Here is a 222,826-nt window from a genome sequence, read left to right as displayed (position 1 = left end):
GGTCCGACCGCCCGCTACACGCTGAGCCGCCGGTGGTTGTCGCCCCTGGCGCGGCAGGCTGCCACCGCCGCGGGCCTGGGGGCGGACTGCCGCAACCCGTTCCGCAGCATCGCCGTGCGGGCCGTGGAGACCGTCTACGCCATCGAGGAGGCGCTGCGCCTCATCGCCGCGTACGAGCCCCCGTCCCGGCCGGCGGTACCCGTGCCGGCCCGGGCCAGTACCGGTCACGGCGCGACCGAGGCACCCCGCGGGACCCTGTTCCACCGCTACGAACTGGCGGCCGACGGGACCGTCCGCTCGGCCCGGATCGTGCCGCCGACCGCGCAGAACCAGCCCGCCATCGAAGACGACCTGCGCCGCTTCGTCGAACCGCGCATCGACCACGACGACGACCGGCTCACCCACGAATGCGAACAGGCGATCCGCAACTACGACCCGTGCATCTCCTGCGCCACCCACTTCCTCGACCTGACCGTGGAGCGACGGTGAACACCCGCACCGTCGTCATCGGCATCGGCAACCCGTTCCGCCGCGACGACGGCGCCGGACCCGCCGTGGTCGACCTGTTGCGCGGGCGCCTCACCGGCGTCGAGTTCGTCGTCTGCGACGGCGAACCGACGACCGTCATCGACGCCTGGACCGGCGCCGGACGCGCGGTCGTCGTCGACGCCACACGCACCGCGGACGGCGAGGCGGGCCGCATCCACCGGTTCGCCACCGGCCACCCGTCCGCCACCCGCGCCGGCATCACCGCGTCGCACGCCGCTGACCTCGGCGACACCGTGGCGTTGGCCCGGGCGCTGGACCGCATGCCCGACACCCTGCTGGTCTACACGGTCGAGGTCGCGGACGTCTGCTACGGCACCGGCATGTCGCCCGCGGTCGTCGCCGCGACCGGCCGGCTCGCCGACGACATCGCCGCCGTCCTGGGCTGACCCGTTACCGGCTGGATTCGCGGTCGACCACCGCCCACAATCCGACCTGCGCCAGGGAGAGGACCGCCTGGTGGTAGGCCAACGTCGACTCGGCGCCCTCGTTGGCGCTCGCGGCGTCCGTGCCGAGACCGTCACGGCAGCCACCGGTCGCCGCGTCGTACAACTCGGCGCCCAGGCGGTTTCGGCCCAGGAACCACCGGAAGGCGTTGACGGCCCGGATCGCGTAGCGGATCTCGCCCGTGTGTCCGTAGGCCGCCACCAACGCCGCCACCAACGCCGCCGCATCGATCGGTTGCTCGTCCCCCTCGTCAGGATCGGGGCCGGCGCCGAAACGGGCCGCCTCGCGGTAACGCCAGCGGTTGCCGACGCACCGCAGCGGGCCGTCGTCCAGGCCGACCTGAGCCACGAGCCACTCCAACCCGTCCAATGCCCGGGACGCGGCTTCCGGGAACCCGGCGACGCCCGCTCCAACCAGCATCGCCTCGACAAGGCGGCCGTTGTCGTAGGTGAGCCGGTCCTCCGGCCACCGCCAGTCGAGAGTGGCGTTGCGTTCCCACTGGTGGTCCATCACCTCCAGGAGCAGCGCGACCAGGCCCCGGTGGCGGACCGGTGAGCCCTCGGCCAGACCGAGGATCGCGTAGGCGGTCGGACGTAGTCCGGCGCCCGCCAGCGGTATGGCCAGGGCCGACAGGCGGCTCAACAGACCGCCCGCCGCTGTCCGGACATCGAACGGCGCACCGGCGGTACCGGCGATGCGGCCCGCCGCCCACATGGCCCGACCGACGTGGTCACCGAGGTACGGCCGGTCGGTCCAGCCACCGGCGGCGTCCCGTAGGTTGTGCATACCGGTCGAGGTGACAGCCGATCCCAGGTACAGCAGCACCGAACGCATCCAGACCACCGCCTGACGCGTCCGCACGCCGACCGCCGCCAGGTCCGCTGCCACGATCCCGAGCCTGGCCATGTCGTCGACGCACGAGCCGGACATGGGCTCCGGCTCGGCTCCCCGGGCGAACCGCACGATGCCGGCCGGCACGGTCAGCCGCCGCAGATGCGACAGCCGCAGCCGCGACACCCGGGTCGCGGTCGCCGCCGGCGCCGGCCGACCGGCCACATCCCGTAACAGGTCCGCTGTGCGGGCAGCCACCGCCGGCCACGACAGCCCGGCCCCCGCTCCCGCCGCGGCCCGGGCCGCGAGGGCCAATGCCTCCGGGTCCGCGATCAGCTTGTCCAGCCCGGCCGCCAATCCGTCCGGGTCGCCGCACGGCACCAGAACGCCCGCCCCGCCGGAGAGCATGTCCTCGGCGTAGCGGTACGCGGTGGACACGACCGGCCGGCCGGCGGCGAGGGCGAAGGTCAACGCACCGGACGAGATCTGCTCGGGTGACCGGTACGGGGTGACGCACACCTTGGTACGACGCAGCAGCGCACCGATCTCCGGCACGGTGAGGAACGCGTCGATGAAGCGCACATGCTCCGTCAGGCGAAGTCGCCGGACCTGGGCCAGCAGCTCCGACCGGCAGGACTCGCCGTCGACCCGGACCACCTCCGGATGCGTCTTTCCGGCCACCACGTAACGCAGACCCGGGTGCGTGGGAACCAGCTGGGCCACCGCGTCGATCGCATCGGCGACGCCCTTGCCGGCGCTCAGGAGGCCGAAGGTGGTGACGACCGGCAGGTGGAGGTCCAGGTCGGCGATGGCGGGCCGCAGCGCGGACGGATCGGTCCCGTGCCGCACCTCGTCCGGAGCGCCATGTGGAACCACCACGATCCGGACCGGGTCCGCGACCCGGATGCCGGCCAGCAGGTCACGCGTGGCCGCGGTGAACACCGTCACCGCCGCCGCTCCCGCGCACAGCTGTCGCAGCGTCTCCCGCTGGCCGGTGCTCGGACGGGTCAGAACGGTGTGGGTCGTCACCACGTACGGCACGCCACGCTCCGTCAGCTCGGCCACGAACGCAAGCAGGTAGATGCCGTCCGCACCCCCGAAGATCCCGTACTCGTGCTCGATCAGCACCGCCACGGTTCCGAGGTCGGCGATCCGCACGGCCGCCGCCCGATAGCTGTCGACACGGTCCTGGTCGATCACGGCGACGACGTCCGGCCCGTACGCCATCCCGTCCCGGTCGACCGCCGCCACTCCGACCCGCAGATCCGGGGCCACCTCCCGGATCGCCGCAACCAGATCGGCCGTGAAACTGGCCAGCCCGCACCGCCGGGGTGGATAGGTCGACACGATCACCATTCCATGGCCGAGGTCCCCGGACGCCACCGTCACCACCGTCACCCCCATACGTCTTCCGTTTCCACACGGCCCTCTGACGCTCCCAGCGCGGGCGCCGACCGGTGAGTGACGGAGGTCCCGGCAGAAGGGGTCGACCGGCCCACACGGGCCGTTCGGCCCTGTGTCACGCAACCCGGGTGGCCGAGGCTCGAAGCGCGGTCCGCGACCCGCGGAGGCCGACGGTGATGTGGAGGTGAGTCGTGCCACCGACGCTCCGTGACCTGTTCGTCAGGCACCCGGCGAACCCGATCCTGACGGCGGCCGACTGGCCGTACCCGGTCAGCGCCGACGGGATCAGCGGCTGGCAGGTCGACCCACGCCCGTTGATCGCCGACGACCCCACCGACGACACGTTCCGGTGGGGTGTGGAGGACCCCCGGATGTGTCACGTGGACGAGCTCGGCGGCTGGGTGATCGCCCAGCCACCGGCCCGTGTCCAGGAAAACCGGCAGGGCGGACATCTGGCTGTCCCGGTCGGCGGCCGATCCCGCCCGGATCTGGTGGGCGCGTCAGCCGACACCAGCGGGCCGTGCCACGAGCACCGGACAACCGGCGGAGCAGATGAGCTGCTGAGTCGTGGAGCCCAGCCGCGGCCCGGTGGTGCCGTCGGGTCCGCTACCGTCGACGACGACCAGCGAGGCAACGTCGGCGAGGCCGACGAGCAGATCGGTCGCCGATCCGGCCGACAAGGCGAAGGACACCGGCACCTCGGGGTACCGGGCCAGCCAGGGAGACAGCTCCCGCGCCGGGCCGCCGCTCCCGGCCGGGTCGTGAAGGCCGGCCCGGGCGACCACCAACCGCGTCCGGCGGGCCGCGGCCTGTTCGAAGCCGAGCGCCACCGCGGCCGGTGCGGCCTCGGATCCATCGGCACCGACGACGACCGGACCACCGGGGCGGTCGACGCCCCGTACCACGGCCACCGGGCACGGCGCGTGCGTCGCCACGCGCAGGCCGACCGCCCCGACCCGCAGACCGTGGAATCCGCCGGCGCCCCGATGCCCGACGACCACCAGGCGGTTGAGGACCGCCGCGTCGAGCAGTGCCGCGGTCGCGTGCCCACGCACCGTCGTGCCATGCACCTCGACCCCCGGAGCCGCCATCCGCGCCGCCGCGACAGCGAAGTCGGCCAGACCGGCGGCCTGCGCGACGGCCACCCGGTCGGCCCTCTCGTCGGGGAGCAGCCGCGCGCCGATGCCGACCTGGTAGGCGAGAAGCACACGAAGCACGCCACCACCCCGACCCGCCTCCTGCGCCGCCCACTCGACGGCACGCCGACCGTCCGGCGATCCGTCGTAGCCGACCAGCACGTTGCCGCGGCCGGTTGCGGCCCCCCGACCTGGCCGGGTCCCGGTCACAGCCGCGGCACCTTCGCCTCGTCGAGCAGGTCCGCCACCCGCTCGGCGTCTGCCACGGCGGCCACCTGCAGTTCCAGAAGCCTGATGCGGGTCAGCAGATCGATCTCCGGATGAGGGGTGGTCCGTGCCGTCTGGAACTCGAGCATCGCCGGTCACCTGCCTGTCGACGGCGTCCATCAGCGACCAGCGTCTGCGCCGACCACCTCGGCACACAGGGTCCGAGGACCCTCTGTGCCGGACCATCGGGCAGAGCCCGGACAGCCGTGCCGGGTGGCCCGCCGACCCGGTTCGTTCGGCCCTGGTACGTCCGTCGTCACGGGCGGACGGTGGGGACGACCCCTTCGACAAACGCCGCTGCGAGGTGCCACATGCGCAACGAGTTCCAGGCCGACCTTCGCGCCGTCAACGACCTGCTCGTCACGATGACCACGGCGGTGCAAATCGCAATGGCCGACGCCACCACCGCGCTCCTCGCCGCCGACCGGGACCTCGCCGCCGCTGTCGCCGGGCGCGACGCCGACGTGAACGCCCTCCGCGACCGGGTCGAGGACCTCGTCCTCGTCACGATCGCCCGGCAGGCGCCGGTGGCGGGCGACCTGCGGGCCCTGTTCGTGGCCGCCCAGGTCGCCACCGACGTTGAGCGGATGGGCGACCTCGCCGCCCACGTCGCGCGGATGACGCTGCGGTACCACCCGCGCCCCACCGTGCCCGCCGACCTGCGCGCGCTGTTCGTCCGCATCGGGCGGGCGGCCGACGGGATGGCTGCCAAGGCCGTACAGGTCCTCGCCGAACCGGACGCGGCGACCGCCGCGGAACTGGAACGCGACGACGACCTCATGGACGGGCTGCACCAGGAGCTGCTGACCGCGATCCTCGACCGCAAGCCGCCTCTCGACGTCGCGACCGGGGTTCAGCTGGTCCTGCTGGCCCGCTTCTACGAACGGTTCGCCGACCACGCGGTCAACGCCGGCCACCGGACGGTGTTCCGCCTCACCGGCACGACTGTCCACTGAGGACAGCCCAGGGACCTTCGTCCCGCCGGAGACGGGCCACCGGCCCTGCGACCGGCGCCACGGTCGACGGACGATGACGGTGACGGAACATCCGGTGACCGCGGACGAGCCGCCGGTCATGGATTTCCAGGGCGGGAGGAAGACCATGGTCGCGATGAAGAAGTGGACCGTCGACATCTACATCGACGAGGACGACGCCGGCAGAACCTACGCCGAGGCCCGTCTGCAGACGGGAGCGCCGACCCGGCTCACCGGCGTCGGCAGGGCGAAGCTGAACCCCGCCGACGACGACATCCCGGAGATCGGCGACGAACTGGCTACCGCCCGAGCGTTGACCGACCTCGGTCACCGGCTGCTGGTGACCGCGGCGAAGGACATCGAAGCGGTGACCGACGAACGGGTGCGGCTGGACACCTGACGCCGTCAGCGACCGGCCGCAGACGAGATCCGGCTCGACGACGAGCCGGCCAAGGGAGGTGTGTCATGAGGACTTCCGTCATCGTCGGCGTGGACGGCTCACCGTCCGCCACGCGGGCCGCCGACTACGCCGCCGCGCTGGCCATCCGGCACGGCCTGTCGCTCGACGTGGTGCACGTGTTCAGCTGGCCAGCAACCTACCCGCCGCTGCTGCCGGAGTCGGTGGCGGTGCGGGTCGACCCGCGGGCCGTGGCACAGCAACTCGTCGACGACGCCGTCGCCGGAGTGGGCACGCGGTTCCGCGGAATACCGCTCACCGGACGGGTCGTCGACGGCAACGCCGCCGGCGCCCTGGTGGACGCGTCACGGACCGCGGCATACCTGGTCGTCGGCCACCGTGGCGTGGGCGGGTTCTCCGAACTGCTGCTCGGCTCGGTCGGCGTCCACACCACCACCCACGCCCGCTGCCCCGTGGTCGTGGTCCGTGGGGACACCGGCGACCCCGACGCTCCGGTCGTGGTCGGCGTCGACGGCTCGATGCCGGCACGCGCGGCCGCCCGGTACGCCTTCGCCGAGGCGCGGTCGCGGGGCACCGACCTCGTCGTGGTGCTGGCGTGGCCGCCGGCGCGGTCCTGGTCCAAGGCGATCGCCGCCGCCGGCATGCCGCCGCACCCGGACGCGGTCGACCCGATCGAGGTGAGCCTGGGCAACATCGTCGAGGACTTCCCCGACGTGAAGGTCCGCCGCGAGCTGCGGCACGGCGACTCACCACCGCAGGTGCTGACGTCGGTGGCCACCGACCTCAAGGCCGGCATGATCGTGGTGGGGTCCCGGGGCATCGGCGGCTTCCGGGGCCTGATGATGGGCGGCACCAGCCGTGCCCTCATCGACCACTCGCCGTGCCCGGTCATGGTCATCCCGAAGGAGGCGGTGCGGTAGCACGTGGGCGGGGCGGCGGGCCGCTGCCCCGCCCATCGGTGGTTCAGGCGTCGCGCCGGGCCCGCCGGCGCCGGACGGCGTCGGAGTCCTCGAGCTCCGTCATCTGCAACCGGACACCCTTAGCGGCGTCCTCGAGCCGCGGGATCCATCGCCGTTCCAGGGCATGGACCCGCTGCCGTGTCGTGGCGATCTCCGCTTCCACCGCGGCGACCGCCGCAGCCATCGCGGCGTGTCGTGCGGCCGCCGTCAACGCCCGCCGGTAGTCCCCGGCCGCGGCGTCGACCAGGGGGGACCGGGTAGCGCCCGCACCGTCGGGGGCGGGCAAACGGACCACGGGGTCGCCCGGACAGCGCACCCCGATCACGGTGATCCAGGTCGGTGTCACGACGGCCGGACCGACCGGCCGCGCGGTGCGCACAGCGTATGCCCCACCGACGACGGCGGCCCACAGCAGCAGCCGCCGGCCGGCCGCGTCGGCGGCCCGCCACTCCTCCCGCGTCACCGAACTCGAGTACCGCAGTCGCTCGGCCTCCCTCGCGAGCACCACCTGCTTGTGCCGCAACAGGTCCAGCCCGCGACGCGCCACGGCCAGCCGGTGGCGCAGCCACAGCAGCCCGGCCCGGCCCGGCGGCAGCCGCTCGAGCGTCATGGCGCCTCCTCCCCCGGCCGGTCCGACACCCGCGCGTCGACGAGGTCGGCCGGTAGCGCGACCAGCTCCCGGCGCGGCAGGACGAGCAGTGCCCGCCAGGCCCGTTCGAGCGTCGTCGTCAGGTCGCGACCCTCGTCCGGTCGCTGGTCGAGCAGGTCGCGCTCGCACGCGTCGGCGAACGACAGATAGCACCGGTCCATGTCACCGAGGGCCGACGGCCCGACCAGATCGGCCAGCTCCCGCGCCTGGCGGGCACGGGCCAGGGCCGACATGACCTGTGCCGCGAGCGGTAGGTGGTCGGCGCGGGTGCGGCCCGGTCCGGCGCCGTGGCGCATCAACCGCGACAGTGACGACAATGGATCTACCGGCGGATAGACGCCGCGGGCGTGGACCTCCGGCGACAGGACCACCTGTCCCTCGGTGATGTACCCGGTCAGGTCGGGCACCGGATGGGTGATGTCGCCACCGGGCATGGTCAGCACCGGAAGCACCGTGACCGATCCCGGCCTGCCCCGCAACCGCCCGCACCGCTCGTACAACGACGCCAGGTCGCTGTACAGGTAACCCGGGTACGCCCGACGGGCGGGCAGCTCGCCGCGGGCGGCCGACACCTCCCGCAGCGCCTCGGCGTAACTGGTCATGTCGGTCATCACCACCAGCACGTGCCGCCCGCCACGGAACGCCAGGTCTTCGGCGACGGTCAACGCCAGACGCGGCGTGAGCACCCGTTCGATGACCGGGTCGTCGGCGGTGTTGACCAGGAGCACCAGATCGCCGGCCGCCGCCCGGCCCTCCAGCGCGTCACGGACGAACGCGGCGTCGGTGTGGGTCAGCCCCATGCCGGCGAACACCACGCAGAACGGCTCACCCGCGACGTTCGCCTGCGCCGCGACCTGGGTGGCCAGCTGCAGATGCGGCAGTCCGGGCGTGGAGAAGACCGGCAGCTTCTGCCCGCGAACGAGCGTGGTGAGCGCGTCGATCGCCGACACGCCCGTCAGCACCGGATCGGCGGGGGGCTGCCGGTGGGTCGGGTTCATCGGAGCGCCCGCCACCGCCGCCCAGCGGTCGGACAGGATGGGCGGGCCGCCGTCGACCGGGTCACCGCGACCGTTGCACGCCCGCCCCAACCACGCGTCACCGACCGGGATCCGCATCGGTTCCGCGCCGAACGCCACCGCCGTCGCGGAGTCGAGCCCGGCCGTTCCCTCCAGCACCTGGACGACGGCACGCTCCCGGTCCACCTCCAGAACGACGCCGTGCCGGACGGGTCCGGAGGCCGGCGCGACGGTGGCGACCACATCGAACCCGACGCGGGCGACGCCGCGGACCACCGCCAGTGGTCCCCGCAGTTCCGCGATGTCGGTGTAGGCGACCGGCGGCCACCGGTCTGTCGCGGTCGTCATCACGCACCTCCGGGGAGAACGACCGCGGCGGCGTCCCGGCGTACCGCCTCGGCGTCGTCGGGTCCGGCCCGCTCCCGGGCCCGCAGCAGCGGGCCGAAGTCGGTCTCTTCGATGAGGGTCACCGGTACGCCGGTGTCGGCGAGGTCGCGGCACCTGTCTCCGATCGTCAGCACCGCGTCGACGAGGGCGGCGGACTTGGCCGGGCCGCAGTACGCGTCGGTCGCCGCCAGCGCGTTCTGCTGCAGGACACCGTCGCGCATCAGTCGGGCGGTCAGCAGGACCACACGTTCGCGGGCGGGCAGCGAGCCGGCGCCCACCAGTTCGGCGAGCGCCGTCAGCCGGTCGGCCTCGGCGAGCACGGCCATCGCCCGTGACCGGCGCTGCGACCAGGCCGGGTCACCGCCGCGCGCGTGTGCCGTCGCCGCCACTCCGGCATCGCGGGAGTAGGAGGCCGACCAGGACACCGCCGGATACTGCCGGGCGTAGGCGAGGGCACGGTCGAGCGTCCACAGGCACCGGACGAACCGTTCGGTGTTGACGGTGACCGGCTCGGTGAGGTCGCCGCCGGGCGGCGAGACGGCACCGATCACGGTGACCGACCCGGCGCGACCGCCGAGGGTGTGCACCGACGCCGCCCGTTCGTAGAACGCCGCCAGTGCCGACGCCAGGTCGGCCGGGTAGCCCTCCTCAGCCGGCAGCGCACCCGAGCGCGACGCGAACTCCCGCATCGCCTCCGCCCACCGTGACGTGGAGTCGGCGATGACGACGACGTCGTAGCCCATGTCGCGGAAGTACTCAGCGACCGTCGCACCGGCGTGCACGCTGACCTCACGGGCCATCATCGGCATGTTCGAGGTGTTGGCGACGACAACCGTCCGGTCTGCCAGCCGACCACCCGTGCGGGGGTCGTCGAGCGCGCCGAGCTCGGCGACCACCTCAGCCAGCTCGTTGCCCCGCTCGCCGCAGCCGACGTAGACGATGACGTCGGCGTCCGACCACTTCGCGATCTGCTGAAGCAGCATGGTCTTGCCGGTACCGAAGCCACCTGGTACCGCGGCGGTGCTGCCCTTGGCGACCGGGAACAGCACGTCGATCGCGCGCTGACCGGTGGCCAGCGGGTGATGGGGGTCCAGGCGTTCGCGTACCGGTCTCGGGCGCCGCACCGGCCAGATCTGGGTCAACCGCACCGGACGGCCGGCGACGGTGGCCACCACGTCGTCGGCACGGTAGGTGCCGGCCGGACCGAGGTCGTCCACCCGCCCGCCGCCGTCGGGCGGCACCAGGATCCTGTAGTCCACCCGTCCCGGACCGGCGACCACGCCGATCTCGTCCCCCGGCCCGACGGGCGCGCCGGCCCGGGCCGTCGGCCGGAATGACCACCGGCGGTCGTCGACGGCGTCATCGGCGAGCTCCGGCCCCAACCAGGCCCCGGCCCGGTCCAGCGGCCGAAGGAGCCCGTCGAAGACGCCGCCGAGCAGCCCCGGACCCAGCCGGGCGGCCAGACTGTGCCGCAGCGCCCGAACCGGGTCACCCACGCGCAGACCACCCGTGTACTCGTACGACTGGACCGTCAGGGTCCCGTCCCGGATGGCGACCACCTCGCCGGGCACACCGGCCGGCCCGAGCAGGACCTGGTCGGACACCGCCACCCGCCCGGTGCCGATGATCTCCACCAGCGGACCGGTCACCCGCATCACCCGGGCGTCCCCGGAACCGTCCAGCGTGGTCACGGTGACCACAACCCGGCGGCGACGCCGCTCTCGGCGGACAGCACCCGGTCGACGAGGGCGTCGACCGAACAGTCGACCCGTCGGCCCGGTACCTCACCGACGACGCCACCTGACGGGTGGTCGACGGTCCGTGCCTCCGGTCCGAGCACGGCCCGCACGCGCGCGACCAGGGCGTTGCGCAGTTCCTCCGCGGCCGCACCGGTCCGCAACGTGTCCGCCACGCAGGCGCGCAACGCCTCGTACCCGGAGCGCTGTGCGGCCAGCACCGATGCGCGCGCCTGCCGGCGGGCACGGGCGAGGTCGGCGGTCTGTAGGGCACGGGCGTCGGCCTCGCCGTCGCGCCGCGCGGCGGTGCGGATGCCGTCGGCCTCGCGTTTCGCCGCGTCGAGCGTGCGGACAGCGTCGGCCTCGGCGTCGGCGATCCGGGACCGGGCGTCGGCGCCTGCCTGCTCCAGCAGCGCCTCGCGCAGAGGACGCAGCGCCGCGGAGATGTCGACGGTCATGGCAGGACCACCACCTGTCTGTCCATAGTGGACCCCGGCCCAGGGTCGTCCGGGCCCAACGCCGGGTCGAGTGCGGCAGCCGCGGCGCGGGTGAGGACCACCAGGACGGTCTCCGACGGCAGGTCCCGCAGCGCCGCGCGCACGTCGTCGGGGCCGTCGGCAACGACGACGGACGCGCCCGCCAGCCCGTAGCCCTCCACCCGTTCGCGCTCGCCCACCACGACCACGGAGCCTGGAACGGGTTCGGTGCCGCTCATGGTCACGCCCTTCCGATCAGGATGATCGCGATGATCAGCCCGTAGATCGCGATGCCCTCGGCCAGTCCGACGATCACCATGGCGCGGCCGAACAGCTCCGGCCGCTCACTCATCGCGGCCAGGGCGGCGGCGCCGGTGTACGCGACCGCGATCGCCGACCCGATCGACGACCCGGCGACCGCGATCGCGGCGCCGAGCAGGGCCGCCCATCCTCCCCCGCCGGTGTCGGTCGTCGGCGCCGCCGCCGCCGGGGCGGCCGTGACGGCCAGCACCACCGCCACGGCCGCGGCCACCACCAGCACACCGTTGACGGCGAGCGCGACCCGCGCGACGGCGCGAGGGCGGCGGCGGGCCAGCCACCATCCGCCCACCATCGTCGGGACCACGACCGGAAGCAGAGCCAACCAGACGGTCATGACACACCCTCCTCGGTGACGACGGGCAGGTGCCACGGCCGGAACGGCCGCCCCTCCGCCGCGAACACCCGTGAGAACAGCTCGTAGTACTCCAGGCGCAGCGCCTGGATCCCGGCGACGAGGGCCTCCAGGCCGAACGTGACCGCGTTGCCGACGACCAGCACGACGACCGCCAGCACCGGACTCCAGCCGCCCGCCGACCACAGCGCGGTGGTCGCGCTCCACACCAGGCCACCGAGCGCGGCGTGGGTGAGGCCGAACGCGGCCAGCCGCGTGAACGAGACCACGTTCGCCCCGAGCCGGATCACCAGGTCGACCAGGTGGATGGCGGTCTCCACCGCGCCGGTGGCGCCGCCGCCCGACGCGACGAACAGCCCGACGCCGGCCAGCACGAGGCCGGTGAACGCGACCCCACCGCCGACCAGAACCGCCACGGCCGCGCCGGCGTAGACGCCTGCGGCCAGGAGGCCGAGGCCCACGAACAGCGCGGCCCCGGCCAGGCCGGTCGGGGCGTACAGGGCGAGGCGTCCCGTGCCCTCACGCCACCGGTTGACCACACCGAGGACGTACGCGCCCGCCAGCAGCACCGCGCCGAGCCCGATTCCGGCGGCCAGCAGGGGTACCGGTTCCTCCAGCGGATCCAGCCAGCGCACCGGCAGGACGCCGGTGGGGCCGAAGAACTCACCGAACAGGAACCCGAAGCAGGCGCTGGCGAGGCCCGCACCGGCCAGGAACGGCCACGCCTGGCGCAGCCGGGCGATCCGCCGGGGCCGGCCGGCCCGCACGAGCGCGGCCGCGGCCAGCAGCACCAGGCCGTGGCCCGCGTCGGCGAACATCATGCCGAACATGACGACGTAGGCGATGCCGGCCAGCACGGTCGGATCGACGTCCGCGTACGGCACGGTTCCGTACGCCTGCACCAGCGGAGCGAACGCACGGCGCACCCGGGTGCCGGAGCGCAGCATCGTCGGCGGGCTGACACCCCGTGGCGCCGGCAACGGCACCAGCGCCCCACCGGCCGGCCCGAGCCGGGCGGCCAGCGGTCCGATTGCGTCCGCGGGGCACCACCCGGCCAGTGCGGCGATACCGTCGCGGCGGACGGCGCCGGACGCCCGACGGCGCAGCTCCCGCTCTCCGGCGACGAGGTCCCCGCGGCCGGCGTCGGCGAGCGCGTCCAGGTCGGCCGGGGCGGTCATCGCGAGGCGGACCTCGGCCTCCGCGCCGGTCGCGGCCTGCTGACCGTCCACCGGGTCGTCCAGGTCCACCGATCCGTCGTCGGCCACCTGGACGAGCACGTCGCGCAGCGCGTCGCCGTCCGGGGCGACGATCGCGACCCGCGCCATGCGGACCGGCGTCAGACGCTCACGCAAGCTCATCGAACACCTCCACCTGTCCGCCGCGGGCCGCGCACACCAGGGCCGCCCGCGTCCGCCACGCATCGGCGGTCAGGACGGCGGTCGCGCCGACCACCACCGGCAGACCGAACCGGTGCCGGGTCAGCATCGCCAGCCCGTCCCGCTCGATCCGGTGCCACCAGCGGGCCTCGGCCCGCCACCACCGGTCCGGCTCCGGTCCGTCGGCGAACACCCAGGCCCCGCGGGCCGGCAGCGCCGCGACCAACGCCCCGACCGGACCCGTCGGCGTCGTGCCCTTTCCCAGCAACGCCTCGAGCCGCCGGATCAGCGCGGCGGGAAGCACCGACCCGGCGACCGCCTCACGGGCGGCGAGCAGCGCGACGGCGCCGGCCACCCACGCCTCGGCGGCGGGCACGACCCGCACCACCCGCTCGGCCCAGCCGATCCGGATCCCGAGGGCGATGTCGCGCGGTTGCGCGGCGCCCGGGTCGCCCCACGACGACGCGGCCAGCGTGGCGCGCACCGCCTCCAGCGAGTCGGTCGCGGACACCCGGCCCCACGCGGTGGACAACGCACCGAGCCGGTACGGCGGGCCGGTCGGCCGGCCGGTGAGCCGGCGGACATGCTCGTCGATGTTCACCACCTCGTACCAGGACGCGAGCGCACGCAGTGGCTCGACGCCGCCCGGTGGAAGCCAGCCGGCGAGCACCCGCAGGTGCCAGAGCACCGTGGCGGTGAGTGCCCGTTCGGCGGTGTCCGGATCCTGTCCACTGTGGACATCGCGGCCGTAGGGCGTGTCCGCGAGCAGGTGCACGGCTGCCGCCGCCGTCGGAGCGGCGGCGATCCGACGGGCCGCGGCCGCACCGATACGCCGCCGCACGAGGGCGCGTGCCCGCACGCTTCCGGCGATCCACGCTGATGTGCTCATCGGACACCGGCCTCGTCGAGCGCCGACCCGACCACCCGCTCCACACAGCCGGGCAGCCGTTGCCGCACCAGCTCCGCGGTGGCGTCCGCCGCCTGCCGCCCTTCGATTGCCAGCGCCGTCGCCGCCTCGGCCACCCCGTCACGGGCCTCGGAGAACCCGGCTGCCCGTTCGACGTCGACGGACCGGCGGGCGTCGGCCAGGATCCGCGCCGCCGTCGCGGCGGCGTCGGCACGGCGGGCCTCGGCCCGGGAGACCGCGGCCGACCGGATCTCCGCGGCCTTGGCGGTTGCCGGCGCGAGCGCGACGAACACCGGAGCGAGCTCGGCCGCGAGCTCCGCGGCACGGTCCGCGGGCACCGCCGCCCCGGCCGCCGCTCCGGGAGTGCCTGCCGGCCGGAAGCGGTTGAGCAGTTCGCGAATGGTGGGCATGTCACCCCCGATGTGCTCGGTTCAGGTCGAGGGTCGCCTCCGGCGGCCGGGCCGGCGAGGGTCCAACGACTCCCCCGACGACCGTCCAAAGGCCCCGGTTGTCCCGTCGTGCCGATCGGGCCGCGGCGCGGGCCGGCCGGCCCGCGCGGAGATGACGTCCGGCCCGTGTGGAAACAGCGGTTCCACGCGACCGTCGAGGCAGAGGAAAGGGGTGGCCCCGATGAACGGACAACACGTGAAGGACGTCATGACGCCCGAGGTCGTCGTCGTGGCGCCGGACTGCGGCTTCAAGCACATCGTCGACGTCCTCGCCGACTTCAAGGTCAGCGCGGTACCGGTGGTGGACGACGGCGTCGTGATCGGTGTGGTGTCCGAAGCCGACCTGCTGCACAAGGTGGAGTTCGGCGGCGCGGTCGAACCGGCACGCCTGTTCGAGCGCCGGTCCCACCGCAGCTCGCGGCAGAAGGCGGCCGGTGAGACCGCGCGGGACCTGATGACGAGCCCGGTCGTCACGGTCGCACCGGACGCGTCGATCGGCGCGGCCGCCCGGCTCATGGAGCAGCACCACGTCAAGCGGCTGCCGGTCGTCGACGGGACGACGGGGCACCTCGTCGGTATCGTGGCGCGGCGCGACCTGCTGCGCCGTTACCTCCGGCCCGACTCCGAGATCCGTCGGGAGATCGTCGACGACGTCCTGCTCCGCACCATGTGGGTCGACCCGGCCGACATCACCGTCACCGTCGAGGAGGGCCGCGTCACGATGACGGGCCGTTCCGACCGGCGCAGCACCGCGCAGATAGCCGTTCGGCTGGCGCGCGGAGTCGATGGCGTCGTCAGCGTCACCGACAAGCTGTCCTGGCGGTTCGACGACCTGGACAACCGGCGCGTCCCCACCATGTTCGACCCGTGACTCCGCACGACCGCCCGGATCGGGCCGACCGGCCCGGCGTCACAGGTCCATCGGCACCGCCGGCCACCGGCGTACCGCGCGACGGTAGGAGCATGGCGGAGAGCGGAAGGACCCGACGGATCGTCGCCGGCGTGGACGGGTCGGCGGCCTCCAGGCGCGCACTCGCGTGGGCGGTGCGGCAGGCCCACCTCACCGGAGCCGTCGTGGACGCGGTCCACGCGTGGGAGCTGCCGGTGACCTTCGACATGGCGCCGGTGTTCGTCCACCCGGACCAGTTGGAGAAGGAAGCCGAGAAGGTGCTCGTGACCAGCGTGTCCGAGGTGTGCGGCGAGCACCCGTCCGCCACCGTGCGGGCTCGGGTCGTGCGCGGCCACCCCGCCGCGGTCCTCATCCGGGCCGCCCGCGGCGCCGACGCGTTGGTCGTCGGCAGCCGCGGCCACGGCGGGTTCGTCGGCGCACTACTCGGCTCGGTGAGCCAGCACTGCGTCCAGCACGCCCCGTGCCCGGTGGTGGTGGTCCGCGAAGCCGGCACCTGAACCGACGCCGCGACGCGGACAGTGGGACCCGGTGGCGCCCGGTGGCGCGTCAGGGCGCGTCGACGACCCGGACACGCCCCTCCGCGAGGTGGTAGAACATGCCCTCCACCCGGCATACGCCGGCGTCGATCGCCGCGACCACCGCCTCGTGTCGCCGGAGGTGCTCGACCGTGCGCCGGACGTGCAGTTCGCTGACCGCGTCCGGGGAGTTGACGCCCGACCGCCTGGCCTCGGCCACCACCGGCGCGAGCCGCCCGATGATGGGCATGAGCGCGGGATCGCCGTGTTTGATGTCGCTCAGCGAGTGGGCGGCACCGACGGCGCCGCACGAGTCGTGACCGAGCACGGCGATCAGCGGCGTCTTCAGAACGGTGACGGCGTACACGAGGCTGGCCACGATCTCCGGTCCGGCGATGTGTCCGGCGCTGCGGACCACGAAGAGGTCACCGAGCCCGCGATCGAAGACGATCTCCGCGGCGAGCCGGGAGTCGGAGCATCCGAACACCGCGGCGAACGGACGCTGGCCGTGCGCCAGCTCGGCCCGCCGGTCGGCGTCCTGGTTGGGGTGCAGGCGCCGCCCGGTGAGGAAACGCCGGTTGCCGGCCAGCAGTTCGTCCAAGGCCTCCTGCGGGGTGCACGGGGTGGTCGACACCGGGCCTCCTTCGATGCGGTGACGGACAAGTCGGGCACGCGACGGCCGGCGACGACGGGGCCGGCGACGACGGGGCCGGTGGCACGGGCGCGGTGGCCGCCTCGTCGGCGGTGTGACAGCAATCAGGTAGCGAGGCGGACGGGCTCGTTGGCGAAGAGGTCGATGAGGTCGCCGATCTGGTGGCCGGCCTCGACGGGGTGCCGGAACGGGCCCTGCGGGTTGACGGTGTACTCGTTGCGGCGCCCGACCCTGTTGCGGGTGAGGTAACCCCCCGCTTCCAGATCGGCGACGATGGCCTGCGCGGCCCGCTCGGTGATTCCCACGACCGCGGCGATGTCGCGGATGCGCGCGGTGTGGTCGCGGGCGACGACCAGCAGCACATGGGCGTGGTTGGTCAGGAACGTCCAGCCTCGGCCGTCGATGGACGGTGCTTCGTCCTCACGCGACGTAGGCATGGCTGTCCCCTCCTCTGACGTCCGACGATTGCGTATGTTACCGGATTCCCGAGAACATACACAGGAAACTCATTTCGTGCATCTGTTGACGCGCATTTGTCTTCATGCGAATGTTGAGGCAGCCCGATACGTACCCGTTCATCGACCGATGGGAGTGCCCGAGCGTGGATCAGTTGGCGATGACCGTTCCGGTGTGGGCGTGGCTGGCGCTGACCGCAGCCATCGCCGCCATGCTGGCCGTCGACCTGTTCCTGCACCGCGACAACCACGTCATCGGCTTCCGCGAGGCCGCGGCATGGTCCGGCATCTGGATCGCCGCCGGCCTCGCCTTCGGCGGCCTGCTCTGGCTCTGGCAGGGCGACGATGCCGCCGGCGCCTACTACGCCGGCTACCTCATCGAGAAGGCGCTGTCGGTCGACAACGTCTTCGTCTTCGCCATGGTCTTCACCTACTTCGCGGTGCCGGCCGCCTACCAGCACAAGGTCCTGTTCTGGGGCGTGATCGGCGCATTGGTGTTCCGGCTCGTCTTCATCTTCGTCGGCGCCGAACTCCTGAAGACCTTCTTCTGGACCGCCTACCTCTTCGGCGCGTTCCTCATCTACACCGGCTACAAGATGGCGTTCAAGCACGACGAGGAGATCCATCCCGAACGCAACCCCCTGGTCCGGCTGGTCCGCCGGATCATCCCCACCGACGCCAGGTACCACGGCGACAGGTTCGTCACCCGCATCGGCGGCCGACGCGTGGCCACTCTCCTGTTCATCGTGCTGATCGCCGTCGAGGTGACCGACCTGATCTTCGCCATCGACTCCGTCGCCGCGATCCTGGCGATCACCACCAGCACCTTCATCGTCTGGACCGCCAACGCGTTCGCCGTGCTCGGCCTGCGCAGCCTCTACTTCTGCCTCGCCGGGCTCCTGCGCCGCTTCACCAAACTGCACTACGGGCTGGCGGTCCTGCTCGGCTTCGCCGGGGTCAAGCTGATCCTGTCCGAAACCCCCGTCGGCAAGCTGCCCATCCCGCTGACCCTCGGGGTCATCGTCAGCACCCTGGCCGCCTCGATCGTGTGGAGCCTGCTGGCGTCGCGTTCGACCACCGACAACGACACCACGGACCCGCGCCCGCCGCAGCTGGAACCGACCCGCACCACCCCGACCGCCGACACCTGACGAAGGGACCTCCGGTGACCATCCAACTGCTGCTGCCCGCCGATCCCGTCTCCGTGCCGACCGCCACCGTCGGGACCTACGGCACCTACACCGACGCACAACGGGCGGTCGACTACCTCTCCGACCACGGCTTCCCCGTTCAGCACGCCACGATCGTGGGAACCGACCTGCGCCTGGTCGAGTCCGTACTGGGCCGGATGACCACGCCCCGGGCCGCGCTCGCCGGCGCCGGCAGCGGCGCCTGGTTCGGGCTGCTGGTCGGTGCGCTGCTCGCCCTGTTCACCCCCGGTGCGTGGTGGCTGGTGCCGGCCGCCGGCGTCGTCGGCGGCACCCTGTGGGGCGCCGGCATGGCCGCCGTCGCCCAACACACGTGGCGCTCCGCCTGACCACGAACCCCATCGATCTGGAAAGGACGCGTGACATGCACACCCGTCGACCAGCCGCGGTCATCAGCTACCACGTTCGCGGGCGGAGCCCGGGGACCGGCCGGATCCTGGCCGTCTTCACCGACAGCCACACCGACCTCGCCGTCGCCCGGCACGCGGCCGACCTCGCCGCCCGCGCAGCCGTCCCGATCGTCGCGGCCGCCGCCGTGCGACAGACCCGCTTCAGCCTCAACCCGTTGCTGCACCGGGTCCGGGCCCGACGCATCGCCGAGGAGTCCGCCGCCATCACCGCACGCGTCGAACCGATCCTGCGCCGCGCCAACACCCGTGTACTCGTGACGTCTCTCGCCCTGTCTTCCACCCACCGGTCCGATCAACCACCGGCGGTCGCCGTCTACCGGTTGGCGCTTCGCGTCGGTGCCACGGTCGTGGTCGCCGGACCGCTCGAGCCACCGGTCCACGGCCTGCACCCCATCAACGCCCGCAACGGCGACCACCCGCACACGCCCACGCCACCACCGGCCGCGACCACCGGCTGACGACCCGACCCGCCGCACCGGCCCACCACCGCCGGACGGGAGAAAGGAAAGACCGCGATGCACCCCGCCGTCTCCGCGCGTGGTGACGTGCCGGCTCCGGCACAGGTCACCGCCCTGCAGAGCGTCCGCGAGTACCCCGCCATCTCGATCCTGCTCACCACCACACCCGCTGCCCAGCTGACACATGCGGACGCGCTCCGGTTGGAAGCCCTCGCCGGTCGTGCCGTCGACCGCGTCCGCGACGAGCTGCAACCCGCGGCGGCGGCACCGGCGATCCGCCGTCTCGACGCGGTGATCCGCCAGGCCCGGACCGGACGCGCCGGACGCGCCCTGGCCCTCTACGCCTGCGCATCCACAGACGCCCTCATCCGCCTACCCATTTCGGTGCGCGACCGCGCCGTGGTCGACCCGACCTTCGCCACCCGCGACCTCGTCCGGGCCCTGCACCGCACACCCCGCCATCTCGTCCTGGCCCTCAACACCAGCCACGCCCGCCTGTTCGACGCCGCCGCCGACACGCTCCTGCCCGCGCTGACGACCGCCTTCCCCATGGACGCCGAACGTCGGCCGCCCGCACGAGGACGCGGCCGCGGTGACCGGCCCGCACGCACCGACGACAGCCACTCCGACAGCCTCGACTTCTACCGCCGGGTCGACGCCGCGCTCGGCTCCTACGCGCGGTTGCACCCGGCACCGCTGGTGCTCGTCGGCGACGACCGAACCACCGCCGCGTTCCGGCGCATCTCCACCAACTGCGCGCGGTTGGCCGGAACCGTCCGTGGCAACCTCACCTCCAGCCCGACCCCCGAACTCGCCGAACGCATCCGCGCCACCCTGGACGCGTACCTGCACCGCCGCCAGCACGAGGCGCTCGCGCTCGTCGACCGGCGGGCCGCCGCGGGCCGGGTCTCGTCCGGAATGCCCGCCGCCTGGCTGGCCGCCCGAACCAGCAGGCCGGAGATGCTCGCCGTCGACGAGTCCCTCTACTACCCGGCCCGCCTCAGCGACGACGGCGACACCCTCATCCCGGCCGACGACGTCGAACATCCGGACGTCATCGACGACGCCGTGGACGAGCTCATCGAACTCGTCCTCACCCGCGGCGGCTGGATCGCCTTCACCGCCGCCGGGGCCCTCCACCACCATGACGGCGTGGCACTGGTCCGCCACCGATGATGATCCTCGCCCATGATCTGGACGCGAAGCCAATCGGCGGTGCGCATGCCCGGAACGCCCGCTGACCGGGGTCCTCAGGACCCCGGTCAGCGGGTGGTGGATGCGGTGTGGCGTCAGGCGTCGACGAGTTCCTTCTTCGGCTCGGGAACCGCGAAGCCCGCCGTCTTCGGGGTAAGGAAGGCGTGGACGAGGCCGGCGAGTCCGAGGATCAGCATCAGCGCGGCGGCCAGGTAGGCGACCAGCGCGGCCTGTGCGGCCTTGGCACCGAACTCGCTGAAGCCGTACGAGGTCAGCAGCAGCCCGCGCAGCGTCTCACCCTTGAACACCGTCTCCCGCTGCTGGTTCACGTCGGTCAGCTGCTTCTGCAGGTCCGCCAGCGCCGGGTCGTTGTTCTTCTGCGCGGTGGCGATCTTCGCCCGCAGGTCGGTCTGCACCGCACCGAGCTCGGCGTAGGTCTTGCCGTCGGCGGTCGACTTCAGGTGAAGGCCGATGAACTCGTTGGCGTAGCACTCGGCCTGCTTGCCGGTCGTCAGCTTCTGCCCGGCGTACTTGACCAGGCACGCCGACTTGCGCTCCTCCTCGGTGAGGGTGTCAGCGGTCTTGAACGTGATGTTCTGCTGCGAGAGCTGGGTCTTGACGTAGTCGTTGGCGAAGTTGGCGTTGGAGGTGAGCACGATTCCGGCGATCAGCAGCAGCCCGGCGAGGACGACTGCGCCGAGGCTGACGATGACATCGATCGTCCTGCGCTTCATGGTGGGGCTCCTGTCAGATGGTCCGGTGTCTGCTCACCGGCTCACCAAGAGCTTCGTGGACCGGCCACACCCCTGTGCAGAGCACAAATGCGGTGATCGGCAGGACCTTCGACCCATCGTCGGACCAGGGTCCTTCGGCCCTGTCCGGCCCGCCGGGGCGGAGCGACGGTCGAAGGATCCCCAGGGAAGGAGCCGACGATGCGTGCTCTCGTGTATCACGGTCCGGGAAGCAAGGAGTGGGAGGAGGTGCCCGACCCCCTCGTCGAGGCCGACACCGACGCGGTCGTGCGCGTCGACACGGTGACCATCTGCGGAACCGATCTGCACATCCTCAAGGGCGACGTCCCGGCGGTCACCGACGGCCGGATCCTCGGCCACGAGGCCGTTGGCACGGTGACCGCCGTCGGCCCGTCGGTCGCCTCGGTGAAGCCGGGCGACCGCGTGCTGGTCTCCTGCATCACCGCGTGCGGCCGGTGCCGGTTCTGCCGTGACGGCAGCTACGGCCAGTGCCTCGGCGGAGGCGGCTGGATCCTCGGCCACCGCATCGACGGGACGCAGGCCGAGTACGTCCGCGTTCCGTTCGCCGACAACTCCACCTACGCCGTGCCGGCCGGCGTCAGCGACGAGGAGGTGCTCATGCTCGCCGACATCCTGCCCACGGGCTACGAGGTCGGCGTGCTCAACGGCACCGTGCGGCCGGGCGACACGGTGGCGATCGTCGGTGCCGGGCCGATCGGCCTGGCGGCGGCGGTCGGTGCGCGGCTGCACTCCCCCAGCCACGTCGTCGCCATCGACATGGCCGGTGGACGGCTCGACCTCGCGAAGCAGTTCGGTGCCGACGTCACCGTGAACAACCGCGAGGACGATCCCGTCGCCCGGATCCTGGACCTCACCGGTGGTCTCGGCGCCGATGTGGCGATCGAGGCGGTCGGGGTGCCCGAGACGTTCGAACTGTGCACCCGGCTGGTGCGGCCGGGCGGTCACGTCGCGAACGTCGGCGTCCACGGGCGGGCGGCGACGCTGCACCTGGAGGACCTCTGGATCCGCAACGTCACCATCACCACGGGCCTCGTCGACACCTACTCCACGCCGACGCTGCTGCGCCTGGTCTCCGCGCGTCAGCTGGACTCCGGACGGTTCGTGACGCACCGCTTCGACCTGGACCACATCCTCGACGCCTACGACGTCTTCAGCCGCGCCGGCGAGACCGGCGCGCTGAAGGTCGCGATCAGTCGCTGACCGCGCGACGGGCCGGCGTCGCACCGGGCGCCGGCCGCGTCTCAGCCGCGGGTGGACCGCACCATGCGGGTCGACCACTGCAGCGCCTCGAAGAACGCGCGGACCGGGTCGGTGATCCGGTAGTCGGTGGGTTCGCCGTGTTCGTAGGCGTGCACGACGCCGAGCAGTGAGCCGAGCCGACCACCCCCGTCGGTGAGCGCGGCGCTGATCTCGCCCGACAGCGGAAGCTGGGCCGCGACCGTGGCGGAGGGCTGGTCGAACAGCTCGGCCACGCCGCTGATGAGCCCGGCGATGAACGCGGCGTCGTCGGACACCTCGAAGGCGGCCGCGAAGTACTGGCACAGGCGGGCGTGCGCCAGGGTCATCGTCAGCTGTTCGTCGCTCGCGGAGGTCACGCCGTCGAGGATCATCAGCATGGCCCACTGCCGGATCTGGGTGAGGCCGAGCATCACCACGGCCTGTCGCACCGACGAGACCGGCGTGAGCACGCCCGCCGCCGCCGAGTTGCACGCGCGCAGGATCCCCATCGACAGCGCCGGGTCGTTCGCGATGACGGACAGGACCCGCTCGACCTCGGCCTCTGCCGAGCTCAGCTCGGCGATCAGCTCCAGCCGGCGCAGCCGGGAGGGGTTGAGGCTCGCCGCCGTGAGCACCTGCGGACGGCTCAACCGATAGCCCTGCCGCAGCTCGCACCCGTACGCGTCGGCGAGAGCCAGATGGGCGTCGGTCTCCAGCTTCTCGGCGACGATGCTCACACGGCCGCGCCGGCGGCAGTCGGCGATGACGCGCTCGATGCCCGTCGGGTGGTCGGCGAGGAAATCGATCTTGACGTACGACGCGACGTCGAGGAGCTTCTCGTGGCCCTGTCCCCACGCGAAGTCGTCCAAAGCGATCTTGTAGCCCGCCTCGGCCAGCCGCGTGACACCGGCGAGAACCTCGTCGTCGACCTCCATGGTCTCGAGGATCTCCAGCACCGCGCGGTCGGGTCCGAACGGCAACGCGAGGTCGCCGACGCAGAACTCCCGCGTGAGGTTGATGAAGCAGGGCAGGTCACCGGCGACCGCGCCGATCCCGAACTCGGTGAACGCGTTGACGATGACCTGACTGGTCGCGAACGTGTCGCGGCGCTGCGCCTCGACGGAGTCCCACTGGCCACGGAACAACAGTTCGTACGCGACGACGTGACCGGCCCTGTTGAAGATCGGCTGCCGGCCGACGTGGACTCGACGGGTGCCCGATCCGACGGGCGCGGACGTTGTCATACCCTGCCATCGGCCGGGCCGACGCTTTTCCAGGGAATGTGCCAGGTGTCACGACGAGCGACCGGCGGGGCGTGCGGAGTTCAGCGCTTTCCCAACCGGGGAACGTGGACCGGGCAGCGGGTCGCGTCCGCCGCCGCCAGGTCCGACATCTCGCGCCGGTACTCCGCCCGACTCATCACCCGGCCGGTGAGTCCGGCGACCAGAGCCGCCTCGTCGCGTCGTCGGCGGGCGGCCGTTCGCCCCCGCGTCACCGACCGCCAACGGTCGCGCTCGGCCCTGGTCAGCCCATCCCGGCGACGGTCCAACAGGATTCCCGCCATCACCGCGGGCCCGACCAGTATCACAGCTACCGCCACCATCACCACCGTCACGACCATCGCCTCCTCCAGCGTCCTCTGCTGTACCGGCAGTCCCAGAGTCGGGCATCGACGGTGGTCGTGAAAGGGTCGGTGGTGCCGTGGTTCGCTGCCGGATGGCATCGCCCTCGCCGGGACCTTCGGCCCCGACCGCACATCCCGCCCGGCCCTCAGGCCCTCCTACTGGCGGCGCACGGCGTGGCGCAGGTCGGTGCCGACCGTGGACAGCCCGTCGGCCACCGCCTCGGCGACCATCACGCCGACCTCGTGGACGTCGGCGCGGACCGCGTCGTCCTCGATGGCGTTCCCGGCGGCGGTGAACGCCTCGCGCACGCTGTCGCGGAGGTCGTCGAGCGCCCGCGGCATCCCGTCACCGCCGGCCTGCTCGTAGTGGAGCTTCAGCTTGAGCGCCAGCGCGTCCAACCGCGCTCCCAGTTCCACCCACCGGCGGGTGCCCGCCGGCCGGGGAGGGGCCGGCTTCGCAGCGGGCGGCGCGGCGGGACGGGGCAGTGCCGCCTCGATCCGACCGACGCGGTCCTCGATGCGCCGCAGACGCTGCAGAACCTCCGCGGTGTCGGGAAACGATTCGAAAAGTGCCCTGGACATCACGGACTCCCGTCTCAAGCCCGGGGCGTGTCCGGCACGCCCGCTGACCCGAGTGTCGAACCGTCCCGGGACCGCGGACAGGGTCCAAGGTCCCGCCTGCCCCGCGAACGGGACTTCCGACCCTGTGGCACCACCGTCCGCTGCGCGATCCTCGGGGCACACCCAACCGCCGGGAGGTTGCCATGAGAGCGAAGGTGGGCGACGCGCTCGTGCTGGAAGGCCAGCACGTCGGAGACGGACAGCGGATCGGAACCATCATCGAGATCGGCCACGCCGACGGCACTCCGCCCTACCGGGTGAGGTGGCCGGACGGTCACGAAACCTACGTCTCCCCCGGCCCGGACGCCCGGATCCGACCGGCGACCGGCCCGGACCCCCGGTAGCCACGGTCTGCGGCGGTCTACGACCGCTGAAGGAGGTGCGCCATGGATGGTCGCGTCGTCGTCGGTGTCGACGGGTCCTCGCAGAGCCTGGAGGCGGTCGACTGGGCCGTGGCGGAGGTCCGCGCCCGTCCCCGCCGTCTCCACCTGCTGTACGCCTGCGGATGGTCGCTCGTCGACCTGTCCTTCGGCGGGAACGGCCCGCGGCTGTCGCGGCCGGTCGACACACCGGAAGGTGTCTACCTGATGGCGGAGAAGATCCTCGCCGAGGCGGCCGGACGCGTCGACATCAACGTGCCCGTCTCGACCGAGATCTCCACCGACCTCCCGGGCCGGGCGCTGCTCACCGCCTCCCGGACAGCTGAGCTCGTCGTCCTCGGTAGCAAGGGCATCGGCGGGTTCGCCGGTCTGCTGGTGGGTTCGGTCGCCGCGCAGGTCACCTCGCACGGGCGGTGCCCGGTGGTCGTCGTGCGCGACCCTGCCACGCCGAGCGGTCCGGTCGTCGTCGGCGTGGACGGGTCGCCGGCGTCGCAACGCGCGCTGGAGTTCGGCTACGCGTTCGCGGCCGCGCATCACCGGGACCTGTGCGCGGTGCACGCCTGGACGTGGCCGGAGCCGATCGGGCCGGGTCCGGTGGTCCCGCTGACCTACGACCGCGATCTGTTCCGGTCCGCCGGCGAGAAGGTCCTCGTCAGAGCCCTGGCATGCCTGCCCCTCGACCGCACGGAGGTCAGCGTCGAGCGGCGTCTGGTGGCCGGCCCGGCCGCGCCGGCGCTGATCGAGGCGTCCGCGGGCGCGTCGTTGACCGTCGTCGGGTCGCGCGGGCACGGAGGCTTCGCCGGCCTGCTCCTGGGCTCGGTCAGCCATCAGGTTCTGCACCACTGCGCCGGCCCGGTCGCGGTGGTTCACGCGCCATGACCGGTCACGTCGCCGGAGAGTCCATGCGGCCGCCGCAGATCGTCGTCGGTGTCGGCGAACCGGCCGGGTGGGGTCCGGTCCTCCGATGGGCGGCGGCCGAGGCCGGGCGTCGCCGCTGCCGGCTGCGGATCGTCCACGCGACCCGCCCGGACGCATGCCACAGTCCGGACCATCCAGAGGCACTGGCGCTCGGCGACGCGGCCCGGTTGGTCGCCGCCGCCACCGGCGAGGCACGGCTGCTGGCTCCCGGCGTCCCGGTCGACGGTGACGCGCGTGCCGGCTCCGCGGCCGCGGCGCTGGTGGCCGCCGCAGGTCCTCACGACCTGCTTGTGGTCGGCGACGGGCCGACCGGACGGCTGGTGGTCGCCCGTGCCCGGTCGTCGGTCGCGGTCGTCCGCGGCCGGACGGTGCCGGAGACCGGTCCCGTCGCCGTCGGCTACGACGGCCACCCGGCGGCCGGATCGGCCCTGCTGGCGGCGTTCGAGTCCGCCGGGACCCGGTCCTGTGCGGTGACGGTGATCCGGACGGCCCTGTTCGCCGACGACATCGCGGTCACCGTCCGGGCGGCCCTGGCCGCCGACACCCGACGCGCGCTCGAACCGTTCGTCGACAAGTACCCCGAGGTCCCCGTCGACATCCTGGTCGTGTCCGGCGATCCGGCCGCGCACCTGGTGGCGGCCTCACGGGACGCGCGGCTCGTCGTGCTCGGGGCCCGCGCGCCCCGCGGTCCCGCCGGTGGTTCGTCGGGACCGGTGGGACTGCACCTGATGCACCACTCGTTCTGCCCGGTGCTGTTCGCACGGGCCTGTGAGAACACCGGGAGACATCATGTCGACCTTCGACAGCGCTGACCACCGCCCACCGTCGCCCGACCACGCGGGGAGGCCACTCGTCGCGGCGCTCGGCGACACCAACCTTCACGACAACGGCGTGGGACCGGCGGTCCTGCAGCATCTTGCCGGGCGCGGGCTCGACGTGACGCTGGTCAGCTGCGACGCCGAGACGACCGCGTCGGCCGACTTCTGGCGCGACCGCGACCTGGCCATCCTGGTCGAACCCATCTGCGTCCAGCCGTGTCATCCCGGTCGCGTCCACCGGATGGTCATGCCCCGACCCGGCGCCGGCAGCCTGCTCGTGTTCGCGGTGGAGACCGGCGATGTCGGCAACGGCCAGGGAATGTCGCCGGCGGTGGCGGCCGCCACGCGGCGGGTGGCCGACGCCATCGCCGCCGAGCTCACCCCCACGGACCCACCGGTACGCGGCAGGCCGCTGCCCTCACACCGGCAGGTGCAGGTCGCGATGCCGTAGGCGGGTGAACCCGACCACCACGGCCGTCACCGCGACCGCCACCAGCCCGAGGACCTGACCCGCGTCGACGGGCACCGCCGGCACGGTCGGCACGTGGCTGAACGGCGACAGGTCCCGGGCCCAGGCGGGCACGCCGAGCGTGGCGCCGAACAGCGGTCCCAGGACGATCGCCGCCGTGAGCATTGACCACGACACGGCGACCGCGTGACGCGGCACGACGCCGACGATCACCAGCACCGCCGCGGCGAGCACGCCGACCGCGGGCAGCTGGACCAGTCCGGCCCGCAGCAACGGCGCGAGCTGGCCGACCGGATCACCCTCGACCCCGGTGGCGGCCGCACCCGCGCCGACCGCGAACAGCAGCACGAGCCCGGTCGTGCCGAGCAGCGTCACGCCCAGGTGCGCCGCCGCCCACCGCACCCGGCCGACCGCGGTCGCCAGCACCGGTTCCAGCGGGCCGTCCGCCTCCTCCGAGCGCAGCCGCAGCAGCACCTGGACCGCGTAGATGGCCGCCGCGACGCCGGCCATCAGCATGACCGACGCCCGGTAGGCGTCGACGATCCGCTCGCTGCCACCCATCTGCACGTACCAGTCACGGGCACTGCCGGTCGCGTCGCGGACCTGCCCGACCATGCCGCCCATGATGAGACCGAACCCGAGCATGCCCACGGCCCACCCGAGCACCGGGCCGCGCTGGAGCCGCCAGGCCAGGCCGACCGGACCGCGCAGCGCCCACCCCGCGTGTCCGTGGCCCGGCCGCTGCGGCAGCAGACCGAGGGCGAAGTCGCGGCGGGCGGCCAGAACCGCGGCGGCACCGGACGCCGCGAGGAACAGCGCCACCGAGAGGCCCAGGGGCCACCAGCGGTCGCCGCCGAACGGCCGCATCTGCTGTCCCCAGCCGACCGGGGAGAGCCACGCCGGCCACGCGCTGTCAACGCGGAGCCCGGACGGGTCCACCCGCCCGGCCATGTTGGCGGTACCCGCGACGAGGAAGGCCACGCCGAGAACGGCCGCGGCCAGCCCGCTCGCCGCCCGGGTGCTGGCGGCCAGTTGGACGGTGACCGCGGCCACGCCGGCGAAGACGACCCCCACTCCGCCGACCGCCGCACCGGCGGCGAACGAACCGGCCGCCGGCTGGCCGGCGAGCAGCAGCGCCAGCGCGATCAGCACCGCCAGCACCACGTTGGCCGCGGCGGTGAGCGCAAGGGCCGCGGCCAGGCCGGCGTGCCTGCCGACCGGCGCGGCGCCGACGAGTTCGGCCCGCCCGGTCTCCTCGCCCTGCCTGGTGTGCCGGACAACGGCGAACACGCTCATGAGAGCCGCCAGCACGGCGAGGAGCACGAAGTTGCGCACCATGGCGTAGGCGCCGAGCTCCGGTCCCGAGGCCAGGCCCAGCAGCCGGATGCCGGGGCTGGTCGCGGCGAGCCGTGCCTCGCGGACCAGGTCGGCGGCGTTGCCGAGGTCCCTGGCCCACAGGGCCGTCGTCGCGGCGGTGAACGCCGCCATCCCGACGGTCCACAGTGGAAGGACGAACCGGTCGCGGCGGGCGGCGAGCCGGCACAGCGCCACGAAACCCGTCACCGTGTTCATGACGCACCCACCGCGCTGCCGTCGTAGTGGCGCAGGAACAGCTCCTCCAGCGTCGGCGGAGAGGTGACCAGCGACCGCACGCCCAGCGAGGCCAGCTGCCGCAGCGTCGCGTCGAGCGCCCCCTGGTCGACGCTGAACCGGGCCCGCCGGCCATCGACGCGTACATCGTGCAGCCCCGGCAGGCCGGCGAGCCCGTCGCAGGGCAGGTCCGTCTCCACCACCACCGTGGTGCGGGTCAGGTGCCGCAGCTCCGCGAAGCTGCCGGTCTCGGCGGCGCGTCCGGCGCGCACGATCGTGACCCGGTCGCACAACGCCTCCACCTCCGACAGGATGTGGCTCGACAACAGCACCGTCGCGCCGGCCGACCGTCGTTCCCGCACCACCTCCTGGAACACCGACTCCATCAACGGATCCAGGCCGGAGGTCGGCTCGTCGAGCAGGTACAGGTCCACAGTGGACGCGAACGCCGCCACCAGCGCCACCTTCTGCCGGTTGCCCTTCGAGTAGGCCCGGCACCGCTTGGTCGGGTCGAGGTCGAAGCGGGCGAGCAGGTCGCCGCGCCGTGCCGGGTCGAGTCCGCCGCGCAGGGCGCCGAGCAGGTCGATCACCTCACCGCCGGTGAGGTTCGGCCACAGGTTCACCTCACCGGGCACGTAGGCCAGCCGGCGGTGCAGCCGCACGGCGTCGCGCCACGGATCCCCGTCGAGCACCCGCGCCGTCCCGCCGTCGCGGCGCAGCAGGCCGAGCAGCACGCGGATCGTCGTCGTCTTCCCCGCGCCGTTGGGCCCGAGGAAGCCGTGGACCTCCCCCGCGCCCACCGCCAGGTCGAGCCCGTCGAGGGCCCGCGTCGCTCCGAACGTCTTCAACAGTCCGGACACCGAGATCACCGGATCCAGCGCGGTCATATCGCTCACCCCACGGTCGTCGACACGCCTCCACCACACGCTCCGGCCGACTCCGCCCACAGGGTCGAAGGTCCCACGGGACGTTCGGCCCGTCGACCGATGACCAGCGGCACTCCTGCCCGCCGGCGGCCAGCGGGACGCTCGAACCGACAGGCCGCGCCACCGTGCCGGCACGCTCGAAGGAGGATCCATGCACACCAACGAGATCGTCGTCGGCTTCGACGGGTCGGCGCAGAGCAGAGCCGCGTTGCGGTTCGGGGTCGCTCAGGCCGGGCGCATGTCCGGCCGGGTCCACGTCGTCACCGCCTACGACTACAACTGGGGAGCCGCGCGGTTCGGCGGTGCCGAGGTGCTGGAGGAGACCGTCCGCGACCGCCAGGAGAAGCTCCTCGCCGAGGCCGTCGAGGAGGTCCGGCCGATCGCACCGGACGTTCCCGTCACCACGGCGGCCATCCTGGGCGAACCGGCGCCGGTGCTGCTCAACGCCGGCCGGTCGGCGGCGCTGACCGTTGTCGGCAACCGCGGCCGCGGCGGCTTCGGCAGCCTGCTCCTGGGCTCGGTCAGCCAGAAGGTCGCCACGCACGCGCGTCACCCGGTGATCGTCGTGCGCGGAACCGTCGACACCGCGACCGGACCGGTCGTCGTCGGCGTCGACCACACCGAGCACAGCGACCACACCATCGGCGCGGCCTTCGAGGAAGCCGTGCGCCGCGACTGCCCCGTCATCGCGATCCACGCCTTCACCCTGCCGGCCGCCTACGGAGCGATGGCCATGACCGTCCTGCCCTACAAGCCCGCGGACCTGCGCGACGCCGAGGCGGCGGCGCTGGACCGGGCGATACAGCCGTGGCGGGACAAGTTCCCCGGCGTGACGGTCGAGACCCTGGTGGCACAGGGCACCGCCGCCCGCGTGCTGGTCGACGTGTCCAGCAACGCGGGTCTGGTCGTCGTGGGCTCGCGCGGCCACGGCGGCGTCGCCGAGACGCTGCTCGGCTCCGTGAGCCTGCAGGTTCTCCACCACTCGGACTGCCCGGTCCTCGTGGTGCATCCGCACGATCCGAAGGAGTGAGCGATGCACGCCCTGGTGGTCTACGAGTCGATGTTCGGCAACACGCGGGCGGTCGCCGAGGCCGTCTCCAGCGGTCTGGCGACCCGCATGACCGTGGACCTGCGTGAGGTGGGCGCCGCACCCGACGAGGTCGACGACGGCGTCGACCTCGTCGTGGCCGGCGGCCCGACGCACGCGTTCAGCATGAGCCGGCCCGGCACCCGCAGGTCGGCGGCCGACCAGTCCGAGGGTCCGCTGGTGTCGCCCGGTCGCGGGCTGCGCGAGTGGATCGAGGCGGCCGGTCCGTCGCTGCGCGGCCGCGCCGTCGCCACGTTCGACACCAAGATTCCGAAGGCCTACCTGCCGGGCTCGGCGGCGCGGTCGGCGCTCAAACGCCTGCGCCGCCTCGGCTGCCGTCCGGTCGCGCCGGCGGAGAACTTCATCGTCCTCGGGACGACCGGCCCGATGTCCGACGGCGAGACCGACCGCGCGACCCGCTGGGGCGAGCACCTCGCCGGTATCGAGCTCACCCGAACAGCGCCGCCCCGTACCTGAGCACCACCGCCAACGTGAGGACCAGCAACCAGATCGTCACGGCGATCAGGTCGAGGTCCGCCTCGATGGCCGAGGTGAGCGCCCGCTGCATCCGCGACGGCAGATACAGGTTGCCGTCGCGGATGTTCACGTGGGTGAGGCTGGTGAACACGAACGTGGTCGACACGGTGACCAGCAGGCACCACGGGCACAGCGCGCCGATGTCGAACATCGCCTCGTAGAACAGCCAGTAGGCGAACACCAGCCCGGCCGTGTAGACCACCTGTGCCGCCAGCATGAACCAGCGCGGGAACCGCACGCCGCCGAGGCTCGCGACCGCGATCGTGATGACGACCGGCTCGGCCGCGATGCCCAGGAACGCGTTGGGGAACCCGAACAGCTGCGCCTGCCACGACCCGGCGACGGTGCCGCAGCTGATGACCGCGTTGATGTTGCACGACAGCGTCGCGGACGGGTCGGCCGCGAGCCGCACGGCGTCGATCGCCAGGACGAACGAGGCGAACAGGCTCAACACCGACGACACCAGCATCGTCGCGAAGATCCAGCCGTTGCGGTGGCGGACGGTCCGCAGCCGGGTCAGCACGTCGGTCACGGCTTGCCGGCCGCGGTCTCGATCGCCTTCGTCAGCGGGCCCGCGGTGTAGAGGTCGCCGGTGAACGCCTTGCCGTTGATCCGCACGGTCGGCGTGCCGGACACACCGCCGTCGACCGCCGTCCGCGTGCCGGCGGTGACCCACGGCTCGAACGTCGCGAGCCGGAACCGGTCGGTGACCGACTTGTCGACACCGGCGCCGGCGGCCACGGCGGCGATCTCGTCGTCGGTCAGGCCCGGGCCGTTCTCGGCCGGCTGCCGGTCGTAGAGCGCCTTGTGGAAGGCCAGTACCCGGTCGGGTGCCGCGTCGGCCACGGTCGCCACGGCGTTGGCGGTGCGGGTGGAGTACCGGGTCCCCGCCGACAACCGGTCCAGGAACGCCAGCGGGTGCAGTTCCAGGCGCACCGTGCCTGCGGCGATCAGGCGCTCCAGCTCCCCCGCGTTGGCCTTCTCGAACCGGGCGCAGTACGGGCACAGGTAGTCCAGATACACCGCGACGGTCGCCGGCGCGTTCGCAGCTCCGGTCACGATGGCCCCGGCCGCCGTGCCGGACGACGGAACGACCACGGGACCCGACGACGCGGCCGTGGCGCCCGGGTCGTCCCCTGAGTCGCGGGCGGCTTTCACGACACTCAGGCCGATCGCGACGAGCAGACCGACGATCACCACCCCGCCGACGACGAGCAGCCGCCGGTGGAGGCGACGGCGGCGTGCGGCGGCGGCCTCGGCACGGCGGCGGACCTCACGGGACCTGTTCCGGGACTCCTTGCCCACCGGTCTCCCCTTCCTGGCGACACGTTCGGCACCGTCCACACTGGACACGACGAGGGACAGTGTCGCGCCGGGTGGCGGTCGAGGTCCCGGGCACAAGGTCCCGAACCTCCCGGACAACGGGCCCGTTCGGGTGCAGCGCCGAAAGGGTCCAAGGTCCCGCGGATCCGCACCGTTCGCCTTTTCCGGCCGCGCCGGTGGGCGGACATGCTCGACCCATGAGCAGAGCCGAGGAGTTGACGACCAACGAGGGGCTGTCCGCCTGCCTGCGCGCTGCGGCCGCCGCTCCGTCCATTCACAACACCCAGCCGTGGTCGTTCCGCGTGAGCGACGCAGCGGACGGAGCTCTGACCGGTGCCTCGATCGAGGTACGCGCCGACCGGTCCCGGCGGCTGCCGGTGCTCGACCCCGACGGCCGGGAGATGTTCGTCAGCGTGGGAGCGGCCGTGTTCAACCTGCGGGTGGCGCTCGCCGCCGCGGGCTACCGCACGAGCGTCCACCGCGTTCCGGACCCGGACCCCGACGTCGCCGCCAGGATCGTCGTCGGCGCCGCGGAGGAACCGTCCGGTGCCGCCCTCGCCCTCCACGCCGCGATCCCCCGCCGGCACACCAACCGGCGGCCGTTCTCCGACCGCCGGATCCCGTACGGGACGATGGAGGAGCTGCGCGGCGCCGCCGCCGCGGAGAGCGCCAGCCTCCTCGACGTCGGACCGGAACTGCGCGACGCGGTGCTCGGCCTGACCCGCACCGCGGAGAAGCGGATGCGGTCGGACCCGGCGTACCTGCGGGAACTGGCGGCGTGGACCGACACCTCCGGCATCGGACGCGTCGACGGAATGCCCCGGCACGTCCTCGGACCGCGCGCCAGGGACGCCGCACTTCCCCTGCGCGACCTCGGACTCGGGCTCGGCCTTCCGGCCACCACGGTGGAGTTCGAGCCCGACCCGACCCTCGTCCTGCTGTTCACGCCGGACGACACGACCGCCGACTGGATCCGCGCCGGTGAGGCCATGCAACGGATCTGGCTGACCGCCACCGTCCGCGGCCTGGCCATGACCCCGATGAGCCAGCTCACCGAGATCGCCGCCCTCCGGTCACTGCTGTCGGACACCGGCACCCGGTACGTGGCCCAGATGGTGCTGCGGATCGGATACCCGCTGTCACCCGGCCTGCCGACCCCCCGCCGCCCCCTACCCGACCTGCTCGCCTGACCCGATGGACGGTTGACGATGACACACCACAGCGCAACCACCCGAGCCGAGATCGACCAGCTGCTGGAGGCCACGTTGGCCGCCCTGCGGGCCCCCTCCATCCTCAACTCCCAGCCGTGGCGGTGGCGCCCCCGCGGCCGCGACGTGGAGCTGCTCCTCGACCCGTCCCGCCGCCTGCCGGGCGTCGACCCGACCGGACACCTCATGCTCATCAGCTGCGGCGTCGCCCTGCACCACGCGACCGTCGCGCTGGCCGCGGCCGGCTACGCGGCCGAGGTCGCCCTTCTGCCGACCGACGGCGGGGCCGACGTCGTGGCCCGGTTGTCGCTCGGTGCCGCGACCACGCCGGACCGGACCGCCTACGACGCCCTCCACCGGCGCCGCACCGACCGGCGCCCGTTCGCCGACGAACCGCCCGCCGGGGAGGACCTGGACGAGCTCGTGGCCGCCGCCCGCCGGCACGGCGTACGCCTGCACCTGCTGCCCGCCGACCAGGTGCCGCAGTTCGCCGACATCGTGACGCTGGCCAACGTGGCCGAGCGCGAGGTGCCCGCCTACACCCGCGACGTCGCCGAATGGAGCGACCGCACCCGGACCAGCGGCGACGGGGTGTCGCTGGCCGACGTCGCCGCCCCCGGAAGCTACCAGGTGCCGCCGCGCGACTTCGCCCTGCGGCGCCGGCCGGGCCTCGAACCCGGTCACGGGACCGACCGCGGCACGGTCTACGCGGTCCTCGTCACCTCGGGACAGGACAGGGGCAACTGGCTGGCCGCCGGCACCGCGCTGTCGGACGTGTGGCTGACGCTGACCGCCCGCGGCCTCGTCGCCTCCCCGATCAGCGAGGTGGTCGAGGTGCCGCAGGCCCAGGCCGCCCTGCGCCGGCTCCTGGGCTGGGCCGGGCATCCGGCCATCGCACTGCGGATCGGCCTGCCCGGCGACCCCGAGCCGCCGCCGGCCAGCGCCCGTCGCACCGGCACCGAGGTGATCGGACTGCCCGGCGACCCGTGAGCACCAACGGAGGACCGATGATCGCGACCTCGCCCGTCAGCCGGGGTGGGTTGTCCACCACCGACGTCGCCGAACGTCGGGCCCGGAGCGGACCCAACGTCCTGCCCGAGCCGGCACCGCCCCGGCTGGCCGCCCGCGTCGGCGGCCAGCTGCGGGACCCGCTGATCCTGGTGCTGCTGGCGGCGATGGCCGTGACCGCCGCCCTGCGCGACGTGGCCGACCTGATCGTGATCGGGCTCGTCATCGTGCTGAACACGACCGTCGGGGTCGTGCAGGAGGTCCGGGCCGACCGGGCAGTCGCGGCCCTGCGCCGGCTGGCGGCGCCGTCGGCGCGGGTCGTGCGGGACGGCGCCGAGGTCGTGCTCCCGGCCGCCGACCTGGTGCCCGACGACCTGATCCGGGTGCAGGCCGGCGACGTCGTGCCCGCCGACGCGACGCTGACCGAGGCGGTCCGGCTGACCGTGGACGAGTCGGCGTTGACCGGCGAGTCGGTCCCCGTTTCCCGGTCCACCGCGGACGAGCTGGCCGCCGGAACCGTCGTGGCGACCGGTCGCGGGGTGGCCGTGGTCGTGCGCACCGGCGCCGACAGCGCGCTCGGCCGGATCGCGGCCCTGGTCGCCGCGACCCCGCGGCGCAGCACGCCCCTGCAGCGCAGGCTCGCCGGACTCGGCCGGGGCCTCGCCGTCGCGACCGTCGCGCTGTCCCTCCTCGTGCTCGTCAGCGGGCTCCTGCGAGGGCTGCCGCTGGCCGACATGGTTCTCGCCGCGGTGAGCCTCACGGTCGCGGCGGTGCCCGAGTCGCTGCCGGCGGTCGTCACGGTGGCGCTGGCCCTCGGCGCCCACCGGATGGCCCGGCGCCAGGCCATCGTGCGCCGGCTGCCGGCGGTGGAGACGCTCGGATCGGTGACCGTCATCGCGACGGACAAGACCGGCACGCTGACCGAGGGCGTCATGTCCGTCGAGCGGGTCGTGCTCCCCGACGGGACCACGCGGACCCTCACCGGAACCGGCTACGAGCCCGGACCGGTCGTCGACCGCCCGGAGGTCGCCGGGCTGGCCCTCGCGATGCTGCTGTGCACCGACGCCGACCTGGCCGCTCCGCGCGGCGACGACGGCCGGTGGACCGCGGTCGGTGACCCCATGGAGGCCGCCCTGATCGTCGCCGCGGCCCGCTGCGGCGTCCCACCGTCCACACGGGACACCCACCCGCGCGTCGCGGAGATCCCGTTCGACGAGGCCCGGCTACGCATGACGACCGTGCACGCCCTCCCCGACGGCGGCTACCTCGTCGCCAGCAAGGGCGCTCCGGAACGGATGCTCACCGACATCCGGCCGGACATGCTCGCGACGGCCCGCCGCCTGGGTGCGGACGGCTACCGGGTCCTGGCCGTCGCGGGCCGCCGCACCGACCGGATCCCCGACGAACCCGAACGCGACCTCGACCTGCTGGGGCTGGTCGCCCTCATCGACCCGATGCGCGCCGAGGCCGGTCGGGCCGTGTCGACGATCACCCGCGCCGGCATCCGGCTGCTGCTCGTCACCGGCGACCACCCCGCCACCGCGGCCGCGATCGCCGACCGGGTCGGGCTTCCCGCCCGACGCGTCATCACCGGCGACCGGCTCCCCGACGGCCCGCTGCCCGCCGCGCACGTCTTCGCCCGCACCCGGCCCGAGCAGAAGCTCACCATCATGCGCGCCCTGCAGCGCGACGGCGAGGTGGTGGCGATGACCGGTGACGGCGTCAACGACGCACCGGCACTGCGCGCCGCCGACATCGGCGTCGCCATGGGCCGGAGCGGCACGGAGGCGGCCCGGCAGGCCGCCGACCTGGTGCTCGCCGACGACAACCTCGCGACCGTCGCCGCGGCGGTCGAGGAGGGCCGGCGGATCTACACCAACATCCGCCGGTTCCTCGCCTACGCCCTGTCCGGCGGGCTCGCCGAGGTGGCGGTGATGCTCGTCGGTCCGTTCCTCGGCCTCGCCGTCCCGCTGCTCCCCGCCCAGATCCTGTGGATCAACATGCTCACCCACGGCCTGCCCGGCGTGGCCCTGGGCGCCGAGCCCGCCGACCCGTCCACGATGGACCGTCCACCGAGGACACCCGACGAGGCGATCCTCGGCGACGGTCTGGCCCGGCGCGTGCTCGTCACCGGTGGCCTGATCACGGCCGTGGCGCTGGCCGCCGCGGTCGTCGCCGACGCGAACGGCCGGCCGTGGCAGTCGGTGCTGTTCACCGTCCTCGGGCTGGCGCAGCTCGGGGTCGCCCTCGCCATCCGCGGCGACGGGCCCCGCAACCGGGCGCTCGACCTCGCGGTCGGGTCGTCGCTGGTCCTGCAGCTCGCCGGCGTCTGGGTCGGACCGTTGCGGAGCCTGCTCGGCACCGCGTGGCTGTCGCCGGCCGACGTGGCGCTGTGCGCCGTGGTGGCCGCGGTGCCCGGTCTCGTGACCTTCGTCCTCAAACGGCGCGCGCTACGGGACGAGGACCAGCTTGCCGCGTAGGCCACCCGCCTCGACGCGGCGGTGCGCGTCGGCCGCCTCCACCAACGGCACCGTTGCGGCCACCCGGGCGGGCAGCCGGCCGGCGGCCACGTCCCCGACCAGGGTGCGCAGCAGCTCCCGGTCCAGGTGCACCATCACGATCTCCTGGCGCACGCCGCGCGCGGGGTCGACCGGCGGCGTCGGGCGGGTGGTGATGAGCACGCCGCCGTCGGCGACCGCGGCGCCGGCCGGCGCTCCCAGGGGCACCGCGTCGAGCACGTACGGCGCCGGCCCGGCCGCCGCCAGATCGGCCGACCGCGGGATCACGGTGTCGACGCCGAGGCCGGCGACCCAGTCCTCGTCGCCGTCGCTGGCCTGGGCCAGCACCCGGTGTCCCGCGCGCGCCGCCATCCGGGCGGCGAAGCCGCCCACGGCGCCGCTCACGCCGGTCACCAGGATGGTGGACGGTTCGGACAGCGCCATCATCTCCAGGGCCTGGTGGGCGGTGAGCGCGTTGAGCGGAATGGTCGCGGCGGCGACCGGGTCGAGGCCGTCCGGCACCGGGACCAGCCACTCGGCGTCCGCCGCGACCAGCTCCACGTACCCACCGACGGCGCCACGGGTGATGAACCACGGGATCATCCCGACGACCCGGTCGCCCACGTCGAACTCCGTGACCCCGGCGCCGACCCCGACGACCTCGCCCGCGATGTCCCATCCCAGCAGGAACGGCGGCGGCACCGGCCCGCCCGGGATCTGCCCGATCCGCGCGCCGATGTCGGCCGGGTTGACGCAGGCTCCGCGCACCCGGACCAGCACCTGGCCCGTGTCGGGGGCCGGATCCGGCTGCTCGACGACCTGAAGACCCTCCGGCCCACCCAACGCGGCGACCACCACAGCACGCATCGACGCCTCCTCGAAGTCCCCGTCATCCTAGGGACAGACACCCGTCCATGGCTCGTCCCGGACGAACCCGTTCTCCGGGCGTCACCGCGCGTGGTGGGCGGAGATCCGGCACAGGTCGCGCACCGTCAGCGTCCGCCCGCGTTCCAGCCGGGTGGCGAGCGCGAGGAACAGCTGGGCGGTGGTGAACGCGTCGCCCAGGGCGTGGTGCGGGGTGTGCACGGGCAGGCCCAGCCGCCGGGCGGCCGCCTCCAGGTTCGGCTCGGCTCCGGTGCCGGACCCGGCGAGGCGCAGGGCCCGCAGCAGCGCCGCCGTGTCGACCACCGCGCGGGCGGTGCGGTGTCCGTGCGCGCGCAGCGCCCGGTCGAGGAACGCCCGCTCCACCCACGCCGCGTGCGCGACCAGGACGCGACCCGACAACAGGTCGACGACCTCATGGACGACGTCGTCGAGGGCCGGCGCGCCGGCGAGGTCGGTGGCGCGCAGGCCATGGACGGTCACCGACTCCACCGAGACCGGACGGACGGGCCGCACCTCGCGGTAGACCACGCGCCCGCACGGGATCCGGCCACCGACCACGAGGGCGGCGCCGTAGGACACGATGTCGTCGCGGGACAGGTCGAGCCCGGTCGTCTCCAGGTCGAGGACGCAGAACTCGGCCGCCCGCCACGGCGTGCGGGGATCGGGCCCCGGTAGCCGCCTCCTCATCGGACCCGCATCATCCAGTCCCGGTCGACCCGGCCCTGGATCAGCGCGATCGCCCGGAACGACTCGCGCAGGTGCCGGCGGGTGAGCGGACCGAGGTCGCCCGGCGCGATGAACGTCGACACCGGGCTGCCCGCCCGGACGGCGGCCACCTCGTGGGCCAGCAGCAACGAGTAGGCGTCGACGAAGCCGCCCACCAGCATGTCCGCCTCGTTGGCGCTCAGCAGGCCGACCTCGACCCCGCGCCGGATGCGGTCGGGGGTCGTGCCGCTCGCGTCGCCGCTGACGACGGCGATCCACCGGGCCAGCCCCACCACCGGCATCAGACCGCCCGCCTTCAGGTCCAGCTGGCCCCGGTGTTCACCGGTGTGCTGCACGACGAAGTCACGCACGAACCCGATCGGCGGCCGCCACGCCAGCGCCTCGCTGAGCATCGCCCGCAGGAACTGCGTGGTGCGGGTGTGCGAGCCGATCCGGTCGGTCAACGCGTGGCCCAGGGCCGGTTCGGTCAGCGGCCGGCTGTCGGCGACCATCGCCGAGAGCAGCAGCGCGTTCTCGGCGGTCGGGTCGTCCTGCCACCGCCGGGCCGCCTCGACCCAGCCCGACCGGGACCGGCTGAACAACGGGTTGTGGGCGTTGGCGCCGTTGGTGCACAGGGCCAGCCCGCACCGCTGGACGTCACGCAGCACCTCGCGGGCGGCCGACCGGATCGCGGCGGCCGCATCGTCGGGGGTGTCGTCCCAGACCAGCGCGGTGTCCACATCGGACAGTGGCAGCGGTTCGCGGCGGGCGAGCGAGCCGAGCAGCACCCAGGACAGGCGCACGCCGTCGAGCACGGGGTCGTGGCGCAGCTCCAGCACCCGCCGTACGACCGCGTCGACGACGGCGGCGTGCACCGCGCCGATCCGCGTCGCCGGCACGCCGTCGTCGGACAGCTCGCCGATCGTCGTGGGCAGCAGCCGGGCGGCGTCGGCGAGCTCGTCGACCGACGTCGCGTTCGCCACCGCCGCGCGCACCAGGATCGGGTCGCGCAGCTCGGCCCGGGCGAGGTCGACCACCCGCACGATCCCGACCGGAACGCCGGCGTCGGTGACCACGAGGTGGTGCACGCCGTGCTCGACCATGCACAGCAGCGCCGCCGCGCGGGAGGCCGCCACGTCGACGGTGAGCGCGGGCACGGTGGCGAGTCCCACGACCGGCGCGTCGGCGTCGACCCGTCCAGTGGCGACGTGACGCCGGAAGTCGTTGTCGGTGACGATGCCGGTCCCGCCCGTGACCCGCACCAGCGCGCACGACTGTCCCGCCGCGCCGATCCGGTCGGCCACCACGCGGACCGGCTCGTCGGCCGCGGCCCAGACGACCGGTCGCATCACCTGGTCCAGGCGCCGGTCGGTGACGACGACGTCGGACCCGGTGAACCGGGCGCCACCGGCGTGCGCCGGAACGGCCGCGAACCGCAGCAGGTCGGGCCGCTCCAGGTAGCCACGGGGATCGGGGACCCGCAGCAGCAGGCTCTCCTCGTGCGCCCGCACCAGCAGCCGCGGTGGCAGGCCGGCCAGCAGCCACAGGTGGCCGAACATGTCGCCCGGCCCGAGCAGGTCGACGACCCGGCCGCGGTCGAGCACCTCCAGCGCGCCGGTGCGCACCACCCACAGGTGCTCCAGCCGCTCGACGTCCTCGGCGACGACCGTCGCGCCCGCGGCGAAGTACTCCACGTCCACGCGGCTCACCAACCGGTCGAGGTCCCCGTCGGCGAGCGCGTCGAACGGGGCCTGACCGCCGAGGAACCCGGCGATCTGCAGCACGGCGTCACCTCCCTCGGGCCGCGACGGTCCCCAGCGTCCGCCGCGGGAGCCGCGGGTGGCAAGACCGCGTCGGGCGATGGTCCCGTCGGCGGGGGGTCGTCCGACCCTGTCGGCCCCCGCGGCACCGGCGTCGGATGGAGGTGTAGGCAGGAAGGAGGTGTACACCATGACCGCGTTGCTGCCCCGGCTCTTCGGCGACTTCGGCGAGTTCTTCGACATGGAGCTGACGCCCAGGTCCCACCTGATCCGGGTGGAGGACACCCTCACCGACGAGCAGTACTCGGTGCGGGCCGAGATCCCCGGGATGGACCCGGCGAAGGACGTCCACATCACCGTCGCCAACAACATGCTGACGATCCGGGCCGAGCGCAAGGAGGAGGAGAAGACGGCCGGCCGGTCGGAGTTCCGTTACGGCGCGATGCGCCGCACGGTGCGGCTGCCCGAGAACGCCGACACCGCGGCGATCAGGGCCAGCTACGACAAGGGCATCCTCGAGGTGACCGTGCCGCTGACCCCGGACGCTCCGGACGTGCGCGAGATTCCCGTCACCTGACATCCGGAACCGGGACGGGCGCCGCTCCCCCGGCGTCCGTCCCGCCGCGTTCACGGGGTGGTTCCGGCCGACGCCGGTGACAGCGCCCGGACGTAGGTGTCCGGTTCGCCGTCGGCGGGAGACAGCCGCAGCTTGACGTCGACCGCCAGCACGCCGCGGGCGCTGGCGAGCACCGGGTTCAGGTCGAGCTCGGCGACCTCGGGCAGGTCCTCGGCGAGCCGGCCCACACGCAGCAGCAGGTCCTCCAGGGCGGCGGTGTCGGCCGGTGCGACGCCCCGGTAGCCGGTGAGCAACGGGGCGCCGCGCAGTGACCGCCACATCGCCGCGGCGTCGGCGTCGGTGACCGGCAGCAGCCGGAACGCGCGGTCGCCGAGCAGGTCGGTGTGTACCCCGCCGAGGCCGAGCATGACCAGCGAGCCGAACAGCCGGTCATGGACGACGCCGGCGACGAGTTCGGCACCCGCGTCGGCCATCGTCTGGACCACGACGTCGGGAGCCGGCTGCCGCAGCGCCAGGCCGACCGCCGTGTACGCGTCGCGCACCGCCGCGGCGTCGGGCAGGTTGAGCCACACCGCGCCGAGGTCGCTCTTGTGCACGAGGTCGGGAGCGGCCGCCTTGACCACGACCGGGTAGCCGGTCGCCGCGGCCGCCGCGACCGCCTCGTCGGCGCTGCGCGCCATGGTGGTCCGCACCACCGGGATGCCGTAGCAGCCGAGCAGGTCGCGGGCGGTCTCGGCGTCCTGCCAGCCACCACCGGCGGCGAGGGCGGCGTCGACGATCGAGCGGGCGCGGTGGGCGTCCACATCGGACAGTTGCGGTCGGTGGCCCAGCGGCTCGCGGCGCCAGGCCGCGTACCGCGCCGCGTGACCGAGCGCCCGGACGGCCTCCTCCGGCAGCGGGAACACCGGCGCCCGGCGGGACCCGATCACCGTCGGGGGCTGGCTGGCGCCCACGACGGCGACCGCGACGGGCAGCTCGGCCGCGTCGTCGATCGCCGCGGCCAGGGCGGCCAGGGCACCGGTGATGTCGTTGCTGCGCGTGGCGACGAACGACGCGACCACGGCGTCCACCTCACCGCTGGCCGCGAGCGCCGCGATCGACGTGGCGAGCGCGGCCGGGGTCGCCTCGGCGCCGAGGTCGACCGGGTTGCCGGTGCCGGCCGCCGTCGGTGCGGCGGCGTGGAGCCGTTGCCGCACCCCGGCGGACAGCTCCGGCACGGTCAGGCCGGCGGCCTCGGCCGCGTCGGCGGCCAGGATGTTGAGACCGCCGGCGTTGCCGATCACCGCGAGCCGGTTCCCGCCGGGCAGCGGCTGGTCGGTCAGCATCCGGGCGGCGTCGAGGAGCTCGCCGAGGGTGTCGGTGCGGATCACGCCGGCCTGCGCGAACAGCGTGTCCACCGCCACGTCCGGCGCGGCGGCGGCCGCCGTGTGTGACAGCCCGGCCCGGCGGCCGCCGCTGGAGCGGCCGCTCTTGACCGCGAGCACCGGCTTGCGACGGGCGAGGGCGCGGGCCGTCCAGGCGAACCGGCGCGGGTTGCCGAACGACTCCAGGTACAGCGCGACCGCCTTCGTCGCCGGGTCGTCGTACCAGTAGGCCAGCAGGTCGTTGCCGCTGATGTCGGCCTTGTTCCCCAACGACACGAAGCTCGACACCCCGGTTCCGGTCCGTGCGGCCGACTCGAGGATCGCCACCCCGACCGCCCCGGACTGCGACGCGATCGCCAGCCCACCGGCCGGCGGTAGCGACGGCGCGAACGTGGCGCTCAGCCGCACGGCCGGGTCGGTGTTGACCACCCCGAGGCAGTTGGGCCCGACCAGCCGCAGCCCGTGCGCCCGGGCCAGCCGGACGATCTCGGCCTGGGCCGCCGCGCCCTCCCCACCGGTCTCCGCGAGGCCCGCGGTCAGGATGACCGCACCGCCGACGCCGCTGGCGGCGCACTCGGCGACGACGTCGCGGACCTGGCCGGCCGGCACGGCGATCACCGCCAGGTCGACCGGATCCGCAACGGCCGCGACGGACGGGTACGCCGGCAGACCCGCGATGCGCTCCGCGCGCGGGTTGACCGGGTACACCGGGCCCGTGAACCCGCCGGCCAGCAGTGCCCGCAGCACCTCGTGCCCGATCCCGCCCGGCTGCCGGCCGGCGCCGACGACGGCGACGGACCGCGGCGCCAGGAGCGGTCGCAGGGAATGGTGGGCCGCGGTGCGGTCACGCGCGCACACGGCGGCCAGCGCGGCGGCGTCGGGCGTCGTCGGTACCGTCACGCGCGCCACCCCGTACTCGTGATCCATCGTGCGGGGTGTGTCGGGAGCCAGGTCCCGGCTGACCCGCAGCATCATCGAGTTCGTCGGCAGCACCTCACCGACGAGCTCGGTGATCCCGTGCCGGCGGGCCTCGGCCGCCAGCTGCTCCAGCAGCAACGTGCCGACGCCCTCGCCCTGCCGGGCGTCGTCGACCAGCACGGCGAACTCGGCGTGGTCGGCGTCGGTCACCTCGTACGAGGCGACCCCGATCGCCCGTCCGCCGTCCTCGGCCAGCAGGGCCAGGTGTTTGCCGTCGGCGGCCCGGACCAGCCGCTCGACCTCGCCCGGGAGGGACGGCGCACCGCTGAAGAACCGCAGGTAGCGGCTGCGGTCACTGGCGCGTTCGTGCAGTGCCAGCAACGGGTCCGTATCGGCCGGCGTGACCGGCCGGATCCGTACGACGGCTCCCTGTGCCGTCAGCACGTCCACTGTGGACATAGCCGCACACCCCCTCGCTGGGTCCGACGCGTCCACGCTGCACCGCTCGCGCCGCCGGGGGCAGGGTCCAACGGTCACCATCCCCGTGACCTTGTGCCCGCCGGCCCGGCCGCCGCGGCGAGGGGTCGATCGGCCCTCCGGCGGGGGCGCAACGCCCCTGCCGGGCGCTGGTCAGGGCGGCGATGCTCAGGGTGGAAGAACCGTGCGATCCGCCGAGGAGGAGTCATGAGACCCGCGGAGATCATTGTCGGAATCGACGCCTCACCGGAGAGCCGGATCGCCCTGCGGTGGGCCGCCGACGAAGCCACCCGCCGCGGCCGGAAGCTGCGGGTCGTCCACGGCGTCCACTCGCGGTGGCCCGACTCGGCGTTCAGCCCGGAACACGCGCAGTTCGCCGCCCAGCGGCACGCGCCCGAGATCCTCGCGGGCGCCCGCGCCGACCTCGCCCAGTGGGCGCCGGACATCGAGACCGACCTCACCACCGAATTCGGTGGCGCGGCCGCGGCCCTCGTCGCCGCCGCGCAGCCGGGCGACCTGGTGGTCGTCGGCAACCGGGGACACTCGACGTTCGCCGCCCTTCTGGCCGGATCGACCTGCCAGCAGGTCGCCCTGCACGCACCGGCGTCGGTCGTCGTCGTGCGCGGCCGCACCAACGGAGCCGGTGGGATCGTCGTCGGCTTCGACGGTTCACCGATGGCCGGGGAGGTCCTCACCACGGCCTTCGACATGGCCGAGGCACGGGGCTGCCCGTTGACGGTCCTGCGCGCGTTCCGGCCCTCCACGCCCGCGTGGCCGGCCGAGTCTCCGCCGCCGGACCTTCTCAACGCGATGACGGCGAAGCTGGAGTTGCAGGTCGAGCTCGCGGAGTCCGTCGTCCCGATGTCGGAGAAGTACCCGACGGTGACCGCGGAGGTCCACGTCGTCGGTGGTGACCCCGCCGACCTGCTGGTGGAAGCCTCCCGCACGGCCGGGCTCGTGGTCGTCGGCTCGCGCGGGCACGGCGGGTTCACCGGCCTGCTGCTGGGATCGGTGGGCCTGCACCTGATGCACCACTCCCGCTGCCCCGTGCTGATCGCCCGGCCCGCCTCGTAGCGGGACGTTCGACCCTACTGGGTGCCACCGGCGCGGACGAGTCTTGTGGTCGACCTGTCCGGAAGGCGGTGGACGTCATGGCATTCATCCTCGCCGCGATCCTCGTGCTGGCCCCGTTCGTCGTCCTGATGCTCGCCGGAAACCCGCTGGACCGGTTCGGCCCGAAGCCGGCCGACGACCCGCCCGCCCTCGTCCTGTCCAGCGCCGAGCAGGCCCGCTGCGAGGTCGAGGGCCTGCTGGTCCGGCGGCTCGTCGCCGGCGAGCTCGACCGCGCCGCCTACCGGGAGGCGATGGCCGACCTCGCCGTCCGGGACGCGCGCAGCCGGCCGCTGCGGGTTCCCGGGGATCCGACCGGATGACGCACGCACGGTGGGAGGTGGAGACAGTGAGGAGAAACGACATCGTCGTCGGCGTCGACGGCTCCGCGGCGAGCTGGGACGCACTTCACTGGGCCGTCCGGCAGGCGTACCGGTGGCACGCCGACCTGCACGTGGTGTTCGTCGACACCGCGACCGGCCCGCCCACGCAGCGGTCCCCGGACAGCCGGCTCACGCAGATGGTGACCGACGCGCGGCGGCTGGAACCGTCGGTGCGTATCTACGGCCACTCGGTCAGCGGTGGCGTCGCCGCCGCTCTCCGCGAGGCGTCGACCCGCAGCCGCATGCTCGTGCTGGGCAACCGGGGCACCGGCGGCTTCGGGCGGCTGACGCTCGGTGCCACCGGCCAGCAGGTCGCCACCCACGCGACGGTCCCCGTCGTGATCGTCCGCGGGCGGCAGGCCAGCGAGGAGAGCCCGATCGTCGTCGGTGTCGACGGCTCGGCGGGCTCCGAGGCCGCCCTCGCCTCCGCGCTGGACGAGGCCCGCCTGCGCGGGTGCGGGGTCATCGCCGTCTTCGCCTACGGACGCCCCGAGCACCCGTGGCTGTCGTGGCACGGCGGCACCGACGCCGGTGCGCTGCACACCTGCGCCTACACCGCGCTGGAGACGGCGGTGGCGCCGTGGCAGGACAAGTTCCCCTGGGTCGGCATCGAATCCGTGGCGACGGCCGAGCAGCCGCTGCCGGTCCTCCTGGACCTGTCCAGTCACGCGCAGCTCGTCGTCGTCGGCGCGCACGGCCACGACGACTCGGCCGGCCTGATCGGCGCGGTCCCCCTCAAGCTCATGCATCGCGCGCACTGCCCGGTGATGATCGTCCGGTGACCGGCACGACCGCGACCGGGCACGCGCCGCGCTGGATCAGGGCCCGCCGAACGCCCCCGCCCGCGCCCCGTCCCCGGTGTGCCCCGATCACCGCCAGGTCGGCCGAGCGGGCCGTCGCGTTGAGCGCGATCGCCACGTCCAGGCTGCGCCGCACGACCGTGCGGACCGCGACCCCGGCACGGCCGGCTCCGACGGCCGCACCCACCAGTTCGCGGGCCTCGTCGGCGGACGGCGTCACCGGGCCGCGCCGCGCCCCGTCGGTGGGTGCGGACCATACGTGTTCGGCGACCACGGGCATCTGACGGGCGACCGCCTCGTCGAACGCGAACCGGAGGACCGCGTCGTCGCCGTACCCGTCGACCGCCACGAGGACCCCGTCCCCACCCGGGCACCCCGGGTCGGCACCCGACGGCCACACCAGAACCGGGACGGTCGCCCGGTCCGTCACACCGAGGGCCACGGAGGAGCGCCGGTTCCGCCGTCGGGTGCGCGACCGGTGGCCGGTCACGAGCAGGTCGCAGCGGTGGGCAAGCAGCTCCTCGACCGGGTCCCCGGCGGTCACGGTCAGCGACACGTCGAGGCCGGGATGCGCGGCGCGGGCGGCGGCCGCCGCGGCCTCGACACGGCGCCGCACGGCCGGCCCCGGGCCCGTCCCGGGCGCGACGACGTGCACGACGACGAGGCGGGCCTCCCGCGCCACGGCCTCCTGCGCCGCGGCCTCGACGACGCACCCGTCCCCGGCGGCCGAACCGACTCCGACGACGACCGTCCGTTCGGGCCCGTTGACCATGGCGCACCTCCCGCCATCTTCATCGTCCCAGCGGCTCGCGGTGCGAGGCAGGGCTGCCCGGACCCCCACCGCGGGCCCAACGTCCCTGCGGTCGGCCGGCCGGTCGGGTCCGGGGACGCCGTGACCGCGTTCCTCGGCCCGTCAGGAGCCGACCGGCTCGACGCGGAACACCGGGTAGCGGTCGGCGATGTCCTCGAAGTCCGCCACCGGCGCGCTCCGGTCGAGCGGAAAGTGGGGACGGGCACCGGGCGCGACGGCCAGGTAGCGGCGCAGGATCGGTGCCCGGTCCCCCACCGGAACCTCGACGAGCCGGACCGGTCGACGGCGGCCGCGGCGCAGGACGGCCCGGCCGCCATCGGCGCGGACGTTGCGCACCCAGTGCGCCCGTTCCCCGAGCATCGACACCAGGAACCCGTGCCCGCCGTGGTGGACGACCACGGCGGGGAACGAGACGACCCGCCCGGTGGACCGCCCGCGGACCTCGACGGTGACCCAGTCGCGCGGAGCCAGGAAGCCCACGCCGAACTGGATCGCCGAGACCCGGTTCATCAACCGGGCCAGGGGGTTCGGATGCCCCGACCGGTACATCCAGCGGGACAGCCGGGGCCAGACGACGCCGCGCATCGGTGCTCCCTCCACGGCGGTGGCCCGGGACGGATCCCGGGCCACCGAGTCGGACAGTGGTCAGATGAGCCAGCGGTTGCGCTGGACGATCGACAGCTTCGCCCAGCGACGCCCCAGGCCCCAGGTGTGACCGGCGTACGCGGCGGCCAGGACGACCAGGACGATCGCGTAGATGAGGTGGTAGTCCATGACCGGGTTGGTCGAGCCCTTGGCGATCGGCCACTCGGCCAGCCACATCATGGCCATCATCACGGTGCCCGACACGGCCGCGACCCGCAGGCCGATGCCGGCGGTCAGCGCGACACCGATGCCGAGCAGGCCGAGCATGAACAGCCAGTTGGCGTACCAGGTGCCGGCGATGTCGTGGAAGAAGCCCTGCAGCGGTCCGACCTCGACCGAGGACAGGAAGCCCTTCGTGGGGCTGCCGCCGTTGATCCACGCCTTCGCCGACGGGGTCGCGTACCCGAGGCCGAACGTCTTGTCCACGAACGCCCACAGGAACACGAATCCGGTGGCGTAGCGGAGCACGGCGAGCGCCCGCGCGGCGGTGGTGGTCAGCATGCTTCCGGGTGCCTCGACGTGTTCGAGGTGGTTGGCCCGGTGAATGTGGGAGGTGCTCATCTCGGCCTCCTGCCGTTCCCTTGTGACACCTCAATTTTCGCGTCCGCGCCGCCGCGCCGCCTGTGCCGGAGCTCCCGAACGACAGGGACCAAGGTCCCGTGGTGGGAAGATCGGGCGTGGACACCGGTCGTCTGATGCCCGGGCTGGTCCGGCTGCGCCGGTACGAGCGCGGCTGGCTGCGCCCCGACTCCGTCGCCGGCCTGACCGTCGCGGCGTACCTCGTTCCGCAGGTGATGGCGTACGCGGGGCTGGCCGGGCTGCCGCCGGTCGCGGGGCTGTGGGCGGTCGTCGTGCCGCTCGCGGTATACGCCGTGCTCGGGTCGTCGCGGCTGCTCTCGGTGGGGCCGGAGTCCACCACGGCCATCATGACCGCGGCAGCGGTCGCACCCCTGGCCGCCGGCGATCCCGACCGGTACGCCGGCATCGCGGCGGCGCTCGCCGTGGTCGTGGGCGGCCTGTCGCTTGTCGCGTTCGCGGCCCGGCTGGGCTTCGTCGCCGACCTGCTGTCGCGGCCGATCCTGGTCGGCTACCTCGCCGGTGTCGCCGTGACGATGATCGTGGGGCAGCTGGACAACCTCACCGGGGTCCCGGTCGACGGCGACGGCATCCCGGCCGAACTGGTGTCGTTCGTCCGCAACCTGGGGCAGGCGCACCTGCCGACCGTCGCGTTCGCCGCGGTGGCCCTCGGTCTGCTGTTCCTCGGGCAGCACTACCTACCGCGGGTGCCGACCCCGCTGGTGGTGGTGCTGCTGGCGACCGCGGCCGTCACGCTGTTCGACCTGGACCGGTACGGGCTGGCCACCAGCGGCGCGGTGCCGGCCGGGCTGCCCGTGCCGGAGCTGCCCGACCTCAGCGACGTCACCACGCTCCTGCTGCCGGCGGTGGGCGTCCTCGTGGTCGGCTACACCGACACGGTGCTGACCGCGCGGGCGTTCGCCACCCGCGCCGGCGAACGCGTCGACCCCAACCAGGAGCTACTCGCCACCGGGGTCGCCAACCTCGGGGCCGGCCTGTTCCGCGGGTTCCCGGTCAGCAGCAGCGGCAGCCGCACGGCCCTGGCGCTCGCCGCCGGTGCCCGCTCCCAGGCCTACTCGCTCGTGACGCTCGCCGCGGTGCTGGCCGTTCTCCTGTTCGCCGGCCCGCTGCTGGCGCGGTTCCCGTCCGCCGCCCTCGGCGCGATCGTGGTCTATGCCGCGGTCCGGCTGGTCGACGTGGCCGGGTTCCGGCGGCTGGCGGCCTTCCGGCGCAGCGAACTGCTGCTCGCCGTCGCCGCGCTCGTCGGGGTGCTGGCCGTCGACATCCTCTACGGGGTCCTGCTGGCCGTCGGCCTGTCGGTCGCGGACATGCTGTACCGGGTGGCGCGCCCGCACGACGCGGTGCAGGGCTTCGTACCGGGGCTGGCCGGGATGCACGACATCGACGACTATCCGGGCGCCGAGACGGTCGCCGGCCTGGTCGTCTACCGGTACGACTCGCCGCTGTTCTTCGCCAACGCCGAGGACTTCCGGCAACGGGCACTGGCGGCCGTCGATGGGCAGGCGGCCTGGTTCGTGCTCAACATGGAGGCCAACGTCGAGGTCGACAGCACCGGGTTGGACGCGCTGGAGGCCGTCCGGGCCGAGCTGACCGGTCGCGGCGTGGTCTTCGCCCTCGCCCGGGTCAAGCAGGACCTGCGCACCCAGCTCGACGCGTACGGCCTCACCGACGCGGTCGGGCCCGACCTGATCTTCCCGACGCTGCCCACTGCCGTGGCCGCCTACCGCGCCCGCAACGGCTAGACCGGAACCTGCCAGGTCACGACGGTGCCGCCGGCCGGGCCGGCCCCGATCGAGGCCGTGCCGCCGAGGTCGGTCGCCCGGGCCACCATGTTGCGGCGACCGTGCCCGGTCGAGTCACCCGGCCCCGGTCCGACGCCGTCGTCGGTGACGGTCAGCACGACCCGTCCCCCGCCGGCGGCGAGGTGGACCCGCACGGAGGACGCCTGCGCGTGCTTGGCCACGTTCGACAGCGCCTCGCGGACCACCGCCAGCAGCGCGACACCGACTTCCTCCGGCACGGCGGTGTCCACCGGCCCGTCCAGCCGCAGCTCCGGCCGGAACCCGAGCCCGGGCCGCGCCTCGTGGACGATGCGGCGCAGCTCCGACTGCACGCCGCCCGGTGCCGGCCCGCGCAGCTCGAAGATCGCGCCCCGCACGTCCCGGATCGTGGTGTCCAGGTCGTCGACGACGGTGTCGAGGCGCGAGCGGACCTTCGGGTTGCCGGCCAACTGCGCGGTGGTCTGGAGGTACATGCCGGCCGCGAACAGCCGCTGGATGACCACGTCGTGCAGGTCCCGCGCGATCCGTTCCCGGTCGCCGAGCACCGCCAGCATCTCGCGCTCGTCGAGGGCCCGGGCCCGTTCCAGCGCGAGGGCTGCCTGCCCGCCGAAGGACTCCACCACGGTGACGTCGAGGTCGGCAAGGACCGTGTTGGTGCCGGTGTTGTAGGCGACGACGAGCGCGCCGTACGAGGTCTCGCCGGCGGCCAGCGGTACCAGCAGCGCCGTGGAGGTCTCCAGGGGTACCGGCCAGTCAGCGGCCCGCCCGAGGTCCTCGAGCACCGTCAGGTGGTGCTCGTCGAGCACCGCCGCGAACTCGCTGCCGGGGACGGTCACCTGTGCGCCGAGGAGGCGGTCGTCGCAGCCGCTGGCCACCTCGACCACCAGGTCGCCGTGGTCGTCGCGCAGCAGGACCATCGCCAGGTCGGCACCGGCCACCTCGCGGGCCCGGGTCGCCACCAGCTCCAGGGCCTCGGTGCGCCGGACGTCGCCGAGCAGGACGCCGGTGATCTCGGCCGCCGCCTCCAGCCACCGCTGCCGGCGCCGGGCCTGCTCGAAGAGCCGGGCGTTGTCGATCGCGGCACCGGCGGCCACCGCCAGCGCGACGACCATGTCCTCGTCGTCCTTGCCGAACTGCCCGCCGCCCGCCTTCTCTGCCAGGTAGAGGTTGCCGAACACCTGGTCGCGGATGCGCACGGGGACGCCGAGGAAGCTGTGCATCGGCGGGTGGTTGGGCGGGAACCCGTAGGCGCGCGGATGCTTCGTGATGTCCTCGAGCCGGATCGGACGCGGCTCGTCGATGAGCAGACCCAGGACGCCGTGGCCGCGGGGCAGGTCACCGATCGCGGCGTGGGTCGGCGCGTCGATCCCCTGCGTGATGAACTCCACCAGCATCCGGTCGTCGCCGATCACCCCGAGCGCTCCGTACCGGGCACCCGCCAGGTGGCAGGCCGCCTCCACGATGCGCTGCAGCGTCGAGCGCAGGTCGAGGTCGGCGCCGATCGCCACCACGGCGTCCAGGAGGGCCCGCAGCCGCTCCCGGCTGGCCACCACCTCGCCGACCCGGCCGAGGACCTCGTGGAGCAGGTCGTCGAGCTCGACGCCCGACAGCGCCGGCAACGGCAGCCCCGACTGCCAGGTCGGAGACGGGTCACGTGGATTGTCCGTCATGACCGCGATCCTAGGACCGGGCGGGCGCCCTGGTAACCGTCCCCGCGGGTCAGTTCAGTGTTTGTCGTTACCGAACAGCTTCGCCGCAAGGACGGCGGCCTGCGTACGCCGCTCCAGGCCGAGCTTGGCGAGCAGGCTGGACACGTAGTTCTTGACCGTCTTCTCGGCCAGGAACATCCGGTTGGCGATCTCCCGGTTGGTCAGGCCCTCCGCGACCAGCAGCAGGATCCGCCGCTCCTGATCGGTGAGGTCGCGCAGCTCGTCGGGCTGCTCCGGTCCCTTGCGGATGCGCTCCAGCACGCGGGCGGTGACCGCCGGGTCGAGCAGCGACTGGCCGGCGGCGACCCGGCGGATGCCATCGATCAGGTCGTTGCCCCTGACCTGCTTGAGGACGTACCCCGCGGCTCCGGCCATGATCGCCGCGAACAGGGCCTCATCGTCCTCGTACGAGGTCAGGATCAACGCCTTGATGGTCGGGTCGACGGACCGCACGTCGCGGCACACGTCGATGCCGCTGCCGTCGGGCAGCCGGCCGTCGAGCACGGCGACGTCGGGCTTCAGCGCGGGGATGCGGTGGGTGGCGTCGACGGCCGAGCCGGACTCGCCGACGACCTCGATGTCGTCCTCCTGCTCCAGCAGGTCACGCAGACCACGGCGGACCACCTCGTGGTCGTCAAGCAGGTAGACGCGGATCACGTACTCATTTGTACCGGATCGAAGGCCCCGGCCCTAGTGCTGGCCCCCGGAAGTCCGGGCCATGGTTCAACGTTCATGATCGAAAGTGGTGGCGACTTTTCGCGGTTCTGGCGGGGTGAAACAGCAGAAAGTCGCCACCACTATGGACCTTGTATGGATCTTGCCGGCGGGGCCCTCCGGTCCTTCCGGGACGGGTCCTTCGACCCTGAACAACCCGGCCGCCGGACGGCGACAGTGGACGTCATCTCATCGACCCGTCCGGGAGCCCTCATCATGGCCGCCATCCAGTTCACCGACCGCCGCACAGCGACCCGGCTGAGCGTCGAGAGCCTCGCTCTCGCGCGCGCCGCGTCCGCCGCGACGTCGGCGCCGTCGATCGGCTCAGGGCAGCCGTGGCGCTGGCGAATCGACGGCCCCGTCCTGTCCCTCTACGCCGCCCTCTACCCCGACCGGACCGGCGCGGTCGACGTCGACGACGCCCGGCTGATCGTGAACTGCGGGATCGCCCTGCACCACGCCCGCACCGCGCTCGCCGCCGACGGCGTCGCCGCCGACGTCCGATACCTGCCCGATCCGGCCGATCCGGGCCTGCTCGCGAGGATCAGCCACGCCGGTCGCGCCCGCGCCGGTGCCGGCGAGGTGCGGCTCTACCGGGCGATCGCCGCCCGCCGCAGCGACTCGCGGCCGCCGGTCGCCGGTCCCGTTCCGGACGCGACCATCGACCGGCTGCTCGCCGCGGCCCGCCGACCCGGCATCGACCTGCGGGTGCGGGCCGGGCTCATCGGCGTCGCGCCGACCGACGACCATCCGGAGGTCCTCCTGGGCACCGGCGAGGCGACCTCGGCAATCCTCCTCACCGCCAACGTGGAGGGGCTCGCCACCGAGCTGACCCCCGGCGCGCCGGGCGCGGCCACCACCGTGCGGTTCGGCGTTCCCGCGCCGGGCGTCTGGATCCGCTGACAAGCCGGGCCGGAGCGAAAGGCCCGGACCGGACGTGCCGTTCGGCCCTACCCGCGACCGGGGTGACCACGGATCGTGGCCTGATGGTCCAGCTGTCGACGCTCGACGCCGAGGAGTGCATGGCCCGGCTCGCGTCCGTCCCCTTCGGCCGGGTGGTCTTCACCCACCGTGCGCTGCCGGCGATCCGCCCGGTCAACCACATCGTCGACCGGGGACAGGTGATCATCCGGACCAACCTCGGCACCGCCATCGGTTCGGCGGCGGGACGCGGCACCGTCGTCGCGTACGAGGCGGACGCGATCGACCCCGTCACCCGGACGGGCTGGAGCGTCGTGGTCACCGGGGTGGCGCAGGTCATCACCGAGCCGGACGAGGTCGCCCGGTACCAGGGCCTGCTGGACGCGTGGGTGGACGGCGAACGCAACAGCGTGATCCGGATCCCCGCCGAGCTGGTCAGCGGCTACGAGCTCCTCGTGCGTGCGGCCGCATGACGGGCCGAAGGTCCCGTCGGGCGGGACCGTCCGCCCGTGCCGCCGCCGGACCCTCCGCCGCCATGCTCGGCGCATGAGCGAGACCGGGGTTCCCGATGAGGTGGTGACGGCCTGTCTGCGCGCCGCCGCGGCCGCGCCGTCGGTCCACAACACCCAACCGTGGCTGTTCCGCGTGGGCGTGGACGCCGTCGACGTCCTCGTCGACCGGTCCCGGCGGCTGGCCGTCCTCGATCCGGACGGCCGCGAGATGCTCGTGAGCATCGGCGCGGCGGTGTTCAACCTGCGCGTGGCGTTCGGCGCGGCCGGCCGCCGGACGTCGGTCCGACGGATGCCCGACGACGCGGATCCCGACCTCGCGGCACGGGTCACCATCGGTGCCGCCGGCCGTCCGGCACGCGCGGCGCAGGCGCTCGCCGCCGCGGTTCCCGGTCGGCACACCAACCGGCGGCCGTTCGCCGACCGCCGCGTCCCCTTCGTGACGATGGAGGAGCTGCGGGGCGCCGCCGCGATGGAGGGCGCGAGCCTCGTCGAGATCGGGCCGGAGCTGCGCGACGGCGTTCTCGCGCTGACCCGCACCGCCGAGACCCGGCTGCGCTCGGACCCGGCGTACCGGGCGGAGCTCGCGGCGTGGACGACCGCGTCCAGCGTCGGCCGGGACGACGGGCTGCCCCGGCACGTCATCGGGCCGCGGGGCCGGGACGGCGCGTTGCCGCTGCGCGACCTCGGGACCGGGCTCGGACCGTCGGCCGGTGCGGTCGAGTTCGAGTCCGACCCGATCCTGCTGCTGCTGTTCACGCCGGGCGACACGCCCGAGCACTGGATCCGTGCCGGTGAGGCGCTGGAGCGGGTGTGGCTGACCGCCACCGTCCGGGGCCTGGCCGTGACACCCATGAGCCAGCTCACCGAGATCTCGGCAATGCGCGACCTGCTCACCGACTCCGCGGCCCACTCTGTGCCGCAGACCGTCCTGCGGATCGGCTACCCGCTGTGGCCGGCGATGGCCTCGCCCCGCCGGCCCCTGGCCGAGCTCGTCGTCACCAACCCGCCACCGGCGTCGCGTTGATGGTGTCGTCGACGAGCCACGTCACGGCGTTCGCCACCGACACGACGCCGTCGATGGCCTCGACCCCTCCGGTCAGCCCCTCGGCGACGGTGCGCCGGTCGACCTCACCGGTCAGCGTGACGGCGCCGTCGGTCACGTCCACGGACAGGACGCTCGACGAGCCACCGTCCACTGTGGAGAACAGGTCGACGACGTGCCGCTTGATGGCGTCGTCCGGCCGCAGGAACACCTTCAGCAGGTCGCGATTGGTCACCATGCCGATGAGCCGACCGGCGATGTCGATCACCGGAAGGCGGCGCACACCGGTCTCCTCCATGAGCCGGGCGGCGTCGGCGATGGGAGTCGTCCTCATCACGGTCACCGCCGGAGCGGACATCAGCTCCGCGGCGACGGTGCCGGTGGACTTGCGGCGGTCGCGGCGGTGACGGCTGCTCTCGAAGATCCGCGGCGGGTCGACGCCGCCCGCGAACTCGATCTTGTGTAACAGGTCGGAGGCCGACACGACGCCGACCACGCGGTTGAACCGGTCGACGACCGGTACGGCGTTGACCGACCGGGTCTCGATCAGGTCGACGAGGTCGCGGTAGGGCATGTCAGCGGTGGCGGACACGGCTCCGTGGGTCATCACGTCCGCGACGGTCATTCCGTTCATCGTCTTTCCCTTCAACGATTTCGGCTGTTGCCGTCACGGTATGCCCGCGCCACCGGGTGGCGGCAGAGTCCATCGACCCGCATCGTCGGGACTCCCGTCAGACGGCGAGGAGGCCGGCCGCGCGGAACCGGTCCACGGCACGGGCGACCGTCGCCGCGTCGGGCGGTTGCACGTCGGCCAGCGGGAAGCGTAGGCCGAGGTCGCGGTACTTGTGGGCGGCCAGGCGGTGGAAGGGCAGCACGTCCACCCGCTCCACGTTGCCCAGCCCGGCCGCGAACCGCGCCACACCGCCCACGTTCTCCGGGTCGTCGGTGAGGCCCGGCACGAGGACGAACCGCACCCACACCGGCGTTCCCCGGTCGGCCAGCCGGCGCGCGAACGCCACCGTCGGGTGCAGGTCGCGGCCGGTCAACCGGCGGTAGAGGGCCCGGTCCCAGCTCTTGATGTCCAGCAGCACCAGGCCGCACGCGTCGAGCAGGTCGTCGTCGGCGCGGGCACCGAGGAAGCCGGACGTGTCCAGCGCGGTGTGCAGGCCGAGGTCGCGGGCACCGGCGAGCAGCGCTCCCGTGAAGGCCGGCTGCAGCAACGGTTCCCCGCCGCTGACCGTGAACCCGCCACCGGCCGTGGTGATGAACCGGCGGTAGCGGGCCACGTCGGCGAGGACCGCGTCGGAGGTCGTCGCGGCGCCGTTGCGCATCCGCCACGTGTCGGGGTTCGCGCAGTACAGGCACCGCAGCGGGCATCCGGCGGTGAACGCGACGAACCGGGTCCCGGGACCGTCGACACCGGTCGACAGGTCCCAGGAGTGCAACCGGCCCTTCACCGTCATGTCGCCTCGTGGAACGTGCGCGACAGGACGTCACGCTGCTGCTCGGGCGTGAGCCGCACGAAGTTGACCGCGTAGCCCGAGACCCGGATGGTCAGCTGCGGGTACTTCTCCGGATGCGCCATCGCGTCCTCGAGCGTCTCGCGCGTGAGCACGTTGACGTTCATGTGGTACCCGCCGGCGTCGGTGTAGCCGTCGAGCACCCCGACGAGGTTGGTCACCCGGTCCTCGACCGTGCGGCCGAGCCCGGCAGGGGTGACCGTCGTGGTGAGCGAGATGCCGTCGCGGGCGTGCTCGAAGGGCAGCTTCGCCACCGACAGCGCCGAGGCGACGATGCCGTGCCGGTCGCGGCCGTTCATCGGGTTGGCACCCGGCGCGAACGGCTCGCCGGCCCGACGGCCGTCGGGGGTGTTGCCGGTGTGCTTGCCGTACACCACGTTCGACGTGATCGTCAGCACCGACAGGGTCGGGATCCCGTCGCGGTACGTCGGCTGGCGGCGCACCTTCTCCATGAACGACTCGACGAGCTCGACGGCGATGGCGTCGACGCGGTCGTCGTTGTTGCCGTAGGCCGGGAAGTCGCCGGTGGTCACGAAGTCCACCACCAGACCGGACCCGTCACGCACCGGTTCCACGGTGGCGTACCGGATCGCCGACAGACTGTCGGCGGCGACCGACAGGCCGGCGATGCCGGTCGCCAGGAACCGCCGCACCGGGTGGTCGTGCAACGCCATCTCGATGCGCTCGTAGGCGTACCGGTCGTGCATGTAGTGGATGGTGTTGAGCGCGTCGACGTAGGTTTCGGCGAGCCAGTCGAGGACCCTGTCGTACGCGGCGCGCACGGTGTCGTAGTCGAGCACGTCGCCGGTCACCGGCGGGAGCGGTGGTGTCACCTGGTCGCCGCTCACCTCGTCCCGTCCACCGTTGACCGCGTACAGCAACGCCTTCGCGAGGTTCGCGCGGGCGCCGAAGAACTGCATGTCCTTGCCGACGCGCATGCCCGACACGCAGCAGGCGATCGCCGCGTCGTCGTCGAGGTAGGGCCGCAGCAGGTCGTCGTTCTCGTACTGGATGGCGCTGGTGTCCAGCGACACCTGCGCGCAGAACCTTTTGAACCCGGCCGGCAGGCGCGGCGACCACAGCACCGTCAGGTTCGGTTCCGGTGCGGGGCCGAGGTTGTAGAGGGTCTGCAGGTACCGGAACGACGTGCGGGTCACCAGCGGCCGGCCGTCGAGGGCGATGCCGCCCAGGCACTCGGTGACCCAGGTCGGGTCGCCGGAGAACAGCGCGTCGTACTCGGGCGTGCGCAGGAACCGGACGATGCGCAGCTTGATGACGAAGTCGTCGACGAGTTCCTGCGCCTCGGTCTCGGTCAGCCGACCCTCGTCGAGATCGCGCTCGATGTACGCGTCGAGGAACGTCGACGTGCGGCCGAGCGACATCGCCGCGCCGTTCTGCTCCTTGGCCGCGGCGAGGTAGGCGAAGTACAGCCACTGGACCGCCTCGCGGGCGGTGCCGGCCGGCTGCGAGATGTCGTACCCGTAGGACGCCGCCATCTCCTTCAGCTCGCCGAGCGCGCGTACCTGTTCGGCCAGCTCCTCGCGGTCACGGACGATGTCGGCGGTGGCGCGTTCGGCGTTCACCGCCGCGCGTTCGGCCTTCTTCGCCTGGATCAGCCGGTCGACGCCGTACAGCGCCACCCGCCGGTAGTCGCCGATGATGCGGCCGCGGCCGTAGGCGTCGGGCAGGCCGGTGATGATGCCCGCCTTGCGGGCGGCCAGGATCTGCGGGGTGTAGGCGTCGAAGACGCCGTCGTTGTGGGTCTTCCGGTAGGTCGTGAAGATCTCCCGGACCCGGTCGTTCGGTTCGTACCCGTACGCCCGCAGGCCGCCCTCGACCATCCGGTACCCGCCGTTGGGCTGGATCGCCCGCCGCAGCGGCGCGTCGGTCTGCAGGCCCACGATGAGTTCGTTGTCCCGGTCGATGTAGCCCGGCGCGTGCGAGGTGATCGAGCCCGGCGTGGCGGCGTCGACGTCGTAGATGCCGCGCTCGCGCTCCTCGACGAACATGTCCGACAGCCGCTTCCACAGCGCCGTCGTCCGCGGGGTCGGTCCGGCCAGGAACGCGCCGTCTCCTTCGTAGGGACGCACGGTCGCGCGGATGAAGTCGGCGACGTCGACGCTGTCGCGCCAGGCGGTGCCGGTGAATCCACGCCACGGGTCCACTGTGGAGTGACCCGGGCGCGGGGCCGGAGCGGTGATGGTCATGGACGGACCTCCAGCTGTGCGGGGTGTGTCAGGGCCTGTCGGTCAGGACGAAGTGGACGATGGGTGCCGTCGTGTCCGCGGACGTGTGCGGGTGTGCCGCCCGGTAGCCGGCCAGCAGGCGCGGGTACTCGATCCGTTCGGGTCCGACGGCCTCGCCGCGCGCGGTGCGCCAACGGCCGTCGAGGAGGAGCTCGGCCGGGTGCCCACCCTCGAAGTTGCGCCACCACCGCTTCTCGGCGGCGCGGGCCACCAGCACCGTCACGTCGGTGCCGCAGGCCGCGTACGCGACGGGCAGGACGACCGTGCGTCCCGTGCGCCGCCCGGTGTAGCGCATCCCGCACAGGCCGCGCAGGATCCGGCGCCCGGTCTCGGTTCGCAGTGCTCCCAGCACCCAGCGGTTGTGGGCCGGGACGGTTGGCGTGGTCACGCTCGTCATGCCTTGAGCCTGCGCCTTCGCGGCCGCCGGCTCCAGAGGCCAAGGTCCCGAAAGCCGCTCCGTTGCGGCCGGTTGACGCGCCGGCGCGACGGGACCTTCGGCCCTGCACCCGGGTGCGTCCGGCACTGACCCTCGGCCGCCGTCGAGCGGACCGTGGAAGCATGAGACCCACCGGTATCGTCGTCGGCTACGACGGATCCGCACACAGCCGCGCCGCGCTCCGCTACGCGGTGACGCAGGCCAGGCTCCGCGGGACGTCCGTGCGCATCGTCACCGCGTTCGACTACGACTGGCGCCGCAGCCGGGTGGCTCCGCTGGAGTCCGTCGACCAGCTCGAACGGACCGTGCGTGACCACTTCGAGGAGCTGGTCGACGCCGCGGTCACCGAGACTCGCACCCGGTACCCGGACGTCACGGTCACCGGCAGCGTGCGCATGGGCAGCCCGGGGCCGACGCTGGTCGCCACCGGACGCGACGCGGCCCTCCTGGTGGTGGGCAACCGCGGCTTCACCGGCCTGACGCTGGGCTCGGTGAGCCAGTTCGTCGCGACACACGCGCACGGGCCCGTCGTGGTCGTGCGCGGAAGCGTGGACACCGCCGTCGAGCCGGTGGTCGTCGGCGTCGACATCTCGGAGTGGGCCGAACACACGATCGGGTCGGCGTTCGAGGAGGCCGCCCGGCGGGGTGCCGCACTCATCGCGGTCCGCGCCTACGAGCTGCCCGTCGCCTACGGGCTCATGTCGATGGGGACCGTGCCGTTCAACCCCGACGAGATCCGGCGGGCCGAGTCCGACGCGTTGGCCGACGCCCTGCGGCCGTGGCGGGACAAGTACCCGGACGTGGACGTCGAGGCCGTCACGGCCCGCGGCAGCGCCGGCCGGGTCCTCGTCGACGCCTCCCGGACCGCCGGGCTGGTCGTCGTCGGCTCCCACGGCCACGGCGCGCTGGTCGGCACGCTGCTCGGCTCGGTGAGCCTGCACGTGCTCCGCCACGCCGACTGCCCGGTGCTGGTCGTCCGGTCGTAACACGGGAGAGTCGCCATGACCTGGAACCTGACCCCGGAACGGTTCGCCGCCCTCGTGGCCGACGCCGTCCGCGCGCCGTCGATGCACAACACCCAACCGTGGCGGTTCCGCCTGTCGGGTCAGGCCGTGGACGTCCTCCTGAACGACGACCGGGTGCTGCCCGTCGGCGATCCGACCGGCCGGGCCGCACGGGTCGCCTGCGGGGCGGCGGTGTTCAACCTGCGGATGGCCCTGGCGGTCGACGGCACGCCCGCCGCCGTGCGGCTGTGGCCGGAGCCCGACGTCATCGCCCGCCTCACCGCGGCCGATGCCCGTCCCGCGACCCCGGCCGAACGGCGGCTGTACGCCGCTATCCCCCGCCGGCACAGCAACCGCGACCCGTTCGCCGACGTCCCGGTGCCGGCCGACGCCCGCACCGGTCTCGTCCGTGCCGCCCACGACGAGGGCGGGTGGCTGCACCTGGCCGAGTCGGCGGCCGACGCGGAGGCGACCGCGGACCTGATCCGCGAGGCCGACCGGCTCCTGCGCTCCGATACCGGGTATCTGACCGAGCTGGCCAGCTGGACCGGGGTCGGCGCGCACGCCACCGAGGGCGTCCCCCGCGACGCCGGCGGCCCCGAACCCGACCAGTACGAGCTCCTGACCCGACGCGACTTCGCCGGACCGGCCACCGCCCGCTCCTTCGAACGCGAGCCGCTCATCGCTGTCCTCGGCGCGGGTGGCGACCTGGCGGGTGACCAGGTCGTGGCCGGCATGGCGCTGCAGCGCGTGCTGCTGACCGCCACCGACCTCGGCCTGGCCGCGTCGATCTTCACCCAGCCGATCGACCACCCGGACACCCGCGAGCGGCTGCGTGCCGTGTGCCGCCAGCCGTTCCCGCCGTACGCGGTGCTGCGCCTCGGCTACGGAACCGCGGCCCACCGCAGCGGCCGCCGCCCGGTCACCGACGCCATCGTCCCGCCCGGCTGACGCGGTCAGTTCGGGGCCGCCACGACCTCGACCGGCTCCGGCTTCCCGAACGCGACCGGCTCCGGCTTTCCAGACGCGGCCGGGTCCGCCGCCACCGGAACGTCGGCCGGCGCCGACTTCGTGACCCGGTCGAAGAAGCGCAGCAGCTCCACCGGGAACGGCATCACGAGCGTGCTGTTCTTCTCCGCGGCGACGTCCACCACGGTCTGCAGCAACCGCAGCTGGAACGCCGCCGGGGTCGCCGCCATCGCCCGCGCGGCGTCGGCCAGGCGCCGGGACGCCTGGAACTCGCCATCGGCGGCGATGATGCGGGCCCGGCGTTCACGTTCGGCCTCGGCCTGGCGCGACATCGACCGCTTCATCGAGTCGGGCAGTGCAACGTCCTTGACCTCGACCCGCTCGATCAGCACCCCCCACGGCTTCTCGGTCGGGGCGTCGATCGCCGCCTTCAGCTCCGAGTTGACGCGCTCGCGGTCGCTGAGCAGGGTGTCGAGGTCGGCCCGGCCGATCACCGACCGCAGCGCGGTCTGCGCCACCTGCAGCACGGCCTTCGGGTAGTCACGGACGTTGACCAACGCCTTCACCGGGTCGACGACCCGGTAGTAGACGACCGCGTCGACGGTCAACGTGACGTTGTCCCGGGTGATCGCGCCCTGTGCCGGGACGCCCATCACCACCGTCTGCAGGGTCACCTTCACCATCCGGTCGGCGATCGGAATGATCACCCGCAGACCGGGCTGCCGCACGTTCTCCAGCACCCGACCGAACCGGAACACGATCCCCCGCTGGTACTGCTGGACCATCCGCAGGCTCGCGAACACCAGCGCCAGCAACACGACTCCGGCGACCAGCAGCACCGTAGCCCAGACATTGTCCATGACGACCTCCTCACCTTCCGCCGCCAGCGTTCGCCGGTGGAGCGTGGTCGGTGAGGGCCGTCCGGCCCGGTGCGGGCGGGACTTCAGGCCGGAGGTGCGTCAGCGGGCGGTCTCCCGCGGCCGGACGATCGCGACGGGGCAGTGGGCGTGCTGCGCCACCGACAGGCTGACCGAACCCAGCAGCAGACCGGCGAAGCCGCCGTGGCCGCGCGTGCCCACGACCAGCAGACCGGCGTGGACGGACTCGGCGACGAGCTCCTCGGCCACGGAGGCGCTGCGCAGCAGTGTCTCGGCCAGGCGCACGTCGGGGAACTTGGCGCGCCACGGCTCCAGGGCCTCGCTCAGCACCGTTCCGGCGGTCTCCGCCCGGTGGTGCACCTCGGCGTCCGACGCCAGCGGGCCGGCCCACCACACGTGCACCGCCACCACCGACGCACCGGTGCGGCGCGCGACGTCGAACGCGAAGTCCAGCGCGGCGACGCTGTGGTCGGAGCCGTCGACGGCGACCAGCACCGGCTCGTCGGGTCCGGGCAGGGCCGACGGCGGCCGGGCGATCACGACGGGACCGTGGGCATGGGTGGCCACGATCGTGGCCGTCGCACCGAGGGCGGCGGTGGCGATGGACCCGTGACCGCGGCTGCCGACCACGGTCAGGTCCGCGGTGCCGGACTCCTCGACGAGGACGGCCGACCCCGCACCGGACACCTCCCGGCAGACGACGGTCAGACCCGGGTGCTGCGCGACGAGACGGTCGGCGATGCGCCGCAGCACCTCGTCACCCGGCTCCCCGTGGGACGACCCGTGCACCAGGTGCAGGTCCTCACCGGTCCGCTCCGCCCAGTCCGCGGCGTACAGCGCCGCGGCGACACTCGACGGCGACCCGTCGACCCCGGCAACAACGTAGGACCGCATCGCGACCACCCCTCCGGTGAGCTCCATCGCCTCCAGGCTGGCAGCCCACCGGGCCCCGGGGCAGGGCCGAAGGTCACCACCGTCCGGGCGCTGCGGCCCACGGGTCCTTTGGTCACCGCGCCGGGTGCCGTTCGGCCCTGACCGCGCGGGCCGGTCCGCGGGAGGCTCGCGGTGAATCCACGATCAGGGAGGACCCCATGGTGTACCGGGTGGCCATCAACGGCTTCGGCCGCATCGGCCGCAACTACCTACGCGCCACGCTCGAGCGCGGCATCCTCGGTGACGGAAACGTCGACGTCGTCGCCATCAACGACCTGTGGCCGCCCGCGACGCTGGCGCACCTGCTCGCCCACGACTCCACCTTCGGACCGCTGCGCTGGCCCGTCCAGGTCGACGGTTCCACGTTGGACGTCGGCGGTCAGCGGATCGCGCTGCTGAGCGGACGCGACCCCGCAGCCCTGCCCTGGGCGGACCTTGGCGTCGACCTCGTGGTCGAGTCGACCGGCCGCTTCCGCACCCGCGACGACGCCGGCCTGCACCTGAAGGCCGGCGCGAAGCGGGTCCTGATCTCCGCGCCGGGCAAGGGCGTCGACGCGACGATCGTCCTCGGCGTCAACTCCGCCGCCCTCGAGCCCACCCACGAGATCGTCTCCGCCGCGTCGTGCACCACCAACTGCGCCGCGCCGATGGTGCACGTGCTGCACGAGGCGTTCGGCCTGGAGCAGGGCTACCTCACGACGATCCACGCCTACACCAACGACCAGGTCATCCTGGACACCCCGCACAAGGACCTGCGCCGCGCCCGTGCCGCCGCCGTGAACATCATCCCGACGAGCACCGGGGCCGCGAAGGCGATCGGGCTGGTGCTGCCGGAACTGCAGGGCAAGCTGAACGGCGTGGCCGTGCGGGTGCCGGTCGAGAACGGGTCCCTGACCGACCTCACCGCGCGGCTCACCCAACCGGTGACCGTCGACGAGGTGAACTCCGCGTTCGCCGCGGCCGGTTCCGAGGGGCCGCTCGCCGGGATCCTGCGCTACACCGAGCAGCCGCTGGTCTCGCGTGACATCGTCGGTGACCCGCACTCGTGCGTCTTCGACGCCGCGCTCACCCAGGTCGACGGCAACCTCGTCAAGGTGTTCGGCTGGTACGACAACGAGTGGGGCTACACCCAGCGACTGGTCGACCTGACGACCCTGATGGCGCAGCGGTGACGTGATGGCCACCGTGACGCTGCGTCCCCCGAACGGCGTCATCGCCGACGCACCGGTGACCACCACGGGCGAGACCGTGGTGGTCCCGGTGGGGCCGGCCGACGGCCGGCCGGTCGCCGTGGTCATCGCCGACCGCGACGGCGCGCGTCTGCGCCCGGTGGTCGACATCGAGCGCCTGGCGTGGTGCGCGGTCACCGCATCGGCGCTGGCCGCGGCGGCCGTCGTCGCGGCCGGCGTCACCCGCCGCCGTCCGGCGATCGGCTCGGTCTCGATGGGACCGGGGGGCTGGGTCAGCCTCAAGGGCGCCGCCCTGCCGCCGCTGCGACCGGCCACCCGCCGGCCGTGGTGGGCCCGGCTGCTGCGCGCCCGCCGGCTGGTCGTCGAGTGACAGCGACAGGAGGAGCACATGAACACCGCATGGGTCGTGGCGACCGCCATCGGCCTGGCCGTCGTGGCCGCACTCGGGTTCCGGGTGCGGCCGCCGCGCGCCCGTCCCGTCACGGGCGGGCCGTCCACCGGCACCGTCGAACTGTCCCATGACCTACCGGAGCCCGTGGTCCGGTACCACCGGGCACTCGGCTTCGACGGCTGGCACGTGCCCGCCGTCGACACGTTCGTCCTGTGGGGCCGCGCGTGGATGCGCCCCACTCCCCCGCTGCGGCTGCCGGTGCGGTTCTGGTCGGCGCACCGGGTCGGCTGGAGCGCCCGGCAACGGCTGGCGGTCACCTGGTACGGGCTTCCCGTGCTGCGGGCGGTCGACGACTACGTCGACGGTCACGGACGCATGCGCATCGGTCGACGCGCGGTGACCGGACCGGAGATCGACCAGGGCGAGAACCTGTTCCTGTGGGCCGAACTGCTGCTCGTCCCGGCTTTCGCCGCCGCGCGGCAGCGGGTCCGGTGGCAGTCCGTCGACGCCGACTGTGCCCTGCTGCGGGTGCCGTTCGGGCGGGGCAGCGACCGGCTGATGGTCCGCTTCGACCCGGACACGGGCCTGGTCAGCGAGTGCCGTGCGTTGCGGTACCGCAGCGTCGGCGGCGAGAAGGTCGGCTGGTACGTCTGGTTCGAGCGGTGGACGCACGGACCGGGCGGCTGGTACCCGGCGAGGATCAGCGTCCGCTGGGCCGACCATCGACGGCCGTGGTTCGTGCTCGACGTCGACGGATCGGCGACCAACGTCACCATCGACGCCGACCTCCGGGCCGGAGGTCCCGGAGCGGACACCCCGGACGGCCCTACCGGGTCGGTGCCCGCCGGGGATGCACTCGAGGTAAACACAGGACGAGGAGCGCGGTGATGGCTCAGTACGTGTACGACTTCGTCGACGGCAACAAGGACCTCAAGGATCTCCTCGGTGGCAAGGGCGCGAACCTCGCCGAGATGACCAGGCTGGGACTGCCGGTTCCACCGGGGTTCACCATCACGACCGGGGCCTGCCGCGCCTACCTGTCCACCGGTGACGTTCCCGCCGGGCTGTTCGCCGAGGTGGACGACCACCTGCACCGGCTCGAACGGGAGATGGGCCGGACCCTCGGCGACCCCGACGACCCGCTGCTGCTGTCGGTGCGCTCGGGCGCCAGGTTCTCGATGCCCGGCATGATGGACACGGTCCTCGACATCGGGCTCAACGATGTCAGCGTCCGCGGCCTCGCCGCCCACGCCGGCGACATCCGGTTCGCCTGGGACTCCTACCGTCGCCTCATCCAGATGTTCGGGAAGACCGTCTTCGACGTGCCCGGCGAGGAGTTCGAGGCCGCACTCGCGGCGGAGAAGGACATCCGCCACGTCGTCGGCGACACCGAGCTCGACGAGGCCGCGCTGCGGCACCTGGTCGAGGTCTACAAGAAGGTCTTCCAGACCCACACCGGCCGCGAGTTCCCGCAGGCGCCGCACGAGCAGCTGCATCTGGCCATCGAAGCGGTGTTCCGGTCGTGGAACTCCGAACGCGCCGTGGTGTACCGGCGCCAGGAGCGCATCTCCGCCGACCTCGGCACCGCCGTCAACGTCATGGCGATGGTGTTCGGCAACCTGGGTGACGGCTCCGGGACCGGCGTGGCGTTCACCCGCGACCCGGCCACCGGCGCCCGCGGCGTGTACGGCGACTACCTGGAGAACGCGCAGGGCGAGGACGTCGTCGCCGGCATCCGCAACACGATGCCGTTGTCGCAGCTGTCCACTGTGGACAAGAACTCCTACGACGAGCTGCTCGACATCATGGCGCGTTTGGAGACCCACTACCGCGACCTGTGCGACATCGAGTTCACCATCGAACGCGGCAAGCTGTGGATGCTGCAGACCCGCGTGGGCAAGCGCACCCCGGCGGCCGCGTTCGTCATCGCCAGCCAGCTCGTCGACGAAGGGCTCATCGACCTCGACGAGGCGCTGCGCCGCGTCACCGGCCGCCAGCTGACCACGCTCATGTTCCCCACGTTCGACCCCGCCGCGACCCCGGCGCCGCTGGCCCGCGGCGTGCCGGCTTCGCCCGGTGCCGCCGTCGGCCGCGCCGTCTTCGACTCCGCGCGCGCCGCGGCCGCCACCGGACCGGTCATCCTCGTCCGCCGCGAGACCAACCCCGACGACCTGCCCGGCATGATCGCCGCACAGGGCATCCTCACCAGCCGCGGCGGCAAGACATCGCACGCCGCGGTCGTGGCCCGCGGTATGGGACGCACGTGCGTGTGCGGCGCCGACTCGATCGACATCGACGGCGACAGCTTCCGCGTGGGTGACACCGTGGTCAGCGAGGGCGACCTCATCTCGATCGACGGTGCCACCGGCAACGTCTACGTCGGCCCGGTTCCGGTGCGCCCCTCGCGGGTGGCCCGCTACCTCGACGGCACCATCGAGGCCGGCGAGGACCCGTTGCTGTGGGCCGTCGGCCGGTTGCTCCAGCACGCCGACGGACGGCGCCGGCTGGGCGTGCACGCCAACGCCGACACCGGCGACGACGCCGACCGCGCCCGTCGCCTCGGCGCCACCGGGGTCGGCCTGTGCCGCACCGAGCACATGTTCCTCGGCGAACGGCGGCCACTGGTCGAGCGCCTCATCCTCGCCACCACCGACGAGGAGCGCCAGTCCGCCCTCGACGCCCTCCTCCTGCTGCAGCGGGCCGACTTCATCGAGATCCTGACCGCGATGGACGGGCTGCCGGTCACCATCCGGCTGCTCGACCCGCCGCTGCACGAGTTCCTGCCCCCGCTCACCGACCTCGCGGTGCGGGTGGCGCGGGCCGAGGAGCGGGGCGAGGACCCGGGTGCCGACGCGGCGATGCTCGCCGCCGTGCAGCGCATGCACGAGGCGAACCCGATGCTCGGGCTGCGCGGGGTCCGGTTGGGCCTGGTCGTCGCCGGGCTGTTCGCGATGCAGGTCCGGGCGATCGCCGAGGCCGCCGCGCAGGTCCGCGCCGACGGCGGCGACCCGCACCCGGAGATCATGGTCCCGTTGATCGGCTCCGTGCAGGAGCTGGAGGTCGTGCGCGCCGAGATCGAGCAGGTGCTGTCCACTGTGGACGGCGGCTCGGAGGCCCGCATCGGAACGATGATCGAGGTCCCCCGCGCGGCCCTGACCGCCGGTGAGATCGCGCCGATCGCCGACTTCTTCTCCTTCGGCACCAACGACCTCACCCAGATGGGCTGGGGCTTCTCCCGCGACGACGTCGAAAGCGCGTTCTTCTCCCGCTACCTCGAGCTGGGCATCTTCGGCGTCTCGCCGTTCGAGTCCATCGACGCCACCGGCATCGGCCGGCTGATCCGCATCGCCGTCGACGAGGGCCGCGCCGCCAACCCGCAACTGACCATCGGGGTCTGCGGCGAGCACGGCGGAGACCCGGACTCAGTGCACTTCTTCCACGCTGTCGGCCTGGACTACGTCTCCTGCTCGCCCTACCGCGTCCCCGTGGCGCGGCTGGAGGCCGGGAGGGCCGCCGTCGGTGGTGGAGGCTCCGACAGCCGGTGAGGAGACCGACATGTTCACCACCGACAACAGGCGCCGGATCAGGCTGGCGATCGTCTCGCCGACCCCACCGCGACCCTGCCCCGTCGCCGCACACACCGACGAGCTGTGCCGGGTGCTCCCGTCCGTCGCACCCCGGATCGGCCTGACGGTGTACGCGATCGACCACGGCGACGGTCAGCCGACCGCCGGCGGTCGCCGGGTCGACGGCAGCATCGCGGCCGACGACCCGAGCGCCTACCGTCGGGCCGGGCAGCGCCTGCGGCGCCTCGGTGTGGACGTCGCGCTGCTCGAGGTCGGGCCGGGAACCGCCGGCGGCCCGCACGGCCGCTACCTTCTCGGCCTGACCGACGAACTGACCCGGCAGGGTGTGCCGTACATCGTCGCCGCGCACCACGTGCGGCGGTCACCGTTGCCGGACGACGCAGACGCGTTGTCGGCGCTGTGCCGGCCCGCGGCCGGCGTCGTGGTGGCGTCGAACAGCGCCGGTGCGGCACTGGTGTCCAGCCGGATCGTGCCGCCCCGGCGGATAGCGGTCGTGCCACCGGGGCCGCCCCTCGACCTGCTGGACCCGCGCACCACCGGCCCCCTGCCGGCCGCCCTCGCCCGGTACGGCGACGGCCCGCTGCTGACCACGACGGGGTACCTGTCGCCGGCCCGGGGCATCGAGGTGGCCGTGGCCGCGCTCCCCGGTCTCGCCGCCACACATCCGGGCATCCGCTACGTTGTCGCGGGTCGGACCCTCGCGTCGCGGCCACCACGCGTCGGCGATCCGTACCGGCGAACCGTGGAGGCGGCCGCCGACGCGTTGGGCGTCGCGCACCGGGTCATCGTCCTGGACGGGGACCTGTCCGCCGCCGACACGGCCGCGCTCCTGCGGGCCACCGACGTCTACGTGGCACCCGACCTCGACTACGCCCGCACCGACGACCGGCCGCTCGCCGACGCGGTCGGCGCCGGCCTCCGGGTGGTCGCCGCGGCGGCCCCGTACGTGGCGGAGCTTCTCGGCGACCGGCCCGACAGCATCGTGCGGCCCGGCGATCCCGCGGCGCTCGCCGCCGCGGTCGAGCGGGTACTCAAGGAGCCCGCGCCGCAGCCGGGCCACCGGTCGTTCGCGCACGCCGCCGAGCAGATCGCCGGCCTGGTCGCGCTCGTCGCCTCGCCGCGGCCGGCACCGGTACGCCGGGCCGCGGCCGGCCGGCGGACGGCGGCCTGATCCGGGCTCGGCCGGATCCGGCCCAGCCTGATCCGGCACGGGCGTCGCGGCCTGCCGCTCACTCCGGGACCGCCGAGGTGGCCCCGGAGGCGGTGCCCGGCTCGTCGAGCACCTCCCGTATCCGCTCCAGCAGTGTGCTCTCCGAGAACGGCTTCTCCACCAGGATCACACCCGGGTCGAGGGTCCCCTGCGAGGCGAGCACGGGCTGGGCGTACCCGGACATGTAGAGCACCCGGACATGCGGATACCGCTCCCGCATCGTGAACGCCAGATCCTTTCCGAGCATGTGCGGCATGATGACGTCGCTCAACAGAAGGTCGATGCGGCTGTCGGTGTCCTCGGCGATCTTGATCGCCTCGGGCCCGTTGGCCGCCGTCAGAACCTGGTAGCCGTTTCGCGTCAGGATGCGCCGGGCCACCTCGCGCAGGGCGTCCTCGTCCTCGACGATCAGGACGGTCTCGCCGCCGCGACGGCGCGTGCCGGAGGCCGAGGCGGTTGCCTCGGTGGGCACCGGTCGCCGGTCCGTGGCAGGCAGGAAGGCGGTGAAGGTGGTACCCGCGCCGGGGCTGGACGTGATGGACGCCTGCCCTCCGGCCTGCGTGACGATGCCGTACACCGTGGCCAGGCCGAGCCCGGACCCCTCCCCCTTGGGCTTGGTGGTGAAGAACGGCTCGAAGACCCGCTCGGCGATCTCCGGCGGGATACCGGTGCCGGTATCGGTGACGCAGAGCTTCACGTGCCGGCCCGGACGCAGGTCGTGGTGAGACGGGGCGTCGGTGTCGGCAATCAGATGGTTGCTGGTGTCGATACGGAGCGTGCCGCCGTCGGGCATGGCGTCGCGGGAGTTGACGGCCAGGTTGACCAGAATCTGTTCCAGCTGACCCGGATCGGCCAGCACCGGCCAGAGGTCGTGCGCGAGGGAGGTGTGGAGCTGTATGTGTTCGCCCAGGGTTCGTCGGAGGAGGGCTTCGACCTCGGTGACGACGGTGTTCAGGTTGAGTACCTGGGGCCTGACGACTTCCCGGCGTCCGAAGGCGAGGAGCTGGTGCGTCAGCTCGGTGGCCCGTCTACCGGCGCGCTGCACCTGCGTGATGTCGTGGAGAACCGCCTGCCAGGCGGGGTCGTCCCCGTGAGCGGCGCCGACCTCCTCGGCGATGAACGAGGTGTAGTTCAGCATGACAGCGAGGAGGTTGTTGAAGTCATGGGCCACGCCACCCGCGAGCTGCCCGAGACTCTCCAGCCGCTGCGACTGGTGCAGCTGGGCCTCGAGCCGTTCGCGCTCGGCCCGGGTCTTCAGGCGTTCCCGCTCGGCCTGCAGTTCCAGCCGGTCGGCGACGTCGCGGATCGCGGCCGACACGATCGGGCCGTCCTCCGTTTCCAGGGACGACAGGCTGATCTCGGCGGGGAACTCGGTTCCGTCCTTCCGTCTGGCCGCCAGCTGCATCCCCGCGCCCATCGGGCGTGCCCGCGGATGTGCGAAGTACTCGGTGCGGTGGGCGGGGTGGACCGCGCGGGCACGTTCGGGCACCAGGATCTCGATCGACTGGCCGAGCAGTTCGTCGCGCCGGTAACCGAACAGCCGCTCCGCCTGCGTGTTGACCAGGGTGATGGCGCCGTCCGGGGTGACGCCGACGATCGCGTCCGGAGCCGCCTCGAGCAGTCCGCGGAACTTCGCCTCCGCACGGACCCGGTCACCGACGTCCCGGGACACCGACGCCACGCCGACGATGTGTCCGGTGGCGTCCGCGATCGGCGACATGCTCAAGGAGACGGTGACGCTCGTACCGTCCTTGCGCACCCGCCGGGTCTCGTACTGCTCCACGCGCTCGCCGGCCGCGATGCGTGTGAGGATGTCGGCCTCGACTCCGCGGCGTTCCGGCGGGTACAGCACGCTCGCGTGCCGGCCCGTGATCTCCTCCGCGGTATATCCGTAGAGACGCTCGGCTCCCGGGTTCCAGCTGGTGATCACCCCGTCCCGGGTCTTGCCCAGGATGGCGTCATGCGATGACAGGATGATCGACGCGAGCCGGCTCTGTGCCTCCGCGGCCCGCCGCCGCTCCGTGACGTCCCGGACGGCGGCCGAGACGAGCTGGCCGTCCTCGGTATCGATGGCCGACAGCGAGATTTCGCACGGGAACTCGGTTCCGTCCCGGCGCCGCGCCGCCAGCTCCATCCCTTCGCCCATCGGGCGATGTTCCGCGTTGGCGGCGTAGCGCGTACGGTGCTCCGGGTGCCGGCCGCGGACAGCCTCCGGTACCAGGACCTCGACCGGCCGGCCCACCAGTTCCTCCCGCCGGTAGCCGAACATCCGCTCGGCCTGGGCGTTGACCAACGCGATGGTTCCGTCGGCCCGCACGCCGATGGTCGCGTCCGGCGCGGCTTCCAGCAGACCCCGGAACTTCGCCTCCGCCCGGATCCGGTCGCTGACGTTCCGCACGGCGGCCACCACCAGCTGGCCCTGTGCCGTCGGCACCGACGACAGGGAGATCTCCGCCGGGAACTGCGTGCCGTTCCTCCGCCGGCCGGCGAGCCGGACCCCCGCAGCCATCGGTCGAGGACGGGCATCGGCCAGGTAGCGCTGCCGGTGACCGGGATGCGTCTCGCGCGCGGACTCCGGTACCAGCATCTCGATCGGGTTTCCGAGCAGTTCCGCCCTGCGGTACCCGAACAACTGCTCGGCCTGCGCGTTGACCAGAACGATCGAGCCGTCGGCGTCCACGCCGACCAGCGCATCCGGGGCGGCGTCCAGGAGGCCGCCCGAATCGAACTCTGTGTGCGTCGACATCTCACGCCTCATCCGCGATCGACAAGGAGCTTCACGAGCTGACCGGCATGTGGGCGAGCATAGGCCGGTCGCGCTTCCGCTGGGCCGACAATGCCGATGAGTCGGCCGTTCGGCCGAACCGCCCGTTCACCACCGGTCCACCACCGCCACTCGCGCATCGTCGTTCACTTTCGCGCCAAGGCTCAGACTTCGGTGTTCGCCGTCGATCAGGAGCGGAGGACAGCGACAGCCGGGACGGTGGCACATGGCTCGGTCGAGCGGATGGGTCCTGGTCCCGCAACGGATTCTGCTCGAGCGCAGTCCGCTGATCATCGTGCTGGGTCCCGATGTGTCGGAGTGGAACGACTGGCGCGTGCGGGCGAGTGACGTACCGGCCGGGCATCCGCTGGGCAGCGAATGCTGCTTCGCCACCCTTTCGCCCACCGGCGCGCTGGCCATCGCGGGCCACCGCAGGTCCGCGGCCAACGATCCTCACCCGACATGGACCGTGGCGCTCAGCCAGGATCCGGCGCTGTGCCGGGAGGTGTTCCGGCACCTGGTCGCCACCGTCGACACCCTCGCCGGGGTGTGTTCGGCGACCGTGCATAGTATCCGCGTGACCTACGGCGTCGCACGGACCCGGAGTGCGAGAACACAGATGTCGTCCGGGTTGGCCCGGGGTAGGAGCCCACGCATGGACGCGTGCGTCGGTCCCTGCCGCACCGCCGACATCTGCGAAAGGGTCCGCTTGATCTGGTCGAGAGGCTGCTCGGTGTCGTCCGGGCGGCGCTCCACCAGGCCATCGGTGTAGAGCACGACGAGATCATCGACCCGTAGGTGTGTCGCGACCACCGGATGCGTCAGGTCCGCATCGATGCCGAGGAGGACCCCGGCCGGCTGGGCAAGTTCGAGGACCGTTCCGGCCCGGGCCAGAAGCGGCGGGGGGTGCCCGGCGCGTGCCCACGACAGTGCCCTGTCCGCGGGGTCGTACACCGCGACCATTGCGGTGCCCGTGATCCCCAACCGCGCGCACAACGTGTTCAGATGGCCCAGCAACGTGCCAGGGTCCAGGATCCCGATCGACAGCCAGGCGATCAGCGAGAAGCGGACATGCGCCATGCCGGTCGCCGCATCGAGCCCGTGCCCGGCGACATCTCCGATCGCCAGTGCGACCCGACCGTCGGGCAGGCCCTGGGCGCAGTACCAGTCGCCGCCGACCCGCGCGAACCGGTCCGCCGGCGCGTAGAGGACGACGGCGTCCAGGTCCGCCAACCGGAATGGCATCAGGGGCACCGGCTGAATCATGTCCTGCACGCGCACGGCGACCCGGTGCGCGGACTGCGCGACAACCGGGTGGGTCAGATACCGCCGGCGGAGGCGGCCGACGGTGGCATCGCGCGGGAACCCGGACATCACCCGCGCGTTCGTCACGAGCCCCATTCGCATCGTGACCTCCCGTCCGGAACCGGCGTCGGGAGTGTTCAGCGGTAGCACCGGTCCCGACGACCGGTCGACTGTCCGCAGACCGGTCCCGGCCGTGCCGACGTCGCCTTCCGCTTCGGTGCGCCCCGGTCGGCGTCGGGTTCCGTCGACCCGTTCCGACCAGATCAGAAGACCGCCATGGACCCGCCGGACGACGACCTCGGACCGGGCGGCCTCCCCGTCACCGACGTCGACGACCCGCCCGGGTAGACCGGTGGCCAGCACCTGCAGGTACAACTGCCAGACCGGACCGTCGGCGAGGCCCGGACGACTGCCGGACACCAGCCCGCCCATCTGCTCCACGGCCTGCCCGGAGGCGTGCTCCCCGCCGCTGACCGCGTCGACCCGGAAGTCCGTCACCGCACCGTCCGCGGCCCGCACCGGCGCGAGCCATACCCATCCGGCCGGCAGCGCCGACAGGAACTCCCGGATGACCGCGACAACGGCGGGCCGCCGCTTCGACGACGGTGTCCGTCCCTGCGGGTCGGTGCCCAACCGCCCGGCGTCCTCTGCCACGCCGGCAGCCTAGTCCCCGCCGGGCCGTGCGCGACGGTTCAGCAGCGACAATCACGAGTTCGTGAAGCCGCCGGACCGATCTCGCCCGGCGTCCCGGCTCCGTGATCACGCCGACGAAACGGGTCGGAGGTCCCGGACCGGACACCACCGACGGCCCTACTGTCCCTCCCGCGACACCGCTGAACTGGAGGTGCAGGTGAACGCGAACGCGCAAGAGGAGTGAGACGATCGTGAACGACGCCCCCGCGACCACCGAGATCCGGACCGCAGTGGACTCCCTCGTGGTCAACGGACTCAAAGCACTCGCCGACTACGACGGGTTCACCCAGGAGCAGATCGACCACATCGTCAAGAAGGCGTCCGTCGCGGCGCTGAGCCGCCACGGCGACCTGGCCCGCCTCGCGGTCGAGGAGACCGGACGGGGCGTGTTCGAGGACAAGGCGGTCAAGAACGTCTTCGCCTCGGAGCACATCGCCTACAGCCTCGCCGGCCTGCGCACCGTCGGCGTCGTCGACCGCGACGAGGTCAACGGCATCGTCGAGATCGCCGAACCGGTCGGCGTCGTCTGCGGCGTCACCCCGGTGACGAACCCGACCTCGACCACAGTGTTCAAGGCGCTGATCGCGCTGAAGACCCGCAACCCCATCGTGTTCGCGTTCCACCCGTCGGCGCAGCGGTGCAGCGCCGAGGCGGCCCGCGTGGTGCGGGACGCGGCGGTGGCCGCCGGCGCGCCGGAGCACTGCGTACAGTGGATCGACACGCCGTCGGTCGAGGCCACCCAGGCCCTCATGGGCCACCCCGGGGTGTCGGTCATCCTCGCCACCGGCGGCAACGCGATGGTGCGCGCCGCGTACTCGGCCGGCAAGCCCGCCCTCGGTGTCGGACCCGGCAACGTCCCCGCCTACGTCGACGACACGGCCGACGTCGCCCGCGCCGTGCACGACATCGTGGTCTCCAAGACGTTCGACAACGGCATGATCTGCGCCTCGGAGCAGGCGGTCATCCTGCACACCCGCATCCACGACGAGGCCCTGGCGCAGTTCCGCCGGCTGCACGCCCACATCGCCACCGCCGACGAGAAGCGGATGCTGGAGCAGCTCATCTTCGGCGCCACCGCGAACGGCGCCGACTGCGCGGGCTCGAAGCTCAACCCGGCCGTCGTCGGCCAGTCCGCGGCGTGGATCGCCGAGGCCGCCGGCTTCACCGTGCCCTCCGACACCTCGGTCATCCTCGTTCCCGTCGACAGCGTCGGCCCCCAGGAGCCCCTGACCCGCGAGAAGCTGTGCCCGGTGCTCGCCCTGGTGCGGGTGCCGACCCGCGACGACGGCTTCACCGCCGCCGTGCGCATGGTCGAGCTCGACGGGCTGGGCCACAGCGCGGTCATCCACGCCGCCGACGCCGCCACCGTCGAGGCCTACGGCCAGCGGGTCAAGGCGGTGCGCATCATCTGGAACTCGCCGTCGTCGCAGGGCGGCATCGGTGACGTCTACAACGCGTTCGTCCCCTCGCTGACCCTCGGCTGCGGCAGCTACGGCCGCAACTCGGTGTCGGGCAACGTGTCGGCGGTCAACCTGCTCAACATCAAGCGGATCGGCCGGCGGAACAACAACCTGCAGTGGTTCAAGGTCCCCCCGAAGACCTACTTCGAGGCCAACGCCATCCGCTACCTCGCCGACATGCCCGACGTCAGCCGCGTCACGATCGTCACCGACCCGACGATGACCCGGCTCGGCTACGTCGACCGCATCCGCACCGTGCTGCGCCAGCGCCCGAACCGGGTGACCGTCCAGATCCTCGACACCGTCGAGCCCGAGCCGACGATGTCCACGGTGGACAAGGGTGCCGAGCTGATGCGCTCGTTCCGTCCCGACACCATCATCGCGCTCGGCGGTGGCTCGCCCATGGACGCGGCGAAGGTGATGTGGCTGCGGTACGAGAACCCCGACGTCGACTTCACCGACATGCGCGAGAAGTTCTTCGACATCCGCAAGCGGGCGTTCGCGTTCCCCACGCTGGGACGCCTGGCGAAGCTGGTCTGCATCCCGACCACCTCCGGCACCGGCGCCGAGATCACCCCGTTCGCGGTCATCACCGACACGGCGACCGGCATCAAGTACCCGCTCGCCGACTACGCGCTCACCCCGAGCGTGGCGATCGTCGACCCGGTGCTCACCGCCGACCTGCCACCGGCGATCACCGCCGACAGCGGGTTCGACGCGCTGACCCACGCTACCGAGGCGTTCGTGTCGGTCTACGCCAACGACTTCACCGACGGGCTGGCGCTGCACGCGATCAAGCTGATCTTCCGCTACCTGCCCGACGCCGTGCGGCACGGCGCCGCCGACCCGGTCGCCCGCGAGAAGATGCACAACGCCGGCTCCATCGCCGGCATGGCGTTCGGCAACGCGTTCCTCGGCCTGGTGCACGCGCTGGCGCACACCCTCGGCGCGAGCTTCCACATCGCACACGGCCGCACCAACGCCGTCCTGCTCCCCCACGTGATCCGGTACAACGGCACGGTTCCGGCGAAGCTCACCAGCTGGCCGAAGTACGGGACGTACGTGGCTCCCGAGCGGTTCCAGCAGATCGCGCAGTCCCTCGGCCTGCCGGCGTCGACACCTGAGGAGGGCGTCGAGTCCTACGCCGCCGCGATCGAACGGCTGCGCGAGGAGGTCGGCATCGAGCCGACGTTCCAGGCCATCGGCGTCGACGAGCAGACCTTCCTCGCCGCCCTGCCCCAGCAGGCGATGAACGCCTACCTCGACCAGTGCGCCCCGGCCAACCCGAGAATGCCGATGCTCGACGACATGCAGGCCATCATGCGCCGCGCCTACTACGGAAGCTGAGCGGTCGCGGTCCCGGAGCGGCGCTCCGGGACCGCGCCGGTTCAGTGGGGGACGTGGCGTCAGATGGCCTCGACCCGCTCGCGCAGGTCGCGGACGGCGTCTACCGCCAACTCCTCCGGGGGCGCAGGAAGCGTCGCCGGATCGGCGGACGCGTACTTCTCGATCAGGCTCTCGGCCCGATCAGCGATCGCGGTGCCCTGGCTCCGGACGCCCACTGTGAATGGCTCCCACGTCGACTATCTATCGACGCCTTCAACCAATCTCGATGGCTCGGTGCCCGGCAGGGACCAAGGTCCCGCGGTGCCGATACGGGCCTCTATGCCGGTTGCGCGCCGCCGGTTGCGCGCCGCCGGTTGCGTTTCGGACGGAACGTGCGCCCGCACGCCGGACCTGGTTCCCACGGGAAGGGGACCTTCGGCCCTGTCGACGGTCCGACCCCAGGGCCGAAGCTCCCTCCGAGGCACCCTGCGCGGAAAGGACGCTCTGTGGACGCTCTTGACCTGGCCCGGTGGCAGTTCGGCATCACCACCGTGTACCACTTCATCTTCGTGCCGATCACCATCGGACTGTCGGCGTTGGTGGCCGGGCTGCAGACCGCCTGGGTTCGCACCGGGAAGCCGGAGTACCTGCGCGCCACGAAGTTCTGGGGGAAGCTGTTCCTCATCAACTTCGCCATGGGCGTGGTCACCGGCATCGTGCAGGAGTTCCAGTTCGGCATGAACTGGAGCGCCTACTCCCGATTCGTCGGCGACATCTTCGGCGCCCCGCTGGCCATCGAGGGTCTGCTGGCGTTCTTCCTGGAGTCGACGTTCCTCGGGTTGTGGATCTTCGGCTGGGACCGGCTGCCCAAACGCGTGCACCTCGCCACCATCTGGCTCGCCTCGATCGGCACGATGCTCTCGGCGTACTTCATCCTCGCCGCCAACTCGTGGATGCAGCACCCGGTCGGGTACCGCGTCAACGCCGACACCGGGCGGGCCGAACTCACCGACTTCCCGGCCGTGCTCACCAACAGCACCGCGGTGGTCACGTTCGCGCACACCATCACCGCCTGCTTCCTCACCGCGGGCGCGCTGATGCTGGCCGTCAGCGCCTGGCACGTCCGCCGCCGTAACCAGGCCGGCGTGTTCCGGCCCGGGCTGCGGTTGGGCGCCTGGGTCGTCATCGTCGCCGGCATCGGGATCCTCGTCACCGGAGACATCCAGGCCCGCGTGATGACCGAGCAGCAGCCGATGAAGATGGCCGCGGCCGAGGCGCTGTACCAGAACTCGGGGCCGGCCAGCTTCTCGGTGTTCACCATCGGCACCCTCGACGGCCGCGAGGAGGTCGCGAGCGTGCGCATCCCGTCACTGCTGTCGCTGATGGCGACCGGCTCACCCGACGGCGAGGTCGAGGGCATCGACGATCTGCAACGCGCGGCCGTGGAGAAGTACGGCGAGGGCGACTACGTGCCCTACGTGCCGGTCACCTACTGGTCGTTCCGGCTGATGATCGGCTTCGGCGTGCTGGCGATGCTCATCGCCGCGCTGGCGCTGTGGACCACGCGCAAGGGGCGCACCCCCACCAACCGCTGGCTGTGGGTCGCCGCCGTGTCGACCGTCGCGATGCCGTTGCTGGCGAACTCGTTCGGCTGGATCTTCACCGAGATGGGCCGGCAACCGTGGACCGTGTTCGGCGTGTTCCGCACCGCCGACAGCGTCTCCCCGACGGTCGGGGCGCCCACGGTCGCCACGTCGCTGATCGTCCTCACCGTCCTCTATGGAGTGCTGGCGGTGATCGAGGTCGGCCTCTTCGTGCGGTACGCGCGGGCCGGCGCTCCCGAGGTGGAGCAGAAGGACGACGACGACCAGCAGCTCGCGTTCGCGTACTGACGGGAGAAAGAGACCAATGGAACTGACCACCGTCTGGTTCATCCTGATCGCGGTGCTGTGGGCCGGGTACTTCCTGCTCGAGGGCTTCGACTTCGGCGTCGGCATCCTGCTGCCCGTCATCGGCCGCGACGAACGCGAACGCCGCGTGCTCATCAACACCATCGGACCGGTCTGGGACGGCAACGAGGTGTGGCTGCTCGTCGCCGGCGGCGCGACGTTCGCCGCGTTCCCAGAGTGGTACGCCACCCTGTTCTCCGGCTTCTACCTGCCGCTGCTCATCATCCTCGTGGCGCTCATCCTGCGCGGGGTGGCGTTCGAGTACCGCGGCAAGGTCGACAGCGTCACGTGGCGGCGCCGGTGGGACGCCTGCATCATCGGCGGCAGCCTGGTTCCGGCGCTGCTGTGGGGCGTCGCGTTCGGCAACATCGTGCGCGGCGTGAAGCTCGACGCCGACCACGAGTACGTCGGCGGCTTCTTCGACCTGCTCAACCCGTACGCGCTCCTCGGTGGCCTCACCACCCTCACCCTGTTCACCCTCCACGGCGCGGTGTTCCTCGCGCTGAAGACCGACGGCCGGGTGCGCCGCCACGCCGGCGACCTCGCCGTACGCCTCGGCGTCGCGGCGGTCGTGGTCGCGGCCGGCTTCCTGGTGTGGACGCAGGCGTCGTACGGCGACGCCGGTGGCCTCGTGCTGTCGGGTGCCGCGGCACTTGCGCTCGTCGCCGCCGTGGTGGCCGCCCACCGGCGCCGGGAGGGCTGGGCGTTCATCGGAACGGCGGCCACGATCGTGCTCGCGACGGCCGCCCTGTTCGTCACCCTGTTCCCGAACGTGCTGCCCTCGACGCTCGCCGACGCGAACAGCCTCACCACGACCAACGCCGCGTCCACCCCGTACACGTTGCGCATCATGACCTGGGTCGCCGTGGTGTTCACCCCGATCGTGCTCGGCTACCAGGCGTGGACGTACTGGGTGTTCCGCAAGCGGCTCACCGTCGAGCACATCCCGGTCCCGTCCACAGTGGACGCCTCGACGTGAGACCGCTCGACCCGCGGCTGCTGCGCCACGCCCGCGCCACCCGGGGCTTCCTGGCGCTGACGGTCGCGCTCGGCCTGGCCCTGGCCGGCCTGGTCGTGGCGCAGGCGACCCTGCTCGCCGGTGGCATCACGGCCGTGTTCCTCGACGACGCAGGACCGGCCGACCTGGTACCGACGCTGGGATGGCTGGCCGTGGTGACCGCGGCCCGCTCGGCGGTCGCCTGGGCGCAGGAGGTGGCCGCGGTCCGGGCCGCGGCGGCGGTCAAGAGCCAGCTCCGCACGAGGCTGCTGGCCGCCGTCGCGGAACACCCCGGCCACCGCGACACCGGCGCGGTCGCGACGCTCGCCACCCGCGGCCTCGACGCCCTGGACGCCTACTTCGCCCGGTACCTGCCGCAGCTGGTACTCGCCGCCCTCGTACCGGCGATCGTGCTGGCGCGGATCCTGCCCGTCGACCTCGTCGCCACCGCGACCATCGCCCTGACGCTGCCGCTCATCCCGCTGTTCATGGCGCTGGTCGGCCTGCACACCGAAGCGGCCAACCGCCGCCAGTTCCGGTTGCTGACCCGGCTCTCCCACCATTTCCTCGACGTCGTCGCGGGCCTGCCGACGCTGAAGGTGTTCGGCCGGGCCGGCGCCCAGGCGGCGACGATCCGCCGCATCAGCGGCGAACAGCGCCGCCGCACGATGCGCACGCTGCGCACCGCGTTCCTGTCCTCCCTCGTGCTCGAACTGCTCGCCACCCTGTCCGTCGCGCTCGTCGCCGTCGGCATCGGGCTGCGCCTCGTCTCCGGCGACCTCGACCTGGCGACGGCGTTGCTGGTGCTGATCCTGGCGCCGGAGGCGTACCTGCCGCTGCGCCAGGTGGGAGCGAACTACCACGCCAGCGCGGAGGGCCTCGCCGCCGCCGAGGAGGCCTTCGCCGTCATCGAGGCCGGCCCGGCACCGCGCGCGGCGTCCGCGGTGGCACCGGCCGTCGGCACGATCCGCTTCGACGCGGTCGTCGTGGAGTATCCGGGACGCGCGGAGCCGGCCCTCTCGGTGACCGCGACCGTCGGGCCGGGTGAGGTCGTCGCGCTGACCGGGCCGAGCGGCAGCGGCAAGTCGACGGCGCTGGCCGTGCTGCTCGGGCTGGTGACGCCGACCACCGGACGGGTCCTCGTCGACGGGCTCGACCTGTCCACTGTGGACCTCGACGCCTGGCGGCGGCGGATCGCCTGGGTGCCGCAGCGCCCCTGGATGTTCGCCGGCACCGTCGCGGCGAACATCCGCCTCGGCGACCGCGACGCCGACGACGACGCCGTGCGCCGCGCCGCCCGGCTCGCCGGCGCGGACGGTTTCGTCGACGCCCTCCCCGACGGGTACGCCACCCGCCTCGGTGACGGCGGCACCGGGCTGTCGGCCGGCCAGCGGCAGCGGCTGGCGCTGGCCCGGGCGTTCCTGCGCGACGCGCCGCTGGTGCTGCTCGATGAACCCACCGCGAACCTCGACGGGGAGTCGGCCGACACGGTGATGGCCGCGATCCGGCGGCTCGCCGCCGGACGCACCGTGCTGATCGCCGCGCACCGGCCGGAACTGGTCGCGCTGGCCGACCGCGAGCTGCGCCTCGGCGCACCGGCGGGTGTGCGGTGACGGCGCCGGCCTGGCTGCGCCTGCTCCTGTCGGCCGCGCGACCGGCGGCGGGACGGCTGGCACTGTCCACTGTGGCCGGTGTCGGTGCCGCGGGCGCCGGCGTGGGGCTGATGGCCACCTCGGCGTTCCTCATCTCCCGGGCCGCGCTGCACCCGCCCGTGCTGCACCTGATGGTCGCGATCGTGGCGGTGCGCGCCTTCGGCATCAGCCGCGGCGTGCTGCGTTACGTCGAACGGCTCGTCGGCCACGACGCCGCGCTGCGGGTCCTGGGCGCGCTCCGGGTGCGGGTGTACACGCGGCTGCAGCGGCTGGCCCCGGCCGGCCTCGCCGACTTCCGCCGCGCCGACCTGGTGCAGCGGCTCGTCAGCGACGTCGAGGCGGTGCTCGACGCGCTGGTCCGGGTGGCGCTGCCGTACGCGGTGACGATTCTCGTCGGTGTCGGCTCGGTCGCCCTCGTCGGTGCGCTGCTGCCCGTCGCCGGCGCAGTCCTGGCCGGCACGCTCGTCGTCGTCGGCGCCGTGGTGCCGCTGGTCCAGGCCGCCACGGCGCGGCGCACCGACGGTCGCCTCGCGCCGCTGCGCGGCGAACTCGCCGTCGCGACCGTCGACCTCGTGCACGGCCTGCCCGACCTGATCGCCTACGGCGCCGTCGACGAGCATCTCGCCCGCGCCGCCGACGTCGACCGGCGGCTGCGCCGGGCCACCGAACGGGCGAGCGGCGTCACCGGTGTCTCGGCGGCGGTCACGGCGCTGTGCACCGGCATCTGCGTCCTCGCCGGGCTGGCCGCCGGCGCGGCGGCGGTGCGGGCGGGCGCGCTCGACGGCGAGCTGCTCGCCGTCGTCGTCCTCACCCCGCTCGCCGTGTTCGAGGCCGCCGGCGGCCTGCCCGCCGCGGCCCAGCGGCTCGCGGCCGCCCGGACGGCTCTCGACCGGCTCGCCGCGGTCCTCGCCGCGCCCGACCCGACGCCCGATCCGGTCGCGCCCCGGCCGCTGCCGTCCGGCCCCTACACGCTGCGGCTGGAGAACGTCACCGCCCGCTGGGAACCGGGCCGGCCGGTGTTCGACGGGCTGTCGCTGGACCTGACGCCCGGCCGCCGGACCGCGCTGGTCGGCCCGAGCGGCACCGGCAAGAGCACCGTCGCGGCGCTGCTCGTGCGCTGGCTCGACCCGGTCGCGGGACGGGTGACGCTCAACGGCACCGACCTGCGCCGGTTCCGCGGCGACGACGTCCGCCGCGTCGTCGGCTACCTGCCCGACGACGCCCACCTGTTCGACACGACCATCGAGGAGAACCTGCGCGTCGCCCGCCGCGACGCCACCACGGCGCAGCTCGAGGCCGCCCTCGCCGACGCCCGCCTGCTCGACTGGGTGCGCACCCTGCCCGACGGCACCGCCACACCGGTCGGGGAGCACGGGGTGGCGCTGTCCGGTGGCCAGCGACGCCGGCTCGCGCTGGCCCGCGCCCTGCTCGCCGACTTCCCGGTGCTGGTGCTCGACGAACCGACCGAACACCTCGACGAGCCGACCGCGCTCGCCCTCACCCGTGACATCCTCACCGCGACGCGCGGGCGGACGGTCCTGTTCGTCACCCACCGCCCGGAGGCACTGTCGCATGTGGACGAGGTCGTCGACCTCCGCGACCGCATGGCAGCATGGCGTCGTGCTGCGGTATGACGAAGACGATCTGGTGACCTATGTCGCCGGGCACTCCTCAGCGGTGGCCCTCGTCGTCGACGACACGTCCGACGACCTCGCCGCCTGCGCGGCGCTCCGGCGCGCGGCGGTACGGGTGAGCCAGATACCGCATCCGCTGGAGCCCGACTCGCCGCTGCCGAACTGGTGCACGGTGCTCCACGAAGACGGCGTGCCGGTGTTCCACCTGGACATGAAGGACGAGGCGCAGTACGCGGAGCAGGTCGTCGCGATCGTGCTCGACGAACTCCGGTCGGCCGGGGTCGACGGTCAGCTCGGACCGAGGCTCCCGCCGCCGCCACCGTTCGACTACGACGCCGAGGCCGACATCTTCTACGGGCAGACGTGGCCGCTGACCGAACTCGACGGGCGCGACCTGCCGCCCGGCTTCCCCGACGGCTTCCCGGTGCCCGCCGGCGCCACGCTCGTGCTCGCCGAGACCGCCCGCGACGGCACCTGGGAGCACGCGGCGTGGCGACGCGACAGGCCGTTCGACGGCTACACCGACCGGCTGCGGGCGTTCGGCTGCGAACTGGGACCCGTGCCCCGGGACGAGGTCGCCGGCTTCGTCGCCGCGACATGCATGGTCCGGTACCCGCTGGACCGGGGCGGGAGTGTCTCCCTCTACCACGAGTGGTGCAAGCACGGTCGGCAGCCGTCGGCCTGGTACGTCAGCGTCGTCTGGAGCACCGGTCCGGCCCCGGCCAGGACACCGCCGGAGCCCGCTGTGCCGGTCACCTATCACCTGCCACCCGGGCAGGAGACCGCCGGCGAGACGGTGCTCGCCGTGCGCGAGGCGGCACTGGCCGTCGAGGCGGCGCTCAGCGGGCCGCACTGCCACCACGAACCGTCGCTGCCGCAGTGGACCCACGAACGGCTCGCGCCGCTGTTCGACGGCCTCGACGACGACCGGCTGGCCGCCGTGCGGCACGCCTGCCTGACGATGGCGTCGAACTGGGTCTACCACGGGATGGTGCGGATGCGCCTTCCGCTGGCACAGGACGACGCCGGTCGCCTGTACGCCCCGGACCTCCGGACGGCGGTCGCGTCGCCGGGCGGCGAGGCGCTGCTGGCGCTGCGGACGGCCGCGGCGGTGCTGGAGCCGTTGTTCCAGAACCTGCGCGCCGCCGAGCTCGCCGTCGGCGCCGACCGTCTCACCCGGACCGTCGAGGACCTCGACGCCGACGAGCTGGCCGGGCTCCGCGACGCCTGCCGGCACGTCGCCGGGAGAACCGGACCGGCCTGACCCGCCGGGGAGCGCATCCCGATCGATGCCGTTAGCGTGGTGGCATGACAGGCCCGCACCGGCCGTTCGGCCGCATCCCGGTCACCGATGTCGCGCCGGTCGTCGACGGCGGCAACCGGCCGACGAAGTCCGTCGTCGGTGAGGAGTTCGACGTCACCGCGACGGTGTTCCGCGAAGGGCACGAGGCGGTCAACGCCACCGTGGTGCTCACCGACCCCGCCGGCGCGGAGCACCACCTGCCGATGGTCCGCGTCAACGCCGGCCTGGACGCGTGGGCGGCGACCGTCTGCGCCGACCGCACCGGGCGGTGGTCGTTCCGGGTCGAGGGCTGGTCGGACCCGTACGGCACGTGGCACCACGACGCGGTCATCAAGATCGGCGCCGGTGTCGACGTCGAGCTGATGCTCGAGGAGGGCGCCCGGGTCCTGGAGCGGGCGGTGGCCGAGGTGTCGCGTCCGGCCGAGGGGGCCGCCGTGCTGGAGCAGGCGGTGAAGGCGTTGCGCGACAACGGTTCCGCGAAGGAGGACCGGCTGAGCGCCGGCGTGTCGGCGGACGTCCGACGCGAGCTGGTCGAACGCCCGCTGCGCGACCACGTGTCGGCGAGCCCCGGGTTCCCCTGGCTGGTGGAGCGGGTCCGGGCCCTGTACGGCGCCTGGTACGAGTTCTTCCCCCGCTCGGAGGGCGCCACGTTCGACGAGACCACCGGCACGTGGACCAGCGGCACGTTCGCCACCGCGTCCCGCCGCCTGGAAGCGGTCGCGGGCATGGGTTTCGACGTCGTGTACCTCACGCCGGTCCACCCGATCGGGCGCGTCAACCGCAAGGGTCCCAACAACACCCTGCACGCCGGTGAGCTCGACCCCGGATCGCCCTACGCCATCGGCTCCGCCGATGGCGGCCACGACGCGGTGCACCCCGACCTCGGCACGTTCGCCGACTTCGACGCGTTCGTCGCGCAGGCGCGCGGGCTCGGCCTCGAGGTGGCCCTCGACCTCGCGCTGAACTGCGCGCCCGACCATCCGTGGGTCACCGAGCACCCGGAGTGGTTCACCACGCGGGCCGACGGTTCGGTCGCGTACGCCGAGAACCCCCCGAAGAAGTACCAGGACATCTACCCGCTCAACTTCGACAACGACCCGGAGGGCATCTACGCGGAGATCCGGCGCGTCGTGCTGCTGTGGATCGGCCACGGCGTCACGATTTTCCGGGTCGACAACCCGCACACCAAGCCGGTCGTGTTCTGGGAGCGGCTGATCGCCGACGTCGGTGCCGAGCATCCCGACACCATCTGGCTGGCGGAGGCGTTCACCCGCCCGCCGATGATGCACAACCTCGCGAAGGCCGGCTTCCAGCAGTCCTACACGTACTACGCCTGGCGGCACGGCAGGGCCGAGATCGAGGAGTACTGCCGGGAGCTGGCCGGTCCGGCGGCGGCGTACATGCGTCCCAGCTTCTGGCCGACCACCCACGACATCCTCACGCCGTTCATGCAGCGCGGCGGCGTGGCGGCCTGGAAGATGCGGGCGGCCCTGGCCGCGACGCTCGTGCCCACCTACGGCATCTACGCCGGGTACGAACTGGTCGAGAACGTCGCGCGGCCCGGTGCCGAGGAGCAGATCGACAACGAGAAGTACGAGTACAAGGACCGGCGCTGGGACGAGCGCGGCGACGCCACGCTGGCCCCGTACCTGCGCCGCATCAACGAGATCCGCCGCGCCCACCCGTCCCTGCACTGGCTGCGCAACCTACGCTTCCACCGCGCCGACGACGACCAGGTGCTGGTGTTCTCCAAGGCCCGCCGGGTCTACGACCGCGACGACGTGATCCTCGTGGTCGCCAACCTCGATCCCGTGTACACCCGCGACACCTGGATCCACCTGACGATGCCGGATCTGGGCCTGGAATGGTCCGACAGCTTCGTGGCCCACGACCTGGTGACCGGGCAGCACTGGAACTGGGGCGAGCACGCGTTCGTCCGCGTCGGACCCGACACCGAACCGGTGCACGTCATCCACGTCCAGCCGTACTGACAAACGCCGGGCACGTAAAGTAGTCGCGTGACGGGCATCGATGCGGTGTGCCGGTTGGGTGTCGACCTCGGCACGACGACGACCGTGGCGGTGCTGTCGGAGGGTGGCGATCCGCCGACGCCGCTGCTGTTCGACTCCTCGCCGTCCCTGCGCTCCGCGGTCTTCCACCGGGCCGACACGGGCGTGCTGACCGGTATCGACGCCGAGCGGGCGGGGGTCGGGTATCCGGCCGGCCTGGAACCGAACCCCAAGCGGCGGATCGACGAGGGCACGGTCTGGTTGGGCGAGTCGGAGATCGCGGTCGTCGACCTGCTCGCCGCGCTCCTGCGGCGGGTGGCCGAGCAGGCTCGCCGGGTGGCCGGGCGGGACCCGGACGACGTCGTCCTGACCCACCCGGCCGGTTGGGGCCGGGCCCGGCTCGGCGTCCTGGCCGCCGCCGCCGAACTCGCCGGCTGGCCCGCCTGCAGGTTCCTGCCCGAACCGGTGGCCGCCGCGGCGTACTTCACCACGGTGCTCGGCGTCCAGGTGCCCGCCGGCGGGAGCGTCGTGGTCTACGACCTCGGCGCGGGCACGTTCGACGTCGCGGTGCTCCGGCGCGATGTCGACGGGTTCGCCGTGGTCGCCGTGGACGGGCTGACCGACGTGGGCGGGCTGGACCTCGATGCCGCACTGGTCGGTCACGTCCGCGCCCGGACCGCGGATGCGGCGGAGTGGGACCGGTTGGAGTCTCCCCGGACTCTGGCGGACCGGCACGCCCGCCGGGCCCTGTGGGACGACGTCCGGACCGCCAAGGAACTGCTGAGCCGCCACGTCGTCGCCGACCTGCACGTGCCCCTGGTCGACGTCGATCTGCACATCACCCGGGCCGAGTTCGACCAGGTGGCCGCCGCGCCGATCGGGCGCAGCGTCGAGGTGACGGCCGCCGCGACGCGCAGGGCGGCCGTCCGGCTGGACGCGGGCGGTGGCGTGTTCCTGGTCGGCGGGGCGTCCCGCGTGCCGCTGGTGGCCACCATGCTGCACCGCGCGCTCGATGTGGCCCCCACGACGATCGGCGAACCCGAGCTGGCGGTCGCCCTGGGAAGCCTGCTGTCCGCGCCCACACCGACGCCCACACCGACGCCTGCCGCGCCGGCCGGACCGCGCCGGAGAGTCGCGCCGGCCGGACCGCGCCGGGGAGTCGGGTCGGCCGGACCGCGCCGGCGGGTCGGGTCGGCGGCCCGCGTCGTCGCTGATCCGTTCCCGCGGCGCCGGCGGGGCCGCCGCGCCGTGCTCGTCTCCGCGGCGGCGATTGCCGTGGGTGGCGCGGGCGGGCTCACCGCCTGGCTGTTGCGCGACCGGTTCGACGAGCGGCCCGACGACCGGCTCGTCGCCATCTTCGCCGGACGCCCCTCCCCCGTCCGCGCCGTGGCCTTCGGCCGCGACGGCACCCTGGCCATTGGCAGCGAGGACGCGGCGATCCGCCTTCGGCCGAGCTCCGACCCGGGCGCGGCGCCGGTTCTCCTGACCGGCCATACCGATCGGGTCGGCAGCCTCGCGTTCAGCCCGGACGGCACAAGGCTGGTCAGCGTCGGATGGGACGCCACCATCCGGTTGTGGGACGTCGCCGGCCGGCGCCTGGTCAACAGCACCGCCGACCGGGTGGGCGACGCGTTGTACCGGGTGACCTTCAACTCCGACGGGACGGTGTTCGCCACCGCCGCGTCGTACGCGGTACGGCTGTGGGAGACGGCCACCCTGCGGTCGACGTACGAGGTGAGGCCCGGCGCGCTCCAACGCGCATACGTCGAGGACGCGGTGTTGAGTCCCGACGGCGGGAAACTCGCCGTCGTCACCGACGACGACCTGCTCGTGGTCGATGTCACCGCCCGGACCGCGCCACTGCCGCTGGTCGGGCACACCGGGCACATCTTCAGCGCGGCGTTCAGCTCCGACAACGACACGGTCGCCAGCGGTTCCATCGACGGAACGGTCCGCGTGTGGAGCGCATCCACCGGACGTACTCTCGCGACGCTGACGGGCCACCGCGGATCGGTCTTCGCGGTGTCGTTCAGCCCGGACGGCCGTGTTCTCGCCACCGCCGGCCACGACCGGCTCGTCCGCCTCTGGGACGTGGCCTCCGCCGAGCAGGTCGGCCGGCCCCTCGCGGGCCACACGAACTCCGTCGTCGCCCTGGCGTTCAGCCCGGACGGCCGCCTGATCGCCACCGGTGCCCTCGACCGTCAGGTGCGGCTCTGGCGAATCGGCTGAAGCGTTGGCCGCCTCCCGCCAGCTCCGCGGCGGGCTGGACGCGCCGCCGCGCCGCGGGCCACCTGCCACCGGACCTCCTCGACCGGGCGCTCGACACCTCAGCGACGGGTGCCGAGAGCCTTCCTGAGGAGGAGCGCCAGCTGGTCCTGTTCGGCGGCGCTGAGGTTCGAGATCGCCGCGCGGGCGAAGGCGAAGGAGCCCTCGAACTCGGCGTAGAGGGCGTCGCCGTCGGGGGTGCGTACGAGCTGGCGTGACCGGCGGTCGTTCGGGTTGGTGTGCCGGCGCACGAGGTCGCGGGTCTCCAGCCGCGCGACGATCTGGGTGACGTTCGACGCGTCGCAGCCGAGCTCGTCGGCCAGTTCACGCATGCCGCGCGGGGTGGTCAGCCGGCCGAGGACGCAGGCCTGCGCGACGCTCAGGCCGTGCTTCGTGGCGGCGGTCTCGTAGGCACGGTCGTAGGCGTCGACGAAGTCGAACATCGCCAGCTCTGCTTCGGTCGACGCGGCCACGGGCCCCGACGGAACGGCCATGGAAGCAGTCTACCCAGAAGCTTGATTCCCTCAAGCATCTGTGCCTAGCATGATGCTTGAGTCAATCAAGCATCTCTCGACACGAGGAGGGTTCATGGCCCGTGAGTGGCACCTGGTCCGCAGGCCGGGCACACACGCGTCCCCCGACGATTTCACCCTGGTGGACAGCGATCCGCCGGCGCCCGGACCCGAGCAGGTGGTGGTCCGCAACACGTACCTGTCGGTCGACCCGTACATGCGCGGCCGCATGGACGACCGTCCGTCCTACATCCCGCCGTTCCCGCTCGACGCGCCGCTCGACGGCGCCGCGGTCGGCGTCGTCGTCGAGTCGCGGGCCGCCGGGCTCAAGGCCGGCCAGGTCGTCGAGCACTTCGCCGGGCTGCGCGAGGTCGCCGTGCTCGACGCAGCGGCGGTCTCGGTGCTCGACGCCGACGGCATACCGGCGCCGGCCTACCTCGGGCCGCTCGGCGCGACCGGCCTGAGCGCCTGGCTCGGCATCAGCGAGCTGGCCCGCGTCCGCGAGGGCGACACCGTGTTCGTGACCGGCGCGGCCGGTGCGGTCGGCAGCATCGCCGGCCAGCTCGCCGCGCTGCGCGGGGCCGGTCGGGTGATCGGCAGCGCCGGGTCGGCGGCGAAGGTGCGCCAGCTGACGGAGACGTTCGGGTTCGACGCCGCGTTCGACCACCGCGACGGCGACCCGCGCGAGCAGCTCGCCGCGGCCGCGCCCGACGGCATCGACGTGGTGTTCGACAACGTCGGCGGCGCCCAGCTGGAGGCCGCGATCGGCCACCTGCGGGTCGGTGCCCGGCTCGCCCTGTGCGGCATGGTCAGCCAGTACGACGGTCAGCCGCCGTACGGGATCCGCACCCTCTACGAGCTGATCACCAGGCGAGCCACCGCGTACGGGTTCCTGGTCACCGACCACCTGCACCGGATGCCCGACTTCCGCGCCGAGCTGGACCCGTTGCTGCGCACCGGACGCGTCGTCCACCACCAGTCCGTCGTCGACGGCGTCGAACGGTTCCCCGAGGTACTGCTCGGCCAGCTCCGCGGCGGCGCGACGACGACCACCGGCAAGGCCGTCATCCGGGTGGAGGACGCGCTATGACGCGCACCGTGCTCGTCACCGGCGCCCGCGGCAAGACCGGTCGGCCGGTCGTCGACCTGCTGCGGCAACACCCGGACATCGTCGTCCGGGAGGGCTCCTCGCAACCCGGGGCGCAGACCCGGTTCTCCTGGGAGGACGCGTCCACCTGGCCCGACGCGGTCGACGGCGTCGACGCCGTCTACCTCATGCGACCCGACGTCCCCGACGCGCCCGACCTCGTCGCGCGGCTGGTCGACGTCGACCCGAAGGCCCACGTCGTGCTGCTGTCCGAACAGGGCGCAGGCGAACTGTCCGCCGGGCACTGGGCCCGTCGGGTCGAGGACGCCGTCGTCGGCAGGGCCGGTTCCTGGACCGTGCTGCGGCCGTCCTGGTTCCACCAGGTGCTCACCGACCCGCGGTTCTACCGCGACGACGTCCGCGACCGTCGCGCCCTCGGCCTGCCCTCCGGCGGTGGGCGCATCGCCTGGGTCGACGCGCGCGACATCGCCGCCGTCGCGGTGGCCGCCCTGGTCGCGCCGGCGGAGCACCGGGGACGGGCGTACACCGTCACCGGGCCGGCCGCCCTCACCGTCGCCGACCTCGCGGCCGACCTGTCGACGCGGCTCGGCCACGAGATCCGGGCCGACGACCCGGCGCCGGAGCGGACCGTCGAGGGCCTCGACCCGTTCACCACCGACATCCTCCTGGACCTCTACGAACGCGTCCGCACCGGCGGCTTCGCCGACCTCTCCCCCGCCGTCGAGCGGGTGACCGGCCGGCCGCCGACACCGGCCGGCGCGTTCATCGCGGAGCACCTCGACGCGTGGCGGTAGGTCAGCCGCCGGGCCGGCTCCACCGGCCCGGCGGCGCCACCCCGCCATCGCGTCGGCGATCGGGTCGACTCATCGACCACCGTCTTCCCCGACAAGTTACTTTCGGGTAACCTCGGTGCCGCACCTGGCCAGTATGCGCACGAACCGGACGTCCGCCACCCCGTCCGCCGTCGAACCCAGGAGGAGCCGTGCGCCGATCCGTCATGCTCGTCGCGGCCGCCGTACTCGGTGCCGCCGCGTCTGTCGTCACATCGGTCGCCGCGGCCGTGCCCGCCCAGGCCGCGCCGATCCCGGTGAACTTCAACAACGTCACCGGAACCACCCACCTCGCCAAGCCGAACGTCGACGTCGCGGTGCCGACCTCGGTCGTGCAGACCCAGGTCGACCTCGACGCGAAGACGCTCACCGGCAGTGCCGCCCTGGCACCGCTCACCGCGAAGCTGAACCTCGCCCACCTCATCGGGGTCACCTCGACCGTGCGGGTCGTTCCCACCGGTCCCCTCACCGGCACGATCGACCTCGCCGCGTCCCGACTGACGACGACCACGACGTTCACCCTCGAGGTGACCAACGTGCACCTGGACGCGGCACCGGCCATCAACCTCGTCCCGGCGGGGTGCCGCACCTCGAAACCGACGACGCTGACCCTGCAGAACACGACACCGGTCGACATCTTCCAGCCGATCACGACGCAGGGCACGTACACGATCCCGTCGTTCACCCGCTGCGGCGTGCTGACGCCGTTGCTGTCCCTGCTCCTGTCGGGGCCGGACAACACGATGACGCTCGTTCTCAAGTAGGCGTACCGACTCCGGCGGTGGACGGGCGCCCGTCCACCGCCAGCACGTCGCGTTCGCGCTCTCCACCGGTCCACGGCGGCTCGATCCTCCGCAGGTGGTCGGTGGCGAGGAACGCGTGCCGCAGGTCGGCCGGCAGGCCCTCGTACGGCGAGACCTGCGAGGCATGCACGGCGATCGCCCGTTCCCGCGCGGCCAGGTGCGCGCCCGTGTCCACGACGGTGGTGATGAGCTCGTCCGGGGTACCGGGCACGTCGGCCCGCGCGTACGGCGAGCCGGGGTTCTCCCGCGCGACGTGGTCGAGCCAGCGCCGCATCAGCGCTTGCGGCAGGCAGTGCAGGTAGACCCGCTCCACCCGCCACCGCGCCGTGCGCGCGGCGGCCAGGGCGGCGTCGCGCACGCGGGCGTGGTCGCGGTGTCCGTCGCCGGCATCGAGGGTGACCAGCACGTGCGGGCGGAAGTCCTCGATATGCGCGCGGACCCGTTCGGTGACCTCGTCGAGCGGCGCGCCGGCCAGAGTGCGGGGGGCGGCTTCGCCGGCCAGGCCGGAGTCGGCGAAGCCGAGCAGGTCCACCCGCGACACGCCCAGCATCGCGGCCGCGGTGCGCAGCTCCCGTTCCCGCACGGCCGGCAGCTGCTCGGTGGTGATGCCGCTGCCCGGCGCGGGCTCGCCGGCCTCGCCGCGGGTCGCGCAGCACACGGCGGTGGTCGCGCCGGCGGCGGCCGCGTGCAGGAGAAGGGACCCGCAGCCGAAGGTCTCGTCGTCCGGGTGGGCCACCACGACCGTCAGCCGCGGCCGGCTCTCGTCGGTCATGCGAACCTCCCTCGGATACTGCCCTGTGCAGTATGCGTCTTCCGCGAGTAGACACTGCCCTGGGCACTATGTCAACGTGACTGCCATGTCGACGACCTCGTACGCGCTGCTCGGGCTGCTCTCGGTGCGCGAGTGGACCACCTACGAGCTGGCCAAGCAGGTCAAGCGCAGTCTCAACTGGTTCTGGCCCCGCGCCGAGCGCAAGCTGTACGACGAGCCCAAGCGGCTGGTCGAGCAGGGGCTCGCGACCTCCGTGCGGGAGCTGACCGGCCGGCGCGCCCGGACCGTCTACCGCATCACCGAGGAGGGACGCGAGGCGCTGCGGAACTGGCTGAGCGAGCCGCCCGAGCCGCGCAGCATCGAGTTCGAGGGCATGGTCAAGGTGTTCTTCGCCGACGCCGGAACGACCGAACAGCTGCTCGCCACGATCGACCGGATCGAGGCGGAGGCGGTCGACCGCGTGGCCTCGCTCGCCGAGCTGGCCGCGACGCGTCCGGTGCCGTTCCCGCAGCGCGCACATCTGAGCGCCGTCGGGCTGCGGCTGCAGTACGAGCAGGAGACGGCCGTCCTCCGCTGGACCCGCTGGGCGCGCGAACAGATCGCGCGGTGGGACGACACCACCGACCCGGGCGCCTGGGACCCGGACCACGTGCTCGACGAACTGGCCGCGGTCGGACGCCCGTGACGCCGTACGCTGACGCGATGATCGACTTTCGCAGCGCGGTGGAAGCACGCGACCCCGACGCCATGGCGGCGACCCTGGCCGACGACGTGGTGTTCCGCAGTCCGGTGGCGTTCAAGCCCTACCCCGGCAAGGCGATCACCGCCGCGATCCTGCGCGGTGTGCTCCGCGTCTTCGAGGACTTCGAGTACGTCCGCGAGCTGACCGGCGACGACGGCCGCGACCACGCGCTGGTGTTCCGCGCACGCATCGGCGACGTCACCGTCGAGGGCTGCGACTTCCTGCACCTCGACGGTGACGGCCTGATCGACGAGCTCACGGTGATGGTGCGTCCGCTGTCGGCCGCACAGGCGCTGGCCGCCGCGATGGCCGACCAGTTCGAACGGATCCAGCGCGAGGCCACCGGCGGCTGACCGGCCCTACGCGGTGTTCCGTTCCCGCAGGCCGGCTCGGGGTCGTCGGTGGTCGGGCTCCGCGGGTCACGTCGCCGCGGCGAGCACGGCCGCCTCCACCGCCGGGTCGAGCCCGACGGGTGGACCGTCGGCCTGGCGCGGCGTGGAGGACAGCGAACCGAGCCAGGACCAGGTGTCCGCGATCGTCTCGCGTACCGGGCGGGTGCGCAGCCCGGCCGCGTGGGCGCGGGATACGTCACCTGCGTGCAGGAACTCGTGGGCGGGACCGGGCGGCAGCCATACCGGCAGCTGGGTCCACGGGCGGATGCCCGCGGCGAGCACGGCTTCGGGGTCCAGCCAGCGAAGCTCGGCGCGGCCGCCGGTCACCTCTGCCGCCACCTCGAGGAGCTCGCCCATCGTGGTGTGTCCGGACCGGCTCACCAGGTTGAAGGCGCCGGCCAGCCGCTCTGTCGCGGCATCGAGCAGGAACGCCGCCAGGTCGCGCGCGTCGACGTACTGCAGCGGCAGGTCGCGCGGGCCCGGCGCCAGGGTCGGACCTCCGTGACGCAGCCGGCTCGTCGGGGCCGCACAGCGGCGACGCCTCGGTCAACGGCGGCACGCCGGGAAACCGGTACACCGACCGGCTCGACACGTACGTGTAGTGCCTGGCCCGCCCGGTCAGCAGGCCGGCCGAGCGGCGTACCGGCCGCGCGCCGCCAACCGCTGTTCACCACCGGCGCACCCGTCGTCGCCGGCCGCGGGAGTGCACAGGCTCAGCGGCCCCCGACCGCGGCTCCGGTCACCGCTCTCGCGGAGCGTCGACCATGGCCAGCACCGTGTCGGCGAGGGACGCCGGCGAGGCGGTCGCGTCCAGGGGCACCGCCCCGGCGGCCAGCATCGTGGCCTGGAACCCCGCGCGGCCGTCGCGGATCTGCCGCTTGACCGCGTCGGTACGCTGCGGCGAGGTCGCGAGGGCGAGCCGCGCGTCCTGCGCGTCGGCGTCGATCGTCAGCAGGAACACGCGCTCGAACAGATCGAGCATCCGGTGCTGGTTCACGGCGATCCCGCACACGAACGTCACCCCGCCCGGGTTACCGGACGCGGCGATGGCCGCCTCGATGCGGGCGCGGTTCCAGACCCAGCGATGGGCGAGTTGCCAGGCCCCGTCGACGTCCGCGGGTGGGGTCACCGGCGTGCCGGAGGCGTCCTCCCACAAGGCCAGGTCGTCGGCGTCCACCGCCGACACGCCGCGCTGGCGCAGGTGGACGGCCAGCGTCGACTTCCCCGAGCCCGGGTTGCCGGTGATGAGGAACGCCCGCACCGCGTCAGCCTGCCAGGGGCGTGCCGGCCCGCTCCACCCGGTCCAATTGATCGATATTTGCCTATTTCTTATTGCCCCGGGCAGCACTAGCATCGGTGAGTGGGAGCGCTCCCATCAACCCGCGTCTGTGAGGTGGCCATGTTCCCGTGGACCCGTGTCCTGACCCTGGCCGCGGCTGTGCTCGCGTCCGCAACCATCGCGGCCGGTCCGGTGTCCGCTTCGGCGGCCGTCGAAGCGGCCGGTCCGTCGGCGACGGACACGCAGCCGCCGACGGTGCCCGGCCCCCCTCGCCCCTTCGCCCTCAGCCAGGTTCGGCTCGCCCTGACGTGGGCGCCGTCGACCGACGACACCGCGGTGACCGCGTACGACGTCTTCCGGTCGACCGGATCGCCGGTCATCTTCACGGCGGTGGGAACATCGACCACCACCACGTTCGTCGACACCGGACTGTCCCCCGGCACCATCTACCTCTACCAGGTCCGCGCCCGCGACGCGGCCGGCAACGTGTCGGCGTTCTCGCCGATCGTCCCCGCGATGACCCCCGGCCCCTGCACGACCCCGCCACCCGCCCCCACCAACCTGACCACCGCGGCGGTGGGGCCGGCCTCGGTGCGGCTGCACTGGACCATCGTGGTGCCCGGTCTGGGCTGCAGCCCCACCGGCTTCGACGTGCTACGCGCCCCGGGCTACAGCGGCGACACGTTCAGCCCGATCGCACAGGTCGGGTTCACCGACACCTACGTCGACACCACCGTCGCGCCGAACTCCGTGTACCGGTACCAGGTGCGGTCCCGCTCCGCCAACGGCCTCGTGTCCTGGCCTTCGAACACCGTGCTGGTGGTGACACCCGCGCCCTGATCCACCGCCGGGCGCGGCCTGTCCTTCGCACGCGGGTGGTCACCGTGTGGCAGCACCTCCAGCAGGCACCGACCTCCTCCCCGAGCCGTTCGGCACGCGCCGTATCACGGCGTGCCGATCGTCCACGCTGCCAGACTGGCGGACATGCGTCTGTGGGGAGCGGCCGGGTCCGGCGTCGACATGCGGGTGGTCGGCTACCAGTTCCCGGACGCGGACGACCCTGCCGAGCGGTGCAGCTGGCACCTGGTCGAGGGGACCGCGACCTGCGACGAGGGATCGTGGAGCTGGCGCTACCCGGCATTGACCTGCGACGAGTCCCCACGGTTGAGCGCCTGGCTCCGCGATGTCGCCGTCGGGTCCGCGGGCTCGTTGTCGTTCCTGGAGCCCAACCTGACGCTGACCCTCGTCGGGCGGACCCGGAACGCCGCCCTGATCGAGATCGGCCTGGACCTGGAGTTCGCCCCGCCCTGGCGGCCACGACGCGCCGCGGGCACCCCGTACCGGATCAGCTGCGACGTGCACCGGGAGCAGCTTCTGCGGGCAGCGGACGACTGGGACGCGGAGATCGCGCCGTACCCCCACCACTGACGTGGGTACGGCGCCGCTTCCAGCCGTGGCCGGCACCGGCATCGTCGGGGCGCTGGGCGCCGCGATGCGCCGCAAGGGCAGGACTCTCGTGTCCACCAGCGATGTGCTGATCGAGATTGGACGGCGTCATCCGCAGCTACGTCGGCCGATCCCGGCTTTCTGACACCGAGCCGGCCGTGGCGACCGGCGGTCGACCTGCTGCGGTTCCTGGGCGTCACGCGGCCCGCCGGTTCACTGCCCGCACCCGTCGTGGCGCAGGTGTTCAGCTAAATCACCGCGCCCGGACGGTCCGGACCGATGCTCCTCGCGGTGGGCACAGGAGCGATGCGACAGGCCATTCTTCTGGACCACCGGGTGGTGACCACCGGCCACCTGGTCCTGGCCGTACTCACCATCGATCAGGACCTCACCGATGCCCGCTGCCATCTGCAGACCGGCGGCGCGAACGACGGGGGACGGGTGCTCCGTCGGCACGGCGTCCATCGGGTGGACTGGCAGAGAGGACTGGCGACCGCGGATCCCAGCGTGTTGCGGCTAACCGGACCTCCCGGTCCCCGCTATCGCCTGGACAGGACGACTGGGCGTTTTGCCTGTTTGATGGCTGTTCCGCGACCCGCACGGGACCATCGGCCATCAACCGATGCCGATGGGTGGGAGGCTACGAACATCACAAACGCTTGTTGATGTTCATAGCCTCCCACCCGCTCACGATCATCGACGTATCGGTATGGCGCAGCTCCCGACATTCATCACGAAACAGGCGGACGGACGTCCGAGGACCGGGCGGCCGTCGGCGGGTGGGCACCACCGCGGCGTTGCGCGGAGCCCTCACCGGAGCCGACTCCGTCGCCGTCTCGCTGTTGAGCGAGATGGGCATCTCACCTGACGCCGTCGCCACAGACCTGGAGACGCTGATACGCCAGCGCCGTTCGGCATAGCTGGTGCCCTGTCGAACGGGACGGGCTCACAGCGTCAGCTGTCCGCCGCTGGCCCGGTACTCGGCGGACGTGGCGGAGACCGTGTCGGTGCAGCCGCTGCGCCCACACACGCACGCGTAGGGGAACGGCGGGAGTGTCGCTCCGATGTGCCGCTCGTGCGCCACGATCTGGCGGAGGACGACGTCGTTCTCGTGGCGTCGGCGTGAGGACAGCGCCGCGCCGGGTGCGAGCCGGTCGAACGGGGCCGTCACGGCCTCGACGGCTTGGCGCACGGCCGCCACGACACCGGTCCAGTCGACATCGGTCGGGACCTCCACGAGGGCATGGCCGGCTTCCCGGGCCGCGGACCGCAGCCGCGCGCCGATCACCTGGTCGCGTTCGACCAGGGCGTCCACCCGGCGGCGGGCCGCGTCGTCGTCCGTGCGCAGCAGCCGTTGCCGTCGAGCCGCGCGCGTGCGCTCGGCGGTGGTCACCAACCAGATCGCGCCGACGGGTGACCACGTCGCGGCCGCTCGCGGGTGGAGTTGCGGCCCCTCGACCAGCGTCGGCACTCCGGCGACGTGAGCGGCCCGGACATCGGCCATCACGATAGGAAGTCTCAGCGCCGACGTGCGTTCGAACTCGTCGGCCGCGGCCTCCGCGCCCAGGGCGAGCACGGCGTCGAGCGGGCGGTGTGCCGCCGATCCAGACCATCGCAACGCCCGTCACCATTCAGGCCATGCTGCCAGACGACCACCGGGGCTCACCGCCGTCGGACCGGTGGGCCGGTCGCGGCTTGAGCTCCGGTGGTGCGGACCGACGACCTCCTGGCACAGACCGACTGGTCCGCCGTCGACCACGCGTACGCCGGCGATCCCGACGTTCCGTCGTCACCGGAGATCCAGGGCGGCATCTTCAGCGCGGCGGAGCGGTACCAGTGCCAGGCCGGGTGCCGGCCGACGTCGAGGCGTGCCGCGCGGTCCGCCCGTCGGTCTTCCTGGCCGCGCGCGCGATGCGCGAAGACCCGACGGGTGGCTGCCGCGCTCACGCCCGCACGCCCGCACGCGCGGACGCCCGGGGCACGTGGGCGTTGCTGGCCGACCTCGCGTCCTGACACGGGCTGCTGTCGGGTCGTGGCGACCGCGTTGATCGCACGGATCCCGGCTTCTAGCGTCGGGCCATGTCCCGTGATCCCTGGTTACGCCGCCTGCTCACCGCGGCCCTCGTCCTCGTCGGCGCCGTTGTCACGGCCGTCCCCGCGCAGGCGGCACCGTGCACCGGCCCCACGTGCTACCGGTTGTGGGCGGACTTCACGGTCACCGCGTCGACGACCCCGGCGCTGCCGCTTCTGGTCGCCCCGGGCGGCACCCACAGCTACACGGTGCGGGTGACCAGCACCGGCTGGCGCACCGGTGGCCTGACCGGACCCATGCAGTGGCCCGACGGGCCCGCACCGCGCGAGGTCTTCGTGGTCTGGGATCCGGCATCGGACGACGAGTTCATCGTCCCCCGCGCCGGGTCGTTCGACGGAGGCTGGCCGATCGGCGGTTGCGGGGGCTACCGCTGGCCCGGCCTCGCCTGTTACGGCAACAACATGCCGGTGGGGTCGTTCAGCCAGTTCACCTACGTGTGGCAGGCGCCGCGGGCACCCGGCGTCTACACGTTCACGATCCGGGTCGACACACCGAACTTCACCGAGTACGACGAGAACAACAACAGCGTGACCCTGACGTACGCGGTGGGCTGACCGGCCCGACGCCGGGGCATGATGTGCCGATGTCTGTCGAGCGCCACGAGGCGGGCGGGCGCCGCGGCCACCATCGGCACGCTGCCCATCTGACGGCGTCCATGAACGACGGGGGGGACCCATGCCAGGGCCGAGTGCGAAGTACGTGGAGCGGGCCGGGCAGTTCGGCCGCGCGGTCGAGATCGGGGCACAGGCCCTCTCCGGACATCCGGAGGACGGCGACATGATCGAGTTCGGCGAGGAGCTCACGGAGCTGATGCAGCAGCCGCCGCAGACGCTCGCCGGCCTGCGCCACCTGGAGACGGCATTCTTCACGTACTGGAACGAGGCGACCGGCCCGCACGTCGACCGGTTCTGGGAGCAGGTCGCCGCGGAGGGCCTGCCCTTCGAACGCAAGGACGTTCTCGGTGACGTGCTGCGCCGCGGCCGGATCAGCAACGCGGGCGAGCACGAGGTCGTCGTCGACCACCTCGTCGTCGCCGAGCAGGAAGGCCGGATCACCGCCGACGAGGCCGCCCGGTTGAGCACGTACATCGGCCACTACGAGAACCGTGCCTCCCGCCGGACGCGTCACTCTGCTCCGTAGAAGCCGCATCCGGCCGGCAGAATGCTGCCATGGACCGACCGGACGCCTCGGCCACCTCCGCCGGCACATGAGCTACGCCCGCATGTACCGGTGAGGGCTCACCCCCTGGGAGCGCTACGGAAAGGCCGCCACCGGCATCGACAATGTGGCGGCCGCGATCGACGCGGCGCGGCGCAGGGCCGTCGGACCCTCCTACGTCGTCGGCGATGTGACCGACCTGGCCTCGGCCGGCCTGGCGACGTTCGACTTCTTCCTCGACGTCGGCTGCTTCCAGGGTTTCGACGCCGACCGGCGTCAGGCGGTGGGACGAGGCGTCACGACACTCGCCAACCCTGGGGCCACCCTGCTGATGCTGGCGTTCGGGCCGACCCGGTTGCGCGCCTGGATGGGCGGCGTCTCCCTCGACGAGGTCGCCGCCGCCTTCCCGGGATGGACGATGACATCGGTCGATCCGGCACAGACCGACGGGCTCGGCTGGCCGATGAACAGGAGCTCACCTCGCTGGTACCGGCTCCGTTCGTCGCGGTAGCGGCACGTTCCGCGGGCCTGTCACCGCCGGCGGTGGCGGTCGAGTTCGACCTCGATGAACGCCGCGATCATCGAGCGCCACACCGCCTCCGCCACCGCCGGCTCCAGGCCGGCGGAGACGGCCTTCGCCCGCACGGCGGCGACGACCTGCTCGACGCGGTCGGGCGCCCGCACCGCGTGTTCGTCGCGTTTGAAGGCGGCCGCCGCCTCCACGAGAGCCTGGCGGCGGCGCGACGAGCTGCGTGTCGAGGTCGTCGATGTCGGCGCGTACGTCGGAGAGGGACATGCCTCCAATGATCGACGACGGGCCGCCGGGCATGCACCCGGCGGCCCGTGATCGCGCGGATCGCTAGCTGGTCAAGCCGAAGGCCGGACGGGCGAGCGTGTTCTCGATGCCGGTGAAGCCCTCGTTCGGGTTGAACACGTCCTCGCCGAAGTCGACGTCCGGGTCGTCGGCGGTGCCGCCGACTCCGTCCGGACCCACCCCGAACATGACCGGGAAGTTGCCGCCCTGGTCCATCAGGTTGGGCCGGTCGTTGAACTGGTCGACGTGCCAGTTGCCGAAGAAGTGGCCCGCCTCGTGCGAGACGACGTTGCCGATCGCCTGCGAGACGAACTTGACCCGGTTGCTGGCGGCGGTCATGTAGGTGTTCAGCGACGCCGGGTGGCCGTCGTTGCTGCTGAGGATGTCGAGCAGGACGAGCGCCGTCTCCTCGGTGGTGAAGTTGCCCGGGTCGATGGACTGGGCGATGCCGATCGTATCGATGCCGGACTCGGCGATGGTCCCACCGATGATGATCCGGCTCACGTTGGGCTGACCCCACGGGTCGGCGTGGTCGAGGCTGTTGAGCACCCGCAGGCGGAACCGGTTGTTCAGGCCGCTCGCACGCAGGTCCTCACGCAGGTTCTCCTCGACCTCGGCGGTGATCTGCCGGACCAGCGCGCGCTCCTGGTTGCGGTTGAGCCCCCACTGCCCGATGAACGCCGGGAACCCGGTCAGGTTGCGCTGCCCGGCACCGATGCCGAAGAAGATCGCGGTGTTGAGACGCGCACCGTTGAAGTCCAGGAACAGCGTCTGGGTCGGCGTCTGGCCCTGCAGGATCGGCCGGTACGCCTCGACGGTGATGTCGTAGCGCCCGGAGCCGGCGGTCACGCTGACGTAGTGCAGGCCGTCCTCGGCGGCGACGTGGTCGGTGACGGCGTTGCCGCCACCGGGCAGCGGCGTGCTGATCGGGTAGTTCGCGGTCGCGTCCTGGTCCGAGCCGTGCACCTCGCGACCGTTCCGGTCCCAGACGGTGATCACGGTGGCGGAGCCCTCGACCGAGCCGCCGAGCACGTCGCCCTTCTTCAGGTTGACGGCGAAGAAGTCCACGTCGTTCTGGAACTGGGTGAGCGTGATCGTGTACGGGCCCTCGCTGTCGGCGCCGGTGCCGCTCGCCGGGTCGTTCACGTCCTGCGGGAGCGACAGGTACCCGGCGGTGAGGACGAAGTAGTCGCCCGTCGCGGGGACGTTGAAGGTGACCTTGCTGTCGAAGACCTGGCCCGGAACCTCGTCGTCGTTCGACGCGACGACCGAGCCGTCGGCGCGCAGGACGAAGATGATCGAGTCGAGCGTGCCGCCGGCCGGGGTGTCGATGTCGATCGTCACGCCCTGCCCGGCCACGCCGTGGAACTTGTAGTAGTCGAAGTCGCCGGTACCCGTGCCCGCGCTGCCGTGCGGGCCGTCGCCGATGGTGCCGGTCGTCCTGATTCCCTCGCCACCGTCGACGCCGGTGTCGCGGGCCAGCGGGATCGCGCCGTCGTCCTCGGTGTTGGGAGCCACCGTGGTCGGTGAGACCGACTGCGGCGACAGGTCACCGATGATCCGGGCCTTCGGGTTCCGGCCGGCGCCGGTGCCGAAGCCGGGCGCCGGCTGCGCGGTGCCGACGGTGTCGTTGCCGCCGCGGGTGCCGACCGGCTCGTCCTCGTCGACCAGCAGCGGCGTCGGTTCGAGGGCGCGCGACCGGGCGCGGTCGGCGGCCTTCTTGTCCGCGCGCTGCTTGGCCTGCGCGGCCATGTAGGCCTGCCAACCGGCGTAGTCGGCCTTGGCCGGGTTGGGAAGCAGCGAGACGGCCGGGTTGGGTCCGGTCGGCTTGCCGCCCTTCTGCTTCGGCGCGACCTGAAGCCCGCGGCTGAGCGCCGCGCGCTCGGCCGGGGTGAGGTCGTCGCCCGGTTTCGCCGCCGCCGGGGTGGCGACCAACGAAGCCAGGATCAGAACTCCGGTGGCAACTAACGCGCCGGATCGTCGCATAGCGTTCTCCCCCCATTCCGGAACCGGTGGCCTGTGCACCACGGCAGAGGAGACGCTACCGCCAAACGGTCATCAATCTTTACGAACGTCGATGCAGTGTCAGAAGTAGGGATAACCCCACCCGATCCGTGCCAGGCCGCTCGAAGCGCAGGGGACACGGAGGGCGTGGCGTGCCAACCAAATCGCCGACCCGGGGCATCGACCAATCGCACCCACGTTCGCCATCCAGGGGTCGCCCGGGGCGGTCTCCGTGCCTTGTCCCCCGGAAATGCTGATCGTCGGGACGGTCGGACCGATGTGGACTGCATGAGGGGTGGCCGTCGCCTGTGGCCGGCGTGGAAGGTGTTCAGCACCGGGGGAGCCGTGCTGTGTGTCGCCTACTTCGCCCTGCCCTGGGACCTGGCCGCGACGGCGATCAACGTCGTGCTCAACGCCGCGGCCGGGGTCGCGCTCGTCGTCGGCCCGGCCCGGGCGCGGACGATGGTGCGGTGGCCCTGGTTCGCCATGGCCACGTCCATGTGGTTCTACGCCGCCGGGCTGTCGTACTACGGCGCCCAGGTGGTGCTGGTGGGACGCGACGTGTTCCCCTCCCCCGCCGACTACCTCCTGCTCGCCGGCGCGCTCTCCCTGATCGTCGCGCTGACCGGGTTCGTCCGGGTCCGGCGGGCCCACGCCGACCGCCCGGGCGTCATCGACGCCCTGATCGTCTCCACCGGTGCCGGGATGCTGTCGTGGGTGTTCCTCATGTCGCCCCATGTCCACGCCGGTGGTCTGAGCGGCCTCGCCCGGGTGGTCCTGCTCGCGTATCCGGTCACCGCGTTGTTCTCGCTGGCGCTCGTCCTGCGCATGGCCCTCGGCCGCCGGAACCGTCCCGTGCCCTACCTCATGCTCGTCGTCGCCGTCGCGGCCGGGCTCTTCTCCGACACCGCCTACTCGCTGCTGATGCTGTCCGGCACCTACCGGTTCGGTGACCCGATCGACCTCGGCTGGCTCGCGATGCGCGTCCTCCTGGGCGCGGCCGCCCTGCATCCCGGCATCACCGGCATCTTCGTCCCCACGGCGACGAGGTCCTCCGGCGTCATCGGCAACGGGCGGTTCGCGGCGCTGGCCCTCGCGAGCCTGTGCGCTCCGGCGGCGTTGACCATCCAGTGGCTGCGCCACGAGCGGTTGGACGTGCCGGTGTTCGCCTGTGGTGCCGTTGTGCTGTTCCTGCTGGTGATCGCCCGGCTGTGGGGCGTCATGAGCGGCCTGTCGCGGGCGCTGGCGACCGTCGAGCGGTTGGCGAACACCGACCAGCTGACGGGACTGGCGAACCGTCGGCAGTTCCACGACCGGTGGCACCGGGTGCTCGCCGGGAGCACCGGACCGACCGCCCTCCTCTACGTCGACCTCGACGGGTTCAAGCCCGTCAACGACACCCTCGGCCACGCGGCCGGCGACGCGGTGCTGGTCGCCGCGGCCGACCGCATGCGGACCAACGTCCGGGCGGACACGTTCATCGCCCGGATCGGTGGGGACGAGTTCGCCGTGGTCCTGCCCGACGTCGCCGGTGACGACGCCCACTCGGTCGCGCGGCGCATCGTGGAGGTCCTCGCCGAGCCGTTCACCGTCCACGACGGCGAGGCGGTCATCGGCGCGAGCGTCGGCGTGGTCGTCGCCGACGCCGGTGACGATCCGGACGTGGTGCTGCGCCGGGCGGATGCCGCCATGTACGCCGCCAAGGCCCGGGGCAGGGGCCGGGTCGGCGTCGTCGACGGGGTCGCCCCAGCGGTCGACGCGGCGGTCGACGCGGTGGTCGGTTAGCGACCGTCGTTCGTTCCGGTTCCCTTGATCGGTCGGGATGGGGTGGCCGGTCGTGGGGTCCTCCGCCGTCGCCGGCGCGCGGCGGGCCCGTCCAGCGACGGCTCGACGGCGCGCGAGGGATCGACGGCCGTGCCCCACTCGATAGACCGCACGGCATCGAAGGCGGCGCCAAGGTGCGGACATGGCGCGCGGACCGGTCGGGCCACCCGCCGCCACCGCACCCGACCCGATCGACATCCGTTGCCCCTCCGACCCGCACAGGCGTCGATGTCGGGGTGACCGCGACGGACCGGTGCCGCGGCGTCGGTCTGGCAGGCTGCGGCGATGGACTCCCGCCCTCGAACTCTCCGACGTCGTACGGGCCGGCGCTGGGCCGCGGTCGTCGCGGTCGCCCTCGCCGGCGCCGCGGCGGCGCCGGCATGGCTGCCGACGGCCTGGGCCGACCGGACTCCCCCGCCTTCCGCCGGTAACGCGCCCTCGGACCCGCAGGAGCTGCGGGTGATGACCCGCAACATCTACCTGGGCGCCAGCCTGACGCCGGCGCTGACGGCCCGGGACACCCCGGGCCTGCTCGCCGCGGTGTCGGCGATCTACGCGGGCGTCCGCGCGACGGACTTCGCCGTCCGGGCCGAGGGGCTGGCCGACGAGATCCAGGCCGCGCAGCCCGGTCTCGTCGGGCTCCAGGAGGTGACCACGTGGACGACGACCGGGCCCGGCGCCGGCCCGTCCCAGGACTTCCTCGCCATCCTGCAGCAGGCGCTGGACCGGCGCGGCCTGCGGTACTCGGTGGCGTCCGTGACCGCCGGCACCGACGTGGGCCCGATCCCGCTGACCGCACCGTGCGCGTCCCCGACCGTGGGCGCGTGCACGATCCGGCTGCAGGACCGCGACGTGGTGCTGGTGAACGAACGGACACCGGGACTGCGGTGGTCGACCCCCCGGAACGGCACCTACCGGGCCCGGCTGGCGGTTCCGCTCCCCGGCGTGCCGCCGGTGCAGCTGGTCCACGGCTGGGCGTCGGTCGAGGCGACCCACCACGGGGCACCCTTCCGCTTCGTCACCACGCATCTGGAGACGCAGCAGGCGCCGGACGTGCAGGAGGCCCAGGCCGTCGAGTTCCTGAACGGACCCGTCTCGGGCGCGGACACCGTGATCGCCGTCGGTGACTTCAACTCCGCCGCCGACGGCACCACGACCGGCACCTACCGCCTGCTGACCGGACGGTTCCGCGACGCCTGGGCCGCAACGTCGCCCGCCGCCGACGGCTTCACCTGCTGCCAGGAACCGACCCTGTCCGGTACCGCCGGACAGCTGGCGTCCAGGATCGACCTCGTGCTGCTCACCGGCCCGGTGTCGGCGCGGCACGCCCGCGTCGTCGGTGCCCAGCCGTTCCGGGACGCACCACCGCGTTACACGTCCGACCACGCGGGCGTGGTGGCCGGCGTCCGCTGGGAACGCCCGGCCGGGGCGGGCCCGACGCCGTAACGTCCGGGCCGCGATCACCTCCGGCGGCGGAACTGTCGCATCACGCTGTTAGCGTCCGACGCATGCAGGAGTATGGATCCGGCCGGTTCCGCGGCATGTCCACACACGGCCGGCGGAGGTTCTCGACCGACGGGCGTACGGTGCTCCAGAACCTCGGGCGGTTGCAGGCGGTCGACGTCGAGACCGGCGAGGTGGTCACCGGCGCGAAGGTCGGTGCGTTCGTGCCGGTCGGCGGGCACGTGGTCGCGGTCAACGGGTCGGCCCTCGAGGTGTACCGGGCGGCCGGCCTCGAACCGGTCCGCACGGTCGAGGTCGGTGTGACGCTGGGCCTCGATCGGCGTCCCTGCCTCGCCGCCGGCGGGGGCCTCGTGGCCGCGCTGGCGAACGACGACGGTGCCGGCACGCTCGCGGTGGTCGACACCGGAACGTGGCAGGTGCGGCTGGTCGGGCTCGACGCGGTGCCGTCGTGTGTGGCTGTCGCCGACGACGGGTCGGTCGTGGCGGTCGGTACCGACCTCGGAAACGGCGGGCGGGTGCTGCTCGTCGACCCGGCCACCGGCACGGTCACGGCCACGCTCACCGGGCCGCGGGCGCCGGTCACCGGGGTCGCGGTGCGGGGTGACCGGGTGGTGGCGGCCGCCGGGGCGCGGGCCCTGGCGTGGGAGCTGCCACCGCCCGGGCGGAAGAAGGCGCCGAAGGCCACCGTGCTGTTGGCCGCGAAGAAGCCGGCGTCGCTGGTGGGTGTCACGTCCGCGGGAACGGCGGTCGTCCACGCCGAGAAGCTCTTCGGGGTCGACGCGGTCACCGGGCAGACCGCGTGGGAGTCGGCATGGGTCTCCGGAGCCATGCTGTGCGGCGACCGGCTCGTGGTCGACCGGTACCGCACGGTCGTGGAGCTCGACCCGGCCACCGGTGCCGAACTGCGCCGGTGGGAGACCCCCGCGTACGCCTGGCTCGCGGCGGTCGCGTCCGACCGGATCGCGGTCGAGTTCCACGCGCGGGTGGAGGTGCTGGGCGACTGCGACACGTGGCCGTCGGCGTTCGACGGGCACATGGCCGCCGTCAGGTCCGCCTCGTTCGACGGCGAGCGGTTTGCCACGGGCGGCCACGACCAGCAGGCGTTCGTCTGGGTCCGGAAACGGCCCCAACCGCTGTTCGGTGTTCTCGGCTCGGAGCACGACCGTGAGGGCGCCGTGTACCTGGCCGGCGACGACCTCTACACCGGCTTCGGTCACGGAGTGCAGCGGTGGCACGTCGACGGCACCCACGAGGCCTCGGTCGACGGTCTGAAGAGCACCCCGACCCTCATCCGGAGGCTGCCGAACGGGCTGGTGATCGTGGCCACGAAGGTGTCCCGGAGCCGGTACGGCGAGCTGTACCTGCTCGACGGGAAGACGCTGTCCGTCCTCGACAACGGCCGCATCGGGATGGACCTGCTGTACGCCGACATCGTCGACGACCGGCACGTACGCGCATACGGCGCCCGGCTGGACATCACCTACGACTTCGCCGCCCGCCAGCGGGTCTCCGAGACCGACCACGGCCGGCCCGCGTTGGGCGACGCCTCGTACCTGCTGCCGTCCCGGGGGATCCTGGTGGAGACCGGCCGCTGGTGGCCCGCCGGCGGGTCGAGCGGCCAGTGGATCAGCGTCTACGACCTGTCCGCCCGCGACTTCCGCCACCGCCGGCTCGTGACCGAGCCGATCGTCGGTCGGGCGGCCCTGTCGCCGACCGGCCTGCTCGCGACCCCGCACGCCGACGCGGTCCGGGTGTGGGACCTCGACACCGGCAGCGTGCTCCGCGAGCTGGCGACGGAGCTGGTGCCCGAGTCGCTGCGCTGGTTCCCCGACGGCACCGCGCTGCTCGCCTCGGCGGTCAACGGCGCGCTCCACGAGCTGCCGGTCTGACAGACCGGGCCCCCGTCGCATCGACGTGGGTTCATCGCGATCCGGGGCGGTAGCATCCGTGACCGTGCCGAATCCGTCCCCGTACCGGTTGGCCGTCGACTTCGGCACGTCCACCACCGTCGCGATGGTCCAGCGGCCCGACGGTCCGATCCGGCCCCTGCTGTTCGACGGTTCGCCGCTGCTGCCGTCGGCGGTGCTGCTGGACCCGGCCGGAACGCTGCACACCGGGAGGGACGCCGTTCACCTGGCCCGCCGGTGGCCGGAGTGCCTGGAGCCGAACCCCAAGCGGAGGGTCGACGAGGGCTCGGTCCTGTTGGGCGAGCGCGCCGTCGAGGTGGTCGACCTGGTCGCCGCCGTGCTGCGCCGGGTCGCCGTCGAGGCCGCCCAGGTCGGTGGTCCGCCGGACGAGGTGGTGCTGACCCGTCCCGTCGGGTGGGGACCGGTCCGGTGCGGGCTGCTCACCGGGGCTGCCGCGCGGGCCGGGATGGCCGTCGACCGCCTCGTCCCGGAGCCGGTCGGCGCCGCCCGCTACTTCGCCGGGTCGGGGCGCGTGGACCTGCCGGTGGGTGGTCACGTACTCACCTTCGACCTGGGTGCCGGCACGAGTGACGTCGCTCTGCTGCGGCGGGGTGACGCCGGGTTCGACGTGGTCCGGTCGGCGGGTCTGGACGACCTCGGTGGGCTGGACGTGGACGCCGCTCTGGTGGCCTTCCTGCGGTCGCGGTACGGGCAGCTGTGGCACGACGAGGTCGGCCGCCGGGCGTTGTGGGACGACGTCCGCGGCGCCAAGGAGATGCTGTCGCGGACCGCCGCGACGTTCGTCACCGTGCCGGCGACCGGTGAGGAGGTACCGCTCGGCCGGGGCCAGTTCGACGAACTGGCGCGCCCGGCACTCGAACCCGCGGTGACCCTGATGAGGCGCCTGGTCGAGCAGGCCGGCGTGGCGACCGGCCAGATCCGGGGCCTGTTCCTGGTCGGCGGCGCGAGCCGGACGCCCCTCGTGGGTACGCTGCTGCACGATGCGCTGGGCATCGCACCGACGATCACCGACCAGCCGGAGCTGGTGGTGGCCGAGGGCGCCCTGCAGCCGGAGCCCGACCGGGCCGTCCCGTCGGGTGCCGCGCTCGCCACCGGTCCGCTCCCGCCCGGCCCGCTCCCGCCCGGCCCGCTCCCGCCCGGTCCGCTGTCGTCGGGCCGCGGTTCGGGACCACCGTCCGTCGGCGCGCCGCCGGCCGCCGGCGGCGTGCCGCCCGCCGCACGGGGCCGGAGCCGGGCCGTCCCGATCGCGCTGGTCCTGGCCGGTGTGGTGGCGGCTGTCGTGCTCTCCGTCGCCGTCCTGTCCAACGCGCTGCGGAAGGTCGAAGGGACCGGCGACGGCGTGTCGGCCGGCCCCACGGCCACCGGCGCCCGGTCGATCCCGCCGATCTCCCCGCCCGCCTCCATACTCTCCTCGCCGGGCTCGGCGTCCCCGCGGTACTCGTTCGACAATGTCTCGGCGCTGTGCCCGAAAATCGACCTCAGTCCGCTGAAGCCGATCTTCGAGAAGGAGGACGAAGCGCCGCTGTCCTCCCGCAACCCCGGCGTGGTCCCGGGAACCGGCCGGGCCGACTGCATCCGCAGCGTGCACCACGTTCCCGCGGACGGGCTCAGCGACTCCATCGTGACGCTCAGCTTCACGTTGATCGTCGAGCCCAGTGCGGCCGACGCGACGAAGGAGTACGACTCCGAGCGGGTGAACCACGAGAAGAACGACGCCGGTCCGACCGACGCACCGGGTGTCGGTGAGCGGGCGTTCACCTACCGGGCCAGCGGCGACAGGCCCGGACCGGGCAGCCAGGCCTTCCTGGGCCTGGAGGTCCGTGACGCGAACCTGCGCTGGTCGGCGCAGATCGAGGCGCGGCGGATAGCGGAGGGACCCTGGTCCCAGGCGCAACGCACCCGGATCGAGTCGGCGTTCCTGGCGTCGGCGCGGCAGAGCTTCACCAACGCGACGACCAAATAGGGCGGCGTTGTGCGGGTTCGGTGAAGGGTTCGGGCGCGGCGTTGACCGTGGGCCGGGGCCCGACGGACGATCGGCGCCATGCCTGCGGGTCGATGGTCCATCGCTGCAAACCCATCGGTGACGCACCTGGCCGGCAGCACGGCCATCGGGCTCGTCGTCGGCGCGATCGTGGCGGTCGCGATCCGGCACGCCCACGATCCCGCCGCTGCCGGTCTGACCCTGCCCATGGAGGATCTGGAGGCGGCGGGCATGGCCCTCGGGGCCGGGCTGATCGTGGGTCCGTTCCTGGCGGCGATGTTCACCTCGGCCCGGCTGCTCACCGCCACGGCCCTCGCGGCCGGCGTCGGTGGGCCGGTCCTGGCCGCGGTGTTCCTGGGGACCCTCGACGGCGGCGCGGCCGGCGGCGCCGACCGCTTCCTGGCGTGGACGCTGGCGGTCACCGCCACCTACACCCTCGCCGGAGTGACGACGGCGCCGGACGTCGTCCCCCGTGACGTCCTCGTCGCCGCGGTGACCGCCGTGGTGGCCCTGTCCGGAGTGGCACTGCTGGAACAGACCCGCCAGGACCGGTGGCGGACCTGGGACGTCACCCATTCCGACGTCGCCCTCGTGCTCCCCGACCTCCCCGGGTTCGCACCGACCGGGATGCGGTTGGACCGCGCCGGCATCGACGTCGAACTGACCGGCCCGGCGGGCACCGTGCTCGTCGAACTCCTCGACCGGGAGGCGTCGCTGGTGCGGCGGTGCGACGGCACACGGTGCTGGGACAGACCGGGCGACCGGTGGTCCGCCGGCTCCGTCGTCGCCCGCCGCCACGCCGGCCGGCTCGTCCAGATCCGGGTAGCGGACGGCGGATCCGCCGTGGTGCCGGTCGACGTACCGCTGCGGCCGGTCAGCGCCGACCGGCTCGCACGGCTTCCGGTGCTGAGGCCCCGTTACGTCGACTGACCGCTCACGGCGGGTCCGGCTGGACGGTGCCGTTGCGGCGCAGGTGGGTCAGCACCGCGAGGACCCTGCGGTGTCCGTCGTCGGACTCGGCGAGTCCGAGTTTGAGCAGCAGATGCCGGACATGGCCCTCGACGGTGCGTTCGCTGACGAACAGCCGTCGGGCGATCGCGGGGTTGTTGAGGCCTTCGGCCATCAGGGCGAGGACCTCGCGTTCACGGTCGGACAGGGCGGCGAGCGGGTCGTCGTGGCGGGCCGCTATCAGCACCCAGCCGAGCGGATTCACCCGTTGGTGGGAGGCGATCAACGCGCCCGCGAACGCGAGACCGATGCCGTTGAGCGGATACAGGACCGTGTCGTACAGCGGCTCTGACCCGAACGACAACGGCACCGACGCGGCACCGCCCGCGACGGCGAGGGCCAGCAGCACCGCCGGCAGCGCACGGATCCGGAATCGGGCCACCCCGCGATGGTGCAGCGCGGGGCGCGGCGCCCACAAGCGTGCAGGCACCTGTCAGCCAACCGGTGACAGCCCGGCTGCCACGGACCGCCCCGTCGGGCCACGGTTCTCGCATGTCCCCGACCTTTGAGGAGCCTCGTATGAACACATCCCGGGCGACCGCCGCCGTCGCCGTCCCGATCACGGCTTTCGCCGTCGTCTACGCCAGCCGCGCGGCCGTCGCCGGCTGGGAGCCCTCGTGGGGCTGGCTGTTCCAGGCCGTCATCCACATCGGCGAGCTGCTGGCCGTGGTCGCTCTGGCGGCGTCGGGCGCGGCGGGCGGCAGCCGCGCGGCGCGGGTGGGCCTGGCCGCCGCCGTCGCCGGCCAGGCGCTCCTGGCCGCGGCCGACCCGTTGCGCCGCACGTACGGACCTGCCACGATCTGACCCGTGATCGAAAGAATCGAGTCCTCCGTCCGCCGGTGAGCGCGACGGCCGAGCGTGAGCCGCTCGGATCCCTGTACGACTACGCCCTTCTGCTGCACGAGCGCAGTCCCGACGGACCCCTGCCGCGCGACGGCGAACCGTATCCCGATGGGAAACGGCACGGCGGTCCCCTGTCCGACGACCCCGAGTTCTGGCGCAGCGACGGCGTCGCGGTGGCCGTGGTCCTCGATCGGCATTTCGCCGATCCCCATGCGCGGCCGGCCGACCTCGTCGGCCCACTCCACGAGGTGGACGTTCCGATCCACCAGAACCACCACGTCGCCGCCGCGGCGCTGAGGGCCGACCGGCAGCGTGTGCTGGACACCGGCCGGTGGCTCGTGCGGCATGGCTCCGACCGGTGCGCGGTCACCGTCGGGTTGGCGCTGCTGGCCACCGACCACGACCCCACCGACATCGACCTGATCCGCACGATCGGGCTGCTGTCCAACCGGTTCGGGCCGCTCGCGGCGAAGGCACTGCGACGCCGCCACGACCGCGGCCACGAGGCACTGCTGTGGTTGGCGCAGCGGGTCGCCGGCTGGGGCCGGGTGTACGTCGTCGAGGAACTGTGCCGGTACGTCACCGCCGACACCCGCGCGTGGCTGCTGCGCCACTCCTGCGACGGCGACTTCCTCAACGGCTACTACGCGTGGAACGTCGCGACAGCGGCGCACCTGCACGCGGCGATCGTCGACACCCACGCCGACGACGAGGTCGTCGACCACACCGGACTGCTGCTGCGGATCCTGGCGGGCTGCAGCGGAATGGGCCTGACCCTCGAGGACTACCCGCCGGCACCGGCCGTGCTCGCCGCGCACGCCGCACACCGGAGCCGGCAGGAACCGACCGCGGCCCGCTACGTCCAGTCGGCGACGATCGCCGCCCACCTCACCGGAAACTCACCGCGGAAGTGCGGATGCACCGCTCCGCAACGCGACGACATCGTGCGCCGCTACCTCACCGTGCTCGACCGGCCGGAGTGGCGCGACACCATGCGCGCCGACCACGTGCTGAACGACGAGTACCACACGTGGTTCGCCGGCACGGTGGGACGCCAACTGAACCTGGAACCGTTCCGCGACCGGCGATCCCCCGGCCGGTGACAGCGCGACCGCGGCGTGGCACTGCCCTGCAACCGGTCTGCAACGCCGGCGGGGACGCTGGGTCTCCGATTCCGGCACCGACACACTGGAGGATCCGAATGCTCACACGAGGTCTGCTCTCGGCTGCGTTCGCCGTCGTCCTGCTCACCGTTGGCGCGTCCCCGGCCGCCGCCATTCCACCCGGCGACCAGTTGCTGGTCATCGACTACTACAGCAGTGGCGACCGGGAGACCCTCATCGGCCAGAAGTGGCGCGGCTGCCCCGGGCAGGAGCCCGGACAGTGGGGCCGCACCTCGACCCACATGGGCTTCCACACGGTGCCCTGCTGACCCGCCGCCCCTGACGACCCCGGTCAGGCCAGGGTGCGCCAGGAGTCGTAGTGGTGGACGGCCACCCCCGCGAACGCCGGGTAGGACCCGGCCTCCGCGGTCACCTCGGCCAGCGTCTCCTCCAGGGCATCGGCGCCTTCCTCGGCGAAGGTGCAGTGGGTGCACTCGATGAGCGGCTGCGTCTCTGTGCCCAGGCGCACCGGCCTGCCCGCGGCGCTGCCCTTGGCGAGGAGGTCGGCGCCGACGGCGGTCACCGAGTTGGGACCGGTGGCGGTGTCGCGGTAGCTCATCACCGTCACCGCGTCGACCCGCCGGAGCAGCTGCGTTGCGAGGTCGGTGCCCTTGGGCAGGGCCACCTCGCCGTACCAGAACGCGACGTCGGCCTCCAGCGGCAACGACGATGCCGCGTTCAGCTTGTCGAGCATCGCCAGATACCTGGTGGCGGTGCCGGCCCGGTCGGTGTTCCAGGCCGGGAGCAGGTGCGGCTCGACGTCGACGTGCAGTGCGTCGAACAGTCCCGTGGCCGTCACGGCGCGGGCCCAGGAGACGGCGGCCGCGTGCTGCGTGGTCCAGGACGGGTCGCCGCCGAGAGCGGCGAGCGAGATGCCGGCGGCGGCCGACCTGGCGCGGAGCTCGCGCAACCACGCCAGGTCCGGCTGCGTCGGGGTGTAGGCCAGAATCTCCCGGACGTCGTGAGCCTGCGCCCAGGCGACCACCTCGGCCGGCGCGGGGGTGCTCCAGAGCCACATCGCCCGTCCTCCGGGTGCGGTGGCGGCGGCCGGGGTGGCCGGCAGGAGCCCGGCCAGGACAGCGGCCACCAGGACCATGACTCGGATGCGCACGTTGGTTCCCTTCCACGCCGGCAACGGACCGGGCCGGCAGGCTTCATAAGGTAGGCGAACCGTGACTCTGGGTGCGTCGACCCGTGGCGCTGCGTAGTCTGGCCGTTCGGTGGCGCGGAAAGGCCGCACCTGCCCTCGCGGAGGGCGCGGACCCCGGGGCCCGGCTCAGCCGTTCAGCGGCGGCAGAACGGTTTCGCAGTTGACGTGGGTGCCCCCGGCGCGGGGCGCCCGGATGACGTCGGCCCCCGGGCCGCAGTTGACGTGGCGCACTCCGGCCCCGAACGCGTCGACCTGGTCCGCTGCCGACCCGAGGATCAGCCACTCGATCTCCAGGAAGTGGTCGGTGTCGCCGCTGTAGCGACCCAGACCCACGTCGACGGTGTACACGGCGGTGGGGACGGTCCGCGCGCTGTAGGTCAGCTTGTCGAAGCCCTCGCCGCCGACGTACCGGTCGAACCGGCTCGTCGTGTCGCCGGCGTCGAACACATCGGCTCCGCCGAGGCCGAGGATCTCGTCGCCGCCGCCGAGGCCGTCGAACATGTTGGGCAGGTCGTTGCCGGTGAGGACGTCGGCCGACCGGCTCCCCATCACCTTCTCGATGTCGTCGGCGACATTGTCGTGGTCCCGCCAGCGCCGCCCGTCACGGTCGTCCCCGTCGAGCGTCACGAAGACCCCGGAGTCGGCGCCGTCGTAGCTGATGGTGTCGAGGTCCGGCCCACCGGAGTACGCCATCCGCGACGTGGACGGCCCGGTGACCGCCGCGGTCAGCTTGTCGTTGCCGGCTCCGCCGTCGGCGCTGCCCGTCAGCGGACTGCGCAGGACGAGGAAGTCGTCGCCCGGGCCGAGGGCGACCCGCAGCCGGGTCACGTCGGATCCGCAGCGGGCCGTGTTCGGGTCCAGCAGCTTGCAGCCGGATCCGGCGCTCAGCGGGTTGTTCGCGTCGTGGACGATGGCCCTGGTCCCCTCGACCCACACCTCCACCCGGTTGGGGTTGGCACTGTCGCGGGCGTCGAAGCTCACCTCCCCGGTACTGCCCGAGACCTCCACCAGCGGTGTGCCCGCGCCGGTTCCGGCCGCGGCCAGCGCCGGTGCCGCCACCGTCAGGACGCCGACCGCCAGGCCCGCCGCGGTCAGGACCCGACGCACCGTCGGACGTACGTTCATTGCTGTTCCTTCCGTTCACGTCAGCGGGCGCCTGCGTCCCGTCGACAACCGCCGGAGCTACGTGCGGCCGGACCCTGCCGGATCGCGGAGAGGGCTGTGCCGCTCGACACAGGCCGCACGGCGAACCGCGGGCCGGGTCGGCACCGTAGACCCGCCGGAACCCAACACCCTGGAGGAACGATGAACATCCGCACGGTCGGATCGGCAGGCGCGGCAACGGTTGCCGCCGCCCTGCTCACGTTCGCTGGGCCGGCCACCCCGGCCGGCGCGAACGCCGGCACCTGCGTCGCGCAGACCCGCGCGACGCTCACCAGCACCGGCAGTCCTTTCGGAGGTGACGGCCGGAGCACCATCACCTGGACCGCCGACGTGCCCGACGGCTGCGCGCCGATATCCATCAAGCTCAACGGCTCGACCGTCGCCAGGCAGGGCTCGCTGAAGGTCCAGCCGGCCGTGGGCACCGCCTACACGCTGCGCGCCGTGTACGGCAGCCAGGGCAGGGATCTGGGGATCACCGGGGCCCTCGGCGGAAAGGTCCTCACCTACGCCACTTCCCTGGCCGGCTTCGTGCCGACGCCGACGGGGGTGGGTGTGCCCGAGGCGGGCGCACTCGCGCACCGGGTGCTCGCGTCCCTGTCGAACTCGAGCCGGCTCCAGCTCAGCGGTCGGGTCGTGGAGGTCCACGTGATCCCGGTCAACGTCGCGCTCACCGACCTGGAGCCCTGGCGGTACCTCCGGAACCGCATGACCTGCGACGACCTGACGCCGGGAGCCGCACCCGGCGCGAAGATCCCGGGCTGCGTCGACGACCGGCCATGGAACGCCGTGCGCGGAACCGGCGGCACCGTGATCCCCGGCACGAACCGGCTGGCCGTCTCGGTCGGCGCGGAGGAGGTCACCACGACGACCCGGGTGCCGACCAACGGACGCGGGCACATCCTCGTGCACGAGCTGGGCCACGCGGTGCTGACCTACGCCACCGCTCCGGCGCTGCGCACCACGGTGACGCAGACGCTGATGGCGCGCGGCCCGAACGCGACGTACGTCGGGAGGGACTCCTACACGTCGTCGAGCCCAGACGAGTACTGGGCCGAGGGAACCGCCGCCCTGTTCGGCTACTACAACGCCTACCTGCTCCGCCACGAGTACACCGAGGCGTGGCTGGACCTCAACGACCGTCCGCTACTGGGTCTGCTCCGCGGCGTGTACGCCAGGCGCTGAGGCGCCTGCGCGCCGGACGACGCGGTGTCCTCAGTGCCCTGCCAGCACGGCGTGCACCGAGGACACCGCGCTCGCCCCCTCACCGACCGCGGCAGCGACCCGCTTGATCGATCCGGCCCGGAGGTCGCCCGCCGCGAAAACCCGCTTGGCGCTGGTCTGGAAGGGAAGCGGGAGCTCACGGATCCGGGTCTGGACGAAGCCCTTGTCGTCCTTGGCGATGCCGGTCAGCCAGGCCGCCTCGGGCTCGGCGCCGATGAAACAGAAAGTCCCCGGCATGCCAGGTCCTCCCGCAGACCGTCGTGGCCGTGGACGGCGATCGACGTCAGCGTCGCGCCACCGACGACGGTCACCGGCGACGACTCGTAGCCGCGCACGTCCAGCTCCGTGGCCGCGTACCGGATGCATCCGGCCTTCTCGAACTCCGCCAGGCGAGGGACGTCGAGGCGGCGATACCGCGCGCCTGTGGCGGCGATCACGGCTCGCGTCGCGATACGGGTGCCATCCCTCAGCTCCACGACCGGAAGCTGCGGATCGTCGATGTCCAGACCGGTCACCTGGCACGGTGACGAGATGTGGACACCGAACTTGAGTGCCTGGATCATCGCGAGCCGGGTCAGTTGCTCACCACCGATGCCCTGCGGAAAGCCGAGATAGTTCTCGATCCGCGCGCTCGTGGCAGCCTGCCCGCCCAGCCCGCCGGCATCGACGAGAACGGTCGCCAGCCCTTCGGAGGCGGCGTAGACCGCGGCGGCCAGACCTGCCGGTCCGGCACCGACCACCACCAGGTCAGGGGTTCGTCCGACCGACGATCTCGAGGGCGCTGCCGGCCGCCGACCGGAGTACCTCGCGTCGCGCTCGGAACGTCTCGATCAGCACGTCTGCGATATCGACCTGCTCGGCCAGCACCCGCCGCAACGCGGGACCGCCGATCCGAACGACCAGCCCGGCCTCGACGACCTTCGCCGTGGCGAACACCTGCTGGCCGGTCAGGATGCTCAGTTCTCCCAGGAACTCGCCCGGTCCGCGCCGGTAGACGAGATGTTCGGGTTCGACCTCGGTCATATCACGGATTACCTCGACCGTCGCGGTGCGTAGCGGGTAGAGGTCGTAGGTGGGGTCGCCGGAGGAGTACAGGCGTCGGCCCACGTCGGCCCATTCCTCGGTGCCGTAGCGGGCCAGGCGGTCGAACTGCTCCCCCTCAAGGAGGCCTTCGTCTCCGATAGCCATGCGGGCACGCTACGGGTAGGGAGTGGAGAGACAGTGCATTCGTTCGGCTACCCCATTCGAGGCCGAACGCCTGCTCCGGGCCGAGGATCGCACCGGCCGTTGAGGGCCGGTCTATCGGTGCTCGAGCGCACGCGTCAGTCGTCGTTGCCGGGCGGGATCGCGAAGACGTCGTCGCCGCGTAGGCAGTCGCCCCGGGGGCGGGGAGACAGCGGGTGCGGCTCGCCCACCACGACCTGGGCCCGCCACCCGCCGGTCGCCAGCCCGTCGGAGGAGTGACCGGCGAGCCGGTCGTCGACGGCGTCGCCGAGCAGGCCCGCCTGTTCGAGGATGACGAACAGCGCGTCCGCCGCGCAGGTCACCATCTCGTCGGCCTCGGTGGCGCCCGCGCCCGGGTTGAGCTCGCGGTAGGCGCGCCGTGCGGTCGCCAGGAGGCGGCCCGCGTCGGTGACCGTGAAGTCCCGCCGTAGCCGTATGGACAGTTCCATGCCGTCGACGAGCGGATCGTCGCCGATCACGTTGTCGTCGGAAGCCACGCCGATACGGTAGCGGTCCCCGTGTCGCCACCTCCCCGCGACGCCGCGTTCCCGTCACACGTGCTGCAGCGGGCTGTGGCCGGCCCGGGCGTCGACCGGGCCGATCCGGTCGGCCAGCCGGTGCAGGGCGCCGGCGATCCGGACGCGGAACGCGGCGGGCGCGGGGGGCCGGTCCTCGGTCACCGGCGCGTGCGGCAGCGCTGACCGCGACGCCTCCCGCGTGAGCTCGACGCCGAGCCGCCCGACGGCGTAGTTGGTGTGCATGGCCCCTCCTCGAACTACCGGCTAACCTTGCTTTAGTGGAAGCATACTCGATGTGCTGCCGGTAAAACAGCCTTTAGTGGTAGGTGGACTGTGATGAACGACGCGACCGTGGGCGTGGAAGGACTCGTCCGCAACGGTGGGGCGCTGTGCCTGGACTTCATCAACACGGTGGAACCCCGGACCGGTCCGGTGTCCCGCGAGTGGCTGACCGGGTATCCGGACCTGGTGACGTGGGCGCGGTACGGCGGGCTCGTCGACGAGGCCACCGCGGACGCGCTGCTCCGCACGTCCGCTGCCCGGCCTTCGGCGGCGCAGGCCGCGTTCCGGACCGCCATCGACCTGCGCGAGGGACTGTTCCGACTGTTCGCCGCGATCGTCCACGACACCACGCCGACCCCGGCGGACCTCGACCTGCTGGGCCGCGCGTTCGCGACCGCGACACGGCACGGCCGGCTGGCGCCACACGCCGACCGGTTCGACTGGACCTGGGACGCCGCGGTCCCCGCCGACGCGTCCGGCGACGCGTCCGGTGGCGCCTCCGCGGACCCGCTCGGTCGACCCTGGTGGCCGGTCGTCGCCTCGGCGATGGAACTGCTCACCCACGGTCCGCTCGACCGGATCAAGCAGTGCCCCACCGACGAAGGCTGCTCCTGGCTCTTCCTCGACGCCACCAAGAACCGCAGCCGCCGGTGGTGCAGCATGGACGACTGCGGCAGCCTCATCAAGGCACGCCGCCAGACCGACAAACGGCGAACCGCCCGCCAACGCACCCGGACCTGACAGCGCCGGACCGTCCGATGGAACTGCCCGGTCGATCCGACCCGCCCGGACTACCAGGTCCCGCGGTGCGCCGTTCGTGGTGTGGCTGGGGGCCGCCCGCCGCCGGCTCCCACCGTGACGGGCCGCCGAAGGGAGACCCTTCGACGATCCGGGCCGTACCCCGGTGGCCCTAGCCTCACGCCGTGATCTTCAGGCAGCGGTGGGTGCTTGTCGCGGTCGGGGCTGCCCTTCTCACGTTCGTCGCCGCGGCGGTGTACGTCCTCACCGTCGGAGACGGCCGGACGGGGTGGGCCACCTCGGCCGGCCGGGCCGCCGACACGGTGGTGGCGGGCCGGGTCACCGACGACGGGCTGCGGCTGGAGCACCCGCGGGGCGCGCTGCTCGACATCCCCGCCGACGCGCTCCCGGTGGGCACCGAGGTGCGGCTCGCGCTGAACAGACCCGATGAGCTCGACCGGCTCGGCCCGCTGCAGCCGGACGGCACGGCGTGGGCGATCGACGCCTCCGTCCAGCCGAGCCGGCCCGTGTCCTTCACCATGCCGTACACCGCCGCCAAGCTGCCGCCGGACGCGCAGCCGTTGGCGGTCACCTTCGACGAGCTGGCTGGCCTGTGGCTGCCGGTCGAGACCACTGTGGACACCGCCGGCGGACGGCTCACGGCGACGTTGCCGACCTTCTCCGTCAAGACGTGGATCGCCGACCGCATCGCGGACGCCAGCGGGCCGGCGAGCTGGCTCGAATACCAGACCTGGAAGGTGTTCGGCAACCGCGCGGAGAAGCCCGGCTGCGGCACCGATGCCCCACCCGGGTGGGTCAGCCAGTTCATCACCGTCCCGGACGACAACGCCCAACTGTTCGCGTGCCTCGGCGCCACCACGAACGGCTTCTACCTCAACGTCGCCAACAACCGCGGCTTCCCCGTGGCGCTGGAGCTGGACGAGCCGTTCACCGCCGCGTCGCCCTCCCGGTGGGAGGACGGGCTGTCCGGCATCGCGGCGGAGCTGTTCGCCCGGACCGGCAACCGCCGGCTCCTGCTGATGCCGACCGGGTCCGCCCGCATCGAGTACGACCCGGTCGCGACGGAGAACGGCTCGATCGAGGGTCACGTGCGACGCGACTCGACCGCGCTGCTCATGTACCTGGCCGTCGAGCTCGCCCGGGAGGCCGGCGCCGACCTGAAGCTGGCCAACGGCAAACAGCTCGGACTGTGGACGCTGGAGTGCTTTGGACGGATGTTCTCCGCGACCGGGCAGGTCCTCACCGGCGACCCGGTGGCGGCCGCCAACCAGATGACCGGCTGCCTCGAGGACACCCTCACCCACGAGGTGCGGCTCTGGGGCTTCGATCCGGACGAGCAGTCCGGACAACGGTTGTGGAGCCACGACGCCGACCGGCTCCCACCCGACGCCCGCCGCGCCGTCAAGGCACTCCGGGTCCTGCGTGCCCTCGACATCGCCAAGTGGACGCAGACCGCCGCCGACCTGTTCATCGTCGACAACAACCCGGCGGCCGACCTGGTCGACGTCGCCGTGCACTGGCGCGGCGCCCCGAAGTGGGGAGCCGGCGCCGAGGGCGGCATCCACCTGTACCGGTTCCCGGCCGTCGTCGCCGGCGCCGCCGGCGAGAGCGGCCGGCACACCTCGACCGAGATCGCCGGCCACGCCTACCCGCAGTCGACGGGCGCGTGGGTCGGCTGCGGCCAGCCGGCCACCCTCGCGTACCGGATCGAGGGCGACTACCGCCGGCTCAAGGGAACCGTCGGCCTGGCGCCGCACACCCCCGCCGGGCTGACCGTGCGGGTCACCGTCACCGCGGACGGCCGGGAACTCGCCGTCCGCGACGTCACCCCGGCCCGTCCCGCACCGATCGACCTCGACGTCAGCACGGTGCGCGACCTACGGTTCGCGGTGGTCCGCGTGGGCGGTGAGTGCGGGACCTCGTCGACGGCCTACGGCGTCCTCGGTGACGCGTACCTCGTCGGGGACGCGTCGACGCCGATGCCCGAGCTGCCGGCCGGGTACGTCGGCACCTGGACCGGCCAGATGACCCAGCCGGGCAGCCCACAAAGCCCGTATTCGATGACGGTCGTCGTCCGCGCCGGCGCCACCAACGCGGAGATCGGCACGGTCTCGTACCCGGCCCTCGGATGCTCCGGCACCTGGACCCTGCGCCGCGCGCAACGCAGCCGCGTCGAGGTCGTCGAGCACATCACGGTCAACGGGCAGTGCGTGGTCGACGTGCCACTGGAGATCCGCCCGACCGCCGACGGCAGGCTCTACGTCGCGGGTGCCGGCGATACCGCGCCGACGGTCTGGGCAACGCTGACACGGACCGGCTGAGCCGGAAATGTCGACTCCTGGTCCGTCAGGGGTTGTGGAGAACGCTGATCGTGATCGGGAGGAAGTCGAATGGTGCGGCGTAGATCATGGGCGCTTACCGCCGCGCTCGCTGTGGTAGCGGTCGGGCCGGCGGGGTGTGGTCCAACGGCTGATGCCGGGACGGCGGCTGGTCAACCTGCGACAACCGTGACGGTGACTGCGACCCAGTCGGCAGAGTCGGCACAGTCGGCACAGTCGACTCCCGCGACCGGGCCGGCGCGGACAGCGCAGACCGGCGCGTCCACCACCGCCATCGTCACCGTGCCGAATGGTGTCGGGATGAACTACCAGGCCGCGCAGGACGCCTGGCGGGCAGCCGGCCTGCACGTATCGCCAGCCGTCGACGCGACGGGCGCGAACCGGTTGCCGATCGTCGACTCCAACTGGGTGGTGCTCTCCCAGGATCCGCCGGCCGGAAGCCGGGTCGCAGCCGGATCGTTCATCGTCGCTACGGTCAAGAAGTACAGCGACAACTGACCTGGTCCTGCATCGCCGCCACGAGACACGTTGCCGCCCGGCAAGTGCCGCCAACACGGCACACCGATCGTCCACCGCGCACTCCATGTAGGCCCGGCCGCGACGTCAGCTGGCCATCACGCGAGAGCTCCGCTCGCGCACGCTGCCCGAACGCGAGCTCTCGGCCCGCCTCCTGTGCCAGTCCTCCCTGAGTGCCCCGGTGGTCGAACACCGCGTGGTGAGGGACTACCGGTTCCGACCGGAGGCGGATGGCGGGTCCACCGAGGTCGTCGGCGGGCAGGCGCGCGCAGAGCCGGGAAGCGGATCAGGGTGTGCGCAGGTTGTCGACCGCGGTGGCGCGGCGCACCCACGGCCGGGTGGCGCGCACGGCGAGCTCGGCGGCGAGCCACAGCACGCCGAGGGTGACCGCGACCGTCACCACCAGGAACGCGAGCGACAGCGGCGAGGTGAAGGTCGGGATGCTCATCGTGGCCGCGCCGATCAGCGCGCCGGCCGCCGCCACCGGCATGGTCGCGAGCGCGATCTCGGCGAACTGGGCCCGTTCCAGCTCGCCGGGCGAGGTGCCGAGCGCGGCCAGCGCGGCGATCGAGCGTTTGCGGTCGAGCAGCGACTCGACCGAGTGCACGACGAGGGTACCGACGACCATCAGGAGCGCGATCAGCAGCAGTAGCGCGACCAGCAGGTACGACACCCGGTAGAACGGGTCGCCGTCGGTGCGCGTCACGATGTCGTCCAGCAGAGCGCCGGCGCCGCCGCCGATCAGCGCGATGCCGCCGACGGCGGCCGCCGCCCGACCGACCGTGTGCGGTTCGGCGACGATGCGACCGGCGGCGAGCGTCATCGACGGCGAGGCGGTGCGCCCGAGGACGAACCGGCCGGCCCGGTACGCGAACCACGGCGCCAGGCTCAGGATGCCGAGGACCGCGAACGCCACCGCCGCCAGGACGACCACCTGGACGGTCCCGCGGGTCCGGCTCGCGCCGTTCACCGCGAGCACACCGCTGACCAGACCGGCGAGCAGGAGCAGCGTGCCCCACGGCCGTGGCGGCGGCGGGGTCTGCCGCCGGGCCACGCCGAGTGGCGTGATGACCATGCGACGGGACGCGAGCAGGCCCACCCCGAGGCCCAGCGCGGTGACGCCGAGCACGACCAGGCCCAGCTGCCACCAGGCCGGTGTGACCGTGGTGGGCACGAGCCGCACGGGCGCGGTGCTGCCGCCGAACGCGAGGCGCAGCAGCCGGTAGACGCCGATTCCGGCGACGCTGCCGACGAAGGCGGGGACGGCCACCTCCACCGCTCCGATCGCACGGACGTCCCCCGGCGTCGCACCGGCGAGGCGCAGCGCGGCGAGCCGCCGGTCCCGCGCGGCGGTACCGAGCCGCACGGCCTGGTACAGCAGCAGAAGCGCCGGCACGCCCAGCATGGCGGTGCCGAATGCGGTCCCCCCACGCAGACCCGGCTCGTAGACGAGCGCGAACAGCGACTCCTCGGGTTCGGCCGGCAGGAGCGCCATCGCGACGACCACCAGCAGGAGCCCGCTGACGATCGCGGTACACGTGGCGAGGAGCGCCATGCGGGCCCAGCCGCCGGCGCGGATCAGGGCCAGGCTGACGCCGGTCATCGCGCCACCGCGGCCGGTTCGACGATGCCGTCACGCAGGACGATCTCGCGGTCGGCCTGTGCGGCGACGCGGTTGTCGTGGGTCACCAGGACGACCGTCGCGTAGCTGGCGCGGGCGGCCGTCAGCAACGCGGTGAGCACCTGCTCGCCGGAGACGGTGTCGAGCGCGCCGGTCGGTTCGTCCGCGAAGATCGCGCGGGGACCGGTGACGAGCGCCCGCGCGATCGCCACCCGCTGCGCCTCGCCGCCGGACAGCTCGCCGGGACGGGCGGCCGCGACGCCGTCGGCGCCGAGGCGTTCGAGCCAGCCCATGGCCGACCGCATCGCCGCCGCCCGTTCGTGCCGCTCGAACAGCAGCGGCAGTGCGACGTTCTGCACGGCGGTCAGCTCCGGCACCAGTTGGCCGAACTGGAGCACCACGCCGAACTCGCGCCGGCGCAGCCGGGTGCGGTCGCGTTCGGACAGCTCGTCGAGCCGCCGGCCGCCGTACTCGACGCGACCGCCGTCGGGCTGCAGCACCCCGGCGAGGCACAGCAGGAGCGTGGACTTGCCACTGCCGGACGGACCGGTGACGGCGAGGACCTCGCCGTCGTCGACGGACATGGTGGCACCGCGAAGGGCGTCGGTGCGGCCGAACGACTTGCGTACGGCGTCCGCGGCCAACAGCACACTCATGACGGATCCGTTCCTTTGCCGGACACCCGTTGCGCCGCGGTCTCCAGCCACCGGAGGTCGGCGTCGAGGTGGAAGATGGTGTGGTCGATCTCGATGCGCGCGTCGACGTCGGTCGCGTCGCGCTGCTGCTTCAGCAGGTCGCGCATCCGGGCCAGGTGCACGGCGCGCTGCGAGCGCAGGAACCCGGTCGCGTCGACGCCCAGCCGCAACGCGGTGATCGCCTTGCGTACCAGCTCGTCGGCCGAGTACGGCCCCGGTGTCTCGGTGCTGGCGAGCCAGTCGTGCAGTGCCGCCCTGCCCTCGCCGGTGAGTGCGTAGGTGGTGCGTTCCGGTCCGCCGTCCTGCCCTGTCTCGGCCACCTCGACCAGCCCTTCACGTTCCATCTTGGCCAACGCCGTGTAGATCTGCCCGTACGCCAGCGGTCTGGCGCTGGGGAACCGGGCGTCGTGCGCTCGCTTGAGGTCGTAGCCGTGGGCGGCACCCTCCGAGAGCACCCCCAGTAGAACGTGCGCGACACTCACGGGGAGTGACTATATACATTATGAATAGTGCCGTCCAGGGTTCTGTCGGGTTCCGTGAGCGCGGCCGCCGCGGACATACTCGGACGATGACCCGGTCATCGAATCATGGCTATGTCGGACGCCCGGTCCCGCGCCGGGAGGACGCGCGACTGCTGGCCGGGCGCGGGAGGTTCGTCGGCGGTCTGCGGCTTCCCGGCATGGTGTACGCGTACGTCGTCCGCAGCCCGGTGGCACATGCCCGGGTGACCGGGTACGACCTGTCGGCCGCCCGCGCCGCCGACGGCGTGGTCGACGCCATCGGCATCCAGGACGCGGCGGGTCTGCGGCTGCCGTGCGTGTCGCCCGGGCCCGGGCAGCGCGCGCTGTCCTACCCGCTGCTCGACGACGTCGTCCGCTACGTGGGCCAGCCGCTCGCCGTCGTCGTGGCGGGTACCGCGGCCGCGGCCCGCGACGCGGCCGACCTCGTCACCGTCACCTTCGACGATCTGCCGCCGCTGATCGGCGTCGAACGCGCGCTCGATCCGGACGCGCCGCTGCTGTACCCCGACTGGGGTACCAACGTGGTCACCGACTTCGAGGTCGGTGACCCGCGCGACGCCGCTGTCCGGGACGCGGCGCACGTGGTCGACCTGACGTTCCGGTTCGGGCGGGCCACGCCGTACCCGCTGGAGCCCCGCGCGGTCGCCGCGTCGTACACCGACGGGACCCTCACCATCCGGGCGTCCACCCAGGCGCCGCATCACGTGCGCGACCACGCCGCCGACGCGTTCGGCCTGCGCTACGACCGGGTCCGGGTCATCAGCCACGAGACCGGTGGCGGGTTCGGTGCCAAGGAGCACCTGTACCCGGACGAGGCGCTGGTGTGCCTGGCGGCGATCCGGACCGGTCGGCCCGTCGCCTGGTCGGAGGAGCCCGGCGACCGCCTGGTCGCCACGCTGCCCTCGCGCGCCGCCGTGCACCGCGCGACGCTGTCCATGGACGCCGACGGCCGCTTCCTCGCGCTGTACGCCGACATCGTCGCCGACCTCGGCGCGCACCCGTCCAACTGCGGAATCGCACCCACCGCCGTCACGGCGACGATGCTGCCGGGCCCGTACCGTTTCGAGCGGGTCGGCGCCCGGGTGCGCGGCGCGGTCACCACCAGCACACCCACCGGCTCCTACCGCGGGTTCGGCCAGCCGGAGGCGGCCTGGACCCGCGAACGGCTCATCGACGAGGCGGCCCGCCGCGCCGGCATCGACCCGGTCGACCTGCGGCTGCGCAACATGATCGGCCCCGACGAGCTGCCGTACAGCACCCCCATGTGGCAGGACTACGACTCCGGCGACTACCCGCGGACGCTGCGCACCCTCCGGGACCTCGTCGTCGCACCGCACCGCGACGACGGACGCCGCCGCGGGGTGGGGTTCGCCTGCCAGGTCGAGGCGACCGGCATGGGCCCGTCCATGGGGATGAAGGCGATCGGGATCCAGGCCGGTGGCTTCGAGACCGCGATCGTCCAGATGGAGCCCGACGCCTCGGTGGTCGTCTCCGCCGGCGTGGTCGGCATCGGGCAGGGCATCGAGACCGCCCTGGCGCAGATCGCCGCCGACGGGGTCGGTGTCGCGCTCGACGACGTCCAGGTGGTGCTCGGCGACACCACGACCACGCCGTACTCGTCGATCGGGTCGATCGCCAGCCGGGCGCTCGCGGTGAGCGGAGGTGCCCTCACCCGCGCCGCGGCGCGGTTGCGTACCCGGATCCTGGCGATCGCCGGGCACCAGCTCGAGGTCGACCCGGCCGACCTGGAGATCGTCGACGCCACCGTGCGGGTCAAGGGCACCCCGCAGGTCGCCCGGACGCTGCGTCAGATCGCCACGTCCGCGTGGCGCGGATGGGACCTGCCCGAGGGCAGCGAACCCGGTCTCCTCGAACGGGTCTCCTACGACCCGGTGGCCTACACCTACGCCTGCGGCGCGCACGCGGCGGCCGTGGCCGTCGACCCCGACACCGGCGCGGTGGAGATCGAGGGCTACTGGCTCGTCAACGACTCCGGTGTCCTGGTCAACCCGGCCATCGTCGACGGCCAGCTCCGCGGCGCGGTGGCGCAGGGCATCGGGATGGCGCTGTACGAGGAGATCACGTACACACCCGACGGCCAACCGGTCGCGCTCTACGAGGTCCCGACAGCGTGTGAGATCCCCGAGATCAGCGTGACGACCCTGGAGACGCCCTCGCCCCGCACACCCGGTGGTATGAAAGGGGTCGGCGAGGGCGGCACGATCGGCTCGACCGCGGCGGTCGGCAACGCCGTCGCCGCGGCACTGCCGGAGATCGCCGACCGCATCACCGACACCCCGATGACACCGCACGTCCTGTGGCGACTGATGACCGATGCCCGCTGACGGCGCCCCTGTCCTGATAGGAGTCCGATCACGTTGCCCCGGCGAACGGAAAGGGTCGGCGAGCCCGAGGACATCGCGGCGGCGGTCGCGTTCCTCGGCTTCGACGACGCCGCATGGATCACCGGCCACACCCTGCCCGTGGAGGGCGGCGTGCTGACCGGCCCCCACCCAATCGACCTGAGCCCGCCCGACACGCCGTGAGCACCTCCGTCGCGGCCCGGTCGCACACGCCGGAGCCGTCAGGAGCGGGTCCGGCGGGCGAGCCAACCCCGGCCCGTGCCGCGACCGTCGCCCTCATGAGATCCCGCGGCGCGGGCATCGGTGAGTTGCTCACGCAGTTCGTCGATGAGGTGACGACGCTCCTCAGCCCGCGCCTTCGCCTCCCGCGCGGCGGCCTTCGCCTCGGCCACCTCGTCACGGGCATCGGCCAGTTCCGTTCGCCGGTGCTCGTCCGCGGCTTCCAGAGCGGCGATCTGGGCCTGGAGTACCTCGACCTGACCCTCCAGATGAGCCACCCGAAGCTCCGCCCGCCGCAGACGCGCCGTCGGCGAACGGTCGTCATCGACCGCCCCATCGGGACGGTCCACCTCCGAACCACTGGACATCGACATCCCGCAATCATCACCCTCACGGCCGCGCGGGACAACGACCCATCGCGAGGAGGGCGCCGCAAGTGGTCGATTACGGGCCGCGGATGCCGGCGAACGCGGCCGGGGGGTCGGCGAGCACGACGGCCACGACCGTCGCGATGACGGCGATGGTGACGAACAGGGCGATCCTGATCAGGTGGTGCGCGGATGACGACATCTTGAGCCTCCTCGTGCGATGTTGCCGCGACAGTAGGCGTTGCGCGGGTCAGGTCGGCGACCGACCTGGCCGTGGCACGAAGTCGGGAGTCGCGGTCACGCCACGAACGCGCGCCGCGGGACGATGACGACCGCACGATCGCGCGCGAGTCACGGTCGTCGATGAATGAACCACGCTTCGCTCGCGGGTAGGGCCACGGCGAGCTCCCATTGGTGCATCTCGAGATTGCTGGCCAGGGACAGGATCTGACCGGCGAGCGTCCATGCCTGCTCCCCGGGTGGCGGTGGCCGGTTCACGACGAGCTGCAGCATGGTGTCCCAGGACGCCACGAGTTCGGCACCCCATTGGGAGTGCCACTGCCACAACGCCGCCGCGAGATCCTCGGCGCCGACCTCGAACAGGCTCACGAACCCCGCCGCCAGCCAGGGCGCGTCGGTGGGTATCAACTGCAGCTGGACGCTGTCGGGCGTGAACCAGTAGTCCGTCTGCACGGCGTAGCGGGTCCTGTCGAGCAGGTGGGCTGCCAGTTCGGGGTTCGACGTCACATAGCGGTAGAGCCGGTGCTCGACCTCCAGCCGGGGCTCGAGTACCGCCGGTCGTGGCACCCGGGAGGTCAGGTCGACCCCGTGTCCGCTGGTCATGATGAAGTCGACCAGTCCGTCCCTGATCGGCTCGTGCATCCACGTCCGGCGACGCTCCCACGGGTCGGTGGATCGGGCGGCGTCGTCCAGCCGCAGCAACTCCGACTCCAGCGGTGGAACCGGGCCACCGCCCGGGGAGATGTCCATCGGCCCCCAGTCGTCGGTGACCAGAACCGGCCACCGCCCGGTCGTCGGGACCAGCTCACGCGCCGCCCGCCACGCCTGCAACAGCCCGTCCGGCCGGATACCCGAGATCATGACGGCCCCCCGTCGGTCCCGACTGACAGGAAGCCCGGCCAGCGGCGTCCCGTCGAGCAGGGTCGCGATGTCGCCCGGCGAGTTCATCATGATCCGATCATTCCCGAACCTCAGCTCGCCCGTGCCTACTCGTGATCGTAGGTAGCTGCGATGGCGCCGAGCTCGGTGCGTTCTGCTTCGGTGGTCAGCACGGCGAGGTGGCCGAGCTGGATCCGCAGTGCGCCAATGGTGTCGCCGGTCCTGCCGTGGTCGAGGTCGGCGCGCAGGCTCGCGAGCAGCCAGGTCGGTAGCCGGTCGGCGAGGCTGTCGAGCAGCCCGTGGAGCCGTCGGACCAGGGCGGCGTCTGTCTCGATGCGCCGCTGCGCGGCGACGGTGGTCCGGGCACGGTCGGGCAGGTCCGGTGCGGGTCCGAGCCCGGCACGGTGCCGAGCCGTGGCCACGATGGCTTCGACGTCGGCGCGGGCCATGGCGACCGGATCGGTGGCGGCGAGGATGTCATCGAGGGGACGTTCACCGCGGATCCGTAGCTTGTTTCCGCCGCGGCGGGCCACGACCCGTGCGGGGCCGTGCACGGTCACCTCGTATGAGATCTCCAGGACATCGTCTGGCGCTGCCGACCACCACGCCGTCCAATCCGGTCCCTCCAGCTCCTCGAGGAGAACGTGGAGGGCGGCCGAGTACGTCTGCGGTGGAGCATCGCCGGCGTACCCTCCACCGACGACCCTGACCGTCGGGGTCGACTCAGGGGAGTTGGCGCCCTCGGCATGCACCGTCACCGCAGGCAGTTCCTCGACGCTGGTCGAGTTCCACCCGTCCCCTGGCTCGATCTGCACCGTGTCGCCGTCGCGCCAGCGCAGGCTACGCGCCACCCACCGGAACGTCCTTTCCGACCCGGGAACCACGAATGGCGCAGAGGTGCCGACCACCGTGCCGTCGGCGACCCGTCGGATCTCCACCACGCCGTGGCCGAGCCCGTCGTCGGTGATGGTGAACACCGGCCGGGCGGTGTGCCTGCGCCCCGGCGCGGTCCTGGCCGGTCCGGTCCACTGAAACCGCAGGCATCACGTCGAGCACCAGCGCGGCGCGTGCCGTGGGCGACAATGCCGCGACCCCGTCGGGCAACGTCACCCCGGCCCTCTCGAAGTCCTCCACCGGCTCGGTGAACACGGTCACCACCACCTCGGAACGGCCGGTTTCATGCGGGAAGCAGTGCAGCCGAAGCTGCGAGGTACGCGCCCTGACCCTGGCCGGCCGGATGCCCTCGCTGTAGCGCTCGCCGATAGCCCGGGCACTGCGCACAAAGGCGTCCTCGTCCAGACCTTCGGTCCACGGTGCATCTACGAAGCCCGTTTGCGGCCAGAACTCGACCATACGCAGAATCGGCACAAAACCAGTCAACCCCACCACCGGTCGACGAGTGCGGGTTCACGCGGGTTCCACCCCAACCACGCGAGCACCACAGCTCGTCGCCGGGCCGATGAACGACACGGAGAGCGGCATTACACGATGCGGAGGTCACTCGGTGTCGTCGCCGGCAGAGCGGTCAATCTGCCGGTGGAAGGCCGCGGTCAGGCGGGGCAGGAGGCGGCGCATCCGTTCCTGGTCCTGGAAGTCGAAATGCTCTCCCGCCGGTCCGGCCGGCAAGTGCTCACCCTTGTCCGGCAGGGCCGCCCAGAACGCCTCCTCGTCCTCGGCGGCCGCCTGAGCCACGCAGAGCATCTCCTCGCCGTCGAGGTCACCGCCGTCCACGTCGACGACATCGGCGAGCGAGTCCGGATCGGCGAGAGTCGCCTCCCATCGCGCGCGACCCTGCGCCATCAGCCAGCCGAGGAAGTAGTCGAAGCCGTCCTCGGACGCGCCGCCGTTGACGACATACGCGGCAGCCCACAGATCCCACCGGTAGGCATCGCGCTGCAACAACTCCTCCTGCACCTCATGAAAGGCCACCAGCTCGGCCAGCGGCCAGCCCCGCAACGTCTCGACCAGCGCCGCAGCCATGCCGTCGACGTCCTGCGCCCGCGCACGTGCGGACTCGACAACCTCCCAGAACTGATCCCGGTTCACGCCGGCATTCTCCCCCGCGAGCCGGGAGTGGCAGCTCGCAGATGTTCGCACCTGATCAAGCGGCAATTCCGGATGCTGGCCGGTCCGTCCAGGCACTGCGGTGCCAGCATCGTCGGATGAACGATCAACAGGCGCGTGTCCTTGCCCGTGACGGGAACATTGCGGTCACCTGGCTCGCTGACCGCGCCCATCCAGGGCTACATGTTCGTCCGCCTGCCGTACTCCCGCGACGACGGAGGCTGACATCCGCGCCCCGACGTGACCTCCCAACGCGGCAGATCAGTGTTCCCGGGAAGCGCGCGTCCGCGGTCCGCCGGCATCATGGGCTGCTCGCCTTGGTGAACGCCCGCGTGCTTGATCGTCGAGACGAGCCCGATGAGCAGTTCCGCTGGTTTGATCGACAATCGCCGCAGCGCGGCGCGAGCGGCCTGCTCACGACCTCGGTGTCGGCTTGTCGGCGAAGTGCCGGTAGATCGTCCGCTTTGTCACCTCGGCGAGTGCCGCGACCTGGTCCGTGGTTGTGCTGGCGTGGCCCTCACGCGGGAAAACCACCTGTCGCCGCTGACAGCAGCAACGGTCAGTACTGAAACGGCTAATATCGCGAGTACTGAGTGGTTTCCTTGTGAGGAGGGATTGGTGTCGGCACCGCGAAGGGTCACCCGTGTGCTCCTCGACGGGCTCGGTATCGGGGAATGCCCGCGCTGGCACGACGACAGGTTGTGGTTCTGCAACTGGGGCACCAACCAGATCGTCGCGGTCGATGTCGAGGGCAACAGCGAGGTGGTGATGGACGACGCCACGGTGTCCCCACACTCCATCGACTGGCTGCCCGACGGCAGGCTGCTGATCGTTCCGGGCACGGCCACCTGCGGGGCGCGGCTGCTGGTGCAGGACGCGGACGGATCCCTCACCCCGTACGGACACCTCGACGGGCTGCCGAGCGGGTTCAACGAGATCACCGTCGACGGTCGCGGCAACGTCTACGTCAACGGCGCCGACTTCGACTTCCTCGCGTTCCTCGACCGGGCGATGAAAGACATGGCCGCCGGTGACCAGACTCCGCTGCACGAGCGCCCGGACTTCGTGCCTGGCTACATCGCATTGATCACGCCGGACGGCACAGCGCGGCAGGTGGCCGGCGACATCGCCTTCCCCAACGGGATGGTGGTCACCCCGGACAACCGCACCCTCATCATCTCGGAGTCCTTCACCGGCACTCTCACCGCGTTCGACATCGCCGAGGACGGGCAGCTGTCGAACCGGCGGGTGTTCGCCGACGGTCTCGGACCGGACGGAATCTGCATCGACGCCGAGGGCGCAGTCTGGACCTCCCAAGGGCAACGGGACTGCGTACGGGTGGCCGAAGGAGGCAAGATCCTCGACCGCGTCGAACTGGAACGCGACCCGTTCGCCTGCATGCTCGGCGGCCCGGACGGACAGACGCTGTTCATCATGGCCGCGGTCTGGAACCCGGAGAATCCCTTCGGAGGCCCAAGAACAGGCCAGGTACTCGTTACCGAGGCACCCGCCCGCCACGTCGGCTGGCCCTGATCAACCTGGTCCCGGACGCCCATCTCGATACCGGGCCGCCCGCCGGACATCTACTCCACGACCAGCATGAGGCCATCGCGGCGCTCGGGGCACGGTGCGGTGACCGGCCGTCCCACCGTCCCGGCGACGGATACCGTGGCGGTCGACAGCTACGGTGGGCCCGTGAATCCGGGGGGATCGACACACATGGACCGGTTCGAGGTCACCACCGACCGGGTCGGAATGCGCCGCTGGATCCGGCGGATGAGCTGGATCCACGGCACCGCCGGTGTGGTGCAGGCGGCGGCACTCGGTGCGCTCGGCGGCGTACTGGCGTTCTCGCTGGGGTCGGGTGACATCGACAACGCGATCCTGTACGCGACGCTGGCCGGCGCGGGGATGTCCGCGATGGCGTTCCTGCTCGGGCTGACGACGCTGTCGGTCGGAGGCCTGGCGCAGATGCGCCGCCGCTACGAGCAGACCCGGGTCCTGCTTCTCGACCGGGATGGGCTCTGGATGCCTGCGCCGCGCACCCCGGCCGGCGAGATCCGGATGCCATGGGAGGCCGTCGGTGACGTCGTCCGGCCGTTCCTGCGCCACGAGATCGTCACGATCAAGGTGCGCCCGCATGTCACCGCGGACATGCCCGGCGCGGTCGGGCTCGACGGGACCGTGCTGGCCAGCGGGCTGACGCTCGGTACCCGCTTTACCGACACCGACGGGAGCACGGTGGCGGCTGCGGTGACCAGCCTGCGCGACCGGTTCACCACCGGTACCACGCACCCATCGACGGCAGACCGTTCGTGAGGTCCGTCACCTGCTCGCGCCGCTGCTCGAACGCGGAGGGCTACGAACTCCACCGGGAGCGGTGAATGGCATCGCGGTACCTTGCCACCGGAAAGGGCAGATGAGCGTGGAACACAGGATACGGCTGGCGGTGGCCGACGACCGGGCGGCCGTGGTTGAGCTTGTCGAGCAGGCCTATCAGCCGTGGGTGGCGGTGATCGGTGCACGGCCCGCACCCATGGACGCCGACTACGCCGGGCTCATCGCCGCCGGACAGGTCCACGTCACGGGCGCCGATGTCCTCGACGGCCTGATCGTGCTGGTTCCCGAGCCTGACGTCCTGCTCGTCGAGAACGTCGCGGTGCGGCCACCACTGCACGGACGGGGACTCGGCCGGCGGCTGTTGGCCTTCGCAGAGGACGAGGCGCGCCGGCTCGGGCTGGCCGCCGTGCGCCTCTATACGAACGGGAAGATGAGCCGCAACATCGAGCTGTACGAGAAGCTCGGTTACGAGATCACCGACAGACAACCCGCCGGAGAACGCGGCCACGTCGTCCTGATGCGTAAGCACCTGCCGTAACACCTGAGTCAGGACTGACGCTCGAAGCGACGAGCCAGCAGCACAAGCGGACCCGAGCGGGAACCTCGGCCGTCCCGAACCGGCGGGGGCACTCAGGTGGCCGAACGGAGCCCGGCCGGACGACGCCGGAGTGCGGTTTCCACCAGTGCCGGGGGCTTGTATTCCTGGTCGAGCGCGGTGACATCGCTGCCCGGCGGGACGATCTCGTCGACCCGGTCGATCACGTCGTCTGACAGCTCGACGTCGGCACCGGCCAGTAGGTCGTCGAGGTGTCCCATAGTGCGCGGGCCGAGGAGTGCGGCGGTGACGCCCGGGTGGGCGACGGCGAACGCCATGGCGAGGTGGGTCATGGGCAGGCCGGCCTCCCCCGCGAGCGGGATGAGCTGCTCGACGACGTCGATGCGGCGCTCGTCGGTGAGGTGGCGGGAGAACCGGACGCGCTTCAGGTCGTTGTGACCGCCCTTGCGCACCCGGCCGGTCAGCAGGCCTTGGCCGAACGGGCCCCACACCATGACGCCCATGCCGTACTCCTGCGCGATCGGCAGGACTTCCCGTTCGATGCCGCGGTTCAGGATGGAGTACGGCGGCTGCTCGGTGCGGAACCGCTGCAGTCCGGCACGTTCGGCGACCCACTGGGCCTGGACCATCATCGAGGCGGGCGTCGTCGAGGAACCGATCATGCGCACCTTGCCGGCTCTGACCAGATCGGTCAGGACGGCAAGGGTCTCTTCCAGGTCGGTGCCCGGATCGGGCCGCTGAAGCTGATAAATATCGATGTAGTCGGTGCCGAGTCGGCGCAGGGAGTTCTCGACGGAGGTGGTGATCCAGCGGCGGGAGGCACCCTGCTGGTTGGGACCCTCGCCCATGGGCATGCCGACCTTGGTGGCCAGGACCACGTCGTCGCGGCGGCCCTTCAGTGCCCTACCTACGATGTCCTCGGAGTCGGCGTAGCGGTCGGCGGTGTCGACGAGGTTGATCCCGGCGTCGATCGCCTTGTGGATGATCCGCACCGATTCGTCCGGGTCGTTGCCCATCTGGCTGGCGAACATCAACGTGCCGAGTGCGTAAGGGCTGACCTTGATCCCGGTCCGCCCGAGGTTGCGGTACTTCATGAACGTGCTCCTTCGGCCCCGACCGGCGGTGGGTCACCGCGGGTCACCGCCCCTCGGCGGATACGTCCACCGTCCGGGGAACCCGCGGGCGTCAGCCAGTACCCGCCGCAGCCTGTGGACCCGGAGTACCACGATCAGACACGGCCGATTGTCCATACTGAGGAGATGACCGGCACCACGGATCTTGGGAGGGCCCTGCACGCCTGGCGCGATCGAACGAGACCGGCCGAGGCCGGCCTGCCGGACAGCGGACACCGACGGGCGCCGGGCCTACGACGCGAGGAGCTCGCCCTGCTTGCCGGCCTGTCCGTCGACTACATCGTGCGGCTCGAACAGGGCCGGTCGACACATCCGTCCCCGCAGGTGCTGTCCGCGCTGGCTCGGGCATTGCGGCTGTCGGCGGCGGAGCGCGAACACCTCTTCGTGCTCGCCGGTCATGCGGCGCCGGGCCCCGGACAGGTCCCCGGCCACGTGCCGGCAGGCGTCCAACGCCTGCTGGATCGGCTGACCGGCACACCGCTGAGCGTCTACGACGCAGCATGGAACCTGATCACGTGGAACCCGTTGTGGGCCGCGCTGTTCGGAAACCCGCCCGCATCACGCGGCTTTGCGAGGAATGCGGTGTGGTGGGCGTTCGTGGAACCGCCCACCGGATACCCCCAGGCCGTGAGCCGGGAGACCCGTCACCGGGCGGCTTTCGTGTCCGACCTCCGGGCGGCGTCGGCCCGCTATCCGAAGGACACCGGACTGGCCGCGCTGATCGCCGAACTCCACACCCGAAGCGGTGACTTCGCAGCGCTCTGGGACTCCGTCATGATGGCCGTGCACGTGCCCCAGACCAAGACCGTCCGGCACGCGAGCGTCGGCGAGCTGACCCTCGACTGCGACATCCTCGCGGCGCTCGGCACCGATTTGCGGATCATGGCCTTCACCGTCGCGGAGGGCAGCGAGACCGCCGAGCGCCTGCGGCTGCTGGAGGTCGTCGGCGTCCAGACGCTGACGGGCCCCGAAACGGACACCTGACCGAGGTGCCGTCCTGGAGCCGCCCGGCGCCCACCGCTGAAGATGGTGCCGCACACCGCCTAGGCGCGCACGAGCCCCATCGGACCGCGCGCTCGGCGGCATGACAGCCCACATCGGTGTGACCGAGCCGCCTGCGATCACCTCCTCTTCGGAGCACCGCGTTCCCACCAGTCATGTGGTCGTCGCTCGCGGATGATCGCGGCCGTCAACTCGACCTGGCCGAGATTGCAGAACTTCCACAGCTCCTTCGCCGCTCGGGAGTACTGGAACAGAACGTGATCGACGTCGAACGCGTCGAGCTCACCTTCACGGTAACGATCGAGGGCCTCCGCAACGCGGGCCAGTAGCCCTCCCAACTCGGCCTGGTGGTACTCCGCGACCACTGAACGCGTCGCTCGACGCTCCGACTTGTCCGACACGGAACGAGACTACGCAGGCCGTCATGGCACCGCCGCCGTGAGGCGTTGCGGGGCCGGAGATGTGGCGCCGTGGTCGCATGCCTGCGCCCCGGTCCAGCTCCGGGCCGCGGGTTACCGTCGTGGCGAATGCCGGCAACCGGAGGGGGCATCGATCGTGACCATCGCGTCCGGGAGGCTGCCCGCGTATCACGAGACGTTCGCCGACCTTGCCGACGTGGTCCTCGAGGAGTCCTGGGTCCTGCACGTCGACGCCTCACTTCGACGGCTGTCGGTGACGCTGGACCTGGTCCTCACACCGGAACACCGCGAATACAGCCCGCCCCGCGCCGACGAAACCCATTGCCACCGGCGAGGAACCCTGATCGTCGACAGTGACACGGCCATTCTCGCCCGCCGGTCCACCTGCCCACCGGCCATCGACGTCACCGGCGAAGCCGACTACGGCCACATCGACACGTTCACCCGGGCCACCGACATCGCCGACGACGTCTGGCAACTGAGCGGAGAATGGGGCGAGGCGCTCATCCGTCAACCGCGTGTCCACGTCCGTCTGGAGGTTCGCTGACGTGGGCGGAGGCTGGTTCGCGCGGTCGCAGGCCGTCCACGGTGTGTGATGCTGGGGCGATGCCGAACACGACGCCGCCCCGGGCGAATCTCAGAATCCACAATCAGGGCGCCGAGGTGGTGGAGGTCGTGCTCGAGCCGTGGGCCCGGAGCTACTGGCTGCAGCCGAGCGAGGCGTTTGTCGTCACCACGATCGGTAGAGAGCCTGGTTCATGGCCCGGCACCACCTACCCGGATGAGCCGTTCGAGGTCATTCACGGACCCGCATCGATCATTGTCCACTGCAACGGGATCGACGCCTACGTCACCGACGGCACCGGCACCGAGATCGAGGCCTGCCTTCCACAACCGGAGCGGACCAACACCGCCGGCACCCCCTCGCCGTGAAGCCCATGGTGTGCGACCTCGCCGAACAGGCGGTAGATCCGCGTAGCGCACGGAGCGCGACAGATCCGAGTGCCAAGATCGCGATGCGGACCAGGTTCTTGTGTACTTCTCCGGGCGGCCGGAGCAGGAGGAGCTGTACCCACGGCTGGACGCTTGTGCTGACCCAACGCAGGCACCGAACAGTGAGCCCGTTCGGCGGCTACGGCCACAGGAGGGGGGCGGACCGGTGACGGCTCGCGGTGCGGCCGCGTCCGGGATGGTCAGCCGCTGACGGCGGTCCGTACGCCGAACCCGACCAGGACCACGCCGGACACCCGGTTGATGGCGGTTCTGAACGTCCGCGAACTGATGGCACGTCGCGCCGTGGCCACCACGAACGTCCATGCCGTCAGCCAGGTCACGGCCACCGTCACGTGGGCCGCCGCGAGCACGGCGATCTGCCCGGCCACGCCGGCACGGGGATCCAGGAACTGCGGTACCAACGTCAGGTACACCGCGGCCGCCTTGGGGTTGAGCACGTTGCCCAGGAAACCCTGGAGATAGCCGCCGTGCCCGACCCACGGTGGTCGCGGCGGCGTCTTTGTCGCCTCGGGAACTTTCCGCCCTGACCGGAAGGAGGTGACCCCGAGCCAGATCAGATACGCCGCCCCCGCGAGCTTGACCACCAGAAAGGCCTCGGCCGACCGCATCACAACGGCGGAGAGCCCGACCGCGGCGAGCGTGGCGTGCACACAGAGTCCCGACGCGGTGCCGGCCGCGACCAGCATCCCGTCTCGGCGCCGGCCAGCCGCTACCCGCTGGGTGACCAACGTGAAGCTCGCCCCGGGTGTCAAACAGATGGGCGTCACCGCGAATAAGAAACCCATTACCAGCTGCCACCGCACGACGCGATGTTAGCCGCAGACACCCGAACGTGAGCTCGTCCGCGGTAGCGGCACGGCCCATGACACGGACGGGTCCAGTAACGGCCGGGCTCGGAACCCGGCTTCAGGTCCCGCGCCGGCACCATCTCGGAGCAGGCTCACCCGACGCGCGGCAAATCCGTGAACGTGGCCCCGGTGATGAACACCGTCATCCTCCACTTCGGAACCGGGTCGACGAGCGGCGGTCGCGGCCGCATCCGAGGCTTCCGGGGCCGACCTCGGGCCTATCGGTAGGTTGTGCCGGTGACTGGGCTGGAACCGGACATCGCCAAGATGTGGCGGTCCCACCGTGATCGCTGGTTTCCGCCGCTACTGCGCGGGGCCGAGGTCGGCGACATCGACGTGGTTCAGCTCGACGCCGACACCGCCGGCTGCGTCAGTACCTGGCTCGCCGACGGGGGCCACCTCGACCCTGAGAGGACGCGGATTCTCACCGCCTGCGTGAAAGACCTCGACACAGCACTGGCGGTCTTCACCGATGGCGAGGAGCGGTACTACCTCCAGCAGCTCCGCATCCTGGCCACCGCGGTACTCGCACGAACCGCATAGCAGCGCCGGTCGCGGCGCGGCAGATCAACACGACCGCGCTCCTCGCGGCCAGATCAGCAAGGCCGCGCTGTCCGCGGCAAATCCGGACACGAAGGCAGCATGCCCGGCGTCAGCTCGTGGCAGTCGAGCGGTCCGCCGATGGACTCGCCACGATATGACCGAAGTCAATGCGCCTCGGAGTATCGTCCTTCGCATGCGGATCCGTTTTGCGCGGTGGGTGGCCATGTCGATGCTCACCAGTGGTGCCGCAATCGTCGTTGTCGGGCTGGTCGCCTTCGGCGATGTCAGCGAGGCACTTCCAATTTTCCTGATCTTCGGGCTGGGACTCGCGGGCTTCGGCGCCCTCTACCTCGGCCCGATCCCGTACGTCATCGTCACCGAGACCGCTGTCCGCGTGCCGATCGTCATGGGTGGCGCCGGCCACCTCGACGTCGGTCCGCGCGACCGGCTGCTGATCCGCGACAACCGCATCACCGTCAGCCGGCCCGGTAGCCAGCGCGACACGGCGCCGGCCTACCGTGTGCTGGCCCACCGCGGCGACTGGGACGCGCTGGTGCGCGAACTGGCCGCCCACAACCGCCGCCGGGCCACCGAACGGTGACACCGGCTCAGCCGACCGTGTTGGTGGCCGGGTCGAGGGCGATGGAGGCGCTGCCCTGGCGGTCACGGCGAGCCAGGTCAGGCCGCTCGGGGTGCGCACGGCGACGGTCGCGCCATCATGGCTGTAATACCGCGTGGTGGTGACCGCGCCGTTGGCGAGGCGGAACCGTCTCCCTCCTGAACGCCGATGGCCCTGCCGGGTGTCGGCCTGCTCATGATGATCGCGGCGGGGCTCGCCCCGGTGGACGTTGCTGTGGTCCCTCAGGTCGGCAGACGTGGCCGGGGCGCACCGGTCACAGCCGGTGCGCCCCGTCGGGAGGAGTCGGTGTCAGCTCGCGGGCGCCACGTCCGCCCCCGTACTCGCCTTGCATGTTCCCGGACGGCGAAAAGTTCGCCACGATGTACGTTTCCCACCACTGCGTGCCCTGACCGGCGACCCGTGCCGCGCACGCAGTTCGTTGGCCCTGTTCAGAACCTCTTGCAGGACCTCGTTGTCGGTTCGGTCCGAGAACCCGGAACGCATGATGACACACCCCTCCTGACGACGAACGACGCTTCGGAGGACGCGCGGCGAGAATCCGCGACCCCGGCTCTGGAAACGCCGCTCCGGCAACCGAAATGCTGGTCCGGCGGCGCAGATCGGGCCCCCGCCAGCACGTCAAAAAGCAAGCACCCAGTGTCACAGATCGAACACACGCGGGGGAACGTGTCGAAAATGGCGCGAGCGGCACGACCCGTCAAGAGACGACAGCCGCCGGGCCGGACGTCATGACGGCACAGCGGCCCGGGTCACCGGACGGTGACCCGGGCCGCTCGACCGCCGTGGTTACGGAATCACGAACCGCCAGGCCTGGTAACCGCTGTTCTGAGCGGTCTCGTTCATCCGCACGCCCCGGGTGACACTGCCGTCCAGAGAGTAGCCGGAGTACTTGGCGTTCTTCAGGTGTTGCGCCTCCATGGTCCACCGCTGGTAGTCGTTTCCGTTGCACGGCAGCAACCGCGCGCCGGAGGTGATGCTGCCGTCCAGGCAGTACCCGGAGTAGGCGGCACTCCGGATCTCGAACGTCTGGCCGCTGCCCGGGGCCTGGGTCCACCGCTGGTACCGGCTCTCGAGGTCGCAACTCTTCATGCGAACGCCCTGAGAGACGCTGCCGTCCAAGCACACCCCGGCGGCGGCGACGTTCCTCATCCACGCGGACCCCGCCGGCGCCGCGGCGCTGGCCGGTTCGACGACCGTCAACGGTGCCAGCACCAGCGCGATGATGGCGGTCACGGCCCGGGCGAGAACTCTTCTACGCACATCTTTCCTTTCAGTGGTCGGGCCCCGATCATGGCGGAACGGGCACCACCGACTCCTGAATACAAACGAACCCAAACGCCGGCGGCCTCGCGGAGCCGGTGGATGGGTTGTCGTCACCGACGGCACAGCGGCCGGTCACCGGACGGTAACCGGATCACTGTGCAAGCGGGTCAGGGCTTGTAGAACTGCCAGGCCTGGTAGACGCTGTCTGAAGCGGTCGCGTTCATCCGCACGCCCTGGCTGACGCTCCCGTCCAGAGAGCGGGCGGTTCCGTATCTCACATTCGACAGGCGGATCCGCTGTTCGATTGTCCACAACTGGTAGCCGTTGCCGTTGCACGGCAACATCCGCGCACCGGAGGTGATGCTGCCGTCCAGGCAGACCCTGGAGTTGCCGGCGTTCCTGAGTTCGAACCTCTCGGCGGTGATCCGGATCTGGTACCACCGCTGGTAAGGGCTCACTCGGTCGCACGCTTTGATGCGAACGCCCTGAGAGACACTGCCGTCCAGGCACAACAGGGTGCCGGAACTGTTCATCAGCCAGGCGTTCTCCGCGGGCGGGTCGGCGCTGGCCGGTCCGACGATCGTCAAAGGGGCCAGCGCCAACGCGATGACGGCCGTCGCGGCCCGGGCGAGAACTCTTCTACGCACATCTTTCCTTTCAGTGGTCGGGCCCCGATCATGCCGGAACGGGCACCACCGACTCCTGAACACAAACGAACCCAAACGCCGGCGCCCTGTGGGCGAGGCGTTCGCGTTCCTGGTCGCCGCCGCTGGCCCGGGCGAGGTCGCGGCCGAGAACCAGAGCGGCCGACGGGTCGCCGTCGGCGCACCGGCGACGGGCCTCTGCGGTGTAGCGGAGCACCGCGTCGGAGTCGTGCCAGAGCTGGTGCCAGATGTCGGCGTCACGGTCGTAGCAGTCGTGCCGGGCGTCGACGTCGACGATGAGCACGGCGGATGTGGAGCATCGGTGCGTCTCCAGCGTGTCGCGCACCGCCTCGAGCGGCGTCTCGACCGGGTACCGCAGGTCGCCGCCATCGTTGTTGCAATTGTGGGCGACGTCAGTGCAGGGGGTCAGGTGCCCGTCCCAGTCGGTGTGCCCGACGACGTACGCGAGCCGCTCGTCCGCGCACCACGCCGCGTGCGCCGCGTCGAGCTCCTGACGCAGCCGCGGCGTCCTCCGCGAAGGACTGTCGGCGGCCGAGACGCTCTATGCCCAGTTCGGGCGGCGCACCACCGCGCTGGGCCTGGCCCCGTTCCTTGTCGACACCGACGACGGTCGCCGCCAGTGGCGACGGCTGCTGCTGACCATCGAACGCAAGCTCGTCCTCGCCGACACCCACCGCGGAATGCTCGCCGACGAGCTGTCCGACTACCTCCACGTCCGCTCGACCGGGCACTTCGCCTCCCTAACCCCGACGACCGTCTGCCGCCCCTGTGACGCCGGGACCCCTACGACGAAGCCAACTCGGTAGCGGCGCGTGGAACCGCTGCTCGCGCGTGCACCAATCGTCCACAAGGCCGAGCCAATCGCGGCATTTCAGGACGCCAGGTCGCGCTCCGGTTCCTTTGCCGCGCGGTTACGGTGGCGTAGTGCGGATTGGCGCCTGTCAGACGCCCGAGGTTGTCGGCGATATCGACGGGGCGTTGCGCATCGTTCGTGAGTTCGCCGCTCAGGCGGACTCCGAGAAGGTCGACCTGCTGCTGTTCCCCGAATGCTTCCTGCAGGGCTACCTGATCACCGAGCGGCACATCCGTACCTGGGCCTTCGATGTCATCTCGGCGGAGTTCGCCGGGGTGCTGGCGGCGCTGGCCGGAATCCGGCAGACGCTGGTGCTCGGCATGATCGAGCGGTCAGGCGGCACCTACTTCAACACCGCGCTGGTCATCGCACGGCAACAGGTGATCGGCCGCTACCGCAAGACGTTCCTGACCGCCGGAGAGTCGATCTTCGCCGCTGGAGAAAGCTACCCGGTCTTCGACCTCGGCCAGGTCCGGTTCGGGATCAACATCTGCTACGACACCCAATTCCCCCAGGCCGCAGCCGCGGTCGCCGCCCGCCACGACGGGGCCGGGGCCGTCGACACCATGGGCGACCGCGTCCGGGCGGACTTCCACCGCAGGATCGGCCCGGAGGACGTGCTCGCTACCCCGCACGGCCTGACGGTCTGCGATGCAACCGTCTTCGATGTTCGTCAGTCTTGTTCACCGAGACGTCACGAGCATTGCGAGAGGACGCCATGATCAAGCCCCCTGCCCGCCGAGGAGTGTTGGGCACGCTGGCACTGGTTGCTGTGCTCCTGGCGGCCGGCTGCGGTGACGGCCGCACCGAGGCCGGGCAGGGTGATGCCGCCGAACCGACCTCGACGCCCCCGACTCCGGCCGGATCGTCGTCCGCCCCGGCCCCACGGTGCCGCACCACCCCGCCCGAAGTCGAACAGGTCACCTTCCCCGGCTCCGGTGGCGCCCGGCTCGCCGGCTACGTGGTCGGTACCGGAACGGCCGCCGTGGTACTGGTGCCGCAGCGTCGGATGGACTCGTGCAGCTTCGGTGGCTACGCCACGGTACTCACCGGCCGCGGGTACCGGGTTCTCGCGTTCGACTTCGCCGGCGAGGGCGCTTCGACCTCCGCACCTGGCGCGACCCATTCCGGCGATGTGGCCGCCGCGGTCGCGTACCTGCGGCAGGCCGGCGCCGGCCGGATCGCACTCATCGGCACGTCGCGGGGCGGCACGGCTGCCCTGGTCGCCGCCTCGGTGGTCACACCGCCGGTGGCCGGGGTGATCAGCGTCTCCGGTCCCCGGGTCTTCGGAGGCGAAGACGCCGAGGCCGCGGTGAGGACGCTCACCCCACCGGCCCTCTACATCGCGGCGCAAAACGACGGAACCGCAGTCACCGACGGCCGGACGCTGCACGACGCCACGCCCGCGGACCGCCGTACGCTCCTCGTCGTGCCGGGCAGGGCCCACGGCATCTCGTTGCTCGGCGGAACCGACCAGGCCGCTACCGAGGCCGGCAAGGCCATCGACACGTTCCTGACCGGATACGCGCCGCCGGGTTAGGGTCGTGGACCCGGCCCGTGTTCCGCCAGGCCAAGCGCGTCGGGCCGGCAAGCCATACCCATCGGCCGATGGCGCACATCGAAGCGGTCGTCCGGTCCGCCTCAAACGCTGAGGAACGGTAGCCGGCCGGTCAACGCCTATCAAGCGGACAGCGGCAGATCCGGAAACGTGATCAAGCGCCGACAGCGGCTACGCCGGGCGCGTTGATGATCTCGACGCGCCGCCATCGGGCCGCCTCGGGCAATCGCGCCTCGATCCGTGTGACCGACGAATGCGGCTTGACCGTTGCCGACCCGGAGTCCGATCGCCATGATCGTCTACGTGGAAGCTTCCGTCGTCGCGCACCTCAATACCCTCGTGGAGTTCTGCGCGCGGCGTGACATCGCCACATTGAGCCGCCCCGTGGCCGAGGAGGCGGCGGGCGGACGGGTCGATGTCGCGATTCTCTTCGGTGGCAGCATCCTCGCCGGCGGCGACCTCTTCGCCGGGGCCATCGCCGACGACCTCGCAACCCACTTCATGATCGTCGGGGGTCAGGGCCATTCCACCGACATCCTGCGCGCAGCCATGCGCCACCGTATGGGCTGGGACGACACAGCCGACCAGACCGAGGCCGCCCTCTTCGACCGGTACATCACCGAACGGTACGCAGTCCGCGCCGACCTGCTGGAGTACGAATCGACGAACTGCGGCAGCAACGTCCGCAACGCCCTGGAACTGCTTGAAGCCCATGACATCCCGTCCCGACGCATCCTGCTCATCCAGGACGCGTCGATGCAGCAGCGCATGGACGCCGGATTCCGCCTCCACGCCCCCGACGCTCAGATCGTCAACTTCGCCGCGCACCGGACCCGCGTCGAACTCGTCGACGGTCACCTCGGTTTCCGGACCCCGCTCGACGGTATGTGGCCGATGGACCGGTACGTCTCCCTGCTGATGGGCGAGATCCCCCGACTCACCGACGACGTCAACGGCTACGGCCCGGCCGGGCGGGGATTCATTGCCCACGTGGACGTGCCGGACGAGGTTGCGCGGGCATACACGTTCCTTCGGGACGCGGGGGTGGGAGCGCCGCGGACGGCCGATCAGCGCTGGGCCGACACCGCCTCCTGACGTTTGTCGTGCTATCGGCCGCGCCAGAACGTGCAAATCGGCCAGAGGCGTTTCCGCGCCGCAACCCCAGCGGCAGATCAGCACGGCCGCGCTCCTCGCGGCAGATCAGGACGGCCGCGCTGCTCGCGGCAAGTCCGCGTAGCGCGCGGAGCGCGGCGGATGAGCGCGCTCGATGCGCGTCAACGTGGAGACTCCGGTCGCCCCCCGATTTCATTCGGGCCGGTAGGTTTTGGTCAGTCGGATGCCGTTGAAGGTGTAGGTGCAGCACGGGCAGCCTGGTTCCATGCTGTGCGGGCCGAGGTCTGGGTTGACCAGACGCAGCCGGTTGTCCGTGTCGATGTAGAGGCCGCTGTAATAGGTGCTCTCGCCGATTCGGACGTAGTCCTGCCGTTCGTGGTCCTGCCGGGCGACCATCCAGAAGATCGGTTCAGGGGTGTCCAGCCGCGCCGCCGCCTCGCCGAACACCAGGTCCCAGTCCTCGCCGACCCGGTGCAGTAGGAACCGGAACAGCGGTGTGTAGTCCAGACCGCGGCGCACCCGGCCGCCCATCGAACCGCGTGTCTGGTCCGACCCGCGTTCGCGCTTGGTGTTACGCCGGTGCCGGTAGTCCCCGCCGTGGCGATGGTGGACGTTTCTGGCCCGGGTGTTGACCCGGCGGTAAAGCGGATCCTTCATGGGCTGGCCCCTCACGCCAGGACAGATGCACGGCCGACGGTCTCGCCGCAGGTCCGCCGGCCAGGTGCGCGGTTCGACCACCGAGGATCTGCTACGCGCCCTCATCGGCGGTGCTGCGATCCGCCGTGACTACCGGCCCGACAGTAGCTGAGGCGGGCCTGCCCATCCCTGTGACGCACAGTAAGCGGCAGATCTGGAAAGTGGTGGCGGTGCGTCGCAGAATCCGCGTTGCCACGCTCGTTGCGCTGGAGGACGCTGCTGCCATGCTGTTCGTGCCAGCCGTCCGCGGAGTTGATGACCCGCTGAACAGGGTCCGCAGTTGAGCCGGCGTCGGTATGTCGCCCGTGGTGTGCCGGGCGGCTGGCGAGTGTGGGACAACAAGGCGAGGCGGTGGTGGGGCGAGCAGTACGAGGTCCAGCCCGACGATCTCGTCGCGGAACTCAACGGCGCTGGCGACTACGCGCGGATCACCGCGCTGTTGAGGCACTACCGGACCGCCAAGCGATAGGCCGACACCTCACGATCACCGCGCGGACGGCGGCAGATGTGAGCATGTGATCAGAGCTGCTCGCCGTGTCCCACGAGTCTGGTTCGGCCACCGACTGTATGGACATCGATGGGATCTTCGTCGATCGGGTGTTCCCGGCCGAGCCGCAAAACGAGCGCTACACCCGGGTCAACTGTGCACCATCTGGACCGCTGCTGGCCGCGATCGACGGCACCGGGCCGGCCTGGGTCGGCAACCTCATTGTCGAGGGCGCGCACGTACCCGGCCGGCCGGTGAACGAGAGCTGCGAGCCTGGGTGCAAAGGGTGCTTCGATACCATGGAGGAGCTACTCGACGTGCGGGTCGTCGCACATCGGCCCGCCGCGGACGGGTCCGGCCTGTTCGACATCGGTCTCGAAGGTCATCGCCGCGAGGGCGACAACAATCAGGGCGGCGCCGTTGCGCCCGCCGTGTTCGGCTACCGGCTGATCGTATGGTCGGCAGCGGACGGGTCTGACCCCGAGGAGGCGCCGGCCGGCGAGTGCCAGGACGTCGCGGGTCTGTTCCTCGACCGGCCCGCCAGCTGGCCGCCGGGTCCGCCGCTGAGGTTGCTTGGCTGCCGTCCCGGGCTCATCGGACTGGTCGAGGCGGAACTGGCCCACGTGCGCGTCGACGGCACGGTCACAAATTGGGCTGGGAACAACCCGTGTTCGGACACGTCGTGGCCACCCGCCCGTCCACCCTCGGTGAGGACCTGCTCGACCTCACCCTGGACGCGTGCATCCCGGAGCCGCTGACGGCCAACGACCGCACCCTGTGGGACATGTGGCGCGCCGGCGGCCCCGCCGAGCCCAACATGTGGGCCGGGCTCGATCGCAGCGGCCGCTACCTGTGGGTGCGTGCCGCCGCCGTCCACCGGATCCACGCGCCGGACAAGCCGGCGGGCACGGTTTACCACCTGGACGGGCGCTACATCACCGACCTTGACGCCTTCTTCTGCGCGATCGGCGAAGCAATCAACGGCCCCGGCGGCTGGTTCGGCGGCGATCTGTTCTGGCTGCACGAAAATGCTGCCACCGGCGACGGCGGCGCGACCCCCGGCTTTCGCCTGGTCTGGCACCATTGTGAGGTCGCGCGCACCCACCTGGTCTCCGGCTATGACCGGACGAGCTGGACGCCTGCTGTCACCTTCGGCGACCTGGTCCGCTACCTCACCGACGACGGCGTCCAGCTCGAACTCCGGTGAACGCCAAGCATCGTCGGCGAATCACAGCACGCGGCAGAACGGACGCACTCCCGCATCCACCAGCAATTGCAGCGTCCAGCCACACAGTGCGGGGCCGCACACGATCGTCGGCAGTCCAGACACCGGCCGGGCCGACCACCGGCACCGACCGTGACGACCAACCGGATGATCAAAGCATTTACAGCAGCAGATCAGCTCGACGCGCTCCTCGCGGCTAGATCCGTGCGCCAAATAGCGAGGTTCAGACGATCTCTTGAGCCGGCCTGCCGGAGGGTTCCTGCTCGGGACGGAGCACAACCCATCCAAGGTCCTGCTCGACCAACGCAAGCGCCAGTCTCCGTAGAACCTGCCGGGAGTCGGCCACGTCAACGACGATCTCGACATCGAGATGCCATCCGGTCTCTCCGGTACCGGCTCCGGTCACCGCGCCGTCCGATCCGAGCGCCTCGGCGAGCGCGTCCTCGACGTCATCGCGGTCGAAGTATTCGGGTAGAGGGCGACGTCCGATGACCTCGATGAACACGCGCGTGATCCTAACCCGGTCGCGCATGAACAGCGGCATGTGCGTGCACCCGGTCAAGCCGCCGTGGGCACTCTGGTGTCGTGTACGCGCGCTGTGGTTGTCAGTACAACCAGCGGTCGAGAACTCCCGGCCAGAAGTGGGTTTCGTGGTCGCCGACCTTGCCGTAGGCCTCCGGGTCGAGGAGTCTGATCCGCTCCAGCAGGTCGGCGAGTTCGGCGACTGCGACGTCTTCCATCGCTTCGTCCTGGTCCCACGCCTGAAGCGCCGCCGAGTTCAAGACCCAGGTACCGACCAGGTGCAGCGACCACAGCCAGTGGACGATCGACGAGTTCACGAAGCTGACCCGTCCCGTCAGCGGCTCGAGCACGTGAACCCGCCCTGCCCCCGGCTCGGCGAAATAGGTTTGACCAGGCGAGTGTAGGAAGCTCCTACTCCGGGCAAGGTGGTACGTCCCGTCCTGCGACGACGCTTCCAAAACGGTCTCTTCCACGATGTCGTCCAGCAGCGGCACACCGCACGACGTCAACGTCGTCTTCTGGACCTCGGGCAGACGCCAGTCCGTCACCTGCGACGCCTCGGCCCGGATCACCCGTCCAGGTCCAGCCCATGCCGACAACGACGCAAAATCAGGAGCGTTCGAGAGGACGTTCGCCGCCACGATCAAAGATCCTAGCCGCCGCCGACCACACGACGGCGCATCATTCAACGCGCGGAGCGTGGCAGATCAGCAAGGCCGCGATGTCCGCGGCAGATCCGGAAGTCGAGCCAGGTGGGGGTCGCTCACGCCGACGGTGTATTCGTGGCGGCCGCCACTGCGGCAGCGAACTGGTGCGGGCGCTCCAGTGGTACGAAATGTCCGCTATCGATACGTTGGATCTGGGCGTCGGCGAAGAACTGGTCCAGCCGATCGGACCAGCTGGTCGGAAACAGAGGGTCGTGGTCGGGCCACAGCACCGTGGTCGGCACGGCGATCCGCTCTGCCGGCGGGGGTGGCCGCTCGGCCACCACTCGGGCGAGCCCTCCACCACCAACCCGGTACCAGCCGACAGACGCGGTGAACGCGCCCGGTTCGGCATATCGTGAAACGAGACGGTCGAGGTGCTCGTCGGGAACCGCGAACCCCGGGCCGGACCAGTGCGTCCAGAAGTGGCGCAGATAGTCGCGCACAGCGTCCGGGCAGCCATCGATCAGCTTGTCCGCGACCGGGAGCCGGTTGAAATTGAGGTACCAGAACTCCCGTTGCGCCGCCGGCGCCAGGATCCGCTCGCCGATGCCCGGCAGCGGCGGCGTCAGTACCAACGCCCGGATCAGATCCGGGCGTTGGCGTGCGACGGCCTGGGCGACCCTGCTGCCGATGTCGTGCCCGCCGAGGACCAGCCGGTCAAGCCCCAGCTCCTCGATCAGGGCGACAACGCTGCGGGCCTGCGCATCGGCGCAGTACCCGATGTCCGGATCGACCAGGTGCTTGTCGGAGCCGCCGAACCCGCGCAGGTCGGGTACCACCACATCGGCCGCCGGCAGAAGCGGGACGACATCGCGGTACTCGGTCCTGTCACTCGGCCAGCCGTGGAGCAACACCACAGGCGGACCGGATCCCGTCCGCCCATACGCAAGCCGAAACCCGTCAACCGCAGCAGCCCGAAACACCTCCCCCACAATATCCAGACTCCCACCCCCTCCACCCGGCGCGACCGTGCACCCGCACGCACGGACGGAGGCAAATCCGCTCAGAGGGCATGATCCCTTCACTGGATGATTAGGTATGGAAACGGCGAAAGTTGTTTCGAGGGTCATCCCACACATCGATGATCGGTGCTGGTATCGGATTCGGGTGACTTCTGCTGCGCGACGGCAGTGCCGTACCGACCTGTCCGATGCCCGGTGGGCGCTGATCGAGCCGACACTGACGCAGTGGCGGGCCGACCGGCCAGGGCTGGGGATCGCGAAGATACAACACGCACCGACCGGACTGCGCAGACGATCATCTGCCGGGCAGCCTTCATGCAGAACCGTCGCCGAGGACGTTACGAGCTCGGACTGGACGCCCCATGCGGACTGCGCGTCCCGGCGGCGTACAGCCAACTCGCCTCCGCCCTCTGAAGCCGGCCGCAACCAGCTCAAACGCGCCTCCTGATCGACGAACGCAACGGCGCCTACCGGAGAGAGCGCGGTTACTGCGGTTTGGCGCCCAGCTTCGTCAGCAGGTTCCGCAGCACCTCGATCTCGGCTTGCTGGCCCTGTTTCATCCTGGTCGCGAGCACCACGACCTCGTCCCGGGCGGACTGCTCCAGCACACCGTCGACCATGTGGATGCCGCCGAGGTGATGGCGCAGCATGAGCTGGAGGAAGAGGACGTCGAAATCCTTGCCGGTCGACCCGTAGAGCCGGTGCAACTCGTCGTCGGTGGCCATGCCGGGCATCAGGCCGTTCACCAGCGCGCTGGCGCCGTCCGGCATCCACGCCATGGGTGGCCGGGGACCGGTCGGGAGCAACTTCCACTCTTCGAGCCAGCGGTACATCGTGCCGACCTGGGTCTGCTGCCCGAGCGCGATGTCGAGTCCCAGTGTGCGCACCTCGGGCAGTTGGCCCTGCTGGAAGGCGACCATCGCGAGGTCGATGGCCTGCGAGTGATGCGTGATCATGTCACGGGTGAAGCCGGCCTCGGCCGAGTCGTCGCCAGGGGCGCGCATGCCCGGCGTGAGTAGGCCGGCAAGGTACCCAAGCAGCAGCCCCACCGCGATGGCGAGCGCGAGGGCGACGGTGCCGAACCGCTTGCCGCGCCCGTCTCCGCCGGTCACGGCGGCGACGGGACCGCCGTCCCCGTCCACCTCGGTGGCCGTGGTCGCCTCGGTGGCGGCCGTTCGTCCGCGCCCCGTTCGCCACCTCATGTCCGCTCGTCAGCCGCCCGGTTGTTGCTGCTGCTGGTCCTGCGGCGCCGGCATGTTACGCGGCGTGGTGCCGGTGACGTTCACATAGTTGCCCGTCGAGCAGGTCGCGTTGCCCTCGGTCGAGGCATTCACCCGTAGTGCCCGGATGAACTCGCCGATCCGGCCGTCGCGTGCGTTGTCCAGCTTGAGCTGGTAACCCCATGCCTGGAGGGAGATCGGGCGGTCGAGCCCCTCGAACGGGCTCATGAGCATATGGTCGTTGCCGCGTACCTTGGCGGCCAGCGCCTCGACCTGGTCCTTGGGCAGGTCGGGCCGGAAGGCGATCCAGACCGCGCCGTGCTCCAGGCTGTGCAGGGCGTGCTCGCTGGCGATCGGCGTGTCGTAGACGTCGCCCTGGCAGCGCTGCCATGCCGCGTTGTGCCGGCCGCCGACCGGTGGCTGCACCGGGTACTGCACGGTGCCCTCCACATGGCCGTAGGCACTCGGCCTCGGGTCGACGTAGTCGGGCGCCTTCGGATCCTTGGCCCGGTAGTTCACTATGCCGTCGATCGCCGCCGCCCGGTCCTGCCAGCCGATGCTGTTCCGGTAGACCGCGTAGGCGCCATACCCGATGATGCCGGCGGCGACCAGCCCGACGGCGACGAATAACGAGATCAACCTCGAGTCGCGGCCCGGTTTGATCCTGACCGATGCGGTCGGGCGCGGCCCGCCGCCCCGACCGTCCTTGGCGGCACCGGCCTTGCCGCCGGCGGCCTTCCTGCCGGTGCGGGCCGTGGACGGGCGGCGCTGCTCGCCTCCCTTGGAGCGGACGCTCATCGCGCCTCGTCGGGTTGCAGGCCGGCAGGGCCGGGCGGGCGGGCCATGAGCAGATCCTGCCGGCCGAGGAGGAGCCGGACGCCCGCCCACGCGGACCAGATGACGTAGGTCGACATCGTTACCAGCGGCAACCCGTGAACGACCAGGAACGGCAATGGCTGTTGCCCAGCTATCACGTGTACCAGCGGCAGAGCGACCAGCACGCCGATCGGCGCCAGCCCGGCGATGGCGCCGACCACGGCTAGTGGCCAGGGTCCGGTGCGACGTCGCAGCGCCAAGGCGCAGACCGTGGCCAGCCACACGCCGGGGAGCACGTTGGCGACGAGCGCCACGACCGGAAGGTACAGGGCTCTCGCGAGGATCCAGCCGACGAGCGGCCCGGTGCCGACGAACACCGTGATGAGTACCGCGCCCGAGTGCGCGTACTGCACCCCTCCGCCGGGCCGCTGTGCTGAGCGGAACGACCGTGTGGCCATCAGCGCAACCAGCCCACCGGACACAAGCAGGTACCGCAAAGGATCCGGCATCCCAATCACCGGCAGTCCGTCGGGCACCTCGAAGAAGACATCGGCCCCGGTCGGGCCTGGCCCGCGCAGCAGGCGCAGCACGCTCAGCAGGTCGGCGGCCGCCGCCAACGCAGACGCGAGCAGCGCGGCGCCCACCACCGCCGAAAGCTGTCGGCCCGGCAGGCTGGTCGGCTGTCCACCGGTCTGTTCGCGTCGGTGTTGTCGCGCGAGGATCGGCACCTTGAGGACAGTGTCCAGGGTGTACCACAAGCGCCGCACCCCCGAGACCCCGATGAGTACGGCCGACGCCTCTTCGCGCCAGCGTGCGCGGTGACGCCGTGGCAGCACGATCGACGCGATCCCCAGCACCACGGTCTGGATGCTCATCCCGTCGCTCCCGGCAGGACGTCGCCGATCGGGCCGCGAGCGCGGGCCTGGCGACGCGCGTCGCTAGACGCCAACGCGGCTCGCGCCTGCACGATGCCGCCCGAGCAGAGGCGGTAGTACCGCCGCCGAGGACGACCCTTGGCCTCCTGACCGATCTCCTCCCAGCGGCTGGACACCCAACCAGCGCTCTCCAGCCTTGCCATGATCGGATAGATCGTTCCGGGGGGCAGGCCGGTAGCCTCAACGAGCTCCAGTCCGTACAGTTCGCGGTCGAGCTCATCGAGCATGGCCCGCAGGGTTAACTGAACCTGCAGCGTCAGTCGCATTATCGTACTCTATATAGCGGCCGTCCCGGCCCGCAACCCGCGTCGGGACACGCCACCAACACCCCGTCCCCGTCGGCGTCTTCCAGAACGGTGGCACCCGTCTCGACGGACCTCGCCAGTGCGCGTGTCGACCAGCCGGGGCGGCTCGTCCGCCGGGTCGTCACGCCGGATCACGTGATAGGTACCGGTGGACGCGCACATCGCGCATCGGCAAAGTCCGGCAGGATGGGTCCGGTGAGCGGTCAGCGACCCCTGTCGTGTGGCCGCCCACCCAGCAGGGCAGGTCACCGTCACCGAGCCGGCCGCGGCGTCCGGATCCCAGGGGGCCTCAGCGGCCACCCGCCGCAACGGCGCCGCCAGCAGATCGACCACCGTCACCTCGACACCGCCGAGCAGGACCGCGCGGTCGTCGACGCACCGTTTCGGGTGCGGCTCGAACCGATCCGGCGCCGTCCGCGCGGCGTCCAGGGCGTCGCGACCGGTCAGCATCTCGCCGTCGGAGCCGAGGAACACCGCCGACGGCAAGAGCTCCGATCCGTCGAAAATCACCGGCCGGACGCGACAATAGCGCCGAACGGCAGAGCAATTGATCAATAGCGAGCGGTCAGAGGTACCGTTCGAAGACCATCCTGTCCCTGCCGGACCATCGCAGCCAGGTACCGGGCTGAAGTCACTGACTCACCCACTGAACTGCTAGACCTCGTCCTGCGGGAACTTGCCGAAGAGTGAAATCCAAAGCTGTCCCGAAAGGTCGGCCAGCACAGGACTCGCTTCAGCGATTGATCGATGACAGACGAGGTCTTCGTCTTGGCTGGAACCAAGATCGGATGCACTGATCTCGGCCAGATGTGCGCGCCTGTACGAAGACCGGGCGTCACACACCTGCCGCGGCGAGCGATGGTTCCGGCGCGTGCCCGGCCTACAGGAACTCGCTGCGGTACGTCGATGCCAGCTCGGCCGCGCGTCGGCGGCGTTCGGCGAGTTCGTCCGGCGACAGCCGGGGCGGCGGGGCGTCCTTGCCGGCGATCACGTCGCCGATGCGCAGGAAGTACTCGTCCTGGCCGGCGGGCGTGCACATGCAGAGCATGCGGGCCGCCGCGCCCGAGACGTTGCGGAAGTTGTGCGGCGCGTTCGCCGGGATGTTGATGGTCGACCCTGCCCGCACGGTGTGCCTCTCGCCGCGGAACATGAACTCGACCTCGCCCTCAAGGATGGTGAACATCTCCTCGAAGTCGTGGCGGTGCGGCGGCGGGCCGCCGCCGTCGGGCACCCGCATGTCGATCAGGCAGTACTGTCCGTTGGTCTGCTCGCCGGTGATGAGCATGGCGTACGTGTTGCCGACCAGCGAGACGTACGTGGTGCCCGGATCGTCCGGGTGCGCCACGGTCAGCGAACGGTTCGGATCGTCGTCGGGGATCATTGCTGCGGCTCCTTCGAAAGATGTGTCAGAGGATGACGATGGTCTTGCCGCTGGGCAGCTGACCGGCGGCGGCCTGGGCGTGCACGGCAGCGAGCTGCGCCAGGGGTACCCGCTGGGCGACCTCGACGCGCAGCTCACCGGTGCCGACACGGGCGGCGAGGTCGGCGAGTTGGTCGGCGTCGCTGCGGACGAACAGGTCGATGCCGCGCACACCGCGCTCCCCGTCGGACGGGGCGGGCATCCAGACCGTGGTGTTGACGAGCGTGCCGCCGTCACGGATCAGCGTGACCAGCGCGGCCAACTGCTCCGGGGCGACCGGCGCGAAGTTGACCACGAGGTCGACCGGCTCGGCCACCGCCGCGGTCACGTCGGCAGTGGTGTGGTCGATCACCTCGTCGGCACCCGCGGCTTTGACCCGGTCGGCGCTGCGTGCGCTGGCCGTGGCGACCACGTGGGCACCGACCTCCTTGGCCAGCTGCACGGCGTATCCGCCGACCGCTCCTCCCGCGCCGTTGATCAGCACCCGCTGACCGGCGGTCAGCTTGCCGTGGTCGAACAACGCCTGCCAGGCGGTCAGGCCCACCAGCGGGAACGCGGCGGAGTCGGCCAACGGGATGTTCTTCGGCGCCCCCGTCAGAATCTCCGCCGGCGCGATGACGTACTCCGCAGCCGCCCCGGGCGCCGTCATCGGCAGGAATCCGATGACCCGGTCGCCGACCGCGACGTCGTCCACGCCGTCACCGACCGCGTCGACCGTGCCCGCGACGTCGATGCCGGGGGTGTGTGGCAGCTGGACCGGAATCGGGCCCTGCATGTAGCCCGCGCGGATGTTGCCGTCGACACCGTTGAACGACGTCGCGGCGACGCGGATCCGGACCTGACCGGCGCCGGGCGTGGGCTGCTCGACGTCCTCGTAACACAGGACCTCGGGACCGCCGAACTCGTGAAAACGCACTGCCTTCATCTCTGAACCTGCTTCCGTGAGCGCCGTCGACGCGTTGCCGTCGACGTCACTCACCGTCGCAGGATCCGGCGCGGTCAACCTGGGCCGGACTGGCCCACCCTGAGGATGGTCGGCTCCCCCGCGCCGCCGACGATCTCACCCAGACGCGCGGCGTCGGCCGAGCCCGGCGCCGCGGTGAGCATCAGGGCCGCCAGATCGTCGCCGGGGACGGCGAGCAGGCTGCCGACCAGCGTGACGGCGCCGACCTCGGGATGGATGAACGCCGCACTGCTCTCATAGGCGCTCACCGGTCGCGGCGCGCGCCACAAGGTGTCGAACGGGCGGCTCCGGCTGCGCATCTCGTCCACCAACGCGGCAAGAGACACATCAGCGGGATACCGCAGCAACGCGCTGCGTAACTGGGCGACGAGGACCGACTCGTGGTCCGTCGCGTCGGCCGCGGACTGCTTGAAACCGTCGAACGGATCGCAGAACGTACGCCAGGCGATGTTCCACTCCCAAGGGTCCCCATTGAGGTGCCAATGCCCCAGCGCCAGGAACGCGCGGTTCACGGCGAGCAGGTTCATTGCCGCGTCGGAGACGAACATCGGGGTGTCCGGGAACCGCTCCAGCAGCCGCATCGCGCCCGGACCGACCTCGTTCGGCACCTGCCCGTCCACGGCGGCGTACCCGGCCAGCGCACAGAGCCGCTCGTACTCCGCCCGCCCGACCCGCAACGCCCGTGCGATGGCCTTCACCACCCCGGCCGACGGATGGCTACGCCCCTGCTCCAACCGGCGTACGTAGTCCGCGGACATCCCGGCGAGCTCGCCGAGCTCCTCCCGCCGCAAACCCCGCACCCGCCGACGGCCGACCGGCAGCCCGACAGTCGCAGGAGCCGTACTCTCCCGCAACTGGCGCACCGCGGCACCGAACTCGTGACTCGCCACGGCCCAAGTCTGCCCGAACGGCCCACGAAAACGCAGGTAGCAGCCGTTCTGACGTCGAGGCGGTCGCGCTCGGCGGCGCGGTCGTGGTGCGCCGCGAGCAGGGGTGGCCCGCGCGGTCCGGAACGCCTGGAGCTATGGCGTACGAGGTCGGTCGGGTGGTTCCGGTGCCGCCCGCAAATCGCTCCTTGTGACCAGCAGGAATGGACCGTTCAAGCGTCATCCGGCAGGCCGGCGATGGCCATCAGGTCGCCGACGGGCATCTCCAGCGCCGCGGCCAAGTCCACGACACGACGTCGCTGTCGGGGCACCAGGTACCCCGCTCGCATCTTGGCAACGGTCGACTCGGCGAGGTAGCAGCGGCGCGCCATTTCCCTGCGCGAGATCCCCCGCCGGTCCATGAGCGCAGCGAAGATCGATCCGAATGGGTGTGGGTCGTTATGGCGGATCGGCGGCCCGATCAGCGTGTCCTCGAACCGCATCTCGAACCGGTCAAGTCGTGACCCCGCCACACGTGTGAAGGCCGAGAACGCCAGGGTCGTCCCCTCACTCCGGCCAACGATTCCGTCAATCGTCACTTCGTGTAGCCAGACGTCGAGCTGCCGAACTCGCACCTCGCGGATCTCGATGACCCGCCATGCACTGTCCCACCACGGCCATAGCCCGATTCGTTCGTGCAGAAGCGCCGCCAGAACGTCGCGGTCGCCGGTCTCCTCATTGAGCAGTGCGTCAAGCTGCGCACGGGTCACCTCGTCATGCACCAGCGGAAGTCTATGGCTCCCCGGTCACAGCGCCAGTCCCCACGGGTGCGATCGAGGGCGTTCACGGCGACTGAAGCGGATGCCGCCGACTGGTACGCCTGGCCGGCTGACCTGCCCGCACCCCACGGCCGCGGCCCGCAATCCGTGCCCGACCGCTCGACGTTCGTCCTGGCCATGTTGCCGCTGACTGCGAAGTTCATCGCACGCCGGCAACCGTCCAACGCCGCCCGGATGGCGCAGATGCTGGGCGTGACCGGGCACATGCCGCTCGTCGACGGGCTGCGCGACCTCCTCGCCAGCACGCCAGGCAGCACAGCAGTGCACGCCCGCATCGCCTGCGCCCTCGACGTGGTGTCCATCCTCACCACTCCCACGCGATGACCTCGAAGCGCCGGGGCCGGGGGCGCGACGGCGATCTCGCTGCCCGGGAACCGGGTCATGGAGATCGCCAGCATCGGTCATCCGCACGCGAGAGGTCGTGATCCGCGATTGCGTTCGCACGTATCCGGCCGGCAGCTCCCCCTGCGCACCCGTGCGGTGTGGATAATTCCCCGGTGCTTCGTGACGCCGTGACCCTGACTCTGCCCGGATCGAGAACGCCACGGCATGTGCGGTTCTGGCTCGACGGAGGCGACCTGCGGCGGAGTCGGTGGGCGGGAGCGGGCAGGGCGCGGGACAGCGTGAAGGTGTTGGGTGACCGCGACGCCGCACGGGCGGAACTGGAGAAGGCCGCCGTCCGGAAGATGCGGGAGGGGTACGTGGAGCTCCGGGCCGTCGACGAGACGGAGCCGGGCGGCGTGGTCTTCCACGGCCTGTTGCCGCGGCGCAGCAACGCGAACATGGTGGCGTTCCACCCGGACGGGCACACGCTCGCGCTCGCCGTGTCGATTCAAGAAGGCGGCCGCGAAGTGCACCTCGTCGACCTGCGGACCGGTGTCCGCGTGGTCGCCCACAAGGACCCGGACCCCGACGCGGTGACCCGTACCCTGGCGTTCGACGCCGACGGCTCGCACGTGACGTTCACGGCCGGCACCCGGTCCTCCATGACAGAGGCCACGTATGCGCTCTCGCCGGTCACCGGCCGGCTTCGGGAGCTGCTCTACCTGCGTCCGCAGTGGGACGACGCGCACCGGCGGGTCCTGGTCCGCGACGACAGCGTCCTGCGGGTCCTCGGACCGGACGGCGAACCGTGTCTCGACGTGCCGGTCACCTCAAGCCTGACTTCGCCGTCGACGCTGTCGCCGTCCGGCCGGCTGCTCGCGGTAGCCCGGTTCAGTGCCAGTTACTCCACCTGCGGCCTCGAGATCTGGGAGGTCGAGGGTGCCCGCCGGGTGCTCTCGGTCCCGTTCCCTTTCCCGGACCGTACCGACGGCATGGCCCGGTACCTTCTGGAGCTCGCTTTCGACGCGACCGAGCGGCTGTTGGTGGCGAGCGGCGGGTTGCATGTCGGATGCTACGGCGTCTCGGTCGACACCGGTGAGTTGCGCTGGACGATCGCGGGCAGCACCCGCGGCGCCTACTGGTACGAACGCTTCGAGGCCCTCACGATGTCGCCGGACCGCACGGTGCTCGTCGGCGTGCCGGTGCAGGTGAGCATGCCGGAGCGGGTCACCGCACCGGCCGCAACGTACGACGTCACGACCGGCCAGCGGCTCGCACCGACATACGAGACGCCGGGCGGATCGCCCTATGCCGCAACGGACGTCGCGGTCTCGCCCGACGGCCGGCTCGTCGCGGTCACGCACATCTCGGAACTGGTCACGGTGTTCCGGTCTCCGCTGCCGTAGCGGCGGAGCAGTCGCCGGCCACGCAACCCACCTGCCACGCGTGACTGCTGACCGGAGCGCGGCTGGAGAGGCAACCGCGATCGTTGGCGGACAGTCTGTGTCGAATCACCCCGCGGCATGGCTTCAAGGGACCGTCCGGGCCGCCCCCTTCTGGCGTGCTAAGGTCCGCCCGTCGCGGGAGGCGGAGCCATGCGTGTCAAGTTCGAGCCAGGAGCGGTGCTCAAGTTTCGTATGGGCGAGGAGGACTTCGCCTACGCACTGATGCTGGAGACTTTTCCCTACATCGCCTTCTACGGGTACCAGGCGGTGTTCGTCGACGGACGGCCACCGGCGACCGCTCCGATGTTCGTGACGCTGGTCGAGCGGGGCGCGTACTCCACGGGGCGGTGGGGAAAGCCGGTCACCCACGTCGGTCGGTCGAACCTACCGCCGATTCCCCGATTCTTCTGGCAGAGCCCGGTCAACAAGTTCGACATCAAGATCGTCGAGCCGGGGAAACGTCGCTTCACCGCGTCCACCGACGAATGTGAGGATCTCGAACCCGAAGCCATCTGGTCGGCGGAACACATCGAATCGCGCATCGTCGACACGTACCTGGGCAGGCCGAGTGCCGCCTTCGAGGCGGTCCGCCTCAAACGCTGAGGAACCGTAGCCGGCTGATCAACGCGCCACACTGTGGCGATCCTGGACATGCGCCACTCGCCCAAGCCCCGTGATGAGGCTGGCGTGCGACTGCAGCTTGCCGGCGCGGCGTATTCTCGCGACCGATGATTGACCTACGCGGCGCCCGGACGCCCTTCGCGGGGCACGCCGGGGGTGTCAACGCTGTGGCCCTGAGTCCCGACGGCATGACGTTTGCGACCGCGGGAGAGGACGGCACGGTCCGGACATGGGCCGTGGCCACCGGTGCGGAGGTGCACACGCTGCGCGGCGACGGCCAACCGGTCAAGACCGTGGCGTACGCGCCAGACGGGTCGACGCTCGCCGCGGCCGGCAACGCGGGCAGCGTCGAGATCCGCGACGCCGCCACCGGCACGCTGATCCGGGCCCTGGATGGCCACGCCACCGGCCTCGGACCGTATGGGCGCAGCCCGCTGAGCGACCAGGTGCACTCCATGACCTACAGCCCGGACGGATCGATGCTCGCCACCGCCGGCGAGGACGGCACCGTGCGCCTCTGGGACGCGCGCACGGGCGCCGCCGGCATGGTGCTGCGCGGGCACGACCAAGGCGTCTGGGGCGTGGCGTGGAGTCCCGACGGGTCGACGATCGCGTCGGCGTCCGCGGACAGGACCGTCCGCACCTGGGACGCACGCAACGGCGCGCCGGGCCTGACCGTGGAAGCCGATCAGGCGGTGTCGGTGGCGTTCAGCCCGGACGGCGGCACGCTCGCGGCGTCGGTCCGCGACGCAACGCGGACATGGGACGCGCGCACCGGTACGGCGAAGCTGACCCTGCCGGCATCGGGTTTCATGCGATCCGTGGCCTTCGGCCCGGACGGGAAGACACTCGCGGCGGCCGGGAACGGCGTCGTCCGCGTCTACGACACGCCGACCGGTGACCTGCGGCACGAACTGGCCGGGCACGGGTCGGCGGCCGTGAACTGCATCGCGTTCGGCCCGGACCCGGCGCTGCTGGCGTCGGCCGGCGAGGACGCGACCGTGCACCTGTGGGACCCAGGGACCGGTGCGCGGCGGATGGTGCTCGCCGGTCACCGCGGCTACACCGGCCGCCTCGAGTTCAGCCCGGACGGCTCGGTCATCGCCTCGATCGGCGAGGACCACCTGGTGCGCACGTGGGACGCACGGACCGGCGCGCCGGTGCTGACCCTGGCCGGGCACAAGGAGCGGCCGAAGGATCTCGCGTTCAGCCCGGACGGCACGATGCTCGTCAGCACGGGTCTCGACCGCAAGGTGCGGATCTGGAACCCGCGCACCGGCGCCAGCCCGGTCGTGCTGACCACCACCAGCGTCTACATCGGATCGGTGGCGTTCAGCCCGGACTCGGCCATCCTGGCGACGGCGGACCAGACCGGCACCGTCCAGCTCTGGGATCCGCGCAGCGGCTCCGAACTGCTGGCGTTCAAGGCCAACAACAACTACGAGTCGGTCGACGCGATCGCGTACAGCCCCGACGGCACCGTCCTGGCCACCGCCGACGAACTGGGCCAGATCCAGACCTGGGACGCCGACACCGGCGCGGCCCGGCTGACCTTCACGGCCCATCACGACCAGATCTTCGGCGTGTCGTTCAGCCCGGACGGCTCCCTGCTCATGACCCACAGCGACGACGAAACCCTGCGGCTCTGGGACGCGGCCACCGGCGCGCCACGGACGGTCCTGCATTCGGACTTCCCCGGCATGCGCTCGCCGGTGTTCAGCCCGGACGGCTCGACCGTCGCCGCCGGGGCGGTGCAGGGCGGCATCTACCTGTTCGATGTCGGCACGGGCGGGAGCCGGCTACTCGTCCCGGGCACCGAGCGGGTGCATGCGGTCGCCTACAGTCCGGACGGTGCCGTGCTGGCCACGACGACGGCGGACGAGCGCGTGATCCGGATCCACGACGCCCGCACCGGCGAGCCGATCACCCCCTGAAGCCGCCCAGCACGGACGACCGGAACCGCGAAGGGGCGGTCCGCTGCTGGCAACAGCGGACCGCCCAGACGTCTCCGGGTGTCCAGCACGACCTACCCGAGTGGAGACCTGGTGAGCTCAGGCACACCCGCCACGACCGTCACCGCCACGCTTGGGCGGTGCGCCCGCCGGTGCTGACCCGAACGGGGCGGGTTGCCTAGAAGTACCACCGCTGCGAGATGTTGCCGTTGCAGGGCCACACCATGAGCGGCGCGCCCTTGCGGTTGGACGTGGTGTCAAGGCACATGCCGGTCAGCTGGTTGACGATCTCACCGGTCGTGCGCAGGTCCCAGTTCTCGGCGTGGGTGAAGCTGCCGGTGGGGTTCGGGACCGGGCCGCTGTAGCACTCGTGCTGCACGACCCCGGAGCCGGCCGTCGTGCCGGTGACGGTCAGGCATTTGCGGGCGCTCTTCGACCGGATGGTCTCCAGGCCCGGCACCGGGCCGCTCGCGACGACGAGGATGAACTGCTGCTGGGACGCGCCGGAGCAGGTCCACAGCTGCGCCCGGGCGCCTTCCGCCGGGTCCTCGGACTTCATGTCCGTGCAGTACTGGCGGACGTCGGCGCTCTTGAGCTTGTTGTACGTGTTGTGGTTCAGCGCCCACGCCGACGTGGCGGTCACGCCGAGCAGCGCCGCCGCCGCGGTCGCCACCACGGCGAGGCGGCGCAGGGTCGTGCGTATGCGGGAGGTGTTCGTCATGTTGATGCTCCTTGGAGTTCGCTCGGTCCGTCGCGAACGACGGGCACCCGAACGGGCGTTCCAACCGGTTCCATCCCGTTCAGCCGACGCCGGGTCGGATCCGCGACTGTGCATCGGCGGGGTTGTCCCGCCGGCTGACCGGCCCTGATGAACAAGGCAGGGCTCAGGTGTGCTGGCCGACCTGGGCCCCGGCGCCGCATTCGCAGGCGAACCCGTACAGGTACTGGCTGAACCCGCCGAGCACGCCCTGGTTTGCCTGCCCCACGTACACCATGGGCTTGTCGCAGCACTCCGGCCAGAACGGGTGCTGCCGGAACTCCGGCAGCCCACCCAGCCAGCCGACCGGCTTCGGCTGGCGCGGCACGTCCGGGTCGTACGGCTGGTACCGGTTGCCGCGGCCGAGCCCGAGGCGGACGGGGTTGGTCCAGGCATGCCCGCTGTCGTCGTTGCCGGGGCAGCGTTCGTCCCGTTCGTCGTCGAGGACGAGCTTCCCGTCCACCGTGGTCCAACTCCGGAAGGTGGCCATCTCCTCGTCGGCCTCGCACTGAGAGCAGAGGCTGCCGATGAACGGGTGCCGCCGGGTGCCGGCCGGGGCGAGACCGAGCAGGCTCAGGTCGACGTCGAGCACTATCGACAGGGGACGGGCGCAGCCGGTACCGCGCGGATCGGCGAGGACGTCGCCGGCTGGCGGGTCCACCCGCAGGCCCGGCTCTGGCTCCGGGTGCTCGGACAGGATCAGCCGCAGCGGCCGGACGTAGCGGCGGACCCCTGGTCCTTCGGGCGGCACCCAGATGCCGTGCCCAGCGGCGATCTCCCGGAGCTCCGGACGGGCGCGGGCCAGGTCGGCCAGGCGGGCCAAGGCGTGATCGGTGTCGACCCCGGCGAGTAGATGCACCCGCTTGTCCCCGGGAGGGGACGTCCTGCCCGGTGGACCGTCCGCGATCCGGGCCGCGAGGGCGTCGACCGCCGGGTCGGACGCGTGATAGGCCGCCAGCCAGTAGTCGGGCCACTCGACGTCGCTGAGGTGGTCGATCGCGACGCTGTCGAAGGTGGTTACCGCATCGGCCCACGGGGCCAGCGACTCCGGCTCCCAGTCGACCAGCTCGCGGAGCTCCCAGCTGCGCTCGCCGCCGTGCCCGGCCAGGATGTAACGCACGTACGAGCGGCGCTGCGCCGGGGTGGCCCAGAAGACGTGCTCGAGACCGCCGCCCGTGGTGCCGATGTCGCGGTCGTACCAGTCTTCCTCAGGGTGCGGCAGGAACCGGTCGCCCGGCATCGTGGCAGCGGCGGGAACGGGCACCGCGCCACTTTACTGGCCGTGTCATGTTCGGCGTCATCGGTTCAGGCCCAGTTCCGTCAGTAGTCCCCATGGCCGGGCTGTGACCTTGGCGGCCGTGGCCCGGCGCAGGGACAGCGGCTTGGCGCGCATGCGTGCGTACCACTCCGACAGCCGGTCCTCGCCCTCGAAAACCTGTTTGTCCGTCAGGAACTCACACACGGTGGCAAGCCAGGTCGGGTCCTCGGACTCCGTGATGTGCACCAGCAAAGCGTCCCACGCTGGGCCGGCCGGGCGGCGGTCCAGTACGGCCCGGCCGACGACCAGATGGTTTGCCGGTGAGGCGAGGAACAGTTCCTGCAACACATCCAGATCGGTACCGGACAGCGACCCCGCAGCGCGCCACAGGATGTAGCTCAGCTCCTCGGCGATGTGCCGGCCGCCGTCACGGTAGCCGGCTACAAGCCGGGTCAGCCGTTGCGGGTCCATGCAGTGGCCCAGCACTCGAGCGGCGTCGGTGAGGTTTCCCCGGTAGCCGCTCTCACCCGTCATCACCAGCAGTTCAGCGGCGTCACACAGGAGCGCTCGGCGCGGCGGGTCGGCGGCCTCGTATCCGTCCTCAAGCGGCTCGTTGCTGAAGATGTGATCGATGAAGGCCGCCTCGAACGGGGCCGCCGTCTCCGCCAACAGTCGGCGGGCTTCCTCGAGTGTCATGGGACCAGACCCGTCGGTTCGGTCAGGTGGCGCATGATCTCGCAGATGGCCATCGGCTCACAGGTTACCGATGCGGACCAAGAGGATCTGGGCGAGCGTGACGCACCCTGCGCGAGCTTCCGCACCTCTGTCCACCCACGCCTCGGCGCGCCGCTTGCCGGCGCCGCCGAGCAGCCGTCCGAATCATGGACGCGACTCGGCCCGCACTGGCGAAGTGAACGTTAACTATTGACCGTGGTCGAATCCTGACCGTACGCTGCTGACCACGAACCGGAGGATGACGGTCCACGATCCGTCACCGCAATGCTTGTGACCACGGGGGTGGCCGGTGAGTTCATTCGACTCTGCCCTGATCGCAGTGAATTCGCTTACCGCCGCCGGCCTGATTGTCGCCGGAACCACCAAACTCGTTGTCCCGCAACCGGTGCGTCGCGCGCTCCGTGAACTGCTGCCCGGGCATGAGGTACCGGCTGCGGCCGTGAAGATCTTCGCCGCGGCAGAGCTGATGGTAGCGATAACACTGCTGCTGCCGGCCTCGAGCGTGGCGGCCGGGTACGGCCTCGCGGTGCTCGGGCTCACCTTCGCGGTGGCCGGCCTCGCCGGTCGCGCGCGCCGGAGCACCGTCGCGTGCGGCTGCCTCGGCGGCGGAGACCAGGCGTTGGGTCTGCGCAACGTCCTGGCCGGCGTGGCGTTCCTCGGCGTCGCCGGGCTGAACGTGGCCGCGGTGTCATCCGATCCGGATCCATTGAATGCGGCCCCGCTGGCAGGCGCCGCCTCCACCCTGCTGCTCTGCGCGTGGACCTACCGCGCTCTCATGTGGGGGCTGCTCGGGCCGAAGCCGGCACAGGCAGACAGGTAGACCACTTCTCCGCACGTCGACCGGTTCCCCGCACCTAGCCAAGGAGCCATGAATGGACCTGTTCTTCGGATTCGTCCTCCTGCTGCTCGCCGGTGGCATGGTGGCCCTGTTCGCGATGGTCGGTGAGCTCGCCTCACGCGTCGGTGACCCGGCCAGCCCCGCACCGCCGTCGACCCAGGTGGAGCCGGTCGAGGACGCGCGCATCGGGCACGTGCCGGACGTCTGGCCGGGCGGACTGGAGGTGATCGGCACGGCCGACACCGCGGTACTGCTGGTGCTGAGCACCGTCTGCGCCAGTTGCCAGACCGTCGCTCAGCAGTTGGCGCAGCGGCCCGACATCACCGCCGACCGGCCGTGGGGCGTCGTGGTGACGTGTGGCGACGTCGCTCGGGGCGAGGAGTTCGTCACGCGGTACGGGCTCGGCCCTTTGCCCCACCTGCTGGACGTGAACGGTGACTGGGTGCGCGCCGAGTTCAACGTCGAGTCCAGCCCGGTGGCGGTTCTGTTCGCACACTCCACCGTGGCGGCGACATTGCTGTTCAACGACGTCGCCGCGCTCAACGCCGCCAGCGCCCGCGCCCTTGGCGGACACCGACATGAGGAGGTAGCACCATGACCGGCAAACAGGAGAACGGGCGGCCGCGCCGACGGCGCGTGCTCGGCGGGCTCGGCGCGACGGGCCTGGCCGCCGCTGTCGCCGTGTTCGGACGCAGCGGTCCCGCGGCGGCCAAGTACAACGTCGCGTGCTGTCACCTGGAGTACGCGCCGACCCGGACGATCTCGTCGTGCCTGTCCGGACGGCACTATGTATGGCACTGCTGGCACGCGGGCTACGTGCGCTGCCAGTGCTGCGAGGTCAAGGACCCCTATGGCGCCACCGTCGCGTCGGCGTACAGCTGCAACTGACCATGTACGCGGGGGTGATTCTGGCCGCGGGCCTGCTCGGCGCCGTCCTGCAGGCTTTCAGCCCTTGAGGACTGTCGATGGCTGGGGTCGCCAGCCCGATGATGGGCAGGTCCCGCGCTGAGGGAGTCCGGTTCCTCGCCGGTCTGCTGGCCGGTGGCGTCGCGGGAGCCGGCGTGCTCGCACTGCCCGTGTACCTGCTCGGCCGGGTGCTCGATCCGTTGCCCCGGTGGGCCTCGCTGGCCGCCGTGGTACTGGTGCTCGCACTGCTGGGCGTCGCCGACCTCCGGCAGCGGACGCCGCACGCCTGGCGTCAGGTTCCCCAGAACCTCTGGCACAAGCTGACCCCGGGCTGGCTCGGCGTGGTGTGGGGGTTCGACCTCGCGCTGCTGTTCACGACCCAGAAGACGACGTCGCTGATCTGGGCGTCGTTGGCCGGGCTGGTCCTCCTCCAGCCATCCCTCGCGGCGGTGGCGCTGATCTCGATCTCCGTCACCTCGACCGTCCTCGTCATCGTGTCCACGGTGACCGCGGGGGCGACCGAACGGACCGGGGCGGGCTGGAGCGGCCGGTGGGTGTGGCGGATCAGGCGGGCGTCCGGGCTGCTCATCCTCGCGGCGGCGGTCGGCGTCTCCGTGCACGGCCTGACCGTCTAGACATGGCAACCCGTGCCCGAACCGCGGGGGCACCCGACATGAGGAGGTCGCCCATGAGCGACGGCAGTATCGACAAGAAGGCGGGACAGGTGCGCAGACGCCGCCTGCTCGGGGGCGTGGGCGCCTCCGGCATCGCCGCCGCCATCACCGTGTTCGGACGCAGTGGTCCGGCGGCGGCCGTGTACAACGTCGCGTGCTGTCACCTGGCGATGGCGCCGACGAAGACGATCTCGCAGTGCCTGGCCGCCTCGCACTACGTGTGGCACTGCTGGCACGCCGGCTACGTGCGCTGCCAGTGCTGTGAGATCAAGAACTCGTCGGGCACGTACACCGCTTCCGCATACAGCTGCAACTAGGCCCGCACGACGAGGGAGGGAGCGGACATGGGTGTCGAGAACCAGGCGGGGGCCGGAACCGGCCGCCGCAGTCCCCGGCCCGACGGCATGGAGCCGCTGTTCGAACTCCACCCGGAGGGCGGGCAGGTGATGGTCACCCGGTTCGAGTGCGGCACCGTCGCCAAGCTCCTGTACATGGTCCTGCTCCACCTCCGGATCAAGCGGGACGTGCACCGCATCGCCGAGGGGCTCATCGGCAGCCGGGTAATCATCGACTGGCGCCGTCGGGTGATGTTGAGCATCTCGCTGTGGCCCGACATCGACAGCGTCTACTCGATGGGCAGCGTGCCGCGGCACATCGCCGGCTCGCGGATCCCCGGCCGGCTCGGTGTCCGGACGACGTGCGGAGTGTTCTGCTTCGCCGGTGACTGGAGGCGGGTCATGTTCGGCAGCCCGACCGAGCCGCGTACCCCGTTCCTCCCCGTAGACCAATGAATCCGTACCGAAGGTAGAGGAGGCTGTCATGGCCCAGACAGACCGCGGCATCGTGACCGTGCACAGGAGAGCCGACGGCACTGCCGTCGTGGAAATCGGCTCCGGCGTCAAGCAGGGCCGCGCGGTCGGCGTCTTCGCCCGGCACGTCGGCGTCACGTCGGACAAGCTTCGGGTCGACGTCGCGTTGAAGAGCACCGGCAACCTGTCGTACAGCGAGGAGATCGTCGAGGTCTTCCCGGACGACAAGGGGACGGTCTACATCCGTCCCCTGCAGGACGTCACCAACCTGTAAGCAGTCCTTCCCGTGGGCTCCGGCCCGGGGCCCACGGGTCGTCGACGGGACTTTCCTGGCGGAGGTCGGCGGAAATGGGTCAGCGCGCGGGCGGGCGCTGCGGCACGATGTCGGCCATGACGTCCTCTCCGGCTCCGGCCGGCGCCGACCTGCGCCCGTGGCGCCGCTGGTACGCGCTCGCCGCGGCGGTCGCGGTGCTGGGAGTGCTCGTCGGCATGCTGCTCTTCGCCGCGCGGGCGCGGGTGTGGATCGACGAGTTCCCCGACCCTGGCAGCCGTCACCTGGCCGGCGAGGCGATCCCGCTCGACCTGCGGGCCGGCGAACCGGTCGTGCTCTACACCAGCCCCACCGACCCCGTCGACCTGTTCTGCACCGGCGAGGTCGCCGGGGCGGAGGTCGATGTCTTCGGGGTGGACTACACCTTTACCTTCTTCAGCGGCCAACGGTCCTGGGCGGCCCACTCCGAGATCGTGTCCGACCGCACCGGCACGGGCAGCCTGAGGTGCACCGGTCCGGCCGGGGTCACGCTGGCGATCGCCCAGGTGCCCGACAACGGGCACCTGCTCCGCATCCTGGGCGGCGGCATCGTACTGGGCGCGATCCCGGCGGTCCTGGGCGTGGTCGGCGGCGTCGTCCTAGCCGTCCGCGTCACGCGGCGGCGCCGCGCGCACCGGGAGGAACTGCCGGCCGATGACCGCACCCCCGTTGTCGAACGCGTGCGGGACTACCAGGCTTAGTTGGCCATTGCGACGGTTGGTTGGCGACGCCCGGCAGGCGGGTGGCGCCACCAGATCAACACCAGTCACGGAGAGTGTCGGCAAGATGACGCTCAGGTCTCGCTGCACCCCGCGATGTGTTGACTTCCGGCATGCGACTTCGTAGCTCACTCCTCGCCCTGGCGGCGATCCTGGCCTCCGTCCTCCTACCCGCCGCGCCGGCGCACGCCGTCACGAGCGCCAACTGCATCTGGTACACGGTCGGCCCGACCAACCCGGGCCTGCGGTACGCGACCTGTGCCGTCGGCGGCGCCGACTGGATGGAGGGCACCGTCTGGATCGTGAACCAGTCGGCCAGCACCAGCCACTACATCAGCAAGCTCGAGGTCTTCACCGACCTGGGTGGCTTCAACACCTGCTACCCCAAGGAATGGCTGGCACCCGGCGCGTCGCGATCGTGCTCGGTGATGCCGTTCCTCAGCACTCCCCCGGGAACGAAGAAGGCCTACGGCCGCCCGTACTTCTGGGCGCCGACGCTCGGCGCGTACGACTGGCGGCAGGGGCCGTCGGCACCGGTGCTCGTCACGTGACGCCGCGGCGGGTTCCTGCGCCGAGCGTGCCGCCGGACACCATCGCCGTCATCAACCCTGGGTTGGAGACGGAGCTTCCACCCACCGCACCATGACTCCCGCCGGCCGGGCGCCGTACCGTCGCGGAATCGGTTGCCAACGTCGATATCCGGGGGAAATCGTGGCCGCTGCCCGCCGTCGCCGGCTCATCACCGTGCTGTGCTCACTGCTCGTCTTCGCCGGGCTGCTGCAGCCGGCCCGGCCGGCGGCGGCGGTTCCGCCCGACGGTTTTCTGCTGACCAACACCGCGCTGTGGGGCATCCACGGGACGACGGTGCTGCGCACCGCGGCCCGCGACGGCGAACCGAGCGCCTACTTCGCCGCGGCCGGCGCCACCGTGCAGGCCGCCGGATTCGTGGCGCCGCAGGGCATCAACGACATCACCGTGTCGTACTGGTGGGAGGTGCGCTGCTACGACGCGGATTCCCGGCTCGTGCGGGTAACGACGGCGAAGACGGCGGCGACACTGCGCGGCGATCCCCAACTCGCCGTCGACCCGACGTACCTCGCGCCTCCGACGCTCGTACCGTCGGCGACGCTCACCATTCCGATCACCTGTGCCGGGAAGCGCGCCAACGACACCAGCATCGTCTTCTACGTCTCCTACGGAACCCGGCAGGGCGCCCGCAACGACTTCCTCACGCTCGTCGCCCCGGCGGACCTGCCCGGCCCCGACCTGCCGGATCCGGCCTCGGTCGCGATCGTGACGCTGTGGCGCGTCGTGCAGCCGGTGGAGCTGACCGACATCAAGTCCAACCGGTACACCTACCGCCTCGGGCCCGGCAACATCGGCAAGTACTTCTACCCGACCCGCGAGCAGGCCGAGGCACTCGCGCGGATGTACACCGACGCCGGGATCGGCGGGCCGTACACGGTCACCTCCGCCAGCATCGTCGAGGGACGCCTGGCCGAGGCCGAGGCGGTGACCATCGCGGGCGAAGGACGCGCCTTCTTCCTCTCCGAGCGGCTCGTCGCCCTCATCGGCCGGGTCCGGATATGGTGACGTATGCGCTTCCGGGCCCGTGTCGTCCTCAACGCGGCCGAGCCGGGGCGGCCTGAGTTCAGGCTGCCGCTGCCCGCGCAGTCTTTCCTCTACAGGTTCGGCGGCACCACGTTCGGCGGCGAGATCCGCGCCCTACCGCACGGCGGCGGGGGCGGTCCGCTCGTGCCCGGCGCGGCCGGCGAGTACGTCATCGCGCTGGCGGTGCCGGCGGCCGCGGTGCGCGAGGGCGACGCCTTCGACATCTGGTACGGCGCCCGGGTCGGCTCCGGCACGGTTCTCAGCGTGGCCGTCGACTGAGACCCTTCTCGTCGTGGCTGTTCGCAGCGCGGCCCGGGCATCTCCCGCCAGGCCTGCACGCGTGCCCTTACCGTGGGCCCGGGACCCCGCGGTACCGCCGCCCACTACGCGGCGGATGGGTGCAGCTTCTGGGATCGAGTGCTTCGAAGAGGCTCCATCGATCTTGTTCGCTGGCGATACGCTCCGCGGCATGTCGATGGTGTACCACCTCGCCAAGATCACACCCGGGTTTGCGGTGGAGGTTCGGGCGCGTCCTGAGTTGGTCCGCGATCTCTTCTATGGGGACGGCGCGCTACCGCGGAGCGACTTCAAGAAGAAGACCGACACCATCGATGGCAACTGGATACATCTTGGGCGACTGGCGTCGACATTCGCGCAGCCGGTCGAATTCGTGGCCCAGGATACGTGGCTGTCGAAGGCGGTCAACGGTTCTGGCGCCGACGACTTGGGCGTCACGCTCGGATACGGTCCGGTATGGGCGGCGACGCCGCACCGGGTAGCCGAGATAGCACAGGGGGTGAGAGCTGAATCGGCCGCGCTGCCAGCGGAGCCCTCCGCGTTCGATGACGACGAATCGGCGTTTTTCTACGGGGCCGAGGTCTACAAGATCTACAGGTTCTACCTTGCCGCGGCACGTCAGGGCCGAACGGTGGTCGGTGCGGTGCTATGAGCCCGCACCGTCGTCGAGTGCGGTGAACTCGGCAGACTCGCGTCGAGGGGGTCCCCGCCACCTGGCGTGACGGACGATGGCGCAGTGGACGCGCTGAGGGACTGCAACTCGCACCGTTCCGCGCGCCCGAACCCAAGCGTGACCCCTGCGCTCGACGCCGTCAGCCACCGCAGCTGGAGTAATGCTTCTGACCGGTGTAGTCGGAGATTACCCAGCCACCGTCGTCCTTGCGTAGCGTCAGAGTACCCAGGTCGTTCGGGTCGAACTTGAGTTTGCTCCGGCTGCCGTCGGCGTTGGTCCAGCCATCGCCGCAGTACCCGCTGACCTCGGCGGTGTCACCGTCGACCTCGAGGCCGGACGGAACCATCTCGCGATACGCCTTTTTGTCGGTCACCTGGCTGGACAGACTGCTGACGGCCGTTTCGCAGTCCTTGACGTCGTTCTCCGGTCCGAACTTCTCGCGGACCGCGGTGATCATCAACGCGCACGCTTCCTTGCCCTTGTCGTCGGCGATGTAGCCGGTCAGGCGGGTCAGCGCGTCCTGCGGAGTGGCGGCGGTCCTGGGACTACCACCGTCATCTTCACCGCAGGCGGCGACGAACGCGCCGAGAGCAACAACCACGACCATGACAATACGAATTTGCATCGTTCCCCGTCGATCTTCAACGAACTGAGTGAAATGCCGTCAGGCGAGATCGCCATCGCTCACGGCAAGGAGGCGCTCCGCCCAGCGCCACGGTTTCCGCCATGCGATCTCGAGCCCCGAGACCACGGCTCTTCTGACGGATATGCCCCTCCTCGGCGTCGAAGCACTGCGACCGTCGCAAGGCTTCACGACAACACCCGGAAGTTGCCAGGCAACTCTGCGGAAATTCGCGTCGTTCGCCAGCCCGCCGCCGGCGCACGGCCGGACGACCCGAACCGTCGACGTCGCGCGGCTCCTGCGCCTCGGGGCGGGCTGGGCGAGGGGGGTTAATCTGGGTCGATGGAGCGGCGGGCTGTGCGGCTGAGTATCGACTTCGGCACCTCCAACACCGTCGCGATGATCAGCCTCGATGGAGGGCAGCCGCGGCCGCTGCTGTTCGACGGCTCGCCGTTGTTGCCGTCAGCCGTGTGCGCACAGGCGTCCGGGCATCTGCTTGTCGGGCGGGACGCGCTCCACCTTGGCCTGGCCGAGCCGGGAGCGTTCGAGCCGCATCCCAAGCGGTGCGTCGATGACGGCACGATGCTGCTCGGGGTCCACGAGTACCGGATCGACCGGGTCTTCGCCGCGGTGCTCGCATGCGTGCTGGCCGAGGCGGACCAGGTGGGTGCGGGACCACCGGACTCGCTCACCTTGACCTATCCCGCAGTGTGGAGCGAGCAGCGGCAGGCTGTCCTGCGGTCGGCGGCGGCTCAGCGCGGTCGTTTGTCAGCGAACCGGTCGCGGCGGCGAACTACTTCACCACTGTCGCGGGTCACCGCATCGCCCCGGGTGCGGCCGCTCTCGTCTACGATCTCGGCGCCGGAACGTTCGACGCCTCGGTGGTACGGCGCACCGACGACGGCTTCGAGGTCCTTGCCAGCCGCGGCCGTTCCGATGCCGGTGGCCTTGACATCGACGCCGCAATCGTCGCCCACCTGCGGGCAGGCATGGTGGGTGCCGAGCAATGGAGCCGGCTGGAGCGGCCGACAACCGCAGGGGACCGGCGAGCCAGGGTGCAGTTGTGGGACGGGGTGCGTCGGGGTAAGGAGAGATGCTCTCGCGCAGTACCGCGACGCTGATCCACGTGCCCGGGTTCGACGTGGAGGTGCCCCTTGGCCGGGAGGTTATGGACCAGTTGGCCGTCCCGGTGCTCGACCGGACCGTCGCCACGGCCCGGGAGGTCCTCGCCGAGGCCGGCATCGGCGCGGATCACCTTGCCGCGATCTTCACCACCGGTGGCGGTGCCCGGCTGCCGATGGTGTCCACCGTCCTGCATCGCGCGTTCGGACTGGTGCCGACCATCGCCGCGCAGCCGGAACTGGTTGTCGCCGAGGGCGCCCTGTACGACAGCAGACGCGAGCCGCCGAGCATGGTCAGCGCGCCGCCGCACCAGGCCACCCTCGGAAGCACTCTCGTCGGGGCCGGGGCCGGACAACCGCCGGGTGTTCCGACGTGGCCGGGCCCCGCCACGCCGATCGCGGTTCCGCAGGCGGCCGCCACCGGCCGCTCGGCGCGAGCCCGCACCGGATGGTTGGCCGCCGCCGCACTCCTCATTCTGTTCGTGGCCTCCGCGACGGTCTTTGCGATCTTCAACTCCCGGGAAGCCGACCGAGACGGTGAACGCGGTTCCGACACGGCGACATCGATCGCCGGTATGGTCAGCCCGTCGGCGAGCTATCCACCGGGCGTCGACCCCTGTCTGCTGGGGCCCTGGCGCTCGGTATCGTCCGAACAGCAGGTAGAGGTCGAGAACGGGGACGTCCTCGTGTTTGTCGGGCCAGGCGGTACCGTTGTCGATTTCCGTGCCGACAAGACGGTCACGTACAACTACAGCGCCACCAAGCCCAATACGGCGAAGCACAAATCCGTCGAGTGGACCGTCATCCTCCGTGGAACCCTGACCGACCACTACGAGATCCGGGACGGTCGGATCTTCAGCGACACCATCCGCAGCGACGCAACCTCCACCCTCAACCGCAACGGCCAGTTCTACAACGTCGTCACGATCGAGGGTGACTCTGTGTCAACTGAGTACGTCTGCAGCGGCGACACCCTGATCATCACCGCAGCAGACTCCTACTCCAGCCGATTGCAGCGGGTGACGTCCACCGACGCGCCGCCGGTCCCGTCGGGTAGCCCCTCTACCTGACGGCAGGTAGGCCCTATCCGGGGATAGCGAGAGCCTCTCTGCAGATGGGTACGGCTTCGGCGCTCTTCTGCTGCGCCAGTGCGGCATTGCCGGCGAGTTCGGCTTGAGCAGACTCGTTCAGCAACTGGAGGCATTTCCACAGAACCGTCTTCTGACGACCGAGTTCATCAGCGCGTGCCTGCGAGGTGGCGAGGTCCCGCTTCGCTGTTGCCAGATCGCTCTCAACCCTGGCGAGGGCCTCCTGCGCCTTCTTGAGGTCGCTGGAGGTTCTGGCGAGCTGCTCCTGCCGCTGCTCGGCGACCTTCCTCCGGTCGTTGTAGTCGCCGTTCCTGTCGGCGTACAACACGGCGAGGACGGCCGTCGCCAGCACGAACACGCCGAGCAGCGACGCGAGCAGCGGCACCGCCGTCCGGCGTCGCCGGCCACCGACCGACCCGTCCTGGCCGGTCGGGCTGATGCTGCTGACCGGCGATGCGGCACTCGGCGCCGGCGTGGTGAAGTCGTACCCGTAGGCACCTCCGCCGCTGTACGGGGCCGGATAAGGGCCGTGTCCGGACGGTGATGTCAAGGGCGAGGCATAGGGCTGGCCGGAGACCGGTGGGGCGGGCTGAACCGGCGGCCCATTGCGACCGGGAGGAAGCGGGTTGGTGACGTCACCGGCACCGTGGGGATATGGAGGCTGCTGAGGACCGGCGGGGCTACCGGGATAGGACATTCTCTCCTCCAGATGCATCCACACGCCTCGAAGGTTAGTGGGCGAGCGCGAGTGTGGCGGCGTAGGTGGTCGGCGGGCGAGTGCGGCAGAAGGACGTCGATGACGCAGAACTGTCCCACGAGGACCACCTCGCCGCGGTCCCGCATTCGACCGGCGGCCAGGGGCACCGGACTGGCGCAGAAGGGCGATCATGTCGCGGTGGAGACGGTGACGTTATGGCGACCGATCGGGCCCGAGGAACTGGCGTTGGTGGAGGCCTCCGGATGGCGGCGGTGGCCGCCGCGTCTTGCCGAGCAGCCTGTCTTCTACCCCGTGCTGAACGAGGAGTACGCGACGATGATCGCCCGTGACTGGAATGTGAAGCATTCCGGGGTGGGCTACGTGACCCGTTTCGAGGTGACCAGAGACTTCCTGGACCGCTACGAGGTTCACCAGGTCGGCGGTCGGACGATCCTGGAGTACTGGATACCCGCCGAGGATCTCGAACGGCTCAACGACAACATCGTGGGCACGATCGACGTGGTCGCGGAGTACCGGTAGACCGTATGGGTGTGGTGATTGGACCTGGCTGACCGGGTGCGGTGGACCGTGTCGCCATGCCACCGCCGGTCGGCCACTGCGACGTGCAGCGGTGGCTCCATGGCCTGTCGGGCCTGCTCGGCGTGGACTACATGTTCCAGGAGGTGATGAGTAACCACGTCGGCTGCGATCCGGACGAGAGTCGCGTCATGCGGCTCGTCTTTGCGGATACGGAGTCGGTGGACAACCGCATGGACTACCGGCGATGTGGTTCCTACTTCACCGCCGACGGCCGACCGTCAGACGATCGCAAGGCATCATGGGACTGGGCCTGGCGGGTGGAACGCGGTGAGGTCGACATCGACCGGTCGGCGCTGCGGCGCGTCCTCTTCACGACCTTCGCCCTGGTCCTTGACGACCCGCCGACCACCCTGCGACCTGTGATCGCCGACGACGAGACACTCACCCTCCTACGAAACGGGCTGCACGCCCGCTATGGCGCCGGAGACCCGGCCTCGCCGGTGACCCGAATGGCCCACTCGCTGGCGACCCGCTGGGCGGCGGTGGTCGCGACGTACGAGCCGCCGGACCGGGCCTCAGCCGAATAGCGTCACATGCGCCCTTCCGTCCGCGGTCTCTTCGGTCGCCGGCCCCCGAATGGTCGGTTTCGGACGCGGCAGTTCCGCTCTACTCCCCAGGCCAGCCGACGCCGGCGCGGACGTCGGCGCCGCTATCGGCAGCCCGGGTCCGCCTGGCTGGTCAGGGCCCGTTGGAGACGGAGAAGGACCTGGCGAGTGAACGGACTGTCCCTGTCCGGCGTGACCACCGTGACGAGGAACAAGCCGGCCGTGAGCATCGTCGCGCCGTACGGCTCGAAAGTGAACCCGCGGCCGTAGGGATCGTCGTTGAACTGAATGTCGACCGACGGGATGGGAGCCGGTTGGTAGAACACCGCGAACGGGCCCTCATCGCGCTCCATGAGGATCCACCCGTCACGGTCCCAGCGTTGCTCCATCCCCTCGTCGCGAGCGACGAGAACCTCCCCCGCACCGGTCGGCACGACCCCGCGTGCCATCGCCCATCGTGTGAACGTCCCGCTCTCCCCGATCGCGACGACCATGTCCGGCCATTCACGGTGCAGATCATCGAGCATCCCTCGAATGCCGACATGAACCGGTGCGGCCGTGACGAACACCGTGTCGTACCCCATGGTCACCCCTGTCTCCGATCGAGTCGCGGATCAGTGCTCCGCATGATCGCACCACCCGATGGCGAGGGCATCGGGCTAACCCGACGTTGTACGCGACCGCCGCCATCTTTCGTCGATCTCAGGCGGGCGGTTATGGCCGCATTCGATGGTGTTGCCCGCCCGATCGGTGACCTCGGCGTAGCAGTCGCCGTGCTCGACCCACACCGCCATGTTCTCGATGCCTACCGCCCGATCGTCGGTGTCGATCCACATGTCGACCGAGAAGGCCAGTTCCTCGCCCTGGTAATCGGTTCGGATCCGGAACCGCTCGCCGGGCTGCAGCCACCGGTCCTCGCCCAATGGTTCGAGCCACAGGACCAGCAAGCCGGACGAGCGGTTCCGGACGTCCATGGTTGCCATCGCCGCACCGTATACGCATAGGCGCCGAGGAGCGAGGCCGCCTCGCAGTTCGTTGGCGGCCAGCTTTCGTCCCCGGTGGCGGCCTGGTCGAGTCGGAAGCTGTCGCCCTGGGTGACGACGACGTGGGCGCGGTACAGGAGCCGGACTGCGCCGCCTCGTCGTGGACTTCGAGTCCGTCATCCGCCGAAGCCGGGCGTTCGAATGTCGTCGGCGAGGGCAGCTCGGAGTTCGACGCGTGACGTGATGCCGCGCTTGGCGAAGACCTTGTGGAGGTGGTATTCGACGGTACGCGGGCTCATGAACAACCTGGTTGCGATCTCCGGATTACTCAGGCCTTCCCGGGCGAGCCGAGCGATCTGCAACTCGCGCGGGGTCAGGTCGCCGGTGGTCTCGACGCTTCGCCGCCGCGCGTTCTTCCCCGTGGCCCGCAACTCGCCGGCCGCGCGGCTGGCGAACGCACCCATGCCTATCGCGTCGAACATGTCGTGAGCGCGACTCAGGTGCTGGCGCGCTTCCAGCCGACGCCGCTCGCGACGTAACCATTCGCCGTACACGAGGTGGGCGCGGGCCACTTCTGACCGCAGGCGCGTGCCGTGGAGCCGCTCGATTGCCTCCCGATAGAGGTCATCGGCCTGCTCGCCCGACGCCAGCAGCGCACGTGAACGGGCTTCCATCCCCCGTGCCCAGGCGCTCTGGCTCGCGTGCGTGCTCTGCAGTAGTTGTTCCAGGGCGCGGGCGGCCAGGGTGGTGTCTCCGCAACGCACGGCCGCCTCGACCAGCTCGACCGGAGCCCATTGAGCGGCCGCGCCCGGGACCGGACCGTCGGAGCACGCCGCAATGGCCGCATCCCGGGCGTCCGTGTACCGGCCGAGGCCGTTGTAGAGCACGGCCCGGGTCCATTGGACGTTGGTGAGACCGACTCCTTCGCCACGTGCCGTCGCCTCGAGAATCGCGGCCGCGCCGATCTGCTCCGCATCCTCCTCGCGACCCTGCCACGCGGCGAGAGCGAGGGTGCCGTAGTCGGTGATTCGCATCCCGGTCGCCGTGGTGATCGTGGTGACCTCGTCGACAAGGGCGGCGGCGGCGTCGAGTTCGCCTTCGAAGAGGTGCAGAAGGATCCGGGAGCTGAGAGCCAGTGGCAGCACGGCGAGCGCGCCGGCTCGGCGAGCCAGGTTCACGTGCCGTTCGGCCAGCGTGCGTAAAGTGTCGTCGTCCCAACACGCCATGGCGAGGACGAACGCGAGCCACGACCACCGGAGCTGGTCCTCCGGCGAGACCATGCCCTCCCGGAACCGGTGCAGCGCAGTTCTCATCGACGGCGTCGCCACGTCCGCGTTTTCGGTCAGGAGCAGCGTGAACCCGTCCAGCAGTAGATCGGTGGCCGCGGGGACGGCTGGCGAGGGTGGAGCGGCGCGTGCCGCTCGGGCGATCTGCGTGACGCCGTCGCCGGCGGCGAGCCGGCCGGTGAACATGGCGGCGGACACCGCCTGAAGGTAGGTCTGCCGGGCGAGAGTGACGTCGAATGCGGCCAGTTGCCGGGCGGCGTCGAGCAACAGCGGGGGTGCCTGGACGCCACGGCTCGTGGTGAAGGCGATCTCGGCGTGGAGCAGGCTGATCCGGGCGAGGACGCTTGCGTCCCGGGCCCCGCGCCGGGCTGTCTCCAGCAGTTCTTGAGCGGGGCCGGCCGAGCCGGCGTCGTGATGTGCGCTGGCGGCGTCCAGCGCGCGTCGCGCGCGGTCTTCGGGATCGGGGGTGAACATGACGGCGCGGTGCAGGAAGGCCGCCGCTGCGGCGAGGCCGCCCCGTGCCTGGGCCCGTGCCGCTGACCGCTCCAGATCCTCGGCCAGGGCTTCGTCGGGCGCCGTCGTCGCATGAGCGCGATGCCATGCCCGCCGCTCGGTGTGAACGTCCCCGTCGAGCGACTCGGCCAGCGCCGCGTGCACGCTCATACGAGTCCGTGCCGGGGCCGAGCGGTACACGGCCGAGCGCACGAGGGGGTGACAGAACCGGATGCGGGTGCCGAACTCGATCAGACCGGAGGCGGCCGCGGCGGCTGCGGCGCCCACATCGATACTCAGCCGAGCGGCCGCACGCCAGACGACGATCGGATCGCCGTGCAGCTCGGCAGCCGCCACCAACAGCAGCCGCCGCGCGTCCGGTGGCATCTGGCCGAGGCGACGGAGAAAGCTCTGCTCGATCCGCAGCGTGAGCGCCTGACCGACCGGAAAGCCGTAGCCGCCGGCCAGTTCCACATTCGTCAGTCCGCGCGGCAGCTCGATCAGGGCAAGGGGATTGCCGCGGGCCTCGGCGACGATGCGATCCCGCACCTGGTCGTCCATGGGGCCGAGAAGCGCCGTGCCCAACAGTGTCCGGGCATCGCCGTCACTCAGACCGCGCACCCGCATCCGCGGCAGGCTCGCGTCGTCGACGGAACGTGGTCCACCTTCGGAGCTGTCCTCCGCGTCGCGGACCGCGAACACGCAGGCCACCGGCTCCGCGCCGAGCCTTCGAGCCAGGAAGGCCAGGGATTGTGCCGATGCCTCGTCGAGCCACTGGAGGTCGTCGATCACGCAGAGCAGCGGCCGGCTCTCGGCCGCCAGGGCGAACAGGCCGAGCACGCCGAGCCCCACCAGGAAGCGATCGGGTGGCGGTCCGCCGCGCAACCCGAACGCCGTGCCGACAGCGTCGCGTTGCGGTTCCGGCAGCTCGCCGAGCCGGCTCAGCAACGGCGCGCACACGTGATGCAGTGCCGCGTACGCCAGCTCGGCCTCGGACGGGATGCCGACCGCGGAGACCACGCGGCAATCGCCTGCCTGTCGGATCAGATAATCCAACAGGACGGACTTGCCTATGCCGGGCTCGCCATGGATCACGAGCGAGCGGCCCTGTCCGCCGCGCACCGCCGACAGCAGCCGGTCGAGTGCCTCGCACTCCGCTTCCCGCCCCAGCAGCGCACGTGCGCGCTGCCGGGCCGGGAAACTCGCGTCGTCCGAGATCGCTGCCACGTCACCCCCGTCCGGCGGAGCCCCGAGGCAACTCTAGGCAAAGACGCCGAATCGTGGGGGTGTCGGCGGCAGTGAGCTCGGTCGTGACCCGTTCTCCTAGCCGATCGCGGAAGCCGCCTCACGGATCAGGCCGGCCACCGCGGACGCCTCCGGAATTCCGACGCTGTGGGAGCCGCCGGCCAGCTCCACGGTTCGCCGAGAGCCGGCCCGCCGCGCCATGAAGCGATGGACCTCGGCGGGAATGTTCTTGTCCTCGGTGCCGAAGAGGAACCAGGAGGGCACCGTCCTCCAGGCCGGATCGCCGGACGCCTCGTTGAGGGCGGACTCGACGATCGGGCGCTGCCCTACCGCCATGATCGCCGCCTCGGCCGCCGGGGAGTCGGCCGCGAACTGAACGTGGTAGAGGTCCTGCCGGATGTAGAGGTCGGTGTTGCCGTCGGGCAGTTTGACCGGCATGAGGGTCTCGCCGAGAGTGCCGCCTTCGTACCGGCCGGCGAGCTGCGCCGCGCTCTCACCCGCCTCGGGGGCAAACCCGCCGACAAAGACCAGCGCCCGCACCGCGGCGTTACCGGTGGCGCCGTTGGAGATCACGCAGCCGCCGTACGAGTGACCGACGCAGACGATGTCACCGTCGATCCCGGCCAGCACGGCGCGCAGGTAATCCGAGTCGGAGGCGAGACCACGCAGCGGGTTCGCCACCGCGATGACCTGGAAGCCGTCGCCCAGCAGGTCGGCGATCACCCCGTTCCAGCTGGCCGACTCGGCGAACGCGCCATGGACGAGAACAATCGTGGGCTTCTTCATGATCGGGCTCCTCGATGAGGTGAAGGGATGTCAGGACTCGTCGCTGGTGGTGCCGAGCGCGTCCCGCAGCACCCCGATTGCCTGGGCAATCGCAGCCCGGGTGGCATGCGTGCCGCTCAGCGGGTTGAGCATCATGAAGTCGTGGGTGATGCCGTCGTACCGGACCGCCGTGACCGCAACGCCCGCCGCTCGCAGCTTCGCCGCGTACGCCTCCCCCTCGTCGCGCAGCACGTCGGCCTCGTCGACGATCACGAGGGCGGGAGGGAGCCCGGCCAACTGCTCCGGTTCCGCCCGCAGCGGGGAGGCGAGGATCTCCTGCCTGCGCTCGACGTCCGGTACGTAGGCGTCCCAGAACCACTGCATCGCCTTGGCGGTCAGGAAGTAGCCGGTGGCGAACTGCTTGTAGGAGCCGGTGTCCATCCGGGCATCCGTCACCGGGTAGTACATCGACTGGTGCACGAAGCGCACGTCGCCGCGACGCTGGGCCATCAGCGCCAGCGCGGCCGTCATGTTCCCCCCGACCGAGTCACCGGCGACCGCCATCCGGAGCGGGTCGAGCCCGTGCGACGCGCCCTCGCTGACGACCCAGCGAGCGGCGGCATAGCCCTGCTCGATCGCGACCGGGTAGTGAGCCTCGGGCGACCGTGTGTACTCCACGAACACGACGGCCGCCCGGGCACCGACCGCAAGCTCACGCACGAGCCGGTCGTGAGTTGCGGCGTTGCCCAAGATCCAGCCGCCGCCGTGCATGTACAAGATCACAGGTAGCGGCGACGCGGCGGCCTTCGGCCGGACGATGCGCACCCGGACGTCCCCGACGTCCGCCGGGACGGTGATCCACTCCTCGTCCACGGGTAGCAGCGCGATCGGGGCGGCCTGGACGTCATCGAGGATCTTGCGGGCCTCGTCAGGGCTGAGCTCGTACAGAAAGGGCGGTCCGGCGGTCGCCTCGACGAACCGCTGGGACGCCGGCTCGAGAACAACTCTGCCGGCGATGGTGATGGTCACGGGCGTTCCTCCGAAGGGTTGTGGGTGTCGGGCATTCGAAGCCGAGAACGCGTTCCTCCGGCCTCAGCGTGGATCGTCCGGCCCGGGGCGCCCTGCTCGCATCCGTGAGTCCCTAGCGCGGTGCCGGCCGCGCGCGGGTCGAGATGTGCCCGACGCGTCGTCGGCGGAACGACGGTCCCGGTGATCAATGCCGTCCTCGGCGGCCGACTCCTCAGGACCGACTCGCTCGATCTCGCACCGGCTCTCACACGCCGGCGTGGACAGACCCGTAACCGCAGCCAACGACGAGGCCGCCTGACGACGCTCGCTCCCCCACCAGCTACGACGACTACGTCGCGAGGGCCTGACACCCCCGCTTGGGCACAGCTCGCGATGAGCGGAGTGGCCGACCAACACGCACGGTGGGCAGATCGGCGCGGGGCACCTGCGCGGCGTGAACGGCGTCGCCGAAGGGGTGCGGCTGATCGGGGGCACGTCGACGGGTCGACGGCGCAATTCGCCGCCGGCGTGGGGTGCCGACGGGCGGACTGCTGCTGTCGACGGATACGTAGCGCCGGCCGTAGATCTACCGATGTGGGGCGGTGCCGTGGATTTCTAGCTTTACCGGGCTCGCGTGTGAACGGCACACGCAGACGGTAGGGAAGGAAACCCATGCTTCATTCGCTTGTCCGGGCCCTGGCGGCCATGACGCTGGCCGCGGGAGTCGGGGTGGCGCTACCCGCCGCACCGGCCGCGGCGGCGGCGGCGCCGCTGCCGACCGACGTGACGTTCGCCAGTACCCCGGTGATCGACCCGTCGGGCCTGTTCATGACCTCGCGCGGCCTCGACGGCTCGATCCTGTTCAGCCGGGGGCTTCCCTCGACCAACAGCTACACCGACTTCTTCTCCATCGGTGGACAGATCATCGGTGATCCCACCGCTGTCGTCGGTCCGGAGGGCGCTGAGGTGTTCGCCCGTTCCACGGCCAACACCGCGATCACCAGCATGGTGGTGTCGTACAGCTTCCCGACGGCGTTCCGGGAGATCCCCGGTCTCACGATTTCCAGCGAGGTCACCGCCGTCGCGATCCCGCAGCGGGGCTCGCGGCCCCCGATGACCCGGATCTTCGCCCGCAGTCTGGAGGACGGCGGGCTCTACACGAACCTGCTGATCCAGGGTGTGCCGCAGGGCTGGGGTCCGCTCGGGATCTACACCACCAGTGAGGTCACCGCTGCGGTCCTGCCGCCGGCGCCCTTCGACATCGATCTCCGGCTCGTGGTCCGCGGCTTCGACAACCGGCTCTACTCCAGCATCTTCAACAACACCACCGGACCGGTGACCAACTGGGAACCGCTGGGCACGATGGCCGTCGGTGGCAACCCGGTGCTGTCGAACGACGGGTTCACGTTCAACTACCGGGGCAACGAGGTGTTCGTCCGCGGCACCAACGGCGCGGTCTTCACGTGGAACTTCGACGCCCCGGGCTGGGTGAACCTGGGCGGCGTGATCCTGGGCGATCCGGCCGTGTCGATCGCGTCGGACGGCGGGCTGCACCTGCACGTCCGGGGCACGAACAACCGGATCTTCCTCAACCGGCGTCCGCCCAACGGCCGGTTCGGCGGCTACGTCAACCTCGGCGGCCGGGCGACCAGCAACCTGGCTGCGAGCGGCGGTAGCTCGCTGAACGGGCGCACGGTTGTCGACCAGTTCATCACGCGGAGCCTGGAGAACCGGATGCACAGCCGCATCCAGGTCAACCTCGTCGGCGGGTTCACCGGATTCTTCTACTTCGGCGGACCGTTGCACGGCTGACCCCGGTCGACCGCGAGACGGGCCAGGGCCATGCGGTTCGATACGCCCAGCTTGCGGTACACCCGGCCGAGGTGGGTGTCGACGGTACGCACGCTCAGGAACAGCCGTTCACCGATCTGCGCACTGGTCAGACCGGCGACGGCGAGGTCGGCAACGTCGAACTCCCGGGCGGTGAGCCCGCTGGCCCAGAACGGCCGGCCCGCGCGTCGACGCGCGGCCGCCACCAGGCCGGCCAGACGGCCGGAACCGGTGGCGGCCGCGCGCTCGTCGGCGTCGCCCAGGAACGACGCCGCGAGCTCCGGGCGGCCCGCGGCGACGGCCGCCTGCGCGGCCGTGGCCTGGGTCCATCCCACGTCGAGCCAGTGGTCGGCGTCGGCGAAGTCGGCGATCGCGGCGCGGGCCGAGGTGACCAGGTCGGCCGCCGCCCCGCCCCGGACGCGGATCGCGGCCCGCCGGGCCATCCCGCGGCGCACGGCCGAGACCGCCACAGTCGGATGCCGCGCCGCGAGACCGGCGTACCGGGTGGCGGCGTCGTGGTCACCGAGCGCGAGCGCGGCCGTGGTGAGCGACTCCCACGCCCGCACCCGGCGCCGGGTCGTCAACCGGCGCAGCTCGGGACCGCCGCCGAGCAGGAGCAGCAGCCGCCCGCCCCGGTCGGGATGTCCGGCCGACGCCATCAGTTCGGCGGCCAGGCACCGGCTGAGCACGGCCCAGGACCATCGCCGTCCGGCGCACCGCTCCTCGATCGTCTCGGCGTCGGCCAGGACCCGGGCGTCGTCGTCGCCGCGCCAGTACCGGGCCAGCCCGCGGACGCCGGTCGCCACGAACAGCTGCGGGACCAGGTCGTCGCGACCGGCCTCGTGGACGGCCTCGTCGAGGGTCTCCACCGCCGCGGCAACCTGGCCGAGACGCAGCCGCACCTCGCCCAGCACCTGGAGCAACGCCGCCAGCAGGTACCGCTGGCCGGTGCGCCGGCTCAGGCGCACGCCGCGCGTCAGGTGGCGGTGGGCGTCGGTGAGCTGCTCCAGCACCACCTCGGCGAGGCTCAGCTGGTACAGGCAGCGCAGGTCGCCGGCGAGGGTGGCGTCGGCCATCGCGTCGACCAGCGCGGCCGCGGCACCGGCCGCCGTCCGCGCGGCCGCGACGTCGTCGGCGCAGCCGCGGGCCCAGGCCTGCTCGGCGAGCGCGGCCGCCTCGCGCAGTCGGTCGCCGTGACGGCGGGCGATGCCGGCCGCGGCCTGCGCGAGACGGGACGCGGTCTCGAAGTCCGAGTCGTCGCTGAGCACGTTCGCGAGGTCGGACAGCAGCGAGGCGGCGGCCGGCGTGTCCCTGCTGTCGGCCGTGGCGGGAAGGTTCGCCCGCAGCAGGGCGCTCGCCTCGTCGTACTGTCCGAGGAGCGTCAGCGCGCGACCGGCGAACACCGTGTCGTCGGTGGGGCCGCCGGACCCGGCGAGCAGCGCCTCGCGGCTGCCGGTCACCTCCCCGACGAGCAGTCCCGACCGGGCCGCCAGCGCCCGCGCGGCGGCCCGGCGGGGATCCCCGTCGGGCATCAGCGCGCCGGCGGCACCGGCCCAGCGCCGTGCGCTCGCCGGGTCGGTCACCAGGTTCTGCGTCGCGGCGGACAGCAGCGCGTCGACGTGCGTCGACGTGCTCAGCCCGGCGGCGGCGATGTGCCGGGCCCGGTCGGTCGCAGCGGCGCCGCGGCGGGTCAGCGCCTCCTCGGCGCGACGGTGCAGCGTCCAGCGCTCGCCGATCGGGGTGTGCCGGTAGACGACGTCGGCGAGCACCGGGTGCCGGAACGCCAGCAGCGGCCCGTCCGGCCGGAGCACGTCGGCGTCGACGAGCGCCTCCACCGCCGCCGGTCCGCAGATCTCGGTGAGCAGGTCGACGGTGAACGGCCGGCCGAGCACGGCCGCCGCGCGCGCGGTGCGCAGTTCCGGGCCGCCCAGCGCGGCGAGTTGGCCGAGCAGGCCGCCCGACGGCTCGGGCGCCACACCGGCGAGCAGCGTCATGTAGAGCGGGTTGCCGCCGCCGTCGGCGTGCACGCGCGCGGCGTCGTGCCGGCCGGGCAGCAGACGGCGGGTGTCGACGAACGCGAGGGGACCGAGCACGAAGTGCCGCAGGGCCGTCGACGCCTCGGCCGCGCTGAGCGCCGATCCGATCGCGGGATCGACCTGCCGCGGCCGGTACGCCACCACCAGCAGCACCGGTCGGGTTCCGGCCAGGTCGACGAGCCGGCTCAACGACCCGGCCGCGTCCGCCGACGCCAGGTGCAGGTCGTCGATGAACACCGCGGTTCTGGACGACCGCCGGGCCTCCGCGAGCGCGTCGTCGGGCGGCCGTCCGGTGACCACGGTGATGCCGCTGCACCGCGCGGCGTCGCGGAGCACGGCCAGCAGCCGCGTCTTGCCGATACCCGGCTCCCCGCCGTAGGCGGTCGCGCCGCCGCGTCCGGTGAGCAGCCGGTCCAGGTCGTGCCGGTGCCGGTCGAGCTCGACGGCCCGGCCCACGAAAGGGCCCACACCGGCGGTTCGGCCCACGCACCGGTCCGGATCGGGTCGGATCGCGGACAGCGCGCTGATACCCGGCTGCACCGGCGTGTTCGCGTCGACCACCGACCTGGTGGCGGAGATCAGCACCGCGCCTCGCGGCTTCTCCATGAGGACGTCTTGTGCGTTGGCACCTGTTAGTGCCCGGAAGGCGGTCTGCCGACGTCCCCAGGCTGTCGAGCAGCCGCTCGCGGGCGTTGTGAAGGCGGCGGGAGCACGATCAGCGGCAGATGCGTTCGGCCCAGACGTCGTTGCGGCAGCGCAGCCGCGGCGCGCGGTCGACGTGCCGCCACCAGCACGCCTCGACCACCCGTCCGTTGGACAGCGTGATCCGTGGCGGTCCCGGCGTAGGGGCGAACCCGCATGAGGCAAGCCAGCGCCGGCTCGCGTCGTTGGAAACCTCGCAGCTGGCGTAAAGTTCCGCGATTCCCAGGTGCCGGTGTGCGATGACGCAGACCATGCCCAGTGCCTCGCGTCCGTATCCCTGGCGGCGGTGGCCCGCCGCTACGTTGCCCCCGACCTGGAACCGGCCGTCATGGTAGGAGAGGCTGATGTCGACCAGTAGCCGGTTGGTGCGCCGCTCGCGGCCCACGAATGCCTCATACCCTGGCGAGGCGACGTAGGGGTCGGAGCCGGACGCGACGTCCGGGAGAGCGAGGTCATTCGGCGTACCTTGCCAATAGCGGGCCTCGGCATCGAGGCTGGCCGCCCGCGCGATCACCTCCGACGTGCGGGCGGTGACCACGGTCAGTCGCGCCGAACTCGCCTCATGCCATCCGCCCACACGGCAGCGGATCTTCGGCGACGACCACACGGCGGCGACCGTACCACCCGCATGAACGCGGGATGACGAGTCGAGGAACCCTCGTGCCGTGACTCCTGGTCGAGCCGCGCTCCTCGCGGCGGATCCGCACGGCCGCCCGCCGTTCGCGGCGTGGACAGCCGAACTTGGCGGTTTGCCGGCCGGGCTCATGCGACCATCTCTTCTTGCTCGGATGGCATCACCGTCACGGAGGAGATCGATCGTGGGTTTCTTCGGCACCTACCTGTTCGACGGCCGCCACTGGACGTCCCACCAGGCTGACGACGAGACTCCGGCCGATGACGAACCGTGGCTGCTGGTTGACATCCACGACAGTGACATCGCAACTGTCATCTACCGCCCGGCCGGGTCTGGCAGCGGCGTCGCCTTCCTTGGCTTCACACCACGCACCTACTTCGAGGACCCCGATGCCTCGGAGCCGACCGATGTGACCCGCGAGGCTCACGGGCTGGCCCAATGGTGGGCCCGGTACCACGGGGGCTCGGACCCGGAGCAGGGCGTGAAGGCCGCCGAACTGGTCGCCTTCCTGGCGGCTGATCGTGACCCCGCCGAACTGGACCCGGACGACGACACGAACGTCGATGACGGCGAGGTCTTCGTCGAGGTCAAGACAGCACGGTTCATCGCCGCGCTTGACCTGCCACCGCTCGACGACCTGTCGGAGTGACGACCCGACCCTCAGCGGCACCCCTTGCCGACGTGGTCATGGCTCGGTGTCACTAGGTCTTTGCAGGTCTTATGCTGCCGCGGTGCGACCGGTCCTGATCGCGGAGGCCGCTGTACCGACGCAGTCGCCGATCAGCCACGTCGATGGGGTCGGCTGGGTGGCCGCACACCGTGACGAGCCGACGGTGATCGTCATGGACGAGGTTCTGGGCAGCGTGGTGCGCGTCGACGTGCCGACAGCAGCGCAGCGGTTGCGGGTCAGCGTCTCCACCCGGCATCTGGCCGTGGTCAGCCTCGACGAGCTCGTCGTGTGTGACCGGCAGGGCCGGCTGATCTGGCGGCGCGAACTCAGCATCGAACGAGCCGGCCTTCCCTGCGAACCGAACTGCCATCTCGATACCCGGGGTGTGCTGTGGGTGTACCTGCCCACCGGAGACCACCTGGTCGCCTACGACGCTGTAAGCGGGGACGAGATCGATCGCGTCACGCTCGACTCGTCCGTCGGGGCTGCCTACTTCTGGCCCCATCCCGACCAGCGCCGGCTCGGGCTGTCCGTGGCAATGGGGCAGGACACACCACTGAACCACCTGACATGGCTGGAGGACCGGCGGATCACCGGACGCAACCTCCCCGGCGGCTTCCTCACCGGCTTCACCTCCACCGGCGACCGCTACCTGGCCATGCCCCACGACGACAGCCAGATCTCCATCCACGATCTGCACACCGGGAAAGCCGCCATCACCCGGCACACGGCCGACCTGACCGGCCACCACCCCGCCGACCGACCGGTCATGGAGGCTGCCGCACTGGTCAGCGACCGGTACGTCCTCCTCGCTGTCGACACCGGCGACGAGCACGAGGAACACCTGCTGCTGTCCACCCGCACCCTCACCCGCACAACCGACCTCCACTACGGGCTGCCCATGACGCACAACTCCGTCGCCACCACCGACGGCCACGGCCGCTGGATCACCTCCAGCCATCGCGACGACACAGTGCGGCTCTGGCAGGTGCCCGACCCTGTCGACGCCATACCGGGACAGCAGCAACTCTGGTGAACAATGCCCCTCGGCCGCGAGCCCAATGGGTACTTCTGGGAGGGCGGTAGCGACCGACGCCGAGCCGCCGCAAGGGATTGTCGCGCTCGCCAGGCAGCGCCGCTTCGAACTCGACGGCTGAGAACGGCCCACCGTCTCGTGGCCGGTGATTACCTGTGCTACGTGGCTCGAGCGTCGTACGGGTTGTCGTACCACCGGATCCACTGGTTGTAGACGTCCCAGTCGGGCGTCTTGGTCGGCTCTTCGGTGTTCCATCCTGCGGTCACGCGGTATCCACGCGGGAAGGTCTTCCAGTACGTGGCCTGCCACGGAATCAACGCTTCCCATCGTTCGCTGTCCGGCACGATAGGCCACAGAGTGTGCCGCCGGAGGTGGGCGGCCACGCGATCGCGATCGAAGCCGGATACCTCGACCTCGTCGGGATCGGTACCCGCGAGCTCATCGAGGAAGCGGCTCCAGTCCGGCCTGGTCACAGCCTCCCAGAGTGCGCCGCCCCGTGAGGTCATCCCGTACGAGACGGTCGGCTCCGAGCCGTCCAGCGCCGCCTCGATCTCGGATCGCGGTAAGGGCCGGTCCGACTCCGCGCGGTCGCCATTCCGCACCGGACCCGCGGCGTAGATGACCCCGCCGCGAAAGAGCCGATCCATCAGGTCCAGCAGGGCGTCCGGGTCCAATCCGTGCCCTGGACGATTCAGTGCCTCCTCCAGGTCTTCACAGAGCAGCCAGTCCAGACGGACCCGGGCGAGAACGACGACATCCAGTAGCCAGAATTCCGCCTCATCCATTCGACACGGCCTCGACAGCCTCAGGTGTCGAGAATGGCGTGCGCACTTCTCCCCCGGCTGGGTGCTCACGCGGCATCCACCTCGACGCTGCTTCGACGACACGCACCTTCGACCTCCAGGGTTCGAGCTGCCGGATCAGATTTCGAGCGGTGACCGCTACGCCCATTGATGCGATCAAGGTGCATCACCGTGCAGGCTTCTCCCCTTGATGCGATCAACGTGCATCACCGAACAATGCCTGGCGACGATGAACAGGATATCTCTCACGTCGACAACCAAGCGGAGCGCGGCATATCCGCGCGCCTATCGCGCCGTCAGTAGTGCGCGAGGATCTGCATGACCGGGTGACCGAGAAGCGCGGCGACGTCGGCGGTGTCGAGTTCGTACTTCGCGCGAGTCGGATTCATGGCGCACACCTCGAATCGAGTGGCCCGGGCTGGCCATCGCTGTGGCCGCGCCGCAGGCGGTGCCGCGGCCGACGGCGCCCGACGACGATCGGCAGGCGGTGGATGGCCTGTTCGACCTGCTTGATGAGTTTCTCGCCGAGTTCCCGGAGGGCCGCGACCGGAGCCGGCTGATCCACGAGTATTTCTTGTGGAAGCAGCGCCTGAGCTTCTTCGACCTTGACCTGGAGCGGTTCGGCTCGGCCCCACCGCCCGACCTGGTCAGCGTCGAGGAGGCCGTGGCCCTGCTCGGCGCCCCACGAGCCGCCCTGTTCGACCTGGTCGCCGTCGGAAAACTCAAGATCTTCCGCATCGAGGCGACCCTCGTGGTGTCCCGCTCCCGGATCACGGACCTGCGCGACCAAGAGGCTCATTGAGCAACCGGCGACGCACCCCCGGAGCCTGACTTCCGGCACGGCACCTTCCCGCCCACCAGACAGGACGCGACCGGACGGCCTTGCTTCATCGCGGCGTGACCGGATGTTCGGGATCAGCTCCCGGGCGCGAAAATCGCAGAGTGGCTACGACGGTGGAGATCGCCCAGCGCACCGATCGGTGGGCGCGTTTCGCCGCGGTCACCGTCGAGGTGACGGGCACGACCGATCTGACGGTCATGGTGGAGTCGCCTCCCGACGACAGCGACGACGTACGGCAGGAAGCGGCCTGTGGCGCTTGGACAGCGGTACGCGCGATCGCGGCCAGCGGCAACGGGCTGCGGCTGGCCGTAACCGACATCCGCACCGCCACCGGCGAAACCGGGGTCGGTGACGTCCACGAGGCCACCGCACGGGCCGTCTGGCGGGCCCTGCGCATCGACCCCGAGCCCACCTACGGAGGGTTCAGCGAACCCGAGGTGATGACGAGCCTGAGAGACCGTTGGTGCAAGCCGCCATCGTTGTGACGCGGTCGTGGTGGTGTCCAAGCTGACGCGGTGCCCCGGTGCAGATGGACGGGACCCTGGCCGACGGGCGGTTCTGGTACTTCCGATCACGCGGCAGCCACGTCTCACTCGGCGTAGGTCGCACGCCGGACGAGGCGGTCGACGACGAGAGCCTCGAAGTGTCTATCGACGGCCCGGAGTTCACCGCTTCCTGGCTGGCGCCAGAGGACACCGCCGAGGCGTTCTTCCGCCTGTTGTCTCGGCTATGAGCGAAGGCCCCGTGAACAACCCTGCGCCGACGTCGACCTACCAGGGTCCCCGCTCGGTCTTCCGCTCCAAGGCCTTCTCCAGCTGGGCCTGGATGTGGTCGAGGCTCCACTCGACCGCGCCGAGGCTGCCCACGACGGACGTCATCATCTGGCAGTCCAGCAGGAGATAGTTACGGGCCCCGAGCCGTTCCAGCAGGTGCAACAACGCAATCTTCGACGCGTCGGACTCGAGCGTGAACATCGACTCGCCGAAGAACGCGGCGCCGATGGAGACCCCGTAAACCCCACCGACCAGCCGCGTTCCGTTCCACACCTCGACTGAATGTGCGAAACCCAGCTCGTGCAGGCGGATGTAGGCCCGGACGATGTCCGGGGTGATCCACGTACCGCCGTCCCGGCGCGGAACGACAGCGCAGGCGATGATGACGTCGACGAAGGCCCGGTCGAACGACGTGGTGAACGACGTCCGACGCACCGCCCGGCGCAGGCTGCGGTTGACGCGGATCTGCCCAGGAACCAGGACCGCCCGTGGGCTCGGGCAGTACCACGGGATCGGCTCCCCCTGCGCCGACGGCCACGGGAAGATCCCGTTCGCATACGCCACGAGCAGCCGCTCCGGGCCGAGATCCCCGCCGACCGCCAGGAGCCCGGTCTCGTCGGCGCGGGCGACCGGCGGGAACCCGAACGCCGGGCCCGCCTCACGGAGCCTGGCACCCAGGCTCAGCTCCGGCTCATCCGAGGCAGCGACCACCTGTCGATACTCCCATCACGTGTCGACACCCTGAGGGCAGCGCGCCAACGACGGCATGTTCGAATGCTTGTCCGGCGCCGACCTGCCACGCCGCATGACGAACGTGCCCCGACGGGGAGATCAGCAAGACCGCGCCGCCCGCGGCAATCACCGCGGCCGTGCGGAACGCACGGCGTCGCCGAGACGAACCGCGACGTCATGGACGCCGAGGAATGCCCGGCGCCCCTCGTCGGTCGGGACGATCGCGGCCTGCGCACCGGGGTGTTCGACAGCGGCGGCCACCTGGACCGCGTCATCAGCTCGACCGGTCAGATGGCGGGCCGTTCGCGTAGCCGCGCAAGGTTGCCAACCGCGAGGTCACTTCCGGAATCGGCGGCGGCCTGATACAACGTGGCGGCGCGCGCACGGTCACCGCGATCCTCATACAGCGATCCCAGCGCGTTCATCGCGCTCGGCAATCCGGCGTCGGCCGCCTGCCGCCACCACCGTTCGGCGGTTGCGGAATCGCCGCGCTGAAGGCTGGCGTAACCCAGGTGGTACATGGCATGGGGATGTCCAGCTTCGGCCGCTTGCCGCCGCCGGTCCTCGGCAGCAGCCGCCTCGCCCCGGGCATCGAGGAGGATGGCGAGGGAGTTCATGGCGTTCGGGTCACCGTGCTCGGCAGCCCGCCGCCACCACGCCTCGGCGTCAGGATCTCTACCCTGATCGTGCAGGAGATTCCCGAGCGCGTTCATCGCCTTCGCGTCACCGCCGTCGACACAGCGGCGGTACGCGGCAGCCGCCGCCTCATGGTCACCGCGCATCTCCAGGACGCGGCCAAGATTGAACAAGGCGCCATCGACCCCGGACTCCGACGCACGCCGCAACCACGTCGCCGCGGCATCGAGATCGCCCCGCATCGCCAGCAGCGCGCCCAGGGCGTTCATCGCCGCCCCGTCGCCGCCATCCGCGGCGGCCCGCCACGCTGCCTGCGCGCGATCCAGGTCGCCGTCGCCGGGCATATCAGTCGGGATCAACGCACCAGTTCCTCCACAGGCAGCAGCATATGCACGTCCGGCGGCGACCACTCATCGACTGATCGGATGCACTGATCCCGATGGGACCGACCCGCCGCCGATCCGATGCCAGAATCGTTCGCTGATGGCTGTGCGGTGCCCACGAACACCCGCACGTCGATCTTGACGGCACGGGTCAGTTCGACCGCATGAGGGCCGCGAGCCGGGTGTGCTCCTCCTCGAATCCGGCCAGGTCGACGCGTGGCAGCGCGGCGAGTGTGGACCAGTCGACCGCGTGCCACGCACCCGGACGCATGGCGATCAGCAGGTCGCGCACCGGATCGTAGTGGGACATCGTCGGGCCTGACTCCATGCCGAGTGCCTCCGGCTGGACATGGGTGACCTCGCGCGAGGCCGGCCACCACAGCTTGAGAGCGTCGGCCTCGGGGTTGTCGCCTTCCTTGATCACGAGCACGTCGTCGGGACCCCGCCCAACGGCCATGACGTTGGTGAGTGGCAGCACGGTGGAACGTCGGCCATCGCGATCGATGCGCACCAGCCTGCGGCCGAACCCACCGACGATCGAACCGTCGGGAAGCGTCACCGTGGCGAGCTGGTCGTCCAGGCCGCCCAACTCTTCGTCGCCGAGCGGCACCAGCGTGCTACCACCGTCCCAGCGGTACGCCCGGCGGTCCCAGATCACCAGCAGAGAGCCGTCCCCGAACGGCGCGGCGTCACACGTGAGATCGCCCGGCCCACACGTCGGTGCCGGTGCCTCGACGCGTTCCACGACTCCTCCGGCGCGCAGCACGTGTGGCACGTACGTCGCGACCGGGCCAAAGCGCGCGGGCAGGAGGAGCACTCCCGAAGCGGTGGCGTACGCCTTGTCGACCTTGAATGGCAGGTCTGCCGCGAGTGGCGTCGCGGCGTCGCCCAACCCGGACCGCGAGGGCAGCACCGTCCCCCTGGACTCCACCGGCAGTTCCGCCAACCGGAACTGAAACGGGCGCTGGCTGCGATCGGTGGCGATCCGGACCAGGAGCGTGTTCCAGGGGGTGAACGCCGCGACCACCACCTGCACGGCGTCGTGGGTGGTCACCGTCGGAGGCGACGTGGCGACGTCGACCTCGTGCAGCGTCCACTGCTCGTGCAGGAGGTATGTCGTGCCACGGATCGCGAGGGGTCGCACCAGCGGGCTGGTCAACGGGTTGGCCTCGATGCGCACCTGTGACGGCCGGCCGCCCACCAGCCAGTCCTCATTGGCCTGTGCGACCGGAAGATCGGTGCCCTCCCAGTAGGCGTATCCGCCCGCGGCCGCCACCCGCAGCACCGTGAGCAACGGCAGGTACGGCCCGCGATCGCCGGGCACCATCGCGTCGATCACGTGCTCCACGTGCGCCAGTAGTGCCGGCACGTCACGAGCCGCCACGTACGGGCCGACACACCAGTTGCCGTCGAACATCCTCGGAATCCGACCAGCGATCACCGGGTAGGCGCGCACCACCTCCGGAATCGCGCTCTCGACGCTGCCGAGCAGCTCGGTCGGCAGGGGAGCGCCCATGACGTCGTCGTTCCACAGCGACAACGCGAACCCGCGGCTGTACACGTGCGGAGTCTCGGTGGACACATACGACAACGCGAGTTCACCGACCGCACGCGCGCCGCGCTCAGCGTCGTCGTGGATGAGCCGTATCGCCTCCCCGACCAGGTCGGCGCCCGCCCATCCGTCGGACCCGCCGCCCACCTGGTCGCCGTGCAGGAACCGTGCCGAGAACCGTGCCAAGGAGGATTCGTCGACCACGTGCAACGTGCAGTCCCATCCCACGTCGCAAGACGGTACCCAACCCGCGCCAGACCCGGGCGGCGCGCGGTTGACGGGCTTCATCCTCGCGGGTTCGTGGCGGATGGCTCCTCTGCGAACTATAGGCAGCTGAGCTGGATCTTCGGTCGCAGGGCGGGGTCGAGAACGGACGCGATCGAGCGCGCGCTCGCAGCGGAAGTCCGTGCATGCCGAAGCCCGGCCGGCACCTGCCGACTGTGCTGCCATGCGCGCTACGGCTGATCGGTGGTGTGGTCCTGGTAGGACTGGGCGATCACGCGCAGCGCGTGAATCAGGCCTGCGTATCGGTCGTCGGACGCTCCATGGCCTGCCACTCTCGTGCAAGGGACTGAATCAGGTCGAGCATCGGCAGGTGACTGTCGAGCAGGGCCTCCCCGCCGAACTGGTAGCTGACGTACGCATATGCGTGATTGTCTTCGTCGATGCAACGAATCAACCTGTTGACAAGGTCACGGTCGTCCACCGGCTCATCCTGCAGCAAGTCACACTGCTGGTCATACATGCGCACGTCGGCATGATCGTGCACCGATTACCCGGCGATGCCGACCATGCAGAGAGGGTCTCGGACCGGTCGCCGAGATGTCCGCGCGTGTCCAGGCGATGATGCTGTCCCGACCGCGGCGGCCGACCGTACCCGCTTCTACACTCCCCCCGCCCGCCGAGCCGGCACCCGCAGGACAGCCCGGTCACGGTGCCGGGTCACGGATCCCGCGGTAGATGCCGCGACGCACGATCCACGGCTGCAGGACCGGCTCGATCGACCAGGCCGGGAAGCGGAACGCCCGACCGTTGGGCGCGTAGATCTCCAGCCCGTCCGGCTGCACGCCGAGCACCGAACCCCACTGCACCGTCCGCGCCCGGAACCGGCGCAGTGGCCGGCCCGCGAACCCGGCCCGGATGTTGCCGGCCAGCAACCGGTCGGCGCGGTTGCGGGCCGAGCTGCGCAGAGGATCGGTGGCTGCCACGTCCCCGATCGCATACATGTCGGGACGCCCGGGCACCCGCAACTGCGGCGTCACCCGGACGAACCCCCGCTCGTCGAGCAGCTCCGGCGGCAGCCAGCCGGTGTTCGGCGTGACCCGCCCGATGGCCCACAGCACGGCGTCGGCCTCGGTGTCGGGCTGGCCGGTGTGCCACCGCACCGGCCCGGCCGTGATCCGGTCACATCGGAACCCCTCGGGCACGACAGCCCGGTGTCGCGGGTGCAGCTCGACGCCGAGCCGGGCGAGCCGACGCCGGACCCGGTTCCAGACCCGCGCATGGTGGGTCAGCAGCGGACGCTCGCCGGGAAAGTACAGCTCGACGCGTTTGTCCGGCCAGGTGACGGCGACGTTCACGGCGGCGTTGACGGCGGTCACCCCACCGCCGATGACGGCGACGCAGCCAGCGGCGGCGACCTGGTCGTGAACCCGGCGCAGCTCCTCGCCGATCTCGTCCGCGGACTGCACCGTCGGCCGGCGCCAGAACCCGCTCGTGACCCCCGTCGCGATGACGAGCGCGTCGTAGTCCTCGGTCCCGGTCGTGCCATCGGCGCCCCGCACGAAGACCCGTCGACGGTCGAGGTCGACCCCGGTCAGCACACCGTGCACCGTCCGCATCCCGGCAAGCCGGCGGAACCGGTCGAACGCCACCCAGTAGTCACGCGCCCAGTCGTCGGGCCGGCTGATCCGGGTACCCAGCTCCTTCCCGCTCACCCACGCGGGCTTGGTCGAGATGCCGACGACATCGACGTGCCCCGCGAGGTGGATCGCGGTGAGGACGCCGCTGTCACCGAGACCCGCGATGACAACCCGCTTCCGGCAACGCCGTGACCGGCCTTCGAACACGATCGATACCGTACCGACGATCCCGCCCGGACGGTACGGCGAACAGACGTCGAGGGTCCGCACCGTTCATCGGCAGAGCCGTAAGTCGATCAATTCCTGAAGCCATGAACGCGGCGCGGATGCAGTTGGCGTGGCGGTCGAGTTTCTTGCGCGCGCGGTCGTGGCGCCTCGTCGTGCGGGGTCGGCGTGGCGGGCGGCGCAAGCCGTCCTCGGACGCGCCACCGTTGACGACATACGCGGCAGCCCACAGATCCCACCGGTAGGCATCGCGCTCGAGCAACTCCTCCTGCACCTCGTGGAAGGCGACCAACTCGGCCAGCGGCCAGCCCCGCAACATCTCGACGAGTGCCGCAGGCGCCCATCGGCGTCCTCCGCCCGCGCACGCGCGGACTCGACAATCTCCCAGAATCGATCTTGGTCCACGCCGGCATTCTCCCTCGCGGGCCGGCACGTAGGCCGACGACGGACGGCGCCACCCATCCCACCGCCGAGGGCGGACATACGGCAGCGCTACCAAGTGCCACCACGCCGGGAGCGGCAAATCCGTGAAGCGATTTCGGTATGTTGATCAGCCTCCGCGGCCCGGCGTGCTGCGGATGTTGGCAGCTGTGAACACGCAGGGCTCCGTGCCCGCTCGGGCAATTCGCCGCCGCATCTCCTCGACTGCGCTGCCAGTTCTGGCCAGGACCGAGACGTCAGGATGTGGGCCGCGTCCCGGGTTGGCCCACTGCTGCGCCGTCACCACAAGATCCGGCGACGTCCATCAAGTGGTCAGCGTCCCGGATGCTGCGGCGTTGACGACCAGGTCGTCAAGCAGGTCGTGGGCAACGTCCACCGGCACGTCACCTACCGCGACGTACCGCCAGGTCCGGACCGTCTCCCAAGCGGCGGCGTTGGCGATGAACAGCTCAACCGAGTTGAACAGCGCGGTGAACTCCCCGGACCAGGACGATCCGATACGTCCGTCCACTGAGGCGACGACCGCGGCCTGCAGCGTCGGGTGGTCACCGCAACGAAAGACCTCCAGGCCATCGCAGGTACGCCACACCCCTGCGGAGCCCAGGCGCACCTCGCCCTCCAGCGGACCACCCAAGGAGAGAACGGTCGTGTCGCGGTAGGTCAGGTCGAAAAGTTCCGCAGCCCGCAACACGTCGGCGGACAAGTCCGTCACTCACATCTCTTCTCGCGAAGCCGTGCCCTCGTTGGACAGTACGCCACCGCGCTGGTCCGTACCGCCGCGCGCTCGGCGGCAGATCCGCGTAGCGCCCGGAGCGGGGTCCGTCCGGTTCGTCGCCGCCTCACCGCCGGTTCCGACAGCTTCGGCCGGGCAGCTACAGCGCGGAATCATGGGCAGGTGTACCGGCCCGATCTTGAGGTCAGTCGATGCCGGTTGCTCGTCGTACGGCGCCGATAACGCGGGTGAGCCAGGTGTGCGGTTCGAGGGCTTCCTGGACGCTGAGCCGGTATGCGGCCGGGGCGGTTCTGACGGCCTGTGCTTTGGCGCGCGCCGCGCGTCTGAGGCTCAGCGCGCCGAGTGCGACACCACCAGCAAGGGCGACCTGTGGCTGGCTCAGCAGGCCGGTGGCGGCCAGGCCGGCGGGTAGCTGGAACTTGTTGTTCATGGCCAGGTTGGCTGTTTCGATACCAACGTCGACCAGTCCCCGGCGTAGATCGTCCACTGGTCCTCGTACGGCTCCGGGGCGGCGAGGTCGAGGAAGGTGGTAGGCCGTGGTCGTTGCGGCGGCGGCCCTGCAGCGGCGCGGCGATCAGGTTCCCGAACCCGCCCTCCGGTAGGACGTCCTGATCGGGGGAAGAGCCGGTCGTAGGAGCGCAGGTCCACCGCCTCGATCAGCAGCACGGTGCCGACCGCTCTGGCCGCCGCCGCCGACACCGGGCCGGTAGGAAGAACCACACGTCGGCACCGCGTCCCGACTGCAATCGCCGACGACGCACACTACTTACAGTGTGGAAGACCCGTTCGGCGGCGGCGCAACCGACGAGATCGCTCATTCACAGGTCGACCAGAACCCAACGCTCTCCGTCGCAGAGCAGACTGTCCGGCTTGAGAGCAACCCCCTCGAACCAGCACCTCGTCAGCGCGGCGGCGACGTCAGGCCCGCATCTCGTTTCGACGATCTTTCGTACGGTCGGAGTCGAATATCCGGCTGCGACACCAGCAGCACAGACGATTGCCGCCCTCGCTCGAACCCGCGCATCGACGAGCCGCGCTGGCAGCGGGTCTGTCGGCGCTCGGACGAAGGGCGCGGTCACCACCACAAGGTCGAGTAGATCGACACCTAGCACGACGGGCACAGACACCAGATCGGCCCAGCCCAGTTCAATTAGACCGGCTTCGATGAGTGCCGCGCCGACGACGCCGCGCTCAAGCTCGCTGCGCCGGTGGTACCGCTTGACGCGGACCGACTCAGCCTTGTGCGTGGTTCGGACGCTGACGACGCCTTCACAGCCGGCGCCGACGATCTCCTCTCGGGCCCCGGCTGCCTCTATCAATGAGAGTTCCTCAGACTGGACCAGGCCATCCACTGCTCCGGAGTTGCACTCACCCACTGTTCGAAGCAGCGTCCGAACTCCCGCAGTGCTGCCACGGTGTCGCCGGACGGCAACGGCTGGCTGGATCGCAACGCCAATCGTCCAACGGAGCCTGGAACGGTCATCGCCCGGACTTCGGCCCCGCGCCGCACCGCCAGCGATAACAAGCCGGCGGGGACGGTCAACCGGCCGGTCAGGAAGGGCAACTCACGCACGTGCTGGGTTCCTGGGTAGCTGGTATCGATGTTCGCAAGGAGGATGCCGTCAGATCCGAGCCAACCGCGGATATCGGCGGCGGTGAGCTCGGTCAGGATCAATGCGCGGCCGAATCTGAGGTGTTCGGCGTACAGCGAGAGGACCGCCGGGTTTTGGTCGTGCACCACCGGGTACGCTGCCCGGCCGGTCGCCTGCTCCAACAGGATCGGCAGCAGCAACGGGTATCCGAGCTGCATCGTCACGACGAGCCGCACCGTGCGACCGACAGCGCGGGCCCGGCATACGAGCTCGGGCCAGTTCGCCACAGCGTCTGGTCCGATCCGCATGAGATCGTGCATCTGCAGGTAGTACTCGGCGAGCCAACTGGCCATGGCGGCGACCGGGTCGTGCCGGTGCCGCCAATGCGCCAGATACGGCGCGCCATGCCGGATGAGGTAGGTTCGGAGGTCGTTTCCAATCACGTCGACGAGCAGTCGCAGTGCCTGGAAATGGCGCCCGTCCTCGGGAGCTGAGCCTGTTGTCGACGGATGCTCTGCCAGCGCCCTGAACATGGCCGCGTCCCAGTTGGCGCCCTGTATGCGGATACTCATCGGGGTGGCGCAGCGGCCGCGGCGAGCGCCGGCCCGGCGCGCCGCTTCGCGTAGTCGTGGTACCGGCGGAGCGCGGAGTTGGGTCGTGAGAGGTCGGCGAGGATGCGTGGGAAGAGGGCGAGCCGAGTCTCGCACTCCAGATCGTCGATCGAGAAGAGCGACCCGTTGTTGATCAGAGCGCGCGCAGGGCAGGTACCCGCGCACTGGTGCAACCACGGACACGAGGCGCACGGGGCCTCGTCGAGCAACCATCGTTCGCGCGCCCGTAGAGTCATGCTGGACGCGGTCGAGCGGCCGCGCGTCACCAGTCCTCCGGATGGTTGGCTTGCGGCTTCGGAGGCCCGGGCACCGGCCGGCAATAGTTGGAACACCGGATGGTAGCTGCAGTCGCACGCGCGCACCGCGCCGACGGCGTCGAGTACCAACAGGTCCGTTGACGCCCCACACGGCATCTTCATGCACATGTTGGGACGGTCAAGCGTCAGGAACGGCTCGATCAGCTGGACGAGATTGGTGATGTAGGGATGGTCGAGCGCCCCGTCCAGGACTGCCTCGAGCCGTGCGGAAAGGAAGTCGACAAAGGTCTTGCGGAACGACGCCGTTTCGGCCTGACCGGTGGCCCGACCTTCGGCGTCGGCGGGCAGGAGCTTCCAGGTCAGGACGCCCAAGTCCCGGAAGAAGCGCCAGGTCGCATCGAGCTCCTCGGCGTCGGTCCCGGCGCCGATAACACTGATGTAACCGACCTCCGAACGCATGAATTCGGGAAAGCGGTCGAAGTTTGCCGCGATCCGCTGGTGGGTACCTCGGCCGCCGTGATCGATGCGATTCCGGTCATGCACGTGCGCCGGCCCATCCAGGGACACACCGACTGCGAATCGGTGCCGGCGCAGGAACTCGACGGCGGATTCGGTGAAATGCAATCCGTTGGTCTGGATGGTGTACCGCACGGTGGCGCCGACCGTGCTGGCTGTCCGGTCGGCGAACTCGACCAGGTCGCGCATCTGGGTAAACCGAAGCATCGGCTCGCCACCGTGGAACATCAGTGTGAGTTGCCGGCCCGGCCGCAGGCACTCGACGATGAGGCATCGAGCCAGGTCGAGATCCATCCGGCCAGGCCATCGCTGGGCGTCATAGTCGTAGCAGTAGCTGCACGCCATGTCGCACGCGCCGGTCAGTTTGAGCAGCAGAGCGGTCGGCGGTTCGGATGTGGCCGGGTCGGCCTGAGCGCGCTCGGCGCGCAATCCGGTTCGGCCACCGATGTAGAGCAGGCCGCCGTCATACAGAGCGCGCAGTGTCCCGGAGACGTCGGCGAAGTCGGGAGAGGCCCGCACACCGGCGACGTCCAAGCCGTCGATGGCGGCGAGGAGCGCGACGACCGAAGGGGGCAGGCGTAGCCAGCCCGGACGCCCGTGCGGTATGACGAGAACGTCGTCACCGTCGACGGGAACCCGGTAGTGCCGGCCGACCCGGATTCGATCGGCGCCGTCCAGTTCGTCCCAGTCGGGCAATGGCGCGACCCGGTATCTCATCGCGGTCGCCGTCAGCAGCAGGTGGTCTTCGACCAGCCCGGGGGGTCGGTCGGGGGGTCGGTCAGTAGGAGTTCGTCGGTTCGGTTCACACTGAACTGGCCGAACTGCTCCAGGTTGAAGCCCTTCTCAGCGAGGAACCGATGCACCTGCGGACTGACCCGGGACGTGAACGGCGCGTCTGGGCCGCCGAGTCGTTCGACGTTGCGAGCTGCGACGTCGGTCAGGTTCACGCCGTGTGCGCGCAGGTATGCCTGGGCTGGTGCGGCCAGCTGGCAGTCACCGAATAGTGCGCGGACAATGTCAGCCGTGGCATCGTCCGGCTCCGTGACGTTTCGGTGGACCGCCCCGGGCAGTGCGAGGTTCACCTCGAGCGAATCGGTTGCGCGGTGGTTGTCCCCGTATGCGGTGTAGTCGAACGACACCGTCACTGATCCGCCTGCCGTAAGGTCGATTCCGTTGCGCTTGCAGACATCGACGAGGTGATCGCTCGGGAGGAACTCAAGTGCGCCGGGTGACGGGCAAACACCTATCCGAGGATGCTGCGACAGCGTCGCGAGGTGGTTGAAATCGACACCGGCCGCCGCCAAGTCCGCACGCAGTTCCTCCCGGACACGGTCCGCGCCAAACATGAACGAGACCATCGCCTGTTCGAACTTGGCACGTTCTGCTTCCGGCACATCGACCGGGACGAGGACTTCGACATGAATCACATTATTCGTTTCGGGGTCGGTTGCGGAGTCGGTCGTGATCATTTAACTTGTCCTCTCTCAGGGTCATGGCTGCGGAGACTTTGCGACGATTGCCAGTACCACGTCGCCGACACTCGGGGCCATCCCGTCCGGTCCTGCCAGGATGAACATCCCAGCCTCACGCAGACACTCGACGTTCCGTTGCACCAACCGGTTCGTCCACATGCGACGGTGCATCGACGGAACAATGATGGTTGGGATACCGGTCGCGCATAGTAGCGTGGTGGAGGCGAGATCGGTGGCGCTACCCGCGGCAATTCGTGCCAGGAAGCCGGCCGATGCGGGATAGACCAAGATCCGTCGAGCTACATCGGTGAGCCATACGTGCAACGGTTCAAGCGAGAATGCCGTCGTAGTTTGGTCGGTCAATACTGGGCAGCGGCCGAGATGTCGCACGTGTGCGGGTGTCACAAAGCGCTGCGCCGCCGTTGTCAGAATCACGACGGTCGGATCGCGATGCGCCGGATCCAGTTCGTATACCAGTCCGCCGAGGTTCCCGGCCGCCGTTGATCCGGCACCGACAACGATGGTCAGCCCCTCACGCCTCGCCCGCTCGGCGAACTCGGGGGTCAGATCTGGTGCGAACTCATTCATCGAGTCCTTTCGCCGGAGTCGGAATTTGTCGTTGCGAGTAATGGGAATGGGATTCGCATCGTTGCTTCGTCGACAGAGGCAGATTAGGTTCAGAGCCGAAAGCCGTCAACGCTCCGTAAGTGTGACACTACCCGAAGGCGTTAATAGGGCATGCTAGTCGTCCAACATGACCGTGGTCATGAATCGCAAATAATGGGGTTCGTTGAGCACTCGATGCCTAGTACTGCTACGGCGGTTTGCTACTTCGGTGGTGGTTGGGTCGTTGGTCGGGCGTGGTGACGGTTGGGCAGGTCCGGTCGTGGGATGAGCAGTTCGGGGAGTTTTCTCGGGTTTTCGCATCGGTTCCGGCGGGTGGAGACCCGGTGGCAGGCGCGGAAGTATCTGCGGGGGTTGATGGCGCCGTTGGAGCGGCGTAACGGGTGGACGCAGGCTGAGCAGACCGGCGACAAGACACCGGACTCGATGCAGGCGCTGTTGTGAAGTCCGTGTTTCGACCGGGACGCTGTCCGCGATGACGTCCGCGATGCGGTGGTGGAAGCGATTGGGGACCTGCCGGGATGCTGGTCGGTGACGAGACCGGGTTCGCCAAGAAAGGCAACCGGTCGGCGGGCGGGCGTTGATCGACCGTGAGTTGTACATGCCGCAGTCATGGACCGGCGATGTCGAGCGGTGCGAGGAGCAGGACATCGCCTACGTGATGGCCACCCGCAAAGATCATGAGGTGGCCTCCGGCTGCGCACGTCGACGCGTGTCGACCAGCTCATCGCCACGATCCGGCCGGGGGCGTGGCGGCGGATGTCCTGCGGCGACGGCGCGCACGGCCCACGCGTCTACGACTGGGTGTCCACCCCGATCCGGGCACGATTCCCGCACCGGCAGCGGGGCTGGGTGCTGGCCCGGCGCAACATCACCACCGGCGAACTGGCCTACTACGTGTGCTTCGGCCCGCGTGGCACCCGGCTACGCACCCTCGTGCGCACCGCCGGGGCGCGGTGGGCGGTCGAGGAGTCGTTCCAGACCGCGAAGAACGAGGTCGGCCTCGACCAGTATCAGGCCCGCCGCTACGACGCCTGGTACGCCCACATCACCCTGGCCATGGCCGCCGCCGCGTTTCTGACCATCATCCGCGCCACCGAAAATGCGGAAGCCGCGACACAGGTGACAAAGGGGCACCACCGAAAGGGTGATGCAGACGGCCTGATCCCGTTGAGCGCCAACGAGATCAGACGACTGTTCGCCACCCTCATCCTGACCGTCCGACGAACAGCCGCCCACATCCTGGCCTGGTCGGACTTCCGCCGACTCTGCTGCCGCCGAGCCCGCGACTCCCACCACCGCAAACGACTCGAACGCCACGGAAGTTACGAACCGCCGAAGCAGTAATAGGGCACCTCGCCAGCGGCGAAGACTGGGCGTGGTGGGCGTCAGCGATGCGCCTGCTACCCATCTGACCCCAGCTCGATCCACCTGGCGCGAACTCGGCAGCCGCCCGATCAGCGGCAGATGTGCTCAGGTGATCAAGCGCGTTGTTCCCGGTCGATGCGATCAGCGATCTGAGCCGATCTCGCAAGTTGGCATTGGCGGGATGCTCCCGGGTTGCAAACGGTCGGGTTACCGTCGTTCGACCGCATCAGAAATCGCTCGGCAGGAAATTCCTCCTTGGGTCTTGTTGGCCGCAATGCTGTTGCCAACGGGCACTCGCTAACCTGATGTCTTGACTGCCTGCAAAGTCCACAGTTGCGCCAGGCTACCAGGATGAGAGTATGACCGCCGAAGAAAGCTCCTCGACCCCCACCCCGCGGGCAGCTCCATCCGATGACGTCGCGATGTACGCCGCGGTCGCGGCTCGGCGGCAGCAGTGGGACAACATGCTGTGGCAGGTACCGACGCTCAGCCTGACTGCCCAAGCCTTTCTCTTTACCATTGCGCTGGGGCATGAGAGCAGCCGGACCGCGCGAGTCATTGCATGCATCCTGTCGATCGTCATGACCGTACTTTCGATGCACCTAATGTCGCGCCACCGCCAAGCGGAGCATACAGACGCCCATTGGCTTGAAGAGTACGAGAAGTCCAAGTTCGGACGGTCTTGGCACGGTCGCACTTGGGCGGACGTTCGCAACCGTGAACCGGGCAGCGGTTACTTGACGCGTTTCAAAGGGTTCGAGGTCTGGATGAGCGGACTGGCCGTCTTCGGCATCGCCGCATTTGTGGTCTTTGTGTTGACAATCGCACAAACGGACGTTCTGCAATAGGCGACTTCCGACCACTTCCCCAGCGGCATGGCAGACCCACAAAGGTCGCTGGAGGATCTTCGGACACCACCTGCTCTGGAAATGCCTGGGTGCTTTCACCATCTCTGAGCCAGAAAACGAAAGACGCGACTAATGCGATCAAGGCAAGGAAGATGCTAACCAGTTCCCACGTCGGCCATTGCCAGAAGCGCCAGGTTCGCTGACTCACGTCCGCCTCGATTGGTCAGAGATATGGGTGACGATCGGCTACGCGCAGATCGGTGCGAGTGCGTCTCCAGCGTCGGCAATACCAGACATCGAGACAATCCCCCCGAAGTTGGTCTGACGTGTCAGATCGAGGACCGTCGAATATCAAGTTGCTCGTACAGAGCTGGTCTAGCGGCCCTAGGTCACCAACCGCGCGCCCGCTGCCGGCTTGATCGACTCACTCATTTCGGCATTTCCGCGCGTCGCGGGGCACCATGGGTAACACACCGTGACGGCGATGCAAGCCCTGAGCGCGATTCGCTCACCGACGAGTTGCGGACTGCCGCGCAGCGGTCGCAGTTGCCGCCACCGACAGTCGGCCGCAATGGCCGCACGGTGGGCGCAGGATCCACTGACCCAAGCGGGGTTACGGTGGATGACTAACAATCCGACGATAGGCTGCAAATGATCAATGTCCAGGAGTTCGCGCGACGGCTGAGTACTCTCGGAGGTGATGCGTTCACCAGCGACGACGTCGTGGACCTGGCGACCGCGGCCGACGTTCGCATCAGCGCAGACCTCGAGATCGACGCCACCCTGGCGCAGCGTTTGCTCGACCAGATCTCGCCCACCCCGCCGGTCTCCGGGGCCCAGATGGCGGCGTCGCAATGGCCGCCGCCGAAGTCTTCCCGTCCTGCAGCGCCTTCGGTGTCGTTCTCCAGCCCCGGTGCCGTCGACGGACCGGCTGATCAGCCGACCCGACCCCGCCGTTCTGGGCCCGCGCGTGGGGGTCGGCGACCCGGCTCTCGACGAACTGGCAGGTGAAACTGCAGTCCCAGCTTTCAGCAGCCGCCAGACTGCTCGCCGCAGCCGTCGACCACGACGCGAGCCGCGAACCCAACTCTCGCCGCCATCATCGGCTGAACTTCGTCCTCTCCAGCTCCGTACGCCCGGGCAGGCTCGACGCACGATGATCCCGGTCAGCATGCGATCGCGGCAGATGAGGACACTGCGGGTATCCGTCGTGGGCCGGTTGGCGGGTGGATCGGACTCGGCGGGACAGAGCGCTCAACAGCGTGCGGATCCATCTCGCGACGGCCAGACCTTCACGCGTGCGGCAATTGCTAGGACGGTCACGCCATCCACACCGCGATCGGCTCGTGGTCGGCCGCCGCGGCGCGGAACAGGGCCACGAGTCGCCCGTAGGCCTCCTCCAGGTACGACAGCGGCCAGTCCTGACTCCAGATGCCCGGATAGACATCGGCCGCGATCAGCTCCGCCGCGGCATAGTGCTCCGCAAGAGCGGCGAACGGCGTGGCCGCAAGGAATCGAGCCGCTTCGGCCACGTCGGCGACGGCAAGCAGGCGGGGCGAGTCATAGCCCCACTCGTCGTCGGTCATGGGCTGGCCACCGCTGAAGACGTCGACCGGCGGGTTCAGCCTGGCCAGCAGCCACTGCAGACCGGCCCACGCCTGATCGGTATCCATCCCTCGTGAGGACACTGCCTCGTCCTCGTCACCCATCCGCAGATCACCGGCGTACTCGTACGCGCTGTCCGGCTCCTCGACCAGCAGCCGGCGAAGCTCAGCGACCTCGTGCGGTCGCAACCTCACGCACTCCATGATCATGCTCATGGGCTGAAATTCTGCCCCACGTCAAGGGCCCGCCAGGCCAGCCAGCTCCATGCTGAACTCCTCACATTGATTGGGGACCTGACCGACGACACCGTGCCGCGAAAGGGGTGTGCGGGTAACGGGGCAGGCACCCGTCGCGCAACAGTGCTGGCACGCTTGTGGCCGCCGGGCCCGCGTTGCGAGCATCGAGGCATGACTCGGTCGGTGACGAGGATGACGCCCACAGCACTGCTGGTGCTCGGCGCTGTCGGCTCGATGCCGTTGTCGCCGGGCCGAAAGCCGCTGTTCGACACCGCGCGGTACCCGCTCACCGGGGTTCAGCTCGCGCCGGCCGGTGCGCTGCCGGCCCGGCACGAGCGGGCCAACCCCGAACGGGACCGGCAGCTGGAACGCACGAGCCCGGGCGAATGGCGCAACTGCGGAGACGCTCACCATGTTGCGCGAACTCACCGGACCCTTCCTGAAGGGGCCATAGTGAGGAATCAGGACGATTGCCGGGTTGACGTCGACTCCAGGGGAGCATCATGGACGCCGAAGAGCGCTGGCAGGTCGTGGTGGAGCAGCGGCTGGCCCTTGCGGATCTGCTCGCCGGGTTGTCCGAGGCGGCTTGGGAGCAGCCCTCGTTATGTGTCGGCTGGCGGGTGCGCGACGTCGCCGCTCACGTGACCCTGATCCCCATACCGCCCTCACCGAGCAGTCTGCTGGTCGACTTCGCGAAGGCGCGCGGCAACTACGCCCGGTTCAACACCACCGCCAGCCAGCGCCGCGCAGCCCGAACGCCCGTCCAGATCGTGCAGGACTTTCGGACCTCCGCAGAGTCCCGCTCGGTCCCCCGACTCGTCAGTCCAGCCAATGTGATGTGGGACATCCTGGTGCACGCTCAGGACATCGCGATCCCACTGGGAATCGATTTTCCCAGCCCGCCCGACGCCGGCGCTGACGCCGCGACCCGCATCTGGGATCTCCGCTGGCCGTTCTCGTTCGGGGCCAAGCGCCGTCTGGGCCGGTTCAAACTCACGGCGGCAGACGCGAACTGGACAATCGGCACCGGACCTGAAATCGCCGGCCCGATCTCGGCGATCCTGCTCCTCCTCACCGGCCGCACCGAAGCCGCAACTCCCCTGCTGACCGGCGACGGCCTACGCAGCCTCACCACTTCCTGATCCGGGACGTGCCCTTCGGCGGCCAGCGACCGCCGGACCCATACCGCTTGTCCCGGACCGGCGCTTCCGATCGCCGCGGTGGAGACGCGGGCTCGGCGGTCATGCGAGTCGCAGTTGAGGGACGGCGTCCGCACGTCCGGAGGTGAGCACCCGCCGTAGACCTCGACCGAGCAGCTCGCGCTGACCGGTCGGAAGATCGAGGACGAAGTGCACGTGCAGTGGCATGCCGAGCGTGCTGGCCGCCTCCTCGGTGAGAACGAAGCTCAGCGCGGTCGCAGTCATCTCGCATTCGACGATCCCACCGTAGAAGGTGGCCTGGCCAGGGTCCACGACGAGGCAGTAGGTGTCCATGCCGAGGCCGACCTCCTGCTCGTCTTCCTCGTCCTCCGGGCTGCACTCCATCAACAGCAGCGACCATGCCTGTGGATCGGTGCTCTCACGGACGCCAACGACGTACACCTCGTCGTCCGCTTCACCTGCGTCGCGCAACACCGCAGGCACCCAGCCGAACCCATCTTCACCGTGCATGACCCGCCCTCTCGCCGCGGTACACCCAAATGATCACCCCAGCTACGGAGGCCCGACCAACCGGCGTGGAAGCCGCCCCACCTCACACCCTGCGTCGGAAGTCGGCGGCCTCGTGCCACGGCGAGACCAGCGTGATCAGGCCTACGTGAACGGCGCCACCGAGAATGGTGGCGAGCATTGCGATGAAACCGACCGACAACCGCAGTTCGTAGAACGCGCCGCCGTCCTCGACGGGCATCGCGACCAGCCAGACAACGAGCAGCACGGCGTAGACCGCGGCCATGCCAGCGAGCGCGCGGCTGCCCCGGATCGCGGCCAGGACAGCAACGACGCCCCAGGTCAGCAGGCCGAGGCTGAAGAGGCAGACGGCGACCGACAGGATCCCCAGCACGATCTGCTTCCGAGAGCGTTTCGCCGCCGGCGGATACGGCGGCTGGCGCAGGTCGTACATCGGTGGAGGATTGTGCGCCGCAACCGGGACGAGTGGAGGATTGTGCGCCGGAACCGGCACGACCGGTTCGGCCCGTAGAATCTCCCACTGCGCCCGCTGAAGTTCCTCGCCGGGTTCGACACCGTATTCGTCGACCAGGTGGCGGCGGGCGTCCTGGTATGCGGTAAGCGCCTCGGCCTGACGACCGCTGCGGTGCAGCGCCAGCATGTAAATCGCACGCAGGCGCTCTCGGGCCGGGTATTGGACGATCAGTTCGGGGAGCCGGGCGGTCAGGTCCTCGTGGTGGCGGAGGTCGAGGGCGGTGGCCGCCCAGAGCTCGGCGGCGTACGCCCGTTGTTCGGCGAGGCGGCGGCGGGCCGACTCGAAGACCGGGCCGACGAGGCCGGCGAGAGGTTCGGAGCGGCTGTGCGCTAGCGCCTTCGACAGCAGCCGCTCGGCCTCCTCGGGGCTTCCGCCCGACCGGGCGTCGACGCCGGCCCGGATCAGCGCGGTCAGCTCCTCGGTGTCAAGGCTGTCGGCGGGCACGTCGAGCCGGTAACCGCCGTCGCTCAGTGTCACCATCGCCGGGCCGAGGGCCCGACGCAGCGCGACGATCTGCTTCTGCACCGCGTTCACGCTGTTGGCGGGTGGTGCGTCGGCCCATACCGCATCGACGATCCGGGCGACGGAAACGGGGCGTCGGGGTTCGAGCAGCAGGACCGCGAGCACCGCCCGCTGCTTCGGCGGACCGATGTCGAGCGGTTCGCCGTCGCGCCAGACGCGCACCTCGTCCAGCAACCCGAAACGCAACATACGCAGGGACTTCCCAACGACTTCCCGAAGCGCTTCCGTAGGCGCTTCCCCTCCAGTGACGCCATGGCAGCGCCACGGAAGTGTATCGGCAGTCACCGAAGTCATGGTTCCGGGCATCGACGGGCCGCCCGGCCCAGGAGGATGAACGGAGAGTAATGAGGATCAAGATGTTCGGTCCGTTGCTGGTAGCCGGCGCGGTAGCAGCGGGAGTGCTGGTGCCGGCCCTTCCCGCGCAGGCGGCGTACGTGACGGAGCAGACCCCCACCCTCACCTGTGACGGCGCCACCCGCACGGTGACGGCGTCGGTAGAGGGAACGTCCAACCACCCGGCGAACACCCAGCTGATAGTGCAGGCCATATTCACGTCGGGCGCGTGGGACCTCGCCGATTCCTCGATCCAGCCCCGCCGCGGCACGATCGGGTACCGCCCAACGGTGACGACGACCGTCACCACCGACGCGACGGGCGGCTTCAACGGGGCGGTGTTCTCCATCCCGTTCGTCAGCACCGACACGGTCGCCAACTACACGGAGATGTGGCGCATCCGGGTGGCCAACCCGGACAACACGGGGGGATGGGAGACGTACGCGAGCTGCCGGTACGACACGCGTACGGTCGCCCGTTTCGACTGCGAGGGTGACGGCAGCAGCAGCATCTCCGCATCCGGCTCGGGCCTCAACCCGGCCCTCGACCCGACGGTGGTTGTCACGTACTACAGCGGGACCGGCTTCTCCAAGCCCTTCGGCGCTGCGGGGTCCACCCGGCACATCCTGAACCCCCCGCTGAACGCGGAGGTCGTCCGGCAGGTGACGGTGACGGTCAACGCCGACGGCACCTGGTCCGACCCCGGCCTCCAGTGGGACTCCAGTCCCGGGACCGAGTACGCCTGGGGCCGGTACATGATCTTCGTCGGGCGCAACTACGGAATCATCGGCGGGGCCGAGGACATCTGTGTGAGTGTCGACCGCCGGACCTGACAGCTGTCCACGGGGGGATGCGACCGGCGGGGCCTATCCGGGCCGCGCCGGTCGTGTCACGTCATGCGGGGCCGACAGGCACGTACTGAACAGCGGAGTGCGATCAAGCGTCGCGCGGTCGACACCGTCCTCGGCGTCGTTACGCTGATCTGCGTCGTGCCGGCGTGGCGGACCGGGAACCGGATCGCCCGTCCGCGATCGCGGTCGTGGCAGGGGCGACATGCGAAACGCAGATCCGCCGGCCCGGTGTCCCAACGCCGCAACTCCAGCCACGCACGAACTGATCGACGCCCGAAGCGGCTCGGCATGAGGGCGCCACGCTGGTGGCCGCCCCGCGGGTGGGCGCGGACATCCACCGCGCCGTTCCGGTCCGCAGGCGGATCCCATACTCCTCGATCGACGACGCCGCGTTCGGCCATGTCTTCACTGTCGAGCCCGCCGGTGCGGGCACCACGCAGATCACCGTCGGCCCGGGCACCGACCGCGTCTCGGACTGTCGGCCGCTTAAGTTCGTTTCGTCCCGAATGGGACCCGTCGGGCGGCCGTCGCTGTCTTAGAGGTAGACCCAACGGAGGGAGCGGCATGCACGGGGAGCAGGAGCGGGCGTTCGTCGAGTACGTCTCGGCGCGTCGGACCGCCTGGCACCGGGAGGCGTACCTGCTGTGCGGTGACGGTCACCTCGCCGACGACATCGTGCAGTCGGCGGCGACCGTGCTCTACCGCCACTGGCGGCGGGCCCGCGCCGCCGACAACCTCGACGCCTACGTGCGCCGGATTCTCGTGCACAAGTACCTCGACGAGGTACGGAGAAGCCGTCTGCGGACGTGGCTGACGCCTGCCCCGCCGGAGCGGCCCGCGCCGCCCTCGGGAGACGTCGAGGAGCGGGACTCGCTGCGGGCCGCGCTCGCCCGCCTGCCGCGCTCCCAGCGCACCGTTCTGGTGCTGCGCTTCTTCTGCGACCTGTCGGTCGCCGAGACGGCGGCGACCCTGAGGTGCTCCGACAGCAACATCAAGAACCACACGTCACGAGGGCTCGCCGCGCTGCGTCGCGTGCTCGACGTCGACCACACCGCCCGCTGAGGAGGCTTCATGTCATTCGACGAGGAACGGGCCGGCCGCACGCTGCGCACCGGTCTGCTGCACATCGAGCCGCCCGCGAGCGGCGTCGAGGTCGAGCGGATCGTGCACGCCGGCCGGCGGGCCGAGCGCCGCGCGCGGATCGCGACGGCGGTAGGCGGTGCCGCACTGGCCGTCGCGGTCGGGGTGCCGGTGGCGGTCGCGGCCGTCCGTGGCGGTCACCCGGAGAGTGGACCCGCGCAGCAGCCGGTCGTGAGCGCGACGAAGCCGGCCGACTGCACGGTGTCCGCGCTCAACCGCTCGGGACCGGGCGGGGAACTGCAGGCGGTGGATCCGACCGGCAGGATCGTGCTCGGGATCAACGGCAGCAGCCTCGTCCGGTGGCGCGACGGGGTGTCCGAGGTCATCGCCACCAGCGACATCGGCGGAGTGCTGATGCCCGCCGCGGTGAACTCGGCCGGGGTGGCGGTCGGCACCTACGTGGCGGTCGAACAGCCACGACCGACCGGCTGGATCCTCCGGGACGGCGCGCTCACGCCGCTGGCCCTACCGGCCGGCGCCCGCACCGCCACGCCGATGGCAATCAACGAGGCGGGTGACGTCGTGGGCGCGATGATGCCCGAATCCCTGGCGACGCAGAGCGTGCTCGTCGTCTGGCCGGCCGGCTCGCCCGGTTCCCCCCGCCTGATCGAGCCCGACGTGGCCGCGGTGCCGGTCGGCATCACCGCCGACGGGTCGGTGGTCGGCACCGTGCTGGGCTTTGCCGGCCGGCAGGAGACCGTCGCGGTCTGGGGACCCGACGGCGCCCGTCGGGATCTGCCCATCCCGGCGGGCTTCATCAAGGCCTCGGCCACGGTCGTCCGGGGCGACACCGTCTACGGCACCGCGGCGAAGGACGGCCCGGTAAGTCCGCGGTCGCACGACGACCTGGTGTTGCCTTCGGAGAAGCAGACGCCGACGCAGGGAACCAATCCCGATTTCGTCGACCCGAGGTCACCGGTGCGCTGGAACCTGCGGGACGGCCGCAGCACGGTGTACCCGGTCACCGGTGCCCTGATCACGGCCGCCAGCACCGGGTGGATCCTGGCCGGCACCCTCGACTCGTTCGAGGGGCGCATCGCCGCCGTGAGCCCTGAGGGCACCAGGTACGCGCTGCCCGCGCCCAAGGGCACCCTGGGCGCCGTCCTGGGCCGGTGGATCTCCGACGACGGCCGTGCCGTCGTTGGCGCGGCGGTGGTCACCCCCGGCGCGTTCTCGCCGTTCACGTGGACCTGCACGCACCGGTGACATCCCGGGCCGTGGACACTTCGTCGGCGTCGGTCCCGCGCCCGAGCGGTCGACTCCGGAACAGACCCTCTACAGGGTGGCGATGAGTCCGCCGTCGATGACCACGTCAGCGCCGGTGATGTTGCCGGCGCGGTCGCTGGACAGCAGGAGGACCAGGTCGGCGACCTCCTCCGGCTGGGTGAAGCGGCCGGTGACGGACTCTCGGGCCGCGCCCTGGGCGATCGCCTCGGGCGTTGCCCCCGCGGCCTGTGCGACGGTGGCGGCCACCCCGCCGGTGCCGAGCCACAGCCCGGTGCTCACCGGCCCCGGGCTCACCGTGACGACGCGGACCCCGCGCGGCCCGACCTCCTTCGACAGTGACTTCGAGAAGTTGGCCAGGGCCGCCTTGGCGGCGCTGTAATCGATGACGAGTGGATCCGGCAGCCGCGCGTTGACCGAGTTGACGGTGACGACGACCCCGGTGCCGCGGTCGAGGAGGTGCGGCAGTGCGGCGCGGGTGGTGCGCACGGCGGCGAGGAAGTTGATCGTCAGCGTCGTGAGCCAGTCGTCGTCGGTGACGGACAGGAACCCGCCCGTGCGCGGGAGCACGGCGCCCACATTGTTGACCAGGATGTCCAGGCCGCCGTAGGCGTCGACGGCGGCCTGGACGAGCCGCGACGGGCCGTCCGGGTCGGCCAGGTCGACCGCCACCGGGCGGACCGTGGCCCGCTCGGCGAGGTCGGACAGTTCCGTGGTGACGGTGCGTGCCCCGGCCACGACGTCGACACCGGCGCCGGCCAGCGCGCGGGTGATCGCCAACCCGATGCCCTTGCTCGCGCCGGTGACAACCGCCTTCTTCCCGGTCAGGTGCAGGTCCATCAGAGCGACTGCTTCCGCAGCCAGCCCAGCGACGCGTCGGCGACCTCGCGCCAGCCGCTGTCGATGGTCAGCGAGTGGGCCTTGTCCTTGAACTCGAGGAGGTCGGTGACCGCCTCGGAATGCCGGTACTGCTTGAGCGTGGCCCGGGTGACGGATTCCGGCACCGTGTGGTCACGGCCACCCGTGATCAGCAGCAGCGGCCCGCGGTGCTCGTTGGCCGTGTCGACCTTGGCCGGGGAGTGCGGGTCGAAGTTCGACGCGGCCGCCTCGAACAGGGGCTTGCCGGGCGCCGGGATGGCCCACCGCTCGAACAGCCGGTCCGACTCCTCCGGGGAGATCGCGTTGCCGAACGCGTACCGGAACTGCTCCGCGGTCAGCGAGACGGCCCTGTGCCGGTTGGCCGGGTTCTTGAAGACCGGGAAGGTGACCCGCAGCGACGACAACGGCAGCGGGAGTACCCCCTTGATCTGGGCGGCGTCGATCGCGACAGCGGCCGCGGCGAGGTCCTGACCGAGGAGCTTCTGGGCGATCATGCCACCGAAGGAGTGGCCGATGAGGATCGGCTTGCGGCCCAGGCCCTCGATGATCTTCGCGTAGTGGGCGACGACGTCGTCGATGCCGTGGTCGGCGATGGCCTCCGGATGGGCGCGGGCCTCCTCGACGCTGTCGGGGATGCCGGGCCAGCCGGGGGCTTCGGCGTCGTAGCCGGACTCCCGGAGCAGGGTGAGCCAGGGTGCCCAGGATGTGGCGTGCAGCCACAGCCCGTGGATCAACAGAACGGGGGTGCTCATGCGGGGACCGTATTCGGTTGTCGGCCCGTGTCGCTTACGTCAGATGACGGTCTTCCGGCCGCAGCGCGGCGTGCAGCGCCGACCGGGAGGTGACCCCGAGCTTCGGGAAGATCCGGTGCAGGTGCGAGCTGACCGTCCGGTGGGACAGGTACAGCCGCTGGCCGATCTCGCGGTTGGTCAGGCCGCTGGCGGCCAGCTGGGCGATCTGCAGTTCCTGCGGGGTCAGCTGGTCGCGGGCGTCGGGCATGCGGCGGCGGCTGGTCTCGCCCGACGCGCGTAGCTCGGCGCGGGCGCGCTCCCCCCACGGGATCGTGCCCAGCGCGTCGAACGTCTCGCGGGCCGAGCGCAAGTGCACCCGCGCCTCGGCGACCCGGCGTTGCCGCCGCAGCCATTCGCCGTAGCGCAACTGGGCCCGGGCGCGGGGAAACGGAAGGGTCACCTGACGCAAGGCCTCCTCGTACATGGCCTCGGCCGCGTCGTCGCCGGCGAGAACGGCCCGGGCGTGACGCAGGCCGCTGTGCAGCGCCGGCGACGGCGTGCGCCGCCCCACCGCCGTCATCTCCGCGACCAGACCGCGGACCGCCCCGGGTTGGCCGCTGCGCACGGCCGCCTCGGCCAGATCTCCGACCGCCCAGCAGCGGGTCGCGCCGTGGTAGGCGGGATCGGCCGGGTCGTAGATGCGCGCCAGGTGGGCACGAGCGTCCGCGTCGCGGCCGGCGCCGAGTGCCGCGAGGCCGCGGGCGAGTTGGGCGGCCGCCAGCACCGCGTGGGCGGCGCCGGGCAGGCTGGTCCGCTCGGCTTCCGCGGCGAAGGTCTCGGTACCGTCCTCGTCTCCGCGCAGGGCGGCGAGCAGAGCCTGGGTGACCCGCGCGGTCGCGGCGACCAGCGGCTGCGATGTGTCGTGGGCCAACCGGTACGCCTCGTCGGCGGCCGGCACGGCGACGCTCAGCTCGGCCAGCTGGGCGCAGCTCCACGCCTGCAGGGCGAGCGCCCGGGCCAGCAGGCTCAACCGGCCCTGCGTCCGCAGTTCGGACAGGCATCCGGCGAAGAAGCCGGCGGCGAGGTCGAATGCGCCGACCGCCATCGCGGCGTTGCCCAGCATCCGGCCCGCGCGCGGATCGTCGTCGAGCGGCTGGTGACGCACGCCGTCCAGGACGACCTCGCCGCACTCGACCGGCGCGGTGTACGCGAGGACGACCAGCAGCCGCGGGTCGTTCTTGTCGACCGGCACCTGCCCGGCGGCCGCGACCACACTCGCCCGGGCCTCGACGCCCGGCTCGGTCCACCAGCAGCGCAACGCGGCGCCGTACAGGAGGTTCAGCGCCAGGGCCGGGGCTTCGGCCGCGGCCCGCTCCGCGACCTGTGCCAGCGACCAGGCGGCCTGTGCCCGGCCGAGTACGCCGTCGTCGAAACTGTCGCGGATCCAGGCCGTGCGCCAGCGTTGCCGTTCGGACAGGTCCATCCGGTCGGCCTCGGCGAGCACCCGGACCACGGCGTCGCGCTGTCCGAGCTCGAACGCCAGCTCCGCCGCCCGCAGCAGCCGCTCGCCGCGCAGCGCCGGGTCGCGGGTCAGCCGGGCCGCGCGTTCCAGCGCCACCGCGCCGGCGGCGATGCCGCCGCGGCGCTGGGCGCGGACCGCCGCCTCGTCCAGGTCGGCCGCGATGCCGTCGTCGGGGCCGGCCAGGGAGGCCGCCCGGTGCCAGACGCGGCGGTCGGCGTCGTGGGCAAGGCCGTCCGCGAGCGCGGCGTGGGTACGGTGTCGCTGCCCGATGGTGGACCGGCGGTGAATGGCCGACCGCATCAGCGGGTGCAGGAAACGGACCCGTTCACCGTCGGTCCCGACGAGCCGGGCGCCGATGGCCGGCAGCAGGTCGTCGACGGTGCACGGCGCGCCCGCGACCAGCGTGGCCGCGGCGACGGCCTCGGCCAGGGAGTCGCTGTCATTGAGTGCGACCGCCAACAGCAGCGCCCGGGCCGGCACGGGCAGGCCTTCCACGCGGGCCGCGAAGGCCTGCTCCAGCCGGTCGGTCAGCGGCAGCGGCCCGGTGAGCTGGTCGTCGGCGTCGAGGACGGCCGGTAGCTCGACCAGGGCGAGCGGGTTGCCGGCGGCCTCGGTCAGCACCCGCTTGCGGACCTCGTCGCGTAGACCGGGGGCGTGCGCGTCGACCAGGGTCTCCGCGTCCTCCGGGCCCAGCCGGCCCGGTGCGAGCGCCGGAAGACCGCTGTCGGCGAACGGTCCGCCGAAGCCGTCACGCATCGCCGCCAGTAGGATCACCGGTTCGAACTCCAGCCGCCGAGCGACGAAGACCAGCACGTCGGCGCTGGCGGGATCGAGCCAGTGCGCGTCCTCGACGACCAGCAGGACCGGTTCCCGCGTGGTCGCCTCGCCGATCAGGCCCAACGTGGCCAGCGCCACCAGATAGAGGTCCGGGACCGCGGTGTCGGTGCGGCCGAACGCCGCCAGCACGGCGCCCCGCTGCGGCGTCGGCAGCCGGTCGGCCTGGCCGAGGATCGGCCGGAGGAGCTGGTACAGCCCCGCGAACGGGATCTGCGCCTCGCTCGGCACGCCGGTGGTGGTCAGCACCCGCACCCGCGCCGCCCGGGCGACGCGGGCCGCCTCCTGCAGCAGGGCGGACTTGCCGATGCCGACCTCGCCCCGCACGAGGACCGCGCCACCCCCGTCGTGGATCCGCCCGAGCAGCCCGCCGAGGACGCGCAACTCGGACTCCCGACCAACCAGCGGTGCCGACACGGTGACATCATCCCGGCGACCACCGCCCGGCCACGCCCGCCCGGCCAGACCGAGTCCACCGTCACAACGGCGGCCCACCCCGCGGCTCCGGATGTGTGACCAATCAGTGGTGTCGGGCTCGCGACCCTGCCGCAAGGCCTGCTCGGAAGTTGCGAACGTCTTCGTCTACCCGAGTGCCGACCCGTGCCACTCGCGCAGGAGTGCGTCGGAAACCCGTGCGCCGTCCCAGGTCGAGCACAGCTCGGCAATGCGCCCGTCCGAGTCGAGAGCTACGGCCGTGATCCCGCGGTTGACCGGTCCGTCGGGCGAGATCCATTCGAATCCGCCGCCGCGTGGCCCGCCCATGACGCGGCACACCTTGACGCCGCCGCCATACGGGAGTTGTTCCCACAGTGTGGCCGTCGCATTCTTTCCGTGAACACGCACCCGCAGCGTCAGATCCTCGAGTGTGACATCGGTTGCCAGCGGATACTCACCCGATACGAGGCGGTCGACCGCTTCATCCAGAAGGCCGTGTTCCCGGGCCGCCGGCAGGTCCTCACCGAAGCTGAGCGGGAACTGGTCGTCCGGGACACGCATGCTCGAGAGATCCAGCTGCCGACCGTCCCAGTAGTCGATGAATCGAACGATGAGGCCGTCGACGATGCTCACTCCAGCGAGCGCACGAAGCTCACCACCGAACAGTTCTGGGCTCGCGGTCACGAACGCCACGCCGCCCGTGGCGTCGCCAAGCACCCGGGTCGGATACGACACAGCACCGCGCTGGACCCAACCGGGCATGTACTCAGCCCAGCCGGCGGAGAGCGCGTCGAGCCCGTCGATGCGCCAGCCCAGGGTCGCGTCGGCGTAGACGGCGTCCGAGCGGAACAGTCCGGTCACACCGTCGAGGTCACCGGCCGATTTGAGCACATAGTATTCGCGCAGGTACTCTCCGAGATCGGCATGCGTATTGTCCATGATGATCATCATATGCGTCGAGTGCACCCGAACCGCATCGGCAGGTCTCACCTATCTATCAGCGCCTTGCTGACGGTGAGGGGGCGCGGCAGGCAGCCCACGCGTCCGGCCGCGAAGCATCATTGCCCTGGCCGCCATCCAGGCGCCCCCAGCGTCCATCATGGACACCCAGAGCGTGAACTCCGCGTGGCGGGCCGGCGCCCGCCACGCGGAGTGCGGATCACGGGTAGTCGTATGTCGCGACGATGGCGTAGTAGCCCGAGTAGCGGGCCGTCACACCGCAGTTGCGGGCGCGCACGGCGTATTCCACCTTGGTGCCCCGCTTGATGTCGCTGCCGGTGAGGTAGTACGTGGACTGGGGCCACGGGTTGATGCCGCTGCCGCTGCCGAAGGCCACGATGGCCCGGAATGATCCCCGGCCGTTGATCCGGTAGCCGATCTGATAGGCGCATGCGCCGTAGGACGGATACCACTGGAGCGCGATCTGGTCGGCGGTGGCACTGGCGATCCGCAGGTCCATCGGTGGCGGCGGTGCGGCGCCGTAGTCCACGTCCGGGCACGTGATCGACCCCGTGATGAGCCGGCAGGCCAGCTGGCCCGAGAAACTGCCGGCGGGAAGACCGTCCGCGGGCACCCCGCGCCCGTCGCGTCCGGGTGTTCCGACCGTCGAACTGCCGCCGTAGCATCCGTCGGTCTCGCCCGGCGGTTTGATCCACATCGTCTGCATCAGCGGGACACCGGTGGCAATGGTCGGCGGCATACCGAGGCGGGCACCGGTCGGGTCGCACCAGTCGGGCCAACCGGTGTCGGACTGGCGCCCCCTCGGGATGGCCGCCCCGTTACGCGACGTGTCGACGACGTGCACCATCTGGTAGGGGGCGTGCGGGTTCTGCAACTTGAGGCGGATCTTCTTGCCGTACTCCGCTTCGTTCGCGGTCGGCACGTAGTTCGAGGCGTTGGTGTAGAACCCGGTCGCGGAGTCCACGCCGGCGGCGCGGAGCCGGTTGGCGATCGTGGTGACGCCTGGATCACCCCAGCCGTACCAGGCCGAGTGACCGGCGTCGAGATAGACGTTGACGTGGCTCTGCCACCAGGGACAACTTGTCGCCTGTGAGTCCAGGCAGACGGCGTTGGTCAGGGTCTGGACGGCGAACTTCAGGTCGCTGTTGCGCTGGGCGACATCGAAGGTCACCGGCTTACCGTCCGCGTCCTTGCAGCCCTCGTCGCCGGACTGCAACGCGACCGCATCGGGTTCGAGCATGATCTGGACCCGGACGGTGGACGTCGAGTGCGCCCAGAAGGCCATCTGGAGGCCGGCGGCGAACTGCTGGATCCAGTACCGCCACTGGGCGGAGTCCGGCGCGCCGCCGGCGCTGAGGTTCGCGCAGTCGCGGTTGGGGATCATGTAAGGCACGAAGACCGGTGTCTTGCGCTGTTCCACGGCGCGGGTCACCTCGCGTTCCACCAGGTACGCGATGTCGTCCGGGCCCTCGGAGGCCCAGTTCGAGTACCAGATACCGGTCGGCTGGCTCGCGATCATGCTCTTCACGGCCTCGCGGTGGACCTTGATCTGGGGCGGGTTGGCCTCGCTGTACGCCCATGCCTTGGTCTGCTCGCTGGCATAGAACAACGACGAGGGGAAGCCGGATGGGAGCGCGGCGGACGCCGGCGGCGTGGCGAACAGCAGGGTCGACGCGACAGCGGCGATCATGCCGATTGCTGCCCATCGGAGCCGGCGGCGGACTGTTAACCTGGGAGCGCTCCCAGGTGCAAGCGCGGGGTCGGGGTGCGTCATGGACGGACGCTATAAGCGGCCGACCGAGCGCAACCAGGAAGGATCCGGCAGAACGTCCGGCAATGTCGCCCCGGCGTTCGGCCGTCGTCAAGAGCTCTCCACCGTGCGGGATAGGGCATGACGTTGGGTGAACCGGACCGCCAACCGGTCGGCGGCGCATTCGGTGAACTGCTCGCGGCCCTGCGCTGCGCCCGCGGACTGTCGCAGGAGCGGCTCGCCGAACTCACCGGCGTGAGCGCTCGCGCCATCGGAGACCTGGAACGGGGAGCGACGAGGCGACCGCAACGCCAGACCGTCGTGGCACTGGCCGACGGTCTTCGCCTCGACGCCGGCGAGCGCGACCGTCTGGCGCGCGCGGCCCGCCCGGCAGCCGGCCGATCGGGACCCGCCGCCGGTGACGGCGGACTCGTGGGGCGGGCCCGCGAACTGGCCGGGCTCGTGGATCTCCTGGACGACGGCGGCGTCCGGATGGCGAGCGTTCTCGGTCCGGCCGGGATCGGCAAGTCCGCCCTGGCGGCCGCCGCGCTCGCCCGGGTCCGGTCCGGCACGTCCGTCGGTGTGGTGCGGCTCGACTCCCTCATGGACGGTGCCGACCCGGTCGAGGCCATCGCCGGTGCCGCGGCGGTCGACGGCCGGCGGCTCGTGCTGGTCGACGACGCCGACCTGATACCGGGCCAGGACCTGGCCGCGCTGCTGGCCAGGGACGCCGGCCTGCGCCTGCTGGTGACCGCACGCACGCCGGTCCGGGTGCGGGCCGAGCACCGTTGGCCGATCGGTCCGCTGGACCAGCCCGCCGCCGTGGGCCTGCTGGCCCGGCGGGCGCGCGCCGTCCGGCCCGGCATCGTCGCCGATGAGGACGCCGTCGCCGCGGCCTCGGTCGTCCGGCGGCTGGGCGGCAACCCGATGGCCATCGAGCTCACCGCGGCCCGGCTGCGCACCTGGCGTCTGTCCGACGTGGACGCCGCCCTCGCGGTCGAACTGGCTGGCGCCCGTGACGAGGTGCTGCACCGCGTCGTGCGCTCGGCCGTCGGCCGGCTGCCGGGACCCGACGCGGAGTGCCTGACAGTGCTGGCGTCGCTGGGGCGCGCGACTCCGCACGAGCTTCGCCGGGCCCTCGCTGCGAGGCGTTACACCACCGATCATCTCGACGCGACGGTCACACTGCTCGCGGCGACCGCGCTGATCAGCGTCAGCGGTCCTCAGATCGAGTTCACCGTGCCCAGATCCGTACGGGAAGTCGTCTGCCGACAGCCGGTGCCGGTCGGCATCGAGGAGAGGACGTCGTTGTGGAACTGGCCGCCCTTCTGACCCGGCTGCGTCAGGACCGCGGACTGTCCCAGGAGGAGCTGTCCCACGCGAGCGGGGTCAGCGTGCGTACCGTCCGCAATCTGGAGCGGGGCGTGACGCGGCCCCACCCCGCCACGGTCGCGGCGCTCGCCGACGGGCTGCGCCTGACCGACGAGGAACGGCGCCGGCTGAAGACCGCACTCGGCACCACCGATCCGGGCGGCCGTCGCGCCGGCGACCTCGGCACCGTCCCCGCACCGGCCAACGGGTTGGTGGGGCGTCGGTCCGAACTCGCGATCCTCGTCCGCCTCGTCCGTGGCACCCGCCTGGTGACCGTGGTCGGGCCGGGCGGCGTCGGCAAGAGCCGGCTCGCCCTGGAGGTGGCGTGGCACCTCGTCGGCACCTTCGACCACATGGACGTCGTCGATCTGGGACCGCTGCGCGACCGGGACGAGGTGCGCGGCGCGCTCGCCGCCGCCGCGGGGCCGGGAACCGTCGCCTCGCCCTCCGCGATCGCCCGTCGGATCGGTGACCAGAAGCGGCTGCTGGTCCTCGACGGCGTCGAGCACGTGTCCGATCTCGGTCCGGACCTCGCGGCACTGGTCGACCGCTGCCCCCGCCTGCATCTGCTGCTCACCGGTCGCAGGCCGCCGTCTCCGGCCGGCACGGTGTGGACCCTGGACCCGTTGGCGGTGCCCGGTCCGGCGACCACCGACCCGGCGGCCGCGCTGGCCAGCCCGGCCGTCGAGCTGCTGGTCGAACGGGCCCGGGCCCGCCGGCCGGACTTCCGCGTCGACCGGTCCACAGTGGAGGAAGTGGTCTCGGTCTGCCGCCGCCTGGACGGCCTGCCGCTCGCCATCGAGCTGGCGGCGGGCATGCTCGGGGAGCACGACATCCTGCGCGTGGCGGCCGAACTGACCGTGCGGACACTGCGGACCGATCTGGTGGACGTGCCGCCCCGCCACCATTCGCTGACCGACACGGTCGACTGGAGCATCGCGCTCCTCGACGACGTCGACCGGCTGGTGTTCCGGGTGCTCGGCGCCTTCCGTGGACGCGTGACGGTCGACGCGCTCGCGGCCGTACTGCGCGCGGCGACACCGGTCGGGCCCGTCGCCGGACCGCCAGCCCGGCTGGCCGCCGCGAGCCTGACCCGGCTGGCCGCCGCGAGCCTCGTCCGGCTCGTCGGCGACGATGGATCCACCGCCGTGGACGTCCTCGACACGATCCGCGAGGTCGCCCACGACCGCCTCCGGGAAGCTGGCCTCGCCGATGCCTGCGGGCACGCGCACGCGACCTACATGCTCACCGTGCTGCGCTCGGGCGGCACCGACGCCGTCGCCCGGCAGTTCGACGACGTCCGGGCCGCAGTGGAGTTCGCCTGCGCCGGCGCCCCGGAGCTACTCGACGGTGGTGTCGTGAGCGCGCTGGCCGAGCACCTCACCGCCCGGGGACGGTTCGCCGAGGCGCACCGCCTGCTGCGGGCGGTGGCGACGGCCACGGCCGATCCTGGCGTCGCGGGGTCGGCCTGGCTCCGGGCCGGTATCGCCGCGAACCATCACGGCGACCACCGGGGCGCGCTCGCCTGCGGCCACGCCGCGGCGCGCAGCGGCGGCGCGGATGGCGATCTGGC

Annotated in this window: 230 protein-coding genes and 5 pseudogenes (2 of these 235 only partly in view); 117 read left to right on the top strand and 118 right to left on the bottom strand. The window is 71.5% G+C overall.

Features of this window, described 5'->3' with window-relative positions; genetic code table 11:
• Nucleotides 1-489, top strand: partial view of a Ni/Fe hydrogenase subunit alpha gene (locus Voc01_RS32410; RefSeq protein ID WP_203931412.1) — the 3' portion only. 810 nt of this gene lie to the left of the window's left edge; 489 of the gene's 1,299 nt are visible here — the last part of the coding sequence; the start codon falls outside the window, past its left edge; the stop codon is at nucleotides 487-489.
• Nucleotides 486-935, top strand: coding sequence for a hydrogenase maturation protease (locus Voc01_RS32405; RefSeq protein WP_203931411.1), 450 nt, complete (start codon nucleotides 486-488; stop codon nucleotides 933-935). Before Voc01_RS32410 ends, Voc01_RS32405 begins: the two co-directional genes overlap by 4 nt.
• Nucleotides 936-939: 4 nt before the next feature.
• Here Voc01_RS32405 and Voc01_RS32400 read toward each other — a convergent pair whose 3' ends face one another.
• The 3 genes from Voc01_RS32400 to Voc01_RS32390 all read right to left on the bottom strand — a co-directional run bounded on the left by Voc01_RS32400 (nucleotide 940) and on the right by Voc01_RS32390 (nucleotide 4,720).
• Nucleotides 940-3,228, bottom strand: coding sequence for a glycosyltransferase (locus Voc01_RS32400; protein WP_203931410.1), 2,289 nt, complete (start codon nucleotides 3,226-3,228; stop codon nucleotides 940-942).
• 500 nt (nucleotides 3,229-3,728) lie between these two features.
• Complete coding sequence (locus Voc01_RS32395; RefSeq protein ID WP_239160637.1) at nucleotides 3,729-4,526, bottom strand: universal stress protein; 798 nt, start codon at nucleotides 4,524-4,526, stop codon at nucleotides 3,729-3,731.
• A 44-nt stretch (nucleotides 4,527-4,570) separates the two neighbouring features.
• On the bottom strand, nucleotides 4,571-4,720 hold the full coding sequence (locus Voc01_RS32390; protein ID WP_203931408.1) for a hypothetical protein: 150 nt from the start codon (nucleotides 4,718-4,720) through the stop codon (nucleotides 4,571-4,573).
• A 222-nt stretch (nucleotides 4,721-4,942) separates the two neighbouring features.
• On the opposite strand from Voc01_RS32390, the gene phoU reads away from it, so the two are divergent.
• The 3 genes from phoU to Voc01_RS32375 all read left to right on the top strand — a co-directional run bounded on the left by phoU (nucleotide 4,943) and on the right by Voc01_RS32375 (nucleotide 6,943).
• A complete protein-coding gene (phoU, locus tag Voc01_RS32385; protein ID WP_203931407.1) occupies nucleotides 4,943-5,587 on the top strand; it encodes a phosphate signaling complex protein PhoU in 645 nt (214 codons plus the stop codon).
• Nucleotides 5,588-5,660: 73 nt separating this feature from the next.
• Nucleotides 5,661-6,005, top strand: a complete 345-nt coding sequence (locus Voc01_RS32380) for a DUF1876 domain-containing protein (RefSeq protein WP_239160620.1) — start codon at nucleotides 5,661-5,663, stop codon at nucleotides 6,003-6,005.
• Nucleotides 6,006-6,070: 65 nt separating this feature from the next.
• Entirely contained in the window at nucleotides 6,071-6,943 is an 873-nt protein-coding gene (locus tag Voc01_RS32375; RefSeq protein ID WP_203931406.1) for a universal stress protein, read from the top strand.
• A 43-nt stretch (nucleotides 6,944-6,986) separates the two neighbouring features.
• Here Voc01_RS32375 and Voc01_RS32370 read toward each other — a convergent pair whose 3' ends face one another.
• The 9 genes from Voc01_RS32370 to Voc01_RS32330 are packed head-to-tail and all read right to left on the bottom strand — an operon-like array spanning nucleotide 6,987 to nucleotide 14,612.
• Complete coding sequence (locus tag Voc01_RS32370) at nucleotides 6,987-7,592, bottom strand: V-type ATP synthase subunit D (RefSeq protein WP_203931405.1); 606 nt, start codon at nucleotides 7,590-7,592, stop codon at nucleotides 6,987-6,989.
• Nucleotides 7,589-8,995: a V-type ATP synthase subunit B gene (locus Voc01_RS32365; RefSeq protein ID WP_203931404.1), complete on the bottom strand. Its 1,407-nt coding sequence runs from the start codon at nucleotides 8,993-8,995 to the stop codon at nucleotides 7,589-7,591. Before Voc01_RS32365 ends, Voc01_RS32370 begins: the two co-directional genes overlap by 4 nt.
• The gene (locus Voc01_RS32360; RefSeq protein WP_203931403.1) at nucleotides 8,995-10,725 is read right to left on the bottom strand and encodes a V-type ATP synthase subunit A; all 1,731 of its coding nucleotides are present in this window, start codon (nucleotides 10,723-10,725) and stop codon (nucleotides 8,995-8,997) included. Before Voc01_RS32360 ends, Voc01_RS32365 begins: the two co-directional genes overlap by 1 nt.
• The gene (locus Voc01_RS32355) at nucleotides 10,722-11,228 is read right to left on the bottom strand and encodes a hypothetical protein (RefSeq protein ID WP_203931402.1); all 507 of its coding nucleotides are present in this window, start codon (nucleotides 11,226-11,228) and stop codon (nucleotides 10,722-10,724) included. Before Voc01_RS32355 ends, Voc01_RS32360 begins: the two co-directional genes overlap by 4 nt.
• Nucleotides 11,225-11,485, bottom strand: coding sequence for a hypothetical protein (locus Voc01_RS32350; RefSeq protein ID WP_203931401.1), 261 nt, complete (start codon nucleotides 11,483-11,485; stop codon nucleotides 11,225-11,227). The genes Voc01_RS32355 and Voc01_RS32350 overlap by 4 nt, the downstream gene beginning before the upstream one ends.
• Nucleotides 11,486-11,487: 2 nt before the next feature.
• Nucleotides 11,488-11,901 (bottom strand): ATP synthase subunit C, encoded by a 414-nt coding sequence (locus Voc01_RS32345; RefSeq protein ID WP_203931400.1) that lies wholly within the window; start codon nucleotides 11,899-11,901, stop codon nucleotides 11,488-11,490.
• Entirely contained in the window at nucleotides 11,898-13,277 is a 1,380-nt protein-coding gene (locus tag Voc01_RS32340; protein WP_203931399.1) for a V-type ATPase 116kDa subunit family protein, read from the bottom strand. The genes Voc01_RS32345 and Voc01_RS32340 overlap by 4 nt, the downstream gene beginning before the upstream one ends.
• The gene (locus tag Voc01_RS32335) at nucleotides 13,264-14,184 is read right to left on the bottom strand and encodes a hypothetical protein (RefSeq protein ID WP_203931398.1); all 921 of its coding nucleotides are present in this window, start codon (nucleotides 14,182-14,184) and stop codon (nucleotides 13,264-13,266) included. The genes Voc01_RS32340 and Voc01_RS32335 overlap by 14 nt, the downstream gene beginning before the upstream one ends.
• Nucleotides 14,181-14,612: a hypothetical protein gene (locus Voc01_RS32330; RefSeq protein WP_203931397.1), complete on the bottom strand. Its 432-nt coding sequence runs from the start codon at nucleotides 14,610-14,612 to the stop codon at nucleotides 14,181-14,183. The genes Voc01_RS32335 and Voc01_RS32330 overlap by 4 nt, the downstream gene beginning before the upstream one ends.
• A 220-nt stretch (nucleotides 14,613-14,832) precedes the next feature.
• Here Voc01_RS32330 and Voc01_RS32325 point away from each other — a divergent pair, with 220 nt between their 5' ends.
• On the top strand, nucleotides 14,833-15,522 hold the full coding sequence (locus Voc01_RS32325) for a CBS domain-containing protein (RefSeq protein WP_203931396.1): 690 nt from the start codon (nucleotides 14,833-14,835) through the stop codon (nucleotides 15,520-15,522).
• A gap of 92 nt (nucleotides 15,523-15,614) precedes the next feature.
• A complete protein-coding gene (locus tag Voc01_RS32320) occupies nucleotides 15,615-16,058 on the top strand; it encodes a universal stress protein (protein ID WP_203931395.1) in 444 nt (147 codons plus the stop codon).
• Between the two features lie 49 nt (nucleotides 16,059-16,107).
• On the opposite strand, the gene Voc01_RS32315 is transcribed toward Voc01_RS32320, so the two are convergent.
• The gene (locus tag Voc01_RS32315) at nucleotides 16,108-16,710 is read right to left on the bottom strand and encodes a carbonic anhydrase (RefSeq protein WP_203931394.1); all 603 of its coding nucleotides are present in this window, start codon (nucleotides 16,708-16,710) and stop codon (nucleotides 16,108-16,110) included.
• 122 nt (nucleotides 16,711-16,832) lie between these two features.
• Nucleotides 16,833-17,165: a helix-turn-helix transcriptional regulator gene (locus Voc01_RS32310; RefSeq protein ID WP_203931393.1), complete on the bottom strand. Its 333-nt coding sequence runs from the start codon at nucleotides 17,163-17,165 to the stop codon at nucleotides 16,833-16,835.
• Between the two features lie 179 nt (nucleotides 17,166-17,344).
• Between Voc01_RS32310 and Voc01_RS32305 the strand changes: the two genes are divergently transcribed.
• From Voc01_RS32305 to Voc01_RS32290, 4 genes are read left to right on the top strand one after another with little or no spacing between them, the layout of a single operon-like run.
• Nucleotides 17,345-18,334, top strand: coding sequence for a TerC family protein (locus Voc01_RS32305; RefSeq protein ID WP_203931582.1), 990 nt, complete (start codon nucleotides 17,345-17,347; stop codon nucleotides 18,332-18,334).
• 14 nt (nucleotides 18,335-18,348) lie between these two features.
• The gene (locus Voc01_RS32300; protein WP_203931392.1) at nucleotides 18,349-18,720 is read left to right on the top strand and encodes a YflT domain-containing protein; all 372 of its coding nucleotides are present in this window, start codon (nucleotides 18,349-18,351) and stop codon (nucleotides 18,718-18,720) included.
• A 35-nt stretch (nucleotides 18,721-18,755) separates the two neighbouring features.
• Complete coding sequence (locus Voc01_RS32295; protein ID WP_203931391.1) at nucleotides 18,756-19,259, top strand: hypothetical protein; 504 nt, start codon at nucleotides 18,756-18,758, stop codon at nucleotides 19,257-19,259.
• A 57-nt stretch (nucleotides 19,260-19,316) separates the two neighbouring features.
• Nucleotides 19,317-20,435 carry a baeRF3 domain-containing protein gene (locus Voc01_RS32290; RefSeq protein ID WP_203931390.1) on the top strand — a complete coding sequence of 373 codons (1,119 nt, stop codon included), beginning with the start codon at nucleotides 19,317-19,319 and terminating at the stop codon, nucleotides 20,433-20,435.
• 113 nt (nucleotides 20,436-20,548) lie between these two features.
• On the opposite strand, the gene Voc01_RS32285 is transcribed toward Voc01_RS32290, so the two are convergent.
• Nucleotides 20,549-21,187 (bottom strand): hypothetical protein, encoded by a 639-nt coding sequence (locus Voc01_RS32285; protein ID WP_203931389.1) that lies wholly within the window; start codon nucleotides 21,185-21,187, stop codon nucleotides 20,549-20,551.
• A 198-nt stretch (nucleotides 21,188-21,385) separates the two neighbouring features.
• On the opposite strand from Voc01_RS32285, the gene Voc01_RS32280 reads away from it, so the two are divergent.
• Nucleotides 21,386-22,426 carry a zinc-dependent alcohol dehydrogenase family protein gene (locus tag Voc01_RS32280; RefSeq protein WP_203931388.1) on the top strand — a complete coding sequence of 347 codons (1,041 nt, stop codon included), beginning with the start codon at nucleotides 21,386-21,388 and terminating at the stop codon, nucleotides 22,424-22,426.
• Nucleotides 22,427-22,467: 41 nt separating this feature from the next.
• Here Voc01_RS32280 and Voc01_RS32275 read toward each other — a convergent pair whose 3' ends face one another.
• Together Voc01_RS32275 and Voc01_RS32270 are read right to left on the bottom strand one after the other, a co-directional pair.
• A complete protein-coding gene (locus tag Voc01_RS32275; protein ID WP_203931387.1) occupies nucleotides 22,468-23,688 on the bottom strand; it encodes an EAL and HDOD domain-containing protein in 1,221 nt (406 codons plus the stop codon).
• 536 nt (nucleotides 23,689-24,224) lie between these two features.
• Nucleotides 24,225-24,650, bottom strand: a complete 426-nt coding sequence (locus tag Voc01_RS32270; protein WP_203931386.1) for a hypothetical protein — start codon at nucleotides 24,648-24,650, stop codon at nucleotides 24,225-24,227.
• Nucleotides 24,651-24,832: 182 nt separating this feature from the next.
• On the opposite strand from Voc01_RS32270, the gene Voc01_RS32265 reads away from it, so the two are divergent.
• From Voc01_RS32265 to Voc01_RS32250, 4 genes are read left to right on the top strand one after another with little or no spacing between them, the layout of a single operon-like run.
• Nucleotides 24,833-25,033: a DUF1918 domain-containing protein gene (locus tag Voc01_RS32265; RefSeq protein WP_203931385.1), complete on the top strand. Its 201-nt coding sequence runs from the start codon at nucleotides 24,833-24,835 to the stop codon at nucleotides 25,031-25,033.
• 42 nt (nucleotides 25,034-25,075) lie between these two features.
• A complete protein-coding gene (locus Voc01_RS53350; RefSeq protein WP_239160619.1) occupies nucleotides 25,076-25,948 on the top strand; it encodes a universal stress protein in 873 nt (290 codons plus the stop codon).
• Nucleotides 25,945-26,799, top strand: a complete 855-nt coding sequence (locus Voc01_RS32255) for a universal stress protein (protein ID WP_203931384.1) — start codon at nucleotides 25,945-25,947, stop codon at nucleotides 26,797-26,799. The genes Voc01_RS53350 and Voc01_RS32255 overlap by 4 nt, the downstream gene beginning before the upstream one ends.
• Entirely contained in the window at nucleotides 26,777-27,256 is a 480-nt protein-coding gene (locus Voc01_RS32250; RefSeq protein ID WP_203931383.1) for a hypothetical protein, read from the top strand. Before Voc01_RS32255 ends, Voc01_RS32250 begins: the two co-directional genes overlap by 23 nt.
• Here the strand turns inward: Voc01_RS32250 and Voc01_RS32245 are convergent.
• The gene (locus Voc01_RS32245; protein WP_203931382.1) at nucleotides 27,224-28,846 is read right to left on the bottom strand and encodes an ABC transporter permease; all 1,623 of its coding nucleotides are present in this window, start codon (nucleotides 28,844-28,846) and stop codon (nucleotides 27,224-27,226) included. The genes Voc01_RS32250 and Voc01_RS32245 overlap by 33 nt on opposite strands.
• The gene (locus Voc01_RS32240; protein WP_203931381.1) at nucleotides 28,843-29,751 is read right to left on the bottom strand and encodes an ABC transporter ATP-binding protein; all 909 of its coding nucleotides are present in this window, start codon (nucleotides 29,749-29,751) and stop codon (nucleotides 28,843-28,845) included. The genes Voc01_RS32245 and Voc01_RS32240 overlap by 4 nt, the downstream gene beginning before the upstream one ends.
• A 190-nt stretch (nucleotides 29,752-29,941) precedes the next feature.
• Between Voc01_RS32240 and Voc01_RS32235 the strand changes: the two genes are divergently transcribed.
• A complete protein-coding gene (locus Voc01_RS32235; RefSeq protein WP_203931380.1) occupies nucleotides 29,942-30,820 on the top strand; it encodes a universal stress protein in 879 nt (292 codons plus the stop codon).
• Nucleotides 30,821-30,823: 3 nt separating this feature from the next.
• Nucleotides 30,824-31,354 carry a flavodoxin family protein gene (locus tag Voc01_RS32230; protein WP_203931379.1) on the top strand — a complete coding sequence of 177 codons (531 nt, stop codon included), beginning with the start codon at nucleotides 30,824-30,826 and terminating at the stop codon, nucleotides 31,352-31,354.
• Here the strand turns inward: Voc01_RS32230 and Voc01_RS32225 are convergent.
• Entirely contained in the window at nucleotides 31,326-31,946 is a 621-nt protein-coding gene (locus Voc01_RS32225; RefSeq protein WP_203931378.1) for a vitamin K epoxide reductase family protein, read from the bottom strand. The genes Voc01_RS32230 and Voc01_RS32225 overlap by 29 nt on opposite strands.
• Nucleotides 31,943-32,719 (bottom strand): DsbA family protein, encoded by a 777-nt coding sequence (locus tag Voc01_RS32220; RefSeq protein WP_203931377.1) that lies wholly within the window; start codon nucleotides 32,717-32,719, stop codon nucleotides 31,943-31,945. The genes Voc01_RS32225 and Voc01_RS32220 overlap by 4 nt, the downstream gene beginning before the upstream one ends.
• Before the next feature lie 215 nt (nucleotides 32,720-32,934).
• On the opposite strand from Voc01_RS32220, the gene Voc01_RS32215 reads away from it, so the two are divergent.
• The 3 genes from Voc01_RS32215 to Voc01_RS32205 are packed head-to-tail and all read left to right on the top strand — an operon-like array spanning nucleotide 32,935 to nucleotide 37,433.
• A complete protein-coding gene (locus Voc01_RS32215) occupies nucleotides 32,935-33,927 on the top strand; it encodes an Acg family FMN-binding oxidoreductase (RefSeq protein WP_203931376.1) in 993 nt (330 codons plus the stop codon).
• A gap of 18 nt (nucleotides 33,928-33,945) precedes the next feature.
• Nucleotides 33,946-34,935 carry an Acg family FMN-binding oxidoreductase gene (locus Voc01_RS32210; protein ID WP_203931375.1) on the top strand — a complete coding sequence of 330 codons (990 nt, stop codon included), beginning with the start codon at nucleotides 33,946-33,948 and terminating at the stop codon, nucleotides 34,933-34,935.
• A gap of 17 nt (nucleotides 34,936-34,952) precedes the next feature.
• Nucleotides 34,953-37,433 carry a cation-translocating P-type ATPase gene (locus Voc01_RS32205; protein WP_203931374.1) on the top strand — a complete coding sequence of 827 codons (2,481 nt, stop codon included), beginning with the start codon at nucleotides 34,953-34,955 and terminating at the stop codon, nucleotides 37,431-37,433.
• On the opposite strand, the gene Voc01_RS32200 is transcribed toward Voc01_RS32205, so the two are convergent.
• From Voc01_RS32200 to Voc01_RS32190, 3 genes are all read right to left on the bottom strand, one after another.
• Complete coding sequence (locus tag Voc01_RS32200; RefSeq protein ID WP_203931373.1) at nucleotides 37,404-38,318, bottom strand: NADP-dependent oxidoreductase; 915 nt, start codon at nucleotides 38,316-38,318, stop codon at nucleotides 37,404-37,406. The genes Voc01_RS32205 and Voc01_RS32200 overlap by 30 nt on opposite strands.
• A gap of 81 nt (nucleotides 38,319-38,399) precedes the next feature.
• Nucleotides 38,400-39,023 (bottom strand): exonuclease domain-containing protein, encoded by a 624-nt coding sequence (locus Voc01_RS32195; RefSeq protein ID WP_203931372.1) that lies wholly within the window; start codon nucleotides 39,021-39,023, stop codon nucleotides 38,400-38,402.
• Nucleotides 39,020-40,825, bottom strand: a complete 1,806-nt coding sequence (locus tag Voc01_RS32190) for a putative nucleotidyltransferase substrate binding domain-containing protein (RefSeq protein ID WP_203931371.1) — start codon at nucleotides 40,823-40,825, stop codon at nucleotides 39,020-39,022. Before Voc01_RS32190 ends, Voc01_RS32195 begins: the two co-directional genes overlap by 4 nt.
• A 166-nt stretch (nucleotides 40,826-40,991) precedes the next feature.
• Here Voc01_RS32190 and Voc01_RS32185 point away from each other — a divergent pair, with 166 nt between their 5' ends.
• Nucleotides 40,992-41,378 carry an Hsp20/alpha crystallin family protein gene (locus Voc01_RS32185; protein ID WP_203931370.1) on the top strand — a complete coding sequence of 129 codons (387 nt, stop codon included), beginning with the start codon at nucleotides 40,992-40,994 and terminating at the stop codon, nucleotides 41,376-41,378.
• A gap of 50 nt (nucleotides 41,379-41,428) precedes the next feature.
• Here the strand turns inward: Voc01_RS32185 and Voc01_RS32180 are convergent, their stop codons facing one another.
• Nucleotides 41,429-44,119: a bifunctional acetate--CoA ligase family protein/GNAT family N-acetyltransferase gene (locus Voc01_RS32180; protein WP_203931369.1), complete on the bottom strand. Its 2,691-nt coding sequence runs from the start codon at nucleotides 44,117-44,119 to the stop codon at nucleotides 41,429-41,431.
• Between the two features lie 225 nt (nucleotides 44,120-44,344).
• Between Voc01_RS32180 and Voc01_RS32175 the strand changes: the two genes are divergently transcribed.
• The 3 genes from Voc01_RS32175 to Voc01_RS32165 all read left to right on the top strand — a co-directional run bounded on the left by Voc01_RS32175 (nucleotide 44,345) and on the right by Voc01_RS32165 (nucleotide 46,412).
• Nucleotides 44,345-45,211, top strand: a complete 867-nt coding sequence (locus Voc01_RS32175) for a universal stress protein (RefSeq protein ID WP_203931368.1) — start codon at nucleotides 44,345-44,347, stop codon at nucleotides 45,209-45,211.
• A gap of 77 nt (nucleotides 45,212-45,288) precedes the next feature.
• The gene (locus Voc01_RS32170) at nucleotides 45,289-45,570 is read left to right on the top strand and encodes a hypothetical protein (protein ID WP_203931367.1); all 282 of its coding nucleotides are present in this window, start codon (nucleotides 45,289-45,291) and stop codon (nucleotides 45,568-45,570) included.
• Nucleotides 45,571-45,596: 26 nt separating this feature from the next.
• On the top strand, nucleotides 45,597-46,412 hold the full coding sequence (locus Voc01_RS32165) for a universal stress protein (RefSeq protein WP_203931366.1): 816 nt from the start codon (nucleotides 45,597-45,599) through the stop codon (nucleotides 46,410-46,412).
• Here Voc01_RS32165 and Voc01_RS32160 read toward each other — a convergent pair.
• The 3 genes from Voc01_RS32160 to Voc01_RS32150 all read right to left on the bottom strand — a co-directional run bounded on the left by Voc01_RS32160 (nucleotide 46,372) and on the right by Voc01_RS32150 (nucleotide 48,447).
• Nucleotides 46,372-47,202: a universal stress protein gene (locus Voc01_RS32160; protein WP_203931365.1), complete on the bottom strand. Its 831-nt coding sequence runs from the start codon at nucleotides 47,200-47,202 to the stop codon at nucleotides 46,372-46,374. The two genes, Voc01_RS32165 and Voc01_RS32160, sit on opposite strands and share 41 nt — an antisense overlap.
• Nucleotides 47,203-47,343: 141 nt before the next feature.
• Nucleotides 47,344-47,826, bottom strand: a complete 483-nt coding sequence (locus Voc01_RS32155) for a nitroreductase/quinone reductase family protein (protein WP_239160618.1) — start codon at nucleotides 47,824-47,826, stop codon at nucleotides 47,344-47,346.
• A gap of 60 nt (nucleotides 47,827-47,886) precedes the next feature.
• Complete coding sequence (locus tag Voc01_RS32150; RefSeq protein WP_203931364.1) at nucleotides 47,887-48,447, bottom strand: DoxX family protein; 561 nt, start codon at nucleotides 48,445-48,447, stop codon at nucleotides 47,887-47,889.
• 116 nt (nucleotides 48,448-48,563) lie between these two features.
• Between Voc01_RS32150 and Voc01_RS32145 the strand changes: the two genes are divergently transcribed.
• On the top strand, nucleotides 48,564-50,225 hold the full coding sequence (locus tag Voc01_RS32145; protein WP_203931363.1) for a SulP family inorganic anion transporter: 1,662 nt from the start codon (nucleotides 48,564-48,566) through the stop codon (nucleotides 50,223-50,225).
• Here the strand turns inward: Voc01_RS32145 and Voc01_RS32140 are convergent.
• Together Voc01_RS32140 and Voc01_RS32135 are read right to left on the bottom strand one after the other, a co-directional pair.
• The gene (locus tag Voc01_RS32140) at nucleotides 50,222-51,934 is read right to left on the bottom strand and encodes a GAF domain-containing sensor histidine kinase (RefSeq protein ID WP_203931362.1); all 1,713 of its coding nucleotides are present in this window, start codon (nucleotides 51,932-51,934) and stop codon (nucleotides 50,222-50,224) included. The two genes, Voc01_RS32145 and Voc01_RS32140, sit on opposite strands and share 4 nt — an antisense overlap.
• A gap of 54 nt (nucleotides 51,935-51,988) precedes the next feature.
• Nucleotides 51,989-52,630 (bottom strand): response regulator, encoded by a 642-nt coding sequence (locus Voc01_RS32135; RefSeq protein WP_203931361.1) that lies wholly within the window; start codon nucleotides 52,628-52,630, stop codon nucleotides 51,989-51,991.
• 273 nt (nucleotides 52,631-52,903) lie between these two features.
• On the opposite strand from Voc01_RS32135, the gene Voc01_RS32130 reads away from it, so the two are divergent.
• From Voc01_RS32130 to Voc01_RS32120, 3 genes are all read left to right on the top strand, one after another.
• Nucleotides 52,904-53,590 carry a hypothetical protein gene (locus Voc01_RS32130; RefSeq protein WP_203931360.1) on the top strand — a complete coding sequence of 229 codons (687 nt, stop codon included), beginning with the start codon at nucleotides 52,904-52,906 and terminating at the stop codon, nucleotides 53,588-53,590.
• Between the two features lie 83 nt (nucleotides 53,591-53,673).
• Entirely contained in the window at nucleotides 53,674-54,081 is a 408-nt protein-coding gene (locus Voc01_RS32125; protein WP_203931359.1) for a pyridoxamine 5'-phosphate oxidase family protein, read from the top strand.
• Nucleotides 54,068-55,144 carry an Acg family FMN-binding oxidoreductase gene (locus Voc01_RS32120; RefSeq protein WP_275423773.1) on the top strand — a complete coding sequence of 359 codons (1,077 nt, stop codon included), beginning with the start codon at nucleotides 54,068-54,070 and terminating at the stop codon, nucleotides 55,142-55,144. The genes Voc01_RS32125 and Voc01_RS32120 overlap by 14 nt, the downstream gene beginning before the upstream one ends.
• On the opposite strand, the gene Voc01_RS32115 is transcribed toward Voc01_RS32120, so the two are convergent.
• The 4 genes from Voc01_RS32115 to Voc01_RS32100 form a co-directional block, all read right to left on the bottom strand.
• Complete coding sequence (locus Voc01_RS32115; RefSeq protein WP_203931357.1) at nucleotides 55,116-55,787, bottom strand: CBS domain-containing protein; 672 nt, start codon at nucleotides 55,785-55,787, stop codon at nucleotides 55,116-55,118. The two genes, Voc01_RS32120 and Voc01_RS32115, sit on opposite strands and share 29 nt — an antisense overlap.
• A 106-nt stretch (nucleotides 55,788-55,893) precedes the next feature.
• Nucleotides 55,894-56,625 carry a pyruvate formate-lyase-activating protein gene (pflA, locus tag Voc01_RS32110; RefSeq protein ID WP_203931356.1) on the bottom strand — a complete coding sequence of 244 codons (732 nt, stop codon included), beginning with the start codon at nucleotides 56,623-56,625 and terminating at the stop codon, nucleotides 55,894-55,896.
• Complete coding sequence (gene pflB / locus Voc01_RS32105) at nucleotides 56,622-58,889, bottom strand: formate C-acetyltransferase (RefSeq protein ID WP_203931355.1); 2,268 nt, start codon at nucleotides 58,887-58,889, stop codon at nucleotides 56,622-56,624. The genes pflA and pflB overlap by 4 nt, the downstream gene beginning before the upstream one ends.
• Before the next feature lie 28 nt (nucleotides 58,890-58,917).
• Complete coding sequence (locus Voc01_RS32100; protein WP_203931354.1) at nucleotides 58,918-59,325, bottom strand: hypothetical protein; 408 nt, start codon at nucleotides 59,323-59,325, stop codon at nucleotides 58,918-58,920.
• Nucleotides 59,326-59,486: 161 nt separating this feature from the next.
• Here Voc01_RS32100 and Voc01_RS32095 point away from each other — a divergent pair, with 161 nt between their 5' ends.
• A complete protein-coding gene (locus Voc01_RS32095; RefSeq protein ID WP_203931353.1) occupies nucleotides 59,487-60,350 on the top strand; it encodes a universal stress protein in 864 nt (287 codons plus the stop codon).
• Between the two features lie 15 nt (nucleotides 60,351-60,365).
• Nucleotides 60,366-61,319, top strand: a complete 954-nt coding sequence (locus Voc01_RS32090) for an Acg family FMN-binding oxidoreductase (RefSeq protein ID WP_203931352.1) — start codon at nucleotides 60,366-60,368, stop codon at nucleotides 61,317-61,319.
• Nucleotides 61,320-61,340: 21 nt separating this feature from the next.
• Here the strand turns inward: Voc01_RS32090 and Voc01_RS32085 are convergent.
• The 3 pseudogenes from Voc01_RS32085 to Voc01_RS54750 form a co-directional block, all read right to left on the bottom strand.
• A pseudogene (locus Voc01_RS32085) lies at nucleotides 61,341-62,197 on the bottom strand (SPFH domain-containing protein); the annotation flags it as partial.
• Nucleotides 62,198-62,308: 111 nt separating this feature from the next.
• A pseudogene (locus Voc01_RS54755) lies at nucleotides 62,309-62,755 on the bottom strand (universal stress protein); the annotation flags it as partial.
• Nucleotides 62,756-63,109: pseudogene (locus Voc01_RS54750) on the bottom strand (universal stress protein); the annotation flags it as partial.
• Nucleotides 63,110-63,306: 197 nt separating this feature from the next.
• On the opposite strand from Voc01_RS54750, the gene gap reads away from it, so the two are divergent.
• From gap to Voc01_RS32055, 5 genes are read left to right on the top strand one after another with little or no spacing between them, the layout of a single operon-like run.
• Nucleotides 63,307-64,320, top strand: coding sequence for a type I glyceraldehyde-3-phosphate dehydrogenase (gap, locus tag Voc01_RS32075; RefSeq protein WP_203931350.1), 1,014 nt, complete (start codon nucleotides 63,307-63,309; stop codon nucleotides 64,318-64,320).
• Nucleotides 64,321-64,324: 4 nt separating this feature from the next.
• Nucleotides 64,325-64,708: a hypothetical protein gene (locus Voc01_RS32070; RefSeq protein ID WP_203931349.1), complete on the top strand. Its 384-nt coding sequence runs from the start codon at nucleotides 64,325-64,327 to the stop codon at nucleotides 64,706-64,708.
• 18 nt (nucleotides 64,709-64,726) lie between these two features.
• A complete protein-coding gene (locus tag Voc01_RS32065) occupies nucleotides 64,727-65,617 on the top strand; it encodes a DUF6544 family protein (protein WP_203931348.1) in 891 nt (296 codons plus the stop codon).
• The gene (gene ppdK / locus Voc01_RS32060) at nucleotides 65,617-68,274 is read left to right on the top strand and encodes a pyruvate, phosphate dikinase (protein WP_203931347.1); all 2,658 of its coding nucleotides are present in this window, start codon (nucleotides 65,617-65,619) and stop codon (nucleotides 68,272-68,274) included. Before Voc01_RS32065 ends, ppdK begins: the two co-directional genes overlap by 1 nt.
• A 10-nt stretch (nucleotides 68,275-68,284) precedes the next feature.
• Nucleotides 68,285-69,487, top strand: coding sequence for a glycosyltransferase (locus Voc01_RS32055; RefSeq protein WP_203931346.1), 1,203 nt, complete (start codon nucleotides 68,285-68,287; stop codon nucleotides 69,485-69,487).
• A gap of 58 nt (nucleotides 69,488-69,545) precedes the next feature.
• Here Voc01_RS32055 and Voc01_RS32050 read toward each other — a convergent pair whose 3' ends face one another.
• Nucleotides 69,546-72,272: a hybrid sensor histidine kinase/response regulator gene (locus Voc01_RS32050; protein ID WP_203931345.1), complete on the bottom strand. Its 2,727-nt coding sequence runs from the start codon at nucleotides 72,270-72,272 to the stop codon at nucleotides 69,546-69,548.
• A 600-nt stretch (nucleotides 72,273-72,872) separates the two neighbouring features.
• Nucleotides 72,873-74,249, bottom strand: a complete 1,377-nt coding sequence (locus Voc01_RS32045) for a PP2C family protein-serine/threonine phosphatase (RefSeq protein WP_203931344.1) — start codon at nucleotides 74,247-74,249, stop codon at nucleotides 72,873-72,875.
• 230 nt (nucleotides 74,250-74,479) lie between these two features.
• Here Voc01_RS32045 and adhE point away from each other — a divergent pair, with 230 nt between their 5' ends.
• A complete protein-coding gene (gene adhE / locus Voc01_RS32040) occupies nucleotides 74,480-77,095 on the top strand; it encodes a bifunctional acetaldehyde-CoA/alcohol dehydrogenase (protein WP_239160616.1) in 2,616 nt (871 codons plus the stop codon).
• 59 nt (nucleotides 77,096-77,154) lie between these two features.
• On the opposite strand, the gene Voc01_RS32035 is transcribed toward adhE, so the two are convergent.
• Nucleotides 77,155-77,310: a hypothetical protein gene (locus tag Voc01_RS32035; protein ID WP_203931343.1), complete on the bottom strand. Its 156-nt coding sequence runs from the start codon at nucleotides 77,308-77,310 to the stop codon at nucleotides 77,155-77,157.
• 270 nt (nucleotides 77,311-77,580) lie between these two features.
• Here Voc01_RS32035 and Voc01_RS32030 point away from each other — a divergent pair, with 270 nt between their 5' ends.
• The 7 genes from Voc01_RS32030 to Voc01_RS32000 are packed head-to-tail and all read left to right on the top strand — an operon-like array spanning nucleotide 77,581 to nucleotide 88,847.
• On the top strand, nucleotides 77,581-78,966 hold the full coding sequence (locus tag Voc01_RS32030; RefSeq protein WP_203931342.1) for a cytochrome ubiquinol oxidase subunit I: 1,386 nt from the start codon (nucleotides 77,581-77,583) through the stop codon (nucleotides 78,964-78,966).
• A 16-nt stretch (nucleotides 78,967-78,982) separates the two neighbouring features.
• Nucleotides 78,983-80,002: a cytochrome d ubiquinol oxidase subunit II gene (gene cydB / locus Voc01_RS32025; protein ID WP_203931341.1), complete on the top strand. Its 1,020-nt coding sequence runs from the start codon at nucleotides 78,983-78,985 to the stop codon at nucleotides 80,000-80,002.
• A complete protein-coding gene (gene cydD, locus Voc01_RS32020; protein WP_203931340.1) occupies nucleotides 79,999-81,633 on the top strand; it encodes a thiol reductant ABC exporter subunit CydD in 1,635 nt (544 codons plus the stop codon). Before cydB ends, cydD begins: the two co-directional genes overlap by 4 nt.
• On the top strand, nucleotides 81,630-83,306 hold the full coding sequence (gene cydC / locus Voc01_RS32015; protein WP_239160615.1) for a thiol reductant ABC exporter subunit CydC: 1,677 nt from the start codon (nucleotides 81,630-81,632) through the stop codon (nucleotides 83,304-83,306). Before cydD ends, cydC begins: the two co-directional genes overlap by 4 nt.
• Entirely contained in the window at nucleotides 83,293-84,570 is a 1,278-nt protein-coding gene (locus tag Voc01_RS32010; RefSeq protein WP_203931339.1) for a hypothetical protein, read from the top strand. Before cydC ends, Voc01_RS32010 begins: the two co-directional genes overlap by 14 nt.
• 44 nt (nucleotides 84,571-84,614) lie before the next feature.
• Nucleotides 84,615-86,600, top strand: a complete 1,986-nt coding sequence (locus Voc01_RS32005) for an alpha-1,4-glucan--maltose-1-phosphate maltosyltransferase (protein WP_203931338.1) — start codon at nucleotides 84,615-84,617, stop codon at nucleotides 86,598-86,600.
• Between the two features lie 27 nt (nucleotides 86,601-86,627).
• Nucleotides 86,628-88,847 (top strand): Hsp70 family protein, encoded by a 2,220-nt coding sequence (locus Voc01_RS32000; protein WP_203931337.1) that lies wholly within the window; start codon nucleotides 86,628-86,630, stop codon nucleotides 88,845-88,847.
• A gap of 98 nt (nucleotides 88,848-88,945) precedes the next feature.
• On the opposite strand, the gene Voc01_RS31995 is transcribed toward Voc01_RS32000, so the two are convergent.
• Nucleotides 88,946-89,377 carry a MarR family winged helix-turn-helix transcriptional regulator gene (locus tag Voc01_RS31995; protein WP_203931336.1) on the bottom strand — a complete coding sequence of 144 codons (432 nt, stop codon included), beginning with the start codon at nucleotides 89,375-89,377 and terminating at the stop codon, nucleotides 88,946-88,948.
• A gap of 94 nt (nucleotides 89,378-89,471) precedes the next feature.
• Between Voc01_RS31995 and Voc01_RS31990 the strand changes: the two genes are divergently transcribed.
• The 3 genes from Voc01_RS31990 (at nucleotide 89,472) to Voc01_RS31980 (ending at nucleotide 92,097) form a co-directional block, all read left to right on the top strand.
• Nucleotides 89,472-90,485, top strand: a complete 1,014-nt coding sequence (locus tag Voc01_RS31990; RefSeq protein WP_203931335.1) for an NADP-dependent oxidoreductase — start codon at nucleotides 89,472-89,474, stop codon at nucleotides 90,483-90,485.
• A complete protein-coding gene (locus Voc01_RS31985; protein WP_203931334.1) occupies nucleotides 90,482-91,297 on the top strand; it encodes a Rossmann-fold NAD(P)-binding domain-containing protein in 816 nt (271 codons plus the stop codon). The genes Voc01_RS31990 and Voc01_RS31985 overlap by 4 nt, the downstream gene beginning before the upstream one ends.
• 188 nt (nucleotides 91,298-91,485) lie before the next feature.
• Entirely contained in the window at nucleotides 91,486-92,097 is a 612-nt protein-coding gene (locus tag Voc01_RS31980) for a hypothetical protein (protein ID WP_203931333.1), read from the top strand.
• On the opposite strand, the gene Voc01_RS31975 is transcribed toward Voc01_RS31980, so the two are convergent.
• A complete protein-coding gene (locus Voc01_RS31975; protein ID WP_203931332.1) occupies nucleotides 92,090-92,908 on the bottom strand; it encodes a PIG-L deacetylase family protein in 819 nt (272 codons plus the stop codon). The genes Voc01_RS31980 and Voc01_RS31975 overlap by 8 nt on opposite strands.
• An 85-nt stretch (nucleotides 92,909-92,993) precedes the next feature.
• Here Voc01_RS31975 and Voc01_RS31970 point away from each other — a divergent pair, with 85 nt between their 5' ends.
• Entirely contained in the window at nucleotides 92,994-93,593 is a 600-nt protein-coding gene (locus Voc01_RS31970) for a PadR family transcriptional regulator (protein WP_203931331.1), read from the top strand.
• 17 nt (nucleotides 93,594-93,610) lie between these two features.
• Nucleotides 93,611-94,003 (top strand): nuclear transport factor 2 family protein, encoded by a 393-nt coding sequence (locus Voc01_RS31965; RefSeq protein ID WP_203931330.1) that lies wholly within the window; start codon nucleotides 93,611-93,613, stop codon nucleotides 94,001-94,003.
• Between the two features lie 66 nt (nucleotides 94,004-94,069).
• On the opposite strand, the gene Voc01_RS31960 is transcribed toward Voc01_RS31965, so the two are convergent.
• Complete coding sequence (locus Voc01_RS31960) at nucleotides 94,070-94,423, bottom strand: hypothetical protein (protein WP_203931329.1); 354 nt, start codon at nucleotides 94,421-94,423, stop codon at nucleotides 94,070-94,072.
• Between the two features lie 358 nt (nucleotides 94,424-94,781).
• Complete coding sequence (locus tag Voc01_RS31955) at nucleotides 94,782-95,303, bottom strand: nucleoside/nucleotide kinase family protein (protein WP_203931328.1); 522 nt, start codon at nucleotides 95,301-95,303, stop codon at nucleotides 94,782-94,784.
• 99 nt (nucleotides 95,304-95,402) lie between these two features.
• Here Voc01_RS31955 and Voc01_RS31950 point away from each other — a divergent pair, with 99 nt between their 5' ends.
• Both Voc01_RS31950 and Voc01_RS31945 read left to right on the top strand, forming a co-directional pair.
• Nucleotides 95,403-96,161 (top strand): fibronectin type III domain-containing protein, encoded by a 759-nt coding sequence (locus Voc01_RS31950; RefSeq protein ID WP_203931327.1) that lies wholly within the window; start codon nucleotides 95,403-95,405, stop codon nucleotides 96,159-96,161.
• Nucleotides 96,162-96,305: 144 nt separating this feature from the next.
• The gene (locus Voc01_RS31945; RefSeq protein WP_203931326.1) at nucleotides 96,306-96,749 is read left to right on the top strand and encodes a WapI family immunity protein; all 444 of its coding nucleotides are present in this window, start codon (nucleotides 96,306-96,308) and stop codon (nucleotides 96,747-96,749) included.
• Nucleotides 96,750-96,980: 231 nt separating this feature from the next.
• Here the strand turns inward: Voc01_RS31945 and Voc01_RS31940 are convergent, their stop codons facing one another.
• Together Voc01_RS31940 and Voc01_RS31935 are read right to left on the bottom strand one after the other, a co-directional pair.
• A complete protein-coding gene (locus tag Voc01_RS31940) occupies nucleotides 96,981-97,232 on the bottom strand; it encodes a hypothetical protein (protein ID WP_203931325.1) in 252 nt (83 codons plus the stop codon).
• 481 nt (nucleotides 97,233-97,713) lie between these two features.
• Nucleotides 97,714-98,385: a hypothetical protein gene (locus tag Voc01_RS31935; RefSeq protein ID WP_203931324.1), complete on the bottom strand. Its 672-nt coding sequence runs from the start codon at nucleotides 98,383-98,385 to the stop codon at nucleotides 97,714-97,716.
• 218 nt (nucleotides 98,386-98,603) lie between these two features.
• Here Voc01_RS31935 and Voc01_RS31930 point away from each other — a divergent pair, with 218 nt between their 5' ends.
• The 4 genes and pseudogenes from Voc01_RS31930 to Voc01_RS31915 form a co-directional block, all read left to right on the top strand.
• Nucleotides 98,604-98,780 carry a hypothetical protein gene (locus Voc01_RS31930; RefSeq protein ID WP_203931323.1) on the top strand — a complete coding sequence of 59 codons (177 nt, stop codon included), beginning with the start codon at nucleotides 98,604-98,606 and terminating at the stop codon, nucleotides 98,778-98,780.
• A 66-nt stretch (nucleotides 98,781-98,846) separates the two neighbouring features.
• Nucleotides 98,847-99,413, top strand: coding sequence for a hypothetical protein (locus Voc01_RS31925; RefSeq protein WP_203931322.1), 567 nt, complete (start codon nucleotides 98,847-98,849; stop codon nucleotides 99,411-99,413).
• A 121-nt stretch (nucleotides 99,414-99,534) separates the two neighbouring features.
• Nucleotides 99,535-99,999 carry a hypothetical protein gene (locus Voc01_RS31920; RefSeq protein ID WP_203931321.1) on the top strand — a complete coding sequence of 155 codons (465 nt, stop codon included), beginning with the start codon at nucleotides 99,535-99,537 and terminating at the stop codon, nucleotides 99,997-99,999.
• Between the two features lie 115 nt (nucleotides 100,000-100,114).
• Nucleotides 100,115-100,528, top strand: a pseudogene (locus Voc01_RS31915) (hypothetical protein); the annotation flags it as partial.
• Between the two features lie 20 nt (nucleotides 100,529-100,548).
• On the opposite strand, the gene Voc01_RS31910 reads toward Voc01_RS31915, so the two are convergent.
• Together Voc01_RS31910 and Voc01_RS31905 are read right to left on the bottom strand one after the other, a co-directional pair.
• The gene (locus Voc01_RS31910; RefSeq protein ID WP_373873896.1) at nucleotides 100,549-100,821 is read right to left on the bottom strand and encodes a chorismate mutase; all 273 of its coding nucleotides are present in this window, start codon (nucleotides 100,819-100,821) and stop codon (nucleotides 100,549-100,551) included.
• Nucleotides 100,822-100,876: 55 nt separating this feature from the next.
• Nucleotides 100,877-102,766, bottom strand: a complete 1,890-nt coding sequence (locus tag Voc01_RS31905; RefSeq protein ID WP_203931319.1) for a PPC domain-containing protein — start codon at nucleotides 102,764-102,766, stop codon at nucleotides 100,877-100,879.
• Nucleotides 102,767-103,123: 357 nt separating this feature from the next.
• Between Voc01_RS31905 and Voc01_RS31900 the strand changes: the two genes are divergently transcribed.
• The 5 genes from Voc01_RS31900 (at nucleotide 103,124) to Voc01_RS31880 (ending at nucleotide 110,962) form a co-directional block, all read left to right on the top strand.
• The gene (locus Voc01_RS31900; protein WP_203931318.1) at nucleotides 103,124-104,620 is read left to right on the top strand and encodes a GGDEF domain-containing protein; all 1,497 of its coding nucleotides are present in this window, start codon (nucleotides 103,124-103,126) and stop codon (nucleotides 104,618-104,620) included.
• Between the two features lie 324 nt (nucleotides 104,621-104,944).
• Nucleotides 104,945-106,105, top strand: coding sequence for an endonuclease/exonuclease/phosphatase family protein (locus tag Voc01_RS31895; RefSeq protein ID WP_203931317.1), 1,161 nt, complete (start codon nucleotides 104,945-104,947; stop codon nucleotides 106,103-106,105).
• Between the two features lie 62 nt (nucleotides 106,106-106,167).
• Nucleotides 106,168-108,012: a WD40 repeat domain-containing protein gene (locus tag Voc01_RS31890; protein ID WP_203931316.1), complete on the top strand. Its 1,845-nt coding sequence runs from the start codon at nucleotides 106,168-106,170 to the stop codon at nucleotides 108,010-108,012.
• Between the two features lie 64 nt (nucleotides 108,013-108,076).
• Nucleotides 108,077-110,014: an Hsp70 family protein gene (locus Voc01_RS31885; protein WP_203931315.1), complete on the top strand. Its 1,938-nt coding sequence runs from the start codon at nucleotides 108,077-108,079 to the stop codon at nucleotides 110,012-110,014.
• A gap of 117 nt (nucleotides 110,015-110,131) precedes the next feature.
• Entirely contained in the window at nucleotides 110,132-110,962 is an 831-nt protein-coding gene (locus Voc01_RS31880) for a hypothetical protein (RefSeq protein ID WP_203931314.1), read from the top strand.
• A gap of 4 nt (nucleotides 110,963-110,966) precedes the next feature.
• On the opposite strand, the gene Voc01_RS31875 is transcribed toward Voc01_RS31880, so the two are convergent.
• Nucleotides 110,967-111,422 (bottom strand): response regulator transcription factor, encoded by a 456-nt coding sequence (locus tag Voc01_RS31875; protein WP_239160613.1) that lies wholly within the window; start codon nucleotides 111,420-111,422, stop codon nucleotides 110,967-110,969.
• 137 nt (nucleotides 111,423-111,559) lie between these two features.
• Here Voc01_RS31875 and Voc01_RS31870 point away from each other — a divergent pair, with 137 nt between their 5' ends.
• The 3 genes from Voc01_RS31870 to Voc01_RS31860 all read left to right on the top strand — a co-directional run bounded on the left by Voc01_RS31870 (nucleotide 111,560) and on the right by Voc01_RS31860 (nucleotide 113,315).
• The gene (locus tag Voc01_RS31870; protein WP_203931312.1) at nucleotides 111,560-111,844 is read left to right on the top strand and encodes a hypothetical protein; all 285 of its coding nucleotides are present in this window, start codon (nucleotides 111,560-111,562) and stop codon (nucleotides 111,842-111,844) included.
• 35 nt (nucleotides 111,845-111,879) lie between these two features.
• Nucleotides 111,880-112,986, top strand: coding sequence for a hypothetical protein (locus tag Voc01_RS31865; RefSeq protein WP_203931311.1), 1,107 nt, complete (start codon nucleotides 111,880-111,882; stop codon nucleotides 112,984-112,986).
• A gap of 98 nt (nucleotides 112,987-113,084) precedes the next feature.
• Nucleotides 113,085-113,315 (top strand): DUF6289 family protein, encoded by a 231-nt coding sequence (locus tag Voc01_RS31860; protein WP_203931310.1) that lies wholly within the window; start codon nucleotides 113,085-113,087, stop codon nucleotides 113,313-113,315.
• Between the two features lie 23 nt (nucleotides 113,316-113,338).
• Here Voc01_RS31860 and Voc01_RS31855 read toward each other — a convergent pair whose 3' ends face one another.
• Together Voc01_RS31855 and Voc01_RS31850 are read right to left on the bottom strand one after the other, a co-directional pair.
• Nucleotides 113,339-114,157 carry a hypothetical protein gene (locus tag Voc01_RS31855; RefSeq protein WP_203931309.1) on the bottom strand — a complete coding sequence of 273 codons (819 nt, stop codon included), beginning with the start codon at nucleotides 114,155-114,157 and terminating at the stop codon, nucleotides 113,339-113,341.
• A gap of 165 nt (nucleotides 114,158-114,322) precedes the next feature.
• A complete protein-coding gene (locus Voc01_RS31850; protein WP_203931308.1) occupies nucleotides 114,323-115,321 on the bottom strand; it encodes a hypothetical protein in 999 nt (332 codons plus the stop codon).
• Nucleotides 115,322-115,501: 180 nt separating this feature from the next.
• Here Voc01_RS31850 and Voc01_RS31845 point away from each other — a divergent pair, with 180 nt between their 5' ends.
• Nucleotides 115,502-116,542: a hypothetical protein gene (locus Voc01_RS31845; protein WP_203931307.1), complete on the top strand. Its 1,041-nt coding sequence runs from the start codon at nucleotides 115,502-115,504 to the stop codon at nucleotides 116,540-116,542.
• A 30-nt stretch (nucleotides 116,543-116,572) separates the two neighbouring features.
• On the opposite strand, the gene Voc01_RS31840 is transcribed toward Voc01_RS31845, so the two are convergent.
• The 5 genes from Voc01_RS31840 to Voc01_RS31820 form a co-directional block, all read right to left on the bottom strand.
• Complete coding sequence (locus Voc01_RS31840) at nucleotides 116,573-116,818, bottom strand: NAD(P)/FAD-dependent oxidoreductase (protein WP_203931306.1); 246 nt, start codon at nucleotides 116,816-116,818, stop codon at nucleotides 116,573-116,575.
• Nucleotides 116,767-117,324 (bottom strand): NAD(P)/FAD-dependent oxidoreductase, encoded by a 558-nt coding sequence (locus tag Voc01_RS31835; RefSeq protein WP_203931305.1) that lies wholly within the window; start codon nucleotides 117,322-117,324, stop codon nucleotides 116,767-116,769. The genes Voc01_RS31840 and Voc01_RS31835 overlap by 52 nt, the downstream gene beginning before the upstream one ends.
• 4 nt (nucleotides 117,325-117,328) lie before the next feature.
• Nucleotides 117,329-117,769, bottom strand: coding sequence for a cyclic nucleotide-binding domain-containing protein (locus Voc01_RS31830; RefSeq protein WP_203931304.1), 441 nt, complete (start codon nucleotides 117,767-117,769; stop codon nucleotides 117,329-117,331).
• 134 nt (nucleotides 117,770-117,903) lie between these two features.
• Nucleotides 117,904-118,302: a hypothetical protein gene (locus Voc01_RS31825; protein WP_203931303.1), complete on the bottom strand. Its 399-nt coding sequence runs from the start codon at nucleotides 118,300-118,302 to the stop codon at nucleotides 117,904-117,906.
• A gap of 54 nt (nucleotides 118,303-118,356) precedes the next feature.
• Complete coding sequence (locus Voc01_RS31820) at nucleotides 118,357-118,566, bottom strand: hypothetical protein (protein ID WP_203931302.1); 210 nt, start codon at nucleotides 118,564-118,566, stop codon at nucleotides 118,357-118,359.
• Between the two features lie 93 nt (nucleotides 118,567-118,659).
• On the opposite strand from Voc01_RS31820, the gene Voc01_RS31815 reads away from it, so the two are divergent.
• The 3 genes from Voc01_RS31815 (at nucleotide 118,660) to Voc01_RS54195 (ending at nucleotide 122,201) form a co-directional block, all read left to right on the top strand.
• Complete coding sequence (locus Voc01_RS31815; RefSeq protein ID WP_203931301.1) at nucleotides 118,660-119,346, top strand: CGNR zinc finger domain-containing protein; 687 nt, start codon at nucleotides 118,660-118,662, stop codon at nucleotides 119,344-119,346.
• Between the two features lie 182 nt (nucleotides 119,347-119,528).
• Entirely contained in the window at nucleotides 119,529-121,685 is a 2,157-nt protein-coding gene (locus Voc01_RS31810) for an NPCBM/NEW2 domain-containing protein (protein ID WP_203931300.1), read from the top strand.
• A 69-nt stretch (nucleotides 121,686-121,754) separates the two neighbouring features.
• Nucleotides 121,755-122,201, top strand: a complete 447-nt coding sequence (locus Voc01_RS54195; RefSeq protein WP_275423772.1) for a PASTA domain-containing protein — start codon at nucleotides 121,755-121,757, stop codon at nucleotides 122,199-122,201.
• A 304-nt stretch (nucleotides 122,202-122,505) separates the two neighbouring features.
• Here the strand turns inward: Voc01_RS54195 and Voc01_RS31800 are convergent, their stop codons facing one another.
• Genes Voc01_RS31800 through Voc01_RS31790 form a run of 3 tightly spaced genes read right to left on the bottom strand, consistent with a single transcriptional unit; the run spans nucleotide 122,506 to nucleotide 125,017 of the window.
• Nucleotides 122,506-123,822, bottom strand: coding sequence for an FtsX-like permease family protein (locus Voc01_RS31800; protein WP_203931298.1), 1,317 nt, complete (start codon nucleotides 123,820-123,822; stop codon nucleotides 122,506-122,508).
• Nucleotides 123,819-124,496: an ABC transporter ATP-binding protein gene (locus Voc01_RS31795; protein ID WP_203931297.1), complete on the bottom strand. Its 678-nt coding sequence runs from the start codon at nucleotides 124,494-124,496 to the stop codon at nucleotides 123,819-123,821. The genes Voc01_RS31800 and Voc01_RS31795 overlap by 4 nt, the downstream gene beginning before the upstream one ends.
• Entirely contained in the window at nucleotides 124,493-125,017 is a 525-nt protein-coding gene (locus Voc01_RS31790; RefSeq protein ID WP_203931296.1) for a PadR family transcriptional regulator, read from the bottom strand. The genes Voc01_RS31795 and Voc01_RS31790 overlap by 4 nt, the downstream gene beginning before the upstream one ends.
• Before the next feature lie 86 nt (nucleotides 125,018-125,103).
• Here Voc01_RS31790 and Voc01_RS31785 point away from each other — a divergent pair, with 86 nt between their 5' ends.
• Both Voc01_RS31785 and Voc01_RS31780 read left to right on the top strand, forming a co-directional pair.
• Nucleotides 125,104-127,401, top strand: coding sequence for a xanthine dehydrogenase family protein molybdopterin-binding subunit (locus Voc01_RS31785; protein WP_203931295.1), 2,298 nt, complete (start codon nucleotides 125,104-125,106; stop codon nucleotides 127,399-127,401).
• A 33-nt stretch (nucleotides 127,402-127,434) separates the two neighbouring features.
• Nucleotides 127,435-127,602, top strand: a complete 168-nt coding sequence (locus tag Voc01_RS31780; protein WP_307781597.1) for an SDR family oxidoreductase — start codon at nucleotides 127,435-127,437, stop codon at nucleotides 127,600-127,602.
• A gap of 38 nt (nucleotides 127,603-127,640) precedes the next feature.
• Here Voc01_RS31780 and Voc01_RS31775 read toward each other — a convergent pair whose 3' ends face one another.
• The 6 genes from Voc01_RS31775 to Voc01_RS54745 form a co-directional block, all read right to left on the bottom strand.
• Nucleotides 127,641-128,012, bottom strand: coding sequence for a hypothetical protein (locus tag Voc01_RS31775; protein ID WP_203931294.1), 372 nt, complete (start codon nucleotides 128,010-128,012; stop codon nucleotides 127,641-127,643).
• Nucleotides 128,013-128,082: 70 nt separating this feature from the next.
• Nucleotides 128,083-128,208, bottom strand: a complete 126-nt coding sequence (locus tag Voc01_RS54190; protein ID WP_275423771.1) for a hypothetical protein — start codon at nucleotides 128,206-128,208, stop codon at nucleotides 128,083-128,085.
• 149 nt (nucleotides 128,209-128,357) lie between these two features.
• Nucleotides 128,358-129,197, bottom strand: coding sequence for a DUF4253 domain-containing protein (locus Voc01_RS31770; protein ID WP_203931293.1), 840 nt, complete (start codon nucleotides 129,195-129,197; stop codon nucleotides 128,358-128,360).
• 35 nt (nucleotides 129,198-129,232) lie between these two features.
• The gene (locus tag Voc01_RS31765; protein ID WP_203931292.1) at nucleotides 129,233-130,102 is read right to left on the bottom strand and encodes a hypothetical protein; all 870 of its coding nucleotides are present in this window, start codon (nucleotides 130,100-130,102) and stop codon (nucleotides 129,233-129,235) included.
• A 520-nt stretch (nucleotides 130,103-130,622) separates the two neighbouring features.
• On the bottom strand, nucleotides 130,623-131,171 hold the full coding sequence (locus Voc01_RS31760; RefSeq protein WP_203931291.1) for a DUF4240 domain-containing protein: 549 nt from the start codon (nucleotides 131,169-131,171) through the stop codon (nucleotides 130,623-130,625).
• A gap of 432 nt (nucleotides 131,172-131,603) precedes the next feature.
• Nucleotides 131,604-131,723 (bottom strand): TetR/AcrR family transcriptional regulator, encoded by a 120-nt coding sequence (locus tag Voc01_RS54745; protein WP_203931290.1) that lies wholly within the window; start codon nucleotides 131,721-131,723, stop codon nucleotides 131,604-131,606.
• Between Voc01_RS54745 and Voc01_RS31750 the strand changes: the two genes are divergently transcribed.
• The 3 genes from Voc01_RS31750 to Voc01_RS31740 all read left to right on the top strand — a co-directional run bounded on the left by Voc01_RS31750 (nucleotide 131,700) and on the right by Voc01_RS31740 (nucleotide 134,067).
• On the top strand, nucleotides 131,700-132,722 hold the full coding sequence (locus tag Voc01_RS31750) for an SMP-30/gluconolactonase/LRE family protein (protein ID WP_239160612.1): 1,023 nt from the start codon (nucleotides 131,700-131,702) through the stop codon (nucleotides 132,720-132,722). The genes Voc01_RS54745 and Voc01_RS31750 overlap by 24 nt on opposite strands.
• Before the next feature lie 186 nt (nucleotides 132,723-132,908).
• Nucleotides 132,909-133,508, top strand: a complete 600-nt coding sequence (locus Voc01_RS31745; protein WP_203931289.1) for a hypothetical protein — start codon at nucleotides 132,909-132,911, stop codon at nucleotides 133,506-133,508.
• Nucleotides 133,509-133,638: 130 nt separating this feature from the next.
• Nucleotides 133,639-134,067 (top strand): GNAT family N-acetyltransferase, encoded by a 429-nt coding sequence (locus Voc01_RS31740; protein ID WP_203931288.1) that lies wholly within the window; start codon nucleotides 133,639-133,641, stop codon nucleotides 134,065-134,067.
• A 92-nt stretch (nucleotides 134,068-134,159) separates the two neighbouring features.
• Here the strand turns inward: Voc01_RS31740 and Voc01_RS31735 are convergent, their stop codons facing one another.
• Nucleotides 134,160-135,179, bottom strand: coding sequence for an aldo/keto reductase (locus Voc01_RS31735; RefSeq protein WP_203931287.1), 1,020 nt, complete (start codon nucleotides 135,177-135,179; stop codon nucleotides 134,160-134,162).
• Between the two features lie 114 nt (nucleotides 135,180-135,293).
• Between Voc01_RS31735 and Voc01_RS31730 the strand changes: the two genes are divergently transcribed.
• Nucleotides 135,294-136,202, top strand: coding sequence for a helix-turn-helix domain-containing protein (locus tag Voc01_RS31730; protein WP_239160611.1), 909 nt, complete (start codon nucleotides 135,294-135,296; stop codon nucleotides 136,200-136,202).
• A 137-nt stretch (nucleotides 136,203-136,339) separates the two neighbouring features.
• On the opposite strand, the gene Voc01_RS31725 is transcribed toward Voc01_RS31730, so the two are convergent.
• On the bottom strand, nucleotides 136,340-136,621 hold the full coding sequence (locus Voc01_RS31725) for a hypothetical protein (protein ID WP_203931286.1): 282 nt from the start codon (nucleotides 136,619-136,621) through the stop codon (nucleotides 136,340-136,342).
• 61 nt (nucleotides 136,622-136,682) lie between these two features.
• Between Voc01_RS31725 and Voc01_RS31720 the strand changes: the two genes are divergently transcribed.
• Nucleotides 136,683-137,186 (top strand): hypothetical protein, encoded by a 504-nt coding sequence (locus Voc01_RS31720; RefSeq protein ID WP_203931285.1) that lies wholly within the window; start codon nucleotides 136,683-136,685, stop codon nucleotides 137,184-137,186.
• Between the two features lie 59 nt (nucleotides 137,187-137,245).
• Nucleotides 137,246-137,572, top strand: coding sequence for a hypothetical protein (locus tag Voc01_RS31715; protein WP_203931284.1), 327 nt, complete (start codon nucleotides 137,246-137,248; stop codon nucleotides 137,570-137,572).
• Between the two features lie 260 nt (nucleotides 137,573-137,832).
• Here Voc01_RS31715 and Voc01_RS31710 read toward each other — a convergent pair whose 3' ends face one another.
• Entirely contained in the window at nucleotides 137,833-138,438 is a 606-nt protein-coding gene (locus Voc01_RS31710) for a LysE family translocator (protein ID WP_239160636.1), read from the bottom strand.
• A 300-nt stretch (nucleotides 138,439-138,738) separates the two neighbouring features.
• Between Voc01_RS31710 and Voc01_RS31705 the strand changes: the two genes are divergently transcribed.
• Together Voc01_RS31705 and Voc01_RS31700 are read left to right on the top strand one after the other, a co-directional pair.
• Entirely contained in the window at nucleotides 138,739-139,044 is a 306-nt protein-coding gene (locus Voc01_RS31705) for a hypothetical protein (RefSeq protein WP_203931282.1), read from the top strand.
• Nucleotides 139,045-139,237: 193 nt separating this feature from the next.
• Nucleotides 139,238-139,645, top strand: a complete 408-nt coding sequence (locus tag Voc01_RS31700) for a hypothetical protein (RefSeq protein ID WP_203931281.1) — start codon at nucleotides 139,238-139,240, stop codon at nucleotides 139,643-139,645.
• Nucleotides 139,646-140,470: 825 nt separating this feature from the next.
• Here the strand turns inward: Voc01_RS31700 and Voc01_RS31695 are convergent.
• The 4 genes from Voc01_RS31695 to Voc01_RS54740 form a co-directional block, all read right to left on the bottom strand.
• Nucleotides 140,471-140,944, bottom strand: a complete 474-nt coding sequence (locus Voc01_RS31695) for an RICIN domain-containing protein (RefSeq protein ID WP_203931280.1) — start codon at nucleotides 140,942-140,944, stop codon at nucleotides 140,471-140,473.
• Nucleotides 140,945-141,114: 170 nt separating this feature from the next.
• Nucleotides 141,115-141,534: an RICIN domain-containing protein gene (locus Voc01_RS31690; protein ID WP_203931279.1), complete on the bottom strand. Its 420-nt coding sequence runs from the start codon at nucleotides 141,532-141,534 to the stop codon at nucleotides 141,115-141,117.
• Between the two features lie 88 nt (nucleotides 141,535-141,622).
• Complete coding sequence (locus Voc01_RS31685; RefSeq protein WP_203931278.1) at nucleotides 141,623-141,937, bottom strand: hypothetical protein; 315 nt, start codon at nucleotides 141,935-141,937, stop codon at nucleotides 141,623-141,625.
• A 216-nt stretch (nucleotides 141,938-142,153) separates the two neighbouring features.
• A complete protein-coding gene (locus tag Voc01_RS54740; protein ID WP_373873899.1) occupies nucleotides 142,154-142,294 on the bottom strand; it encodes a hypothetical protein in 141 nt (46 codons plus the stop codon).
• A 242-nt stretch (nucleotides 142,295-142,536) separates the two neighbouring features.
• Here Voc01_RS54740 and Voc01_RS31675 point away from each other — a divergent pair, with 242 nt between their 5' ends.
• The 3 genes from Voc01_RS31675 to Voc01_RS31665 all read left to right on the top strand — a co-directional run bounded on the left by Voc01_RS31675 (nucleotide 142,537) and on the right by Voc01_RS31665 (nucleotide 145,118).
• Nucleotides 142,537-143,187 carry a carbon-nitrogen hydrolase family protein gene (locus tag Voc01_RS31675; protein WP_239160610.1) on the top strand — a complete coding sequence of 217 codons (651 nt, stop codon included), beginning with the start codon at nucleotides 142,537-142,539 and terminating at the stop codon, nucleotides 143,185-143,187.
• On the top strand, nucleotides 143,184-144,005 hold the full coding sequence (locus Voc01_RS31670) for an alpha/beta hydrolase (protein ID WP_203931275.1): 822 nt from the start codon (nucleotides 143,184-143,186) through the stop codon (nucleotides 144,003-144,005). Before Voc01_RS31675 ends, Voc01_RS31670 begins: the two co-directional genes overlap by 4 nt.
• Nucleotides 144,006-144,314: 309 nt before the next feature.
• Nucleotides 144,315-145,118: a YdcF family protein gene (locus tag Voc01_RS31665; protein ID WP_203931274.1), complete on the top strand. Its 804-nt coding sequence runs from the start codon at nucleotides 144,315-144,317 to the stop codon at nucleotides 145,116-145,118.
• A gap of 210 nt (nucleotides 145,119-145,328) precedes the next feature.
• Here the strand turns inward: Voc01_RS31665 and Voc01_RS31660 are convergent, their stop codons facing one another.
• On the bottom strand, nucleotides 145,329-145,793 hold the full coding sequence (locus Voc01_RS31660; protein WP_203931273.1) for a hypothetical protein: 465 nt from the start codon (nucleotides 145,791-145,793) through the stop codon (nucleotides 145,329-145,331).
• Between the two features lie 319 nt (nucleotides 145,794-146,112).
• Here Voc01_RS31660 and Voc01_RS31655 point away from each other — a divergent pair, with 319 nt between their 5' ends.
• From Voc01_RS31655 to Voc01_RS31645, 3 genes are all read left to right on the top strand, one after another.
• Complete coding sequence (locus Voc01_RS31655; RefSeq protein ID WP_203931272.1) at nucleotides 146,113-146,301, top strand: hypothetical protein; 189 nt, start codon at nucleotides 146,113-146,115, stop codon at nucleotides 146,299-146,301.
• A gap of 98 nt (nucleotides 146,302-146,399) precedes the next feature.
• A complete protein-coding gene (locus Voc01_RS31650; RefSeq protein ID WP_203931271.1) occupies nucleotides 146,400-147,077 on the top strand; it encodes a hypothetical protein in 678 nt (225 codons plus the stop codon).
• The gene (locus tag Voc01_RS31645) at nucleotides 147,002-147,526 is read left to right on the top strand and encodes a barstar family protein (protein ID WP_203931270.1); all 525 of its coding nucleotides are present in this window, start codon (nucleotides 147,002-147,004) and stop codon (nucleotides 147,524-147,526) included. Before Voc01_RS31650 ends, Voc01_RS31645 begins: the two co-directional genes overlap by 76 nt.
• Before the next feature lie 241 nt (nucleotides 147,527-147,767).
• On the opposite strand, the gene Voc01_RS31640 is transcribed toward Voc01_RS31645, so the two are convergent.
• The 11 genes from Voc01_RS31640 to Voc01_RS31590 form a co-directional block, all read right to left on the bottom strand.
• A complete protein-coding gene (locus tag Voc01_RS31640) occupies nucleotides 147,768-148,088 on the bottom strand; it encodes a hypothetical protein (RefSeq protein WP_203931269.1) in 321 nt (106 codons plus the stop codon).
• A 61-nt stretch (nucleotides 148,089-148,149) separates the two neighbouring features.
• The gene (locus tag Voc01_RS31635) at nucleotides 148,150-148,707 is read right to left on the bottom strand and encodes an SUKH-4 family immunity protein (protein WP_203931268.1); all 558 of its coding nucleotides are present in this window, start codon (nucleotides 148,705-148,707) and stop codon (nucleotides 148,150-148,152) included.
• Nucleotides 148,708-148,829: 122 nt separating this feature from the next.
• Entirely contained in the window at nucleotides 148,830-149,630 is an 801-nt protein-coding gene (locus tag Voc01_RS31630) for an alpha/beta fold hydrolase (protein WP_203931267.1), read from the bottom strand.
• Between the two features lie 590 nt (nucleotides 149,631-150,220).
• Nucleotides 150,221-150,937 (bottom strand): DUF305 domain-containing protein, encoded by a 717-nt coding sequence (locus tag Voc01_RS31625; RefSeq protein ID WP_203931266.1) that lies wholly within the window; start codon nucleotides 150,935-150,937, stop codon nucleotides 150,221-150,223.
• Between the two features lie 9 nt (nucleotides 150,938-150,946).
• Nucleotides 150,947-151,753 (bottom strand): thioredoxin-like domain-containing protein, encoded by an 807-nt coding sequence (locus Voc01_RS31620; RefSeq protein WP_203931265.1) that lies wholly within the window; start codon nucleotides 151,751-151,753, stop codon nucleotides 150,947-150,949.
• A complete protein-coding gene (locus Voc01_RS31615) occupies nucleotides 151,750-152,646 on the bottom strand; it encodes a hypothetical protein (protein WP_203931264.1) in 897 nt (298 codons plus the stop codon). Before Voc01_RS31615 ends, Voc01_RS31620 begins: the two co-directional genes overlap by 4 nt.
• A complete protein-coding gene (locus tag Voc01_RS31610) occupies nucleotides 152,643-152,972 on the bottom strand; it encodes a PadR family transcriptional regulator (RefSeq protein WP_239160609.1) in 330 nt (109 codons plus the stop codon). Before Voc01_RS31610 ends, Voc01_RS31615 begins: the two co-directional genes overlap by 4 nt.
• A 919-nt stretch (nucleotides 152,973-153,891) precedes the next feature.
• The gene (locus Voc01_RS31605) at nucleotides 153,892-154,392 is read right to left on the bottom strand and encodes a cupin domain-containing protein (RefSeq protein ID WP_203931263.1); all 501 of its coding nucleotides are present in this window, start codon (nucleotides 154,390-154,392) and stop codon (nucleotides 153,892-153,894) included.
• A gap of 25 nt (nucleotides 154,393-154,417) precedes the next feature.
• The gene (locus Voc01_RS31600) at nucleotides 154,418-155,410 is read right to left on the bottom strand and encodes an NADP-dependent oxidoreductase (protein WP_239160608.1); all 993 of its coding nucleotides are present in this window, start codon (nucleotides 155,408-155,410) and stop codon (nucleotides 154,418-154,420) included.
• Nucleotides 155,411-155,430: 20 nt separating this feature from the next.
• Entirely contained in the window at nucleotides 155,431-156,285 is an 855-nt protein-coding gene (locus Voc01_RS31595) for a helix-turn-helix domain-containing protein (RefSeq protein WP_203931262.1), read from the bottom strand.
• Nucleotides 156,286-156,494: 209 nt separating this feature from the next.
• The gene (locus Voc01_RS31590) at nucleotides 156,495-157,043 is read right to left on the bottom strand and encodes a helix-turn-helix domain-containing protein (protein ID WP_203931261.1); all 549 of its coding nucleotides are present in this window, start codon (nucleotides 157,041-157,043) and stop codon (nucleotides 156,495-156,497) included.
• Between the two features lie 174 nt (nucleotides 157,044-157,217).
• On the opposite strand from Voc01_RS31590, the gene Voc01_RS31585 reads away from it, so the two are divergent.
• The 4 genes from Voc01_RS31585 to Voc01_RS31570 all read left to right on the top strand — a co-directional run bounded on the left by Voc01_RS31585 (nucleotide 157,218) and on the right by Voc01_RS31570 (nucleotide 161,424).
• Complete coding sequence (locus tag Voc01_RS31585; protein ID WP_203931260.1) at nucleotides 157,218-157,424, top strand: hypothetical protein; 207 nt, start codon at nucleotides 157,218-157,220, stop codon at nucleotides 157,422-157,424.
• Nucleotides 157,425-157,732: 308 nt separating this feature from the next.
• Nucleotides 157,733-158,830 carry a WD40 repeat domain-containing protein gene (locus Voc01_RS31580; protein WP_203931259.1) on the top strand — a complete coding sequence of 366 codons (1,098 nt, stop codon included), beginning with the start codon at nucleotides 157,733-157,735 and terminating at the stop codon, nucleotides 158,828-158,830.
• Nucleotides 158,831-159,019: 189 nt separating this feature from the next.
• Complete coding sequence (locus Voc01_RS31575) at nucleotides 159,020-159,472, top strand: hypothetical protein (protein WP_203931258.1); 453 nt, start codon at nucleotides 159,020-159,022, stop codon at nucleotides 159,470-159,472.
• 125 nt (nucleotides 159,473-159,597) lie between these two features.
• A complete protein-coding gene (locus Voc01_RS31570) occupies nucleotides 159,598-161,424 on the top strand; it encodes a WD40 repeat domain-containing protein (RefSeq protein WP_203931257.1) in 1,827 nt (608 codons plus the stop codon).
• 196 nt (nucleotides 161,425-161,620) lie between these two features.
• Here Voc01_RS31570 and Voc01_RS31565 read toward each other — a convergent pair whose 3' ends face one another.
• From Voc01_RS31565 to Voc01_RS31555, 3 genes are all read right to left on the bottom strand, one after another.
• Complete coding sequence (locus Voc01_RS31565) at nucleotides 161,621-162,163, bottom strand: RICIN domain-containing protein (protein WP_203931256.1); 543 nt, start codon at nucleotides 162,161-162,163, stop codon at nucleotides 161,621-161,623.
• Between the two features lie 163 nt (nucleotides 162,164-162,326).
• Complete coding sequence (locus Voc01_RS31560; protein ID WP_203931255.1) at nucleotides 162,327-163,463, bottom strand: hypothetical protein; 1,137 nt, start codon at nucleotides 163,461-163,463, stop codon at nucleotides 162,327-162,329.
• 33 nt (nucleotides 163,464-163,496) lie between these two features.
• A complete protein-coding gene (locus tag Voc01_RS31555) occupies nucleotides 163,497-164,153 on the bottom strand; it encodes a hypothetical protein (protein ID WP_203931254.1) in 657 nt (218 codons plus the stop codon).
• Nucleotides 164,154-164,481: 328 nt separating this feature from the next.
• Here Voc01_RS31555 and Voc01_RS31550 point away from each other — a divergent pair, with 328 nt between their 5' ends.
• The 12 genes from Voc01_RS31550 (at nucleotide 164,482) to Voc01_RS31495 (ending at nucleotide 171,008) form a co-directional block, all read left to right on the top strand.
• Nucleotides 164,482-165,012, top strand: a complete 531-nt coding sequence (locus Voc01_RS31550) for a MauE/DoxX family redox-associated membrane protein (RefSeq protein ID WP_203931253.1) — start codon at nucleotides 164,482-164,484, stop codon at nucleotides 165,010-165,012.
• Nucleotides 165,013-165,064: 52 nt separating this feature from the next.
• Nucleotides 165,065-165,628 carry a hypothetical protein gene (locus tag Voc01_RS31545; protein ID WP_203931252.1) on the top strand — a complete coding sequence of 188 codons (564 nt, stop codon included), beginning with the start codon at nucleotides 165,065-165,067 and terminating at the stop codon, nucleotides 165,626-165,628.
• Complete coding sequence (locus tag Voc01_RS31540) at nucleotides 165,625-165,918, top strand: hypothetical protein (protein WP_203931251.1); 294 nt, start codon at nucleotides 165,625-165,627, stop codon at nucleotides 165,916-165,918. Before Voc01_RS31545 ends, Voc01_RS31540 begins: the two co-directional genes overlap by 4 nt.
• A 77-nt stretch (nucleotides 165,919-165,995) precedes the next feature.
• A complete protein-coding gene (locus tag Voc01_RS31535) occupies nucleotides 165,996-166,571 on the top strand; it encodes a hypothetical protein (protein WP_203931250.1) in 576 nt (191 codons plus the stop codon).
• Nucleotides 166,572-166,624: 53 nt separating this feature from the next.
• On the top strand, nucleotides 166,625-166,927 hold the full coding sequence (locus Voc01_RS31530; RefSeq protein WP_203931249.1) for a hypothetical protein: 303 nt from the start codon (nucleotides 166,625-166,627) through the stop codon (nucleotides 166,925-166,927).
• 27 nt (nucleotides 166,928-166,954) lie between these two features.
• Nucleotides 166,955-167,401 (top strand): hypothetical protein, encoded by a 447-nt coding sequence (locus Voc01_RS31525; protein WP_203931248.1) that lies wholly within the window; start codon nucleotides 166,955-166,957, stop codon nucleotides 167,399-167,401.
• A gap of 28 nt (nucleotides 167,402-167,429) precedes the next feature.
• Entirely contained in the window at nucleotides 167,430-167,693 is a 264-nt protein-coding gene (locus Voc01_RS31520) for a hypothetical protein (RefSeq protein WP_203931247.1), read from the top strand.
• A gap of 116 nt (nucleotides 167,694-167,809) precedes the next feature.
• Nucleotides 167,810-168,430 (top strand): hypothetical protein, encoded by a 621-nt coding sequence (locus tag Voc01_RS31515; protein ID WP_203931246.1) that lies wholly within the window; start codon nucleotides 167,810-167,812, stop codon nucleotides 168,428-168,430.
• A gap of 131 nt (nucleotides 168,431-168,561) precedes the next feature.
• Complete coding sequence (locus Voc01_RS31510; RefSeq protein WP_203931245.1) at nucleotides 168,562-168,999, top strand: hypothetical protein; 438 nt, start codon at nucleotides 168,562-168,564, stop codon at nucleotides 168,997-168,999.
• Nucleotides 169,000-169,159: 160 nt separating this feature from the next.
• A complete protein-coding gene (locus tag Voc01_RS31505; RefSeq protein ID WP_203931244.1) occupies nucleotides 169,160-170,041 on the top strand; it encodes a hypothetical protein in 882 nt (293 codons plus the stop codon).
• A gap of 3 nt (nucleotides 170,042-170,044) precedes the next feature.
• Nucleotides 170,045-170,338 (top strand): hypothetical protein, encoded by a 294-nt coding sequence (locus Voc01_RS31500; RefSeq protein WP_203931243.1) that lies wholly within the window; start codon nucleotides 170,045-170,047, stop codon nucleotides 170,336-170,338.
• Nucleotides 170,339-170,528: 190 nt separating this feature from the next.
• Entirely contained in the window at nucleotides 170,529-171,008 is a 480-nt protein-coding gene (locus Voc01_RS31495; RefSeq protein ID WP_203931242.1) for a hypothetical protein, read from the top strand.
• Between the two features lie 160 nt (nucleotides 171,009-171,168).
• Here Voc01_RS31495 and Voc01_RS31490 read toward each other — a convergent pair whose 3' ends face one another.
• Nucleotides 171,169-171,630, bottom strand: coding sequence for a hypothetical protein (locus Voc01_RS31490; RefSeq protein ID WP_203931241.1), 462 nt, complete (start codon nucleotides 171,628-171,630; stop codon nucleotides 171,169-171,171).
• Between the two features lie 659 nt (nucleotides 171,631-172,289).
• Here Voc01_RS31490 and Voc01_RS54735 point away from each other — a divergent pair.
• Together Voc01_RS54735 and Voc01_RS31480 are read left to right on the top strand one after the other, a co-directional pair.
• Nucleotides 172,290-172,772: an Hsp70 family protein gene (locus tag Voc01_RS54735; protein ID WP_373873895.1), complete on the top strand. Its 483-nt coding sequence runs from the start codon at nucleotides 172,290-172,292 to the stop codon at nucleotides 172,770-172,772.
• Nucleotides 172,745-173,842: an Hsp70 family protein gene (locus Voc01_RS31480; protein WP_203931239.1), complete on the top strand. Its 1,098-nt coding sequence runs from the start codon at nucleotides 172,745-172,747 to the stop codon at nucleotides 173,840-173,842. Before Voc01_RS54735 ends, Voc01_RS31480 begins: the two co-directional genes overlap by 28 nt.
• A gap of 13 nt (nucleotides 173,843-173,855) precedes the next feature.
• On the opposite strand, the gene Voc01_RS31475 is transcribed toward Voc01_RS31480, so the two are convergent.
• A complete protein-coding gene (locus Voc01_RS31475; protein ID WP_203931238.1) occupies nucleotides 173,856-174,410 on the bottom strand; it encodes a hypothetical protein in 555 nt (184 codons plus the stop codon).
• 345 nt (nucleotides 174,411-174,755) lie between these two features.
• On the opposite strand from Voc01_RS31475, the gene Voc01_RS31470 reads away from it, so the two are divergent.
• Together Voc01_RS31470 and Voc01_RS31465 are read left to right on the top strand one after the other, a co-directional pair.
• Nucleotides 174,756-175,097: an ADP-ribosylation/crystallin J1 gene (locus tag Voc01_RS31470; protein ID WP_203931237.1), complete on the top strand. Its 342-nt coding sequence runs from the start codon at nucleotides 174,756-174,758 to the stop codon at nucleotides 175,095-175,097.
• Between the two features lie 56 nt (nucleotides 175,098-175,153).
• Nucleotides 175,154-175,684, top strand: a complete 531-nt coding sequence (locus Voc01_RS31465) for a hypothetical protein (protein ID WP_203931236.1) — start codon at nucleotides 175,154-175,156, stop codon at nucleotides 175,682-175,684.
• A gap of 122 nt (nucleotides 175,685-175,806) precedes the next feature.
• On the opposite strand, the gene Voc01_RS31460 is transcribed toward Voc01_RS31465, so the two are convergent.
• The 5 genes from Voc01_RS31460 to Voc01_RS31440 all read right to left on the bottom strand — a co-directional run bounded on the left by Voc01_RS31460 (nucleotide 175,807) and on the right by Voc01_RS31440 (nucleotide 181,502).
• On the bottom strand, nucleotides 175,807-176,271 hold the full coding sequence (locus Voc01_RS31460) for a hypothetical protein (protein ID WP_203931235.1): 465 nt from the start codon (nucleotides 176,269-176,271) through the stop codon (nucleotides 175,807-175,809).
• A 90-nt stretch (nucleotides 176,272-176,361) separates the two neighbouring features.
• Nucleotides 176,362-176,685, bottom strand: a complete 324-nt coding sequence (locus Voc01_RS31455) for a hypothetical protein (RefSeq protein WP_203931234.1) — start codon at nucleotides 176,683-176,685, stop codon at nucleotides 176,362-176,364.
• Nucleotides 176,686-176,861: 176 nt separating this feature from the next.
• On the bottom strand, nucleotides 176,862-179,690 hold the full coding sequence (locus tag Voc01_RS31450; RefSeq protein WP_239160606.1) for a helix-turn-helix transcriptional regulator: 2,829 nt from the start codon (nucleotides 179,688-179,690) through the stop codon (nucleotides 176,862-176,864).
• Nucleotides 179,691-179,786: 96 nt separating this feature from the next.
• Entirely contained in the window at nucleotides 179,787-180,494 is a 708-nt protein-coding gene (locus tag Voc01_RS31445; protein ID WP_203931233.1) for an alpha/beta fold hydrolase, read from the bottom strand.
• 30 nt (nucleotides 180,495-180,524) lie between these two features.
• Nucleotides 180,525-181,502 (bottom strand): alpha/beta hydrolase, encoded by a 978-nt coding sequence (locus Voc01_RS31440; RefSeq protein WP_239160605.1) that lies wholly within the window; start codon nucleotides 181,500-181,502, stop codon nucleotides 180,525-180,527.
• A 651-nt stretch (nucleotides 181,503-182,153) separates the two neighbouring features.
• On the opposite strand from Voc01_RS31440, the gene Voc01_RS31435 reads away from it, so the two are divergent.
• On the top strand, nucleotides 182,154-183,293 hold the full coding sequence (locus Voc01_RS31435; RefSeq protein ID WP_203931232.1) for a DUF8189 domain-containing protein: 1,140 nt from the start codon (nucleotides 182,154-182,156) through the stop codon (nucleotides 183,291-183,293).
• Here the strand turns inward: Voc01_RS31435 and Voc01_RS31430 are convergent.
• Together Voc01_RS31430 and Voc01_RS31425 are read right to left on the bottom strand one after the other, a co-directional pair.
• Nucleotides 183,266-185,953: a helix-turn-helix transcriptional regulator gene (locus tag Voc01_RS31430; protein ID WP_203931231.1), complete on the bottom strand. Its 2,688-nt coding sequence runs from the start codon at nucleotides 185,951-185,953 to the stop codon at nucleotides 183,266-183,268. The two genes, Voc01_RS31435 and Voc01_RS31430, sit on opposite strands and share 28 nt — an antisense overlap.
• Before the next feature lie 109 nt (nucleotides 185,954-186,062).
• Entirely contained in the window at nucleotides 186,063-186,656 is a 594-nt protein-coding gene (locus tag Voc01_RS31425; RefSeq protein WP_203931230.1) for a GNAT family N-acetyltransferase, read from the bottom strand.
• Nucleotides 186,657-186,867: 211 nt separating this feature from the next.
• Here Voc01_RS31425 and Voc01_RS31420 point away from each other — a divergent pair, with 211 nt between their 5' ends.
• Both Voc01_RS31420 and Voc01_RS31415 read left to right on the top strand, forming a co-directional pair.
• Nucleotides 186,868-187,332: a hypothetical protein gene (locus Voc01_RS31420; RefSeq protein ID WP_203931229.1), complete on the top strand. Its 465-nt coding sequence runs from the start codon at nucleotides 186,868-186,870 to the stop codon at nucleotides 187,330-187,332.
• 82 nt (nucleotides 187,333-187,414) lie between these two features.
• Nucleotides 187,415-188,389, top strand: a complete 975-nt coding sequence (locus Voc01_RS31415) for a hypothetical protein (RefSeq protein WP_203931228.1) — start codon at nucleotides 187,415-187,417, stop codon at nucleotides 188,387-188,389.
• A 158-nt stretch (nucleotides 188,390-188,547) separates the two neighbouring features.
• Here the strand turns inward: Voc01_RS31415 and Voc01_RS31410 are convergent, their stop codons facing one another.
• Nucleotides 188,548-189,174 carry a hypothetical protein gene (locus Voc01_RS31410; RefSeq protein WP_203931227.1) on the bottom strand — a complete coding sequence of 209 codons (627 nt, stop codon included), beginning with the start codon at nucleotides 189,172-189,174 and terminating at the stop codon, nucleotides 188,548-188,550.
• A 448-nt stretch (nucleotides 189,175-189,622) separates the two neighbouring features.
• Here Voc01_RS31410 and Voc01_RS31405 point away from each other — a divergent pair, with 448 nt between their 5' ends.
• The 3 genes from Voc01_RS31405 (at nucleotide 189,623) to Voc01_RS31395 (ending at nucleotide 190,766) form a co-directional block, all read left to right on the top strand.
• Nucleotides 189,623-189,994 carry a hypothetical protein gene (locus tag Voc01_RS31405; RefSeq protein WP_203931226.1) on the top strand — a complete coding sequence of 124 codons (372 nt, stop codon included), beginning with the start codon at nucleotides 189,623-189,625 and terminating at the stop codon, nucleotides 189,992-189,994.
• 140 nt (nucleotides 189,995-190,134) lie between these two features.
• The gene (locus Voc01_RS31400; RefSeq protein ID WP_203931225.1) at nucleotides 190,135-190,518 is read left to right on the top strand and encodes a hypothetical protein; all 384 of its coding nucleotides are present in this window, start codon (nucleotides 190,135-190,137) and stop codon (nucleotides 190,516-190,518) included.
• Nucleotides 190,519-190,556: 38 nt separating this feature from the next.
• Nucleotides 190,557-190,766, top strand: coding sequence for a hypothetical protein (locus Voc01_RS31395; protein ID WP_203931224.1), 210 nt, complete (start codon nucleotides 190,557-190,559; stop codon nucleotides 190,764-190,766).
• Between the two features lie 37 nt (nucleotides 190,767-190,803).
• On the opposite strand, the gene aat is transcribed toward Voc01_RS31395, so the two are convergent.
• From aat to Voc01_RS31330, 13 genes are all read right to left on the bottom strand, one after another.
• The gene (gene aat, locus Voc01_RS31390; RefSeq protein ID WP_203931223.1) at nucleotides 190,804-191,517 is read right to left on the bottom strand and encodes a leucyl/phenylalanyl-tRNA--protein transferase; all 714 of its coding nucleotides are present in this window, start codon (nucleotides 191,515-191,517) and stop codon (nucleotides 190,804-190,806) included.
• Between the two features lie 308 nt (nucleotides 191,518-191,825).
• A complete protein-coding gene (locus Voc01_RS31385) occupies nucleotides 191,826-192,533 on the bottom strand; it encodes a tetratricopeptide repeat protein (protein ID WP_203931222.1) in 708 nt (235 codons plus the stop codon).
• A 175-nt stretch (nucleotides 192,534-192,708) separates the two neighbouring features.
• Nucleotides 192,709-194,337, bottom strand: a complete 1,629-nt coding sequence (locus Voc01_RS31380; RefSeq protein ID WP_203931221.1) for a hypothetical protein — start codon at nucleotides 194,335-194,337, stop codon at nucleotides 192,709-192,711.
• Between the two features lie 286 nt (nucleotides 194,338-194,623).
• The gene (locus tag Voc01_RS31375) at nucleotides 194,624-194,860 is read right to left on the bottom strand and encodes a hypothetical protein (protein ID WP_203931220.1); all 237 of its coding nucleotides are present in this window, start codon (nucleotides 194,858-194,860) and stop codon (nucleotides 194,624-194,626) included.
• A 178-nt stretch (nucleotides 194,861-195,038) separates the two neighbouring features.
• Nucleotides 195,039-196,178: an FAD-dependent oxidoreductase gene (locus Voc01_RS31370; protein WP_203931219.1), complete on the bottom strand. Its 1,140-nt coding sequence runs from the start codon at nucleotides 196,176-196,178 to the stop codon at nucleotides 195,039-195,041.
• Nucleotides 196,120-196,629: a DUF4240 domain-containing protein gene (locus tag Voc01_RS54730; protein WP_373873894.1), complete on the bottom strand. Its 510-nt coding sequence runs from the start codon at nucleotides 196,627-196,629 to the stop codon at nucleotides 196,120-196,122. Before Voc01_RS54730 ends, Voc01_RS31370 begins: the two co-directional genes overlap by 59 nt.
• Before the next feature lie 312 nt (nucleotides 196,630-196,941).
• Nucleotides 196,942-197,349, bottom strand: a complete 408-nt coding sequence (locus Voc01_RS31360) for a hypothetical protein (protein ID WP_203931217.1) — start codon at nucleotides 197,347-197,349, stop codon at nucleotides 196,942-196,944.
• Nucleotides 197,350-197,554: 205 nt separating this feature from the next.
• On the bottom strand, nucleotides 197,555-197,857 hold the full coding sequence (locus Voc01_RS31355) for a hypothetical protein (protein ID WP_203931216.1): 303 nt from the start codon (nucleotides 197,855-197,857) through the stop codon (nucleotides 197,555-197,557).
• A gap of 331 nt (nucleotides 197,858-198,188) precedes the next feature.
• Nucleotides 198,189-198,722 (bottom strand): hypothetical protein, encoded by a 534-nt coding sequence (locus Voc01_RS31350; RefSeq protein ID WP_203931215.1) that lies wholly within the window; start codon nucleotides 198,720-198,722, stop codon nucleotides 198,189-198,191.
• Nucleotides 198,686-199,495: a lysophospholipid acyltransferase family protein gene (locus tag Voc01_RS31345; protein ID WP_203931214.1), complete on the bottom strand. Its 810-nt coding sequence runs from the start codon at nucleotides 199,493-199,495 to the stop codon at nucleotides 198,686-198,688. Before Voc01_RS31345 ends, Voc01_RS31350 begins: the two co-directional genes overlap by 37 nt.
• A 35-nt stretch (nucleotides 199,496-199,530) precedes the next feature.
• Nucleotides 199,531-201,063, bottom strand: a complete 1,533-nt coding sequence (locus Voc01_RS31340) for a radical SAM/SPASM domain-containing protein (RefSeq protein WP_203931213.1) — start codon at nucleotides 201,061-201,063, stop codon at nucleotides 199,531-199,533.
• Nucleotides 201,064-201,074: 11 nt separating this feature from the next.
• Nucleotides 201,075-201,815: a hypothetical protein gene (locus Voc01_RS31335; RefSeq protein WP_203931212.1), complete on the bottom strand. Its 741-nt coding sequence runs from the start codon at nucleotides 201,813-201,815 to the stop codon at nucleotides 201,075-201,077.
• 21 nt (nucleotides 201,816-201,836) lie between these two features.
• On the bottom strand, nucleotides 201,837-202,406 hold the full coding sequence (locus Voc01_RS31330) for a flavoprotein (protein WP_203931211.1): 570 nt from the start codon (nucleotides 202,404-202,406) through the stop codon (nucleotides 201,837-201,839).
• A 275-nt stretch (nucleotides 202,407-202,681) separates the two neighbouring features.
• Here Voc01_RS31330 and Voc01_RS31325 point away from each other — a divergent pair.
• Nucleotides 202,682-203,534 (top strand): annotated as a pseudogene (locus Voc01_RS31325) (IS701 family transposase); the annotation flags it as partial.
• A 635-nt stretch (nucleotides 203,535-204,169) separates the two neighbouring features.
• Entirely contained in the window at nucleotides 204,170-204,658 is a 489-nt protein-coding gene (locus Voc01_RS31320; protein WP_203931210.1) for a hypothetical protein, read from the top strand.
• Nucleotides 204,659-205,977: 1,319 nt separating this feature from the next.
• Here Voc01_RS31320 and Voc01_RS31315 read toward each other — a convergent pair.
• The gene (locus Voc01_RS31315; protein ID WP_275423774.1) at nucleotides 205,978-206,466 is read right to left on the bottom strand and encodes a DUF1877 family protein; all 489 of its coding nucleotides are present in this window, start codon (nucleotides 206,464-206,466) and stop codon (nucleotides 205,978-205,980) included.
• Nucleotides 206,467-207,002: 536 nt separating this feature from the next.
• On the opposite strand from Voc01_RS31315, the gene Voc01_RS31310 reads away from it, so the two are divergent.
• A complete protein-coding gene (locus Voc01_RS31310; RefSeq protein ID WP_203931208.1) occupies nucleotides 207,003-207,641 on the top strand; it encodes a maleylpyruvate isomerase family mycothiol-dependent enzyme in 639 nt (212 codons plus the stop codon).
• A gap of 99 nt (nucleotides 207,642-207,740) precedes the next feature.
• Here the strand turns inward: Voc01_RS31310 and Voc01_RS31305 are convergent, their stop codons facing one another.
• Nucleotides 207,741-208,169, bottom strand: coding sequence for an Imm10 family immunity protein (locus tag Voc01_RS31305; protein WP_203931207.1), 429 nt, complete (start codon nucleotides 208,167-208,169; stop codon nucleotides 207,741-207,743).
• 82 nt (nucleotides 208,170-208,251) lie between these two features.
• Nucleotides 208,252-209,508 (bottom strand): AfsR/SARP family transcriptional regulator, encoded by a 1,257-nt coding sequence (locus Voc01_RS31300; protein ID WP_203931206.1) that lies wholly within the window; start codon nucleotides 209,506-209,508, stop codon nucleotides 208,252-208,254.
• A 59-nt stretch (nucleotides 209,509-209,567) separates the two neighbouring features.
• Between Voc01_RS31300 and Voc01_RS31295 the strand changes: the two genes are divergently transcribed.
• The 3 genes from Voc01_RS31295 to Voc01_RS31285 all read left to right on the top strand — a co-directional run bounded on the left by Voc01_RS31295 (nucleotide 209,568) and on the right by Voc01_RS31285 (nucleotide 212,753).
• Entirely contained in the window at nucleotides 209,568-210,389 is an 822-nt protein-coding gene (locus Voc01_RS31295; RefSeq protein WP_203931205.1) for a hypothetical protein, read from the top strand.
• Between the two features lie 582 nt (nucleotides 210,390-210,971).
• The gene (locus Voc01_RS31290) at nucleotides 210,972-211,469 is read left to right on the top strand and encodes a SigE family RNA polymerase sigma factor (protein WP_203931204.1); all 498 of its coding nucleotides are present in this window, start codon (nucleotides 210,972-210,974) and stop codon (nucleotides 211,467-211,469) included.
• 9 nt (nucleotides 211,470-211,478) lie between these two features.
• Complete coding sequence (locus tag Voc01_RS31285) at nucleotides 211,479-212,753, top strand: hypothetical protein (RefSeq protein ID WP_203931203.1); 1,275 nt, start codon at nucleotides 211,479-211,481, stop codon at nucleotides 212,751-212,753.
• Nucleotides 212,754-212,822: 69 nt separating this feature from the next.
• On the opposite strand, the gene Voc01_RS31280 is transcribed toward Voc01_RS31285, so the two are convergent.
• The 5 genes from Voc01_RS31280 to Voc01_RS31260 form a co-directional block, all read right to left on the bottom strand.
• A complete protein-coding gene (locus Voc01_RS31280) occupies nucleotides 212,823-213,611 on the bottom strand; it encodes an oxidoreductase (protein ID WP_203931202.1) in 789 nt (262 codons plus the stop codon).
• Nucleotides 213,611-214,402 carry an alpha/beta hydrolase gene (locus Voc01_RS31275; RefSeq protein ID WP_203931201.1) on the bottom strand — a complete coding sequence of 264 codons (792 nt, stop codon included), beginning with the start codon at nucleotides 214,400-214,402 and terminating at the stop codon, nucleotides 213,611-213,613. The genes Voc01_RS31280 and Voc01_RS31275 overlap by 1 nt, the downstream gene beginning before the upstream one ends.
• A gap of 34 nt (nucleotides 214,403-214,436) precedes the next feature.
• Nucleotides 214,437-217,154, bottom strand: coding sequence for an ATP-binding protein (locus tag Voc01_RS31270; RefSeq protein ID WP_203931200.1), 2,718 nt, complete (start codon nucleotides 217,152-217,154; stop codon nucleotides 214,437-214,439).
• Nucleotides 217,155-217,319: 165 nt separating this feature from the next.
• Nucleotides 217,320-218,123 carry a nuclear transport factor 2-like protein gene (locus Voc01_RS31265; protein WP_203931199.1) on the bottom strand — a complete coding sequence of 268 codons (804 nt, stop codon included), beginning with the start codon at nucleotides 218,121-218,123 and terminating at the stop codon, nucleotides 217,320-217,322.
• A 208-nt stretch (nucleotides 218,124-218,331) separates the two neighbouring features.
• Nucleotides 218,332-219,822 (bottom strand): glycoside hydrolase family 6 protein, encoded by a 1,491-nt coding sequence (locus Voc01_RS31260; RefSeq protein ID WP_203931198.1) that lies wholly within the window; start codon nucleotides 219,820-219,822, stop codon nucleotides 218,332-218,334.
• A 201-nt stretch (nucleotides 219,823-220,023) separates the two neighbouring features.
• On the opposite strand from Voc01_RS31260, the gene Voc01_RS31255 reads away from it, so the two are divergent.
• Both Voc01_RS31255 and Voc01_RS31250 read left to right on the top strand, forming a co-directional pair.
• Nucleotides 220,024-221,214, top strand: coding sequence for a helix-turn-helix domain-containing protein (locus Voc01_RS31255; protein ID WP_203931197.1), 1,191 nt, complete (start codon nucleotides 220,024-220,026; stop codon nucleotides 221,212-221,214).
• Nucleotides 221,193-222,826 carry the 5' portion of an ATP-binding protein gene (locus tag Voc01_RS31250; protein WP_203931196.1) on the top strand. The gene runs 760 nt beyond the window's last position, so only the first 1,634 of its 2,394 coding nucleotides appear in the window; its start codon is at nucleotides 221,193-221,195; its stop codon lies off the right edge, out of view. Before Voc01_RS31255 ends, Voc01_RS31250 begins: the two co-directional genes overlap by 22 nt.

The sequence above is a fragment of the Virgisporangium ochraceum genome, assembly GCF_016863655.1.
GTDB classification, from domain to species: domain Bacteria; phylum Actinomycetota; class Actinomycetes; order Mycobacteriales; family Micromonosporaceae; genus Virgisporangium; species Virgisporangium ochraceum.
This window is presented reverse-complemented; position numbering and strand designations above follow the sequence as displayed.

Bases quoted from the DNA above. Each gene is read 5' to 3' on its own strand.
- Voc01_RS53350 (WP_239160619.1), top strand. From the start codon at position 25,076: ATGGATGGTCGCGTCGTCGTCGGTGTCGACGGGTCCTCGCAGAGCCTG.
- Voc01_RS31255 (WP_203931197.1), top strand. From the start codon at position 220,024: ATGACGTTGGGTGAACCGGACCGCCAACCGGTCGGCGGCGCATTCGGT.
- Voc01_RS32370 (WP_203931405.1), bottom strand. From the start codon at position 7,592: ATGACGCTCGAGCGGCTGCCGCCGGGCCGGGCCGGGCTGCTGTGGCTG.
- Voc01_RS32150 (WP_203931364.1), bottom strand. From the start codon at position 48,447: ATGAGCACCTCCCACATTCACCGGGCCAACCACCTCGAACACGTCGAG.
- Voc01_RS31525 (WP_203931248.1), top strand. From the start codon at position 166,955: ATGGGTGTCGAGAACCAGGCGGGGGCCGGAACCGGCCGCCGCAGTCCC.
- Voc01_RS31495 (WP_203931242.1), top strand. From the start codon at position 170,529: ATGTCGATGGTGTACCACCTCGCCAAGATCACACCCGGGTTTGCGGTG.
- Voc01_RS32350 (WP_203931401.1), bottom strand. From the start codon at position 11,485: ATGAGCGGCACCGAACCCGTTCCAGGCTCCGTGGTCGTGGTGGGCGAG.
- Voc01_RS31895 (WP_203931317.1), top strand. From the start codon at position 104,945: ATGGACTCCCGCCCTCGAACTCTCCGACGTCGTACGGGCCGGCGCTGG.
- Voc01_RS32170 (WP_203931367.1), top strand. From the start codon at position 45,289: ATGGCATTCATCCTCGCCGCGATCCTCGTGCTGGCCCCGTTCGTCGTC.
- Voc01_RS31920 (WP_203931321.1), top strand. From the start codon at position 99,535: ATGCCAGGGCCGAGTGCGAAGTACGTGGAGCGGGCCGGGCAGTTCGGC.
- Voc01_RS31510 (WP_203931245.1), top strand. From the start codon at position 168,562: ATGCGACTTCGTAGCTCACTCCTCGCCCTGGCGGCGATCCTGGCCTCC.
- cydB (WP_203931341.1), top strand. From the start codon at position 78,983: ATGGAACTGACCACCGTCTGGTTCATCCTGATCGCGGTGCTGTGGGCC.
- Voc01_RS31330 (WP_203931211.1), bottom strand. From the start codon at position 202,406: ATGAATGAGTTCGCACCAGATCTGACCCCCGAGTTCGCCGAGCGGGCG.
- Voc01_RS31555 (WP_203931254.1), bottom strand. From the start codon at position 164,153: ATGACACTCGAGGAAGCCCGCCGACTGTTGGCGGAGACGGCGGCCCCG.
- Voc01_RS31540 (WP_203931251.1), top strand. From the start codon at position 165,625: ATGACCGGCAAACAGGAGAACGGGCGGCCGCGCCGACGGCGCGTGCTC.
- Voc01_RS31715 (WP_203931284.1), top strand. From the start codon at position 137,246: ATGCCGAACACGACGCCGCCCCGGGCGAATCTCAGAATCCACAATCAG.
- Voc01_RS31870 (WP_203931312.1), top strand. From the start codon at position 111,560: ATGAACACATCCCGGGCGACCGCCGCCGTCGCCGTCCCGATCACGGCT.
- Voc01_RS31860 (WP_203931310.1), top strand. From the start codon at position 113,085: ATGCTCACACGAGGTCTGCTCTCGGCTGCGTTCGCCGTCGTCCTGCTC.
- Voc01_RS31820 (WP_203931302.1), bottom strand. From the start codon at position 118,566: ATGCACACCAACTACGCCGTCGGGCGGCTCGGCGTCGAGCTCACGCGG.
- Voc01_RS31985 (WP_203931334.1), top strand. From the start codon at position 90,482: ATGACGCGCACCGTGCTCGTCACCGGCGCCCGCGGCAAGACCGGTCGG.
- Voc01_RS32200 (WP_203931373.1), bottom strand. From the start codon at position 38,318: ATGCGTGCTGTGGTGGTCGCCGCGTTGGGTGGGCCGGAGGGTCTTCAG.
- Voc01_RS32095 (WP_203931353.1), top strand. From the start codon at position 59,487: ATGAGACCCACCGGTATCGTCGTCGGCTACGACGGATCCGCACACAGC.
- Voc01_RS32195 (WP_203931372.1), bottom strand. From the start codon at position 39,023: ATGAGGAGGCGGCTACCGGGGCCCGATCCCCGCACGCCGTGGCGGGCG.
- Voc01_RS32245 (WP_203931382.1), bottom strand. From the start codon at position 28,846: ATGAACACGGTGACGGGTTTCGTGGCGCTGTGCCGGCTCGCCGCCCGC.
- Voc01_RS31745 (WP_203931289.1), top strand. From the start codon at position 132,909: ATGGACCGGTTCGAGGTCACCACCGACCGGGTCGGAATGCGCCGCTGG.
- Voc01_RS31530 (WP_203931249.1), top strand. From the start codon at position 166,625: ATGAGCGACGGCAGTATCGACAAGAAGGCGGGACAGGTGCGCAGACGC.
- Voc01_RS31795 (WP_203931297.1), bottom strand. From the start codon at position 124,496: ATGAGTGTGCTGTTGGCCGCGGACGCCGTACGCAAGTCGTTCGGCCGC.
- Voc01_RS32175 (WP_203931368.1), top strand. From the start codon at position 44,345: ATGAGACCCGCGGAGATCATTGTCGGAATCGACGCCTCACCGGAGAGC.
- Voc01_RS32055 (WP_203931346.1), top strand. From the start codon at position 68,285: ATGTTCACCACCGACAACAGGCGCCGGATCAGGCTGGCGATCGTCTCG.
- Voc01_RS31585 (WP_203931260.1), top strand. From the start codon at position 157,218: ATGTTGCCGCTGACTGCGAAGTTCATCGCACGCCGGCAACCGTCCAAC.
- Voc01_RS31465 (WP_203931236.1), top strand. From the start codon at position 175,154: ATGCCACCGCCGGTCGGCCACTGCGACGTGCAGCGGTGGCTCCATGGC.
- Voc01_RS32310 (WP_203931393.1), bottom strand. From the start codon at position 17,165: ATGCCTACGTCGCGTGAGGACGAAGCACCGTCCATCGACGGCCGAGGC.
- Voc01_RS31840 (WP_203931306.1), bottom strand. From the start codon at position 116,818: ATGCCGGGGACTTTCTGTTTCATCGGCGCCGAGCCCGAGGCGGCCTGG.
- Voc01_RS32330 (WP_203931397.1), bottom strand. From the start codon at position 14,612: ATGCCCACCATTCGCGAACTGCTCAACCGCTTCCGGCCGGCAGGCACT.
- Voc01_RS32155 (WP_239160618.1), bottom strand. From the start codon at position 47,826: ATGCGCGGCGTCGTCTGGCCCCGGCTGTCCCGCTGGATGTACCGGTCG.
- Voc01_RS32230 (WP_203931379.1), top strand. From the start codon at position 30,824: ATGCACGCCCTGGTGGTCTACGAGTCGATGTTCGGCAACACGCGGGCG.
- Voc01_RS31335 (WP_203931212.1), bottom strand. From the start codon at position 201,815: ATGATCACGACCGACTCCGCAACCGACCCCGAAACGAATAATGTGATT.
- Voc01_RS32140 (WP_203931362.1), bottom strand. From the start codon at position 51,934: ATGACGGACAATCCACGTGACCCGTCTCCGACCTGGCAGTCGGGGCTG.
- Voc01_RS32250 (WP_203931383.1), top strand. From the start codon at position 26,777: ATGTCGACCTTCGACAGCGCTGACCACCGCCCACCGTCGCCCGACCAC.
- Voc01_RS32325 (WP_203931396.1), top strand. From the start codon at position 14,833: ATGAACGGACAACACGTGAAGGACGTCATGACGCCCGAGGTCGTCGTC.
- Voc01_RS31975 (WP_203931332.1), bottom strand. From the start codon at position 92,908: ATGACCGACGAGAGCCGGCCGCGGCTGACGGTCGTGGTGGCCCACCCG.
- Voc01_RS32185 (WP_203931370.1), top strand. From the start codon at position 40,992: ATGACCGCGTTGCTGCCCCGGCTCTTCGGCGACTTCGGCGAGTTCTTC.
- Voc01_RS31445 (WP_203931233.1), bottom strand. From the start codon at position 180,494: ATGAAGAAGCCCACGATTGTTCTCGTCCATGGCGCGTTCGCCGAGTCG.
- Voc01_RS31570 (WP_203931257.1), top strand. From the start codon at position 159,598: ATGATTGACCTACGCGGCGCCCGGACGCCCTTCGCGGGGCACGCCGGG.
- Voc01_RS31925 (WP_203931322.1), top strand. From the start codon at position 98,847: ATGTCCCGTGATCCCTGGTTACGCCGCCTGCTCACCGCGGCCCTCGTC.
- Voc01_RS31785 (WP_203931295.1), top strand. From the start codon at position 125,104: ATGACCCGGTCATCGAATCATGGCTATGTCGGACGCCCGGTCCCGCGC.
- Voc01_RS31665 (WP_203931274.1), top strand. From the start codon at position 144,315: ATGATCGTCTACGTGGAAGCTTCCGTCGTCGCGCACCTCAATACCCTC.
- Voc01_RS31940 (WP_203931325.1), bottom strand. From the start codon at position 97,232: ATGGACGCCGTGCCGACGGAGCACCCGTCCCCCGTCGTTCGCGCCGCC.
- Voc01_RS31650 (WP_203931271.1), top strand. From the start codon at position 146,400: ATGGACATCGATGGGATCTTCGTCGATCGGGTGTTCCCGGCCGAGCCG.
- Voc01_RS31660 (WP_203931273.1), bottom strand. From the start codon at position 145,793: ATGAAGGATCCGCTTTACCGCCGGGTCAACACCCGGGCCAGAAACGTC.
- Voc01_RS32295 (WP_203931391.1), top strand. From the start codon at position 18,756: ATGCACACCCGTCGACCAGCCGCGGTCATCAGCTACCACGTTCGCGGG.
- Voc01_RS32285 (WP_203931389.1), bottom strand. From the start codon at position 21,187: ATGAAGCGCAGGACGATCGATGTCATCGTCAGCCTCGGCGCAGTCGTC.
- Voc01_RS31290 (WP_203931204.1), top strand. From the start codon at position 210,972: ATGCACGGGGAGCAGGAGCGGGCGTTCGTCGAGTACGTCTCGGCGCGT.
- Voc01_RS32125 (WP_203931359.1), top strand. From the start codon at position 53,674: ATGGTCCAGCTGTCGACGCTCGACGCCGAGGAGTGCATGGCCCGGCTC.
- Voc01_RS32305 (WP_203931582.1), top strand. From the start codon at position 17,345: ATGACCGTTCCGGTGTGGGCGTGGCTGGCGCTGACCGCAGCCATCGCC.
- Voc01_RS32320 (WP_203931395.1), top strand. From the start codon at position 15,615: ATGGCGGAGAGCGGAAGGACCCGACGGATCGTCGCCGGCGTGGACGGG.
- Voc01_RS31775 (WP_203931294.1), bottom strand. From the start codon at position 128,012: ATGTCGATGTCCAGTGGTTCGGAGGTGGACCGTCCCGATGGGGCGGTC.
- Voc01_RS32390 (WP_203931408.1), bottom strand. From the start codon at position 4,720: ATGCTCGAGTTCCAGACGGCACGGACCACCCCTCATCCGGAGATCGAT.
- Voc01_RS32340 (WP_203931399.1), bottom strand. From the start codon at position 13,277: ATGAGCTTGCGTGAGCGTCTGACGCCGGTCCGCATGGCGCGGGTCGCG.
- Voc01_RS31565 (WP_203931256.1), bottom strand. From the start codon at position 162,163: ATGACGAACACCTCCCGCATACGCACGACCCTGCGCCGCCTCGCCGTG.
- Voc01_RS31295 (WP_203931205.1), top strand. From the start codon at position 209,568: ATGAGGATCAAGATGTTCGGTCCGTTGCTGGTAGCCGGCGCGGTAGCA.
- Voc01_RS31640 (WP_203931269.1), bottom strand. From the start codon at position 148,088: ATGCCGCTGTTCATGCGCGACCGGGTTAGGATCACGCGCGTGTTCATC.
- Voc01_RS31520 (WP_203931247.1), top strand. From the start codon at position 167,430: ATGGCCCAGACAGACCGCGGCATCGTGACCGTGCACAGGAGAGCCGAC.
- Voc01_RS31545 (WP_203931252.1), top strand. From the start codon at position 165,065: ATGGACCTGTTCTTCGGATTCGTCCTCCTGCTGCTCGCCGGTGGCATG.
- Voc01_RS32290 (WP_203931390.1), top strand. From the start codon at position 19,317: ATGCACCCCGCCGTCTCCGCGCGTGGTGACGTGCCGGCTCCGGCACAG.
- Voc01_RS31900 (WP_203931318.1), top strand. From the start codon at position 103,124: ATGAGGGGTGGCCGTCGCCTGTGGCCGGCGTGGAAGGTGTTCAGCACC.
- Voc01_RS31615 (WP_203931264.1), bottom strand. From the start codon at position 152,646: ATGAGCATCCAGACCGTGGTGCTGGGGATCGCGTCGATCGTGCTGCCA.
- Voc01_RS31830 (WP_203931304.1), bottom strand. From the start codon at position 117,769: ATGGCTATCGGAGACGAAGGCCTCCTTGAGGGGGAGCAGTTCGACCGC.
- Voc01_RS32065 (WP_203931348.1), top strand. From the start codon at position 64,727: ATGAACACCGCATGGGTCGTGGCGACCGCCATCGGCCTGGCCGTCGTG.
- Voc01_RS31320 (WP_203931210.1), top strand. From the start codon at position 204,170: ATGACCGCCGAAGAAAGCTCCTCGACCCCCACCCCGCGGGCAGCTCCA.
- Voc01_RS54735 (WP_373873895.1), top strand. From the start codon at position 172,290: ATGCGTGCTGGCCGAGGCGGACCAGGTGGGTGCGGGACCACCGGACTC.
- Voc01_RS31610 (WP_239160609.1), bottom strand. From the start codon at position 152,972: ATGCGACTGACGCTGCAGGTTCAGTTAACCCTGCGGGCCATGCTCGAT.
- Voc01_RS31430 (WP_203931231.1), bottom strand. From the start codon at position 185,953: ATGGAGAAGCCGCGAGGCGCGGTGCTGATCTCCGCCACCAGGTCGGTG.
- Voc01_RS31995 (WP_203931336.1), bottom strand. From the start codon at position 89,377: ATGGCCGTTCCGTCGGGGCCCGTGGCCGCGTCGACCGAAGCAGAGCTG.
- Voc01_RS32275 (WP_203931387.1), bottom strand. From the start codon at position 23,688: ATGACAACGTCCGCGCCCGTCGGATCGGGCACCCGTCGAGTCCACGTC.
- Voc01_RS32090 (WP_203931352.1), top strand. From the start codon at position 60,366: ATGACCTGGAACCTGACCCCGGAACGGTTCGCCGCCCTCGTGGCCGAC.
- Voc01_RS31500 (WP_203931243.1), top strand. From the start codon at position 170,045: ATGCGCTTCCGGGCCCGTGTCGTCCTCAACGCGGCCGAGCCGGGGCGG.
- Voc01_RS31265 (WP_203931199.1), bottom strand. From the start codon at position 218,123: ATGATGATCATCATGGACAATACGCATGCCGATCTCGGAGAGTACCTG.
- Voc01_RS32070 (WP_203931349.1), top strand. From the start codon at position 64,325: ATGGCCACCGTGACGCTGCGTCCCCCGAACGGCGTCATCGCCGACGCA.
- Voc01_RS32380 (WP_239160620.1), top strand. From the start codon at position 5,661: ATGACGGTGACGGAACATCCGGTGACCGCGGACGAGCCGCCGGTCATG.
- Voc01_RS32355 (WP_203931402.1), bottom strand. From the start codon at position 11,228: ATGACCGTCGACATCTCCGCGGCGCTGCGTCCTCTGCGCGAGGCGCTG.
- Voc01_RS31800 (WP_203931298.1), bottom strand. From the start codon at position 123,822: ATGACCGGCGTCAGCCTGGCCCTGATCCGCGCCGGCGGCTGGGCCCGC.
- Voc01_RS32375 (WP_203931406.1), top strand. From the start codon at position 6,071: ATGAGGACTTCCGTCATCGTCGGCGTGGACGGCTCACCGTCCGCCACG.
- Voc01_RS32365 (WP_203931404.1), bottom strand. From the start codon at position 8,995: ATGACGACCGCGACAGACCGGTGGCCGCCGGTCGCCTACACCGACATC.
- Voc01_RS31970 (WP_203931331.1), top strand. From the start codon at position 92,994: ATGTCGACGACCTCGTACGCGCTGCTCGGGCTGCTCTCGGTGCGCGAG.
- Voc01_RS31890 (WP_203931316.1), top strand. From the start codon at position 106,168: ATGCAGGAGTATGGATCCGGCCGGTTCCGCGGCATGTCCACACACGGC.
- Voc01_RS32335 (WP_203931398.1), bottom strand. From the start codon at position 14,184: ATGAGCACATCAGCGTGGATCGCCGGAAGCGTGCGGGCACGCGCCCTC.
- Voc01_RS32215 (WP_203931376.1), top strand. From the start codon at position 32,935: ATGAGCAGAGCCGAGGAGTTGACGACCAACGAGGGGCTGTCCGCCTGC.
- Voc01_RS31710 (WP_239160636.1), bottom strand. From the start codon at position 138,438: ATGGGTTTCTTATTCGCGGTGACGCCCATCTGTTTGACACCCGGGGCG.
- Voc01_RS31625 (WP_203931266.1), bottom strand. From the start codon at position 150,937: ATGAGGTGGCGAACGGGGCGCGGACGAACGGCCGCCACCGAGGCGACC.
- Voc01_RS32160 (WP_203931365.1), bottom strand. From the start codon at position 47,202: ATGGTCAACGGGCCCGAACGGACGGTCGTCGTCGGAGTCGGTTCGGCC.
- Voc01_RS31850 (WP_203931308.1), bottom strand. From the start codon at position 115,321: ATGAACGTACGTCCGACGGTGCGTCGGGTCCTGACCGCGGCGGGCCTG.
- Voc01_RS31575 (WP_203931258.1), top strand. From the start codon at position 159,020: ATGCGTGTCAAGTTCGAGCCAGGAGCGGTGCTCAAGTTTCGTATGGGC.
- Voc01_RS31315 (WP_275423774.1), bottom strand. From the start codon at position 206,466: ATGGAGTGCGTGAGGTTGCGACCGCACGAGGTCGCTGAGCTTCGCCGG.
- Voc01_RS31455 (WP_203931234.1), bottom strand. From the start codon at position 176,685: ATGGCAACCATGGACGTCCGGAACCGCTCGTCCGGCTTGCTGGTCCTG.
- Voc01_RS31260 (WP_203931198.1), bottom strand. From the start codon at position 219,822: ATGATCGCCGCTGTCGCGTCGACCCTGCTGTTCGCCACGCCGCCGGCG.
- Voc01_RS31670 (WP_203931275.1), top strand. From the start codon at position 143,184: ATGATCAAGCCCCCTGCCCGCCGAGGAGTGTTGGGCACGCTGGCACTG.
- Voc01_RS31310 (WP_203931208.1), top strand. From the start codon at position 207,003: ATGGACGCCGAAGAGCGCTGGCAGGTCGTGGTGGAGCAGCGGCTGGCC.
- gap (WP_203931350.1), top strand. From the start codon at position 63,307: ATGGTGTACCGGGTGGCCATCAACGGCTTCGGCCGCATCGGCCGCAAC.
- Voc01_RS31845 (WP_203931307.1), top strand. From the start codon at position 115,502: ATGAACATCCGCACGGTCGGATCGGCAGGCGCGGCAACGGTTGCCGCC.
- Voc01_RS32100 (WP_203931354.1), bottom strand. From the start codon at position 59,325: ATGACGAGCGTGACCACGCCAACCGTCCCGGCCCACAACCGCTGGGTG.
- Voc01_RS32210 (WP_203931375.1), top strand. From the start codon at position 33,946: ATGACACACCACAGCGCAACCACCCGAGCCGAGATCGACCAGCTGCTG.
- Voc01_RS32400 (WP_203931410.1), bottom strand. From the start codon at position 3,228: ATGGGGGTGACGGTGGTGACGGTGGCGTCCGGGGACCTCGGCCATGGA.
- pflB (WP_203931355.1), bottom strand. From the start codon at position 58,889: ATGACCATCACCGCTCCGGCCCCGCGCCCGGGTCACTCCACAGTGGAC.
- ppdK (WP_203931347.1), top strand. From the start codon at position 65,617: ATGGCTCAGTACGTGTACGACTTCGTCGACGGCAACAAGGACCTCAAG.
- Voc01_RS31700 (WP_203931281.1), top strand. From the start codon at position 139,238: ATGCGGATCCGTTTTGCGCGGTGGGTGGCCATGTCGATGCTCACCAGT.
- Voc01_RS31965 (WP_203931330.1), top strand. From the start codon at position 93,611: ATGATCGACTTTCGCAGCGCGGTGGAAGCACGCGACCCCGACGCCATG.
- Voc01_RS31345 (WP_203931214.1), bottom strand. From the start codon at position 199,495: ATGTTCAGGGCGCTGGCAGAGCATCCGTCGACAACAGGCTCAGCTCCC.
- Voc01_RS32270 (WP_203931386.1), bottom strand. From the start codon at position 24,650: ATGTCCAGGGCACTTTTCGAATCGTTTCCCGACACCGCGGAGGTTCTG.
- Voc01_RS31285 (WP_203931203.1), top strand. From the start codon at position 211,479: ATGTCATTCGACGAGGAACGGGCCGGCCGCACGCTGCGCACCGGTCTG.
- Voc01_RS32115 (WP_203931357.1), bottom strand. From the start codon at position 55,787: ATGACCGTCGCGGACGTGATGACCCACGGAGCCGTGTCCGCCACCGCT.
- Voc01_RS31945 (WP_203931326.1), top strand. From the start codon at position 96,306: ATGCGTCTGTGGGGAGCGGCCGGGTCCGGCGTCGACATGCGGGTGGTC.
- Voc01_RS31770 (WP_203931293.1), bottom strand. From the start codon at position 129,197: ATGATGAACTCGCCGGGCGACATCGCGACCCTGCTCGACGGGACGCCG.
- Voc01_RS31535 (WP_203931250.1), top strand. From the start codon at position 165,996: ATGGCTGGGGTCGCCAGCCCGATGATGGGCAGGTCCCGCGCTGAGGGA.
- Voc01_RS31990 (WP_203931335.1), top strand. From the start codon at position 89,472: ATGGCCCGTGAGTGGCACCTGGTCCGCAGGCCGGGCACACACGCGTCC.
- Voc01_RS31735 (WP_203931287.1), bottom strand. From the start codon at position 135,179: ATGAAGTACCGCAACCTCGGGCGGACCGGGATCAAGGTCAGCCCTTAC.
- Voc01_RS31515 (WP_203931246.1), top strand. From the start codon at position 167,810: ATGACGTCCTCTCCGGCTCCGGCCGGCGCCGACCTGCGCCCGTGGCGC.
- Voc01_RS32255 (WP_203931384.1), top strand. From the start codon at position 25,945: ATGACCGGTCACGTCGCCGGAGAGTCCATGCGGCCGCCGCAGATCGTC.
- Voc01_RS31275 (WP_203931201.1), bottom strand. From the start codon at position 214,402: ATGAGCACCCCCGTTCTGTTGATCCACGGGCTGTGGCTGCACGCCACA.
- Voc01_RS31620 (WP_203931265.1), bottom strand. From the start codon at position 151,753: ATGAGCGTCCGCTCCAAGGGAGGCGAGCAGCGCCGCCCGTCCACGGCC.
- Voc01_RS54195 (WP_275423772.1), top strand. From the start codon at position 121,755: ATGGTGCGGCGTAGATCATGGGCGCTTACCGCCGCGCTCGCTGTGGTA.
- Voc01_RS31815 (WP_203931301.1), top strand. From the start codon at position 118,660: ATGAACGACGCGACCGTGGGCGTGGAAGGACTCGTCCGCAACGGTGGG.
- Voc01_RS31305 (WP_203931207.1), bottom strand. From the start codon at position 208,169: ATGCACGGTGAAGATGGGTTCGGCTGGGTGCCTGCGGTGTTGCGCGAC.
- Voc01_RS32130 (WP_203931360.1), top strand. From the start codon at position 52,904: ATGGCCGCCATCCAGTTCACCGACCGCCGCACAGCGACCCGGCTGAGC.
- Voc01_RS32005 (WP_203931338.1), top strand. From the start codon at position 84,615: ATGACAGGCCCGCACCGGCCGTTCGGCCGCATCCCGGTCACCGATGTC.
- Voc01_RS31605 (WP_203931263.1), bottom strand. From the start codon at position 154,392: ATGATCCCCGACGACGATCCGAACCGTTCGCTGACCGTGGCGCACCCG.
- pflA (WP_203931356.1), bottom strand. From the start codon at position 56,625: ATGACGGTGAAGGGCCGGTTGCACTCCTGGGACCTGTCGACCGGTGTC.
- Voc01_RS32180 (WP_203931369.1), bottom strand. From the start codon at position 44,119: ATGTCCACAGTGGACGTGCTGACGGCACAGGGAGCCGTCGTACGGATC.
- Voc01_RS32240 (WP_203931381.1), bottom strand. From the start codon at position 29,751: ATGACCGCGCTGGATCCGGTGATCTCGGTGTCCGGACTGTTGAAGACG.
- Voc01_RS31410 (WP_203931227.1), bottom strand. From the start codon at position 189,174: ATGGATGAGGCGGAATTCTGGCTACTGGATGTCGTCGTTCTCGCCCGG.
- Voc01_RS31480 (WP_203931239.1), top strand. From the start codon at position 172,745: ATGCTCTCGCGCAGTACCGCGACGCTGATCCACGTGCCCGGGTTCGAC.
- Voc01_RS32205 (WP_203931374.1), top strand. From the start codon at position 34,953: ATGATCGCGACCTCGCCCGTCAGCCGGGGTGGGTTGTCCACCACCGAC.
- Voc01_RS32235 (WP_203931380.1), top strand. From the start codon at position 29,942: ATGCACACCAACGAGATCGTCGTCGGCTTCGACGGGTCGGCGCAGAGC.
- Voc01_RS54190 (WP_275423771.1), bottom strand. From the start codon at position 128,208: ATGTCGTCATCCGCGCACCACCTGATCAGGATCGCCCTGTTCGTCACC.
- Voc01_RS32265 (WP_203931385.1), top strand. From the start codon at position 24,833: ATGAGAGCGAAGGTGGGCGACGCGCTCGTGCTGGAAGGCCAGCACGTC.
- Voc01_RS32280 (WP_203931388.1), top strand. From the start codon at position 21,386: ATGCGTGCTCTCGTGTATCACGGTCCGGGAAGCAAGGAGTGGGAGGAG.
- Voc01_RS31340 (WP_203931213.1), bottom strand. From the start codon at position 201,063: ATGAGATACCGGGTCGCGCCATTGCCCGACTGGGACGAACTGGACGGC.
- Voc01_RS31280 (WP_203931202.1), bottom strand. From the start codon at position 213,611: ATGGACCTGCACCTGACCGGGAAGAAGGCGGTTGTCACCGGCGCGAGC.
- Voc01_RS31435 (WP_203931232.1), top strand. From the start codon at position 182,154: ATGCTTCATTCGCTTGTCCGGGCCCTGGCGGCCATGACGCTGGCCGCG.
- Voc01_RS32050 (WP_203931345.1), bottom strand. From the start codon at position 72,272: ATGTCGACGCACACAGAGTTCGATTCGGGCGGCCTCCTGGACGCCGCC.
- Voc01_RS32345 (WP_203931400.1), bottom strand. From the start codon at position 11,901: ATGACCGTCTGGTTGGCTCTGCTTCCGGTCGTGGTCCCGACGATGGTG.
- phoU (WP_203931407.1), top strand. From the start codon at position 4,943: ATGCGCAACGAGTTCCAGGCCGACCTTCGCGCCGTCAACGACCTGCTC.